The organism is Roseateles aquatilis (assembly GCF_002205645.1).
GTDB classification, from domain to species: Bacteria; Pseudomonadota; Gammaproteobacteria; order Burkholderiales; family Burkholderiaceae_C; genus Roseateles; species Roseateles aquatilis.
This window is the reverse complement of the sequence record NZ_NIOF01000005.1, coordinates 1-227,609: the sequence shown is the minus strand read 5'-3', so window position 1 is coordinate 227,609 and position 227,609 is coordinate 1. Positions and strand designations below refer to the sequence as shown.

The window sequence follows — 227,609 nt, the reverse complement described above, 5'->3', positions numbered from 1 at the left end:
CATGAAGATCCTGCTTGCCGATTCGTCGGACCTGTTTCGGAGGCTGCTCCGGGAGCGCCTTCGCGAGGTGCCCAACGCGACCGTCGTGGGGCAGGCCGCGCATGAGGACCAAGCCGTGCTCGCCGCCGCGCTGTGCGCGCCGGACGTCGTGCTGATCGACATCGAACTCGAGCGGGGCAGCGGCTTCTCCACCGTCGAACGGCTGCGCGAGGCGGGCTTCCGGGGCACCGCCTACGTCGTCACCGCCGCCGACGAAAGCGAGTTCGGCCCGATGTGCGTGGAGGCCGGCATCGACGGCTACTACGACAAGCAACACGACCTCGACCGCCTGGTCCAGGCGCTGAGCGTGCTGGCCCTGGCGCCGGTGACGTTTCCCCGCCAACCGATCAAGGCACAGCAACTCTGACCGGCCGCGCCCGCTTCAGAAATCGATCCGCACCATCGTGTACGGCTGACCGCCGGTCAACTCCTGCGTGGAGTGGAAATGCGTGTCGTGCTTCAGCGCGTCCACCAGCGTGCGGCGCGGCACCTCGGTCCGCTTGTCGACGCTGCCATGCTTGTCGGCCATCGTCGACAGCACCGACGTCATCCGGTCCTTGCGCGCTGCGTTGCCCCGCTTCTTGAAGGCCTTCCACAACGACTTCGGCGTCGCGTTCAGGCTGCCGTGATGGCCGACTTTGTAGAGGTCGACGTCCGCCAGCAAGGCCTGCGCGTCGGGCTGGTCGAGCGCATAGGACCAGTTCTCGATCTGCGCGTCGCCGGGGAAGAGCAACCGCTTGCCGCCGACCTCCATGAGCAGGATCAGGCTGGTGTTGTTCATCACCTTGTCCAGCATCGTGACGATGCCCAGCAGCTGATTGCCCCGTGACGCGGTGATGTGACGGGCCGCCCAGCGCGCATCGCGCGGCAGCTTGCCGCGTTTGGCGTCGACGTAGGACGCGTCGAAGGGGCCGCGCTGGTTGCCGGCGACGAGGTTCGCCGTGCCCGCGCCACGGGCCTGGAAGTGCCAGAACTGGTCGTCGTCGGTGGACCGTTGCTTCTGGACGCCCGGATGCTGCTCCGGCGTGGGCGGGCCCAGCACATGTGTCTTGACGCCCGGTAGCACGGCCTTGAACGGATCGTCGGTGCCGAAGTGCGCGTACACGGCGGTGCCGGCCTTGCCCATGCGCGCGAGGTTCTCGACCGCGGGGAGGTTCTTCGTGTTGTCCCGGCCGAGGAAGTCCAGTCGCTCGGCCAGCCCCAGCGGCAGGCTTTTGCCGCGCTTGGCGGCCAGGGTCGTCACCTGCTCGGCCAGGCCGTGCATCGCGCCGAGCGCGGCCACCGCGCGGACGCTGCCGGCCACGCCGCGCAGCCCCTTGGGAACGGGACCGGTGGCGTGGGTCGCCAAACTCAGGTCTTCCGTCCACGGCTGCAGCACGACCTTCGGCTTGAGCCCGCGGATGACGTCGCCCGAGCCCTTGCCATTGGTCTTGGTCGCGAAGCCGCTGATGTGATCGGCATGCCGGTGCGTGGCGACGACCGCGTCCAGACCGTCGTCGCCGCACTTGTCGCGGATGTCCTCGGCGATCTTCAGCATCAGCGCGTTGGCGTCGCCCTCGGGTGTGCCGGTGGTGCCGAAGTCGACCAGCACGTGACGCCGGGTCTTCTCCTCGGCGTCGTAGCAGAACTGCAGCAGGAAGCAGTCTCCGAAGCCGACCTGGTAGGCGTAGAGGTTCAGGTGGGTCGGTGCCTCGCTGTCGCGCCGAGCGGCGGTGGTGGCCGTGGGGACCCGCTTGGCGGCGGCCCTCGGGGCCTTCGCCGCGGGCCGGGTGGTGGTCGCCTTCGACCCCTTGGCCGCGGCCTTGGCGCCTGGTTTCGTGCTCATGCCTGACCTCCCTTCCTGGCGGCGGCGCGTGTGGTCTTGCCGGCCTTCGCGACGCGCGCAGGCGTGGACTTCACCGCGCCCTTGCGGTCGTCGCAGGCCGCGCAGTACGCGCGCAGCCGGTGCAGGTTGGCGAAGGCGTTGCCGATCTCCGGATCGTCCGGCGTGGTGCCGAACAGGTACTCCAGGCGCTTGCGCTGCCACGGCGCGTCGTCCATGTGGCGCGCGATCTGGTACTTCAACTGTCCGTATTGATCGAAGACCAGCGTCCCGGCGCCGTAGACCGTCAGCGCGGTATTCGCGTCCACGCCGGGCGGACGTGGGTCCACGCCGCAGGCGGCGCCCAGCTCGGCGCCGAAGATGTTGGCGCGGCTGATGTACTCGCAGACGGTCTCACGCAGCAGGAAACCTTCCGGCCCGACGCGCACGCTGGGGCGGACGGAGACGACCTCGGTGTAGGACCGCTCGTCGACGCGCAGCACGCCGCGGTTCTCCCAGATGAAGCGGAAGACCTCCTCCGGATCGCGCAGCATGGATTCGAAGTTGGTACGGCGGTATTGGACGTCCGCCTGTTGCGTGAACCCCGCCCAGCAGCCGCGCGCATCGGTGCGGCCGGGCGGCGGCACGATGCCGAAGGCGGCGAACTGCGCCAGCACCGCGTCCCGGTAGTGGTAGCGCTTGTCGTCGGGCGCGATCTCCGCGTCGGCGGTCAGCAGCGCCGCGAGGTAGTCGCCGAACTCCAGGTCCAGCGGCGGGCAATAGTCCAGCGCGCGGATGGCCATCGTCAGCAGGTGGCCCGCCACCTTCGCCCCCTCGGCGGCGACTTCGACCAGGTTGTAGTACCCGTCGCCGAAGGTGCCCAGTGCCTCGATGCGATCGCGCCAGAGCCGCAGCAGGGTGCGCATCATGGCGGCCACCAGGATCTCGCCGCGCGTGTGGGCCTCGGCGTACTCGGGGTCGCTCAGCAAGTGGGGCGAGGGCTCGATCCGCACCGAGCGCCGCAGCGCGTTCGCACGCATCCCGCCCAGCGCCCGGCCGAACTCCTCCGCCAGACCCAGCAGCGCGCTGTCGGCCAGCGCATCGAGGGTCAGGGCCCGTTCATGGATCAGCGCCTTGCCCTTGCGGCGCACGATCGGCGGCTTCTTGCCGCGATCCTTGAAGCGGCCCAGCGCGTGCTCGACCATCTCGTCGAGCGAGAAGATCGAGAGCAGCGCCACCACGTCCGAGAAGCCCTCGTGAAAGGCCGCCTGGTCGGGGCCGGAGAGCGTCATGAAGCCTTCGCGCAGGCCGTCGAGCACCGCATGGGTGGTCTCGTGCACGACGATGTCGTGCGAGAGGCAGGTGAAGACGAAGCCGCCATCGGCGGGCGCGGCGGGCTCGGTTGGCTGGAAGTAGCCGAACATCAGCGCGCGGTCCTCGCGGGAGTAGAACGCGTTGGCATCGACGAAGGCATGCGGCGCGACGTGAAGCTGATGGCCCTTGAAGCCCCAGTTCATGCGCCGGCCCAGCGCGTGCTCGAAGCGCGCGATCGTCCGCATCACCAGCGCGTAGACGTTCTGTCCATGGAACATCGGATTCGCCAGCAGCCTGTCCTCCGCCTGCCGGCGCGCCTTGTCGCCGGGCGGCGGCAACTGGGCACCGAAGGGGTCGATCACGCGGCCTTCGTCGTCGGCCACATAGCCGTGCGCGCGGTACAGCACGCCGGCATCGGCATCGAAGTCGACGACCTTGACCCGATAGCCGGTGGGGCCAATCGACAGGCGCTCCGCCGGGATCTCGACCGTCGCGAAGATGCGCTCCCCCGACGCGCCGGTCACGCCGGGGTCCTGCGCCAGCACCAGGAAGGATTGGCGGCCCGAGGTGACCGTGCTCATGCCCGGTCCCCGGTGATTCGCGGCGACGGCTCGGGCGGGGCGCGACGAGGCGCGGTGGCCGGAGCTTCGCGACACGGGCGTCGGCCGTCGGGGTTGTCTGTCATGGGTCCTCCCTGCTGCATGCACGCGGTCCTGAGTGGGGACGCGTGCGCGCATTCAAGCAAGGGGACCGGACCTTGGCAAGGGGTTGCGCGTGCAACGGCGGAGGCGTTTCCACAAGCTTGGGGAGGCCGTTGGGTTCGGTCTCCTGGTGGGGGCCGCGCTTGTGTCAGCCCTTGCGCTTTTCCTTGGGCAGCAGCGCGGCCACGAGGCCCAGCAGCGGCAGGTAGGCGATCGTCTTGTAGACGAAGGCGATGCTGGTCCAGTCCGCGAAGAGGCCCAGCACCGCGGCACCCAGGCCGCCCATGCCGAACGCGAAGCCGAAGAACAACCCCGACACCATGCCGACCTTGCCGGGCATGAGCTCCTGCGCGTAGACCAGGATGGCCGAGAACGCGGAGGACAGCACCAGCCCGATCACGATGGTCAGCGTCGTGGTCCAGAAGAGATTGGCATGCGGCAGCAGCAGCGCGAACGGCGCGACGCCGAGGATGGACGCCCAGATCACCGGCTTGCGGCCGATGCGGTCGCCCACGGGACCGCCCAGGACCGTGCCCACGGCCGACGCGAACAGGAAGAAGAACAGGTGCAGTTGCGCGCTCTGCACGGACAGGCCGAAGCGCTCGATCAGGTAGAACGTGTAGAAGCTGCTGAGTCCCGCCACGTAGAAGTACTTGGAGAAGATCAACACCAGCAGCACCGCGATGGCGCCGATGACGACCTTGCGCGGATACGGCGCGATGGCGGCGACCTGCTTGCGGACGCCGGCGGCGACGTGATGCGTGGCGTACCAGCGGCTCACCTGCAGCAGCAGGACGATGCCCAGCAGCGCGGCCAGTCCGAACCAGGCCACGCTCTTCTGGCCGAAGGGCACGATGATCGCGGCGGCCAGCAGCGGCCCGATGGCGGTGCCGGTGTTGCCGCCGACCTGGAACACCGACTGCGCGAAGCCGTGCTGACCGCCCGAGGCCAGCCGCGCGATGCGCGACGACTCGGGATGGAAGATGGACGAGCCGATGCCCACGAAGGCCGCGGCCAGCAGCACGACGCCGAAGCTGGGCGCGAAGGCCAGCAGCATCAGCCCGATCAGCGTGGACGCCATGCCGAAGGGCAGCGAGTAGGGCTGCGGCCGGCGATCGGTGAACAGCCCCACCAGCGGTTGCAGCAGCGAGGCCGTCAACTGATAGGTCAGCGTGATGAGGCCGATCTGGCCGAAGGTCAGCGAGAACTCGCCCTTCAGGATCGGATACATCGCCAGGATCAGCGACTGCATCATGTCGTTGATCATGTGGGCGCTGCTGATGGCGCCGAGGACGCGGAAGGCGGGCTTGGCCTTCTTCGGTGCCGGTGGGGCGGCCGAAGCGGGCGTGTCGCCGGCGTCGAGGGCGGCTGTCGCGGAAGTCGTCATGGGGCTTTCACTCGAGGGAGATGAGGAGCGGGCAGGTCGGAATTATGGAAACCGACGCGACGCCTGTCTCGCGCCATTCGCCCAACAACGCTCGCGAAAAGGGCATGCTGTCGGGCATGACGTCGATCCGCATGCCCCGACCCCTGTCCGAAGCGCTGCGGGAGATCGAGGGCGCGTCCTCGCCCGTCACGGGCCGCGCCACCGACTACCCCGCCGGCTGGTACATCGAGCCGCACGCGCATTCCAAGCATCAGCTGATCTACGCCGTGCGCGGCGTGATGGTGGTGCGGACCGACGCCGGCCGCTGGGTGGTGCCGCCCACGCGCGCCATCTGGGTGGTGGGCGGCATGACGCACGAGATCCGCTGCGTCGGCGAGGTCCACATGCGCAGCCTGCTGGTGGCGCCCGAGGCCGCGCCCCGGTTGCTGGACGAGACGCAGGCGGTGGGTATCTCCCCGCTGCTGCGCGAGCTCATCCGCGCGGCGATGGCGGTGCCGCAACCCTACGTGCCCGGCACGCGCGACGGGCGCGTGATGCGGTTGATCCTGGACGAGTTGCGCGCGTTGCCGGTGCTGCCACTGCATCTGCAGATGCCGACGGACGCGCGGCTCGTGCGCATCTGCGAGGCGCTGCAGCGCCGGCTCGACGACGCCTCCACGATGGCCGACTGGGCCGGGCGGCTCGCGGTGGACGTCAAGACGATCCAGCGGCTGTTCCTGAAGGAGACCGGCATGACCTTCGGGCAGTGGCGGCAGCAGGCGCGCCTGCTGCGCGCGCTGGAGCTGCTGGCCACCGGCGAGAAGGTCATCGACGTGGCCCTCGCGCTGGGCTACGACAGCCCGAGCGCGTTCGCCACCATGTTCCGCCGGCAGTTCGGGCAGACGCCGAGTCAGTTCTTCGCGGAGGGGTGAGGGCGGGGCGGTGCATCAAGAGGCCGTCCCAGGACGTGCCGTCGTTCGCTCGGTTCTGGGGGCATGGCATGTCCTCGCGCAAGCGGCGCACGCGCGGTGATCGCGCGCTCCCGGTTACGCTCCCGCCACGGACACACCATCCCGGCCTTGCCGCTTGACGCGATACAGCGCCTCGTCGGCCAGTTGCAGCAGCGTCGCCTTGGGCTGAGGCTCGCGCGCCTCCACGATGCCGATGCTGAGCGTGATCCGCGGCCCCTGCGGCCAATGCTCGACGCATTGCGGGCCCAAGCGCGCCCGCACCCGCTGGCAGACGCTTTGCGCCGAGCCCGGCGCCCCTTGCACAAGGACGGCGAACTCGTCGCCGCCCAGCCGGGCCACCAGGTCGTGGGCGCGGCCCTCCGACACCATCAGCTTGGCCACGAGCTGCAGGGCTTCGTCGCCCACCGCGTGGCCGTGCGCGTCGTTGACCTGCTTGAAGCAGTCCAGGTCGATCAACGCCAGCCCAATGACCGACGTCGGCGAGGCCCGCGACAGCACGCGATCGAGCATCTCGTCGAACGCGCGCCGATTCGCCAGCCCGGTGAGGGGATCCTGTCTCGATTCACGCTGCGCCCGGTCCAGGCCGAGGACGACCGCCAGCGAGCGGGCCCGTTCCTCCGCCAGCTTCAGCACCTGCGCCTCGCGCCAGCGGAAGAACTGCTGGTGCGCTTCCAGGCTCTTGCGGTAGTCGCCCAGCCGTTCCCATGACTTGGAGGAGACGAGGTACAGCTCGTCGAGGAAGATGGTGGCGCCCGCCGCGGCCGCGGCCTGGATGCCGCGCTCGGCGGCCGCGGCCGCGCGGGCCGGTTCGTCGGCGGCCAGCCAGGCGCGTGCCCGCGTCGCGGCGCAGTAGACCTCGGACAGTCGATTGCCCGACGCGGCGGCGGCGCTGTCGGCCGCGTCGAGCGCCGCATGGGCCTCGTCCAGCCGGTCCAGCACCACGAGCGCGGAGGCCAGGTTCTCCTGGATGTGCGGCTCGTCGGACGGCAGGCATCGCCGGCATTCGTCGAGGCATCGGGAGGCCAGCGCCACCGATGCCAACGCGCGATCCGTCCATGTCTTGCGAGGCGCGCCCTGCGCCTTCTCCTGATAGGCCAGACGGCCCAGGGCCAGCGACAGGTTGCTGGACAGCCGGACCCGCATCGGTCGCGAGACCTGCTCCGCGGGCGCGCGCAACGCGTCTTCCAGCACGGCCGCGGCCTGCTCGTGGTGACCGAGGTCGTTGAGCACGATGCCCATCATGTTGAGCGCGCTCGCGTGCAAGTCCCGCCAGGTGCTGCCGCGACTGAGCGAGTCCGCGCGCCGCAGGTCCTCCAGTGCCACCGCCTGCCGCCCCGAGCACCAGTGCACGAGCGACAGGCAGACCAGCGCCATGGCCTCCCCGTTGACCGAGCCCAACTGCCGGAACTGCGCGAGCGCCTCCTGCGCCACGGTCTCGGCCTCCTCGCTCTGGCCGCTTCTGGCCAGCGCCCGCGCCAGCAGCGCCTTGGCGAACGCCAGCACGATCTCCGAGCCCGAGCCCGAGCCCGAGCCCGAGCCCGTCGCCGCGCGGACTTCCTCGCGCAACAGCGGCGTGGCTTCCGCGGCGGTCATCCACAGCGTCCGGACGAGCTCCGCGTACTTCGGGTGGGTGGCGAACGCTGAATCCGGCATGGTCCGACAGAGATCAGTTGCAACCTGTACAGCGTATAACAATCTCGACGCCGCGCGGATGTCAACGACGGTCCTCGCAGACCTCGTCGATCCCCTCGATCCCGCCCATTCCATCGAGCCGAGCGATCCTGGACCGCGCCCTGCCTCGCCGCGTCGCTGGGGGCGGAGCGAGATCTGGACGGCATCCTCCCGTCCTGCGCTCACGGCGCCTGCGTCGATCCGACCCGGCGCGCTACAGCTCCCGCGTCCACGTCTGCCCCACCAGCTCCTTCCCGAAGCTGGTGTGAGGCTCTTCCGCCACCAGCTTGAAGCCGGTGCGCTCATAGAGCTTGCAGGCGTCGACCAGCACGCTGTTGGTCCACAGCATCATCGACCGATAGCCGGCCTCGCGCGCGAAGCGCATCGTCTCCTCGACCAGCCGTCGGCCCAGTCCCAGGCCGCGCGCGGCCTTGTCGACGTAGAGCATGCGCAGCTTCGCCGTGGTCTCGTCGTGCCTGACGACGAAGACGGAGCCGACGACCTGGCCGTCCTTCTCCGCGATCCAGCAGCGATCGGAGGCCGGATCGAAGTCCTCGACGAACTTCGCCACGATGCCCGCGACGAACGCCTCGAACTCCAGGGTCCAGTCGTACTCCTGGGCGTAGATCACGCCGTGGCGGTGCACCACCCATCCGAGGTCGCCGGGGCGCGGGTCCCGCAGGACAAGCCCGGAGGCATCGGCATCGACAGGGGCTGGGTTCGCGGACATGGCTGGCTCCTCCCGTGGGACTCGGATCGATTCGACTTGAACGTGTGGCTCGACCGCCGCGGACTCAACCGCCTTGCCGACGCTTCTCGCGCAGCATGAAGAGGTAAAGGCCTTCGACCTTCTCCCGCGCCCAGGGCGTCTTGCGCAGGAACTTGAGGCTGGAGCTGACCGACGGGTCGCTTTCGAAGCATCGCACGGGAATCCGCTCAGCGAGCCCGCGCCAGCCATAAGCCGCGACGAGCGCGTTGACGATGTCTTCAAGACGCAACCCGTGCAGCGGATTGCGCGGCTGGCTCTGCGGCTGATCCGGCTGCTGATCGGCTGGTTGATCGCGTGGTCGATGGGGCGGCGAGCCGGCGTTGTCGTTCATGTCTGATTCCTTCATTCCTGTCCGCCAACCGCGAAGTCGGCGATGTCCAGCGACCGCGACGCCGCATCCAATCCCGCCGGATGGCCGCCCAACTGCCGGCTGGCGTCGATGGCGGCGCCCAGCAGCGCCCGGCACGCCGTCATCATCGTCGCCGGCGGCGAGAGCCGGATCCGCGGCCCCGAGATCGCCATCGCGCCTTGCACCTGGCCGTTGACGGTGAAGACCGGCGCGGCGACCGACGCCGTGTCCGGCTCGCGCTCGCCATAGGACACCGCCCAGAGCCGACGGCGGATGTCCGCGTGGTCCGCGCCCTGGTCCTCGGAGAACGCGCACAGCACCTTGCCGGACGCGCCCTGGCGCAGCGTGTATTGCTGGCCCACGGCCACCGCGGCCCGCACCGATCGCGCCGGCTCCGAGCGGAACAGCGCGATGCGCGCGTCGCCATGCCGCACGTAGAACGAGGCCGTCTCGCCGGTGGCCGCGCTCAGTTGCTTGAGCAGCGGCTCGATCACGTGTCCGACGTGGAACGAGCGCTGATAGATCGTCGCCAGCCGCAGCGGCGCCGGGCCCACGCCGTACTGGCCATCCGGCAACTTGCGGACGAAGCCGCCATGCTCCAGCGCGCCCAGCAGGCGCAGCACCGTGCTCTTGTACAGCCCCGTGCGGCGAGACAACTCCGTCAGGGACAGGCTGGCGTCGTCCTCGCCGAAGGCCCCCATCAGCGCGAAGGCGCGGTCCAGCACCGCCACGCCGCTGCTGTCCGCGCCGGTCTCGTCATCGGGGGTCTGTCTGTCGCTCATCGATCACTGTCCTTCCGGCGCGGATTGTCTGCGGTCCCGCCAAGGTCGCCCTGCCGCGGCGCGCGCCCAGGCATCGAGGGTTAACCCTCGATGAGAACCGCTGAAGCAGGACTAAAGTTCTATCAAACAGATCATAGTTCTGTCAGATAGAACGGAAACTTGCTCATGATGTTTGCTCGCCACCTCGTCCTCGGCGCCGCTTGCGGCCTGGTCCTCGCTGCGGGGCAGGGCGCCTTTGCCCAGCCGGCCTATCCGGGCCAGCCGATCCGGATGATGGTGCCGTTCCCGCCCGGCGGCGGCACGGACATCGTGACCCGGCTCATCACCGAGAAGATGCGCGAGGACACGAGCTGGACCTTCGTCGTGGACAACAAGGCCGGCGCCGGCGGCAACATCGGCCTGGACGCGGTCGCCAAGAGCAGCCCCGACGGCTACACCCTGGGCATGGGCCAGACCGCCAACCTGGCGATCAACCCGACGCTGTATCCCAAGATGCCTTACGACGCCGCCAAGGCCTTCACGCCGGTGGCGATGGTCGCGGGCCAGCCCGTCGTGCTGGTGGTGACGCCGGCGTCCACGTTCAAGACCGTCGCCGACCTCGTCGCCGCGGCGAAGGCCCGGCCCGGCATGCTCACGATGGCCTCGGCCGGCAACGGCACCGTCGGCCACCTCACCGGCATGCTGTTCTCCAGGCAGGCCGGCATCCAGGTGACCCACGTGCCCTACAAGGGCGCCGGGCCCGCGGCGACGGATCTGCTCGGCGGTCAGGTCGATTACTACTTCGCCACGCCGCAGGCCGTCATCCCGTTCGTGAAGGCGGGCAAGCTGCGCGCGCTGGCCGTCAGCTCGGCCAGGCGGCTGCCGGTGCTGCCCGACGTGCCCACCGTGGCCGAGAGCGGCTACAAGGGCTTCGACACCAGCGACTGGAAGATGATCGTCGCGCCGGCCGGCACGCCCGCGGCGGTGGTGCAGCGCCTCAATGCGCAGGTCGAGAAGGCGCTCTCCAAGGCCGCCACCATCGGCCAACTGCAGGCCGAGGGCAGCGTGCCCATGCCGATGACGCCGCAGCAGGCCGCGGCCTTCCTGAAGAGCGAGCAGAAGCGCTGGGGCGACCTGGTGCGCGGCGGCAACGTCAGGATCGACTGACCCCGCGGCGGAGCACCCCATGAGCAGCCCCAAGCCGCTTCGCGCCGTCCGCGTGCTGGACCTGACCAACGTGCTGGCGGGTCCGTTCGCGTGTCATCAACTGGCTCACCTGGGCGCCGACGTCATCAAGGTCGAGGCGCGCGACGGCGGCGACCTGGCGCGCCAGCTCGGTGCCGACACCGAGCTCAACCAGGCCGACATGGGCGTCTCCTTCCTGGCCCAGAACCCGGGCAAGCGCTCCATCACCATCGATCTCAAGCGCGCCTCCGGCAAGGAGGTCTTCCGCAAGCTGGTGGCCAGCGCCGACGTCGTGGTCGAGAACTTCCGCCCGGGCGTCATGAAGCGGCTGGGCGTCGGCTTCGAGGACCTGCGCCGGCACAACCCCCGGCTGATCTACTGCGCCATCTCCGGCTTCGGCCAGGACGGCCCGCTGCGCGACCTGCCGGCGTACGACCAGATCATCCAGGGCATGTCCGGGATGATGAGCATCACCGGCGATCCGGCCAACGCGCCGTATCGGGTCGGGTATCCGGTGGCGGACACCATCGGCGGCATCACGGCGGCCTTCGCGATCGCGGCCGCGCTGGCCGACCACCAGCGCACGCAGGCGACCTTCATCGACGTGTCCATGCTGGAGGCCGCGATGGCCACGATGGGCTGGGCCGTGTCCAACCTGCTGGTGGCCGGACGCGAGCCCCGGCCGATGGGCAACGACAACGTCACCGCCAGCCCCTCGGGCACCTTCCGCACCGGCCAGGGCCTGCTCAACATCGCCGCCAACAAGCAGGCGCAGTTCGAGGCCGTCTGCGACGTCGTCGGCCATCCGCAGTGGAAGACCGACGCGCGCTTCGCCGACCGGCATGCGCGGCTCAAGCATCGCGCCGAGCTGAAGCATCTGCTCGAAGAGGCGATGAGCGAGGACGCCGCCACCGCCTGGTGGGAGCGCTTCACCGCGGCGGGCGTGCCGGCCGGCCCGGTGCTCACGGTGAAGGAGGCGCTGGCGCATCCGCAGATCGCCGGGCGCGGGCTGCTGGGCAGCTTCGAGAACGTGCCCGGCGTCGGGCGCGACATCCGCGTCATCCGCACCGGCATCAAGCTCGACGGCCACGCGCCGTCGGTGGACACGCCGCCGCCGACGCTGGGCCAGCACGCCGACGAAATCTTGGAAGAACTCGGCTACGACGCCGAACAGCGCGCGGCGTTGCGCGCGGAGGCAGCGATATGAGCAGCATCGACACGTCCGGCCATGCGTCCGGCCCCGCACCCGACGGATTGCCCGGCCACGAGCCCGAGGACAAGCGCGTCGACACGTCCGGCGACCGGCCCCGCGGCCAGCCCGACGACGTCGGGCAACCGACCCGCGACCCGCGTGTCTCCGACTGGTGGACCACGTCGATCATCGAGATGTCCCCGGGCGTCATCCGCTATCGCGGCCATGCGATCCAGGACCTCATCGGCAACGTGAGCTTCGCGCAGATGATCTGGCTCATGACCCGCGGCGAGTTGCCCGGCGCCGGGCAGGCGCGGCTGCTGGACGCGGCGCTGATGGCCGCCGTCGACCACGGCCCGCAGGCGCCGAGCATCGCCATCGCGCGCATGGCCGCCACCTGCGGCGTAGGCCTGAACAACGCGATGGCCTCGGCGCTCAACGTGCTCGGCGACGTGCATGGCGGGGCCGGGGAACAGGCGGTGGAGATGTTCCGCGCCATCGCCGCGAGGCAGGACGGCGGCCTGTCGCTGGCCGACGCGGTGGCGGCGGGGCTGGACGAGGCCATCGCCGCGCGCGGCAAGTTCGTGTCGGGTTTCGGCCATCGCTTTCACCCGGTCGATCCGCGCGCGCCGCGGCTGCTGGCGCTCGTCGACGAGGCGGCGCGTGAAGGGGGGGTCTCCGGCCGCTTCGCGGCGATCGCGCGCGCGGTGGAGGACGAGCTCGCGACGCGCAAGAGCGGCCGACGCATTCCGATGAACATCGACGGCGCCACCGCCGTCATCTATGCGGAACTCGGCTTCCCGGCGCCGCTGGCGCGGGGGCTGTTCTGCCTGTCGCGCTCGGTGGGCATCCTCGCGCATGCGTGGGAGCAGACGCAGCAGGGCGGTCGCAACAAGGGCCCGATGCCCCGGGACTACCTCTGGACCTACGACGGCCCCGCGCCGATCGCGTGAACGGCGCCGGCGGCGCCAACGAAGCCCGTGATGTCGGCGATGCCGGCGCGGGCACCGTCGCGGCGATGCCGGTCAGCTCGCCCGCCGGCCGTCGGCCAGCGGCAGCATCACCTCCACCAGCAGCCCGCCGCCTTCGGCGTCGCGCATCTCGATGCGGCCGCCGACGTGGTCCAGCACCGCCCTCACGATGGACAGCCCCAGGCCGCTGCCCGGCTCGCGCTGCGCCGGATCGCGGAAGAAGCGGTCGAACACGCGGGTGCGCAGCTCCGGCGGGATGCCCGCGCCCTGATCCGCCACGCTCAGCAGCGCCTCGCCGCCGATGCGCCGCAGCGCCACGCGCACCGTGCCGCCGTTCGGGCCGTACTTGATGGCGTTCTCGACCAGGTTGTCCACCAACGATTCCAGCGAGGTGATCTGCGCCGCGACGCACAGCCCCGGCTCCGCCGCCAGCTCCAGCTCCACCGAGCGCGTCGACGCCAGCGGCGCCAGCACCGCCAACCGGTCCTGCAGCAGGTGGTCCAGCTCGACGCGCTCGATGGGCTCGGCGCCGTGGGCGTCGCTGCGCATCAGCCGCAGTAGCTGGTTGACCATGCGCGTCGCGCGCTGCCCGCTGCTCAGCACACCGGTCATGAGCTGCCGTTCGCGCTCGTCGCGCGCGTCCGCCCGCAGTGCCTCCACATTGACCAGCATCGCCGCCAGCGGCGTGCGCAGCTCGTGGGCGGCGTCGGCGACGAAGCTGCGTTCGCGCTCGCTGCTGTCGGACACGCGGCGCATCCAGCCATTGATGGCGTCGACCATCATCATGAGCTCGCGGTGGCCGTCGTGATACGTGAGCGGGGCCAGATCCTGCGGGCCGCGCGCGGTCATCTCGCGGGCCACGCCGTGCCACGGGCGCATCGCCAGGCGGATCGACAGCCATGCCGGCAGCACCAGGAAGGGCAGGCTGATCAGCAACGGCAGCAGGTAGAAGCTGTTGGAGTAGACGGTGATGAAAACGTTCAGCCCCGCGTTCTTCGCGAACATGGTCGTGCGTGTGCCTGACGGCGCCTGCAGCGTCTTCGCCAGGTAGGCCACGCCGTGGAAGTCGACCGGGTACTGCTCGTTCAGCGGGCCGCTCGCCGCCACGTCCGGCGCATGGGGGCTGCGATACACGGTTTTCCCGCGCTGCTGGACGATGAAGCTGGGCAGCGGGTCGTTGAGCGCGTCGTAGTCCTCGACGATCGCCTCGTAGGCGCGGTCGAGTACGCGCGCGCGCCGGGCCGGGTCGTCGGCCAGCTCGTCGGCGATGGCGTTGATCGTCTCGTAGAGCCGCTGCGTGTCGAGCAGCGGCTTGGCGCCCTGGCCCAGCAGGTAGGCGACGCCGGCGGACCACAGCAGCGTCAGCAGCACCATCTGCGCGATCAGCAGCCGCCGCACCAGGCTGGGCTGAAAGACGTCGCGCATGCCGGCCCGCACACGCCGCAGCCCGCGCGCCAGGCCGCCGCCGGCGGCGGCCGCGGGCGCGTGGCCGGTCGCGCGGTCGATGCCGGGCGCGCTCACGCCGCCCCCTGCTGGTCGATGACGTAGCCCACGCCGCGCACCGTGCGCACGTAGCCGTCGCCGATCTTGCGGCGCAGGTTGGCCATGTGCACGTCCAGCGAGTTGCTGGCGTTGCTCTGTCCGCCGGGCAGCACCTGCTCCTCCAGCGTGCGCCGCGTGACGATCCGGTCGATGCGCATCATCAGCAGCCGCAGCAGGTCGTACTCGCTGGCGGTGAGATCGACCGCGCGGCCCTGCACGCTGACGCGGCGCGTGGGCACGTGCAGTTGCAGGTCGCGCACCGCCAGCGTGTCGCCGTCGAAGCCGTAGCTGCGCCGGGCCAGCGCGCGGATGCGCGAGACCAGCTCCGCCACTTCGAAGGGCTTGACCAGGTAATCGTCCGCGCCGGAGTCCAGCCCCTGCAGCCGGTCCTTCAACGCGTCGCGGGCGCTGAGGATCAGCACCGGCAGGTCGCCCTGCTCGCGGCGCAGACGCGTGAGCAGGTGCAGGCCGTCGCCGTCCGGCAGCCCCAGGTCCAGCAGGACCAGGTCGCAGGGCTGCTCGTCCAGCTGCCGGACCGCGCCTTCCACGTTGCGGGCCCAGACGATGTCCATGCCGTGATCGGTCAGGGCGATGCGCACGCCGTTGCCCAGGTCCAGGTCGTCTTCGATGAGCAGGATCTTCATGCCGCCATTGGACCAGCCCGGCCGGCCGAAAGGCATGGGTGCCGGCCCGGCTTCATCCATTCTTCATGTGCGGCTCAGGTCGACTTCATGGGTCACTTTGACACTGCGGCAGCGGCTCGGCCCACGCCGGGCGCTGTTCAGGGAGCAACGAAGTGAATGCTGTATCCAACCCCCGACCGCCCGGACGCGGGCTCGCACCGGATCCCCGGCGCGGCATGCGGGCGCCGCCGGTCTACGCGATCGTCTGCGCGCTCAGCGCCTGCGCCGCCACCGTCGAGCCGCTGATCGTGCCGCAGGGGCGGGACGGCTTCGTCGTCACCTGCGACGGCCCCGACGGCTGGGACGCCTGCCGGCGCACGGCGACCGAATGGTGCGGGGGCAACTACCGCGTCGTCGACCGCCAGGAGCAGGGCAAGCGGCTGACCGCCGAATGCCGGAAGTACGAGCGCTACGAGTGATCGTCCGTCGCCGCCCCCCGGTCTCGCCGAGCCCGGTTTCTTTCATCCGATTGATTGACATGACCACATCCATGAAGCTTTCCCCGGCCGTTTGCGCCCTCCTGCTGCTGTCGCTCGGCCATGCCGCGCAGGCGCAATCCAGCGCCGCGAAGTCGGCCGCCGCCTCCACCGCCCCGGCCACGCCGCAACCGACCTCGATGGTCGTGGTGCAGGCCGGCGTCGGCGTCACGACGCGCTACGCCGGCTCCGACGAGCGCCTCGTCTCGCCGATGCTGGGCGTGGAGTACGCGCATGCCAGCGGCTTCTTCGCGGGCACCATGCGCGGCATCGGCTACGCCGGCGCGGCCGGCGGCCTGAACTACAGCGCGGCCATCGGATATCGCGGCGAGCGCAAGGAGAAGTCCACCAGCGGCTTCGGCATCAACAGCGGCAGCAAGTACCTGCGCGGCATGGGCGACGTGAAGGGCAGCGGCACGCTGAACCTGTCGCTGGGCTACTCGGTGACGGACTGGCTGGACGTGCAGGTGGCGACCGAGCAGCCGTTCACGACGCGCGCCAACGGCGCCCTCTACAGCTTCGGCGTCGCCGCCAAGGTGATGGACGTGGGCAAGGACACGGTGGTGCTGTCGGTGTCGGCCAACGCGGGCGACAAGAAGTACATGCAGACCTACCACGGCGTGACCGCGGCCCAGTCGGCGAAATCCGGCTACGCGGTGTTCACGCCCAAGTCCGGCATGCATCAGGTCGAGGCCGGCCTGAGCTGGCAGCACAAGCTCTCCGACAGCTGGAGCGTCACCGGCATGGTCGGTGCGCAGCGCCTGCTCGGCGACGCGGCGAAGAGTCCGCTGACCCGCCGCGTCACCTCGCCGGTGGGCGCGGTGTTCGTGAGCTACTCGTACTGACGAGGCGAGGACGACGCGGCCTCGGTCGCGTCGTCACCGGCCCCGGGCGCCGGCCCTGAGCGCCGGTTATGGATCCATCACTTCCCCTCTGACAGTTGTCCGATCTCCCCCACAGCCGGGGGGATGCCCGGTCAACCTTCCGGCGCGCCGAACGATATAAGGGAAGTACCGGCGCCGCGGAGGCGTTCGGTGTAGTTGGATCCTTGCCCGATGAGACGATGCTTTCCCTCGTTCGGGCGCCGGGGCACGTGGTGGCTGGTCAGCCCCCTCCTGGCGCTGACGAACGCCGTGAGCGCCGCAGGCACCTCGCCCGCGCCCGCCACGAGGACAGCTGCGTCAGCGGCTGCCCGCGACACGAGTCGCGAAACCCGGACCGCCGTGGCGGCCCCGGTGTTGGTGTTGCGCACGGCCGCGGGCCGAAGTTGGCGCTTCACGCTGGCCGACCTGCGCGAGCTTCCCGCCCAGCACCTGCGCACGACGCTGCCGGCCGCCCTGGGCCTGGCCGGCGCGAGCGACTGGGAAGGCGTGCCGCTGAGCCGCCTGGTGGCGCTGACCGGCGCCACGCCCACCACGCTGACCCTGACGGCGCTCAACGGCTACTCGGTGGCCGTGCCGGCGCAAGACCTGGCACGTTTCGACCCCGTCCTGGCCTATCGACGCGACGGCCACGAGATCACCGTGCGCGACAAGGGGCCGCTCATCCTGATCTACCCGTTCGACCGCCATCCGGAGCTCAACCGGCAGGTCTACATCAACCGCACCATCTGGCAGGTCCATGAGATCGTTCTGGAGTAGACGCGGCGCGCCGCACAGCCCGTGGCTGCGGCCGATGCTGGGCACGGTGCTGCTGCTGGCCGTCGCGGCGGCCTGCGCGTTGTGGTGGACGCTGCATCAGGTGCGCGCGCTCGCGCAGCCGGACCAGGACCACGACATCTGGCACATGGTGAATCTGCAGCGCGAGCTGCAGAAGCTGCGACAGACCGTCGCCGCGCCCCTGGCCATGACGGTCGGCGTCGCCGACGCGAGCCCGACGCCAACGCCAACGCCAACGCTGACTCCGAGCACGAGCACGAGCACGAGCACGAGCACGAGCACGAGCACGAGCACGAGCACGAGCACGAGCACGAGCGCCTCCGGGACGGATCCCGCCGATCTGGCGTTGCGGCTGGAGGTGCTGGTGAGCCTGCTCAAGCCGAGCGCGGGCACGCCGCGCAACGATCTCTCGCCGCTGGTGATGCTGCCGGGCACGCATGAACGGCTGAGCCGGCTGGGAGACCTCGTGCTGCAGTGGGCCGATCGTCTGCGGGCGGGATCCGCCGCCGCGCCGATGGTGGCGGCCGAGGTCCGCGCCCAGATCGACCAGATGCAGCTGAGCGCCGATCAGGCACTGCTGGAGCTGCACCTGGCGGGCACCGAATACGCGGACGCGCATCGCATCGAGCTGCGGCACCGCTTCGCGCTGCTGAGCTGGCTGCTGGGCGGACTGGTGCTGGTGATGGTGGCGATGATCGTGCGCCTGTATGCCGAGGCGCGCCATTCGCAGCGGTTGGCGCAGCACCTGGGCCTGCTGAACCGCCGCCTGGAGTCGCGCGTGCAGCGCCGCACCCGGCAACTGGCGGAAGGCAAGGCGCTGCTGGGGTTCATCCTCGACGCCAGCCCCAGCGAGGTCGCGCTGCTGGGCGCGCAGGACGGCCGCATCCACTTCATCAACCAACGCTTCCAGGACCGCATCGGCACCGGGCCGGAGGCAGTGCGGCAGCTGGCGCTGCGCGAGCTCTTCCAGGCACCGCCGCAGGGGGAGCATTTCGCGCGGGAGCTCGAGCAGTTCGGGCGAGTCGACGCCGCCGAGGCGCGCTTCAGCGGACGCTCGCAGGACTGGGTCTCGGTGTCGGCCCAGTTGATCGAGCTGGAAGGCGAGCTGGCCCATCTGGTCTGGTGCTACGACATCACCACCCACAAGCAACTGGAGGCGCGCCTGCGCGCGCTGGCCGCGACCGACGCGCTGAGCGGGCTGGACAACCGCCGCGCCTTCTTCGACAAGGGCGCGCGCATGGTGGAGCAGGCGCGTCGCTATCGCCACCCGATGTCGCTGCTGATGCTGGACATCGATCACTTCAAGCGCATCAACGACCGGCACGGCCATGCCTGCGGCGACGAGGTCATCCGGCGCATCGCGCAGCTGCTGCGCACGGTGCTGCGCGACGCCGACCTGATTGCGCGCGTCGGCGGCGAGGAGTTCTGCGCGCTGCTGCCCGAGACCGGGCTGGAGCCGGCGCGCGAGGCCGCGCAGCGCCTGGTCGAGCAGATCCGCCAGGCCGAGCTCTGCGCCACGCCGCAGGGGCCGCTCAACGGTACGATTTCAGTCGGCGTGGCCCAGCTGTCGGACGAGGGCCAGACGCTCGACCAATTGATGCAGCAAGCCGACGAGGCGCTCTACCAGGCCAAGTCCGAGGGCCGCGACCGCGTCGTCGTGTCGCCGCCGTCGCCCGCGCCGCCGATTTCCCCACCCCCGGTCCCACAACATGTCTAAAACCGTGCTCATCGTCGACGACAGCCGCATGTCCCGAATGATCCTGCAGAGCTTCCTCAGCCAACTGATCCCCGACCTGCAGCTCCATCAGGCCGGCAACGGCGACGAGGCCGTGGCGCTGGCGGCGCTGCATCGTTTCGATGTCGTCTCGATGGACCTGAACATGCCGGGCCGCGACGGCATCGAGACGGCGCTGGCGATCCGCGCGGTGCAGCCGGACGTGCCGATCGCGCTGCTCACCGCCAACGTGCAGGCGGCGGTGCAGGAGCGCGCGGCGGCCAGCGGCCTGCACTTCCTGCCCAAACCCATCGGCGCCGAGACGGCGCAGCAGCTCCTACAACTTGCCGGAGGACCTCATGCTTGACCTGGACCCACTGCAGCGCGACGCGCTGTCGGAGATCCTCAACATCGGCGTGGGCAAGTCGGCCCAGGCGATGAGCCAGCTGGTGGGCGAGGAGGTGCTGCTGTCGGTGCCCGAGATCAGCTTCATGACGGTGGGCCAGGCCGGCGCCAAGCTCTCGCGCGACGACAAGCGGCTCTACAGCGTGCGCCAGTCCTTCCGCGGCGTCTTCGGCGGCGACGCGCTGCTGGTCTTCCCCGAGGACGGCAGCCGCGCGCTGGTGCGCAGCATGGCTGGCGACGCGGTGCCCGAGGACCAGCTCGACGGCGTGATGGGCGACGCGATGACGGAGGTCGGCAACATCATCCTCAACGCCTGCATGGCGGCGCTGGCGGAGCTGTTCGCGCAGCCCTTCGAGACGCAGTCGCCGCTGCTGCACGTGGGCACGGCGCGCGCCATCATCGGCGCGCGGGCGCAGAACCACGCGGTGATGTTCATCCATATCCGCTTCGTCCTGCACGAGAGCAACACCGAGGGCTTCGTCATCTTCATCATGAACACCACCTCGCTGGAGGACTTCAAGGCGGCGATCCGGCGCTTCGTCGGCGATGCGTTGCCCCCGGCGGCGATGCATTGAGGGAAATACCTGCAAGCGTAGGCATTTTTGCGATAAAGGTTGTTCGAGAATGAAAATGCCTGTGATCGCAGGTATTTTCAAAAAAACGGATGCGGGAGACGAATAATGTCCACGAGCGCGGACATTTCATTGCCTTCTAGCCGCCTTGGCCTCAAAATGTCTGCGAACGTAGGCATTCAATGAAGCGACCCATCCAAACCCCCGAGGATCTCGGCATGGTGATCCGTGCCGTGCGCAAGAGCGCCAATGTGCGCCAGGACGACCTGGCCGGCATTGCGAAAGTCAGCCGGCAGTTCGCTATCGACGCGGAGCGCGGCAAGCCCACGATGCAGTTGGGCAAGGTGTTGCAACTCCTGGAGGAACTCGGCATCGCGCTGAGCGTGGATGTCCCGGACGACGTGGCGCCGATGCTGGAGCAGGTCAAGGAGAAACGGGCGACCTCCGCATGGATCAAGTACGCCGAAGCGCAGGCTGGTCAGGCGAAATCGCCAGGCGCGAAGCGTTCGGCAACGGATGGCAAAGCAGAGGCCGACGAGGACGGTGACGACCGATGAGAAGCCTGCGCGTCTACATGGATCGTCGACCGCTCGGGGAACTCTTCGAAGGCGACGATCTCTGGCAACTGCAGTACGACCCTGACTGGGTCTCCGCGGCGGATGGTTTTGCCTTGGCGCCGGGCCTGCCGCTTCGGTTGGAGCGGCACGTCGACGGGGGCACGCAACGTCCGGTGCAGTGGTACTTCGACAACCTGCTGCCGGAGGAACTGCTCCGCCAGGCCATCGAGAAGGAGGCGGGCATCAAGGGCGACGACGCCTTCGCGCTGCTGCAATACCTGGGGGCGGAGTCCGCGGGCTCGCTGACACTGCTGCCCCCCGACGTGCCGCTGCCCGCGACGACGGGGCTTCGCGTGCTCTCCGACGCGGAACTCACCCATCGGATCGCGGGGATTCCCAAGCAGACCCTGACCGCACAAGCGCCGAAGCGCATGTCGTTGGCCGGTGCGCAGCACAAGATGCTGGTGAGCCTCGTCGGTGGGAAGCTCTATGAGCCCGAAGGTGCCACGGCCTCCACGCATATCCTCAAGCCCAGCCATCCCGATGCATCGACCTACCCGGCGTCGGTGATGAACGAGTACTTGACCATGTGCATGGCCAGGGCCATGGATCTGCCGGTCCCTGCAGCGCATCTGCGCCACGTGCCGGAGCCGGTCTATGTTGTCGATCGATTCGACCGGCTGGTGAGGGAAGTCGGTACGCGCGATCAAGGCGTGCCGAGCCTGGAAGTGCAACGGTTGCACATCATCGATGCCTGCCAGTTGCTGAGCCGGTCCCGTGCGTTCAAGCACAGCGGTGCGACGCTCGATTCGTTGAAGGACATCATTCGAGCCACGTCCAACCGGGCTCGCACGACGCTGCAACTCTTCCGCTGGCTCATCTTCAACCTGCTCATCGCCAACGACGACTGCCACCTGAAGAACCTCTCGTTCTTCGTCTCGTCGCATGGCATCCAGCTCGCGCCGCACTACGACCTGCTTGCGACCGGTGCGTATCACACCCGGGCATTCGCCGATGAACACGCGATCTGGCCCGACGTGCCGATGGCGATTCCACTGCCTGGCGCGCGGACCTTCGGACAGGTGACCGAGGACAGCGTGCTGCTGGCGGGCGAGGCGCTGGGCCTGTCCGCCCCGACCGCCCGCCGCGTCCTCGGCGAGATGGTCGCGCTGGCCGATGCCGCGCTGGCGACCGCGCAGGCCGCGCTGGATCAGGCCCATGCCGGCCCGGCCGATGTCACCGGGCTCAGTACGGCGAGCGAGGTCCGCTTCATGCGCGCGCTGACGCACATCGTCGTCAAGGACATGAAGGATCGGCTGACGCGCCGGCGGGCGACCTGACTGGCGCAGGCGGCGCTCAGACGTACTGCGCCGCTGCGTGCCCCGAGGCCCAGGCCCACTGGAAGTTGAAGCCCCCGAGGTGCCCGCTGACGTCGAGCACCTCGCCGACGAAGTACAGCCCCGGCGACTTCAGCGATTCCATCGTCTTGGACGACACCTCCCTGGTGTCGACGCCGCCCAGCGTCACCTCGGCCGTGCGGTAGCCCTCGGTGCCCGCCGGCACGACCTGCCAGGCCGACAGGCGCGTGGCGATCTGGTCGAGCTCCGCGTGCGTGTACTGCTTGATCGGCTTGGAGACGAACCATTGCTCGGCGATCAGCGTGGCCATCTTCTTCGTGAAGACCTCGCCCAGCAGCGTCTTGAGCTCGGCGTTGGGCCGGTCGTCGCGTTGCCGCGCGAGCCAGTCCGCGGCGTCGCGGTCGGGCATCAGGTTGATCTCCACGGCCTGGCCGGGCAGCCAGTACGACGAGATCTGCAGGATCGCCGGGCCGCTCAGGCCGCGGTGCGTGAAGAGGATGTTCTCGCGGAAGCTCTTGCCGTTGCAGCTCACCAGGCAGTCGACCGAGGTGCCGGTCAACTCCGTGCACAGGTCCTTGAGCTGGTCCGTGATCGTGAAGGGCACCAGGCCGGCGCGCGTCGGCAGCACGTTGTGGCCGAATTGCCGGGCCACCTGATAGCCGAAGCCGGTCGCGCCCATCGTCGGGATCGACAGCCCGCCCGTGGCCACCACCAGCGACGCGCAGCGCATCGGCCCCGCGGTGGTCTGCAGGCGATAGCCGCCTGCCGACCCGTCGCCCTCGATGTCCTTGGCGCGCTCGATGACATCGGCGCCCTCGGCCCCGTGCGCCGATGTCTCCTCCCGCTCGATCTGCTCGATGGACGTGTTGAGCAGCAGCTGAACGCCGGCGGCCTCGCATTCGTCGAGCAGCAGGCGCAGGATGTCGATGGACTTGTTGTCGCAGAAGAGCTGGCCCAGCTTCTTCTCGTGGTACGGCACGGCGTGTTTGTTGACCAGCGCGATGAAGTCCCACTGCGTGTAGCGGGCCAGCGCCGACTTGCAGAAGTGGGGGTTCTGCGAGAGGAAATTGGCCGGCTCGGTGTACAGATTGGTGAAGTTGCAGTTGCCGCCGCCGGACATCAGGATCTTCTTGCCGGCCTTGTTGGCATGGTCCAGCAGCACCACGCGCCGGCCCCGCCCCGCCGCGGTCAACGCGCACATCAGGCCCGCCGCGCCCGCACCCATCACCACCACATCCGTGTCTTGCACAGCCGCATCCTCAGCAAAGAAACTCGAACCCGCACAGCGGGCCGGCAGCTTAACGCATGAGGTGTGGCGGGGGCCGGGGGGCGTCAGTCCGCCAGGAAATCGAAGTCCGCGAACTCCGCGTGGCTCCACTTGATCAGCACCTTGAACGTCGTGCGGCCGGCCATCGCCGCGCCGCCGAAGTCGCAGAACACGTGGACGTCGCCGTCCTCGCCGAACAGGCTCAGCTTGCTGCCCTCGGCGCAGGCCAGCGGCGCTTCGCCCAGGGTCGGCGCGATGCTGGCGGAGGTGTCGTCATGGCCGCCGGTGAACATCGCCTTGAACTGGAAGCGGCGCGCCGTCGCGGCGGCCGGGACGGTGCAGGTGATCTCGCGCCAGTCGTACATCCGGTCCGTCTCCTGGCAGGCCGTTGCCTTGACGGAGGCAAGCGGGCGAGCCGGCGCGGGCGATGCCGCTTGCAGCAGCGGTGCGGTCAGGACGAGCGGCAGCAGGGCGAGGAGGCGCATGGCGAAGACGGGGCGTGGGACAGGGAATGCCGATGTTGCTGGGGCTTTGTGACAGATCGACGGCGCCGCCGCACGGGCTCGCCATCCGTCGCCGGACGAGCTTGCCATCCGCTGCCACACGACCTGCGAGGGCGCTCGGGCGATCTTCACCGGCGTCGGAGGCGCCGTTCAGGGCGTCGCGCCGCTCGCGGCCAGCGCCGCCTGCATGCGATCGCGCATCTGCGCGATGCGGCGCCGTTTTTCCTCGCCCTTGGCGAGCTGCTCCGGCGAGAGACCCATCGCGCGGCCGCGCTCGATCTGCGCGTCCAGCATCGGCAACTCCTGATCGGCCGCGGCGACGAAGGCGCGTTGCACGTCCTGGTGGCGCTGTCGCTCGCGACGCGCGTAACTCGCGTGGTCGTCCAGTTGCCAGGTCGGCGTGGGCGGCTCGGCCGTCGATCGTTGCATCGGCGGCGACCGGTCGTCGCCGGCCACCCGCGCGTCGGCGAGGCTCCAATGCGCGGGGGGCGACTCGGCGACCGTCGGGGTCGACGGCGCGATGCCGCCAGGCGATGAGGCCGCCGAGGCGCTCGTCCCGCCGCCTGCCACCAAGGGGCCGGGCCTCGGCGACGACGCCGGGCGCGCGGGCGGCGCGGCAGCGGTCGAGTCGCCCGCGTCGACGGTCCCGTCGCCGAACGTCAGCCAGGCCGCCGTGGCACCCGCGATCCCCACGACGATCGCGAGCGCGCCCGCCAAGCGGGGGCCCCGGCGCTCGGGCCGGGGCTCAATGGGCATGGCCGGGGGCTCCCGTCAACGTGAGACGTTCCGGCACGAAGGGATCGGCCGGCGGCACGATGCCCGGCGCCCAGCGCAGCGGCGCGGCGGCGATCAACGCCTGCTGACGCTGCTGCCATCGCGTCTCCAGCCGCTCCATCGCGAGCGCCTGGCGTGCCTCGTGACGCACCGTCTCGCTGTCGGCCGGATGGTGGCCGCGACGCACGGCCAGCACCTGCACGCGTTCCCAGCCGCCGCCGTCGGGATGACGGATCGCGGGCGATACCTGCCCCACCGGCCAGGCCTGCATCAGGTCGAGCGCCCAGGCATCCAGCTCGCTGGCCGGCCGGGGATCGCCGAGCTGCCAGACGAGGCGCGTTGCGCCGGGCTGCTGGCGCAGGTCCCGTCCGTCGCCGCAGGCTGGATCGGCGCAGCGCAGGCGCAGGCCCTCGACCGACTCCAGGCGCTGAAAGCGATCGCGATGCGCGGCGTAGAACGCGGCGATCTCCTCGGTCGTCACGGCGGCGGCCAGCGCATCGCGCGCGGGCGCGTCGCCGTGCGGGTCGGCGCTCAGCCCTTGCCAGCGCTGCCAGGCGATGCGCCGCAGGCGCGCCTGCACGACGCGATGGACGAACGCGAGTTCCTGCTCGCTCCAGCCGCTGTCCTGCCGCAGCCATTGCGCGACGAAGCGCTCGTTCAGCCATTGGCGCGCCTGCGCGCGGGCATAGGCCAGGTCCCCGGCGCGCAGCATCCGTCGCCCCTGCACGTTCTGCAGCGGCCAGACATCGGCCAACGTGACGGCTCCCGCGCGTTCGTCCCCGAAGGCGCGATACCGCAGCAACACATAGCGCGCGGCGGCGACGCGTTCGGTGTCGTCGAGCTGTTCATCCATTCGAAGTCCGCCGCCCGCGGACCCCGACCACAACGCGGCCCAGGCGCGCGGGTCGGGCGCTTGCGGCAGCTCCAGCCTGGCCTTCCGCCAGGCGCGGTCGATCCGCTCCGGCCAGAGCTCGCGCAGCGTCGCGAGCCATTGGCGACGCGTCTCGACCTCGGGCGGGAAGCCCACCCGCATGCTCGCGAACAGCGTCGCGTCGCCGACCTCGCGGGCCGCAGCATCGCCCAGCAGCAGGTCCAGCGCGACGTGCCGCGTGAGTTCGGGCAAGGTCAGCGCCGGCCGCTCGCGCCGCGCCAGCGTCAGCAGGGCCTCGGTGGGACGGCGCGGGAGGGTCTCGTCGCCGAGTCGCGCGATCCAGGCGTCACCTCGCGCGCCCGCATCGGCATGGCCGCCCACACGCGTGGCGGCGGCCTCGACGGCCACCGGCGCCACGGGGGCGACACCGGTGCCGGCCAGGCTCGCCGCGCCGATCGACAGCAGGCCGCTCGTGACGACGATCGCAGCGGTGCGGCCGGGGCGCCTCACAGGCGTTCGGCCGCGCGATTCAACAGATGCACCATCATCGCGATCGCGTGCGGGACCACGACGCGACCCACGTTGCGACGCTCCGCGTGGTCGGTCGTGGACAGCACCTGGCCGCCGCGGCTGTAGGAGATCTGGCCGCCCTGGCGCAGCAGCGGGCGGATGTCGGTGGCGGTGGGCGCCAGCGGCGTGAAGCTCGCGAGCGCCGCGCCGACGAGCGCGTCGTCGCCGAGCGCCTCGCTGTCGTAGTAGTCCTTGACCCAGCTCTCCCAGCCGGAGTGGTTCAGCGCCGACGTCGTCCAGGTGTGATGCGGCTGCAGCAGGTCCGTCGTGTGCATGACGAAGCCCAGGCTCTGCACCGTCGGACGCGCCAGGAACTGCGACCACCAGTACTGGCCGAGGTTGTCCACGGGCTGGAACGGGGCCTTCTCGAAGTCGGCGTACATCGACGGCGACGAGACGCCGCCCTGACGGTAGTTGGCCTCGGTGATGCCGTAGCTGTTGTACCTGGAGCCGTCGCTGAACCAGCCCTTCATGCCGCCCTTGCCGTCGTCGAGGTGATCGCCGACCAGCCAGGCCGCGGCCAGGTCGTCGATGTCGCCCTTGACCGTCAGCTTCGCGTAGTTGTAGCCGCCGAACGGATTGCCGTGCACATCGGGGCCCTGCGTGCGGTTCTGGAAATGCCAGTAGGAGGTGTAGTTGACGATGCCGGAGCCCAGGCCCCAGACCGGCGCCAACTGGCAGTCGCCGGTGACCGCGCCGCAGATGTAGGTATCGGCGAAGTCGTCGACGTCGAACGCGCCCTGGCCGAGCTGCGCGGCGAACTGGTCCATCGTGTAGCCGGCGCGCGAGACGCCGGCCAGCAGCTTGGCGTAGTTGGTCGTGTCCGGATGCCGCTGCATGTAGCGCACCGCGTCGATGGCGATGCGCCGGTGCGTTTCCTGGGCGAAGGCATCGGCCCGCGGCGCATGGGCGAGCGCCGCGGCGGCGGCGGTCAGAAGCAGGATCGATCGCATCGGAGGCTCCCTGTTGTGGCGCTGTGCGCACGAGTTGGTGGACGCGATGATCCGAGCGCTCCGTGACGATCCGGTTAAGGATCGGCGAATCGGAACGGGCCCGGCAGCGCTACCTGCAACAGGAGACGATGCCTGGTGACAACCTGTTCCGTCGCGCCGATGCGCGCGCCCGCGCCCGTCCCGGACGGTGCGCGAAGGGCGCGGGCAGTACGAGGGAACGGCCGTCGGCCGCGGTCTCAGCGCATCGCCACCGGCGTCCAGAAGATGTAGTCGGCCTGATAGTCCACGACCACCTTCTGGCCCGTGCGGGCCATGTCGCAAGGGGCCTGCGGCGCGACACCGCCGCGGGTCGCCACGCGCTGGATGTGGCTCACGCCCTGCATCGCGCCCATGCCCATGGCCGGGTTTGCCTTCACCAGCTGCATCGGGATGCTGCCCGCCGCGGCCGGCGCTACCGCGACCTGCGTGCCGGTGACCTTGGAGCCGTCGCGCGATTCCCAGGTGGCGGGCGGACCGTAGTACTTGCCCACCGCCTGCTGGCGACGGTCCATCAACGTGGCGTCGGGGCCGACGAAGACCCACTCGAACTGGTCCGCCATGTCCTTCCTGGCGCGGCATTCGTAGGTGATCTTGCCGACGCCGACGGTCTCCATCACGACCTTGTGGCCGTCCGGAACCTGCACGGCGGCGGGCAGGTCGGCCTGGGAGAAGGCCGGCGCCGCCGGGCCTCCGGGCATTGCGCAGGCCGCCAGCAACGCCGCCGGCAAGGCCGCGGCGAGAAGGGTCTTCGAGATCGTGGGCATCGGGTTCATCGCAGCTCCTCGACGGCCGGCCGGAGCCAGCCCCATCGGCAGCTCCTGAAGTACGACCGCAGTCGACCTTTACGCAGTCTTCACGCGTTTGGATGCGTCGGGATCGGCGTTTTTTTCGAGCCGACGGCCTTCAGACGCCGCCGGCCGACACGATCGGTCCGGTCGGCGCGCCGCTGGGCGAGCCGCCTGCCGGCTCCAGGCTGACCGCGAAGGCGTTCGTGTCCTGCAGCAGCCCGGCGCGGATCACGGTGGTGGACGCCGCGCCCGTGGCGATCAGGCCCAGCGAGCGAGGCGATCCCTGCTTGGGCACCGCCCAGAGCTCCAGCGCGTGCCGCGCGTCCAGCGACAGCGGTCCCAACGGACGCAGCACCAAGGCCCGACCGTCCGCCGAGACGCTGGCGACGAAGCCGGTCTTGACCACTTGCAGGCCTTCGGCGGTGCTTTCCAGAACGATCACCACCGGGGGCGTGACCGGTTCCGGACGAATCACCATGACGGCCAGCGCCACGGCCGCGGCCGTGGTCGCCGCGCTGATGCCGCGCCACAGGCCGAGCCGATGCCACCATCCGCCGGCAGGGGCGCCGCTCGCGCGAGGGACATCGCCGGCGGGGGCCGACGCGCCGAACAGGCGCTGCTGCACCGCCCGCCATACATGCACCGGGGGCTCGACGGGCTGCACCTGCCCGGCCAGCAGCTGCAGCCGGGTCTGCCACGCCGCGACCGCCGAGCGCAGCGCGGGATGGGCCGGCAACAAGCGCTCGAAGCGCCGTCGTGCGCCGCCGCGCAAGGTGCCCAGCGCGTACTCGGCGGCCAGGAGGTCGGCGCGTTCCGGATGTCCGTAGTCCATCAGGCGGCCTTTTCCATCGAGGCGATCAGCCCCGCGGCCCGGTCCAGGCAGGAACGCAGGCTCTGCAGCCCGCGCCGCACCCAGCTCTTCACCGTGCCCAGCGGCTGGCTCATGTGGTCCGCCACCTCCGCGTGCGAGAGGCCCTGGTAGTACGTCAGCGCCAGGCTGCTGCGCTGCTCGCCGCTCAGCGAGGCCATGCAGAGCTGCAGCGAGTGGGCGCGGCTGGCGTCGTCCAGCAGGTCCAGCGGCCCCGGTGTCAGGCTGGGCATGTGCACCAGCAAGTCGTCCTCGCCGTCGGCATTCGGGCCGCCGTCCTCGTCCAGATGGCCGAAGCTGCTGATGGTGGAGGGCTGCGTCGCCAGGCGACGCAGGCTGTCGATGGCGCGGTGGCGTGCCAGGCTGGTGAGCCAGGTCAGCGGCTGGCCCTGGTGTGCGTCGAAGGACGCGGCCTGACGCCAGACGGCGATGAACACTTCCTGCAGCACTTCTTCCGCCTGACTGCGGTCGCGGTTGATGCGCAGCACCACGCCGAAGAGCGTGGCGCTGGTGGCGCGATAGAGCTGGTCGAAGGCCTCGCGGTCCGCGAGCGCCACGCGCCCCATCAGCGCGACCAGCCTCGCCGCGCGATCCGAGGACGCGTCCTGTCCCATCGACATCTTCTCCATCGCAGCTCCCAACGTTCAGGGCCAGGGCCGGCCTCGACCCCGTCAGGCAAGGCCTGCTCCCGGTCGTGCCCGGTGTCCCCGGAGCACGTCTCACGCGCCTCGGCGACGCATCGTCGAGGCGCTGCTTTCTATACGCGGCGCGCGGGGTTTTGGATTCGTCGGGACGCATCGACGCGTCGAGGCGTCGATGCCATCGAGGCGCCGCGGCCGTGCTGCCCCGCGAGACCCAGCGGCGTTCCCGCCGCCGCGGCCCGCATGACCCTTCCGGCGACGCGGGTGCATCCGGGCGCGGATCGGCGGCGTAGTGCTGCTCAGGTCGTGAATGACGTCGCCTTCGGGCGAGCTTCCCACCTGGACGGGTCAGGTCTCGCAACAAGGCCGCCCGAATTCTTCCTTGTCGAAGGAGCCACCATGTTCAATTCCTCTCCCATCATCGATCTGCTGGAGCGTCGCGCCGTCAAGCGCGAAGAGCGCCGCCACTTCTTCCGAAAGACGGGCGGCGTCGCCGCCGGCCTGGCGGTCGGCACGCTGCTGGGTGCCTGCGGCGGATCGGGCGACGATGCCGTCGCGCAGTCCGCGCCCACGGATGCAGAGATCCTCAACTTCGCGCTGAACCTGGAGTACCTCGAGGCGCAGTTCTATCAATACGCCGTCTTCGGCATGGGCCTGCCCGCCAGCATGATGACGGGCGTCGGCACGCAGGGCGCGATCACCGGCGGCGCGAAGGTGCCATTCGCCGATCCGCTCGTGGCCGCGTACGCGAAGGAGATCGCCAAGGACGAGCTCGACCACGTGCGCTTCCTGCGCGCCGCGCTGGGTGCATCGGCCGTCGCGCATCCCGCCATCAACATCAGCGGCACCGATCCCAACGGTCCGTTCTCGGTCGCGGCGCGCGCCGCCGGACTCATCACCGCGGGGCAGGTGTTCAATCCCTTCGCCGACGACAACAGCTTCCTGCTCGGCGCCTATATCTTCGAGGACGTCGGCGTGACCGCCTACAAGGGCGCGTCCCCGCTGATCTCCAGCAAGACCTTTCTGGAGGCCGCCGCCGGCATCCTCGCGGCGGAGGCGTACCACGCGGGACTGGTCCGCACGGTCATGTACGCGAAGGGCCTTGCGAGCGCGAGCGTGGCGATCTCCAACGCGCGGGACAGCCTGGACGGCTCGACCGACGTGGACCAGGGCATCGCCGGCGCGACCCCCGACATCGCCAACATCGTGCCGCTCGACGACAACGGCATCGCCTTCAGCCGTTCCCCGGGCGACGTGCTGAACATCGTCTACCTCAACAAGGACGCGGTGACGCAGGGCGGCTTCTTCCCGGCGGGCGTGAACGGCTCGCTGGCCATGAGCAGCGCGTATGTCTGATGCGACCGCCATGAAGACATCCCCGGGGCAAATCCCTTCGCGCCCGGAGGTCCGCCGGGCCGCCCGATTGCTGGCAGGCTGGAGCGTCGTCATCATGGGAGCGGCCGTGCTGCTGCATCGCACGCTGACGCCTCTGGTCTGACCCCGCCACCCGACGCCTGCCTCTGACTCCACCGTCCGACCCCACCGCCCAAGGGACACCGATGACGCCTCCTCCCGCGATCGCGATCGAGCCGGACATCGGCCTGCCCGTCAACGGCCCGTCCCTGGGCGCCGCGCACCGCAGCGTGCCGGTGGCCCAGGGCGGCGCCTTCCTGCGCCGGCTGCGAGGATTCCTGGGCCCGGGGTACCTCGTGGCGGTCGGGTACATGGACCCCGGCAACTGGGCCACCGACATCGCGGGCGGCTCGCGCTACGGCTACGCGCTGCTGTGGGTGGTGGCGATGTCCAGCCTGATGGCGATGATCCTGCAGGTGATGGCGGCGCGGCTGGGCATCGCCTCGGGCCTGGACCTGGCGCAGGCCTGTCGCGCGCACTCGCCGCGTCGGACCGTGGTCTGGCAGTGGCTGTTGTGCGAGATCGCGATCTGCGCCTGCGACCTGGCCGAGGTGATCGGCACGGCCATCGCGCTGAAGCTGCTGTTCGACCTGCCGCTGGCCTGGGGCGTGAGCCTGACGGTACTGGACGCGGTGCTGATCCTGTGGCTGCAGCAGCGCGGTTTCCGCCAGCTGGAGGCGGTCATCCTGGCGCTGCTGACGGTGGTCTTCGTGTGCTTCGGCATCAACCTGGCGCTGGCCGATCCGCAGTGGGGCGCGGTGATGCGCGGCTTCATGCCGGTGCGGGAGACGATCACCGATCCCGGCATGCTTTACATCGCCATCGGCATCGTGGGCGCGACGGTGATGCCGCACAACCTCTACCTGCATTCGTCGGTGGTGCAGACGCGGCGATTCGAGACTTCCACCGAAGGCAAGCGCGACGCGCTGCGCTTCGCGCGCATCGACATCGTGATGGCGCTGTCGGTGGCCTTCCTGATCAACGCAGCGATCCTGATCACGGCCGGCGCGGTCTTCCACGCCAACGGCCATCGCGGCGTGGAGGACCTGCAGGACGCCTACCGGCTGCTGGACCCGCTGACCGGCGCGGGCATCGCCAGCGTGGTGTTCGGCGTGGCGCTGCTGGCGTCGGGGCTCAGCTCGACGGTGACGGCGACGCTGGCGGGCCAGATCGTCATGGAAGGCTTCGTGAACCTGCGCATGCCCGCCTGGGCGCGACGCCTGACGACGCGCGCCGTGGCGGTCGTGCCCGCGCTGGTCGTGTGCCTCGTCTACGGCGACGAGGGCATCGGCCGGTTGCTGCTCTTCAGCCAGGTGGTGCTGAGCCTGCAACTGCCGTTCGCGATCGTGCCGCTGATCCGCTTCACCGCGAGCCGCCGGGTGATGGGCGAGCTGGCGAGCAGCCGCTGGACCACCGCCGTGGCCAGCGTGATCGTGGCGGTGATCATGGCGCTGAACGCGGTGCTGGTGGTGGGCGTGATCGTCGGATGAGCCGCGCGCCGTTGGCCGCCTTCGGTGGCCCCCGGCGCAGGCTGATCGGCTGCGGCCGGCTTCGGCGGGTTCAGCCGCGCAGGGCCGCCTCCGCGATGCGCGCGGCGCGCGCCCGCGGCCATGGCAACTGCGCCGGCGCCTTGACGAAGTCCCGCAGGCGATGCGCCGTCGTGGACAGCGCCCCTGCGGTCGACAGGTTGCGATGCGCCGATTGTTCCGCCTCGTTGGTCGCGCTCGTCACGCCGGCCAATGCGACCTCCAGCTGCTGCACGGCGCTGGACTGCTGCTGCGTGGCCAGCCGGATCTCCTGGCTCGCGGACTCCGAGGTCGAGACGCGTTTCACGATCAGGCGCAGCGCCTCGTCGACTTCCGCGAAGAGGTCGGAGCTCGCGTCGACCGCCTTGGAGCCGGCCTCCGTGGCCATCACCGTCGCGTTGGAGGCGTTGCGGATCTCGTCGAGCTGGTAGCGGATCTCCAGCGCGTCGCCGCGCACGCGCTCGGCGAGGCGGCGGATCTCGTCGGCCACGACCTGGAAGCGCTCGCCGGCCTCGCCGGCGGACGCGGCCTCGATCGTGGCGTTGATGGCCAGGATGTTGGTGCGCTCGGCAAATTCCTCGACCGCGCTGAGCACCGTCGTCGCGCCTTGCACCTTCTTGCCGAGCGCCAGCATCTGCGTGACGACCCGATCGATCTGCTGGCGCATCAGGCCGACCGTCTCGCGCGCCCGCACCATCGCGCTGCCGCCGGCCTGCGCGGCCAGCGTGCTGGCCACGGCGATGGCCTCGACCTCGGCCGAGCGCTCGGCGATCTGATGGGCGGCGGCCTGCACCTCGTGCATGGTCGCGGTGACCTGCACGGTGGCGGTGGCCGTCTCCTTGGTGGCGGAAGCCTGTTGCTGGGAGGAGGCCTCCAGCTCGCGCGACTGCCGCAACATGTCCTCCGCGGCGCCGCCGACGGAGCGGGTCAACTGCCGCTGCAGCACGGCCCAGACGACGACGATCAACACCAGCCCGAGCAGCGCGCCGCCGACGGCGAACGCCTTGACCTCGCGGGTGGCCTCGGCCATCTCGGCGCTGCGCGCGTCGAGCTGCGTGGTGGCCTCGTCCTCGACGTCCTTCAGCGCGGCGCGCAACTGCGCCATCTGGCGCCGCGCGGTCTCGACCTGCGGCGCGCGCATCACCTCTTCCAGCGTCGTGGCCTCGCGCTGCGCGATCCGTTGCCGGAAGGTCCCGAAGAGGGACGAGATCATGCGCTCGACGTCGTCGAGCTGCAGCGCGCGGTCGTGCAGGGTGGGGCTGTCGCGCAATTCGCTCAGCCGCCGCGCGGTGTCCTTCACGCCCGCCTCGAAGCTCGGCAGGTAGCCGCGATCGCCGGAGAGCAGGAAGCCGCGCTGGCCGGTCTCCGTGGCGGTGATCGCGCCGTGCAGCGCGGACAGGTCGCGCAGGGCGCGATGGCCCTCGGCCAGTCGCGTCGAGGCCTGGTCCATCAGGAAGGCGCCCCGCACCGCGACGGCGCCGATGCCGGCGAGGATCGCGAAGACCAACGCGAATCCCAGGCCCATGCTGCGTCCGTAAGTCTTCATGCGTTCCTCCCGACGGCACGGGCGAGGCGGCACCCGGATGAAGGCCTCGCGGCGGCGTGTTCGCCGCCGCGCGTCGCGTCGATCAGCGCGGCTGCTTCACGATCCGCAGGTAGGGCTTGGGGGCGGCCCAGCCTTCGGGGTACAGCTTCTTCGCGTCCTCGTCGGACACGGAGCCCGCGATGATCACGTCGTCGCCATGCTTCCAGTTCACCGGCGTGGCGACCTTGTGCCTGGCGGTCAGCTGCATGGAGTCGAGCACGCGCAGGATCTCGTCGAAGTTGCGGCCCGTCGTCATCGGGTAGGTCAGCATCAGCTTGATCTTCTTGTCCGGGCCGATGATGAAGACCGAGCGCACCGTCGCGTTGGTCGCCGCGGTGCGGCCGTCGGAGCTGCCCGGCTCCTCGGCCGGCAGCATGTTGTAGAGCTTGGCCACCGCCAGGTCGGTGTCGCCGATCATCGGGTACGTCACGGTCGCGCCCTGCGTTTCCTCGATGTCGGCCACCCACTTGCCGTGGCTCTCGACCGGGTCGATCGACAGGCCGATCAACTTGGCGCCGCGGCGGGTGAACTCCGGCTCGATCTTGGCCATGTAGCCCAGCTCGGTCGTGCACACCGGGGTGAAGTCCTTCGGATGCGAGAACAGGATCGCCCAGCTGTCGCCGATCCAGGAGTGGAAGTCGATCTCGCCATGCGTGGTCTTGGCGGTGAAGTTCGGGGCGGTGTCGTTGATGCGCAGGGACATGGTGAGCTCCATTGAATGGGATGCGGAACGGATGCGGATCGAGTGCGAAAGAATCGATTCTCGTCGTCCCCGTCGGGGACTGCCGGCGCCGGAGCGCCATTGTTGTCCTCGATGTTGACGACGCGGCCAGTCTGCCGAAAGGCCTTATTTGGTCAGCGACTTTGAAAACGCGCAAATCGCAGGAGTCGCGCGAGGCGCGGCGGCGACTTCGCCGGGGGCCAGACGCGGTCGTCGTCGCAGCGCGCGGTCAGCCGCGCTTGCGCGCGCAGAAGGCGAAGGTCAGGTAGGGCACGGCGACGTGGGGTGGGTCCTTGAGGTCGGGCGTCTCGTCGATCAGCCGCCGGAGTTGCGCCTCGACCGTCGCGCGCTGGTCGTCGGGCAGCGCGCTGATGAAGCTGGTCGACAGCACGCGCTTGACGATGACATCCTCGGCCGGGCCGGTGTGCGCGTTGGTGAACTGCGACTCGCTCGGCGCCTCGAAGGCCGGATGCGGGAAGACCCCGCGCCATGTGCCCTTGTAGAAGCGCGGCACGTCGCCTTCGTGGCGGTCGGTGATCTCGTTCATCCGGGCGACCCAGGGCACATGCGCATCGCGCAGGTTCCAGATCAACGCCAGGCGGCCACCGGGCTTGAGCACGCGGGCCATCTCGTCGAGCGCGGCCGTCGTCGCGAACCAGTGGAAGGCCTGCGCGCAGACGACGACGTCGGCCGAGGCATCCGGCAACGGGATGGCCGTCGCGGTGCCCTGCACGCCGGTCACGCCGGGCAGGTCGACGCGCAGGCGGGCGAGCATCTCCGCCACCGGCTCGACGGCGATGACGTCGGCGCCGGTCTTCGCCAGCAGCTGGGTGAACTTGCCGGTCCCCGCGCCCAGGTCGACGACCGCCGCGCCGGGCACGATGCCGACGCTGTCGCGCAACCAGGCGTGCAACTCGGGTGGATAGTCCGGACGGCCCTTCACGTAGGTATCGGCGCCGGCCGAGTAGCCCGCCGCGGCCGCGGCGTGGATGGATGGCGTCGAGGCGGGACCAGGTGTCGCTGGCTCGGTCGGTGCGCTCGGCGACAGGTCGGCCGGGGAGGGCGGTGCGGTGCTGGACGACATGGGCGAGGACGCTCCGTTGACGTTGAGGCTCGCCGACTTTACCCCCCGCCGCGTCGCGGCGGGGGCGGGCCCGATCAGCGCTCGAAGGCCCAGCTCAGTCCCAGCGTCCACCAGTCCTCTTTGGCCGTCTCCGCAGTCGAGCCTGTCCGTGCGTAGCTCAGATCCAGCGTGACGTTCGGACCGAAGAAGCGCCGCAGGCCGAGGCGCCGCAACGGCCGTTGGCCGTCGTGGAAGTACTCGGCCAGGCCTTGCCACGCCGCAGTGGGCTGCCACTCGACGGCGATGCCCCGCGGCGTGTGGTGCGGCCCGCTGCCGTGGACATCGCGCCCGACATTGAGGTGCACGGCCAGGTCCTCGCGCGGTGTCCAGGTCAGCGGCACCAGGACGATCCGTTGCATGCGCGGGGCGTGGTCGTGCCGGTTGACCGCCACCACCGCGCCGAGGGCCAGCGTGGGCTGGAGTTCCGTGGCCCACTTGAGTTGCACGCCGAGGAGGCGGGCCGTCGGATCCACGGCGGTCGTGGCGCGGTCGACGTTGAGCCCGAGCTCGACATCGAGGACGCGGCAGGCGGAGCCGACGTGCTGAAGCCGGCGGCGATCGACGTTCGAGCGTGCCGCCCAGGCCTCGACATTGCATTGGCCGGGTTCGAGGAGCGCGGCGTCGTCGACCGCGTGATGACCGCCCGCCGCCAGACAGCAGGACGAGAGTGACAAGCCGGCCGCGAGGGCCACCAGGACAGGGCGTATGGGGAATCTCCAGGGCGCGCAGTGTCGCGGAGCTCGATGACGCCGGTAATGACACATGTTGAGGAAAAGCGCGCTATCGGGCTCATAGCCAGGCTCTCTTGCCCGTGCCTCCTTCCCGGTCCTAGACTCGCTTCGCGTTCCAACCCAGCGGACAGTCTCAGGTCATCCAAGGAGGCAAATATGTCAGGCGAAGCAAAGTGCCCATTCACGGGCGTGTCACGCAAGCACACCAGCGCGGGGGCCAAGGGCAATCGGGACTGGTGGCCCGATCAGCTCAACCTCGCGATCCTCCATCTGCATTCGGCGCGAGCGAATCCGATGGGCGAGCAGTTCAAATATGCCGAGGCGTTCAAGACCCTCGACCTGCATGCCGTCGTCGCCGACCTGCATGCGCTGATGACCGACTCGCAGGACTGGTGGCCGGCCGATTACGGCCACTACGGCCCGTTCTTCATCCGCATGGCGTGGCACTCCGCGGGCACCTACCGCGTGCAGGACGGCCGCGGTGGCGCCGGCACCGGCGCGCAGCGTTTCGCGCCGCTCAACAGTTGGCCGGACAACGGCAACCTCGACAAGGCCCGGCGTCTGCTCTGGCCGATCAAGCAGAAGTACGGCCATCAACTGTCGTGGGCCGATCTGATGATCCTGGCCGGCAACGTGGCGCTGGAGTCGATGGGCTTCAAGACCTTCGGCTTCGCCGGCGGTCGCGCCGACGTGTGGGAGCCCGAGACCGACATCTACTGGGGCCCCGAAACCACCTGGCTCGGCGATGAGCGTTATGCGGGCGATCGCGACCTGGCCAATCCGCTCGCGGCGGTGCAGATGGGTTTGATCTACGTGAACCCGGAAGGCCCGAACGGCAATCCCGATCCGGCCGCGTCCGGGCGCGACATCCGCGAGACCTTCCGCCGCATGGCGATGAACGACGAGGAGACCGTGGCGCTGGTCGCCGGCGGTCACACCTTCGGCAAGTGCCACGGCGCCGGGGAGGTTCACCACGTCGGCGAGATGCCGGAGGGCGCGGCCGTCGAGGAGCAGGGCCTGGGCTGGAAAAACGCCTTCGGCGAGGGCATGGGCGTCTACACGATCACCAGCGGTATCGAGGGCGCGTGGACGCCGACGCCGACGAAGTGGGACATGAGCTACTTCGAGACGCTGTTCGGCTTCGAGTGGGAGCTGACGAAGAGCCCCGCCGGCGCGCATCAATGGACGCCCAAGGGCGGTGCCGGCGCGGGCACCGTGCCCGACGCGCACGATCCGGCCAGGCGCCACGCGCCGATGATGACGACGGCCGACCTGGCGCTGCGCGTCGACCCGGCGTACGAGAAGATCTCGCGCCACTACATGAAGCACCCGCAGGCGTTCGCCGACGCGTTCGCGCGCGCCTGGTACAAGCTGACGCACCGCGACATGGGGCCGGTGTCGCGCTACCTCGGACCGCTGGTGCCCAAGGAAGAGCTCATCTGGCAAGACCCGGTGCCCGCGGTCGACCATCCGCTGGTCGACGACCGGGACGTGGCGGACCTGAAGGCCAAGGTGCTCGCGACCGGCCTGACGGTGTCGCAGCTGGTGACCACGGCCTGGGCGTCGGCCTCGACCTTCCGCGGCGGGGACAAGCGCGGCGGCGCCAACGGCGCGCGCATCCGCCTCGCGCCGCAAAAGGAGTGGGCCGTCAACCAGCCACGCGATCTCGAGCAGGTGCTGAGCCGCCTGGAGACGGTGCGCAAGGACTTCGACGCGGCGCAGTCCGGTGGCAAGAAGATCTCGCTGGCCGACTTGATCGTGCTGGCCGGCTCGGCCGGCATCGAGGCGGCGGCGAAGCGGGCGGGCCATGACATCACCGTGCCGTTCTCGCCCGGGCGCACCGACGCGTCGCAGGACCAGACGGACGTCGAATCCTTCGCCGTGCTGGAGCCGGCGGCCGACGGCTTCCGCAATTACATCCGTCGCGACCTCGTCGCCGAGGCCGCCGAGGCGCTCGTCGACAAGGCCCAACTGCTGACGTTGAGCGCGCCCGAGCTGACGGTCCTGGTCGGTGGCCTGCGGGTGCTGGGCACCAACGTCGGCCACACGAAACACGGCGTCTTCACGACCCGGCCGGAGACGCTGACCAACGACTTCTTCGTCAACCTCCTGGACATGCGGACGAGGTGGCAGCGCTCGGCGGCCGAGGAGGGCGTGCTGGAGGGCCGCGACCGGACCAGCGGCGCGATCCGATGGACCGCCACGGCGGTCGATCTCGTGTTCGGCTCCAACGCGCAGTTGCGGGCATTGGCCGAGGTCTATGCCTCGAAGGACGGGCAGCAGGTCTTCCTGCGGGACTTCGTCAAGGCGTGGACCAAGGTGATGAACCTGGATCGGTACGACCTGCTGTGAGGCGAGCCGGGTCGCCGCTCGGGAGGAGCGGGCGGCCCGGCGGCGACGCAAGAGCGGCTGTAGGCAATCTGGCTACGGTGTAGGCAATTTGGCTACGTCGTAGGCGATTTGCCTACAATGTCGGCATCTTGCTAGGGTGATCGCCATGAACGAAGCGCAATTGACAGAGGTCTTCGGCAGCGCCGGACGCTTTCGTGTGCTGCGGGCGCTGTTCGCCGAGCCGGGTCGCGGTTTCGGTCAACGTGAGTTGGCGACGGAGGCCGGCACCGATGCCGGCAGCGTCGCTCGTTGGCTGAGGCGCTGGGCCAGCGCCGGGCTCGTCACACGACGGGAGCAGGACGGGTTGCCGCGTTATCAGGCCACCATGGATCCATCGCTCGCGCCACTGGTTGCCTTGATGCAGCAGGACAGCGTCCTGGTGCGAACGTTGCGCGAGAGCCTGCGATCTGTGAAGGGAGTTCAGGTTGCCTTCGTTTTCGGCTCGGTGGCACGGGGTCAGGCAGGTGTCGGCAGCGATGTCGACGTGATGGTTTTCGGGTCGATGTCAGAACTCAAGACCAATGTGGCTTTAAAGCCCGCTGGTCGGGTATTGGGTCGTGAGATCCATGCCACGGCCACTACGATCTCAGCCTTTCTGGACCAACTTCGCAGCGGGGAGAGCTTCGCGCAGGACATCGTGCGAGGGCCGCGAATACCCTTGATCGGGGATTTCGATGCTGAAGTCATTTCGGGAGCTGGCCGCTCAGCCTGATGCACCGCTCAAGCCCTTGGCGGTGAACGCGCGTGACGTCGTGCAATGGCTGAGCCAGTCTCAGGCCAAGTTGCAGGATGCCGGCCAGACGACGATCTCCAATGGCACGCGAATGGATGCGACTTGGGATGCCGTGCTGCTCGCCTGCATGGCGGTCGCATGCGCCCAGGGGTGGCGCATGACGAGCGACCGCGGTCATCACGTGGTGGTGCTGGAGGGCGCCTGCCATGCACTCGGCTTGAGCGAACTCCGCTTCGACGAGTTGGACATCCTCCGAGACTGGCGCAACCGCAAGTACCGGGCCGGCTACAGCGTTGACACCGACGAACTGGCCGAGGCGCTCGAATGGGTCGCGCCGTTTCTTCGTGACGTGGCGACCTGGTTCGACGAGAACCATCGAGCCATGATCAAGCGCGGTGTGGCCCCTTGATCCGACGGTCCTGGGCCTGAACGACACACACACCGTACGTTTCGTTCCAGACTTTTCCCGTCCCGTTTCCTAAGATTCCAGGATGAACGATCTTTCGAACCTGGCGGGTCACGGGCACTGGACCTTTCATCTCTCGGCGCTGATGCTCGGGCTGAGCCTCGCGGCCTGCGGCGGTGGAGGCGGCGACACCGCGTCGAGCGGCACGCCCACCAACCCGGCAGCGCCGGTCAATCCGGCCAATCCGACCGACGTCGGCGGCACTTGCGACCTGCCCAACTTCCAGCAGAGCCTGCTGGACCGCATCAACGCGCTGCGCGCCGCTGGCGCCGATTGCGGCACGGCCGGCGTGTTCCCCGCCGCGCGGCCGCTGGCCTGGAACGCGAGCCTGGCGCTGGCGGCCGACGGCCATGCGCAGGACATGGCGGCGAAGAACTACTTCAGCCACGACAGCCTGGACGGTCGTACCTTCACCGACCGCATCAATGCCACCAACTACCAGTGGAGCGCGATCGGCGAGAACATCGCCGCCGGGCAGACGTCCGTCGAGGCCGTCGTGACGTCCTGGCGCAACAGCCCGGGGCATTGCGCCAACCTGATGTCGGCCGGCTTCGCCGACATCGGCGTGGCCTGCCGGCCGGCCGCGTCCTCCGCCAACACGTATCGCACCTACTGGGTGATGGACATCGGCAGGCCACGCTGAGCGACACCACGGGGCCCCGCTCGGGACCTCGGCATCAGTCCCGCGCGTATCGCGCCGCCGGCGTGTTGGTCGACAGGCCGCCGAACATCGCCTGCCGCGCACCCTCGAAGGCCAGCCACTTCTCCTCGTCGTGCAGCGAGGGGATGGTGATCAGCTCGCCGCGGTCGAAACCGACCAGCGCGGCATCGACCAGATCCTCGGCGCGCATGACGATCTCCTGCGGCAGGTGCTCGACCGGCCGTCCCCCGATGGCCCAGAAGTCGGTGGCCGTGGCGCCGGGCAACACGGCTTGCACGCGCACGCCCTTGTCGTGCAGCTCGTGGTGCAGCGACTGGCTGAATGCGTTGACGAAGGCCTTGCTGGCGCCGTAGACGCCGTTGAGCAGCTCCGGCGCGATGCCGACGACGCTGGCGATGTTGATCACCGCGCCCTTGCCGCGCGCCACGAAACCAGGGACCGCGACGTAGGTGAGCCGCGTCAGCGCGGTGACGTTCACGTCGATCAGGCGGTTCATCTGCTCCACGTCGCTCTCCAGCAGCGGCGTGTGCGTGCCGATGCCGGCGTTGTTGACCAGCAGCGTGATGCTGGCGTCCTGCCGCAGCTTGTCCTCGACCCGGCGGCGCTGGACGGGATCGCCAAGGTCGGCATCGAGCACCTCGATCGCGCGGCCGGTCTCCGTGGCGAGGCGGTCCGCCATCGCGGTCAGACGGTCGCGTTGGCGGGCGACCAGGATCAGGTCGTGCCCACGCCGCGCCAGGCGGTCTGCGTACAGCGCGCCGATGCCTGTCGATGCGCCGGTGACGAGGGCGGTGCCGAGACGGGCCTGGCCGACGGCGGAGGAAGAAGAAGGGATCGAAGTGATCGTGCTCATGGCGGTTTCCTTGCTCCGTGGGGAGCGATGGCTGAATGTGTGGTCATGGTAGGAATTCGGTCATGTGGCGTAAATGACGTTTATGGTTATGATTCATGCCATGACGAACTTCGGCCCGCGTCCCGCGGGGCGTTCCCATGCACCGCATCGGCTATGTGCTCAGCGACGGCTTCCAGCTGCTGGCGATCGCCACGCAGGCGGTCTTCGAGTACGCCAACATCGTTGCCGGCACGCCGTTCTACGAGGTGGCCTGCTACGCGCCGGGCGGCGGCGAGGTGCGCGCGTCGACGGGCGTGGCCGTGGTGGCGCGGCCGCTGACGTCGGTGACGCAGGCGGACACCTGGATCGTGTCGGGCGTCGGTGATCCGCTCACGGAGCCCTCGCCCGTCGAGGCCGTGAAGTTCCTGCGGCGCGCTGGCCGCCACGCGCGGCGCATCGCGTCGATATGCACCGGCAGCTTCGTGCTGGCGGAGGCGGGCTTGCTCGACGGGCGCCGCGCCACGACCCACTGGGCCTATGCCCGTGCGATGCAGGAGGGTCATCCCGGCATCCATGTCGAGAGCGACCGCATCTTCATCGTCGACGGACCGATCTGGACCTCGGCCGGCATGACGGCCGGCCTGGACCTGGCGCTGGCGATGGTGGAGAAAGACTTGGGCGACGAGGTCGCGCGATCGGTCGCGCACAAGCTGGTGATGCAGCAACGGCGCAGCGGCGGGCAGTCGCAGCATTCGGAGATGCTGGACCTGGCGCCGAAATCCGATCGTATCCAACAGGCCCTGGCCTACGCCCGCGCGAACCTGATGCGACCGCTGTCGGTCGAGGAGCTGGCGGAGGTGGCGAGCCTGAGCCCGCGGCAGTTCAGCCGTGTCTTCACGGCGGAAACGGGCCTGCCGCCGGCCAAGGCCGTCGAGGGCCTGCGGCTGGAGGCGGCGCGGCTGATGATCGAGCAGAGCCGGCATTCGCTGGACGTGGTGGCGCGCGAGTCCGGCTTTCGTGACCGCCGCCATCTGCGCGAGGTCTTCGTGCGCCACTTCGGCGTTCCGCCACAGGCGACACGGCGCGGCGCGCGATCGTCGGATTGAGCGCGGATCCGCGGTCCGCGCGGCCGGCGTGGCCGATGGGGATCAGCGTCGCCGCGCGCCCAGCCAGCGTCGCGCCTGACCCGCGCCGCGCGCGGCGGCAAGCCCCATCGCGCCGCCCACCGCCAGCATCGACACCGCATGCACGGCCACCACCGCGAACGCGAGCGGGAGCGATCCCGTCGCGGTGATCTCGCGTCCCGCCGCGTCTCCGAGGCACAGCGGCGCCAGTGCCGGCAGCAGCATCAGACCCGCGCCGTGGGCCGTCGAGACGATGAAGGACCAGAGGCCGAGCCCGAGATGGGTCGTCGACGTCCACACCGAAGCCGAAGCCGAAGCCGAAGCCGACGCCGACGCCGACGCCGACGCCGATGTCGGTCCCAACGCGGATTGGCAGCCTGATGGCGACGGCGATGTCGAAGCCTGCGCCGGACGAAGGCGTGATGCCGATGACGGTACCGATGACCTCGCTCCGGCCTGCGGCGAGGACGGCAACGATACCGTCCGCCTGCGCGCGTGGCGCGCGTGGCGCGCGAGGAGCGCGAGCAACGCGCCGCCCGCCAGCGCCAGCAGCCAGCCCCGCCCGGCGCCGACGCCGACGCCGAGCGCCAGCGCCACGGCCAGAAGCGCGACCGACAGCAGATGACCCGCCGCGATCGACCCCAGCGCTCGCCAGAACCGTCGCGCATCGCGATGCCGCGACGCGATCGCGGCCGCCGGCGCCCAGCCCGCCACGGGATTCAGGCCGTGCAGCGCGCCGGCGCCCGCCACCGCGAGCCAGGGCCAGAGGCTGTCCATGGTGCTCGCTCCGTCGCCGCGTCAACCGCGAGCGCAGCAGTCGCCCGTCGGCGCGGCCGGGCTGACGGCCGCCGCCGTCGTCGCTGTCCCGCCGTCGACTCGGCCCGGCCGCTTCGGGTAGCGGTCATGGTGCATCACCCAGGACATCGAGTGTTCGAGCCCTTCCTCATCGCGCCCCTTCGGCAGGAGGTCGAGGAAACGGTAGGTGTGCATCATCACCTCGACGCCGCGACCGTAGGTCGAGTATGTGAGGTAGATCGTCCCGTCTTCATCCTTGAGGAAGACACTGACGCCGGGCATCTCCTCGGCGCCGAAGGACACGATGCCGAAGTTGTAGTAGGTCTCGCCGCGCGCCCGCTCCTCCGGCGTGAACGACACGTTGAAGTCGAAGTTGAAGTCGCTGCGCTGCGAGGACACCCAGTCGAAGCCCCAGCCCATGCGGGCCTTGAAGCGTTCGATGTCCGCGACCGGCGCGCGCGAGACGGCGATGAAGCTCACGTCGCGCTGCGCCAGATGCGGCAACGTCGGATCCGTGTGATCGGCCATGAACGAGCAGCTCTTGCAGGCGTTCTCCCAGCCCGGCGCGAACATCAGGTGCTGCACGATCAACTGGCTTCGGCCGTCGAAGCAGTCGGCCAGGCTGCGCGGGCCCTGGGGCGTGTCGAAGACATAGTCCTTGTCGATGCGGACCCACGGCAGCGCGCGGCGCTCGCGGGCGACCTCGTCGCCGAGAGAGGTCAGCGCCTTCTCGCGCGCCAGCAACTGCTTGCGCGCGGCGATCCAGCGGTCATGGGTGACGACGGCATGCGACTCGGTGGTCGACGTGGCGGTCGATGCGTTGGGGAATGTGGTGGTCGACATGTGGTTGGAGGTCTTGGCGGATGAAGTGGCCGATCCATCGCCCGATGGGGCGGGAGACCGGGTCGGGGAACAGGTGGCAGCGCGGTCGGCCGGGGCCGCGGGCCATGCGGCGGCCGGCCCCGCCGCCGCAGCGCGGGTGTCCGTGGTCATGTGGAGCTCCCGGTGGTTGGGCGCGCGCGCGGGCGGGCCGGCGGCTCAGGTCCGCGTCGGACGGCGGACCGCGCGGACCTTGCCGCTGCCGGCGCCGCCGCAATAGAACAGGTCGGCGCCGTCGGATTCCAGGCCGCTGACGCCGACATTGGCGGGCATGCTGAGCCGCTCGATCACCGCGCCGTCGTTGGGATCGACGCGCCGCAGCTCGCTCTCGTCACCTTCCCAGGTGCCGTGCCACAACTCCCCGTCGACCCATGTCACCCCGGTGACGAAGCGGTTGGACTCGATGGTGCGGCGGACCTCGCCGGTGTCCGGATCGATCTGCAGGATCTTGCGGTCGCGGTACTGGCCGACCCACAGGCTGCCCTCGGCCCATGTGAGGCCCGAGTCGCTGCCCTGGCCCGGCGCGGGGATGGAGGAGACGACCCGGCCGCTGGCGGGATCGATCTTGTCGATGCGCGCCTCGGCGATCTGGTACAGGTGGTGGCCGTCGAAGGCGGTGCCCGCGTCGGCGGCGCACGGGATCGTGCGGACGAGCTCGCCGCTGGGCGGGTCGATGGACAGCAGGCCCAGCGCGCTCGCGGCCCACACGGTCCTGCCGTCGTGGCTGACGCCGTGGATCTGCGGGGCGCCGGGATAGGGGCCGTACTCGCGGACGATCTCGGCCGGGCGCGCCGCGGGCATCGACGCGGGCTGCGGCGTCAGCAAGGCGTCGACATGAGGGTCACAGGCGGTGGCGGTGGTGATGCAGGCACACATCGATGGCTCCTGGCGGCGGTGGGTGGAGGGAAGGGACGTTCAGGATGGAACGGTCGCCGCATGGATCGCAATCTACCCACCGGGCAGCGCGGCGGGGAGTAACAAGATCGTCGCGATTCCCGTCATCGGCGGCGCCAGCCATCGTTTGGCGCGGGCCTGGCCGAGCGCGCGGACGCGGCCCTCGGCTTCGAGCTCCGCCAGCGCGCGCTGCACCGTGCGCTGGCTCGCGCCCAGCGCCAGCGCCAGCGCGGAGGTGGACCACGGCGCGCCGTCGGTCAGCAGCGCCAGCAGCGCGGCCTGGTCGCCGTCGATCGGCGGGACCAGCACGGTGACGGATCGATCGTCGTCCAGGCGCAGCGCGAAGCCGCGCGACGTGGCGTCGATGCGGACGACGGGCTCGATCAGGGTGCGCAGGCGCCCGAGCTCCACCCGCAAGCGCGCGCGATGGGTCTCGTCGGGATGGCGGGCGCGGAAGGCGCGCAGGATCAGGGCGTTGCGGTCGACGTCGCCGGGCCAGGCTTCCGCCAGCGCACGGGCAAGGGCGAACAGCACCGGCCGACGCGCCAGGTCGACGTCCAGCCCATCGCCCCGGACCGCGCGCCGGCACGCGTCGATGACCAGCGTGGACGAGGCGAGCAGGTCCTCCACCTCCTGCAGCCGCAGCGATTGCTCGTGCCCGGCATCGATGCGGCGCGCGGCCGGCCGATCCAGCGTGGCGCGCATCTCGGCGGCCTCGGCGATCAGCGCCGGCACGCCGGCCCGCCGCGCGGCGGCGATGGCGCGGTCCATGCAGACCTGTCCCTCGGCGGTGCGCAGCGAGCGCAGCGCCAGTTCCGCCGCCGCCAGGTTGGACAGCGCCACCAGCAGCGGAGGATAGCCCTGCAGATCGTGAACCGGCAATGCGACCTCCGCGTCGTCGAGGCGGCCGAGCAGCAGCAGGCGTCGCACGGCGATCAGCCGGGCCTGCAGCGCGTTGACGCGATCGTCGTGCGCGTCCAGCACCGCGGCCGCCTGCACCAGCGCACGCGGCGGATCGCCGAAGTCGCGCATCGCCAGCGCCACCTCGGCCTCCGCCACGACGCAGCGCGCGCGGGCGACCGCCTCCTTCGGGCCGAAGGCCTTGGCGGCGCGCCGCAGCAACTCACGGGCGCGCGGATGCTCGCCCAACTGCGCCATCGCGATGCCCCGCAGCGCCAGCGCGGGTGGGTCGTCGCGCAGGGCGATGCGCTGCAGCGCGCCGAGCGCGTCACCCGCGGCGAGGTGGCGCGCGGCGGCGGTGATGAGCGAGTCCATGAGGCCGAAGCTTAAAGGCGCATGACGAATACACTCCCTCCCCATGCAACTCAAGATCGTCGTCTACTCCAAGTCCGCCTGCCCGCAATGCGACACGGCGAAGATGCTGCTCAAGACGCGCGGCATGGAATTTCAGGAGATCCTGATCGACGACGAGGCCGAGCGCCTGGCCTTCTACGAGAAGTGCGGCCCGGCCGTGCGGCAGATGCCGCAGGTCTTCATCAACGACCAGCGCGTCGGCGGCGTCACCGGTCTGCAGGCCGCGCTGAAGCAGCTGGGCCGCTGAGCGGTCCCGGCGCGCGCGACGGCGCCGTCAGCGCTCGTAGAGCTCCAGCGGCAGTCCGTCCGGGTCGGCGAAGAACACGAAGCGCCTGCCGGTGAATTCGTCCACGCGCACCGGCTCGACCGCGACGCCCCGGGCCTCCAGATCCGCCTTGCAGTGCGCCACGTCGTCGACCTCGAAGGCGAGGTGCCGCAGCCCGCGCGCTTCCGGGTACGACGGCCGCGGCGGCGGGTCCGGAAAGCTGAACAGCTCGATCTGCGCGCCGTCCGGCAGCGCCAGGTCCAGCTTGTGGGAATCGCGCGCCTGGCGGTAGTGCTCGGCGATCACGCGCAGGCCCAGCACCTCGGTGTAGAAGCGCCGCGAGCGCTCGTAGTCCGAGCAGATGATCGCGGCGTGATGAATGCGCAGCAGCATCGTCATGGCGAAGGGATGGACACAAAGGCGCCCGCGGGTCCAGGGATCGGAAGTATCCGTCGAGCCGATCGTCGCGTCGTCCCGGGGGACCGTGACGCGCGGGTGATTTCGGCGGTGATCTCAACGGGCCCTTCGCTGCTTTGCGTCGACTTTGACAAGACGATTTACCGCTCGGTAAGGAGCGTCGCCCGCATCTGATGCATGATGCGTCGGCTTTCAGAAATGGAGGGCGGGACGCTGGCGTCCGGCCTTCAGCGCGGCATGGGCCGCGTCCCCATTCGCTTCGCTCCGACTCGATCCTCGATCCGCTTGCCGATGATCCTTTCCCCGCCCACGGGGCCGCGAGCCGCGCGCCCGACCTTCACGCCGAGGTCCCTCCTTCCCCGATCCCGCGCGGCCTGGCGCTGGTCCGCGCTGATGGCGAGCCTGGCGCTGGCCGGCTGCGTGAACCTGGCGCCGGACCACGTCCGGCCCGAGCCCGCCGTCCCGCGCGCGGGCACCGAGGCTGCCGTCGACGCGGCATCGCTGGACTGGCATGCCGTCTTCCTGGACGACCGCCTGCGCGGTACCGTCGACCTGGCGCTGCGCCAGAACCGCGATCTGCGCGTGGCGGTGCTGCAGATCGAGCAGTCGCGTGCCGCGTTCCGACAGACCGACGCACAACGCTTGCCCACGCTGAACGCGTCGGGCGGCGCGACCCGCAGCGGTGCCGCCGGCCAGGTGGCGCAGCAGGTGTCGCTGCAACTGGCGCTGTCCAGCTACGAGCTCGACTTCTTCGGCCGCGTGCGCAACCTGAGCGCCTCCGCCGAGCAGTCCCTGTTCGCGACGATCGAGTCGCGTCGCAGCGTGCAGATCAGCCTGGTGGCCGAGACCGCGAGCGCCTGGCTGACCTGGGCCGCGGACCTGGAGCGCCAGCGGCTCGCGCTGCAGACGCTGGAGAGCCGCGAGCGGACGCTCGCGTTGACGCGGCGTCGGCATGAGCTGGGCGCCGTGTCCGGCCTGGTCCTGGCGCAGGCGCAGACCTCGCTGGAGAGCGCGCGGGCCGATGTCGCCGCCTATCCGGCGACGATCGCGCAGGACCGGCATGCGCTGGAGCTGCTGATCGGCATGGCCCTGCCGGCGGCCCTGGAGCCGAACGCGAGCGATGCGCTGGCGACGGTCAGCCGGCTCGTGGACCTGCCGGCCGGCGTGCCCTCGTCGGTGCTGCAGCGGCGGCCCGACGTGCTGTCGGCGGAGCACGCGCTGATCGCGTCGCAGGCCGACATCGGCGCGGCGCGCGCGGCGACGTTTCCGTCGATCAGCCTGACGGCCAGCGCGGGTACTGGCAGCACGGCGCTGTCGGGCCTGTTCAAGTCGGGCAGCGGCACGTGGAGCTTCGGTCCCTCGGTGTCGCTGCCGATCTTCGACGGTGGCGCGCGGCGTGCCGCGGTGGCGCAGTCCGAGGCCGGGCGCGACATCGCGCTGGCGCGCTACGACAAGGCGGTGCAGACGGCGTTCCGCGAAGTCGCCGATGCGCTGGCGGTGCGCGCCACGCTGGCGGACCGGCTCGCGGCGCAGCAGGCGCTGCTGGCCTCGACCGAACGCCAGTTGCGGCTCGCCGAGACGCAGTACCGCGTCGGCAGCACGACGCAGCTGGACCTGCTGGACGCGCAGCGCTCGCTGGTCGACGCGCAGCAGTCGTTGATCGCGCTGCGGTTGGCGGAGCAACTCAACCGCATCGCGCTCTACAAGGTGCTCGGCGGCGGCTGGCAAGCCGGCGACGAGCGCAGTTGACGGACTGAGCAGACGAATGACCGATCACCCGATCCGCGACCGCAGGACCGTCCGGTCATTCGGCCCCGCGGTCGTTCGATCACCTGAATGTCCGAAGGCCTGAGATCTGGAGAGGGATCTGGAATGAAGCAATGGTTGAGGCCCGGGCGGCTGGTGCTGCTGGTCGTGGCGCTGCTGATCGTCGGATGGATCGTCAAGCGGGTCTGGTTCACGCCGCCCCCGCCGCCGCAGGTCACGACCGCGCTCGTCGAGCGCGGCGACCTGGAGGACACCGTGCTGGCCACGGGCACCATCAACGCCTACAAGCTGGTGAGCGTCGGCGCCCGCGCGACCGGTGAGGTCAAGCGGCTGGCGGTGGCGCTGGGCGAGAAGGTCAAGGAAGGACAACTGATCGCCGAGATCGACGCGCTGACGCAGCAGAACGCGCTGCGCGACGCGCAGGCGCAGTTGCGCAGCGCCGAGGCGCTGCTCGCTTCCCGCAAGGCCACGCTGATCCAGGCCGAGTTGAGCGCGAGGCGGCAGCGCGAGCTGAACGCCGCCGATGCCGGCGCCCGCGCCGAGCTCGAATCGGCCGAGGCCGCGCTGAACACGGCACGCGCCGACGTCGAGTCGCAACAGGCGATGGTGGCGCAGTCGCGCATCAACGTCGACAACGCGCAGGTGAACCTGGGCTACGCCCGCGTGGTCGCGCCGATGGACGGCACCGTCGTGGCGATCGTCACCGAGCAGGGCCAGACGGTGAACGCGGCGCAATCGGCGCCGACGATCATCAAGCTGGCGCGCCTGGACACGATGACGATCAAGGCCAAGATCTCCGAGGCCGACGTGCCGCGCGTGAAGCCCGGCATGCCGGTCTACTTCGCGCTGCTGGGCGCGCCCGACCGGCGCATCGAGGCGACGCTGCGCGCCGTCGATCCCGGCGACACCACGCTGGCCGACGCCAGCGCCACCGGCACGACGACCAGCTCCTCGAGCAGCGCGACCAGCGCGATCTACTACAACGGCATCTTCGACGTGCCCAACACCGACGGCACGCTGCGCATCAACATGACCGCGCAGACGACGATCGTGCTGGCGCGCGTCAAGGGCGCGCTGACCGTGCCGTCGACGGCGCTGGGCAAGCACGATCCGAAGGGGCTCTACACCGTGCGCGTGCAGGGCGCCGAGGGCCGCATCGAGGACCGCCAGGTGCGCATCGGCATGAACAACCGCGTGCGCGCCGAGGTGCTGGACGGCCTGCGCGAGGGCGAGCGGGTCGTCACCAGCGAAGCGCTGCCCGGCGACGCGGCCTCGTCCAACGGTCCGCGTCGCGGTCCGCCGCCCGCCTGACCATGGCCGCGTTGCTCGAACTGCGCGGCCTGGTCCGCGAATTCCCCGCCGGCGAAGGCGTGGTCGCGGTGCTGCGCGACGTCGACCTGACGATCGAAGCCGGCGAGATGGTCGCCATCATCGGCCCGTCGGGCTCCGGCAAGTCGACGCTGATGAACATCCTGGGCTGCCTGGACCGGCCCACGCGTGGCAGCTACCGCGTGGCCGGACAGGAGACCGGCGCGATGGCGCCGGACGAGCTCGCCCGGCTGCGGCGCGAGCACTTCGGTTTCATCTTCCAGCGCTACCAACTGCTCGGCGACCTGAACGCGCTGGGCAACGTCGAGATCCCCGCCATCTATGCCGGCGTGCAGGCCGAGCATCGCCACGCCCGCGCCCGCGCGCTGCTGGAGCGGCTGGGACTGGCGGAGCGGCTGCATCACCGGCCCGGGCAACTGTCCGGCGGCCAGCAGCAGCGCGTGTCGATCGCCCGCGCGCTGATGAACGGCGGCGACGTGATCCTGGCCGACGAGCCCACCGGCGCGCTCGACCAGGCCAGCGGTCGCGAGGTGATGAAGATCCTGGAGGAGCTGCACGCCGACGGCCACACCATCATCCTGGTGACACACGACGCGCAGGTCGCCGCGCACGCGCAGCGCGTGATCGAGATCAGCGACGGGATCATCGTCGCGGACCGTCGACGGCCCGACGCCGCGCCGCCCGCCGTGCTGGCCCGGCCCGACGCGGGGCCGACGGGCGCGTCGTGGGCGGCGGTGCTGGGGCGCGTCGCCGAGGCCACGCGCATGGCGCTGCGCGCGATGGCGGCGCACCGGCTGCGCACGCTGCTGACGATGCTGGGCATCATCATCGGCATCGCGTCGGTGGTGTCGGTGGTGGGGCTGGGCGAGGGCACGCGGCAGAAGGTGCTGGCGGACATCAGCTCGATGGGCACCAACACCATCGACATCATGCCGGGCGAGGGGTTCGGCGACCGCCGCGCCGCCACGGTGAGGACGCTGCGCGCGGCCGACGCGACGGCGCTGTCGCAGCTGGAGTACGTGGACAGCGTGACGCCGTCGGTGTCGGTCAACGCAGGGCTGCGCTATCGCAACGTCGACGTCAGCGCGTCCATCACCGGTGTCGGCGAGCAGTTCTTCCGCGTGCGCGGCTATACCTTCGCGCAGGGGCAGGCCTTCGACGCGGAGTCGGTGCGGCTGCAGGAGCAGGTGGCGGTGATCGACGACAACGCGCGCAAGACGCTGTTCCCGGACGGCGGCTCGCCGCTGGGCCAGGTGATCCTGCTCGGCGCGGTGCCGGCGCGCATCGTGGGCGTGACGGCGAAGAAGGAAAGCGCCTTTGGCAACGACGAGTCCAACAACATCTGGCTGCCCTACACAACGGCGATGGGCCGTCTCACCGGCCAGGACTACCTGGCCCGGGTGACGGTGCGCGTCAGCGACGCGGTGCCGAACGCCGCGGCGGAGCAGGGCATCAAGACGCTGCTGGCGCAGCGCCACGGCAAGACCGACTTCTTCATGATGAACACCGACAGCATCCGCAAGACGGTGGAGCAGACGACGGCGACGATCACCGCGCTGATCTCGTCGATCGCGCTGATCTCGCTGGTGGTGGGCGGCATCGGGGTGATGAACATCATGCTGGTGTCGGTGACGGAGCGCACCGGCGAGATCGGCGTGCGCATGGCGGTGGGCGCGCGCCAGAGCGACATCCTGCGGCAGTTCCTGATCGAGGCCGTGCTGGTCTGCCTGATCGGCGGCGCGCTGGGCGTGGGGCTGGCGGTGGGCGCGAGCCTGCTGTTCGATCACCTCGCGGGCGGCGGCTTCCGGATGCTGATCTCGACGACGGCGATCGCCGGGGCCTTCGCGGTGTCGACGCTGATCGGCGTCGTCTTCGGTTACCTGCCGGCCCGCAACGCGGCGCGGCTGGATCCGGTGGAGGCGCTGGCGCGGCCTTGAGTCGCGGTGCCGCGGGCTGTGGGCTGTGGGCTGTGGGCCGCGTGTCGCGTGTCGCGTGTTGCGTGTTGCGTGTTGCGGGTTGCGGCGGCCGGGCCGTCACGACCTGACCCTCGTCGGCGTGGCGCTGGGATGGGGTCATGCCCCCGATGGGCGGCGCGTCGCCGCTGTCCACCGCCGGGTGCCGGTTCCCCCGATCGTCGGACGGCGCTGCAGTTCGTCGCGGCGGGACGCCGGTTCATCGGAGGCGGTCGTCGGCCCGTGGGGGCTCGCCTAGACTGCGCTCCGTGCCGCGGCACTGAATCGCCGGACCGCGCGCCGATCAGAAATCACCGAGGGAATCCCCATCATGACCATCCGCCCCATCGCCCTGTTGCTCGCCACCGCCGTTGCCGCCCTGTCGACCGGCTGCGTGATCGCTCCCAACTCCGCCGAGACCAATGCCAACCGCATGGCCGAAGTGCAGAAGATGAGCGAGCAGGCCGTCACGACCTGCGGCGCGGGCAACGTGAAGGAAGTGAACGCCAAGAGCTTCACCTGCAAGTGACGCGTCGCAGGCCGCCCGGCGGGCGGGCCTGACGCTGGAAGGGGCATCCTCGCTTGGGCGAAGATGCCCCTTCGTCGTTCAGCCGCTCCAGGACTTGCCGCCATGCCCGCATCGACCGCTGCCTCCGCCCCGTTCTCCCCCTTCTTCCTCGGCACCCGTCTGCCGCTGATCCAGGCGCCGATGGCCGGCGTGCAGGACGCGCGGCTGGCCGTCGCGGTGAGCGAGGCCGGCGGGCTGGGCTCGCTGCCCGCCGCCATGCTGACGCCCGACGCGCTGCGCCGCGAATTGCAGGCGCTGCGCGAAGGCACGACGAAGCCGTTCAACGTCAACTTCTTCGCCCACACGCCCCCCACCCCGGACGACATGCGCGAAGCCCGCTGGCGGGAGCGGCTGTCGCCGTATTACGCCGAGTTCGGCATCGACCCCACGCAGATCCCCGCCGGTCCCGGCCGGCAGCCGTTCTCGGTCGAGATCGCCGATCTGGTCGAGCCGTTCCGGCCACCGGTCGTGAGCTTCCATTTCGGGCTGCCGTCGCCGGAGCTGATCGCGCGGGTGAAGGGCTGGGGCAGCCTGATCCTGGGCAACGCGACGACGGTCGACGAGGCGATCTGGCTGGACGCGCAAGGCGTCGACGGGATCATCGCGCAGGGCTGGGAGGCGGGCGGTCATCGCGGCCATTTCCTCAGCGACGACCTGACGCGACAGACCGGCACGATGGCGCTGCTGCCGCAGGTCGTGCGGGCGGTGCGGGTGCCGGTGATCGCCGCCGGCGGCATCGCGGACGTGCGAGGCATCCGCGCGGCGCTGGCGCTGGGCGCGTCGGCGGCGCAGCTCGGCACCGCCTTCCTCCTGTGCGACGAGGCGACGACCAGCGCGCCTCACCGCGCCGCGTTGCGCGATCCCGCGGGCCGTCACACGGCGGTGACGAATCTCTTCACCGGCCGTCCGGCGCGGGGCATCGTCAACCGGCTGATGCGGGAGGTCGGACCGCTGAGCGAGTCGGCGCCGCAATTCCCGTTGGCCACCTCCGGCATCGCGCCGCTGCGCGCGAAGGCGGAGGCGCAGGGCAGCGGGGAGTTCTCACCACTGTGGTCGGGTCAGAACTTCTCCGCGGTCCGCGAGATCGGCGCGGCCGCGCTGGTGACGGAGCTCAGCGCGGCGTTCTGACCGTCCTTACCCAACGCGGGACGGCCGGCGTGCCGCATGGCGCGTTTGCGGGTTCGCCGAATCGCGTGCTGCTCAGGGCAGCGGCACGCCGCGCGCGGTCTCGTACAACGAGTACCACTCGCCGCGGTTGAGCGTCACGCGCATCGCGTCGCCGCAAGCGCGGATGCGATCCGGGTTGCTGGTGCCGATGACCGGCTGGATGCGCGCCGGATGCTTCATCAGCCAGGCCAGCACGATGCCCTCGGCGCTGACGCCGTGATGCCGCGCGAGCTGATGTACGAGCGCACGCGCCGGCTCGTCGGCCGAGGTCTGCGCGGTGTCTCCGCTGAAGCGGCCGCGCGCCAGCGAGCTCCATGCCTGGATCTGGATGCCGTGCTGCTGGCAATGCTCCATCGTGCCGGCCCAGGCCAGCGCGCCCGGACGGGTGGCCGCCTGCGGGTCGTTGAAGCAGGTGCCCGCGTCGATCGGCTCCAGGTGGCCGAGGCCCAGCTCCAGCTGATTGGCCACCAGCGGCTGGTCCAGCGCGCGACCCAGCCAGGCCATCTGCCCCGCGTTCATGTTGGACACGCCCAGGTGACCAACCTTGCCCTGCGTGCGCAGGCGCTGGAAGGCCTCGGCGATCTCGTCGGGCGCCATCAGCGGATCGGGGCGATGCAGCAGCAGGATGTCCAGCCGCTCGGTCCCCAGCCGCCGCAGGCTGGCCTCCACCGCCTCGACGATGTAGCCGCCGGACAGGTCGTAGCACTTCGGGTGACTGTCGGTGGCGAAGCGGATGCCGCACTTGCTCTGCAGCACGATGCGCTCGCGCAGCGACGGCTGGCGGCGGAAGAGCGCGCCGAAGACCGACTCCGCCTTGCCGAAGGTGTAGATGTCGGCGTGGTCGAAGAGCGTGATGCCGATGTCCAGCGCGGCCTCGACGGCGGCCTGCGCATGGTCGACGTCCGAGTCGGTCCACGGGGCGTGGTCCCAGCGGCCGCCCAGGCCCATGCAGCCATAGGCAAGCGGGCTGGCGGTGGGGACATGCTGCTGGAGGGGGAGGGCGGCGAGGCTCATGGGCAGGGGCATCCGGGTCGATGTCGGAACGTAGGGGCGCGGCGACGGAAAGGAAAAATGCGCCCGTGTGGGCGCGAGATGCGGCATTGTGGCGCCGCGGGCGGCGCGTCGCGTTTCAGCGGGGTTACGGGCCGTGGCGCGTGGCGGCGGCCTCGGCGTGCTCGACCAGGGACCGGATGGCGGTCAGGTCCGCCACCGCGAATCCGTAGGTGAAGCTGGACTCCACCTCGTTCTTTTTCTTCCGGCTCAGGTCGCGGTGCACATGGTCCGGGCCGTAGTCGACCGCGTGATGATCCGCGGAGTCGATGCGGGACAGCGGCTTCCCGTCCCGGTCCTGGATGTTGTAGGCGTAGTGCATCGGGCTGTCCTGCCGCAGGATCAGCCGGAAGCCCGACGGCCGCACCGCGGTGATCGTCGTGCCGTCGACCTTTTCGATCGCGCAGTCCAGCTGATCGCGGATGGCGACGCAGGACAGGGCCACGATCTCTTGCGCCGTCAGCTCCTCGACGTTCTCCGCGAATGCCGGTGGCGGCACCTTCGCGGATTGCGCCACGTAGTGCATCAGGCTGGGACTCGCCTTTGCCTCCGCCTCGTGGTCAGCGCACAGCTGCAGCCCCAGCATCACACCGTTCCCGCCGATGAAGCTGGACGTGGCCATCCGGTCCGTGGGCTGGCCGCAGACCAGGCAGCCGCCGTTGGAGGACAGCCAGATTCCTTGGTCCACCACGGTGTTCTTCGTCCGGCCGTCCAGCAGCCCCTTGAACGGCCGCTGGTTGGAGGTCCAGCGGTCCAGCCACCGGCGATGGCGCTCGGGGTACTGCGCCTGCTGGATGAGGGCCGCGAAGTCCTCGCCCCGCACGGGTTTCAGGTCCACGCCGTGGTCCTTCATGAACACGCCCAGGCGGGCCACCGCCATGAGATCGGGCGTCCGCATGTAATAGACGCGCGCGGCGGGGCAGGTCGCGACGTCGGTGAACAGCGCGTTGAAATGAAAGATCCCGCCGTCGATCAGGATGTGGGCCGCGTCCGCGGTCTTCATCATGTGCAGGAGTTCCTCGCGTGTCTGCATCGGGATGGGGATGACGGGCCGCTCCGGGTCGAGCAGGTTCGGCGCGATGCTCTTGACGCAGCGGTCGGTGTCGCGGCCGTCCAGCCGGTGCTCGAAGCACAGCGTCATCAGTTCACGAACGCTCAAGTGGGGTCTCCGTGGGATGCGGCGTCGAGGGGGCCCATGGGGCCCGGGGACCGAGGGTGAGGGCGCGCGCTCATGCCGGGGCCACCGTGACGCGCCACGCGTTGCCGCCGCGGGACAGCTCCAGCTGGGACTCGAAGCGCACGTCCAGGAAGCGCTCGATCACCGTGAAGTTGGTGCGGGCGTGCTCGGTCACGTCGGTGCAGGTGTACTGCGCGGCGCGGCCGCTGGCGGCCACCGCCAACGCGAGCGGCAACGCCAGCTGATCCGCCAGGTGCGGTCCGACCGCGCCGGTCGAGGCCTGATAGGCACGCACCTCGGCCGCCAGCGCTCGCGCCACCTCCTCGGCGGACAGTCCACGCTCGCCGAAGGCGATGAAGACGTCGGTCAGATGCTCGTGGGCAAGCGTCGCCATCAGCGCGTTGCCGGGGCCTTCGTTCTGACGGGCGTGGATCACACGCAACTGGGACTCGTCCCAGCCGAGTGTCTGCCCGATGGCGTCGAGCTCTCGGCTGGCGACGTTACGCGGCAACGCGGGCGCGACGACCTCGGCGTAGGACTCCAGCAAGGCGCCGCGATCGAGCAGGTCGAAGGGCCGCGGGCCGTCGGCGGCGGGGGTGATGACGGCTTCGATCTCGCCGCCGCCGGCGGGGAAGAAGCCGTGACGACGCAGCGTCAGATCCAGCCCCGCACCGGCCTTGCGCACCAGCGGTGCGAAGGCGCGCTGCAGGAAGTGGAAGGGCGGCGCCATCGGGTTGTGCGTCCCGCCGGACAGATGGATGCGGCTGGTCGCATCGGCCAGCATCAGGGGCGGCAGCACCGTCTGCAGCACCAGCGTGCAGCTGCCGGCGGTGCCGACGGCGAAGCGGTAGTCGCCGGCATGCACACGACCGGGGCGGAACTCCAGCGCCTCGGAGCCGAGCTCCGCGCCGATCACCGTCGCGCCGCAGACCTCCTGCGCCGTGAGGACGCAGGTCAGGTGCTGCCGCATCAGGCCGGGCTTGGCCCGCTTCGCGCGGATGCGGTCGATGCGCAGCGGCACGCCGGTGCACATGGCCAGCGCCAGCGCCGTCCGCAGGATCTGCCCGCCGCCTTCGCCGTGCGAGCCGTCCAGTTCGATCATGGACTCCCTCGTGTTCATGGTTTTCTCTTCTTGTCGTTCATCGGCCCGATGTCAGGCCGTGTTGCTTGTTTTCTTCGTTGGCGCCACCGTCGTCGCCGCTTCCAGCGTCAGCAGGCCGATGGACGCGAGTGAGTATTCGATCCGGTCCCGCAGCCGTGGCGGAAGCGCCGATGCCCGCTGATGCCACAACGCGCGGAGCTCGTCGGCGACCGGGGCCGCGGGCGGCGAGACGCCGATGCGCGTGCTCGCGTCCCATTGGACGAACGCGCGCGTGACGGCCTCCGCGCCGCCCTCGGGCAACGCGGCGATGCTCAGGTCCAGCAAGGCCCGAAACTGGCGCCACAGGCTCCGGTACCGCAGGATGCCGAGACCGCGGCACAACGCGCCGAGATCGCCATGGGCGAGGACGATCGGTAGCAACACCTCCGGCGACGGCGGGATGGCGCCGCGTGCGATCGCCACCGACGCCACGCGCTGGACCTTGGCATGGTCGTCGGCCAGCGCCGAGGTCATCCAGTGCATCTGGGCGTCGCCATCCGTCGCCGCGATCAGATGCTGAAGGGCCAGCACGCGAAGCGCCGTGCGCGTACGGTCCGCGCCCGTCATGCCGACCAACCGTTCACACCGCGCCGTCGCGCCCTTCGGATCCACGACAGCGAGGAACAGAAGCGCTGGCGCGGCACCGCGCGGCGTCAGCGCCGGGGCGCTCAACTGCTCTTCCGCGCGCGCGACGACCGTGCCCAAGTCGCCGTTCTTGCGCAGTTGCGCCAGCGCGACCGCGCGGACCAGGGCGTGGCGGTCCAGCGCCAGACGCGATGCCATCGTGTCGCCCATCGACGGGACCTCGTCGCGAAGACGACGCAGCGCATGCGCCCGAACCAGGCCATGGGCGTTGGCGCAGCCGATCAGCCAGAGCGGCGGTCGGGAGGCGGCTTCGCACAGCTCTTCCACGCGGTCGAGCGCCCAGCGCGCCGCCGCGACATCCGAGTCCCGCAGTCGCTCCGCGAGCATCGCGAGGCGCCGCGGCTCCGGGGCGGCCTGCCATTCGGCCGCGGTGAGCCAGCGTCGCAGGAGCGGCGACGAGCCGCGCAGCAAGCCGGCGCGATCGGGCGTGCGGAGGAACTCGGCGACGACCTTCAGCAGGGGGCCGTGATCGGCCCGCCGGCCGCGCAGGATTTCCGCCAATGCGGGCATCGCGCCGCGCCATGCGGGCAGGCAGTCGTCCTGCAGGTACGGCAGGACAGCGAGCCGCGCGGCGGCGCGGACCTCGGGCACCCAGTCGTTCACGCGCCTGAGCAGCAGCGGCAGGGCCTCGTGCGAGCGCATCGAGGCCAGGGCCTGGATGGCCTCCTGCCGCTGATAGCCGCTGCGCGATTCCAGCAGCGGCAGCCATTCCTGGGTCGCCGGTGCCACGGGTGCGGGCCGCGACAACGGGGCCCACCGCGCTGGTGTTTCCGGTGGCACGGCTTGTGCGGACCAGGCGGCTTGCGTTGTGCGTGCTGGTCGCGTTGAAGGCGTCGTCCACGGCCGAAGGCCGGCGAGCGAATCTTTCCATGTCATCTTTTTCTCCCTGCGGCGTCCACGCGCCGCGCACCTCGCCACCCGCCACCCGTCTGAGCGAGGGGCCGCGTGGTGGCTATCCCTTCACGCACACCACCTGCTTCAGCGTGTGCACGACCTCCACCAGGTCCTTCTGCGCCTCCATCACCGCGTCGATGTCCTTGTAGGCCATCGGGATCTCGTCGATGACGTTGGCGTCCTTGCGGCACTCGACCCCTTCGGTCGCGGCATGCTGGTCGGCGACGGTGAAGCGGCGCTTGGCCTCCGTGCGGCTCATCGTGCGGCCGGCGCCGTGCGAGCAACTGTCGAAGCTCTCGGGGTTGCCCTTGCCGCGGACGATGTAGCTGCGCGCGCCCATGCTGCCGGGGATGATCCCCATCTGGCCGCGCCTGGCGTTCACCGCGCCCTTGCGGGTCACGAAGACATCGGTGCCGAAGTGCGTTTCCTTCTGCACGTAGTTGTGGTGGCAGTTCACCGCCTCGATGTGACTCTCGAAGGGCTTGGCGATCACGGCCTTGGTCGCGGCGATCACCCTGCGCATCATCAGCTCGCGGTTTTGCGCCGCGAATTTCTGCGCCCAGCCGACCGCGCGCACGTAGTCGCCGAAGTACCGCGCGCCTTCCTCGAAGTACGCCAGGTTCACGTCCGGCAGATTCGCCTGATGGCGCATCGCGTCCTGCTTCGCCAGATCGATGAACATCGATCCGATCGCGTTGCCGACGCCGCGCGAGCCCGAATGCAGCATGAACCACACGAAGCCCGCCTCGTCGAGGCAGACCTCGATGAAGTGGTTGCCCGTGCCCAGCGTGCCCAGATGCTGGCGGTTGTTGGTGTTCTTCAGCTTGGGATAGTCGCGGCAGAGCTCGTCGAACTCGGGCGCCAGCGCCGACCAAGCCTGATCGGCGTCCTCGGGCACGTGCTTCCAGGCGCCGACATCGCGGCCCCGCGGCGTGCGGCCGTGAGGCACCGCGCGCTCGATCGCCGAGCGCAACGGGCTCAGGTTGTCGGGCAGGTCTTCGGCCGTCAAGGTCGTCTTGCAAGCCATCATCCCGCAGCCGATGTCGACGCCGACCGCGGCCGGGATGATCGCCTTCAGCGTCGGGATCACCGATCCGATCGTCGCGCCGATGCCCAGGTGCACGTCGGGCATCGCCGCGATGTGCTTGAAGATCACCGGCAGCCTGGCCGCGTTGGACAGCTGCTGGCGCGCCTCGTCCTCGACCGGGACGCCGCGCGTCCACATCTTCACCGGCACGCCGCCGGGCACGTCCATCTGGTTGTAGTTGTTCATGGCATTCGTCGCTTGTTGCTGCTGGTCCATCTCGACCTCCTCATTCGCATTCTGTTGGCATCCCTTGCGCTGGTCCGCCACCACTCCCCGGGGGCGACGCACATGCGCCGCCCCTGCTTCATTGCAACGCCCGTGCCAGGTCGGCGCAGAGGGCGTCGAGGTCATCGCAAGTCATTGATTTCAAACGAGTATGTTGTCGGTTGTCGCGGCGGTCGCGATCTCCGGTCATCCGAAGATGAGGTCGTGAATGGATGTATGGATAAGAAACTAGCCAAAAAGCTAGTGATGAGCCGCGTCGACGCTAGACTTCGCCCATGTCCAAGAAGCATGTCGTCATCGGATTCATCGGCTCCCAGCTGGACGGCGGGCACGGCGCCGGGCGCTGGGAGAAGTGGCGGCCGACGATCTCGCTGGTGTCGCAGCCGGACGCGGTCGTGCATCGGCTGGAGCTGTTCCATTCCCCGCAACACCTGGCTCTGGCGGAACTGCTGAAGCGCGACATCGCCAACGTCTCTCCGGAGACCGAGGTGAACCTCGTCGAGATGGCGGTCGCGGACCCGTGGGACTTCGGGGAGGTCTACGCGGCACTCTACGACTGGGCCCGCGCCTACCGCTTCGACACGACGCGCGAGCAGTACCGGGCACACATCACCACCGGCACCCACGTCGCGCAGATCTGCATGTTCCTGATGGTGGAGGCGCGCTTCATCCCCGGCGTGCTGCTGCAGACCTCGCCGCCGCGCAAGTGGAAGGAGGGCGAGCCGGGCGCGGTGGCGTTGATCGATCTGGACCTGTCCCGCTACGACGGCATCGCGCAGCGCTTCCGCGCCGAGCGGCACGACGCCGTGGCTTTCCTCAAGAGCGGCATCGCGACGCGCAACGCGCGCTTCAACGCGTTGATCGAGGAAGTGGAGCGCGTGGCGGTGCGGTCGCGGGCGCCGATGCTGCTCACCGGGCCGACCGGCGCCGGCAAGTCCTTCCTCGCGCGGCGGATGTACGCGCTGAAGCAGTCCCGTCACCAGCTGGACGGCGATTTCGTCGAGGTGAATTGCGCCACGCTGCGTGGGGACGGCGCGGCGTCAACGCTGTTCGGGCACAAGAAGGGATCCTTCACCGGCGCGATGGCCGATCGGCCCGGCCTGCTGCGCACCGCGGACAAGGGGCTGCTGTTTCTGGACGAAATCGGCGAGCTCGGCCTCGACGAGCAGGCCATGCTGCTGAAGGCGATCGAGGAGAAACGCTTCCTGCCCGTCGGCGCCGACCGCGAGGTGGAGAGCGACTTCCAACTGATCGTCGGCACCAATCGCGATCTGCGCGCCGAGGTGGCGGCCGGCCGATTCCGCGACGACCTGTTCGCGCGGATCAATCTCTGGACCTACAGCCTGCCCGGCCTGCGCGAGCGGCCCGAGGACATCGAGCCCAACGTCGATCACCTGTTGCAGCTCGGCGCGCGCGAGGCCGGCCGCGCGGTGCGCTTCAACGCGGAGGCGAAGGCGCGTTACCTGAGCTTCGCCCAGTCGTCGCGGGCGTTGTGGAGCGGCAACTTCCGCGACCTGTCGGCCTCGGTGACGCGGCTGGCGACGCTGGCCGAGGGCGGGCGCATCGGGCTGCCGCTGGTGGAGGCCGAGATCGCGCGGCTCGAATGGCTCTGGGAGCGCGGCGACGAGGTGCATGCCGGCGACGGACGCGACGAGGCGGACGACGCCTTGCTCGACGAGGTGCTGGACCGCGCGGCGCTGGAGGCGATGGACCGGTTCGACCGTCTGCAACTGGCGGCGGTGCTGCGCGTGTGCCGCGCGTCGGGGTCGCTCTCCGAGGCCGGCCGGCGGCTGTTCCAGGCCAGCCGCCAGGCGCGCAGCGTCGTCAACGACGCCGACCGCCTGCGCAAGTACCTGTTGAAGTTCGGCCTGTCCTGGGACCACGTCGCGCCGGCGGCGCGCGGATGACCGCCGGGCCATGGCCGCGCCGACTCCTGGGCAAGGCTTCACGCGGACCGCACGCGTGCCCTGTACGACGGATGCGGGCGGCGCCCGGGCCGAGTCACAATCCGGCGCGACCCGCCCACCTATGACTTCCGCTCGGACCCTGCCGCTCTTCCTCGCCGACCTGGCGCGCGCCGTCGCCCTCGGCGTGGCGCTGGCGTGCGTCGTCGCGCCGATGGCGAGGCCGGCGCTGGCCGTGCCGAGCCCGCTGACCTCGGCGCCGCTGCCGGCCTCCGGGGCGTCCGCGGCGACCTCCGCCTCACCGGGCGCTTCGGCGTCGGCCCTCGACCCGGTGCCGGCCGGCGACCTGCGCGACCCGGTCCGCGCCGTCAGCCAGTACAAGATCGACCTCTGGCAGACCGAGCAGGGCCTGCCGCTCAACACCGTGCAGGCGCTGCTGCAATCCCGCGACGGCGGCCTGTGGATCGGCACCGCGGGCGGGCTGGCGCGTTTCGACGGCAAGCGCTTCACGACCTTCGAGAACGCGCATGCGCCGGAGATCGCCTCGCAGCCGGTCTTCGGCCTGCTGGAGGATGCGCAGGGCCGGCTCTGGATCGGCCATCCCAACGGCGCGGTGATCTACCAGCACGGCCGCTTCTCCACCGCCATTACCAAGGCGCAGGCGGGCAAGCGCCGCGTCTGGTCCTTCGCGCAGGACAAGTCCGGCACCGTCTGGGCGGCGGGCGACGGCGGCCTGATGCGCTGGCGCGACGGCGAGGTCAAGACCTTCGGCGAGGCGGACGGCCTGCCCACCGCGCGGCTGCGGACCGTGGTCTTCGACACCGCCGGCACGCTCTGGATCGCCACCACCGGCGGCGGCCTCGTCGCCATGCCGCCCGGCGGCGGTTTCAAGGTCTTCAATCCGTCCAACGGCTTCCCGCATCTGCTGGTGCGGCAACTGCTCGCCGATCCGTCCGGGGGCGTGTGGGCCGCGACCGCGGGCGGCGGCCTGGTCCGCATGCATGGCATCGACAAGCCGGACATGCGCATTTACACGACCGCCGACGGCCTGCCCAGCGACCACCTTACCGCGCTGGCCCGCGACGCGCGCGGCGACCTGTGGGTGGGCAGCTGGGGCGCCGGCGTGAGCCGCTTTCGGGACGGGCGCTTCAGCACCGTGTCCACGGCCAACGGACTGGCCGGCAGCCAGATCTGGTCGATGCTGGCGGACCGTGAGGGCAGCCTCTGGGTCGGCACCTGGGTCGACGGCCTGAACCGGCTGCGCAACCGCAGCTTCACCATCCTGGGCACGCCCGAGGGCCTGAGCCACGACAACGTGCGCTCGGTGCTGGCCAGCCGCGACGGCACGATCTGGGCCGCGACCTCCGGTGGCGGCCTCAACCGATTGAAGGACGGCCGCATCACCGTGATCGGCAAGGCCGACGGGCTGCCGACCGACGAGATCTCCACGCTGCACGAGACCCGTGACGGCGCGCTCTGGATCGGCACCTACACCGCCGGCGTGGCGCGCATGATCGGCGGCCGCATCGAGGTCTTCGGTGCCGACAGCGGCCTGCCCGGCGTCGAGGTGCGCTCCATCCAGGAGGACCGCGCGGGCACCTTGTGGGTCGGCACGCGCGCCGGGCTGGCGCGCTTCAACGGCCATGGCTTCGACATCGTGAAGGCGCCCGGCCTGCCCGCCGAAGGCGTGGCCGCGATCCTGCAGGACCGCGCGGGCACGCTCTGGTTCGGCACCACCGGGCAGGGCCTGGTACGTTGGCGCGACGGCGTCGCCAAGACCTTCACCACCGCCGACGGGCTGCTGTCCGACTGGATCGTGGCGCTGAAGGAAGACAACCGCGGCGAGATCTGGATCGGCACCAACGGCGAAGGCATCAATCGCATCAAGGACGGCAGCATCGGCGCGATCCGTCCCGCCGACGGCCTGTGGGACGGCCTGTCGCAGGTCTTCCTCGAAGACCACGCGGGCCAGTTCTGGATCACCTGCAACCGCGGCTTCTACCGCGTCGCGCGCGCCGATCTGGATGCATTCCTGGACGGGCGGCTCAAGCAGGTCCGCACGGTCGGTTTCGGCCCCGGCGACACGCTGCGGGCGACGAGCTTCGCCGGCAGCCTGCAGGCCGCCGGTGCCGTCGATGCGCAGGGCCGTGTCTGGCTGCCGTCGTCGGGCGGGCTGGTCATCGTCGATCCGGCCCGGCTGCCGGGCGGCGGCGAGCCGCCCGCCGTCCGCATCGAGCAATTGACCGTCGACGGCGAGCCGTGGCCGCTCGACGGCCGGGCGCTGGACCTGCCGCCGGGGCCGGTGGCGCTGTCCGTCGGCATCGCCGCGTCAACGCTGCGCGAAGCCGATCGCGTCCGCTTCCGCTTCCTGATGGAAGGGCTGTCGCGCGGCTGGACCGATGTCGCCGGCGACCGCGAACTGACCTTCCCCGCGCTGGAGCATGGTCGCTACCGGTTGCGGCTGGCGGTGTCCGGCGACGGCCTGCGCTGGCGCGAGTCGGAGACGCCGCTCGAAATCATCGTGCGTCCGCGCTTCTACGAGACGGGCTGGTTCCGGGCCCTGCTCGTGGTGCTGGCGATCGGCGTCGTCGCCGGCCTCGTCCGTCTGCGCACGCGCCGGCTGCGGCTGCGGCAGGCCGAGATGGAACGGCTCGTGGCCCAGCGCACCGAGGAACTGCGCATGGCCAACGAGCATCTGCAGCGGCTGTCCTTCCTCGACGTCGTCACCGGGCTGGCCAACCGCCGCCGCTTCAACGAGGCCGCCGTCGAGGAGTGGCGCCGGGCGCGTCGCGCCAGCGCCTCGCTGGGGCTGGTGCTGGCCGACGTCGACGCGTTCAAGCGCTACAACGACCAGATGGGCCATCTGAAGGGCGACGAATGCCTGGCCGCCATCGGCGCCGTGCTGAGCCAGGCCGTGGGCCGCGCCGGCGACCTGGCGGCGCGATATGGCGGCGAGGAGTTCGTCGTGCTGCTGCCCGGCGCCGACCACGCCGCCGCGGCGAAGGTCGCCGAGCAGATCCGCGCCGGCATCGAGGCGCTCGCGCTGCCGCATCCGGCCTCGCCGGCCGGCCCGGTGGTGACCGTCAGCCTGGGCGTGGCCGCCTGCGTGCCCGACGGGGATCGGACGCTGGAAAGCCTGATCGCCGAGGCCGACGACGCGTTGTATGCCGCCAAACGCGACGGACGGAACCGGGTCTGCTGAAGGCCGGCACGCGCGGCGACTCGCCGTGACTCGCCGGACCGTGTCGCCCAGCCGCCCCGATCGTCACGGGGATTTCATTCCAGTAAAGCGGCGGGCGGTGTAAAACCACGGGCACCGTGTTCGACGCGCCAATGCGCGCGATGCCACCATGCAGACCGTCCGCCACCACAAGGGCCGCACCTATGTGCTGGATGCGTTCGGCCAGGTCTCCGGACCCTGGCGCGGACGCTTCGTGGTCAAGGGCGAGGAGGACGCGCACCGCGGCCCCACCGCCTGGCACGAGCTCGAGGATGAATTCCCTTCCGTCGACGAGGCCGTCACCCATGCCGACGCGGTGGCGCGCCAGTACATCGCGACCTTCGCGGAACAAGCGTAAGTCAAAGGGGCCGGCCGGCGACCGTCGACCCCGGTCCGCGCCTTGCCCGAGATCCCTGACCCGTGGCACGGTGCGGGGACGACACGGAACGGCCCCCGGCGGCCCAGGGAACGCAATCGCATGAACGATCGGATCCATCCCGGCGGATCGGCGCCGTCCACCCGGTGGCGGCCCGAGGTGCTCGCCTTCATCGACGCGCACCGGCGCGACGGGCACCGCAGCGCGCGGCTCGATCCGCTGGGCCTCGCCCGACCGGCGGACGCGGCGATGCTCGATCCGCGGCGTTTCGGCCTGCAGCCGGGCGAATGGCTGTCGCCGGCCGGCACGCCGCTCTGGAGCGCGCGTACCGTGGCCGACCTGGACCGGGCGCTGAAGGCGATCTACTGCGGCGGCCTGGCGCTGGATGCCAGCGCGGTGCGCGACGAGGCCCGGCGCGACTGGCTCCATCACGAGATGGAGGCCGCGCCGCCCGCCCCCGGCGGCGCGGCCCAGCGGCTGGCGTTGCTCGACCGGCTGGTGCGCGCCCAAGCCTGGGAGGCGCACGTCGCGCAGCAGTTCCCGCATGCGAAGCGGTTCTCGATCGAGGGCCACGAAACGCTGATCCCGCTGCTGCACGCCCTCTGCGACGAGGCGGCCGGCCAGGGCGCGCGGCGCATCTTCCTCGGCATGCCCCATCGCGGACGCGTCAACGTGCTGATCAACCTGATGGGCATGCCGCCGGCCAGGATCCTCGATTACTTCGACCCGAAGTCGCCCCGTCCCGAAGCGCATACCGACCTGGTCTATCACCTCGGCGCCGAGCACGAGCTGGCGACGCCGCGGGGGATCGTCGCGCTGACGCTGGCCCACAACCCGTCCCACCTGCAGAGCGTGCATCCGGTGCTGACGGGCATGGTGCGCGCGGTCCAGGACGCGACCGATGAGGGGACGCGGGATGGCAGGGACGGCCGCCTCCGCGTCCTGCCGTTGATGCTGCATGGCGACGCGGCCTTCGCGGGGCAGGGCGTGGTGATGGAGACCTTGATGCTCGGCGGCAAGCCGGGCTACGACGTCGGCGGCACGGTGCACGTGATCATCAACAACCAGGTCGGCTTCACCGAGCCGAACCCGATGAGCGTCTGTCCGGCGCGTTACTGCACCGACGTCACCCGCATGGTCGACGCGCCGGTGCTGCGCGTGAATGCCGACGAGCCGGAGCAGGCGTTGCGTGCCGCCGCCCTCGCGATGGCCTGGCGCGCGCGCTTCGGCACCGACGTGGTCATCGATCTGATCGGCTATCGCCGCCTCGGCCATTCGGAGAACGACGTGCCCGCGCTGACGCGTCCCCGCGTCCATGCGGTCACCGGGGCGCATCCCACCGTCGTCGAGCGATATGCCGCGGCGCTGCGCGCCGAGGGCGTCGCGGCGCCGGAGGACATGGACACGCACCTGGCCCACAGCCGCGTGCGCGCGCATCAGGCCTTCTCCGTTCCGACGATGCCCGGGACGGACGATGTGCCGCGGCCGTTGCGGCGGCCCGTGGGGGCGCCGGCGATCGACACGGCGACGCTGCGCGACCTCGTCCGCGCGATGACGCGGCTGCCGGACGGCTTCGTCCCGCACGCGATGGTGCGCACGCTCATCGATCACTGGCGACGCATGGCGGGGCTGGCGCCGGCCGAGACAGCGGAGGACCTGCCGGACAGCACGCCCGGCGATGTACCGCGGACCCTCGCGGCGGCGCCGCCGTCGCTGCGCGTCGACTGGTGCCTGGCGGAGAACCTCGCCTACGCGACCGTGCTGCGCGAGGGCGTGAACGTGCGGATCTCCGGCATGGACGTGCGGCGGGGGACCTTCCTGCATCGACAGGCGGCGTGGACCTCGCAGGCCGCTGGCGAAGATGCCGCCGAGGAGGTCGTGCCCTTGCGCCAAGCCGCCCGGGAAGCCTTGGACGGCCGGCGCGCCGGGCGCTTCAAGATCTTCAACTCGCCGCTGTCCGAGGAGGCGGTGGTGGGCTTCGAGTACGGCTACAGCGTCGCGGCCGCGCGGACGCTGACGGTGTGGGAGGCGCAGTTCGGTGACTTCGTGAACAACGCACAGGTCTACATCGATCAGTACATCAGCTCCGGCGAGGAGAAGTGGGGCGACGTGTCCGCCCTCGCGATCCTGCTGCCGCACGGCAACGAAGGCATCGGGCCCGATCATTCGAGCGGCTACCTGAGCCGCTTCCTGCAGCTGTGCGGCGGGGACAACCTGCGCGTGATCTGCCCGTCGACGGCCGCGCAGTGGTTCCATGCGCTGCGGCGGCAGGCCTTCTGCACGCTGCGCAAGCCGCTGGTGGCGATGACGCCCAAGGGCACGCTGTACTCGGAGAAAGCCTCGCACGCGACGCTGGAGGACCTGGCGGACGGCGAGTTCCAGCTCGTCATCGACGATGCGCGGGTCGAGCGGCCCGGCCAGGTGGAGCGCCTGGTGCTGTGCGCCGGCAAGGTCTATCACGACCTGGACCGCGGCCGGCGCGCGGTGGCGCGGGCGGATCTGGCGGTGGTCCGCCTGGAGCAGCTGTATCCGTTCCCCGGCGAGGCGCTGACGGCGCTGTTCGGTCGATACCCCGCGCTGGTCGAGATCACCTGGGTCCAGGAAGAGCACCGCCAGCAAGGCGCCTGGAGCTACGTGCGCGAGCAGATGGACGACGTCTTGCCGGCCCACGCGCGGCTGCGCTGCGTGGCGCGGCCGCCGAACGCATCGGGGGCGACCTCGTCCCAGGTGCTGCACCACCTGGAGCAGGCCGAGCTGGTGGCCCGGGCGCTGGGGGAGGCCTGAGCACCGGTGCCATCGCCAGGCCGCCGCGGCATGCAGAGAGGCCGTGGTGGGGTCGGGACAGGCGCGGCGGGCCGGTCGCCGTGGCGTATCGGCGCGACGCTGGCCGCGAGCGCCGGCGGCAATATTGCGCATCGCGCGGCCGTCCGGCGGGCGGCGCGGCGTCCGCGACGGACGGTGTCCGATAGCGGCCCGGAGTTGTGCCAACATCCGGCCCGTTCAGACCTGACCCCGACCTCGATCTTGGATGCCTTGCTCACCCAGCTGTCCGTCACCGTCCCGGCGGCGCAGACCCTCGACGCCCTCACCCGTCCGCTGCTGGACATGCTGGGCACCGTCACCGGCCTGGAGTCGACCTACCTGACGGCGGTGGACCTGCGCGCGGGCGAGCAGCAGGTGCTGCTGGCACGCAACGTCGGCGCGATGGTGATCCCGGAGGGGCTGTCCGTGCCCTGGCACGACACGCTCTGCAAGCGCGCGCTGGACGCCGGCCGCATGGCCACCAGCGACGTGGCCGAATGCTGGGGCGATTCCGACGCGGCGCGCCAGCTCGGCATCCAAACCTATGTCAGCGCGCCGGTGTGCACCGCCGGCGGCGAGCTGCTGGGCACGCTCTGCGCCGCCAGCGCGCGGCGCCATCCGGTGGGACCGGAGGCGGAGGCGATGTTGCGGTTGTTCTCCTCGCTCGTCGGCCAGTTCATCCAACGCGAGCGCCTGGTCGCCGACCTGCGCGCCGCCAACGAGCAGCTCGCGACCTTCGCGCTGACCGATGCCCTGACGGGCCTGCCGAATCGCCGCGCGCTCTTCGACGAACTGCATCGCCAGCTGCAACGCGCGGTGCGCGACGGTAGCTGCGTGCTGATCGGCTGCATCGACCTGGACGGCTTCAAGGCGATCAACGATCAGCTCGGGCATCAATGCGGCGATCGGTTCCTGCAGGCCATCGCGCAGCGGCTGTCGCTGGAACTGCGCGGGTCGGACATGCTGGCGCGCATGGGTGGCGACGAGTTCGTCGTCGTCGGTCCCGGCGCGGGCCTGGGCGGCCTGCCGCCGTCCAGCGGCGCATGGGTCGATCACGCCGAGGCGCTGCAGGCGGCGCGCACGCTGGAACAGCGCGCGTCGCTGGCGACGGTCGGGCATTTCGAGCTGGATGGCAACGCGCTGCAGTACGCCGGCGCCAGCGTGGGCGTGGTCGCGGTCAATCCCGTGGGCCTGACCGCCGAGGAGGCGCTACGCCTGGCCGACGAGCGCATGTACGAGATCAAGCGCGCCCGCCGCCGCAGCGCCGCCGCCCCGGCGATCGCGGGGCAGATGGCGCACTGAGCGTCGCCCTCGCCCTCGCCCTCGCCGCGAGCGGTGGGGTCAGCGTGGGCGCGCGACCAGCAGCTTTTCGATGAGCCGGTCCGTGTCGACCGGCTTGGCGACGTGGTCGTCGAAGCCGGCGGCGATCGCCGCGTCGCGATCTTCCAGCGTCGCCAGGCCGGTCAGCGCGATCGCGAACACCGACACGGGGGCGCTGACGCCCCCACCCGTCGAGCCCGCGCCGCCGCTGCCGTCCCCGTCGTTCCCGTCGTTCCCGGCGTTGCCGCCGTTCTTGCCGGAGGCTCCGTCGTCGCCGTCGGTCCGGTGGGTCGCGGCGTCGTTGGAGGCCGCGCGTTCCCGTTCCCGCAGGCGGCGGATCAGCGAATAGCCGTCCGCGCCCGGCATCGCCACATCGCTGACCAGCGCGTGGAACGGCGGCGAGCCGGTCGGCGCGAGGGCCTCGACGAGCTGCAGCGCATCGTCGACCGACGCGGCCGCGCGCACGTCGGCGCCGGCGATCTGCAGCACCTGCTCCAGCGCTTCGAGCGCATGCGGGTCGTCGTCCACCAGCAGCACGCGCAGACCGCCCAGGTCGGGCGCGCGCGTGGCCGGCGACGGCGTCTCGGGGATGCCGGAGACGAGCTCCACCGCCGGGAAGCGGATCGTCAGCCGCGTGCCGCGGCCCTCGCCGTCGCTGTGGGCGACGACCGTGCCGCCGTGGGCCAGCACCAGGTGTCGCACGATGGACAGGCCCAGGCCCAGGCCGCCGTACTCACGGGTGCGGCTGATGTCGGCCTGCGTGAAGCGGTCGAACAGCCGCGGCAGCAGATCGGGCGCGACGCCGATGCCGGTGTCCACGACGGACAGCTCGATCATCGGCCCGATGCGGTCCAGCGATACGGCGACGCGCCCGCCGGCGGGTGTGAACTTGATCGAGTTGCCGACCAGGTTGGCGATGATCTGCTGCACGCGGCGCGCGTCGCCCTGGATGCGGTGCGTCTGCTGCAGGCCCGTGGTGCGCAGCGCCAGGCCTTTGGCCTCGGCGGCCGGCTGCAGGCCTTCGGTGACGGTGCGCACGCAGCCGGCCAGGTCCAGCGGCCGCATCTCCAGCGCCAGGTGGCCGGAGGCGATGCGGGACACGTCCAGCAGGTCGTCGATCAGCTGCGCCTGCGTCTGGCAGTGGCGCAGGATGGTGGCGATCGCGCGCGCGGCGGTGGCGTCGGCCAGCGTGCCGCGTTCCTGCGCCTGCTTGAGCACGGAGGCCCAGCCGGCGATCACGTTCAACGGCGCGCGCAGCTCGTGCGAGACCATGCCGAGGAAGTCGTCCTTGGCGGTGTTGGCGCGCTCGGCGTCGCCGCGCGCGTGCTGCGCCTGGCCGAGCGCGCACTTGAGTTCGTGGATGTCCTGGAAGGCGATCACCGCGCCGTCGATGCGATCGTCCGCGGTGCGGTAGGCCCGCACGTTGATGATCCACCAGCGCTGCTCGGTGTCCTGCACCTCGTGCTCGACCGCGACGAGGCCCTGCACGGCGGCCTGCACCATGTGCTCCAGATGGCCGACGGAGAAACGGCCGCTGACCTGCCCGAGCGGCTCGCCGATCGCCTCGGGCCCGAGGCCGAACAGCTGCGCCGCCTGCGGCGACGCGTGGCGCAGCCGGAGCTGCCGGTCCAGCAGCACCACCGGCAGCGGGATGCCCTCGACGAGGTTGCTGAGGTCGTCGTTGACGCGGTCCAGCTCGTCGTTGCGCGACTTGAGCTCGTCGTTCAGCGAGAGCAGCTCCTGGTTGGCGGATTCCAGCTCCTGCTTGGCGCTCTGCAGTTCCTCGTTGGCGCTCTGCAGCTCCTCGTTGGTGCTGAGCATTTCCTCGTTGGCGGTGCGCAGCTCCTCGTTGGCCGACTCGAACTCGCTCACCACCGTGCGCAGTTGCGCCTGCGTGGCTTCGAGCTCGTCGGACAGCGTGGTGACGGTGCGCTCCAGCTCGTCGACGCGCGCGCGCGGCGCGCCGGCAGTCGCGAAGGCGTGCTCGGCGGCGGTGTCCTCGGGCTGGGCCGCCAGGGTGACGAGGAAGTGCAGCAGCGCGTCGCCCGCCTCCAGCGGCAGCACTTCGAGCGCGTAGCGGCGGTCGTTGAAGGCGACGCGCTCGCGGCGCACCGGCGCCGCGGTGCGCTTGGCCTCGATCAGGGCGGTGCGCACCGGCACGTTGAGCTCGGCATGCAGCAGGCGCGGCAGCGCCAGCGTCGCCTCGCCGCTGGCCGGCGCGATGAAGGCGGCCACGTCGCCACGGAACTGCACCACGTCGCCGTTCTCATTGACGACGAATCCGGACGGCACGTAGCGCTGCAGCGCCACCCGGTTGGCGGCGTCGTTGACGAGGTCCGGCGGCGGGGCCTGGACCGCGCGCGGCGTGTCGCCCTCGCTGGCCCAGGGGCGCAGCGCGTCGATCGGGAACAGCGGGCGCTGGCGGCGCGCGGCCGGCAGCTTGCGGTAGAGGTGGGGCGCGCCGGCGTGCTCGAAGCCGTCGGCGGAGGAGGCCGCCTCGGCGCGGCCCAGCAGCATGAATCCGTCGGCGCGGCAGGCGTAGTGCAGCACCTCGAAGACATGCTGCTGCGCCTCCTTGCGCAGGTAGATCAGCATGTTGCGGCAACTGATCAGGCCCATGCCGGAGAAGGGCGCGTGGGTCAGCAGGTTGTGGCGCGCGAAGACGCACATCTCGCGCAGGTCCTTGGCCACGAGGTAGGCGCCGGAGCTGGGCATGAAGGCGGTGTCGCGGAACGGCTCCGGTACGTTCTCCAGCGCGGCGGCGCTGTAGCGGCCGGCGCGGGCGGTCTCGATCGAGGCCTCGTTGATGTCGGTGCCGAAGATCTGCACGCGGCGGTGGAGGCCCTCGGCGTTCATCGCCTCCTTGAGCAGCATGGCGATCGTGTAGACCTCCTCGCCGGTAGAGCAGGCCGGGACCCAGATGCGGATCGGGTCGTGGTTCAGCGCCAGCAGCCGCGGCAGGACGGTCTGGCGCAACACGTTGACGAACTCCGCGTCGCGGAAGAAGGCGGTCACGCCGATGAGGACGTCGTCGCGCAGCGCCGCGGCCTCATGGGCGTCGCCGCGCAGGAACTGCAGGTAGGCGCCGACGTCGCGGTCCTTCTGCAGCAGCACGCGACGCAGGAAACGGCGGCGCAGGTTGACGTCCTTGACGTAGCCGAGGTTGACGCCGGCCTTCTGCTGGACGATGGCCAGGGCCGTCTCCAGCGCGTCGGTGTTGGGATCGACCCCGGGCGCGAGGCCGTCGACGGACCCGGGCCGGCCGAAGCGCTGCAGCAACGCCGGCGCGATCGCTCCGGGCGCCAGCACCTCGTCGACCAGGCCGGTGTTGATCGCGGCGGTGGGCATGCCGTCGTGGGCGGCGGTCTGCGGCGCCTGCGCCAGCACCAGCCCGCCGGCGGCCTTCAGGTCGACGATGCCCGCCGCGCCGTCCTGCCCCGATCCGGACAGGATGACGACGGCCCCGTCGACATCGGGGTCCTGCGCCATCGAGGCCAGGTAGCCGTCGATCGGCAGGTGCAGGCCGGGCTGGCGGCGGGTCAGGCGGAAATGGCCGTCCAGCGCCATGACGCCGGCGTTCTCCGGCATCACGTAGACGCGGCCGTGCTCGATCTTGCGCAGGTGTTCCAGGCGCTCGACGGCCATCTCGGTACGGCCCTGCAGCAGCTCGGGCAGGCGCGTTTCCTCGGTGGGATCGAGGTGGGTGATGACCAGCACCGCGAAGCCGGGATCGCGGGGCAGGGCGCCCAGGACGGTCCCCAGGACGTCGATGCTGCCGGCCGAGCCGCCCAGCACCACGACGCGCAACGGTTCCCGCTCAGTTGTATCCACCGTTCGTGTCCTGCTGTGTTGGCTGTGCGGCGCAGTCTACCGTTTGGACAAGACCGGCCCCGCGGCATGTCCACGCCCGCGGATGTGGCTCGCGCCGTCAGCGCAGATAGGACTTGAGCAGGGCGGCGACGGCGTCGCTCTCGGCCGCGCGCTGTTCGGGCGACAGGTCGGGCGCGGCGACGTGCTCGCGCAGATGCCCTTCCAGCACCTCGGCCATCAGCCCGTTGACCGCGCCGCGGATGGCGGCGATCTGCTGCAGCACGGCCATGCAGTCGGCCTCCTGATCGACCGCGCGCTCCAGCGCGGCCGTCTGGCCCTGGATGCGGCGGATGCGGGTGAGCAGCTTCTTCCTGCCCGTGAGGGTGTGTGCCATGGGACGGCATTCTAGCCATCCGTCCAGGTCTGCTCATATACTGGGGGGGAGTATCAACCAACCGGCCGCCGCGCCCCGTCCGCCATGTCCACCACGCTCTCGCCCAACGCCTGGCAACACACCCATGTCTTCGACGAGGGCAACCCGCTGGCGGCGCGCAACACGCGCTGGGCGGTGTTGCTGACGGTGGTGATGATGGTCGCGGAGATCGCCGGCGGTTACATCTACAACTCGATGGCGCTGCTGGCGGACGGTTGGCACATGAGCTCGCACGCGGTGGCGCTGGGGGTGTCGGTGCTGGCCTACGGCGCCGCGCGGCGCTGGGCGAAGGACGGGCGCTTCGCCTTCGGGACCTGGAAGATCGAGATCCTGGGCGGCTACAGCAGCGCGTTGCTGCTGGTGGGCGTGGCGGGGTTGATGCTGTGGCAATCGGTCGAGCGCCTGATCACGCCGACGCCCATCCACTACGAGCAGGCCATCGTCATCGGGCTGGTGGGGTTGGCGGTCAACCTGATCTGCGCGTGGCTGCTGCGGGGCGGGCATCACGGCCACGGCCACGGCCACGGCCACGGCCATGGTCATGGTCATGGTCATGGCGAGGGCCACGGGGGCGCGCACGGACATGCGCATGAGGCCGTGGCCGGGGAGGGCGTCGGTCACGCGCATGGGCATGGGGCGACATCGGCAGCGGGCCACGCCGGCACGCATGATCACAAGGACCTGAACCTCCATTCGGCCTACATGCATGTCCTGGCGGACGCCGCCACGTCCGTGCTGGCGATCCTGGCGCTGCTGGGCGGGCGGCTGTGGGGCGCCGACTGGCTGGACCCGGTGATGGGCATCGCCGGCGCGGTGCTGGTGGCGGCGTGGGCGCGCAGTCTGCTGCGTGACACGGGCCGGGTGCTGCTGGACGCGGAGATGGATGCGCCCGTCGTCGCGGAGATCCGCGAGGTGATCGCCGCCGCGCCGTGGCCGGCCGCGATCGCCGACCTGCATGTGTGGCGTGTCGGCCGGGCGCAGTACGCCTGCATCGTGTCGTTGGTGTCGGACAGTGCCGACGCGCGTCCGGACGAGGTGCGTCGCCTGCTCGCCGTCCACGAGGAACTTGTTCACGTGACCGTGGAGATCAACCGCCCCCCCGCCCGGACTGTCTGATCGGCGCCGCGGAAACGGCCGGACGCGCCCCATGGCGCGGCCACAATGCCGCCCCATGAAAACCAACTATCTCCTCGCCGCCATCCTGGTCTGCAGTGCCGTGGGCGCGTTCGTCAGCGACCGTTCGCTGAAGACCGTCCTGGCCGTGGGGTCTGGCGGCATCGCGCTGTATGCCCTGCTGCGCCAGGTGATCTGACGCGACCGGGGCGGGTGGCGCCGTTCGCCCGCCCGTCGACGCCTTTCGTCCTGCCCCCTCCTGCCCGTGCGTGGCACCACCCTATGGTGGGATGGCACTCGCACAGGCCACCGCCGATAGTGGCGGCTTCGTCAGGAGAGGACCCCATGCGACATCGCATCGCACCGTCGGCCGCGAAGAGCGGCCGTCACGCCGCCCCGCGCGGATCGCATCAATTCAGCCTGGTCATGCAGCGCATCCTGCGGCAGACCGAGGTGCTGCTGCAGCGGCGCGTGCCGTTCAGCCCGTCGGGTTGGCCGCTGGACCTGGAGCCGCCCGCGCTGGACGGCCTGGAGGTCACGGAGTCGACCTGGGACGAGTGGTCCGAGGCGATGGCGCTGCAGATGCAGCGCGCCGGGCGCTGACCGCCCGATGCGTGGCGGGTTTCGCGCGGACTTGAGCCGGCTGAGCGGCACGAAACCCTGTCGATTCCCACCCTCGGTGATCTAGTTCACCCAGCCGGCGACGATCCGCCGGAACCCGCGCCTCATCGCGGGTTGCCCACTGCTCCTCGCGGCGAAGAATCCGTTCACCCCAATGAACGAGAGCGCTTCGCCATGCACGTCAAGTCCTCCGCTTCCCCCGCACCCGCCGCGCATGCCGCCGGTGCCTCGTCCGCCGGCGCATCCAAGGGCGCCAAGCCCGGCGCGTCCGACGACTTTTCCAAGATGCTGAAGGGCGCGCAAGGCGCCACGCCGTCGGCGGCGCCCGCGGCCAACGCGTCGACCAGCGCGATCAATGCCGCGCCCACCGCGTCACCGGCCACGCTGGCGCTGGACACGGCCTCGCTGGCGACCCGCGCCTGATCGCCGACGGGAGCCCGCAGTGACCTTCCTGTCCGGAATCTCCAACCTGACCGCGTCCGCCGACGGCGCGCACGACGGCGGCCGTGCCACCGCGTCCGCCTCGGTGTCGCCGTCCGCGTCGGGCAATTCGCCCGACTTCGGCCTGACGATCGGCCTGCCGGTGCTCGGTGTCACGGCGACCTTCAGCGCGGAGAGCCTGCAGGCGCTGGCCGGCGCTGCCGCGGATGCGGTGACCGGCGCGGCGGACGACCTGGCCGGTGCGGGCGCCGATGTCGTCAAGGGCGCGACGCGCGCGGCCACCCGGGTCATGAACGCGGTCGGCGATGGTGCCGGGGCGGTGCTCGACGCCGCGGGTGAAGCGGGCTCGCAGGTCGCGAGCGCGGCGGGCAATGTCATCGGCTATGGCGTGATGGCGGCGCTGGCCGGCGGCGCCGTGCTCGACGAGCTGGTCTGAGGAGATGGCGATGCGCGCCCTCCCGCGACCGATGCGTGCCGCGCTGTTGGCGACGACGGCCGCGATGGCCTTGAGCGGCTGCGGCGTGCTGAGCCCGCTCCCCGCCTGGGAACTGGTGAAGGCGACCGGCACGGCGACGTCCACCGCGCTCGCGACGGCGGCGCCGGCCAAGGCCAGCAACACCGTCCACCACGGCGACGCGCCGGTGAAGACGCTGTGCATCGAATACAACCGCAACGCCCCGCTGGAGGATCTGGTCCCGGCGATGCAGGCGGAGTTGCGCGGGCAGGGCGTGGAGAGCCGCGTCTTCGAGCCGGGCACGGGCCTGCAGCAATGCGGCGTGTGGTTGCGCTACGTGGCCACCATCGAATGGGGCGTGCCGCCGATGGCCAGCGGTTATCGCGCCAACCTCAGCGCGGCGTCGCTGAGCCTGCACCGGTCCGACGGCACGCTCCTGGCGAGCAGCAGCTATCAGGCCGAGGAGAACTTCGGACTGGCCCGCTGGGCCGGGACCCGCAACAAGATCGCGCCGGTCGTGAAGGCGCTGATCACCGGATTCGAAAGCTGAGGGAGAGGAACCCATGTCGATCCACCCGATCCACCCGAGCGATCCTCGCCATCCGCCGATCCGTCGACGACGGTCGACGCGCGGCGATGCCCGCGGCGCGTCGAGCACCGGCGCGGCGCTGCTGCTGACGGCGCTGCTGGGCGCGTGCTCCAGCACGCCGCCGACGGTGCCCGGCCCGATGCTGGTCACGCCGCCGCAGGCGCCGATGTACATCGAGCGGCCCAACAACGGCGCGATCTATCAGCCGGGCATGTCGCCGATGTCGCTGTTCTCCGGCGAGAAGCGGCCCAGCGCCATCGGCGACACGCTGAAGGTCGACATCCAGGAGACCCTGAAGGCCAGCCAGAAGCAGACCACCGACACCAGCCGGGACAACAAGCTCGCGGTGCATGGTCCCGGCGGCAAGAGCAACATCGGCGCGGTCGAGCGTTTGATGAACATCGACGCGACCGCGGCGGGCAGCGATTCGTTCAAGGGCGCGGGCACGACCGAGACGGACAACAGCTTCGTCACGCAGGTGGCGGTCAGCGTTATCAACGTGCTGCCCAACGGCAACCTGCTGGTGGCGGGGGAACGCAACGTGGGCCTGAACAAGGGCGTGAACACGCTGCGCTTCTCCGGCATCGTGAACCCGCGCGACATTCGCCCGGGCAACGTGGTGGCGTCGCGGGACGTGGTGAACGCGAGCCTGGAGAGCGTCGCGCAGGGCGACGTGTCGGAGGCGTCGTCGCGCAGTTGGCTGCAGCGCGTGCTCGCGCGCAGCCTCTCGATCTGGTGACCGTGGCGGCGGTCGGCGCGGCGAGGGGATCGCCGCGCCGGGACCGTCGCAAAGACCGATAGGGACCCACCCCACGGCGCTTATCCACCGATCGGCGCGAGCGGTCCGCTTCTATAACCAACGATTCGCCGACGAGGCATCCGCGCTGGACGTGGAGGGCGGAGCCTTGCCTGGCGGACCTGATCGCAGAACAAGCATGAGCACGAGAGAGGCAAAAGCGCCCCGCGGCAGCGGCGCGCCGGTGACGAGTGACGACGACTGGCTGGCCGACGGCCAGGTCCGGACGTATCGCCGTGGCCAGAAGATCATCGAGGCCGGCAAGCCGCTGGGCGAGTGGATCGCCATCAGCGGCGGGGCGGCCTTCCTGGCGGCGCGCGCCGCGGCGGACACGCGGGTCGCGGTGGCCGCGCTCTGGCTGGGCGACGTCATCGGCGCCGAATCGCCGCTGGGCAAGCTGGCCGCGCGATACGACGTGACGGCGCTGGTCGACGTCACGACCATCCACATCCCGCTGACCCGCGTCAACGAGCGCCACGCGCCGCGACGCGACGCGGCCACGGGCGAGCTCTATGCCGCGACCGCGACGCGCCTGCAGGATCAGATCACGATGCGCCTGGCGGGCAACGGCCTGCAGCGGCTGGTGAGCGTGCTGGCGACGCTGGCGACGGCGCTGAACAGCACGCCGCGCGTCGGCGCGGCGGGCAACAGCCTGTCGTTGCCGGTGTCGCAGGCCTGCATCGGGCAGTTGTCGGGACTGTCGCGACGACAGACCTGGATCTACCTGGGCCAGCTTGCCGAGCGCGGCTGGAACCGCACCTCGCGGACCAAGGTCACGCTGGAAGGGCTCAACGCCTGGTTGAGCCTGATGCGCGAGGTGGAGGAGCGAGGCCTGGACTGCATCGCGAGCGTGGAGCAGTGCGATCAGACGCTGTCGGCGCTCGCGGCGGGCAAGGGGTTGCGGAGGTGAGTTTCCGCGGCGCGGTCAGCGGCTCGACTCGCCGCCCTCCGGCAACGCCGGCGTGATGCCGTAAAGCGCCAGCATTCCGAACACGTGGCCGATGGCCACACCGGGCTCGCCGGATTCGATGCGGGCGACGGTCTGGACATGCACGCCCAGCCGCGCCGCCGCCGCGCCCTGGCTTTCACCGCTGGCGGTGCGTGCCGCGCGGGCCGCGGCGCCCATGTCCTTGATCGCTTGCAGCGCGTCGCCGCCGATCTCGACCGAGATGCGTTTACCTTGTGCCATGGGCGGCATTCTCGCCGCCCATTCGGCACAGGCGCATCAGGCGTTGCGCTTGGCGCGGCGGGTCACGCCGGCGGCGGCCAGGGCAGCCAGGGCCAGCAGCATCAGCGAGTCGGGTTCCGGCACCGAGTTGCCGCCGTCGAACACGGCGCGGAACACCAGGTCTTCGTTCACGCTCGCACGCGAGCTCCATTGACCGGCCGTGCCCGCGAGGTCGGCGTTGGTGTTGGCGAAGATGAATTCGCCGCTGGTGTACTTGTCGGTGCCGTTGTACTGGGTCGCCAGGACCGAGGCGCCCGACAGCGTGCCGCCCACGCCTTGCAGCACCAGGAAGTAGGTGGCGCCCGACACGACGCCGGTGTTCAGCGCCAGGTCGAAGACCTGATCGCCCTGACCGCCATGCGTCAGCTGGGTGGAGAACAGGACGTGGGCCGCGTCAGGACGCAGGCCGGTGCCGGGCAGGCCGGCATCCGCCACGGCCTGGGTGATCAGCACATTGAACGTGCCGCCCGCGCCCAGCTTGGACAGGGAGAAGCTCAGGTCGGCCCAATTCACGTCGTCGGCCTTGATTGACTGCGCGTAGTACTGCGAGCCCGACGCGCCGAAGGACGACTGGTTGAAGTTGCCGGGCAGCCCGAACAGGTCGACCACGCCCGCTTGGGCGGCGAAAGAAGAGCCGACGAGCAGCGCGGACAGGGCGAGGGAGCGGAGGCGGTTCATGGTGGACCTTTGAATGAAGAGGAGGCGACTGAACCTCCAAAAGCAAACACCGGGCCACCTTGCGCAAGGCGTTGATTTGTATTGAATTATTCGAATGAAGTGCCTGAATTTCAGGGCGATGCGTAAAGGGGGGCGACACCCGCGACCAAGGGGGGGCGGGTCTTGCCCTCGTCCTCGCCCGAGTGGCCGTCGGCGGCCGCGTCTCGTTGCCCGGCTAGGCAATCCGACCGCGCAATCTCAGAATTTCTCACCTGCTCGATCCGCGACGTTTCGGTTCTGATGACTCGACCGGCCATGGGGAGTCAGCGATGCGATCGACGGCACCGCGTTTGGAGCAGCATTCGCCTTCGGCGCAGCAGGGTGGAACGAGCGCCTGTTCGGCCGGCCCCTACACCGACAGCCCGTACATCGCCGATCAACGTGAGCGGATCGGGCATTTGCTGCGCGGTTGCCGAGCCGATGGGCCGGTGGCGCAACGGGCTTCGTTGACGAGCAGTTCGAATGCCAAGAGTTATCAGCCGCGGAGGATGAGCATCAAGCCCGCGGCTCGCAAGGCGGCGACGGATACCTTGTCGATCAAGAAGATCGTCAAGGGCGCGGACGACACGGCGGTGGACGCCGAGATGGCGGAAATAGCGGGGCTTGTCGATCAGCGGCTGAAGAAGGTGCCCACCTTGAGCGGTGTCGCCGCTCCCGTGCAGACATCCGGGAACTGGACGGACTTCACCGCGGAGCTTCAGCACTATGTGAGTCAACTGGAGGCGGCCACGCAGGGCGTCCCCGCCCTTCAGCAGGTGGAGCGCGACATTGCCCACCTCAGGCTCTTGAGCAACATGATGGCGGATCTCTCCTATGGCTACCGCAGCGTCCGCCAGCGCGGTTATCGCATCGGGACGGAGGCGACGTCCATCGCCAAACTGCGTGACCAGAATGGCGATCTGTTGGCGATCTCGACCTATCTGGCGGATGAGCTCGATGAGAACTCCCTTCAGCGAGATACGTCCAAGTCCTACCTGTCCAACATCGCTTCATTCTCGAAAGGCGCGGGAGCCACCCTGGCGGGCGAGATCATGGAAAGCGAAAAGAGAACCGAACTGTTCCTGCACCCGTTGAGCGAGGAGGTTCAGAAGGTCTACGAGGGGTCGGCGTATGGCGGGCACGTCCTTTGAAGGCGACTCCGGACAGCCGCCTTTCATTCGCTTCGCTGTTCCGGGACGGCGCATTGACGCCCCATCGACATCAGCGCCTCAGCGCACAGCCCTCAAGACTCAGTGTCCGTCGACCTTGAACTCGTCGCGACTCCGGCCTTGCGCCTCGTAGTCGGCGAGCCACCGTGCGGTGCGGCCTCGGCCGCTCCAGGTGTTCTCGGCATTGGCGGGATCGCGGTAGAGCACCGCGGCGGTGGACGCGGGCTTGGTCTTGGTGAATCCGCGCGCGCCGATGTAGGGCTGCAGCGCTTCGACCGCCTCGACCACCGAGAACCCTGCTGCTTCGATCTTCTTGATGTAGCCGTCGGCCAGCACCTTCAGCTCTTCCGTGCGCTTGCCCTGGATTTGCTCTTCCAGCTTCTTGCTCAGCTCCACGAGCTCCACGTAGCTCAGCTTGGACACATCAACGTTCGTCATTAGGTTCTCGGTAACTGCGCCACGCGCGACGGTCGCCATCGTAGTTCAGCGATGGGTCGTTTTGGGATCTGACCGTCGTTGTCAGGTTGTCAGTCCTGGCGGGGGACGAGGTTCGTGCGCTTGCGGTTGCCCACGCGACGTGGGTGGCCAAAAGCAAACGCCCGGCCTGAGCCGGGCGTTTTGCTTGGGAGCGAACCGAGGGTCGTCAGTACGCGGATCGCTTCGTCGATACAGCGCAACCGTGGGGGCTCACTGGATCGAGGCGACTTGGCTGCCGTCGACGGAGGCGTCGCGACGACCCGTGATGTAGACGGTGGGCAGTTGCTCGCGCTTGACGGAGATGACCACCGGGTCCAGCGTGACGATCGAGGCGCGCAGCTCGCGCTGGCCTTGAGCGTGGGCGATGCCGATCACCAGGGCCATCGAGGCCAGCACGCCGAAGACGACAGCCTTGGCGGTGGTGTGGGTGGCGGAAGCGAGGGCAAGGCGGCTGGTGGTGTTCATGTCGATCTCCTGAAGGGGTTGGCTGTGTCGATGGATGGAGTGTCGTCATCGACCCGGGGCCTCTCCAGCGCCGGGCGACAAAGCAGCGCCGCGACGGTGTGAATTGCAGCGGTGGCGGACAAGCCGTCGAGGTCCCGTCGAGGTGGCGGCCGAGGGGCGGTGGCCGCGGACCGGCCGGCGTCGGCAGGGTTAGCCGGGTGGTGGCGGACCGGCTGGGCGGGCATCATGCCGCCCTGCGCCGGCGACTCAACAGGTCCAGATTCGAGGCCGGGTTGCCAGAAGCGCCATCCGTTCCAGGGAGGAAACCTCATGTCCCAGCACGCCCCGTTGAACCCGACCGCGCCGGTCGATGCCGCGTCCGACATCACCACACGCTTCGCGCCGCCGCAGGCCCATGTGGCGCCCGTCGCACTGGATCAGGCGCAGGCCCGGCCGATGTGGTTCTCGGTCTCGCCGGTCAAGCTGCTGGTGATGTGCACCGTCACGCTGCAGTTCTATACCGTCTACTGGTTCTACAAGCAGTGGAACCTGGTGCGGCTCCGCGAGCGCTCTTCCATCATCCCGGTGGCGCGCGCGGTGTTCTCGTTCTTCTTCGTCTGGGGACTGTTCAAGCGCGTGCGCGATTCGGAGGGCGCCGCCGGTGCGAGTCTCAATGCCGGCGGTCTGGCGATCGGTTGGATCGTTGCCTCGCTGATGTGGAAGGCGCCCACGCCGGGGTGGTGGCTCGCCATGATCGCGCCGCTGTTCCTGCTGCCGGCGCAGATCGCGATGAACGCGGTCAATGCCACCGTCTCTCCGGGCAACGCCCGCAACGACCGCTTCAGCGTGCTGAACTGGATCGCCATCGTGGTGGGGAGCCTGTTCATCCTCATGGCGCTGATCGGCACCTTCCTGCCGCACCGGCCCTGAGCGGAAACCGGCCACCCGAGGGGCGAAGTCGAGGGCCGAGCGCCGCTCGCCTCGCCGACTCGGGCGGTCAAGCCATGGCGCCGAGCGGCGGCCGATGGCTTTGCAAGCGGCACGTCAGGCCGGCTTGTTCTTCAGCTTGCCCTTGGGCATCACGGCCGTCGTCGGAGCGACAGGCCGGGTGGAGACGGAAGAAGATTCCTTCGGGGTGCTGCTGTCCTTCTTCGGTTTCTTGTTCGCCTTGTCGTTGCGCTGTTCGCCTTTTGGCATGTTGAGAGTTCCTTGTTAAACGTTCGATGTCATTCGGCCATCGCCGCGGCTCGAGCAGGCGCGACCAGGATCCGGACGATCTGATCGCGCCTGTCTTGTCGATGGCCCGTCGGCCCGCGGCGATCGACGGCACTCTACTACCGGTTTGAGGGAAGAGGCAGCCGTCGCTTGTCCGGGACCGCAGGTCCGGCGATGCGGCAAATGCGACAGGCGCGGCGCTTCAACCCGCGTGGTCGAGGGCGAAGTCCAGCGCCGCGCGGACCGCCTTCACTTGAGCGTCCACGCATTCCGTCGGATTGGTGCGGGGGCTGTCGGGATACACCTCGGTCGTCGTCGAGAACTTCGCGCCGGTGACGCCCGCGCACAGCCCCGCCTCCCGAACCGGAAACTCGATCACGCCGGGCGCGATCACCGGGAAGCCGATGATCCTTCCGTTGGCGTCGCCGGGGGCGATGTGGGTCACCTGCGCGACGGCCTTCACCACGGCCTCCTGGAAGTCGAGCCTCGAGGTCTCGCTGTTGCCGACCAGGTAGAACCCGTCGGGAATCACCTCGGGCTGGTGCGGCTTGCCGTCCCGGGAGGACCGGGCGGGGCCGAACTCGCTGGCGTCGGTGTCCGTCGTTTCGTGAAGGTCGATGTGCAGCAGGAACTGGCCGGAGAAGGGCGCCAGCAGCTCGATCAGCGCCACCGATTCCTTGGCCTCGCGATGCGCGCCGAAGTTCCGGTTGGGGTCGATCGCGTGGTAATTCCAGCGGCACGCCCGTTCATACGCCCACGGGCTGACGCAGGGCACCACCATCACGTTCACGCGGCCCGCGTACGCCGCGGCGTGGGCCTCGGCGAAGCGCAGGGCGCCCAGGACCCCACTGGTCTCGTAGCCGTGCACGCCGCCCGTGACCAGCGCCACCGGTAGCGCCGGGTTCCACGACGGACTCTTCAGCGCCAGCAAGGGATAGGTGTCGTCGCCGTCGCTCAGTTGTCCGTACCGGACGATCTCGAGGCGATCCGACAGGGCCTCGACCACTTCGACGACGTCGCTCAGGTAGCTCCTGGAACGCACCTGCCTGTCGCGCCAGGCTGTCCGTTCCGTCGTTCCCCACGGCACGCCAGGGGTGCCGATCGGATAGAAATGCGCTGTGCTCATGCTTGCTCCGGATGTGATGTGGCTGCCGCGCGCAGCTTGTCCTTCTTGCTGGGCCTTCTGCCCTTGATCCCGCCCGTGGCCGCCTCGGGCGGCGCCGTCTCGGTCGGCTCGTAGCCCGCGATGCGTTCGCGCGGCACGCGACGGCCCTGGCGCTTTTCGATCAGGCGGAAATGAGCCTCCGCGGCGGCGCCGATGAAGCTCACCGCCAGGCCCGTCGCGCCGGCCCGCGCCGTGCGTCCGATGCGGTGCACGTAGTCCACGGCCGAGCGCGGCAAGTCGTAGTTCACGACCACCGGCAGGTGCGCGATGTCGATGCCACGCGCGCCCAGGTCGGTGGCGACCAGCACTTGCAGCCTGCCCGCCTTGAAGTCCGCCAGCATGCGGGTGCGCGCGCCCTGGCTCGCGTCGCCATGGAAGGCCGCGGCCGCCAGGCCGCCCTTGCGCAGCTTGTCGGCGACGTGGTCGCAGGCATATCGCGTCGCGACGAAAACCAGGACGCGCGTCCAGTCGCCCTGCTCGATCATGTGGCGCAGCAGCGGTGTCCGCCGCGCGGGGTCGACCTCGACCGCGTGCTCTTCGATCTGTCCTTCGCCGACGGGTTCCTGCGCGATCTCGACGCGCACCGGGTCGCGCAGCAGTCGATCCGTCAGGGCCTGCACGGTGTCCGGGAAGGTCGCCGAGAACAGGAGGTTCTGCCGGCGCGCGGGCAGCAACGCCAGCACGCGCGACAGCTCGTCGGCGAAGCCGCCGTCCAGCAGGCGGTCGGCCTCGTCCAGCACCAGGCAACCGACGTCGGACAGCTTCAGCGCGTTTTGGGCGACCACGTCCAGCAGGCGGCCCGGCGTTGCGATGACGACTTCGGCTCCGCCGCGCAAGGCCATCATCTGCGGATTGATCGACACGCCGCCGTAGAGGACCGACAGCTTCACCGGCTCGGCGAAGAACTGGCCGAGCTGGCGCATCGTCTCGCCGACCTGCATCGCGAGCTCGCGCGTGGGCACCAGGATGAGCGCCTGGGTCCGTCGCAACGCGGGGCGGGGGCGGGATTCGATCCGCTGCAGCACGGGGATGACGAACGCCGCCGTCTTGCCGGAGCCGGTCGCTGCGGAACCCAGCAGGTCTCGACCCGCCAGGGCGGCCGGGATGGCGGCGGCCTGGATGGGCGTGGGTAGGTCGTAGCCCAGTTCTTCGACGGCGCGCGAGAGGCTGGGCGACAGTCCGAGGGAAACGAACGCATTCACAGCAGGCGCACCTTCACCGACTTGCCCTTCACCTTGCCCGCGTTCAAGCCGCGCAGCGCCTGGTCGGCGATGCCGCGCTCGACGGCGACGTAGGTCGAGAACTCATTGACGTTGATCTTGCCGATCTGGGCGCCGTCGAAGCCGAGGTCCTTGGTCAAGGCCCCCAGCACGTCGCCCGGGCGGATCTTTTCCTTGCGACCGCCGAGGATCTGCAGCGTCGCCATCGGCGGATGTAGCGGCTCAGCGCCGGCGGTGGCGGTGAGCTCGGCGAGCGGATGCCAGACGCTGGTGCTGCCCTGCATCACGTCGATGCGGCCCACGCGGCCCATTTCGTCCATGCTGGCGAGGCTGAAGGCCCAGCCGTCGCCGTCGGCGCGGCCGGTGCGGCCGACGCGATGGGTGTGGACTTCGGCATCGGGCGTGATGTCGACGTTGATCACGGCCTCCAGTTGCGCGATGTCCAGCCCGCGCGCGGCCACGTCGGTCGCCACCAGCACACTGCAGCTGCGGTTGGCGAATTGCACCAGCACCTGGTCCCGATCGCGTTGATCGAGGTCGCCATGCAGCTCCAGCGCGACGATGCCCTGCGCCTGCAGCACGGCTACGAGGTCGCGGCATTGCTGCTTGGTATTGCAGAACGCCAGCGTGCTGGCGGGGCGGAAGTGATTCAGCAGCAGGCCGACGGCATGCAGCCGCTCGCTCTCGGTCACTTCGTAGAAGCGCTGGCGGATCTTGCTGGCGGCATGACGCTCGGTGAGCGTGACCTCCTTCGGATCGCGCATGAAGCGCCCGGCCAGTGCCGCCACGCCTTCAGGATACGTGGCCGAGAACAGCAGCGTCTGACGTGTCTTCGGGCAGGCCTTGATCACCTGCGCGATGTCTTCGGCGAAACCCATGTCGAGCATGCGATCGGCCTCATCGAGCACCAGGGTGTTCAGCGCCTCCAGCGACAGCGTCTCGCGCTGCAGGTGGTCCAGGATGCGGCCGGGCGTGCCGACGACGATGTGCGCGCCGTGGGCCAGGCTCGCCAGCTGCGTGCGGATCGGGACGCCGCCGCACAGCGTCAGCGTCTTGATGTTGTCCTCGGCGCGGGCCAGCCGACGGATCTCCTGCGTCACCTGATCGGCGAGCTCGCGCGTCGGACACAGCACCAGCGCCTGCACCGCGAAGCGGCGCGGATTCAGGTTGGCCAGCAACGGCAGCGTGAACGCTGCGGTCTTGCCGCTGCCGGTCTTGGCCTGCGCGATCAGGTCCCGGCCGGCCAGCGCCAGCGGCAGGCTGGCGGCCTGGATGGGGGTCATCGACACATAGCCGAGCTGGGCCAGATTGGCCAGCATCGGGGGCGGCAGCGGCAGGCTGTCGAAGGAAGAAGAAGGGCTCGCCGGCGACGACGGCGATGACGCCTGGGCGGCGGAGGGATCGGTGCGGGTCATGCGCGATTGTCCGCTGCAATTGGGCAGGCGGTGAAATGCGCGCTGGCTCGCTGCTCAACCCCCCAATCGGATCTCCGACGCCTTCTTCGCCGCCATCGCCGGCCCGAAGCCGCTGAGGTTACGCAGGATCAGCGTGTGGTGGTCGATGATCTGCCGCGCGGTGAGGTCGCCGCTGGCGAGCGTCGAATGCGCGTCCTCGACCAGCGTCACCGCGTAGCCGGCGCTGAGCGCGCGGCGCGTGGTCGTGTCGACGCAGAAGTCGCTCTGCAGGCCGCAGATCACCAGGTGGTCGGCGCCGACGGACTTCAACGCCGCGTCCAGATCGGTCCGGTGGAACGAGTCGGGCGAAGCCTTGAACACGCGGCGGTCGTCAGGTCGCGCGTGGAGGCGGTCGTCGAGCTGCCAGGCTTCGCCGCCGCGGCGCATCGGCTCCCAGTGCTCTTCCTCGTGCTGGACGAAGACGATCGGCGCGCCGGTCTCGCGCGCCTGCGTGATCAGGCCGTTGATCTGGCCGATCACGGCGTCGATGTCGTGGCAGGCGTACTCGCCAACGCAGAGCGCGCGCTGGACGTCGATGATGAGCAGGGCAGTCGTCATGGCGGAACGGCTTCGCGGAAGTGGGAAGCGGCCAGCATAGCCGCCGCCTCCCGCGGGGAGCCACTCGTCACAGGACCCGGGCGATCAAGTCGTCGGACCGGCCTTGGCGTGTTTCATCTGCTCACCGAAAACCTGCTCCATGGACTTCTTCTCCGGCAGCACGTAGACGATGCCGCCGCGCTGGCCGAAGTTGGGCCACAGCGTGTTCTCGAAGAACTTCACCGGCATGTTGATGCAGCCGAAACTGATCCGGTTGTCCTTGGGCGTCGGCGAGGCGAGGCGTTCCAGCCGGCGCTCGGCCGGGTTGGTGACGCGCACGCGATGCATGGAAACGGCGGCGTCGTAGTCGACCCACAGCACGTCCTCATGCAACGCGTTCTTGCCGGGTTGAGCCACGAAGCGGCCGGCGGGCGTGGTGCGCTCGGACGGGCGGACCTCGGCGATCGGACGCAGGCCGATGCCCGCGACGCTGTCGTCGCCGGCCGCGTAGCCGAGCAGCACCGGCGTCGACGCGATCAGCTTGCCGTCGGGCCGGAACACCAGCACCTGGGCCAGGCGCTTGTCGAGGATCGCGAACGGTCGCCCGCCGTGATCCCAGCCCGCCATCACCCACTGGGCGAGTTGGCGGGCCTGCTTGGAAGCCTTGGTCTTGCCGAAGTCGGCCGTCCCGGTCCGCGGCACTGGCGCGGGGGCTTGGGCGACCGGCTTGACCGGTTGGAAGGAGTGATGGGCCATGACCGGCGCTGGCGCCGGCCGCAACTGCTTCATCAGGAAGGTCGCCGCCGGCCAGGCCAGCAGCGCGCCGGCCAGGCCCAGCGCCAGCCCTTGGGCGGCCCATCCGGCGCGCTCCCGGAGGTGCTCGGGCATCCAGTGCAGCGCCGGTTTCGGCGGCGGTGGATCGCCGAGGTGATACCCCGAGGAGGCGCGCAACATGATGGACTTTCAGGCGATGGCGGGGCTTGGCGGCTGACGCTCACCGCTTAGTTGCGGTCGGCGCGCGGGGCCGGGGTGCCGGCGCTGGTCGGCTCGGTCGGCAGCGGGTCTTGCTGCGCGGCCGGCTGCTGCGTCTGCCACTGGTCACTGGACTGCGGCTGAACTTGCTGCGACTGTGCTTCGGACTGGGTCTGCGACTGGGCGGCGCTCGATGCCTGATCGGCCGGGGTCATGGTCGGGTCGGCGGGCTGCTGCATCGGATCCGTCTGCGTGGACGGGTATTGCTGCTGGGCCGATTGCGTCTGCGTTGCATCGGGCGTGTTCTCGACTTGCGCGTAGGCCAGGCCCAGCACGCTGGCGAAGGCGGTCAGGGCAACGGCACCGGTGATGAGGGATTTGGTCGGGTTCATCTGTCTCTCCTTAGGGCTTGAAGGGCCGATCGGTGGAGATCGGTTAGGAGCAACTTTGGACGCTCGGACGGCCGATGTGCGTGAGCAGATGTCGCAAGGTCGTGTAGGACAAGCGGTAGGTTTCAGGCTGATACAAACGACTCGCGTCGATGGGCAAAGGGCGCGCCCGTCGCCCGTCGCGCGACATCCGGGCTCCGATCCTCATGGCCTCCGGCGCCCGCGAATGCCGATGAACACGGCCAAGGCATCGATCACGCGATACGACGGCGGGCAAGAAAAAGCCGGACGACCCCGAAGGGCGGTCCGGCGAAGAGGGCGCTGATGGACGCCCTCGGAGATGCGGTCGATCGGTCGCGCCAAGTTGGCGGTCGCCGAACAATAGGCATTCACCCGAGGCGCATAAACATCGGCTGCTGGAATGCATCGTTGTGTGCGTCGCAACAATCCGCGGCGCTTCGCCCAAGAGCGAGCGACCAGGCGCCGCCATCCCCGCTGCTCCCTCTGAAGAACCGAGCTCACGCCATCAAGACAGCGATGCGGCGAGGGCGTCCGTCGCCCGAATGCCGCCCGATGGTGCGTGAACCGCCCGCACCGCCGCATGACGCCGGCTGTCGGATCCGTGCGATAGATGTCCGCCCGCGACGCAGGGTTGTCAGTGAATGTCAATGACTTGCGTCAACATCGCGCCCGCTGCGAGCAGCCGTCACTAAGCATTTCCAGCCGTAACCGGTGAGCAAGTCCTCACGGTCGGCTGGACGGTGCCCGGACCGGGCGGGGTTGCACCCCTATCGGCCGGCGTGACGAGCCGCAAAGATCGCAGCCGACCGGAAGGCGGAAGGAGGGTTCCGACCCCGGTCGATGCATAAGAGTGCCGCGTGCGGCCCATCCATCTTTTCAGGAGAACCCATGTCTACTGTGCTGACCGATTCGACCGCCGTCTCCGGCGGGTCGAGCTGGCTGGACAAGGAGCGCACGATCGCGGCGCCCGGTTTCAACCGCTGGCTGGTGCCGCCGAGCGCGCTGGCCATTCACTTGTGCATCGGGATGGCCTACGGCTTCTCGGTGTTCTGGCTGCCGCTGTCCAAGATGCTGCAGACCGCCGGCACCGGCGCCGCGTGCGGCAAGGACGTGGGCTTCTTCGCCCAGCTGTTCACCACGGAATGCGATTGGAGCGTCGCGACGCTCGGCTGGATGTACACGCTGTTCTTCGTGTTCCTGGGCTGCTCCGCCGCGATCTGGGGCGGTTGGCTCGAACGCGCCGGCCCCCGCAAGGCCGGCCTGGTGTCGGCCGTGTGCTGGTGCGGCGGCATGCTGCTGTCGGCCGTGGGCATCCACACCCACCAGTTCTGGCTGATGATCCTGGGCTCCGGCGTGATCGGCGGCATCGGCCTGGGCCTGGGCTACATCTCGCCCGTGTCGACGCTGATCAAGTGGTTCCCGGACCGCCGCGGCATGGCCACCGGCATGGCCATCATGGGCTTCGGCGGCGGCGCGATGATCGGCTCCCCGCTGGCGGTCGAGCTGATGAAGCGCTTCGGCACGCCGACCGACGCGGGCGTGATGCACACCTTCGTCGCGATGGCGCTGGTGTACTTCGTGTTCATGGTCGCCGGCGCGCTGGGCTACCGCGTGCCGCCCACCGGCTGGAAGCCCGAGGGCTGGACGCCGCCCGCGGCGCAGGTCAAGAACACCATGATCACGCAGCGCCATGTGCACGTGAAGAAGGTCTGGGGCATCCCGCAGTTCTGGCTGGTGTGGATCGTGTTGTGCATGAACGTGTCCGCCGGCATCGGCGTGATCGGCATGGCCAGCCCGATGCTGCAGGAGATCTTCGGCGGCTCGCTGATCGGCGTGGAAGCCAGGTTCGCCGACCTGGACAAGACCCAGCTGGCCGCGATCGCCGCGATCGCGGGCGGCTTCACCGCGTTGCTGAGCCTGTTCAACATCGGTGGCCGCTTCGTCTGGGCCTCGCTGTCCGACAAACTGGGCCGCAAGGCGACGTACACGGTGTTCTTCGTGCTGGGCGGCCTGCTGTACGCCAGCCTGCCCAGCAGCGCCGCCGCGGGCCACAAGCTGGCCTTCGTGGGCGCGGTCTGCATCATCCTGTCGATGTACGGCGGCGGCTTCGCCACCGTGCCCGCCTACCTGGGCGACCTCTTCGGCACGCAGATGGTGGGCGCGATCCACGGCCGCCTGCTGACCGCGTGGGCCACCGCCGGCATCCTGGGCCCCATCGTCGTGAACTACATGCGCGACTACCAGCTCGGCCTGGGCATCCCGCGCGAGCAGGTCTACAACCAGACGATGTACATCCTGGTGGGCATGCTGGTCATCGGCCTGATCGCCAACCTGGCCATCCGCCCGATCGCCGCGAAGCACTTCATGAGCGACGCCGAACTGGCCGCCGAGAAGAAGCTGGCCCACGAGCGCGCCGCCGCGGCCGAGGTCGGCAGCGGCCCCGGCGCCGGCAAGGCGACGCCCGTCGCGCTGGTGTTCCTGGCCTGGCTGGCCGTCGGCATCCCGCTGGCCTGGGGCATCTATCGCACGCTGGTGAGCGCGGCGAAGTTCTTCTCTTGACCCTGGCCGTGCGGCGCCGCACGGCAGCGCCGATACTGTGAAACGCGATGGCAGGCTGCGGTCTGCCATTGCTCCTTGACGAGCGGCGGACGGTGTCCGACGCTGCGTCCGGGCGAGAGACCGGCCTCGGCCCGTCTCTCCTTCTTTCTGACGAGCGGCAGGCCGCGGCCTGCCGCTCCTTCCCAGCGAGGGGCGGACCGCGTGACGGACCGTCTCGAGCCGGCCCGCCATTCCCGAGGAGGGGGGTGGATGGGCTGGTGGCCCGTTCATACCGGGGGTACAGATGAGCGAACAGAAGATCCATTTCTACAAGGGCCCGGCCGGCGGCTGGGGCGCGCTGAAGAGCGTCGCCAAGCACCTGCAGCAGCAGGGCGTCGCCATGAAGGGCGCCCGGACGCTGCTGTCGGCCAACCAGCCCGACGGCTTCGATTGCCCCGGCTGCGCCTGGCCGGACCGGGATCACCGCTCCACCTTCGAGTTCTGCGAGAACGGCGCCAAGGCCATCGCCGCCGAGGCCACCTCGCATCGCGCCACCGCGCAGGTGCTGGGCGGACACACCGTCAGCGAGCTGGCGGAGTGGTCCGACTTCGACCTCGAGAACCTGGGCCGCATCACCGAGCCGCTGGTCTACGACCGCGCCACCGACCGCTACACCCCGATCGCCTGGGACGACGCCTTCGAGCTGATCGCCGCGCGGCTGAACGCGCTGAAGGACCCCAACGAGGCGATGTTCTATACCTCGGGACGCGCCAGCAACGAGGCCGCGTTCCTTTACCAGCTGTTCGTGCGGGAGTTCGGCACCAACAACTTCCCCGACTGCTCCAACATGTGCCACGAGCCCAGCGGCCAGGGCCTGAAACCGACCATCGGCATCGGCAAGGGCACGGTGACGCTGCACGACTTCGAGCAGGCGGACGCGATCTTCATCTTCGGCCAGAACCCGGGCACGAATCACCCGCGCATGCTGGGCGAGTTGCGCGAGGCGTCCAAGCGCGGCTGCAAGATCGTCAGCTTCAACCCGCTGCGCGAGCGCGGCCTGGAGCGCTTTGCCGATCCGCAGGACAAGATGGAGATGGCGACGCTGGGCAGCACGCCCATCTCGACCAACTACTTCCAGCTGCGCATCGGCGGCGACATGGCCGTCATGAAGGCCTTGTGCAAGCGCGTCTTCGAGCTCGACGACGCGGCCGTCGCCGCGGGCGGCGAGCGGGTGCTCGATCTGGCCTTCATCGCCGAGCACACGCATGGGATCGATGAATTCGAGGCCAGCATCCGCGCCGAATCCTGGGAGGCGCTGGAGGCCGAGTCCGGCCTGTCGCAGGAGCAGCTGTGCGCCGCCGGCGACCTCTACGCCCAGGCCGGGCGCGTGATCATCTGCTGGGGCATGGGCATCACCCAGCACCAGCATTCGGTGGCGACCATCCAGCACATCGCCGCGCTGCTGATGCTGCGCGGCAACCTGGGCCGCGAAGGAGCGGGCGCCTGCCCGGTGCGCGGCCATTCCAACGTGCAGGGCGACCGCACGATGGGCATCTACGAGAAGCCGCCCAAGACGCTGCTGGATCGCCTGGGCCAGGTCTTCGGCTTCGAGCCGCCGCGCGAGAACGGCTACGGCACGGTCGAGTCCATCCAGGCGATGCTGGACGGCAAGGGCAAGATCTTCTTCGCGTTGGGGGGCAACTTCGCCTCGGCGACGCCGGACACCGTGGCGACCTGGAAGGCGCTGCGCTCCACCGACCTGACGGTGCACGTCACCACCAAGTTCAACCGCAGCCACACCATCCACGGCAAGGAAGCGCTGGTGCTGCCCTGCCTGGGGCGCACCGAGATCGACATGCAGGCCACCGGCCCGCAGGGCGTGACGGTGGAAGACTCGATGAGCATGGTCCACCTCTCCAGCGGCATGAACGCGCCGGCCTCGGAGCACCTGCTGTCGGAGCCCGCCATCGTCGCCCGCCTGGCCGCCGCCACGCTCAAGGGCCGCAGCAAGACGCCCTGGTTGTGGCTGGTGGAGGACTACGCGCGCATCCGCGACAAGATCGAAGAGGTCTTCGACGACTTCAAGGGCTTCAACGAGAAGATCAAGACGCCCGGTGGCTTTCGCCTGCGCAACACCGCGTCGGAGCGGGTCTGGAACACGCCCACCGGCAAGGCCAACTTCATCGCCCATGCGCTGCCGACGGACACGCCGTTCCACCTGGCGCAGGCGCGTGCCCGCGAGCACAAGACCGTCGTCTTCAACCTGGCGACGGTGCGCTCGCACGACCAGTACAACACGACGATCTACGGCATGGACGACCGCTACCGCGGCGTCTGGGGCCATCGCCGCGTGGTGTTCATCCACCGCGAGGACCTGAAGGCCATCGGCATGAAGGCCGGCCAGTGGGTCGACATCACCAGCGTCTACAGCGACGGCGACACGCGCCGCGCCGAGAAGTTCGTGCTGATCGAGTACGACATCCCGCGCGGCTGCCTGGCCAGCTACTTCCCGGAGACGAACGCGCTGGTGCCGCTGAGCAGCGTGTCCATCGGCGCCGGTACGCCGACGTCCAAGTCCATCCCGGTGGTGCTGACGCTGCGTCCGCAGGACGAGGCGCTGCCGCAGGAGCAGACGCGGTCGATCGCAGGCGCGGACGCCTGATCGGACCCGACACGAGCTCGCGGTCAGGAGCCCCCATGGACAGCGCCCGCGACCCCGTCGCCGCCCATCCGGGCGAGGCTCCGTCGGACGAGATGCGTCCGGACGCCGCGGGGCCGCGCCGCGTGGCGCCTGACGAGGCGGCGCGGGGTGACGGGGGGCATGGCGAAGCGGTCCACGACGGCACGGCCCAGGACGACGCGCCACTGGACGATCAGGCGGCGGCGCAGGCACGGCTGGCCCTGGAAACGCTCGCGGAGCTGGACGCCGGCAACGGCGTCTCGCTGCCGCGGCTGGCCAAGCGCACGGGGTTGCGCGTCAGCGTGCTGTTGAGGCTCTACACGCTGATGAGCGATGCGCGCGTTGGCGCGGAAGCCGGACCCGGCTGGGCGCGGCTGCATGTCGACGAGGACGGTCGCTGGATCGCCCACATCACGCCGGCCGGTCGCGGCGATCCGGAGGATTCCGAATGACGGCGTGTGAATTGCCGCGCTCCGGCGCCCAGGGCGTCCACGATGCCGACGCCGAGGCCGATGGACCGCTGCCCGCCGCGCTCGTCGCGGTGCGGCCCCAGCGGCTCGGCGCCGCGCGCGCGGCCGAGGAGGAATGGGTTGCCGAGGAAGTGCCGATCGCCCTCGAGTACAACGGCCTGTCGCACGCGGTGATGCTGGCGACGCCGCTGGACCTGGAGGACTTCGCGCTGGGCTTTTCGTTGACCGAGGGCCTGCTGGCTTCGGCGGAGGATCTGCTGGACGTCGAGGTGAGGGCGCGGCCCAACGGCGTCGCGCTGCAGCTGCGCGTCACCGCGCGCTGCGAGGCGCTGCTGAAGGAGCGTCGCCGCAGCATGGCCGGACGCACGGGCTGCGGCTTGTGCGGCACGGACAATCTGGATCAGGTTTTCCGCCCGCCGTCGAGGCCGGTGCCGCCGCTGCCGGCGGCGCTCTCCGCGCCGCAGGCGCTGGTGCCGGCGCTGTCCCGCGCGATGCGCGAGCTGGCCGCCGCGCAGCCCTTGCAGCAACGCACCGGCGGCATTCATGCCGCGGCCTGGTGCCGGCCCGACGGCGAGGTGATCATGGTCCGGGAGGACGTCGGCCGGCACAACGCGCTGGACAAGCTGATCGGCGCGCTGGCCAAGGCCGGCATCGACACGTCGCAGGGTTTCGCGGCGGTGACCAGCCGGGCGAGCTTCGAGATGGTCCAGAAGGCGGCGCTCGCCGGCATGCCCTTGCTGGCGGCCGTGTCGGCGCCGACGCATCTGGCCATCCGCACGGCGACCGCGTGCGGGCTGGCGCTCGCGGGCTTCGTCCGCGAGGGGCGGGCGACGCGTTACGCGTGAGGCGCGAGCGCCGACGCGGCGCTCGCCACGATCGGCATGACGACGGCAACGGCGGAGGCCAGGGGTGTTGCCGGTGCCGTCGCCGTCCTCGAACTCAGAACTTGCACGCCATGCCCAACTGGGCGCTGATGTCGATCGACGTCGAGCCGTCGCTCTTGCGATTGAGCTTCGACGGCATGCGGAAGCGCGCCGCGCAGTCGGTGGCGTCCAGACCCAGGCCGCGCAGCATCTGCTTGGGCCCGTCCATGCCGACGCTGACTGCATGATGCGCGCGGCGTGGCGGGCCGATGGGCGCGCCCTCGCGCGGCAACTCGATCACCTGGATGTTGGGGCCGGTGCGCAGCGCGGTACCCTCCGACGCACCGGTCGAGCCGCTCGCGCGCCAGGGCTGGAGCCGGGCCCGCAACGCGGCGACGGAGGCCTTCAAGGCCAGCGGTGAGCGTGTCGACGCGGGCTCGTTCGCGCCCAGGCCGGCGATCGTGCCGATGCCGGCGCTCCCGGCGGCATCGAGCGGCGCGGCGGGCGCGGCCGCCGCAGGAGCGACGCTGGCCGGCATCGCGCCTGGCGCCTGCGAGCCGAGTGCCGCGACCGCCACGTCGCGCACCGGCGCGTCGCTGCCGGGCAAGGACGACTGCGCCGTGGCGCAGGACAGGCTCAGGCTCATCAGCAGTGCCGCGCCGCCGTGGGGCCACCGAGGATCCGCGCGGCGACGAGGCCGCGCGGGCCGGTCCTGGCGATGATGTTCCATGCGGTCCTCCCACTCCTGCGCACTGCGAATCAAGATGCGCGCGGGTACTGAAGGACCGCTGAAGCGGCGCTGAAGGTCGGCTGAAGATCGGGTCCGGACTTTCCCGCGCCCCCGGCCGGGCGCGCCTCAGTCCAGCGTCTGCCGATACCGCATCAGCGCGATGGTTCCGGCGATCAGCAGGAACAGCAGCATCGGCCACAGCTCCGGCACCAGTTGCTGGAGGCCGTTGCCCTTGAGCATGATGCCCCGCACGATGCGCAGGAAATGCGTCAGCGGCAACGCCTCGCCGATCATCTGCGCCCAGCGCGGCATGCCGCGGAACGGGAACATGAAACCGGACAGCAGCATCGACGGCAGGAAGAAGAAGAACGTCGCCTGCAGCGCCTGCAACTGGTTCTTCGCCAGCGTGGAGAAGGTGAAGCCGACGGCCAGGTTGGCCAGCATGAACACGCCGATCATCGCCAGCAGCAGCGTGAAGCTGCCCGCCATCGGGATCTGGAACAGCAGCGCGGCGGCCAGCAGGATCACGCCCAGCTGCACGTAACCGAGCACGATGTAAGGCAGGATCTTGCCCACCATCACCTCCAGCGGCCGCACCGGCGTGGCCAGCAGGTTCTCCATCGTGCCGCGCTCGCGCTCGCGCGTCATCGCCAGGCCGGTGAGCATCACCATCGTCATCGTCAGGATGGTGCCGATCAGGCCCGGCACGATGTTGTAGCGGGACAGGCCCTCGGGGTTGTAGCGACGATGGATGCGCCATTCGAAGGGCATGCCCGCGCTCGCGCCCGATGCCGCGGAGGCATTCGACGGCGAAAGCGCGCCGCCCGCGCCCGCCGGCATCAGCGGGCCGACCAGGTCGCGCCGCAGCGCCTGCGCGCCCAGCTGCGCCAGCGCCGCCAGCGCGTTGCTCGATGCCGAGGGATCGGTCGCGTCGACGCTCACCAGCACCGGGGGCTGTTCGCCGCGCACGACGCGGCGACTGAAGTCCGGCGGGATCACGATCAGGAACTGCACCTCGCCGTCCTCGACCAGCGCGTCGCCTTCGCGCTCCGACGCCGGCCGGGCCTGGATCCGGAAGTAACCGCTCTGCTCCAGCGCGGCGACCAGGCTGCGCGCCATCGGCCCGCCGTCCTGCGTCACGACGGCGGTGGGCAGGCCCTTCGGGTCGGTGTTGATGGCGTAGCCGAAGAGCAGCAACTGCAGGATGGGCACGCCCACCGCCATCGCGAAGGTCGGCCGGTCGCGCAGCATCTGCTGCACCTCCTTGATGAAGATCGCCAGCACACGAGCCAGGCTGAAGCGGCGACCGGTCATGGCGGAGGCCCCGAGGAGGAGGACCTGGCGGACGAGGCGGGGGCCGACGGCGCCGATGACCTGCCTGGCGCGGCGCCGGGACCTGAGCCCGAGCCGGAGCCTGAGCCTGAGCCGGAGCCGGAGCCGGAGCCGGAGCCGGAGCCGGAGGTGCCGGTCGAGCCCGTCGCGGGCGGCCGCTTCGGTGCGTCGTCGAAGTTGTCCGGGCTCTGGCTGATCAGGCTGATGAAGACGTCTTCCAGGTTGGCCTCGGCGCGTTCCCAGCGCAGGCCGGGCGCGGACTTCCATCGCGCGATCGCCTGATCGAGCGCGGCCTCGTCCTGCCCCGCCACGTGCAGGCTGTTGCCGAAGGCCGCGACGCTGAGCACGCCGGGTGCGCCGTTCAGCGCGATGGACAGCTCGGTCAGGCGTTGCGGATCGTCGGCGTGCAGCGCCCAGACGGTCAGGGCCGCCTGGTCGATGATCTCCCGCTGCGTGCCGCGCGCCAGGAGCTTGCCGTAGGCGATGTAGGCGAGCTCGTGGCAGCGCTCGGCCTCGTCCATGTAATGGGTCGACACCAGCACCGTGATGCCGTCCGCGGCCAGGCGGTGGATCTCGTCCCAGAAGTCGCGCCGCGCCTTCGGATCGACGCCGGCCGTCGGCTCGTCGAGCAGCAGCAGCCGGGGGGCGTGCAGCAGGCAGGCGGCCAGGGCCAGGCGTTGCTTCCAGCCGCCCGACAGCGCGCCGGCCAACTGGTCCTGGCGGGACTTCAGGCCCAGCCGCTCCAGCGCCTCGTCGACGCGCCGCGGCCGGTCGTCCAGCTCGAACAGCCGCGCGATGAAGTCCAGGTTCTGCCGGATCGACAGGTCCTCGTAGAGCCCGAAGCGCTGCGTCATGTAGCCGACCTGGCGCTTGATCTCGGCGGCCTGCCGGCGCATGTCCAGACCCAGGCAGGTGCCTTCGCCCTCGTCCGGCGTCAGCAGGCCGCAGAGCATGCGGATCGTCGTCGTCTTGCCGCTGCCGTTGGGGCCCAGGAAGCCGCAGATGCGGCCACGGCCGATGCGCAGGTCGACGTGGTCGACGACGGTCCGCTGCCCGTAGCGCTTGGTCAGGCCGCGGACGTCGACGGCGAGGTCATCGGCGCTCATGAGCGCGACGCGGCGGAGGCCGATGCCGGCGCGGCACCATCGGGCCGCACCTCCAGCGGTTGCCCGGGATGGAGCCGCAACGCATCGGCCGCGTCGGGCCTCGCCTCCACCAGAAACACCAGCCGGCTGCGCTGGCTGTTGGAGTAGATGACCGGCGGCGTGTACTCGGGCTGCGGCGAGATATAGGAGATGCGCGCCGCGATCGGCGCGCCGCAGCCGTCGCAGCTCAGCCGCACGGCCTGACCCTGGCGCAGCGATCCGAGCGCCGGCTCCGGGACGTAGAAGCGCGCCTTGCGCTGCGACGGCGGCAGCAGCGACACGACCGGCTGGCCAGCGTTGACGTACTCGCCGACGCGATAGAACGTGTCGTTGACCAGGCCCGCGGCGGGCGCCGTCTGGCGCGTCTGCGATTCCAGCCAGCGCTGCTGGTCGAGCGCCGCGGAGGCCGCCTCGGCGTTCGCGCGCGCGGCCGCTTGCGCGTCGACGCGCGACGGCAGCGCCGACACGCGCAGCGACGCTTCGAGTTCGTGGACCCGCTGCCGCGCCGCCGCGGCGGCGGTGCGGGCATCGTCGAGCTGCGACGCGGAGATGAACCCCTGTCCGATCAACTGCTGCTGCCGCGCCAGCTCGGTGTCCGCCAGCGCCGACTGGGAGCGCGCCTGCGCCAGCTGGGCGCGAGCCACGGCGATCTCGTCGGGGCGGTGGCCCTTGGTGCTGTCGGCGGCTTCGGCCCGCGCGGCGGCCAGGCGCGCATCGGCCTCGGCCCGGGCGGCGCGGGTCAGCTCGACATCGATGCTGAACAGCGGCGCCCCCGCCACGATCGTGTCCCCGCGCTGCACGCGCAGTTCCATCAACCGGCCGGCGACCGGCGCCGCCACGTAGACGGGATCGCCTTCCGCGTAGCCGGACCAGGCGTCCGGCGGGTCGTCGCCGCAGGCGCTCAGCAGCAACGGGGCGACCAGCAGGGCCAGCAGGGACGACGGCGCGATCCTCGGCATCGGATGGGTCTCCGTGGAAGGGGTCCGGTGATTATTGCCCCGCGGTCGCAAGTCGGCCCACATGGCAAAAAGCCCCGGCGCTCGCGCGCTCGGGGCTTTCGTCGTCAGCGCGGGCGCGGCGTCAGACCACCAGTCCCAGCGCCCGGGGCAAGGCCAGCGACAGGCCCGGCCAGTAGGTCACCACCAACAGGAAGCCGAGCATCGTCAACAGCCACGGCCAGACGGCCACGGTCAGCTCGGTGATCCCCATCTTCGTGATCCCCGAGGCGACGTACAGGTTCAGCCCCACCGGCGGATGGCACAGGCCCACCTCCATGTTCACGGCCATCAGGATGCCCAGGTGCACCGGGTCCACGCCCAGCTTGGCGGCGACCGGGTACAGGATGGGCGCCATGATCAGCACGATCGCGGACGGGTCCATGAAGTTGCCCGCGCCCAGCAGGATCAGGTTGACCAGCAGCAGGAAGACCACCACGCCGAAGCCCTGCGACGTCATCCACGCGGCCATCGTCTGCGGGATCTGCTCGGACGCCATCAGGAAGCTGAACAGCACCGCGTTGGTGATGATGTACAGCAGCATCGAGCTCATCGCCGCCGCCTTCAGCAGCACCTTGGGCACGTCGCGCAGCCGCATGTCCTTGTAGACGAAGACGGCGATCACGAAGGCGTACACGGCGGCCACCGCGGCGGCCTCGGTCGGCGTGAACTTGCCGCTGTAGATGCCGCCGATCACGACGACGATCAGCATCAGGCCCCAGAAGCTTTCGCGGAAGGCCTTGAAGCGCTCGCCCCAGGTGGCGCGTTCCATGCGCGGGTAGTTGCGCTTCTTGGCGCGATGCCAGGTCGTCAGGCCCAGCAACACCGACAGGCACACGCCCGGCACCACGCCGGCCATGAACAGCTGGCCGACGGAGGCGGTGCCCACCACCTCGCCGTGCGGCCCGGTGGCCGACATGCCGGCCGTCGCGATCGAGAACATCACCAGGTTGATCGACGGCGGGAACAGGATGCCCAGCGCCCCCGACGTCGTGATCACCCCGGCGCCGAATTCCTTCGGGTAGCCCTGCTTGGTCATCGCAGGCAGGATGATCGAGCCGACCGCGACCACCGTCGCCACCGACGAGCCCGAGATCGCCGCGAACATCGCGCAGGCCAGCACGCCCGCCAGGCCCAGGCCGCCGTACCAATGGCCGATCATGGTCGTGGCGAAGTGGATGATCCGTCTGGCCACCCCCCCGTGCGTGAGGAAGTTGCCGGCCAGGATGAAGAACGGCACGGCCATGATCTCGAACTTCTCGATGCCGGTGAACAGCTTGAGCGCGACCGATTCGATCGGCACGTTCGTCATCGTGAAGAGGTAGGTCAGGACCGTCAGGCCCAGCGAGATCGAGATCGGCATGCCGGTGAGCATCAGCACCACCAGCAGCGAGAAGATGATCAGCGTGTTCATGCGCGGCCTCCGTTGGACGGGTCACGGGCGGTCTTGGCGGCTTCCTCGGCGGTCTTGGCCGAGGCCACGGCGGCGACGTCGTCCTCGATGCCCTCGACATGGCCGTGGTCCGCGTGCGGCGCCTCGCCGGTGCGGATGAAGTGCCAGCACACCTGCAGGAAACGGAAGCACATCAGGTACGAGCCCAGCGGCACGCAGGAGTAGGCGATCCAGGTCGGGATCTCCAGGTCCGGCGAGGTGGGACCCTCGTAGAGATCGGGGTTGTCGATGCCCAGCGCGTGGGTGAAGGCGTAGTGCGCGCCGTTCTCCCAGACGAAGGTGGCGCCCAGTGTGCCGACGGTGGCGGTGAACAGCGCGCCCGCGAGCAGGCTGAAGATCACCAGGTACTTCGCCTTCTCGGGCGGCAGCTTGCGCACCAGCACGTCCACGCCCACGTGGGTGCCGGCGCGCACGCCGTAGGCCGCGCCGAACTTGGCCATCCACACGAACATGTAGATGCACAGCTCCTGCGCCCAACTGACGTCGATGCGGATGACGTAGTCCTGCAGCCCCGGCACGCCGGCCAGGAAGCGGTGCAGCACCGCCAGCGCGATCACCAGCGTGGCGGTGCCCATGAGGAAGCCGATCAGGCCTTCCTCCAATCGATCCAGCCATCTCAGCGACATGGCGGTCTCCTTCGGACAAAGAAAATGCCGCACCGCCGGAAGACGGCGCGGCATGGAATCGCCACCGGGCGGGCCGGCGGCGGATCAGGACTCGGGGGAGGGGCGCGCGGGGCGCTTACTTGGTCGGCGGGACGAAGCCGGCGGCCTTGTAGGCGGCCTCGACCGTCGCCTTGCCGACGCGGCTTTCCATCTCCTTGTGGACCGGCATCAGGGCCAGCTTCCACTCGTTCACCTCGGCCGGGGTCAGCGTGTAGACGGTGGTCTTGCCGCTGGCCTTGATCTTCTCCATGGCCTGCGTGTTCTCGGTCGCGGCGATGGCGTTGGCGTAGACGGTGGCGTCCTTGACGCTGCTGTCCACCACGGCCTTGAGGTCGGCCGGCAGACCGTCGTAGAACTTCTTGTTGATGATCAGCGCGTAGGCCAGGTGGCCGTGGTTGCTGACCGTCGTGTGCTTCTGCACCTCGTAGGTCTTCTGGGTGTAGAAGTTGGACGGCACGCCCTCGGTGCCGTCGACGACGCCCGACTGCAGCGCCTGGTACAGCTCGGAGAACGCCATCACCTGCGGGATCGCGCCCAGCGCGCGCATCTGCGCGTCCAGCACCTTGGAGCTCTGGATGCGCATCTTCAGGCCCTTGAAGTCCGCCACGTGGTGCAGCGGCTTGTTGGCGCTCATGATGTGGAAGCCGTTGTCCCAGAAGGCCAGGCCCTTGATGCCCTTGGGCTCCAGCTTCTTGAACAGCTCCAGCCCCAGCGTGCCGGTGGTGTTGCGGAAGGCGGCGTCGTCCTTGAACAGGAAGGGCAGGTCGAAGACCTCGAACTCCTTCACGCCCAGCGGGCCGAACTTGGCCAGCGACGGAGCCAGCATCTGGACCGAGCCCAGCTGCAGCGCCTCCAGCTCCTCCTTGTCCTTGTAGAGCTGGCTGTTGGGGTAGACCTCGACCTTCAGGCGGCCCTTGCTGCGCTCCTCGGCCAGCTCCTTGAAGCGCTGCGCGCCCTTGCCCTTGGGGGTGTCGGGGGCGACGACGTGGCTGAGCTTGATGACGATCGGCGCCTGCGCGAAGGCGGCGCCGGTCAGGCCCAGTCCGGCCACGGCGAGCGCGGCGGAAAGAAGCAGGCGGCGGGGGACAAGGCCGGAGGGGCGGACGGACATGACGGTCTCCTGATGTGTTCTTGACGGTCCCGGGACGGGTGGGAAGGTCTGGGCGCGATTGTGGAAACGCGGCCTGCCGGCAACCAGTTGTGGATTGCCACATTGGGGAAAAACGAAATGCCGGCGCCTGGCCGCGTGCTCGGCCCAGCGCCTAGACTGCCGGCATGGCCGTGCCTCGCCGTCTCCTTCAATCCTTGCGCCGCGCCAGCTGGTCGCTGCCGCTGCTGCTGGCGCTGGCCTTCGCCGCGTCGGTCGGCGGCTGGCTGCGCTACAGCGATCTGCAGGACCTGGAGGAGGAGCGGCTGACGCTGATCGCCGACTCGCTGACGCTGGAAGCGCGCATCTCCGATTGGCTCAACGCCGAGCATGCCGCGGTCGATCGGCTGGCCCGGCAACTGCCGGGGCAGGTCGACGACAACGCGCTGCTGCGCCAGGTCGCCGTGACCGAGGGGCTGCGCCGCCTGTGGGTCAGCGTGACCGTGCTGGACGACAACAACCGCGTGCTGGCGCATGTGCCGCAGCAGACGCCGCAGGCGATGGCGCCGCCCAAGGAGCGCACCGGCGTGAGCCTGGACGAGGGCGGCGTGACCGCGCACTGGAGCTCCGCGCGGCCGCAGGGCGGCCGGCTGGTGGTGCGCTTCGCGCCGAGCGCCTTGCTGCGGCAGACGCTGCCGTGGTGGCTGGCGCAGAAGTACGACGTGCGCCTGGTCGACGCGCTCGGCCAGCGCCTGGCGCAGACCGGCGACGCGTTGGCGTTGCCCGGCACGCAGAGCTATCGCGTCAGCGTCGATCCAGCGATGCGCGAGACCTGGCTGGAGCTCAACACCCGGAATCGCCACCGGCCCTGGTGGCACACGCTGGCGGCGGCGCTGATGGGCGTGTTCATCCTGCTGTCGGCGCTGGCCAGCGGCATGCTGCGGCGGCAGATGCGCGAGGTGCGGCGCGCCGAAGGCGAGGCGCGCACCGAGGCGGCCTGGCGCCGCGCGGTCGAGGATTCGTTGACCGTGGGTCTGCGCGGGCGCGACCTGGACGGGCGCCTGACGCATGTGAACCGGGCCTTCTGCGACCTCGTCGGCTACGGCGCGGAGGAGCTGCTGGGCCAGTTGCCGCCGATGCCCTACTGGCTGCCCGACGAGATGGAAGACAGCCTGCGCCGCCACCGCCGCAACATGGCCGGGGGCGCGCCGCGCGAAGGCTACGAGGCGCGCTGGATGCATCGCGACGGGCACGTGCTGGACGTCATGATCTTCGAGGCGCCGCTGGTCGACTCGCAGGGGCAGCAGATCGGCTGGATGGGCTCGATCGTCGACATCAGCGCGCGCAAGCTGGACGAGGAGCGCGAACGCCGCCGCACCGAGGCGCTCGCGCACCAGGCCCGGCTGAGCACGCTGGGCGAGGTGGCGTCGGCGCTGGCGCATCAGCTGAACCAGCCGCTGGCGGCGATCGCCGGCTACAACGCGGGGGCGATCCGCTCGCTGGAGCGCGCCGGGCAGGCCGACGAGATCGTGATGGAAGCGCTGCGCCGCCTCGGCGAGCAGGCGATGGAGGCGGGCCGCATCGTGCAGCGCATCCGCGCCTTCCTGACGCGCCGCGCGCCGCAGCCCGAGCGATGCGCGGTGCCGGACCTGGTGGCGCGGGTGCTGGCGCTGCTCAAGCGCGACCTGCGCGGCGTGCGGGTCGAGGTGACGATGCCGCCGGACCTGCCCGAGGTGCAGGCCGACGCGGTGCTGATCGAGCAGGTGCTGATCAACCTGATCCGCAACGCGCTCGACGAGCTGCAGCATCGGCCCGATTCGCAGCTGCGCATCGCGGCGCTGCGCGTGGGCGAGCGCTTCGTGCGGGTCGATGTGGACGACAACGGGCCGGGGCTGCAGGGGCGTGGCATCGATCAGCTGACGACCGCGTTCTATTCGACCAAGTCCGACGGCATGGGCATGGGGCTGGCGATCTGCCGGTCGGTGATCGAGGCACACCATGGCGGCATGGAGGCCGGGGTGGGCGCGCTCGGCGGCGCGCGGATGAGCTTCACGCTGCCGCTGTGCGCGGCGGGTCAGCGGAACTGCGAAAGCGACGTCCCCGGCGACGGCCTTCGCCTCACGGAAAACAAGGAGCGTGCGCGATGAGCGACCCACAAGCGACGGTCCACCTGGTGGACGACGAGGCGGCGGTGCGGGACGCGCTGGCCTTCCTGATGCGCTCGCACGGGCTGCGCGTGGAGGCGCACGCCAGCGGGCCCGAGCTCTTCGACGCGCTGGACGCGACGATTGAGCCGCACGGCTGCATCGTGCTGGACGTGCGCATGGAGCCGCTGTCCGGGCTGCAGGTACACGACGAACTGATCGCCCGCGGCGTGCCGATGCCGGTGATCTTCCTGAGCGGCCACGGGGACATCCCGATGGCCGTCGACGCGATGCAGAAGGGCGCGGTGGACTTCGTCGAGAAGCCGTTCAACGATCAGGCGCTGGTGAACAAGGTGCAGCGCGCGCTGGCGATGGACGTGCACCGCCAGCGCGAGGCCCGTGCCCACGCCGACGCGGCGGGCCGCGTGGCGAGCCTCACCGACCGCGAGCGCGAGGTCGCGTTGCTGGTGGCGGCCGGCAAGCTGAACAAGCAAGTCGCCGATGAACTGGGCATCGCGATCCGCACGGTGGAAGTCCATCGCGCGCGCGCGTTCACCAAGCTCGGCCTGCGCTCGGCGGCGGAACTGGCGACGCTGCTGGAGCGGTTCGAGTTGAAGGGGGAGAAGGAGGATCAGTGAGCCGTTACCGGCCGTGTTGTCAGTTCGATACCGACGGCATTCAGAACCGCGAGAAGCGTCTTCAGCGTCGGGTTCCCGCTTGCACTGCAGGACCTATAGAGATGTTCTCGTGAAAGCCCGGTCTGCTCAGCCACCACCTTCATGCCTTTGGCGCGAGCGACAACGCCCAGCGCATGAGCAACATAGGCGGCATCGTTGGTCTTGAGGGCTTCGTCCAGGTAGATCGCGATCTCTTCTTCTGACGAGAGCATCTCGGCAGGATCGAAGGTAGAGAACTTGTCAGCCATCTTGAGAGCTCCACTGTTGTGCCAGTCGCGCTGCGTTCCTGATGTCCGCAGATTGCGTGCCTTTGTCGCCTGCACAGAGCAGGACGACGAGCGAGTCGCCGCGCCGTTGGAAGTAGACGCGGTAACCCGGCCCGTAGTGGATCCGCAGCTCGCTGATACCCTCGCCGACGGCCTTCATGTCGCCGAAATGACCGAAGGCCATGCGATCAATTCGTGAGGTGATCAGCGCGCGTGCTCGTTGATCGCGTAGACGCGACCACCATTGCATGAACGAGGATGAGCGGATGATGCGGAGCACCACATGACTGTAGTTTATACGCTACCAGTCAGTGATGGCACAAGAGTGCTCCGCCTCCTTGAATCCCGACTCTAGGAAGTCAATACGGTGACTTGATGACGAGGGATACGTTGCTCCCACCGAACGCGAACGAGTTGCTGACGATCGCCTTCGATGTGTCGAAGGCGCGTGGCTCGCGGATCACGTCGGCGATGTCCTCCAGCACGCTGCCGCGCACGTTGGCGCTGGGCGGCAACTGACCGCGGCGCAGGGCCTGGACGCAGGCGACCAGCTCCAGCGCGCCACCGGCGCCGATCAGGTGGCCGTGCAGTGCCTTGGTCGCGCTGACCGGCACGCCTCGGCGACCGAAGACGCGCGCCAGCGATTCGGCCTCGACCGTGTCGCCGACATCCGTGGCCGTGCCGTGCGCGTTCACGTAGCCGACCTGCGACGGTTCGATGTCGGCGTCGGCCAGCGCGGCGCGCAGGGCGCGCTCCTGGCCGTCCGCGTCGGGGCGCGACAGGTGCACCGCGTCGACGCTATGTCCGTAGCCGGCCAGCACGGCAAGCGCCGAGGCGCCGCGTGCGCGGGCGTGGGACGCCGTCTCCAGCACCAGCGCCGCCGCGCCCTCGCCCAGCACCAGGCCCTTGCGCGCGTCGTCGAAGGGCCGGCAACTGCGCGACGGGTCGTCCGCGTCCGGCGGGGCCATCACGCCCATCGCCTGCCACGCGGCCACCGAGCCCGGATTCAGCATCGCCTCCGAGCCGCCCACCAGCGCCACGTCCGCGCGGCCCTGGCGCAGCAGCATCAGCGCCTCGCCGATCGCCTGCGCCGAGGAGGCGCACGCGTTCGAGATCGTCAGCATCGCGGCCTTCAAGCCGTACTTCATCGCCAGGTGAGACGCGGCCGAGTTGCTCATCACCCGCACCACCGTGTACGGATGGATCCGGGGCGACTCCTTCGTCAGGTGTTCCGCGTACGACTGCTGCAGCGAGTTCGATCCCCCCAGCCCCGTGCCCCAGGCGACGGCCGAGCGCTCCGGCGCCGCGGTCTTCTCCGGCAGGCCGGCCTGCGTCCACGCCTCGCGGGCGGCGTGCAGGGCCATCAGGCTGTGACGGTCGTGCAGGTTGCGCTGCGCCGGCGGCATGTCCTGCCCCAAGGGCTCCGACACGACCGCCGCCGCGAACGGCGCCAGCCCCCGGGACGGATCGCCCGGCTGCAACGTGATCCCCGAGCGCCCCTGCGCCAGCGCGTCCGCGAGTGACTCCGCGTCCGGGCCGAGCGCGCTGCAGGCGCCGATGCCGGTGATCCATATGGCGTCCGATCCCGCTGACGATCTGGCTTCCGCGCTCATCGGGCGTCGTTCCTTCAGGCGGCGACCGCCGCGGTGTCCGCCGTGCCGGCGGCTTCGGCCTTGGCGGCGAGCTGCGCGTCCACGATCGCGGCCAGGCCGGCGATCGTCGGGTGCTTCATCGCGGTGTCGTGATCGATCTCGATGTGGAAGCGGTCCTCGACGGCGAACATGAAGTCCACCAGCATCAGCGAATCCAGTCCCAGTTCGGCGAAGGCGACGTCGTTCTGCAGTTCATCGTCGGTCATGCCCAGCTCGTGGCAGGCAAGACCGCGCAGTTGTTCAAGCGTGTTGCTCATGGCGAAGATCCTCGGTCGCGGTCAGGAAGGGAGAAGATTCGGCCAAGTCCGCGACGGGTACTTGGCGAAGCAGGAATTGGCGAGCGGCCTGGGTGACCGCGCCACGTTCGTTGTCCAGCGTCAGCATGTGATAGCTGTGGTGGAACCAGTGCACCTCGGGTGTCGTGGCCAGGCGGCGTTGCAGCTCCAGCACCGAGCGCGGGCCGCTGACGTCGTCCTCGCTGGCGTGCAGCACGACGGCGGGCGCGTCCACTTCATGCAGGCGGGACCGCACGTGGCGGATCAGGCGCGAGGCCTGGTGCAGCGAGGCCGCCGGCAGCCGGTCGGCGCCGGCGGCGGAGACGTGGCTGGAGTTCATCGCCTGCGCGACCCACTCGCGCAGCCGTTCGTTCTTGATGCCGTAGGGCGGGGTCTCGCGGAAGCTCAGCCACTGGCGCAGCGGCGGCACAAAGGCCAGCGGCAGCATGCGGCGCCACGGCGACACGTTCCAGCCGTCGAAGTGCAGGCTGGTGGACAGCAGCATCAGCGCGGCGGCCGGGCGCTCCAGCGCCAGGGCCAGCGTCAGCACCGCGCCCATCGACAGGCCGCCGATGGCCACGCACCGGTGACGGGCGGCCAGCGCGTCGAAATGCGCGGCGGCCATCTCGACCCATTCCTCGAATCGCGGCACCGGGACGCGGCGCACGCCGTCGGCCGCGGCCACGCCGTAGCCGTCCAGCGCGGGCGCCTCCACCACATAGCCGGCGCCGCGCAGCGAGCGCGCCAGCGGCATCATCTCCAGCGGGTTGGCGCACAGACCGTGCAGCAGCAGCACCGCGGGACGGGGGTCGAGCGCCGCCTCGGAGGCGGACTCTAGGGTTGACCCGAGGGTGGGCAGCGAAATGGGCGTTGAATTCGGCATGTCCGGCAGTCTGTCCAAGGTCGCTGTTGCGGACTTGACGCGAAGCTGTCGGAAACCTGTCGGCGCCGTTGCGCTCAGGTTTCTGAAAGGACGCCGATTGGCCGCCGAAAGGCTCAAGGCTTATGCTCCGATCCCATGCGAATCCTGTTGGTCGAAGACGATGAATTCCTGGCGGAATCCACCGCCCGGGCGCTGCGGTCGCAGTCCTGGGTCGTGGACGTCAGCGCCCGTGGCGAGCCGGTGCCGCTGTCGCTGCGCGAGGATCGATACGACTTGCTGATCCTGGATATCGGCCTGGCCGGCATCGACGGTTTCGAGACCCTGCGCCGCGTCCGCGCGCAGGGCAGCCAGGTGCCGGTGCTGCTGCTGACGGCTCGTGACGCCGTCGAGGATCGCGTCCGCGGCCTGGAAGGCGGCGCCGACGACTACCTGGTCAAGCCCTTCGCGCTGAGCGAGCTGATCGCCCGGGCCCGGGCGCTGGTGCGTCGCAGCCAGGCGCGCACGGGCAACGACCTGCAGCTGGCCGCGTTGCGCATGGACCTGGAGGCGCGCCGCGCCTACGTGGGCGAGGAGCCGCTGGCCCTGTCCGCCCGCGAGTGGGACGTGCTGGGTTTCCTGCTGGCGCGCGCCGGCAAGGTCGTCGCCAAGGAGCAGATCGCCTCGGCCAGCAACGGCTGGGAGCAGGGTGTCAGCGACAACGCCATCGAGGTCTGCGTCTCGCGCCTGCGCGCCAAGATCGAGCCGGCGGGCCTGCAACTGCGCACGGTGCGCGGGCTGGGCTACCTGCTCGAAGAGGTCCCGCCATCCAAGGGCTGAGCTGGGCGCGTTACGCTGCGCGCATGACGTCAGCCATTCCCCGCACCACTTTCAGTCTCAAGCAGCGCCTGCTGATCTGGCTGATGCTGCCGGTACTGATCGCGGTGCCGGTGGCCGGCTTCGGCCTCTACCGCGTGATGCACGACACCGCCATCTCCTGGCTGGACCAGGCGCTGGGCGACACCGCGCTGGCGGTTTCCGGCCTGCTGCGCGAGCGCGACGGGCAGGTCTATGTCGAAGTCTCCGGCCCCACCGACCGCGCCTTGCGCTTCGACCGCACCGACCGTGTCTATTACCTGGTGCTCGACCCGCACGGCGAGGTCCTGCTCGGCGACGCGCAGCTCGCGCGCATCAAGCTGCCGATGCGCCGCCCCAATGAATGGTTCTTCACCATCGCCACGCTGGATGGCGAGGCGCTGCGCACGGCCGCGCTCGGCGCGACCTGCGGCAACGGCCAGGTCTGCCAGATCCTGGTGGCGGAAACGCTCAACAAGCGCGACGCGCTGCAGCGCCAGCTGCTGCTGGTCGTGGGGTTGCTGATCGGCGGCATGGCGGTGCTGCTGGCGCTGGCCGGCTGGTGGGCGACCTACCGTGGCCTGCGCCCCCTGGCCCAGTTGAGCGCCGAGCTCGAGCAGCGCGACCTGACCCGCCTGGAGCCGTTGCTGCCCGACGTGCCGGCCGAGCTCAGCCCCCTGATCGCCGCCTTCAACCGCTTGTTCGAGCGCCTGCGCCGCGCGTCCTCGGCGCAGCAGGACTTCCTGGCCAACGCGGCGCATCAGCTGCGCACGCCGCTGACGTCGCTGCGCACCGAGATCGACCTGGCGCTGCTGGAGCCGCACGACCCGCAAGTCGAGCCGCTGCTCAAGCGGCTGCAGCGCTCGGTGGACCGCAGCGCGCGGCTGGCGACGCAGATGCTCTCCATCGCCCGCGCGGAGGCGGAGCCCTCCGGTGCCGAGCAGCCGCTGGACCTGCGCGACATCGCGGCGCAGGTCGCCGAGGACTGGGTGCCGCGGGCGCTGGAGTCCGGCGTCGACCTGGGCTTCGAGCTGGAAGGCGCGTCGGTGTCGGGACAGGGCTTCCTGCTGCGCGAGCTGCTCGAGAACCTGCTGCACAACAGCCTGAACTACGCCGGCGCCGGTGCCCGCATCACGGTGCGTACCGGCTGTGACGGCGATTGGGCGCTGATGGAAGTCGAGGACAACGGTCCCGGCATCCCGCCCGAGGAACGCGAGCGCGCCTTGCGCCGCTTCGAGCGCGGCAGCGAATCCAAGGGTTCCGGCAGCGGATTGGGCCTGGCCATCGCGCTGGACATCGCGCGCCGACATCGCGGCCGGCTGGAACTGCTGGACGCGTCGGCCGGGCAGGGGTTGCGGGTGAGGCTCAGCGTGCCGAGGCGGTGAAACCAAGGGCGGGTCTGGGTGTCACGCAGGATCCGTCAAGAACAAGATCTGATCGCGCAGGCAACGGCCGGAGCGGTGAACTCGTGGGCCGAGAATTTCGCGCTCCGCCTTTCGGTCTTGCCTCCCGATGGAAGCCGCTGCCTCCGTGTCCGACGCTTCGCCTGTTCTCGTGATCGTCGACACCAATTGCTATGTCCGCCTCTATTACTCGGAGGCCCGACCACTCCTCGGAACGGTTGTCGCCGGTCACCGGCTGGTCACGTTGGCTGAATTGGCCGGCGAGGCCGCGCGTGGCACGCCGCTCGTCGATAACAACGGATGGCTGCTTCAGGACGACATTCAACGCGACCTCCGAGAAGGCATCCTGGCTCTGACTGCGAGCGAGGCGAACGCGTACTGGGAACTGGCCGACCAGTACCGGCAAATGGGCGATGCCGTGTTGTTCGAGCATTGCCAGTCGCGTGGCATTCTCGTGCGGTCCTTGTCGCGACTGGATGCGCTGGCGCTGGCCGTCGCGACGGACCGGACCGCGGTGCTGGCGACGGACGAGTGGCCGCTGCGTCTGGTCGCGGGGCAATGCGAGCTGGATGACGGCAGCAGGGCTCGGCTGTTCAGCTCACTCGACTTGCTTCGCTTGCTCGAAATCGCGGGCGCCATCACGCCTGTTCAGCGGCGAGACATCGTGCGACGCTGGATTCGCGAAGGCGAGCACCTGATGCGCGATTGGGCGCAAAGTTATCGGGCGCTTTTCAACGAGTCGCCGCCCACGGTTCAGTGATCGGTCTCGGCGCTGGGAGGCCGGGTCCAGAGCGTGTGCGACAACTCGTTCGCGGCCTGCACCGAGATGTTCAGCGTCGACGCGATGAACGACGGCGCGCGTCCGCCCTCAGCGCGCTGGAACGCCGCCAAGGCCTTGAAGATCGGCGTTCCGAAGACGCTCTCCGCCTTGGTGATGTCGGCCAATGACGACAGACCCGCTGGTCCTGCGTGGCCAAGGCAGGCCTCGGCCAAGGTGCGAGAGCTTGTGGCCGATGGGCCGAGGAGCAACTGGTGCGCGAAGCGCTCGGCGAACGCTTCGGCGGCTTCGCCTTGCAAGGCGTGCAGGGTCAGGCAGTGCGCGAGTTCATGCGCGAGCCAATACCTCGCGTCGTCTTCCCCGCAAGCGAGATTGATCACGACCCAGTACGTCCGGGAATCGGGCAGATAGATGCTCAACGCATGCTCGTGGCCCTCCCGGTCCCCATTCCAGAAGACGGGCACCAGCAGGGCGCCAAATTCATGCAGCAGTCGCAGCAATTGCTGGATGCTCGGCACTTCTTCGGATGCCAGATCCAGTTCGCGGCGCTTCCATGCGGCGACCTCCTGGATGCCAGCTGCATCGAGCTCGCAGTGCTTGAGCGTCGGTGGGTGAAACAGCTGGCGAGCGCCCGTGAAGGGCATCAACTGCCGAAGGTGGCGCCCCATGTCCTCGGCTGCGTGCCGGGCTCTCGTGGACATCGGCGTCTGTGTCCGCGTCCGGTACGCCACGATCGGATCCTCCACGCGAGGGCGAGGCATCAGCGCGCCGAGTTCCAGGCCCAGCGCTTGCGCCAGCAGCTTCAGCTTCGCCGGCCGGGGAATCGATTCACCGGACAGCCAGTTGGAGACCGCTTCACGCGTCACGCCGCAGCGCTCGGCGACGGCGGCCTGTGACAGGCTTCGCTCCGCGAGCGCGATCTTGATGGCGGAAAGATTCAGCATGACCCGATGATTCTCCGGGTGAGCCCTTCAGTCGTCAAGTTTTGTCAAGTTGAGGGGCCGTCGACAGAGAGGCGTGGCGGGCGCGAGGTGTGCGACCTCACGCCGCGCTCAACACCGCCTGCTTCGCCGCGTTCGCCACCAGCGGCGCGGTCTGCGCCGTGGTGCCGGACTTCGCGTCGCAGCTGGCGATCAGCTGCTTCTGCCATTGCGTGTGCCGGTCAAAGAGCTCCGCGATCCAGTCGACGAAGACCCGCAGCTTGGTGCTCAGGTGTCGGTTCGGCGGGTACACGACGTACAGCGGCAGCGGGTCGGACTCCCAGTCGCAGAGGAAGGGCACCAGCTCGCCCGCGTCGATGTGCGGCTTGATCATGAAGTAGGGCGCCTGGATCACGCCCAGCCCCGTCAGGCCCGCCGTCATGTAGGCGTTGCCGTCGTTCACCGACACCTGGTAATGGCCGTAGATCTCGTAGCGCTGGCCGTTCTTGCTGTAGTCGAACGGGAAACGCTTGCCGGTGCGGGTGGAGAAATAGCTGACGACGTGATGCTGGTCGGACTCCAGGTCCAGCGGATGCTGCGGCGTGCCATGGCGGCGGATGTAGTCCGGCGACGCGCAGCAGCCGTAACCCCAGTCGCCGATGCGGCGCGCGACCAGCGATTGATCGGTGATCTCGCCGCCGCGCACGACGCAGTCGACGTTGTCGCCGATCAGGTCGACCGGGCGATCCGACACGCCCAGGTCGATCTGAATGTCCGGATGTCTTGCATAAAACTCCGGAAGCGCGGGAATCAGCAGCAGCCGCGCCACCGACGAGGCCACGTCCACGCGGATGCGTCCCTTGGGCGTGGCGCGGGCGTGCGACACGGAGCCCTCCAGCTCCTCGATGTCCGACAGCAGCCGCGTGACCCGTTCGTAATAGGCGGCGCCGTCCGGCGTCACGCTGACGCGCCGCGTCGTGCGGTTCAGCAGCTTCACCTTGAGGTGATCCTCCAGCGACTGGATCAGCCTCGTGACCGCCGTCTTGGGCAGGTCCAGCGACTCCGCCGCCCTGGTGAAAGTGCCGGCCTCCACGACGCGCGCGAAGGCTTGCATGGCATTGAGCTTGTCCATCCCGACCCCTGACTGCAGCTCCCGCGCTGCGACTGCTTGCTGACCGGCGCGGCACGTCCGTGCTCGCGCGAGGTCGCCATCCTGCCCGATTGATTGTTTCGCCGGCGAAACGCTGATTCGCGTCGCGGCCTGTTTATCGGAAGGCGTCCGATCCCTAAATTTCGCTGCATTGCAACATGAACGCCTGCCCCTTCGCCGAGCAGGCCTTTGGTGCCGCCATGGACGCCCTGCCGCTGACCTCCTGCCACGACGACCTCCTGCCCGCCGGCGACGGCGTGCTGCCGGTGCGCGTCTACAAGGGAGCCGCGCGGCGCAAGGACGCGCCGGTCGTCATGCACCTGCACGGCGGCGCGTTCACCGGCGGCGACCTGGACAGCGGCGAGCTGGTCTCGCGGCTGCTGGCCGACGCGGGCGCGGTGGTGGTCGACGTGGACTACCCGACCGGCCACGACAAGGTCTTCCCGACCGCGCTGAAGGCGCTCGACGCGCTGCTGGCCGGCTTGCACAAGGCCCGCGCCCGGTTGTCCGGCAAGGGCGCGCCGGTGCTGGTCGCGGGCGAGGAAGCCGGCGGCAACCTGGCCGCGGCGCTGGCCTTGATGGCGCGCGACCAGGGGCACCGCAAGCTGGCCGGACAGATCCTGATCGGTCCGATGCTCAACCCCTGCCTGGCCACCGCGTCGCTGCGCCAGGCCGAGGCCGGCGACGGCCAGTGCCGCTGGACCCACGGCTGGCGCGCCTACCTCGGCGAGTGTGAGGAGGGCGACCACCCCTACGCCGCGCCGGCCTGCACGAACCGCCTGGCCGGGCTGGTGCCGGCGCTGGTCGTCAGCACCGAGGACGACCCGATGCGCGACGAGGCGATCGCCTATGCCCGCGCGATGAAACGCGCCGGCGTCGACGTCCAGCAGGCGCTGATCCCCGGCCCCAGCGGTTGGCCGCAAAGCCTCATGAAGCTGCCGGCGCTGGCGTCCCTGCAACTGCCCTGGGCCGGTGCGCTGCGCCAGCGCCTGGCCGATTTCCTGTCCCTGATCCCGCCTGCCGGCGCAAGCCGGGCCCCCGGCCTGAAACCGGCGGTTTGAGAACCGCGGCCCCAAGACCGCCTCCACCACTCCCAACGTTTATCCCCGTCCACGGAGCACCACCATGAACAAGAAGATCTTTGCCACCTCGCTCACCGCCATCGCCGCGGTCGTCGGGGCCGTCGTCGTCGGCCTGCACAGCCAGCAGGCCGTCGCCAACCAGCCGGCGGCCGCCCCGCAGGCCATCCCCGTGTCGGTCGCCACTGTCGCCAGCCAGGACGTGGCCGCGTGGGAGGAGTTCTCGGGCCGGCTGGAGGCCGTCGAGCGTGTCGACGTGCGCTCGCGTGTCGCCGGTGCCGTGCAGGCGGCGCATTTCCGCGAGGGCGCGCTGGTCAAGGCCGGCGATCTGCTGATCACGATCGATCCGGCGCCGTTCCAGGCCGAGGTCGACCGCGCCGACGCGCAGGTGCTGGCCGCGCAGGCCCGCGTCAGCTACACGAAGAGCGAGCTGGAGCGCTCCACCCGCCTGTGGGGCGAGCGTGCCATCGCGCAGCGTGAACTCGACGAGCGCAGCAACGCCGCCAGCGAGGCCGTCGCCAACCTGCGCGCCGCGCAGGCCGCCTTGCAGTCGGCCCGACTGAACCTGGGCTACACGCAGGTCCGCGCGCCGGTCGCCGGCCGTGTCGGCAAGCTGGAAGTCACGCAGGGCAACCTGGTGGCCGCCGGCCCCGGCGCGCCGGTACTGACGACGCTGGTCTCGGTCAGCCCGATCTACGCCAGCTTCGACGCCGATGAGCGCACTGTCGCCCGCGCGCTGGCCGAGGTGCCGGGCGGCGGCGCGCGCACGCAGCTCGATCGCATCCCCGTGCAGATCGGTACCGCCGCGACCGCCGACACGCCGTTCAACGGCCGCCTGCAACTGGTGGACAACCAGGTCGACGCGAAGAGCGGCACCGTGCGCGTGCGCGCGGTGTTGGAGAACAAGGACGGCGCGTTGATGCCGGGCCAGTTCGCCCGCATCCGCCTGGGCCAGTCCAAGAGCCGCCCGGCGCTGCTGGTCAACGAGCGAGCCGTCGGCACCGACCAGAGCAAGCGTTTCGTGATGGTCGTCGGCGCCGACAACACGCTGAGCTACCGCGAGGTCCAGCTCGGCGCCAACGTCGACGGCCTGCGTGTCGTCACCGCCGGCCTGAAGGCCAACGAGCGCGTCGTCGTCAACGGCCTGCAGCGCGTGCGTCCCGGCGCGCTGGTGCAGCCGACCGTGGTGCCCATGAATGCCAAGGCCGAGATCCAGGCCAAGGAAGGATCGCCGAAGGCCGACAAGTCCTGACCCCCGGCGGCGGCCGGCGCGGCCCCCGGTCCTGCTCCCGCGAGGGGGTGGGGCCGCCGGGGTGCCCCGGTGTCGCCGCCGCCACATGGACCGTCTCCCGCCTGATGCGCTCCTTCCCCGTCGGCCTCGCGGCCGACCAGAAAGACTGACATGAATCTCTCCAAATTCTTCATCGACCGCCCGATCTTCGCGGGCGTCCTGTCGGTGCTGATCTTCGTCTCGGGGCTGCTCGCCCTGCGCGTGCTGCCGATCTCGGAATACCCCGAGGTCGTGCCGCCGCAGGTCGTCGTCCGCGCGCAGTATCCCGGCGCGAACCCGAAGGTCATCGCCGAAGCTGTCGCCACGCCGCTCGAGGAATCGATCAACGGCGTCGAAGGCATGCTCTACATGGGCAGCCAGGCCACCACCGATGGCGTCATGACGCTGACGGTCACCTTCAAGCTGGGCACCGACCCGGACAAGGCCCAGCAGCTGGTGCAGAACCGCGTCTCGCAGGCCGAGCCGCGCCTGCCCGAGGAGGTCCGCCGCCTGGGCCTGACCACGGTCAAGAGCAGCCCCGACCTGACCATGGTCGTGCACTTGCTGTCGCCCAACGACCGCTACGACATGACCTACCTGCGCAACTACGCGGTGCTGAACGTCAAGGACCGGCTGGCGCGCATCCAGGGCGTGGGCCAGGTGCAGCTGTTCGGCTCGGGCGACTACTCGATGCGCGTCTGGCTGGACCCGCAGAAGGTCGCCGAGCACGGCCTGTCGGCCAGCGACGTCGTCCAGGCGATCCGTGAGCAGAACGTGCAGGCCGCCGCCGGCGTGGTCGGCGCGTCGCCCGGCCTGCAGGGCATCGACGTGCAGTTGCAGATCAACGCGCAAGGCCGCCTCAAGAACGAGGAAGAGTTCGGCGACATCATCGTCAAGACCGGCACGACCGGCCAGGTGACGCGCCTGCGCGACCTGGGCCGCATCGAGCTGGGCGCGTCGGAATACGCGCTGCGCTCGCTGCTGGACAACAAGTCCGCCGTCGCGATCCCCATCTTCCAGGCGCCGGGCTCCAACGCGATCCAGATCTCGGACAACGTGCGCGCCACGATGGCCGAGCTCAAGAAGGCGATGCCCGAGGGGGTCGACTACTCGATCGTCTACGACCCGACGCAGTTCGTGCGCGCCTCCATCGAATCGGTGGTGCATACGCTGCTGGAGGCCGTGGCGCTGGTCGTGCTGGTCGTGATCCTGTTCCTGCAGACCTGGCGCGCGTCCATCATTCCGCTGCTGGCCGTGCCGGTGTCCATCATCGGCACCTTCGCGGTGATGCACGGCTTCGGCTTCTCGATCAACGCGCTGTCGCTGTTCGGCCTCGTGCTGGCGATCGGCATCGTGGTGGACGACGCGATCGTGGTCGTCGAGAACGTGGAGCGCAACATCGAGGCCGGCCTGACCCCGCGCGAGGCGACCTACCGCGCGATGCGCGAAGTGTCCGGCCCGATCATCGCGATCGCGCTGGTGCTGGTGGCCGTGTTCGTGCCGCTGGCCTTCATCACCGGCCTGACGGGCCAGTTCTACAAGCAGTTCGCGCTGACGATCGCGATGTCGACGGTGATCTCGGCGATCAACTCGCTGACGCTGTCGCCCGCGCTGGCGGCGATGCTGCTCAAGGGCCACGACGAGCCCAAGGACTGGCTGACCCGCGCGATGGACCGCCTGCTGGGCCGCTTCTTCCGCGGCTTCAACCGGCTGTTCAACCGCGGCGCCAAGGCCTACAGCGGCGGCGTGACCCAGGCGATCTCGCGCAAGGCGATCATGCTGGTGGTCTACGCGGCGCTGGTCGCGGCGACGGTGGGCCTGTTCAAGGCCGTGCCCAGCGGCTTCGTGCCCGGGCAGGACAAGCAGTACCTGATCGGCTTCGCGCAACTGCCCGACGGCGCCACGCTGGACCGCACCGAGGACGTGATCCGCCGCATGAGCGAGATCGCGATGAAGACCCCCGGCGTCGAGCACGCGATCGCGTTCCCGGGCCTGTCGATCAACGGGTTCACGAACAGCTCCAACTCGGGCATCGTGTTCACGTCGCTGAAGTCCTTCGACGAGCGCGCCGGCAAGGGCCTGTCCGCCGGGGAGATCGCGGGCAACCTGAACGCCCAGTTCGGCCAGATCCAGGATGCGTTCGTCGTGATGTTCCCGCCCCCGCCGGTGAACGGCCTGGGCACGACCGGCGGCTTCAAGTTCCAGCTGGAGGATCGCGGCGGGCTGGGTTACGAGGCGCTGGACCAGGCCGTCAAGGCCTTCATGGCCAAGGCCTCGCAGGCGCCGGAGCTGGCGGGGCTGTTCACCAGCTACCAGGTCAACGTGCCGCAGCTCTACGCCGACCTGGACCGCACCAAGGCGCGCCAGCTGGGCGTGGCGGTGACGGACGTCTTCGACACGATGCAGATCTACCTGGGCTCGCTCTACGTCAACGACTTCAACAAGTTCGGCCGGACCTACACGGTCCGCGTGCAGGCGGACGCCGCCTACCGCGCCCGCGCCGAGGACGTGGGCCTGCTGAAGGTGCGCTCGGCCTCGGGCGAGATGGTGCCGCTGTCGGCGCTGATGAAGGTCGAGCCCAGCTTCGGTCCGGAACGCGCGATGCGCTACAACGGCTTCCTGTCCGCCGACATCAACGGCGGCGCGGCGCCCGGCTACTCGACCGGCCAGGCGCAGGACGCGGTGGCGCGCATCGCCGCCGAGACGCTGCCCCCGGGCATCAGCTATGAATGGACCGAGCTGACCTACCAGGAGATCCTGGCCGGCAACTCCGGCGTGTGGGTGTTCCCGCTCGCCATCCTGCTGGTGTTCCTGGTGCTGGCCGCGCAGTACGAAAGCCTGGCGCTGCCGATCTCCATCATCCTGATCGTGCCGATGGGTCTGCTGGCCGCGATGACCGGCGTGTGGCTCAGCCACGGGGACAACAACGTCTTCACGCAGATCGGGTTGATCGTGCTGGTGGGCTTGTCGGCGAAGAACGCGATCCTGATCGTGGAATTCGCCCGCGAGCTGGAATTCGCCGGCAGAAGCCCGCTGCAGGCGGCGATCGAGGCGAGCCGGCTGCGTCTGCGCCCCATCCTCATGACGTCGATGGCGTTCGTGATGGGCGTGCTGCCGCTGGTACTGGCGAGCGGCGCCGGCGCCGAGATGCGCAACGCGATGGGCGTGGCGGTGTTCGCCGGGATGATCGGCGTGACGGCCTTCGGCCTGTTCCTGACGCCGGTGTTCTACGTGGTGGTGCGCAAGCTCTCCGGCAACAAGCCGCTGAAGCAGCACGGCGAGGTGCCGCACGACGTGCAGGCCTTCGTGCAGCCCGAGCAGGGCGCCGGCCACGACTTCGGAAACAACGCAGGTGCCGGCGGCAATGCCCGTCCGCATCCGGCCGCGCCGCGCCATGACTTCGAGTGAGCTTGCGTGAGCACGAGCGATCGCGTTGCTGCGCGATCGCGACGCCCCCTGAATCCGACCGGGGCCTCCGGGCTCCAAGGACTGATGCCATGAAACTGATGATGACAACGCTGCTGGCCGCGCTGGTCCTGGCCGGCTGCGCGACGCCGCCGCCGATCGACGAATCGCGGCTTCCCGCCACGCCGGCGGCCTACAAGTCGCAGCCGGGCGCCACCGCCGCCGTGGGCGAGGCGCGCTGGGCGGTGGTGCCGCCCGCCGACGCCGAGCCGCGCGGCGACTGGTGGCTCGCCTTCGGCGACGCGACGCTGAACGACCTGATCCGGCGCTCGCTGATCGGCAACACCGACCTGCAGGGCGCCGCGGCGCGGCTGGCGCAGGCCCGCGCGCTGCTGCGCAGCGCCGACGCCGACCGCATGCCGCAGGTCGGCATCAACGCCGGTGCGTCGCGCGGCACGGTCGCGGGCCAGGGGCCGGCCGCCACGACGCTCTACAACGCCGGCGCCGCCGCGAGCTGGGAGGTGGACATTTCCGGCCGCCTGTCGCAGGCCAGCCGCGCCGCGGCGCTCGATGCGCAGTCGCGCGAAGCGCTGCTGCAGAGTGCGCGCCTGATGGTGCAGGCCGACGTCGCGCAGACCTACCTGGCGCTGCGCTTCACCGACCAGGAGCGCCGCCTCGTCCGCGACACCGTGGCCGCCTATCGCGAGACGCTGGCCCTGACGCAGCGCCGCTACCAGGCCGGCGACGTGGCCGAGCTGGACCTGGCGCGCGTGCAGACGGAAGTCGCGTCGACGGAGGCCGAGGCGATCAGCCTGGACCGCCGCCGCGCGGAACTGGAGAACGCGCTGGCGGTGCTGCTGGGCGAGCCGGCCTCGGGCTTCTCGCTGCCGGACGACACCTCGCTGGCGGCCTTGCCCGCGATTCCCTCGGGGCTGCCGAGCGCGATGCTGGCGCGTCGTCCGGACATCGCCGCGGCGCAGCGCAGCCTGCTGGCCGCGCAGGCGCGGGTGGGCGTGGCACAGGCCGCGTGGTTCCCCAGCCTGTCGCTGACGGCGGGCGGCGGCTATGCGTCGCCGGAGCTGAGCGACGTCTTCAAGTGGTCGGCGCGGGCGTGGTCGGTCGATGCGCTGCTGTCGCTGCCGATCTTCGACGGTGGCCGCCGCAAGGCCGGCGTCGAATCGGCGACGGCGGGCCTGGACCTGGCGATGTCCGGCTACCGGCAGCAGTTGCTGCAGGCGCTGCGCGAGGTCGAGGACTCGCTGAGCGGGCTGCAGCTGCTGTCGCAGCAGGCGCAGGTGCAGGCGCAGGCGGTGCGGTCGTCCTCGCGGGCGACGGCGCTGTCGGACTCGCGTTACCGCAACGGGCTGGTGAGCCAGCTCGATCTGCTCGACGCGCGCCGCAGCGAGCTGCGCAACCGCCGCGCCGCGTTGCAGGTGCAGGCCGCGCAATACCAGGCCACCGTCGGCCTTGTGCGCGCGCTGGGCGGTGGCTGGCAGAACACGCCGGCCTGAATGCCGGCCGGCCCCTCGGCCGGCCACCACCTCATGTTCGACCGGACCTTTACCGGTGCCCCTTTGGGCGTGCAGCGATGCACGCCTTTTTTTCTTGTCGCATTCGAAGGGGCTGATGTCGCCTTCTCCGTAGAGCCAGCTTCCTTCTCATTGAAAAGGGGGGCGCATGATTCGAAAGGGAGTGCGACCGATCCATCCCGGAGCAGTCCTCCTCGAGGACTACATCAAGCCCATGGGCATTACCGTCCATGCCTTGTCGAAAGCGCTGCACGTGCCGTACTCGCGGCTGCGCGAGCTCGTCGATGGGCCGCGCGGCGTGTCGCCCGATACCGTGCGCTGCGTCTGGAGCGCTACTTCGGCGGCGAGGCGCAAGGGTGGCTCAACCCGCGGTCGGCCTACGACCTGAAACTCGCGCAGAAGTCCGCGGGTCGTGTCATCGGGCGCGAGATCCAGCCACTGGCATTCGCCGTCTGAGACCGCGGGCGGACCTCAGCAGTGCCCACCCGCCCGCGCCCTCAACCGCCGCCACCCCGACCGCATCAGCCACGTCCCCACGCCGGCGAGCAGCAGCACGATCACGAGCGCGCCGCCGGCACCCGCTGGCGCACCGGTGCCGTCCTCCGCGCCGATGAGCGGCTTCAGCGCCGAGTACCCGGCCACCACCGCCGCGATCCACAGACACGCTCCGCCCAGAAACTGCCCGAGGGCGACCAGCTTGTTCATCCCTTCACTCCGCCAACAACAAAACGCCCAGCCTAACGGCCCCGGCGCTCAAGGCGCTCAAAGCCCCTCGCTCAAAAACGGCATCGCTGCCGTGAGCAACGCATCCGGAGCCTCCTCCGGGATGTAGTGGCCGCAAGGCAAGGCGCCGCCGTCCACGTCGGCCGCGACCCGGCGCCACTCCCGCAGCGGATCGAAGCAACGCGCCACCACGCCCTGCGCGCCCCAGAACACGCGCAGCGGCATCGGCAGGCGCAGGCCGCGGTCGCGGTCCGCCCGGTCGTGGTCCAGGTCGATGCCGGCGGCGGCGCGGTAGTCCTCGCACATGCCGTGCGCGGCGCCGGGCAGGGTGAGTGCCCGCTGGTACTCGGCGAACGCGCGGGGATCGAAGGCCGCGAGCCCCGCATGCCGCCGCCCCATGACGTCCAGCGCGTAGGCGGCCGGATCGGCCTCGATCAGGCGCTCGGGCATCGGCGCGGGCTGGATCAGGAAGAACCAGTGCCAGTAGGCGCGGGCGAAGGCTTCGGTGGTCTGCTCGTACATCGCCAGCGTCGGCGCGATGTCCAGCAGCGCCAGCCGTTCGACCGCAAGCGGGTGATCCGCGGCCATGCGGTGGGCCACCCGCGCGCCGCGGTCGTGGGCCAGCACGCGAAAACGCGCGTGCCCCAGCGCCGTCATCACGGCGACCAGGTCCAGCGCCATCCGGCGCTTGCTGTAGTTGCCGTGGTCGGCGTCGCCGACGGGCTTGGACGAGTCGCCGTAGCCGCGCAGATCCGGCATCACCACGGTGAAGCGCGCGGCCAGCGCGGGCAGCACGCGGTGCCAGATGGCCAGCGTCTGCGGGTGGCCGTGGATCAGCAACAGCGGCGGACCGTCGCCGCACACGCGCGCATGGATGCGCACGCCCGGTTCGACGTCGATGAACAGCCGCCGCGACGCCGCCGGGAACAGCGGGTCGGCCGGATGGGGATCGGTGGTGAAGGTCGGAGCGCTCATGGGCCGATGCTAGGTTCGTCCGCCATGCCGGCACTGTCCGGCGGGAGACAGGCCGCGCGCGAATGCCGCTCCCAGGCCGCCAGCGCGACCAGCACCGCGCAGACGAAGGCGCTCGTCGCCACCGGCGGCCAGGACGGCACGACCAGGCCGGCCAGCGCCAGCCCCGCCACCGCGACGCCGTGTGACCACGGCCAGCGCCCCATCACCGCGCGCTTGAACAACCCCACGCCGGTCACGTACAGGCCGACGCCGCCCAGCAGGCAGACCGCGGTCTTGAGGTCGGTGTGGCCGCCGGGATGCGCGAGCACGAACTCGTCCGCCGCCGCGTTGACGATGATGCCGGCCACGATCGGCAGATGCATGTAGGTGTAGGCCAGCCGCGCCAATCGGCCCGGGTCGTGGCTGTGGGCGATGCGGCCCGAGGCGAACTCGTTGGTCGTGTCGAAGTACAGCCACCACATCGCCAGGCTGCCCGCGAACGACACCAGGAAGGCGGCCACGCCGAGGGGCGTCAGCGGTTCGGCCGCGAAGGTCGCGCCGGTGACCAGCAGCGACTCGCCCAGCGCGATGATCACGAACAGCGCGCAGCGCTCCGCCAGGTGCCCGCCGGAGACGCTCCAGTCGCTGGTGGTCGAGCGTCCCAGGCCCGGCACGAAGAAGCCCATCGACGGGCCCAGGTACTCGATCGCCAGCGCGGTGATCCACAGCGGCACGCGCCATGTCTCGTCGATCGCGCCGACGATCCACAGCACCGCGGTGAAGCCCAGCCAGACCCCGATGCGATGGAAGTTGCGCGCCAGCGTCGGATCGCCGCCCCGCACCGCCCAGAGGAAGAACAGCGTCCGCCCCAGCTGGATCGCCGCGTAGGAGCCCGCGAACATCAGCGCGCGGTCCTCGAAGGCCTGCGGCAATGCCGCCGACATCAGCAGGCCCAGCAGCATGATCGTGAACAGGCCCACCCGCACCGGGATCCGCTCCGGATCGAGCCAGTTGGTGACCCAGGACGTGAAGACCCAGACCCACCAGACCGCCAGCATCAGGAAGGCGGTCTGCAGCACGCCGTGCAGCGAGAAATGCCCGATCAGCGTGTGCGACAGCTGGGTGACGGCGAAGACGAACACCAGGTCGAAGAACAGCTCCACGAAGCTGACCTTCGCATGCCCGTGCGGATCGGGGCGGCGCAGCAGCGGGGCGGGGCCGCGCGTCGCGGCGGCGTGGCGGGGGGAGGGCGGCGCGGTCATCCCCTGACTGTCGCATGCCGGAAGGGCCCGTCGCCCCCATGCCCCGGGGACGCGCGGCGGCTTGACGACGCCGCGCGGACGGCGCTGATAATCGTCCGCATCCGGCCCTCGCCGCCCACCGAGACCGATCCGCCAGAGACGACGCATGCGTCCGACCGCAGAGCCGTTCCATCGCACCAGCCTCGGTCGCGGCGTGGGTCTGCTGCTGGTCGCGCTGCTGGCGATGGCGGTGATCGTCGCGGTGCTCGCGTCGCGTGCCCGCGCCACGCTCGACGACCTGCGGCGCGCCGACCACCTCAACACGGTGCTGCCGGAAATGACCGTGCTGATGGAGGACCTGCTGAACGCCGAGACCGGCCAGCGCGGCTACCTCCTGACCCAGCGGCAAAGCTACCTGCAGCCCTATCGCGACGCGATGCGGGACATCGAACACCGCCTCGACCAACTGGCGGAGCGCGACCCGGATCCCGCGCATGCCGCCAAGCTGGCCCGCGTGCGCGAGCTGGTCCGGCTCAAGACCACCGAGCTGGCCCAGACCGTGCGCCTGCACGATGCCGGCCGTCAGGACGAGGCGCTGGAGCTGGTGCTCAGCGACCAGGGCCAGCATCACATGGATGAGTTGCGTGACGTGATGGGCGAGCTGTCCGCGTCGATCCGTGCCGAGCGCGCCGCCATCACCGAGCGGCTGGGCCGGGAAGCCAGCCACTCGGAGCTGCTGATGCTCGCCGCGCTGGCGATGCTGGCGCTGTTCACGGTGCTGGCGACGACGCAGGTGGTGACGCGCACCCGCGCGCTGGCGCGGGCGCAGAAACGGCTGCGCGGCATCGCGGACAACGTCCCGGTGCTGATCACGCATCACGACCGGGACGGCGCGCTGCGCTTCGCCAACGCCGAGGTCGGCCGCGTCTTCCGGACGACGACGGCGTCGCTGGTCGGCAAACGCATCGAGGAAGTCAGCGGCGAGCGCAACGCGGCCCAGGTGCGTCCCTACGTGGACCGCGTCCTGCGCGGCGAGGCGGTCGAGTTCGATGCCCAGCAGGTCGTGGACGGCGAGACGCTGCACTTCCATCAACGCTTCGTGCCGGACATGGCGGGCGGTCGGGTCGACGGCTTCTACGCGGTCTCGATGGACATCACCGAGCGCAAGCGCATCGAGGCGCTGATCGCCGCGAGCGAGCGCCGCATGAAGGCCGTCACCGACAACCTGCCGGTCTTCATCACCTACATCGACGCGGGCCAGCGCCTGCGCTACGCCAACGAGACGCTGCGCGCCTGGTTCGGGCTGGATCCGCAGGCGGTGATGGGCTTGCCGCTGCAGGACGTCTTCGGGCAGAAGATCTTCGATCAGCGCCGCGAGCAACTGGCGCTGGCGCTGAGCGGCGAGCGGGTGGAGTTCGAGATCAGCTCCGTGCTGCTGGGCAAGCTGCGGCATCTGCAGACCATCTACGTGCCGGACATCGCGGCCGACGGCGTGGTGCTGGGGGTCTATACGCTCGCGATCGACATCACCGCGATGAAGCAGGCCGAGGCGCAACTGGCGCGGCTGGCGAGCTCGGACGCGTTGACGGGGCTGCCCAACCGACGCGAGTTCGACCAGGCGCTGGGGCGGGCGCTGGCGCGGCAACGGCGGCATGCGCGCGAGGGAGGGGCGATGGGGCTGCTCTTCCTCGACGTGGACCATTTCAAGGGCATCAACGACACGCACGGCCACGGCGTCGGCGATACGGTGCTGCGCGAGATCGCCACCTGCCTGCGCCGCTCGGTGCGCGGCAGCGACCTCGTGGCGCGCATCGCGGGCGACGAGTTCGTCGCGGTGCTGGAGGGCCTGCGGCGGCCCGAGGAAGCTTCGCAGGTGGCGGCCAAGATCGTCGAGGCGGTGCGCGCGTCCAGGCCTGGCGGCATCGACGTCACGACCAGCATCGGCATCGCCACGATGATCGATGGCGACGTGCCCGCGCTGGAACTGATCGCGCTGGCCGATCGCGCGCTGTACCAGGCCAAGCGCCAGGGGCGCGACGGCTTCGCGGCGCTGCAGTGGCCGGGGCTCGACCAGCGGCGGTGAGCGCGGGCGTGGCCGATGGCCCGCGAGCGAGCGCGGATCGCACGGGCGAGCGCTGGCCCCCGGGTGTGCCCCACGGTCCGCCGCTGATCGATCGGCGATGATGGCCGGATGATGATCCCGCGCTTCTCTCCGGGCATCCTCATCGCCGCAGTACTGGGCCTGGGGCTGTCCGCCGCCGTTGTCGGCGCCATGCCGGAGGCCGTCGCGCAGACCGCGACCCCGCCCGCCGCGACGACCGCATCCATCACCCCGTCCACGATCGCACCCGCGACCGCGTCGACCGCCACGCAGCGACCGCTGCGCGCGCTGAGCAACGACATCGGCGAGCGCATCCAGGCCTGCACCTTGTGCCACGGACCGCAGGGCCGCGCGACGCCGCAGGGTTACTTTCCGCGGCTGGCGGGCAAGCCGGCGGGCTACCTCTACAACCAGCTGCAGAGCTTTCGCGACGGGCGCCGCCACCATGCGTTGATGGCGGGCCTGCTGCACAACATGACCGACGACTACCTGCGCGAGATCGCCGGCTACTTCGCCACGCTGGACGTTCCCTACCCGGCGCCGGTCCGGCCGGACGCCGATGCGCGGCAGCTCGCGCGCGCCGAGCGCCTGGTCGCGCAGGGCGATCCCTCGCGCGGCGTGCCGGCCTGCACGGCCTGCCACGGGGCGTCGATGGCGGGCCGCCAGCCGGCGATTCCCGGGCTGCTGGGCCTGCCGCGCGATTACCTGGTCGGGCAGCTCGGTGCGTGGCGCAGCGGCCAACGTCGCGCGCACGCGCCGGACTGCATGGCCGACGTGGCGAAGGCGCTGTCGCCCGACGACATCTCGGCGGTGGCGTCCTGGCTCGTCACGCGTCCCGCGGGCGCGCACCCGGAGCCGCCCTCGTCGGCGCCGTTGCCGGTGGCCTGCGGAGGGCTCGGGCCATGACGAGCATGCAACGGAACACCGCGCCCGCGCCGGGGGGCACCGGAAAGGGCGTGCCCTCGCCGCTGCGCCGCTTGCGGCGCCTCGTCATTGCCGTGCTCGTGGCCGTGCCGCTGATGGCGGCGCTGGTCGTCGCCGGGGCCTGGGCGCGGGAAGCGTGGCTGGTTTCGCGGCCGGCCGTCCAGGGCGCGCAGGAAACCAGTCCCGAGCTGATCGCGCGGGGTGCCTACCTGGCCCGCGTCGGCAACTGCGCCGGCTGCCACAGCCCGCGCGGCGGCGCGCCGATGGCGGGGGGCATGCCGCTGGGCACGCCGTTCGGCACGCTCTTCAGCAGCAACCTCACGCCCGACGCCGAGACGGGACTGGGCCGCTGGACCGCCGACGACTTCTGGACCGCGATGCATCACGGCCGCAGCCGCGACGGCCGGTTGCTCTATCCTGCCTTCCCGTACACCAGCTACACCGGCATGACGCGCGAGGACACGGATGCCGTCTTCGCCTGGCTGCGCCAGTTGCCGCCGGTCCGGCAGACGACGCCGGCGCACCAGCTCGGCTGGCCCTACCGCTGGCAGACGGCGCTGGCCGTGTGGCGCCTGATGTATTTCACGCCGGGCGACGCCGTGGCGCGTGGCGGCGAGCCGCAGCCCGGTGGTGGCGACGCGGCGGGTGTTGGAGACGAAGGCGCGCGGGCGCTGCTGCTGCGCGGTCGCTACCTTGTCCAGTCGGTGGGGCACTGCGCCGAATGTCATGCGCCGCGCAACCGCCTTGGCGCGCTGGAGAACGCGGCCGGGCTGCGCGGCGGCTGGGTGGGGGTGCAGGGCTGGATCGCGCCCTCGCTGGCCGATCCGCATGCGGCGGGCGTGCAGGACTGGTCCGAGACGGAGGTACGGCAATGGCTGCGGGCGGGCTGGTCGCCGCGCGGCGCGGCCTTGGGGCCGATGGCCGACGTCGTCGCGGAAAGCCTGCAGTACCTCGCCGACGACGACACGCGGGCGATGGCGGTCTACCTGCGCAGCCTGCCGCGCGAGGGCTCCGCGAAGGAGGACTTCCAACCCGCGCCGCCCGCGCAACTGGACGTCGGCCGGCAGGTCTACGCGCGCTACTGCGCCGATTGCCACGGTGATCAGGGGCAGGGACGGCGCATCGACGGCCAGCCGGCCTATCCGCCGCTGGCCGGCAACCGGGGCGTCACGCTGGACGCGCCGCAAAACCTGCTGCAGATGCTGGCCGATGGCGGCTATGCGGCGACCACGAAGGACCACCCGCGGCCCTACGGCATGCCGCCGCTGCGGCAGGTCCTGACGCCCGCGGAGATGGCGGCGGTGGCCACGGTGATCCGGCAGAGCTGGGGCAACCGGGCGTCGGCGGTGACGGAGCAGGAAGTACTGCGGTTGAAGTGACCGGCGCCGCCGCGCGTCGATCGCGATGCCCACGCCCATGACGGAGGCGGAGGCGGAAATGGTGGCGCGAGGGTCAGGTGCCGACGACGTGTCGATGACGCGTTGGCGCGCGCGGCCTGTGAAGCAATGCGCGGACGAGCTTGATTGAGGCGGTGGGCTCGCGCGGCGGGCGCGCCATATGGGGATTCGGGGCCCTTGATTTCAAGATCTTGAAGACCTGCGTCGCGGCCAAAGCTTGGGTGTCATGGCGGGATTGCCCCGCTGCAACACAGGAAGCCCAGGAGGCCCCGCATGTATCAACGTCTGTTTGCCCGTGAGCTGTTCAACGATCTCGACCGCCTGCAGCGCGAGATGAGCGGCCTCTTCGACCTCGACGCCGGCCGCGGTGCCGCGCGGGGTGCATATCCCTCGCTCAACGTCGGCCTGTCGCCGGAGGCCGTGGAGGTCTACGCCTTTGCGCCGGGCCTGGATCCGGCGACGGTCGGTGTCGACCTGGATCGTGGCGTGCTCAGCCTGTCCGGCGAGCGTCTCTCCCCGCTGGCCGCCAAGGCCGAGGCTGCCGTGGAAGCCACGCCTGGCGAAGCCGCGGCCCAGCCCGCGGGGAAGGCCCTGGTCCACCAGCGCGAGCGCTTCAGCGGCAAGTTCCGGCGCGTCGTCAGCCTGCCGGACGACATCGACCCGGAGCGGGTCACGGCCTCCTACCGTGACGGCGTGCTGCGCGTCAGCGTTGCGCGCCGGGTTGCGCCGCAACCGCGCCGCATCGACGTCCATTGATCGACCGGCCGCATCGAGCGCGACTTCCCGTCACACCGAACATCGAGAACCCCCCATCATGACCACTGCTGTTCATACCCCTGCTGCCGAGACCACTGCCACGTCGGGTCCGGCCCGATCCACTGCGCAGGCCACGCGCCGTCGCGACGACTTCGCGATCCAGCCGTTGGTTGACGTGATCGAGGATGCCCAGGGCCTCACCTTGTATGCCGATTTGCCGGGCGTGCCGCGCGAGCGACTGCAAGTGCGCGTCGACGGTGATCAATTGATCATCGAAGGCGACATGCAACTGGACCTGCCCGAGGGCTTGCGTGCTGGGCATGTCGAGGTCTCGCGCCAGCACTACCGCCGGGCATTCAAGCTGAGCAAGGAGTTGGACGCCGAGGGCATCAGCGCCGAGCTGACGCAAGGCGTGCTGCGCGTGCGCGTGCCCAAGGCCGCGCATGCCCAACCGCGCAAGATCGACGTCAAGCTCAGCTGACCCGAAAGAGCGCGCCGAGCTCGCGCGTTCATCAAAGAACGACAAGGCCAGGAGTACTCCTGGCCTTTGCCTATAACTTGTCCGCCGCGCGGGCCTGGCCCAGGATCTCGACAAGCGGTTTCGCGCATCCCCATGACGCATCCCCCTGTGCTGGCCACCTCGGTCGGCGCGTCCCGCGAACGCGGGCAAGCCTTCGCAGCGAGGCGTGTGAGGGGCAGCGAGCGGTGGTGGTTCCAGTAGCGATGCTGGACGAGTCTCGGAGCGCAGTGACGAGCGACGGACCGCGTGTCAGCGAGCAAGCTCGCCGGGAGTCAGCGCTTCTTTTGCTTCCTTTTCTGGGCGCGACCAGAAAAGGGAGTCGCCCGCCGGGGCGAAATCCCGGCGGGCTGCAACGAAGGCGAAAGAGGGGGGAAAATCAGGAGAGCCGAGACGGTGCCGGCTCCACCTCCACCGCTGGTGCCGACATGGCAACGAGTGCCGCTTCCGCCGCCTGCCCGGCACGTGCTGCGTCATCGAGGCTGACCTGCATGCGTCGCCGCATCCATGGCCGGAGGTCTTCGAGCGGCCCGACATCGGGCAGCAGACTCCAATCCTGGAGTGCCTGAACGGCATGCGGCACGGCCTCTTTCCCTGCGAGTGCACGTTGAAGGCGCTTGGCGGCTTCGGGCATTTCATCGAGGGTATCGCCCGCGAGGTCTTGGGCGCGTCGCAGGAGGCTTTGGCGCATCATCGAGAGATGGGCCATGAGCCGATAGCCGTGGTCGAGGACGGTATTGAGTTCCTGCAGGGGTGGCCGCACCCGCCGCGGTTCTGCGGCGCTGCGCTGGAGGGCGGCCGAGAGTGCAGCCAGCGCGTCGTAGGCTTGTCGCCGAGCCATGCGCTGCGCCAGCGCTCCTGCGGGGGTCATTGCCGCGGTCATGGCCTGCATCGCGTACTGCTGCAATGCCCCGCGGGCCCGTTTCAGCGCCCGAGGCAGATTCCGTCGTTCCCATGCGGGGAGCACGTAGCTGAACGCCCAGGCGAGTGCTGCGCCGAGGACGGTATCGGCGAGCCGTTCCGAGATGGCGAGGCCGTGGGACGGATCGGCCAGGTGGGATTGGAGGAGGGCCATGACGGTGGCCGCGATCGCCGTGATCAGGTATCGACGGGTGACGAAGGCGTGGGCGATGCCCACTGCGATCTGCAGCACGATGATCCAGAGCGGCAGGCTTGGCACCAGTGACAGGGCGAGCATCACGCCACAGCCGATGACGGTCCCGAGCACGCGCAGGTTGCGTCGTTCGAGCGTCTGATCGAGGCTGCCGCGAAGCACGACCGCGACGGACAGCACCAGCCAGTGGGGGTGGGAAGCCCACGGCAACCCGAGCGCGATGTAGTACGCCGCCGACAACGCCAGCGCGCTGCGCAGCGCGTGCCGCAGCACGGGCGAGTCCAGGTGCAGCTGAGCCTTGAGCAGCCCCATCGGCCAGCCTTCCGGCGTGACGAAGTGCTTGAGCTGCGCGGCGTCGAGGGCCAGCGGCGGGAGTGGCTGAGCGGGGTCCAGCGCGCGGCCGATGGCCAGCACCTCGCTGTCGAGATGGGAGAGGCGGTCCTGGAGCACGAGCTGGAGCCGCCCGCGGGGGTCTTGGGAGGGCAATGCCTGCCACTCGGTGGCGGGGACGGCGGACATGGTCGGCGCGCGCTCGTCGAGCAGTGCCTCGCGGAAGTCCCCGAGCATGACGGCCAGTGCCTTGAGGCGTCCGACGAGCGCGCCTCGCATGCGCTGCCCGATGGGGTCCTCGCCGAGCAGTTCCAGGTCCAGCCGACTGGCGAGCATCAGATCGCGCAGCTCGACCACGTGCAGCAACACGGCGGCACTGCGCGGATCGCTGTCGGCGGTGGGAAAGAGTTGATCGCGGGCCGTCTGCAGCAGATCGGCGAGCTGGGCCTCGTTGCCCAGCCAGTCCCGCATCGCATGCGCGGCGCCGCCGGTCCCCAGCAACTCGGCCCGGGCGCTGAGCAACTGCGCCAGACCGCGCAGCGCCTCCGCCAGCGCCAGGCGCCGGAAGCGCTGCTGCAGCACGGCGCTGGTCAGCAGACTCCAGAGCAGGTAGAGCACGATCCCCGACAAGCCGCTGGCCATCACCACCAGCAGCGGTTGCGGCGGCCAAGCCAGCGCGAACACCATCGCCAGGATGGGCGCGAACGACACCGGCCCCGCGCGCAGCCCCCAACTGAGCAGCATCGCCCCGCCGAAGGCGAGCGACGCCACCAGCAGCCCCATCACCGGCTTGTAGGGATGGAGCACCGCCACCAGCATCACCGCCAACAGCGCCATGGCCCCGCCGGTGGCGACGCGGTTGCGGTTGCGGCGGATGCCGCCGGGCAGGTCGGCCAGGCTGGCGCAGATGGCGCAGGCCATCGCCAGTTGGGAGGCGATGTGCGAGTACGCCGCCGGCGCCGCATGCGACACGATCACCTGGACCAGCATCACGCCGATGGCGACGCTCAGGCCGTTCCACCAGTGGGCGGGCCAATGGCGCCAGCGGCCCAGGAAGGCGGGCAGGGCCAGCGCGCCGCGCTGGCCTTGACGGGAAGAAGGGGGCGCGGGCCGCGTCGCCCCGGCCGCTCGGCCGGCGGGCGGCGGCGGCCAGCCGGTCGGGCCGCGCCGCATCAGGCTTGCTGGATGCGTTGGTTCAGATGGGCCAGCGCTTCCTCGACCTGGTCGACCAGTACCAGGCAGAGGTCGCCGGGCTGCAGGCGCTCCAGCGCGCGGTCGATCGCGACGAACTCGCCGCGGATCTCCTCGATGTGCTTGGTGCGCGTCGCGCCGCGCAGGCCTTCCTGCAGCAGCGCCAGGACTTCGCCGTCCTCGCGGCCGCGCTGGCAGGCGTCCTGGAAGAGGATGGCCTCGTCGAAGGCCTCGCCCAGGATCTGCGTCTGGACACGGATGTCCTCGTCGCGGCGATCGCCGGCGCCGGAGATCACCACCGAACGCTTGTTGGCCGGGAGCGCCTGCACGGCCGTCACCAGCGCCCGCATCGCGTCGCCGTTGTGGCCGTAGTCGGCGATGACGGTCGCGCCGCGATAGTCCATCACGTTGAAGCGGCCGGGCACGCTGTCGGCGTCGCTCATGAAGCTGGCCAGGCCGCGGCGGATGGTGTCCCAGTCCAGGCCCACGCCCCAGGCCGCGGCGACGGCGGCCATCGCGTTCTCGTTCTGGAACGGGATCGCGCCGCCGCGGGTGAACGGGATGTCGCGCAGCGGGATCGACTCGCGCCACGCGCCTTGCGCGGCGACCAGCGCGTCCCCGTCGATGTGGACGCAGCGCTTGCCCTGCGCGCGGTGCGTCGCCATCAGCGGGTGATGACGGTCGCTGGCGAAGAAGATCACCTGGCCGGGACAGACCTCGGCCATCTTGGCCACCACCGGATCGGCGGCGTTCAGCACCGCGTAGCCGCCCGCGGCCACGTTCTGCACGATCACGCGCTTGACCAGCGCCAGCTCCTCGACGGTGTCCAGGAAGTTCATGCCCAGGTGATCCCCCTCGCCGAGGTTGGTCACCACCGCCACCTGGCAGCGGTCGAAGCCCAGGCCCTCGCGCAGCACGCCGCCGCGCGCGGTCTCGAACACGGCCGCTTCCACGTCCGGATGCATCAGCACGTTGCGGGCGCTCTTGGGGCCGGAGCAGTCGCCGCTGTCGGTCTGGCGACCGTCGACGTAGACGCCGTCGGTGTTGGTCATGCCCACGCGCAGGCCCTGCGTCGCGAACATGTGCGCGACCAGCCGCGAGGTCGTCGTCTTGCCGTTGGTGCCGGTGACCGCCACGATGGGGATGCGGCCGTCCTCGCCGCGGTCGCCGCGGCTGTTGTGGCCACCATGGCCGTAGAGGCTGGCGATGATCGCCTCGCCCACGTCGCGGCCCTTGCCGTAGGACGGGCTCAGGTGCATGCGCAGGCCGGGCGCGGCGTTGACCTCGACGATGCCGCCGTTCTGCTCCTCGAGCGGCTTGAGCACGCTCTCGGCCACCACGTCGACGCCGCAGACATGCAGGCCGACCACCGTCGCCGCGGCGATCGCGCGGGCGGCGACCTCCGGATGCACGTCGTCGGTCACGTCGGTGGCGGTGCCGCCGGTGGACAGGTTGGCGTTGTTGCGCAGGATCACGCGGCGGCCCTTGTCGGGCACCGACTCGGGCGTCAGGCCCTGCAGGTCCAGGCGCGCGATGGCGATGTCGTCCAGGCGGATCTTGGTCAGCGAGGTCGCGTGGCCGTCGCCGCGGCGCGGATCTTCGTTGACCTTGTCGACCAACTGGCGCACCGTGTGCAGGCCGTCGCCGATGACGTTGGGCGGATCGCGGCGGGCGGCGGCGACCAGCTTGTCCCCGACCACCAGCAGCCGGTAGTCGCTGCCGGGCAGGAACTTCTCGACCATCACCTGGCCGATCTCGTCGGCCGCCTTGTAGGCGATCTCCAGGTGCTCGCGGCTGGCGACGTTGACCGTCACGCCCTTGCCCTGGTTGCCGTCCACCGGCTTGACCACCACCGGCAGGCCGATGTCCTGGGCCACGATCCAGGCTTCCTCGATCGAGTCCACCGGCGCGCCGATGGGCACCGGCACGCCGGCCGACTGCAGCAGGCGCTTGGACAGGTCCTTGTCCTGGGCGATGGATTCGGAGACGGCGCTGGTGGCGTCGACCTCGGCGGCCCAGATGCGGCGCTGCTTCACGCCCCACCCCAGCTGCACCAGCGAGCCCTGCGTCAGGCGCCGGAACGGGATGCCGCGCTTGCAGGCGGCGTCGACGATCGAGCCGGTCGAGGGGCCCAGGCGGATGTCCTCGTCCGTCTCGCGCAGCTGCTTGACGGCGGCGTCGGCGTCGAAGGACGCGCCGGACTGCGCGGCGGCGATCAGCTCGACGGCCTTGTCGAAGGCGGCGCGGCCGACGTCCTCCTCGCTGTACTCGACGACCACCTGGAAGGTGCCCGCCTCGGACGTCGTGTGCGTGTGGCTGAAGGTCACCGGGCAGCCGGCCTGCGCCTGCAGCGCCAGCGCGGCCTGCTCCAGCACGTGGGCCAGCGAGATCGGCGTTTTCTTGCTGCTGGCCGGCCGCAGCGGGCCGATGCCGGGGAAGCGTTCGCGCAGCAGGGCTTCGAAGCCGTCCATGTCGGCGATCGCGCGCTCGGCGTCGCTGCAATGAATGACCGCTTCGATGGCGGTGTGGCGGCTCCACATGTTGGGGCCGCGGAGAGCGCGGATGCGAGAGACTTCCATCTGTCGTCTTTCGGTTCGTCTGTTCTTGTCGATTGCGACCTGTCTTGCGACGTGTCGTCGGAGAGGAGCGGCCCGCTTACTGCGGCAGCTCCGGCACGAAGGTGTCCAGGCCCGCGGAGATCAGCTCCGGCGAGATGCCCATCGCCCAGGCGGTGGCCACGGCCGCCAGCACCGACTCGGCGGCGATCTCCAGGCCGGCGGCCTGGAAGCGGCCGCGCAGCGCGTCCACGTTGGCGCCCGGCGTCTCGGCGCTGCCCTGGGCCAGCACCGCGGCGCCGCCCTGCAGGAAGACGCAGCGGCCGTCGCGGGCGCGGTGCTCGGCCAGCGCGGCGTTGCCGCCGTCGGCCGCGCCGTCCAGCGCGTACAGGATCACCTCGCCGTCGGACAGCGGCGCCATCTCGGCCACCTTGGGCTCGTCGGCGTTCAGCACCGCGACGCCGTCGGACAGCACCACGTCGACCTGCGTGCGCAGGACCTTGAAGAGCTGGTCCTCGGTCTGGACGTCGTGGCTGTCGAGCTCCGGCACGCGGCCCATGTCGGTGACGACGCCGACCTGGCAGCGGTCATAGGCCAGCCCGTCGCCCAGGATGGTGCCGGCGCCGTTCTCGACCACGACCGCGTCGACGGCGCGGTTCATCAGCAGCCGGTGGCTGGCGGCCCAGGTCGCGCTGGGCTTGCGCTCGACGCGGCGGGTGCCCAGGAACAGGCCGTCGCCGCAGGCCAGGCCGACATGGCGGCCGTTCAGGTGCAGCAACCAGGCCACCAGGCGCGCGATCTGCGCGGTGCCGCGCGAGCCGGCCACGCCGACGATGGGGATGCGGCCGCTCTCGTCCTCGGCGAACAGGTGGTCGATGATCGCCTGGCCCACCGGCTGGGGCATGCCCTCGGCCGGCTTCAGGTGCATCAGCAGGCCGGGGCCGGCGTTGACCTCGACGATGGCGCCGCCGGTCTCGGACAGCGGCCGGGCGATGTCGCTGGTCACCAGATCGACGCCCGCGATGTCCAGGCCGACGGTGCGCACCGCCAGGGACACGGCGTGCGCCACTTCCGGATGGATCTGCGCGGTGCAGTCGATCGCGACGTTGCCGTTGCGCTGGATCAGCACGCGGCGGCCGGCCTCGGGGACCGCGTCGCCGGCCAGGCCCTGGCGCTGCAGGTCCAGCAGCACGACCGCGTCGCCGACGATGTCGATGCGGTTGAGCGGGAAGTCCTCGGTCGTGCCGCGGCGCGGATCGGTGTTGATCTGCAGGTCGATCAGCTGGATGACGGTGTGCGTGCCGTCGCCCACGATCCAGGCTTCCTCGCCGCGCGCGGCGGCGACGACCTGACCGCCGACCACCAGCAGGCGGTGCTCCATGCCGGGGATGTAGCTCTCGACCAGGACCTCGGAGCCTTCCTTGTCGGCCAGGTGGAAGGCCGCCTCGACGTCCGCCTGCTGGCGCAGGTCCAGCGTGACGCCGCGGCCGTGGTTGCCGTCGGACGGCTTGACGACGACCGGCAGGCCCAGGTCCTGCGCGACGTCCCAGGCCTGGGCCGCGGTCTCCACCGCCTGGCCGGCCGGCACCGGCACGCCGACCGCCTTCAGCAGGTCCTTGGTCAGGTCCTTGTCCCGCGCGATGCCTTCGGCGATGGCGCTGGTCATGTCGGTCTCGGCCGTCCAGATGCGGCGCTGGCGGCCGCCGTAGCCGAGCTGCACCAGGTTGCCGTCGTTCAGGCGGATGTGGGGGATGCGGCGATCGGTGGCGGCGGCCACGATGGCGGCGGTCGACGGGCCGAGGTAGCAGTCGTCGAGCTTGCCGCGGATGGTCTCGACCGCCACGGCGACGTCGAAGTCCTCGCCGTTGATCGTCGCCATCAGCAGCGCGTGGCCCTGCGCGAGCGCGCTGCGGGCGACCTGCTCGTCGCGGGCGCGGAACACCATGCGGTACACACCGTGCCGCGAGGTCGAGCGCGTCTGACCGAAGCCCGTCGGCATGCCCGCCAGGTTGAGCAGCTCGATGACGACGTGCTCCAGCACGTGGCCCATCCAGGTGCCCTCGGTCAGGCGCTGCAGGAAGCCGCCGCGCTCGCCGACGCCGCAGTGGTGCTCTTCCAGCGCCGGCAGGCGCTTGCACAGGCGTTCGGTGAAACCAGGGATCAGGTGCGAAGGATGTTCCTCCAGACCGCCCAGGTCCAGCCAGGTTTCCAGCACCGGGCGGTAGGTCCACATGTTGGGACCCCGCAGGTAGTTGATGCGCAGGAGCTTGATGTCGTCGTGTCGGCTCATGGGGGGAGAGAACGTGGAGGAGGACCGGCCACCGGGCTACCGGAAATTGAAGCGAAGCACAATTGTGCGCTTAAGCGAAAATCCCGCGAAACATCTCGGTGGCGCGTTACCGTCATCGCCTCGTCGCGTGGGACCGGGTCTTGCCCGGGCGCGGTGCGCGGCCGGGCGGTTTGGCCGAGTGTTGGCCGAGGCGTCGGCCGAAGAACCGGCCGAAGAACCGGCCGCAGAATTCGGCCCGAAGAATTTCGTCAGAAGAATCAAAAATGCAGCATCAACATCCTGTCGCGTCGGCCAGTGCCGCCGGATCGTCCCGATCGAACGGATCGGGCGGGGCGGTCGCGCAGAACCCGGAATCGGGTCTGCGACCTGGCGAGAACGTGCGGGCCTCGCTGGAGGTTGACCTCGACGCCGGCTTGCGCTTCTCGACGGGCGTTCTGCGGCTCACCGACCAGCGCCTGCTGGCGGCGGAGCCCGGTGCCGCCCCGCGGGAATGGCCGTTGACCGCGGACCTGCGGCTGGTGCTGTCGGACCACGGCGGCCTGGGCTTGCTGGAGCTGGTGAACGCCCATGGCCGGCTGGCCCTGTGGCGCTTCACGATGAAGGCCAACCTGCAGGCGCAGCGCTTCCAGGACGCCTTCAACCGCCGTGACGAGGCCGCCCCGGCCCAGGCCGCGGAGCCCGAGCTCTGCCCCAGTTGCCAGGCCGTGCTGCCCGAGGACAGCGAGGAATGCCCCTCCTGCGCCCGCGAGCTCCACACGCCGCCGTCCACCTGGGTGCTGCTGCGCCTGTGGCGCTTCGCGCGGCCCTACCAGGGCCAGCTGCTGCTGGGCTTCCTGCTGATGCTGGGCGCGACCGGCGCGACGCTGGTGGCGCCCTACCTGACCATGCCGCTGATGGACGACGTGCTGATCCCCTTCCAGCAAGGCCAGCAGATCGACACCGGCCTGGTGGCGATGTACCTGGGCGGGCTGTTCGGCGCGGCGATCGTGTCCTGGATCCTGGGTTGGGCGAAGACCTATGTCCTGGCGCTGGTATCGGAACGTATCGCCGCGGATCTGCGGACAACGACCTTCGATCACCTGCTGGGCCTGTCGCTGGAGTACTTCGGCTCCAAGCGCACCGGCGACCTGATGAGCCGGATCGGCTCGGAGACCGACCGCATCAGCGTCTTCCTGTCGCTGCACGCGCTGGACTTCATCACCGATTGCCTGATGCTGATCATGATCACGGGCATCCTGTTCCACACGAATCCGTGGCTGGCGCTGGCCACGCTGGTGCCGCTGCCCTTCATCGCCTGGATGATCCATCTGGTGCGGGACCGGCTGCGCACCGGCTTCGAGAAGATCGACCGCGTCTGGGGCGAGGTGACCTCGGTGCTGGCGGACACCATCCCCGGCATCCGCGTAGTGAAGGCCTTCGCCCAGGAGCGCCGCGAGGCGGAGCGCTTCCGCTCGGCCAACAAGCACAACCTGGTCGTCAACGACCGGCTGAACAAGACCTGGAGCCTGTTCACCCCCAGCGTGTCGCTGCTGACCGAGTTCGGCCTGCTGGTCGTCTGGGCCTTCGGCATCTACCTGATCGCGCATTCGCAGATCACGGTGGGTACGCTGACGGCCTTCCTGGCCTACATCGGGCGCTTCTACGGGCGGCTCGATTCGATGAGCCGGATCGTGTCGGTGACGCAGAAGGCGGCGTCCGGCGCGAAGCGGATCTTCGACATCCTGGACCACCAGTCCAACGTGCCCGAGCCCACGCAGCCGGCGACGCTGGACAAGGTCCGCGGCGGCATCACGCTGCAGGACATCGGCTTCCGCTACGGCAACCGGACGGTGATCCGCGACCTGAACCTCGAGATCCAGCCCGGCGAGATGATCGGCCTGGTCGGCCACAGCGGCTCGGGCAAGAGCACGATGGTCAACCTGATCTGCCGCTTCTACGACGTGACCGAGGGCGCCATCAAGCTCGACGGCGTGGACCTGCGCCGCTTCAAGCTGACCGACTACCGGCGCCACATCGGGCTGGTGCTGCAGGAGCCCTTCCTGTTCTTCGGCACGATCGCGGAGAACATCGCCTACGGCAAGCCGGAGGCGACGCGCGACGAGATCGTGGCCGCGGCCCGCGCCGCGCACGCGCACGAATTCATCCTGAGGCTGCCGCAGGGCTACGACTCGCTGGTCGGCGAGCGCGGCCAGGGCCTGTCCGGCGGCGAGCGCCAGCGGATCTCCATCGCCCGCGCGCTGCTGATCGACCCGCGCATCCTGATCATGGACGAGGCCACCTCGGCGGTGGACACCGAGACCGAGAAGGAGATTCAGAAGGCGCTGGACAACCTGGTGCGGGGCCGCACGACGATCGCGATCGCGCACCGCCTGTCGACGCTGCGCAAGGCCGACCGGCTGGTGGTGATGGACCGCGGCGAGATCGTCGAGGTCGGGCCGCACGACGAGCTGATCGCCAAGCAGGGCGCCTACTGGCGCTTGTGGGAGGCACAGGCCCGCCGTGTCGACGCTGAGGAGCAGGACGCCGTCGTCGTCGTGGCGCCCAACGTCAACGCCCACACCGCCGCGCAGGCCTGATCGCGCAGACTCCGCAGGATCCTCCCCATGAGCAACATCCAATCCCTCGCGCGCAACGCCTTCGGCCGGCTGATGCTGATCGACGCGCTCGGCCAGACGCACGAGAACGTCACCCCGGTCCGCGCCCACCCGCTGTCGGCGCCGGACGAGGGCGTCTCGCTGGTCGGCACCGACGGTCACGAGATCGCCTGGATCGACCACGTCGACCAGTTGCCGCACGCGCAGCGCGCGCTGCTGCTCGAAGAGTTCGCCGGCCGCGAGCTGATGCCGACGGTGCAGCGGCTGCTGTCGGTGTCGACCTTTTCGACGCCCACGCAATGGACCGTCGAGACCGACCGCGGCGAGACCACCTTCATCCTCAAGAGCGAGGAAGACATTCGGCGCATCGGCGAAGGGCGGCTGCTGATCGCATCGTCGCACGGGCTGCACTTCCTGGTGCCAGACCGGTTCGCGCTGGATCGGCATTCGAGGAAGCTGCTGGAGCGGTTCCTCTGACCGCTGGCGACCAGCGGCCAGCGGCCAGCGGCTAGCGGCTAGCGCTGATTGGCCGACGGCTTCGCGCGGGACGCGCCGGCGCGGTAACCGCTGTCCTTGGGATGGACGACCACGAACGACGCGACCGGCGCCTTGCCCGGTCCCGCGAAGAAGGGCCCTCTGGTGCCGACTTGATAGGACTGGGGCAGGCTGTACATCGCGCCGGCCATGGGCCCGTTGTTCAGCACCATGGCGTTCTCGCAGCCCAGGCCCTGAGGCTTGGGCGCGGCAAGCCACTCGGCGAGTGCGTCGAGCTGCATCGGCTTGTTGGTGACCGCCACGGCCATGCGATCGGCCCCCTGCGCGCAGAGCACGCTGAAGTGCGACCACTCCTCGCGCGGCTCGCGCTCGCAGACCGCGGGCCGGCCCTGCTCGACCACCATGGGGCCGGCCTGCAAGGCGTGCGAGCACATCTCGATGCCGGCGAGCGCGGATTTGTCGTTGATCTTCCTGAGCGACGCGTTGCCGGCTTCGTCCACGCACAGCAGGCCCGACAGCTGCGGTCGAGCGACGCGCCGCAACGCGCAGGCGCTTTGCGGCTCCGCGGGCGTGGTCTGCGTGTTGAGCCATGACGCCAGCCGGCCCTCGGATCGCAGCAATCCGTCCGGCCGATCCGAGCTGCTGCCCGATCGACCGCCGTTGACCAGCAGCATCTCCCGCCGCGCCAACTCCTCGATGCGGGAAAGCGCCCGTGCGTTGCGGACCGAGATGCCTTGATTCGACTCCTGCATTTCCGTCGTCTTGAGCGCGCCGATCGCCAAGACCTCCATCCGCGCCTGGCCGGTGCTGAACTCGTAGAGCTGCACGGGCGGCTCGGTCAGGGGGGTACGTTTGATGATGTCGGCACGAGCGTTCTGGACACCGCCGGTCAGGGCCAGAAGCGGCGCCGCGCAGGCGAGGGCGAACACGTGGCGCGTCATGGGGTCGTTCCCGCCGCGGCGAGCGCCGGCTCGCCGGTGTTCTTGAACACTTCGACGGCGAGCGTCACGTCGATCACGATGCCGGGACACTGGATCAGCTTCTTGTCCTCCGCCGACAGGTTCTTCGCGGGGGCGATGCTGATCATCAGGTCCCCGCCTTTGCCCATCTTCGCGCCGATGAGTTTCCATTGCTCGGCCGTGATCTCGTGGCTGCCTTGCGAGTCGTCGCTGTTCATCAGCGGCAGGACTTCCTCGCCGTTGACGCGCACCGCCAGCAGAGCTTCGGTGTTCATGACGGTCTCGGACGGCAAGGAGCACGCGCTGGTCGAGGTCACTTGCGACTCGATGGGGCGGATGATCACGCTCTGATACGGCAGCGCATGCAGCCGCACGGGCCGGGTGCTGGCGAGCGGCTTGTGGAAATCGATGACCTGGTAATAGTCGAGGCGGCCATTGGACTGCTTGGCCAGGGTGTCGGTCTGGAACGCCTCGCGCACCTGCAACGCGATGCGCGCGCGCATGGGCTGGGGCATGTATTCCCACTGCATCAGCGCCGTCACCGCCAACAGCACGACGAACGGATAGACCAGGACCAGCAGGACGGCCGAGGTGACGACGGGCCAGAACAAGGCGCGCAGCTTCTCGTCCTTGATGGCTTCGGCGAGCTGCTTGCCCGCGAGGGGGACGAAACCCAGCAGGAAGGCCAGCACTCGCCAGGGCAGGGACATCTCCGCGGGTGTCCTGGCGGGGGCGGCGGGGCCGCTGCCTCCCGGCGTGCCGCCGCCCGCGCCGGAGGTCGGGAGCGAGGCAGGGTCTGCTTGGGTGGCCATGCGGTGGGTCCCAGAGGATGGGGTAGGAGCGATGAGCGTAACGAGCGGCGCCGGCCCGGGTCATCCGCAATCGGGTGGATGCGACCGGCCCCGGCGACGCGGGAGTCTGCTTACGCATTTCTGCAATAGCCGAAACTGGATGGACCTGCCCTACAATTGACGTTTACGTAAACGTAAGACGAATCGTCCAGCGCGGGACCACGGATGTACCCGCGCGGAGACGGTCGAGGAGACAACCCATGAACCTGCCCGGCCTGAACTTCCATCTCGGCGAGGACATCGACGCGCTGCGCGACGCGGTGCGTGACTTCGCCCAAGCCGAGATCGCCCCTCGCGCGGCCGAGATCGACCGCAGCGACCAGTTCCCGATGGACCTGTGGCGCAAGATGGGCGACCTCGGCGTGCTCGGCATCACCGTGCCGGAGGAGTACGGCGGCGCCGCGATGGGCTACGTGGCCCACATGGTGGCGATGGAGGAGATCAGCCGCGCCAGCGCCTCGGTGGGCCTGAGCTACGGCGCTCACAGCAACCTGTGCGTCAACCAGATCAAGCGCAACGGCACCGACGCCCAGAAGCGCAAGTACCTGCCCAAGCTGATCAGCGGCGAGCACGTCGGCGCGCTGGCGATGAGCGAGCCCGGCGCCGGCTCCGACGTCGTCTCGATGAAGCTGCGCGCCGAGGACAAGGGCGGCTTCTACGTTCTCAACGGCACCAAGATGTGGATCACCAACGGTCCCGACGCGGACACGCTGGTCGTCTACGCCAAGACGGAACCCGAGCTCGGTGCGCGCGGCATGACCGCCTTCCTGATCGAGAAGGGCATGAAGGGTTTCTCCATCGCGCAGAAGCTGGACAAGCTCGGCATGCGTGGCAGCCACACCGGCGAGCTGGTGTTCCAGAACGTCGAGGTCCCGGCCGAGAACGTCCTGGGCGCCGTCGGCGGCGGCACGAAGGTGCTGATGTCGGGCCTGGACTACGAGCGTGCCGTGCTGGCCGCCGGCCCGATCGGCATCATGCAGTCCGTCATGGACAACGTCGTGCCGTACATCCACGACCGCAAGCAATTCGGCCAGAGCATCGGCGAGTTCCAGCTGATCCAGGGCAAGGTCGCCGACATGTACACCGTGCTGCAGGCCGCCCGCGCCTTCTGCTACACGGTCGGCAAGAACCTCGATTCGCTCGACGGCGCGCATGTGCGCCAGGTGCGCAAGGACTGCGCGTCGGTGATCCTGTGGTGCGCCGAGAAGGCCACCTGGATGGCCGGCGAAGGCATCCAGATCTTCGGCGGCAACGGCTATATCAACGAGTACCCGCTGGGGCGGCTCTGGCGTGACGCGAAGCTGTACGAGATCGGCGCGGGGACGTCGGAGATCCGCCGCATGCTGATCGGGCGGGAGCTGTTCGCCGAGACGATGTGATGCTGGGGGGCCCCGGCTCCCACGTCCCGATACGGACGAAGCCTTCGTGAGCCGTCGAAAGATTCGAGGCCCGTGGAATAGCCCGGCGATGCGCCGGGGGCCTCTGCTGACGCGACAATGCCTCCCATGAGCACGAACGAACTGCAAGACCTGCTGGACAACAACAAGCGCTGGGCCGCGGAGACCGAGGAGCACACCCCCGGTTTCTTCTCCCGCCTGCTGAAGCAGCAGACGCCGCAATACCTGTGGATCGGCTGCGCCGACAGCCGCGTGCCGGCCAATGAGCTGGTCGACCTGCTGCCCGGCGAGCTTTTCGTGCATCGCAACGTGGCCAACGTCGTGGTGCACTCCGACCTGAACTGCCTGTCGGTCATGCAGTTCGCGGTGGACCAGCTGCAGGTGCGCCACGTCATCATCGTCGGCCACAGCAACTGCGGCGGCGTGCGTGCCGCGCTGGAGGACCTGCGCGTCGGGCTGGTCGACAACTGGCTGCGTCACGTGCAGGACGTCCGCAACCACCATCAGGAATGGCTGGACCAGATCGTGCCCGACCAGCGCGTCAACGCGCTGTGCGAGCTCAACGTGCTGGAGCAGGCCCGCAACGCCTGCCAGACCACCGTGGTCCAGGACGCCTGGGCGCGCGGCCAGTCCGTCACCGTGCACGGCTGGGTCTACGGCCTGCACAACGGCCTGCTGAAGGACCTGAGCGTCTCGGCCGCCGGCCCGGACGACGTCGGCCCCGCCTACCGTCGCGCCCTCGAGGCGCTGCACCGCCGCTACGAGGCGGCCATGGGCCGCTGACCGCCATGTTCCCCCACGAGCTCAACGACCCGCGCGCCTTCGAGATCGCGCAGGCGCTGCTGGAGGGGTTCAACAAGCATTACCGGCTGTTCCGCGCCGCGTCGGCCACGGCCAAACAGCGCTTCGAGCAAGCCGACTGGCACGGCCAGCAGCGCGCCCAGCGCGAGCGCATCGAGTTCTACGACCTGCGCGTCGACGAGGCCGTCGCGCTGCTGGAAGAACGCTACAAGACCAGCCGCCTGCCGACCGAGGTCTGGCAGCAGGTCAAGCTGCATTACATCGGGCTGCTGACCAACCACCGGCAGCCCGAGCTGGCGGAGACCTTCTTCAACTCGGTCTGCACGCGGCTGCTGCACCACAGCTACTTCCACAACGAATTCATCTTCGTGCGGCCCGCCATCTCGACCGAATACATCGAGAACGACGAGCCCGCCGCGCAGCCGACCTACCGCTGCTACTACCCCTCGCAGGACACGCTGCGCGACACCTTCATGCGCATCGTCTGGAACTTCCAGCTGACGCTGGAGTTCGAGGACCTGGGGCGCGACATCGACTGCGTGCTGCAGGCCATCGGCAGCGAGCTGGGCGCCTTCCGCTGGCGCACCAACTTCCAGGTGCAGGTGCTGTCCTCGCTGTTCTTCCGCAACAAGGGCGCGTACATCGTCGGCAAGATCGTCAACGGCTTCACCGAGACGCCGTTCGCGCTGCCCATCCTGCATCGGGAGCCGACCCCGGCGCCGGGCCGGGTGCCCGCGCCGCAGAAGCAGCCCGGCCTGCTCTACATCGACGCCGCGCTGTTCGGCGAAGACGAGTTGCTGATGCTGTTCAGCTTCGCTCGCGCCTACTTCCTGGTCGACATGGAAGTGCCCAGCGCCTACGTGCAGTTCCTGCGCTCGCTGATGCCGCGCAAGCCGCGCTCGGAGATCTACTCGACGCTGGGCCTGCAGAAGCAGGGCAAGAACCTCTTCTATCGGGACTTCCTCAACCACCTGCGCCACAGCAGCGACAAGTTCCGCATCGCGCCCGGGATCAAGGGCATGGTGATGCTGGTCTTCGACCTGCCGTCGTATCCGTTCGTCTTCAAGGTCATCAAGGACTTCTATCCGCCGCAGAAGGACACCACGCGCGAGCAGATCCAGGCCAAGTACCTGCTGGTGAAGCAGCACGACCGCGTCGGCCGCATGGCCGACACGCTGGAGTACACGCAGGTCGCCTTCCCGCGCCATCGTTTCGAGGAAGAGCTGATCGCCGAGCTGCGCCACTTCTGCCCCTCGCTGCTGGAGGAAAGCGGCGACGACCTGATCATCAAGCACCTGTACATCGAGCGCCGCATGGTGCCGCTCAACATCTACCTGCAGGAGTCGTCGCCGGCGCAGCTGGCGCACGCGGTGGTGGAGTACGGCAACGCGATCAAGGACATGGTCTCGGCCAACATCTTCCCGGGCGACATGCTGTGGAAGAACTTCGGCGTGACCCGCCACGGCAAGGTCGTGTTCTACGACTACGACGAGATCGAGTACCTCACCGACTGCCAGTTCCGCGCCGTGCCCCAGCCGCGCAACGAGGAGGAGGAGATGTCCGGCGAGATCTGGTACCAGGTCAACAAGCACGACGTCTTCCCCGAGACCTTCGGCCCGTTCCTGCTCGGCCATCCGGGCGTGCGCGACGTCTTCATGGCGCATCACGCGGACCTGCTCGACCCCGCCTTCTGGCAGGCCCACAAGGAGCGGATCCTGGCCGGCCATGTGCACGACGTCTTCCCGTACGACCCGCACAAGCGCTTCCACGTGCGGGACCTCGCGCCGGCGCTGAAGGCGCCCGACCCCGAACACCGCGAGCTGCCCATCCAGTAGCCCGCCGCCCCGCGCCCCCTGCTTTCCGATCCAACGACTTCATTGAAGGAGAACCTCATGTCCGACTCCATCGTCATCGTCTCCGCCGCGCGCACGCCGATCGGCGGCCTGCTGGGCGACTTCGCCGGCCTGGCCGCGTGGGAACTGGGCGCCGTCGCGATCAAGGCCGCCGTCGAGCGCGCCGGCATCCCCACCGACGCCATCGACGAGGCCTTCCTCGGCAACTGCCTGATGGCCGGCCAGGGCCAGGCCCCGGCGCGCCAGGCGGTGCTCAAGGCCGGCCTGCCGCAGTCGGTGGGCGCGGTCACGCTGTCCAAGATGTGCGGCGCCGGCATGCGCGCCACGATGTTCGCCCACGACACGCTCAAGGCCGGCAGCGCCGACATCCTGGTGGCGGGCGGCATGGAATCGATGACCAACGCGCCGCACCTGATGTTCGCGCGCAAGGGCGTGAAGTACGGCGTCGCGCAGATGTACGACCACATGGCGCTGGACGGCCTGGAAGACGCCTACGAGCGCGGCAAGGCGATGGGTGTCTTCGCCGAGCAGTGCGTCGACAAGTACGCGTTCACGCGCGAGGCGCAGGACCAGTTCGCCATCGCCTCGACCGAGCGCAGCAAGCGCGCCAACGAGGACGGCAGCTTCGCCTGGGAAATCGCGCCGGTGACGATCGCCGGCAAGGGCGGGGACACGGTGATCGCGCGCGACGAGCAGCCGTTCAAGGCCAAGCTCGACAAGATCCCGACGCTGAAGCCGGCGTTCAAGAAGGACGGCAGCATCACCGCGGCCACCTCCTCGTCGATCAGCGACGGCGCGGCGGCGATGGTGCTGATGCGCGAGTCCACCGCCAGCAAGCTGGGCCTGAAGCCGGTGGCGCGCCTGGTCGGCACCGCGGTGCACGCCAACGCGCCGGAGTGGTTCACCACCGCGCCGGTCGGCGCGATCCAGAAGCTGCTGGCCAAGAACCAGTGGGACGCCAAGAGCGTCGACCTGTGGGAAGTCAACGAGGCCTTCGCCGCGGTGACGATGGCCGCGATGGCCGAGTTCAAGCTGCCGCACGAGATCGTCAACGTCAATGGCGGCGCCGTCGCGCTGGGTCATCCGATCGGCGCGTCCGGCGCCCGCATCATCGTCACGCTGCTGGGCGCGCTCAAGCACCGCGGCCTCAAGCGCGGCGTCGCGGCGCTGTGCATCGGCGGCGGCGAAGCCACCGCCGTCGGCGTGGAACTGATCTGATGGCCCAAGTCCTGATCATCGGTGCCTCGCGCGGCATCGGCCTGGAGCTGGTCAAGCAGCATCGCGACGGCGGCGACACCGTCGTCGCGACCGCGCGCGACGAGGAGAGCCTGACCCGCCTGCGCGCCCTGGGCGCGACGGCGATCAAGCTGGAGGTCGGCGACGTGCAGAGCATCGCCGGCCTGGCCTGGCAACTGGACGGCTTCCACTTCGACCGCGTGATGTACGTGGCCGGTGTCTACGGCCCGCGCACCATCGGTCTGCAGCCGCCCAGCGTCGCCGACTTCGACGCCGTCATGCACACCAACGTGCTGGGTCCGATGCGCGTGCTGCCGCAGATCCTGGACGCGCTGGCGCCGGACGCACGCATCGGCATCGTGTCCTCGCGCATGGGCTCGATCGGCCTGCGCGCCAACTCGGCGGGCTGGGTGTACCGCGCGTCGAAGGCGGCGGTGAACTCGGTGATGAAGGACGTCGCGATGACGCTGGACGGCCGCGCGATCTGCGTCAGCCTGCACCCCGGCTGGGTCAAGACCGACATGGGCGGCCAGGAAGCCGACATCGACGTCGCCACCAGTGCTTCCAGCCTGCGCGCGGTGCTCGACGGCCTGAAGGCCGGCGACAACGGCGCGTTCTTCAACTACGACGGCAGCCCGCTGCCCTGGTGACCCCATGTTGCTCTCCGAAGACCATCGCGCCGTGCAGGACGCCGTCCGCGCCTACGTGCAGGACCGCATCGCCCCCCAGGCGGCCGAGTGGGACAAGTCCCACCACTTCCCCGCCGCGGAGCTGAAGGGCCTGGCCGAGCTGGGCTGCTACGGCGTGGCCGTGCCCACCGAGTACGACGGCGCGGGCCTGGACTACCTGGCGCTGGCGATCATCCTGGAAGAGATCGGCGCCGGCGACGGCGCCACCTCCACCGTGGTCAGCGTCAACAACTGCCCGGTGTGCAGCATCCTGATGGCCTTCGGCAACGAGGATCAGAAGGAGCGCTTCCTCAAGCCGCTGGCGCGCGGCGACATGCTGGGTGCGTTCTGCCTGACCGAGCCGCACGTGGGGTCCGAGGCCGGCGGCCTGAAGACGACCGCGGTGCGCGACGGGGACGACTACGTCCTCAACGGGGTGAAGCAATTCATCACCAGCGGCAAGAACGGCGATGTCGCGATCGTGATGGCGGTGACCGACAAGGCCGCCGGCAAGAAGGGCATCAGCGCCTTCCTGGTGCCGACGTCCGCGCCCGGCTACACGGTCGCGCGCATCGAGGACAAGATGGGCCAGCACGCCAGCGACACCGCGCAGATCCTGTTCGAGAACTGCCGCGTGCCTGTCGCCCATCGCCTCGGCGAGGAAGGGCAGGGGCTCAAGATCGCGCTGTCGGGGCTGGAGGGTGGCCGCATCGGCATCGCGTCGCAGTCGGTGGGCATGGCGCGCGCGGCCTTCGAGGCGGCGTTGCGCTACAGCAAGGATCGCGTCGCCTTCGGCGTGCCGATCTTCGAGCACCAGGCGATGCAGCACAAGCTGGCCGACATGGCGACGCAGATCGAGGCCGCCCGGCAGTTGATCTGGCACGCGGCCAGCCTGAAGGACGCGGGCCTGCCGTGCCTGAAGGAGGCCGCGATGGCCAAGCTCTTCGCCAGCGAGATGGCGGAGAAGGTCTGCTCCGCCGCGATCCAGGTCCATGGCGGCTACGGCTACGTCAGCGACTTCCCGGTCGAGCGCATCTACCGCGACGTCCGCGTGACGCAGATCTACGAGGGCACGTCCGAGGTCCAGAAGATCCTGATCGGCCGCGCGCTGGCCTGAGCAGGTCCGGCCGGGCACGCCCCACCGGGCGCGTCCGGATCGGCGCGCCGGGCCCGGCGGGCCCTGCCCGACACGCCGAACCCGATACATCGGGCCCCGACGCCTCGTGCCCGCCCTGGTCCGTTCGGATCGGGGCTTTCCCTGGGAATCCCCCCTCGGTGGGTGGTCTTGCCCGCGACGCGCTGTTAGCCTGCGCCGCCCGGCGAGAGTCCTTGGATCGTCTTCGCACGGATCCCCCACCGGGCCTCGACAACAGGGAGATCACATGAATGCTTATGCGGGACGGCGCTCGGCCGTCGGAGGAGCCTTGGGCGTGCTGGCGTTGATGCTGGCCGGATGCGGCGGCAGCCCTGTCCCGTCGCGCGACCAGGACATGTACGCGCTGAGCCAGGCCAACGTCGGCTGCACCGCCGATCCCGGCACCGTCTGCGCGGACGTCAAGCTCTACGCCACGCCGATCAATGGCTTCGGCACGGAGTTCCGGCCGGGCTGGACGGAGAACCCGGCCGACGGCAAGACGCGTGTCGTCGACCATCTCTACCGCGACCTGCAGTCCGACGGTCGCTGGCAACTGAGCCTGGGCTTCGTCGGCGGCCTCAAGCCCGGCATCTACAGCGGCACCGTCGATGTCGGCACCGACCTGGTGACGGATGTCCTGGTGCCGATCCCCAAGGGGCATCGACCAGTCGCGCTGAGCTATCGGCTGGAGGTGTCCTCGGACCCGGCGACGCGGCCCGCGCTGCGCGCCGTGGTCGGCGCCGGCGACTGGGCCGGGCCTGGCGGCGTCGCGGCGCGCACCGGGCTGGTGGCGGTGACCGCGGACCCTTCGAAGATCAAGCGGCGCTGGTCCCGTTTCCTACAGGGCCTGCCCACCGACAACGCGGCCTCGCTGTTGAGCTGGGTGCCGTCGCCGTTGCTGAGCAACGGCCAGGTGGTGTTGCCGGGCATGCGGCCAAGTGACAACCAGACGGCCACCGTTACCGCGCTGCAGGAGGACGATGGCGCCGTGGTCTGGAGCGCCGCGCTGCCCGGCCTGCCCGACCGTGCGCTGGCCGTTGGCGACCGGCTCCTGGTGAGCGGCCGGACCGCCGAGACCGTGAACACCACGACGCTGACGTCGGTCGGTCGCCGGGACGGCGCCGCGGCGGGGCAGGTGGTCGTGGACGGCAACCTGCCCAACGACGGCTGGACCGTGGCGGGCGACACCTTGTTCCTGGCCGATGGCGGCCAGACCAAGGTGACGGCGCGCGCGCTGGCGGATCTGTCGACGCTGCGCTGGAGTGCGTCGCTCTACAACCTGCTGCCCGGCTACGGCCCGCTGGCCCAGTGGGGCATGACGGTGTCCAACGGCCAGGTCTACGCCAGCGCGGCGGGCCGGTTGCGCGGATTCAGCGCCGCCGACGGCACGCGCGGGACCGACATCGCGGTGTCCGGCCGGGATCCGCGGCTGCTGCTGGGCGTGGCGCTCAACCAGGCGCCCGTGGTGGCGGACGCGACCACGCTGGTGCTGCTGTCCGAGCGGGAGCAGAAGGCCGGCGTCGAGCGGGACAACCAGCTCAGCGTCGTCGACCTGGCGACGGGCGCGGTGCGCTGGACGGTGTCCGGCAAGTTCATGGACCAGCCGGTGGCGGCCAACGGCGTGGTGTACGTCTCCAACCAGCAATCGCGCGCGGTGGAGGCCCGCAGCCTCATCAACGGCGCCGTGGTGTGGTCCTGGGCCATGGAGACCGGCGATCAGAGCTTCCAGCGGCAGATGGTGCTGACCAACAGCCACCTGTTCGTGTCCACCGATCGGCAGGTGGTGGCGCTGGATCTGGTCAGCCATCAGCCGGTGTGGCGTTATGGCGCCGGCGGTCTGCTGGGCATGACGGCCAACGGCACGCTGACGCTGCTGAACGACCGTGGCGGCTCGCCGCGGCAATTGCTGCTGGTGGCGTTCGACGTGCGCTGAGGCGCCGGGCGGAAAAAAAAAGGGTGGCCCTCCTGGGCCACCCTTTTTTGTTGACGGGGCCGGCGACCGAGGGGGCGCCGACCGAGTCGCTCACTGCACGTCCACCTTGTACTCGCCGGTGTCCGGGTCCTTGCTGACGATCACGTTGAACATCTGGAAGGTCGGCGTGTTGCGCGTCGCGCCGCCCATCACCGCCGAGCGGGTGGCCAGCACGCCGTCCTTGGACGACGCGATCTGCACGGTGGCCGTGCGGCCGTCGGCGGCGTTGTAGTTGGCCAGCTTGACGGCGTAGGTGCCGACCTGCAGCTTGGACGTCTCGCACGAGGCGTAGTAGTGCTCCGGTCCGAAGCCGACCGTGTTGTCGTGGTCCAGGTAACCCGCCTGGCCCGTCAGCTGCTGGTACCAGACGTGCGCGCCACCCGGCTCGTAGACGTGCGTGTCGACGTCGCCGCTGCCGTCCCAGGTGACGGTGGCGGTGAAGAAGCCGCTGGTCGCCTGCGCCGGCGGCGCCTGCACGTCGTTCAGCGCGGCCTGCACCAGCCCGCGCACGGCGGAGGAGACGTTCAGCGCCGGGTTCAAGTAGATCTCCAGCAGGCCGTGGCCCAGCGGATCCTTCTGGCCGTTCAGGCCGGCCGGACGCAGCAGGTAGCCGGGGATCGAATGCGTCACCGGCGGCACCGAGCCGACCGCGCGCAGGCCGTTGATCACCAGGTCCAGGTCGGCCAGCACATGGCCGCCGCGCAGCGTCGGCGAGGCCGGGGCGACGTGCACCACCTTGACCGCCGCCGCGCTGGACTTGCCGCGCGCATAGTCGGCCGCCGGGTTGACGAAGAGGTTGCCCTGCGAGTGCGCCAGGAACACCATCTTCTTGCCTTCGAGCACGTAGTTGTCGATGCGCAGGCGGTGCTCGGCGTAGTTGACGGCGGTCGGCGGATTGCCGAAGAGCGAGGTCAGCCGCTGGATCATGGTCGCGCGCAGCGTGTCCCAGAGGCTGTCCAGCAGCGCCGCGGTGCCGGTCACCGCATTGACGATGCTGTCCCACCACGAGCCCGAGCCGCTCATGACTTCCATGAAGAGCTCGAAGCGCCCTTGCAGGATGCCGTTCTGCTCCTGCAGGCGCTGCTCGAAGGTCTCGACGAAGTCCTCGAAGCCGTTGGTGTAGTTGTAGAACTTCTCGTAGCGGATGCGCTCGTGCGTGGTGGGATGCTCGGTGCCGTACTGCGCGCGCAGCGTCAGCAGCGCGACGGTGGCCTGCGCATCGGTCGTCTGCACCCCGTTGAAGAAGCCGAAGGCGATGCCGCCCGGTGTGCAGGCGTTGGTCTGTTGCTGGGCCAGCGCGGGCAGCGCGCCGGTGAACGTCATCGTCAACGCGACGACGACGGCGACGAATTGGCGAAGGGTCTTATTCACAGGTGTCTCCCTCGGGCAGCGCCGCCGACGTGCCGTCCAGCGCCTTGTTGTAGGCCAGGTAGGCGAGCAGTCGGGGCTTGGTGTTGGTTGTCACGCCTTCCAGCTCCCGCATCACGCGCGAGGGCTCGATCGCGCCGCCCGCGGGGAAGCGGGTGAAGACGCAATTGGCGGCGTAGGTGATGCGGCGGGAGGCTTCCTTGGCGGCGGGCAGGTCCTGCGGATTGACCAGCAGGGAGGCCTGCAGCGCGCGCGCCGCCTGCACGGCGGCGGCGCGCTGGACGCCGGCCGGATAGCGCGAGGCGATCCAGGCGTCGACGTCGTCGCGCACGCCGTTGCCGTCGGCATCGACGCCGCCGATCGTGGGGCCGCGTTCCAGCTTGGGGATCGCGCCGCTGTCCTCCAGCGCCGCGAGCTGATCGGCCGGCGTGTCGGAGGCGGTGCCGCTGACCTGCCAGACCAGCGAGGCGATGTCGAAGCTCTTGGTCCGGTCCTGGCGCAGCGTGATGGTGTCGGCGGGCGTGAGCTCGGCGCTGGCGCCGACATTGCCCACCACCACCGCGCCGTCGCGGATGGTGGCGCCGGCGCCGACGGCGCTCAGGGTCAGGGAGACGTCGCGCCAGGAGTGGCTGCCGGTATTGCGCAGGCGCACCTGGAAGACGACGTCGAACTCGGTGCGCGAGACGCGGGTCTCGGACACCTTGATCAGGTCGACGACCTTGATCTCATCGGCCGCCACGGCGGCCGGCGCCACCGCGGCGGTGGCACGGGCGCGGGCGTCCGAGGATTGCGCCTTGGCGCTGTTGTTGGCGTCGCCGCCGCCGCAAGCCGCCAGCAGCGAGGCCGACAGCACGACGGCCGCCGCCCAGCGCAACCGGCGGGGCTTCTCCGGTGTATCGGAGGTTTTCGGGAAAAGGGGTCCCATCACAGTCCTTTCAGGAACTGAGTTCAGAGCCGGCATCGAGGCCGGATTGACAGATGCGAAGCGCGCGGCCGAGAGGCGCCGCGCGATCAACCGCGCGGAATCAGGCGATCGCGAGCGCCGGGCCCGCGGCGCGCGAGCGCCGGCGAGACAAGGCCAGCACGCCCAGTCCCAGCGCGGCGATTGCCGCGGTGGCCGGTTCCGGCACGGCGCCGACGGCTTGCGTGACGCCGGTCTGCACGACCTCGAACGGCGTCGAGGTGTAGAGCTCGAAGCGTTGCGAGCCCGGTGCGCCGGCGCCCGAGTAGGACACCTCCACCGAGAAGTTCAGCGACGCGAGCGCGCCGGTGAGCAGGCCGCTCAGGTGCAGGAGGTCGAGGAAGCCGTCGCCGGGCAGGCCGGTGTCGGGTTGCACGAGCAGGCCGTCCCAGGCGGCGTTGACGGACAGGTTGGAGAGCTGCGAATACGAGGCGACGTCGAAGTAGATCGTCAGCCCGTCGAAGCCACCGGCGGGCGCGCTGCCGTCCAGCGTGTAGTCGTAGCGCCAGCGGTCGCCGCCGAGCGAGGTTTGCTCGTAGTGCACGGCCGCGGCCTGCGCCAGCGGGGCCGCCAGCGTCAGCAGCGCCGCGGACAGCACGCGCGTCGGCGTGCGTCGCCAGCAGGCGGAGATGGATTGAAACGTAGGCATGAAGCCTCCCCGAAGATCGTTGTGAACGTGGGCGTGGCGCTCGGCATCCGATGCGCGGAGGCAGTGTAGGAAGCGGGGTTCTCCGGCACAGGCCCCCTGAAGGGGGACGCGTGTCCCCGATCCACGTGATGTCCTTGGACACGTGTGACGCCCGGCCCCCCGCAAGCGCGGGGGCAGGACTTGCCTGGTTGTCGCGCTTGTTGGCGACAGGGGGATTGTTGGGATGGAGATGGGTGTGTTGACCGAGTGGATCGCGCGTTGGTCGACTCAACCGCAACTGGGCTAATCCACCTGCACGCGACAATGCCACCGACGATCGATCGTGCCGAAGTGACGGCGGATGGTGGTTTCCACCTGATCGATCAAGGCCTTGTCGCCTTGGCCAGCCAACGATAGGGACGAGGCCTGCGCCAGCGCATCGATGAAGCCCGGAGCAAGGCGATCCAGGTCGCGAGCCAGATACCGGCCCGAGCCGATCCAACCGCCCCGCGCGCGCACCTCCAACAGCATCAATTTGAACGCCAGTCCAAGCGCGATCGCGTGACGCTCGGTGGGCTCCAGGCAATGCCGCAGGTCGGATGACTGACCGAGCAGATGCGATCTGAGCGCATCCAGATCGAATGGCTTGGGGCCTTCTTCAAGGATTGCGCGGCAGAGCGCTTTCAGCGCGAGCGCTTCGTCACAGGGCGGGATCAGGAATACACCCTGTTCCAGTTCATCGGCGAGCGCGCAGATCGACATGGCGTGCTCGCGCGTTAGCACCACACGGATCGATCGGAAGTCGTGCACCGCGAGGTCCACGAGATGACCATCGACCCGTGCCACTTCGCGCAGTACCTCGCTGACCCGGGGCAGGAAAACAAAGACGTCGATGTCGGATTCGCTGGTCGCGCAGCCTTTGATGTGAGAGCCGGAGATCAGAATCTGTCGGGCGTCGGGGAAGCGATCAGCGATCTCTCTGATGACGGAGATGGGGACGCTTTCCGGCACCGGTGATTCGATCAATTGACATCTGGCCGTCGTGGCGGGCGTCATGGACGCTTCTCCTCTTCGGGTTCGACGGGAACTTCAGGAGGGACCGGCAGATTCGATCTGGCGATGCGCAGTTGCTCCAGCGTCACGTCAATGCTGCGGCACTTGCTCGGGAAGTACTCGCAGAGCAGCACGGTCTGCCCCTTGGCTTCACGCAACGAGTGGTCGGTGAAGATGAATAGTCCGGCGCCGACCGGGTAGGGAAACGACATGGCTTCCTCGATGTCGGCCTCCTTGATCGGATGCAGCCTTTCCGCGTAGCGGGACAGGTTGTTGAGCGCGTGCGAGACCCACTCGCCGGACATCGTGAAGCTGCCATGGATCACGAGCGCCGACGGCAGCTTGCCGTGCCACGGAGCCGCGTTCAATGTCCGGCCTGACAAGGCCACGTCCGCGCAGGCTGAAAAGCAACCGCCGGCAATGTAGACGTCCATTTCCTGGGCTCTCCAAGCCAGTCGCGCGCCCGGGATGACATAACCGCCCGCTATGTCGATGAGCCAGAGGCGTTGAATCTCTGGGTGCGTGTCGAGCAGGGCGATCGCCTCATTGACCAACTGCTCAATGAGGATCGTGTCCCTCACGATCAAAGCATCCCCGCTGATATAAACGTGACGCTGCACCGCGGTGGCGTAGTTCGAGTCGGCCAAGGAAGGCTTTCCCCCAAATACAAACAGTACGGAGAAAAGTATCGAACTTATGAGCATCCTCATTTTCATTTCCACAATTGAAATGCCGTCCCCAGACAGGGACGGCATTGGCCTTATCGGCTGTTGAAGGCGTTCCAGAAAACTTGGTTGCAGGCCACCGCCGAGCCAGCGATGCAGCCGATCCAAGATGCCCAACTGCTAGGCGATTCGCTTCCGGTGTAATGGTAGTTGTCGCCCATGTGGGTCGCGCCTACCTCGCCACCTGACACGAGAGCGATTTCTTCGTCGTTAAGTAGTCGCACGGTCATTCCTCAAGAACGAGCCGAAAACGGTCGGCCCAATCCGAATCTCTCAGGCCGTACCGGGGTAAGGTGTCGAGAAATTGGGATCAGTCTAGGAATGAAATGATCAATTGAAACCTGGGATATTTGCTTAGCAAATATCTGTGGTCTTGCTTGCCTGAATTGGTGGAAGGTGTTGGTGATCTATATGTGAATTCGGGTGTTGAATGGAATATTCACTCCCCGTCGATATTCAATCCCGCCCGCCAGATCGGCAAGGCCGCCTCGAACATCGACGGCGCGCTTCCCAGCGCTTTCGGATCCTGGGCCAGCTGGAGCCAGGTCAAGGTGTCGTGGTGACTGCCCGGCAGCAGGTCGCGGCCTCGCTCGGCGACGAGCCAGGCGTGCAGCGCCGCGTATTGCTCCGGGTGGCGCTGCGCGGTCCAGCCCAGCGCCACGAGGTCGCCGTAGCCTTCCTCGCGGCGGGTGGACTTCATCGCGAGGTAGGCGCGTTGCAGGTCGGGGCTGAGGTCCGCCGGCGCGCCGCTCGGCGCGAAGCCGGCGGGCAGGTGGAACCATGCGCCGTCGAGGTAGCGGCGACAGTGGCCCAGCTCATGCGCGGCCATCAGCTCCAGCGCGCTGTCCTCCAGGCCGGCGGGCAGGCGCGCGAGCGTCGCTTCGCCTTCGGCATTGCCGCGCAGGCTGAGCACCAGCTTGCAGCGGCCATCCTTGAATCCCAATGCCAGCGGCGCGGCGTCCGGCGCGTCCTGCGGCTGCACGACGATGTCGACCGGCATGCCGGTGGTCTTCGCGTGCAGCAGCACCGGCGTCATGCCGGCGATCCAGCGTTGCTCCGACGGGGTCAGGGTGGCGGCGTGGGCGTTCAAGCCTGACAGGGCCGGCAGGGCGCACAGCATGGCACGGAGGAGGGCGAGGAGGGGGCGCTTGAACATCGGATGGCCTGTGACTTCCAGGGTGGTTCAGTGCGAGGCGGTCTCGATTGCGGGCCGACTGGCGCGGAGCCAATGGTGAAGGACCGTGCAGCCGGATGCGCACGGCGCCGCCGCAAAAGCCGAGGGGACGCGTGACAGGTTGCGCGGCGAGCGCCGCTGCGTCGGTCCGCCGATCCGGTCTGGATGACTCCGCAGGTTCGCTCACTCATCGGCCTCCTGTCTGCACCCGGGAGTCCCGATGCCCCTCGACAAGCGTCACTTCATGACCCTGTCCGTCTCAGGCCTGAGCCTGGCCGCCTGCGCGCAACTGCCTGAACGCGCGCTGTCCGTCCAGCCGTGGTGGTCGACCACTTGGGCCCCGCTCCAGCCGGGCGACGTGATCGACGTGATCGCGCCCTCCTCGCCACCCGACGATCCGCCCGCCACCATCGCGGCGATCCAGGCGTACTTCGCTCGCACCGATCTGAAGGTCCGGATCCCGAAGGGGCTGATCGCGCCGACGCGGCCGCTGTCCGCGGCCAACACGGCCGAGCGGCGCGTGGCCTTCATCGAGCAGGCGCTGCACTCGGATGCCAAGGCGATCTGGGCCATCCTGGGCGGGGGGTGGGGGTCTGAGCTGATGCCGTTGCTGCGGCGCATGCGCAAACCGGCACGTCCCAAGCCGGTGATTGGATACAGCGATGTGACGGCGCTGCACATTTTCTTCAATCACGTCTGGGGCTGGCCGACGCTGCACGGTATCGAACTGGGGGCCAATGGCGACATCGGCAACGGCTGGAACCGCAATCCCATCGACGAGACGCTGATCGTGCTGCGCGGCAAGACGCCGACGTTGACCTATCCGCTCACGGCGCTGAACGCTGTGGCCACCCAAGCCGAGGTGCGCGACGGGCTGCGGGTCGTGGGGGGCAACAGCCTCCTGCTGTCGGCGATGAAGGGCAGCGTGAATTTCACCAGTGACACCACGCATGCAGTCCTCTTCATCGAGTCGATCGCCAACGGGCCCGGCGAGGTGTCGCGGCTGCTCGATGGGTTTCTGTATTCGCCCCTGGTCCGCCAGGCCAGCGCCGTGATGTTCGGTGATTTCATCCACGTGGGCGGGCGGCCCAATCCGCCGCAGGAGCAGGCGCAGTTCGATTTCATCCAGCGTCGTTTCGCCGCGTTGCTGGAGCCGGGCGGCATGCCGGTGCTGCGAGCGGAGAACCTGTTCGGCCACGGGCCCGTGAATCGGCCGCTGCCGCTGAACACGCCGGCCCGCCTGACGCTGGGTGCCGCGCCCAGTCTGACGGCCCGCTCGGGGAGCGAATGATCATGGTCTTCACCCCCACCCCCACCCCCACCCCCACCCCCACCCCCACCCCCACCCCCACCCCCACTGCTCCCGCCGTCCCTGGCCTCAATGCGTTCGTGGACCTGAGCCATCTTCACACCGACCTGGACTTGCCTGTCGCGCGGGATGCGGGCCTGGTCGGGCTTCTGCACAAGGCGACGCAGGGGGCGACCTTCACCGATCCCGCATGGTCGGATCGGGCGCGCCAGGCGCGCGACCTGGGGTTGCTGCTGGGCGCCTATCACTTCTGCACGAACGAGCCCGTGGAGGCGCAACTCGATCATTTTCTCGGGGTGCTGCGCGTGACTGGGTGCGAGGGCGTGCTGCCCTGTCTCGATTGGGAGCCCAATCCAATCGCGGCTCAGGGCACCATGACGCAGGCGTCGCTGGTGGCGCTGATCGATCGCTTCCATGACAGTACCGGGCTCTACCCGGTGCTGTATGGCGGTTACTGGATGCTCCAGGCGTTGTCGACCCGGCAACCCTTGGGCCACATCGGACAGTGCCCGTTGTGGCAAGGCTTCTACTCGTCGGCCTTCGGTTGGTTGAGCGACATCTGGGAGCGATGGACGTTGCTGCAGTACACGGACGGGCACTTCGGGCCTCGGCCGCGCGACTTCCCGGGCCTGGGCGCCGTGGACCGTGACACCTTCAACGGCACGCTGCCCGAAGCGCAGGCATTCTGGCGCACGCACGCGTTGCGCGGTTGAGGGGACGCGGCGCCCGGCGCCTCAACCCAGCGCCGTGTCCAGCACCATCATCAGCGCGAAGCCCAGCATCAGGCCCTGCGTCGCCCAGCGCTCGTGACCCTTGCGGTGGGACTCGGGAATGATCTCGTGGCTGATGACGAACAGCATCGCGCCGGCCGCGAACCCCAGCCCCCAGGGCAGCAGGGAGGGCCATTCGGAAACGACCCACGCGCCCAGCACCGCGCCGACCGGCTCCACCAGGCCGGAGGCCGCGCCCAGCAGCAGGGCCTTGCGGCGGGAGTAGCCCACGCCCATCAGCGCGACGGCGATCACGAAGCCCTCCGGCAGGTCCTGGATCGCGATGGCCAGGCTGAGGCTGGCGGCGGCCACCGGGTCGTTGGCGGCGAAGGCCACGCCCATCGCCAGGCCCTCGGGAATGTTGTGCAGCGTGACGGCGATCACGAACAGCGTCGTGCGCCGCAGCCGCTTGGCATCGATGCCCTCGCGGCCCTTGATGAAGTGCTCGTGCGGCAGCCAGCGGTCGAGCGCCATCAGCGCCCACGCGCCCGTCAGGACCGCCAGCGCGACCTGCGCCGCGGCGGCGGTGGCCGTCGCATGCTCGCGCGCGGCGGCCAGGCCCGGCACGATCAGGGAGAAGGAGCACGCCGCCAGCATGATGCCGGCGCCGAAACCCATCAGCGCGTCCTGGCCACGCGCCGAGAGGCCGCGCGTGCCCAGCGCCGGCAGCGTGCCGAAGGCCGTCGCCGCGGCGGCCAGCAGGCCGGCCTGCAGCGCCAGGCCGATGACCGAGTGCCCGCCCGCGGCGCCCGTCGGCCGCAGCCAGGTCCAGCCCTGGTGCAGCAGCAGCCCCGCGCCGACCAGCAGGATTCCGAAACCCAGCCACTGCCGCGCGCGGTGGCCGCGCTGGCGCGACACGGGGCGGTGTTCGCGAGCGATGGCGTCAGAGTCCGCCATCGGTGAGCTGGGTCGGATCCAGCATCTGCTGCAACGTGGCGCGGTCGAGGTCCGTCATCTCCTCCGCCACGTCCAGGATCGGACGCTTCTCCGCGTAGGCGCGCTTGGCGATCGCCGCGGCCTTCAGGTAGCCGATCTCGCGGTTCAGCGCGGTGACCAGGATCGGGTTGCGCGCCAGCGCGTGCTGCAGGCCGTCGGTGTTGACCTTGAAGTCCTTGATCGCCTGCTCCGCCAGCGCCTTCGTGCCGGCCGCCAGCAGCGCCAGGCTGTCCAGCAGGTTGGTGGCGATCAGAGGCAGCATCACGTTGAGCTGGAAGTTGCCCGACTGGCCTGCGATCGTGATCGCGGCGTCGTGACCGATGACCTGCGCGCAGACCATGGTGACCGCCTCCGGAATCACCGGGTTGACCTTGCCGGGCATGATGCTGGAGCCCGGTTGCAGCGCGTGCAGCTCGATCTCCGCCAGGCCCGCCAGCGGGCCGGAGTTCATCCACCGCAGGTCGTTCGCGATCTTCATCAGCGCCACCGCCAGGCCCTTCAGCGCGCCCGACAGCGCCACCGCCGTGTCCTGCGCCGACAGCGCGGCGAAGAAGTCCGGCGCGGGGCGGAAGGTCAGGCCGGTGAGGGCGGAGAGCTCCTCGCAGAAGCGCTGCGCGAATTGCGGGTGGGCGTTGATGCCGGTGCCGACCGCGGTGCCGCCTTGCGCAAGCTCGCAGACCGAGGGCAGCAACGCGCGCAGCTGCGCGCGGCGCGCGTCGATCTGCGCGCACCAGCCGCCCAGTTCCTGCCCCAGGCGCAGCGGCATCGCGTCCATCAGGTGCGTGCGGCCGGTCTTCACGTGGTGGCCGTCGCTGGCGATCTTGCCCTGCAAGGTCTGCACCAGCAGGTCCAGCGCCGGCAGCAGCTCGCCCTGCAAGGCCTGCGCGGCGCTGATGTGCAGCACGGTGGGGATGCTGTCGTTGCTACTCTGGCCGGCGTTGACGTGATCGTTGGGGCTCACCGCAGTGGCCGCCGCGCCGCCCGCCAGCAATCGCGTCGCGACGGTGGCCAGCACCTCGTTGGCGTTCATGTTGCTGCTGGTGCCCGAGCCGGTCTGGAAAATCTCCACCGGAAAATGGCTCATCAGGTCCGGCGCCTGCAGCAGCTGCGCGCTGGCACGGTCGATCGCCTGCGCGATGTCGGCCGGCAGTTGCTCCAGCGCCGCGTTCGCGCGCGCCGCCGCCGCTTTCTGCACCAGCAGCGCTCGCACGAAACGCTCTGGCATCGGCTGCCGGCTGATCGCGAAGTTCTCGACCGCGCGCTGCGTCTGAGCACCGTACAACGCGTCCACGGGGACGGCGACGTCCCCCATGCTGTCACGCTCGATGCGGGTGGGTTTGGTCATCGGGAATCCTTCAGTCCAGGAGAGGGCCTCGGCTCAGCCGCCACTGGAATCGCCGCAGCCGAGCGGTCAGGGCGGCATCGCCATGGATCGCCGCCAGACGCTGCAGCTCCGCCAGCGGACGGGTCAGGTGGTCCAGGCAGGCGCGGCGCCAGTGCCAGGGTAGCAGTGTGTTGTGAGCGCTGCCGTAGAGCAGGCGCAAGGCTTGTTCGTGGGCAGGGATGGGGGCCAGAACCCCGGCTTCCACCAATTGCTCCAGCGTCAGTTGGTGGCGCCTGAGCAGCACCGGGTCGTCCGGGGAGAGGCCACACGCGATCTTCAATCCCATCCAGCGCAGGCACTCCACCCCCGGGTGGTCGGCGGCGGCGCATCCGCCCTCGGCGGACATCGGGGCCGCCTGGGAGGCCGCGCCCGGCCGTTCGATGGCGGGCTTGGCCGCTCGCGGCAAATACGGCGGCAGGGACTGCGGCATGGCGACTCCTGGCTGGGGCGGATCGTGACCCGGGGATCGGTGGGCACGGGCTGGCAGGAACGCTTGCTGTGGCTGATGAACTTGACGACCGGCGGACGGCAGCGTCCGGTAGGTCAACGGCAAAGGCAATGCCCGATGAGACCCCGCGGCGCAAAAAGAGAGAGAGACCAGGCCGCCCAACGATGCCGATCTGATGGGGGCTCGGCCTCTCCGCAAGGTGCACTGGTTGCGGGGATCCGCAGGAGTCCTTTTGTCGTTTGAAGAGATATCCTAGATGAGAATTTGTCGCATCTGCAAGGGGAGGGGGATGTGCTTGTGGGGGGTGGGGGCTTTAGCTCCTTCTTCCCCTCCCCAGCTCTCTCTCTGCAGCCCGCCGGGATTTCGCCCCGGCGGGCGACTCCCTTTTCTGGTCGCGCCCAGAAAAGGAAGCAAAAGAAGCGCTGACTCCCGGCGAGCTTGCTCGCTGACACGCGGTCCGTCGCTCGTCACTGCGCTCCGAGACTCGTCCAGCACTGCTACTGGAACCCCCACCGCTCGCTGCCGCTCACCCTCCTCGCTGCGAAGGCTTGCCCGCGTTCGCGGGACGCGCCGACCGAGGCAACCAGCAGGCGCGCGCAGTGGCGGTGATGACTCGGGCGAGTCTGAGAGAGGTCCGGTAGGACCTCGGGCGGGCTCAGATCAGCCGCAGATCCTTGGGCGTCACGCCCGGGAAGACGCGGGACAGCGCCGCGTTGGACAGGCCGAACTGGCGCTGCCACAGGCCGCCAAGGACCGCGCGGTAGTCGTTCAGGACCGGATAGTCACGGTTCTGGAAGAGCGTCGTCGCGGTCAGCGGAATCTGGTCGCCAGCCACGGCACCACCACTGGCAAGACCCCCGCCCAGCAGCCAGTACACGCTGCCGTGTCCATGGTCGGTGCCGCGGTTGCCGTTCTCGCGGAAGGTGCGCCCGAATTCGCTGATCACCATCACCGTCGTCTGGCGCCAGATGTCGGGGCCCAGTTCATCAGCGATGGCGCCAAGGCCCCGGCCGACTTCCTCGAAACGATTGGCCAGTTGGCCCGTCGCGCCGCCCTGGTTGACGTGGGTGTCCCAACCGCCGATGTCGATGAAGCCCAGGCTGAATCGGCCTCGCATCAACGTGGCGATGCGGCGTGCCTCCAGCTCGAAACCCTTGGCGGGAATCGCGTTGCGGCCGGCGGCGTCGGTCATGGCCTTCATCTTGTCCGGAGACAGGTCGCGCGCGAGTTCCTCGCGCAGCGCCAGACCCTCCTCGACGCTCTCTCCCAGCGGCTGGCCCTGGTACATGCCGGCGATCAGCGCGCGGTTCTTGGCATCGACCGCAGGACGCGCGGTCTCGCGCAAGCCGGCGTTGGCGATGCGGACCGGGCCGCGGAACGCGATGGGCAACTGGTCCGTGAAGGACAGCGCCTGCTGCGCGTCCAGCTCCGCCGCCAGGCGATTCAGGAAGCCGGAGTTGTAGTTGCGCGAGCCGCCGACGGGCTGCCCCAGTTCGATGCTGTCCTGCGTCTCGAAGTGGCTGCGGGACAGGTCCTCCGTGCCCGCGAAGGGAATGAATCGCGCCTGGCCGGCCTGCATCAGCGGGTGCACGCTGTTGCGCAGCGCCGGGTGCAAGCCCCAGTCGGCATTGATGGGCAGGGCTGCCGCGGTGTCGAGCGTGCCGCTGGCGGCGGTGACCGGACCCGGCTTGGCGATGGCGATGCGCGGACGTTGCTCGTAATAGAAGCTGCTGCCGACCGGGACCAGCAGGTTGGTCGCGTCGTAGCCGCCGCGCAGGAACACGAGCAGGAAGCGCGGGCGGTCGGCGCCGGCGGCGAACAGGCGTACCCCCGGCAGCGTGAGCGAACCGGCGGCCATGGCCTGCAGTAGATGACGTCGTTGCATGGCGGTCTCCGGTGCCTTCAGCGGTACATGAAATCAGGGCTGGACAGCAGCAGCGTCAGCCACTGCTGCGCATTGCCGGTCTGAGCCAGCGCGGTGCGGGTGGCCGGCGCCAGCGTGGGTTCGAGCCGCGCGCGCAGCGGCTGCAGATCAGGCATGGGAACCGGCGCGTTGGTGCCGTCGGGACGGAACAGCGCGACGGCGCCGCCGCCGATCTGGCGCGCGACCTCGAAGCGCTGCGTCATCTGGCCCGGGCTGTTCCAGGCATCGGCCGTGAGCGGGTAGCCGTCGGGCGTCTGCTTGTCGTAGAGGCCCTGGCCCAACCGGCGCAGCCATTGCTGCAGCGGCTGCGGGTTCTGCACCGCGCGTTGCTCGAAACCCGCCCGCAGGCTGGAGAGCAGGTAGTGCTGCGGGTCCTTGAACTTCGGCGCGCCGTCGGCGGCGAACTGAGGCGAGTAGAGCAACGGCCGCAGCGTCGCGGGAATGTCGCCCTTGCTGCGCAGGAAGGCCGCGGTCATGGCGTCGACGAGGTCCGGCGGCGGCTGGTCGCTGAGGAAATACACCGCCAGCTTGCGGCTGACGAAACGCGCGGTGGCCGGCTGCGCGACGAGCAGGTCCAGCACTTCATCCAGCTCTTCCGCCCCACGGCCCTTGATGGTGCGGCCGAGCAGTTGCTTGTCGCCGAAGTCGTGGCGCGCGGGATGGAACTCGAAGAGGCCGTCGCGGCGGTACATGGACGCGAACTTGGGGGCGACCTTGGCCGGGTCCGGGTCGATGCGCACGCCGAAGCCGGTCAGCACGCGTGCCAGCTCCTGCACGTCGCGCTGCGTGTAGCCGCCGTCGACGCCCATGGTGTGCAGCTCCAGCATCTCCCGCGCGTAGTTCTCGTTGATCGCGCGGACGGCGTTCTGGTCGTTGTCCAGGTAGCGCAGCATCGCCGGATGCCGGGCCACCGCGCCCAGCATCCGCCGGAAGGAGCCCAGCGCTTGCGGGCGCAGCGCGCGGTCCTGGTAGTCGGACAGCATCAGGCGGATGTCGCGCTTGCCCTGGTGCACGTTGAAGTGGTTGAACCAGAACCAGTCGATGTGCTCCAGCAGTTGCTGGTCGGAATAGAGCTCGCGCAGCAACTGCCGTTCGCCGGTCTCGCGCGCGGCCAGGTTCTGCGCGTCCTGGTAGGCCTTGCGGGCCGCGACGCGTTGTTCCTCGGTGCTGGCGGCATCCGTCTTGTCGTTCTTCTCGCCGTTGCGGCGGAAGGACTCGGCGGTCCAGACACGACTGGCCACGTCGCCCTGGCTGATGCCCAGCGCATCGATCTGGGCCTGGACCGGCCCCGGCAGCGGCGCGCGTGGATCGGCCTTCAACTGGCGCTCGACATAGCGGCCCCAACCTTGGCTGGCGATCTCGTCCAGCTGCGTTTGCGTGGCGCCCCAGCCGATGCGGTTGGCGGCGCGCAGCCGCTGCTGCGCGTCCATCGGGACGTTCGGCGCGGTGCCCATGCCGCCGCAGGCGGCGAGGGCCGCGGCCGCTGTGGCGCTGAGCAGCAGCGTGCGGCGGCGCAGCGCCGCAGGGGGGGAGGAAGGCATGGGCGGGGTCCGTGTCGCGGGTGACATGTGACAAGCATGCCGCCCCTCGGTCGCGCCTGTCCAGAGGCCTTTGCGCTACTTCACAGTTGTACCGGGTACGGCAGGCGCGTCGACGACCTCGGTCAGGGGCGCTTGATCTCCCACGGCGCGTCGCGCGGCACCACGCGCAGCGGCGTCGCGCGGGCCATGGCGGCCATCCATCGCCGGGTGCCCATGACGCCCTCCAGCAGACCCGGCAGATACACGTCCGCGTTCAGGCGCGGGAAGTGCAGGCCGTGGCCGGAGGGGGAGATCTCGGCCTCGGAGAGGTCGTCGATCTCGGCGCTGCCCAGGCCCTGCACCAGTCGCGGCGCGAAGGCCAGTTCGACGCCGGTGTCGAGGATCACCGTCACCCGGTCGGTCTCGCCGTCGTAGCGCACCGCGACCGCCGCCGGCAGCAGCGAGCGCTGCAACGCGCCCTGCATGTCGGCGGCCTCGTAGGCCTGCGCGCCGATGGGGTCGGCCGCGGGCCGCGCGTCCGGCGGGGCGTCCAGATCCAGATCCAGGTCCAGGTGCGGGAAGGGGCCGGCGCTGACGTCGACGTCGCGCTCGGGGTCAATGCCGGCCATGAAGCGTCCTCCAGTCCTTGCACAGGCGCTGCACCTGGCCGCCCAGCAGCGCGGCGATGCGGTTCAGCCGGGCATGCGTGAAGAAGTGGTTCTCGCGCAGCTCCAGCGGCCCGTGCGGGCAGCGCAAGTCGAAGCGGGCTTCGCAGCCCTGGCCCATCACGTGGACTTGGCCGGGCCGGTGATCGTTGAGGTAGATCACCGCCCGCAGTCCGTCGAACTTCAGGATCGTCGGCATGGCAGGGGAGCAGCCCGGGTCATCGGACCGCGCTGGGAAAGTCGGACAAGCCCCCAGCTTCCTTGCCTTCGCCGCGCCGCACCTTGACGAATGTCGAATTGCGCGCCGCCTGACGGCCCGCTCCCCCTTCAGAGCGGGGCGCCGAACCGGCAGGCGTCGGCCGACGGGTCAGAGCTCCGCCACGCCCTTCACACGTTCCGGGGCCTTCGTCAGCGGAATGACAGCGACGGGGCTTGCCACCGCGCGACCATGGAAGCGGTCGAGCAAATCCTTCCATTGCGCGCGCACGGTGACGACGTTCGCCAGCTTCACGTGGCCGTAGCCGCGGATGCCCTCGGGCAGACGGGCGAGCTTGACCGCGATGTCGAGCTTCTCCGCGCTCAGATCGCGCAGCAGTTCGTCGACGAGCGCCTCGTAGTCGCGGACCAACTGGCGCTCGATGCGACGCTCTTCGGTCTTGCCGAAGATGTCGAGCGCGCCACCGCGCAAGCCCTTGAGCTTGGTCAGCGTCTTCAGCGCCTTGAAGGTCCAGGAGCCGAGTTCGACCTTCTTCGCGCGGCCGTCCGCGCCCGGCCTGGACAGCAGCGGCGGCGCCATGTGGAAGCTGAGGTGGTCCCAGTCCTCGAACTGCGCCTTCAGCGCGGCCTCGAACTTGCCGTCGGTGTACAGGCGGGCGACCTCGTACTCGTCCTTGATGGCCAGCAGCTTGGCGTAGTAACGCGCCACGGCCTTGGTCAGGCGCAGGCTCTTGCCCGCTTCGCCGAGCGCGGTTTCGGCGGACCGCACGCGCTGCACCAGCGCCTCGTAGCGGCCCGCGTAGGCGGCGTCCTGGTAGTCGGTCAGGAAGGCCTTGCGGCGGGCGATCAGGCCCTCGGGGCCGTCGAGCTGGTCGAAGTTGAGCCACTGCACCTTCGCGGGCTGCTCGCCGGCCAGGCGTTGCAGCGCCTGCGGCGCGGCGATGGCCAGGCGGCCCAGCGCGAAGGCGGTCTTGTTGTTCTCGACCGCGACGCCGTTGAGCTCGATCGCGCGCATCAGCGCTTCGAGGCTCACCGGCACCAGGCCGCGTTGCCAGCAGGCGCCCAGCATGACGATGTTGGACGGCATCGTGTCGCCCATCAGCCGCTGCGCGATGTCCTGCGCGTCGATGACGGCGAGCAGGTCCGCGCCTTCGCCGACCGCGTGCCGCATCTTGGCCATCAGCGAGTCGGCCTGCAGGCTGGCGTCGGGGTTGCGGACGAAGGCGGCCGTCGGCAGCTCATGCGTGTTGGCCAGGATCACGGTGCGGCCGGCCTTGATGGTCGCGAGCGCGTCGGCGCTGGCGCCGACCACCATGTCGCAGGCCAGCAGCACGTCGGCCTGCTGCGTGTCGATGCGGACCTGGTTGAGCAGGTCCTGCGTCGGCGCGACGCGCACGAAGGACAGCACCGCGCCGCCCTTCTGCGCGAAGCCCATGAAGTCCAGCACCGAGCTCTGCTTGCCTTCCAGGTGCGCGGCCATCGTGATCAGCGCGCCCACCGTCACCACGCCGGTGCCGCCGACGCCGGTGACCAGCATGTCGAACGGACCTGTCCACGCCCAGGTCGCGGGCGGCTGGATGGCGGCGATCTCGCGCGCCAGGTCGGCGGGGCCGAAGGCGGCGCCGGCGCGCTTCTTGAGCTTGGCGCCGTGCACCGAGACGAAGCTCGGGCAGAAGCCGTTCACGCAGCTGAAGTCCTTGTTGCAGCTGCTTTGCTCGATCGCGCGCTTGCGGCCCCAGTCGGTCTCCACCGGCACCACGGACAGGCAGTTGCTGGCCTGGCCGCAGTCGCCGCAGCCCTCGCAGACGGACTCGTTGATGAAGATGCGCTTGTCCGGGTCGGGGAACTCGCCCTTCTTGCGGCGGCGGCGCTTCTCGGCGGCGCAGGTCTGGTCGTAGATCAGGACGGTGACGCCCTCGATCTCGCGCAGCTCGCGCTGCACCGCGTCCAGCTCCGCGCGATCGTGGAAGGTGGTGCCAGCAGGGAAGAGGCCGTGATGGCCGTCGTACTTGCCGATCTCGTCGGAGACCACGACCAGGCGCTTCACGCCCTCGGCCTCGACCTGGCGCGCGATCTGCGGCACGCTGGTCTGGCCGTCGACCGGCTGGCCGCCGGTCATCGCGACGGCGTCGTTGTAGAGGATCTTGTAGGTGATGTTGGCCTTGGCCGCGATGGCCTGCCGGATCGCCAGGTAGCCCGAGTGGTAGTAGGTGCCGTCGCCCAGGTTCTGGAAGACATGCTTCTCGGTGGTGAAGCGCGAGTGCGCCGCCCAGTCCACGCCCTCGGCGCCCATCTGGATCAGGCCGGAGGTGCCGCGCTCCATCCAGCTCGCCATGAAGTGGCAGCCGATGCCGGCCAGCGCGCGCGAGCCCTCGGGCAGCTTGGTCGACGTGTTGTGCGGGCAGCCCGAGCAGAAGTAGGGCTGGCGGCGCACCGCGTCGGCGCCGTTGGACAGCAGGCACGGGGTCAGGAAGTCCACCACCAGGTGGCGCCGGTCCAGCGCCGGATTCAGCCGCGCCAGCCAGTCGGCGACGGTCGGCATGATGCGCGACGGCCGCAGCTCGCCGAGCGCGCTCAGCACCGCGGCGCCGTGCTCGTCGGACTTGCCGACGACGCTGGGGCGTTGCGCGTCGGGCAGGTGGTAGAGCAGCTCCTTGATCTGGCGCTCGACGACCGGGGCCTTTTCCTCGATGACCAGCATGTCGGTCAGGCCCTGCGCGAATTCGCGGATGCGCGTCGGCTCCAGCGGATACACCAGGCCGACCTTGTAGACGCGCACGCCGGCGGCGGCCAGCGCGTTGGGGTCGAGGTCCAGGCGGCGCAGCACTTCCATGAAGTCGTAATGCGCCTTGCCGACGGTGACGATGCCAAGCGTCGCGCGCGGGCTGACGACGATGTGCTTGTCGATGGAGTTGACCTTGGCGAAGGCCAGCACCGCGTCGATCTTGTGCGCCAGGCGCGATTCCAGCTCCAGCGACGGCAGGTCGACCGCGCGGATGTGCAGGTCGGTGGGCGGGGTGTGATCGACGGGGAGCTCGAAGTCGAGCGGCACGGCGTCCAGGTCCACCGTCATGCCGGACTCGACCACTTCCGAGATCGCCTTGAAGCCGACCCAGGCGCCGGAGAACCGCGACAGCGCCCAGCCATAGAGGCCGAACTCCAGGTACTCCGCGACGTTGCCCGGATGCACCAGCGGCATCGACCAGGCCTGCAGCGCGAGGTCGCTCTGATGCGGGGTCGAGGACGAGACGCAGCCGTGGTCGTCGCCGCACACGACCAGCACGCCGCCCTGCGTCGCCGTGCCGTAGACGTTGCCGTGCTTGAGCGCGTCGCCCGAGCGGTCCACGCCCGGGCCCTTGCCGTACCACATGGCGAAGACGCCGTCGACGGTGCGCTTGGGGTCCAGCGCGACGCGCTGCACGCCCAGGCAGGCGGTGGCGGCCAGGTCCTCGTTGATGGCGGGCAGGAAGTTGACCTGCGCCTTGTCGAGGAACTTCCTGGCCTTCCACAGCTGCTGGTCGACCATGCCCAGCGGGCTGCCGCGGTAGCCGCTGACGAAGCCGGCGGTCTTCAGGCCGTGGCGTTCGTCTTGCGCCTTCTGCATCAGCAGCAGGCGCACGAGGGCCTGCGTGCCCGTCAGGAAGACGGCCCCCGAGCTGGCGGCCAGGTTGTCCGACAGCTGATACGGGCGCAGCGTGGGAGCGGAAGTGGCTTGGGACATGGCGGGTCTCCGCGGCGGGAAATGCGCGGACCGCATGGGGGCGGGCCGCATCTTGTGTGTGAAGAAGGGATTCTTTACGAGACAATGCGCGGTTGCTTGCTCTGTTCGCTCGACATCAGGGTTGTTTGGAGCAAAACGAACTCAGGAATGCGTTGAATGGAAAATGAACGTTTCGATCGTGCGACGCGGCTGATCCTGGAGGCCTTGCAGGCGGACGCGCGCCAGAGCACGCAGCAATTGGCGGACCGGGTCGGCCTGTCGGCGACACCGGTCTGGCGCCGCATCAAGGAGCTGGAAGAGCGCGGCGTGATCCGCCGGCATGTGGCGCTGGTGGATCGGGAGCAGCTGGGCCTGTCGATCTGCGTGCTGGCCAACGTCAGCCTGGTCCGGCACAACGAGGGCGCGGTGGAGGCCTTCGAGGCGATGGTGGCGTCCAGCCCGGAGATCGTCGAATGCCAGGCGATCACCGGAGAGGCCGACTACGTCATGAAGATCGTCGCGCCCGACATGAAGGCCTACGACCAGTTCCTGCAGGCCAAGATCTTCAAGGTGGCGGGCGTGTCCAGTGTGCGCAGCAACGTCGTGCTGCGCGAGGTGAAGTACGAGACGGCCTTTCCCGTGCCGTGATCGCGGTTGGGCGCGGAGCCGCGACCGCCGAGCCCGATGCCAGGGGCTCGCCGGCCGGCGAGGCCGCCGCGCTCGCGCCGGCCGCGCCGCGGATCGCAGTCGCCGTGCGTGTTCTCCTGGATGCGGGCCGCCGCCGCGCTGTGTCATCCTGACCGGATGTTCTCCGTCTACGGCACCTCCGGAAAGATCTACACCGGCGGCCTCGAGCAGGTCCGCGAGCTTGCGCCGGTGCAGGCCGTCGCGCGCACGCGGGCGGTCGAGCCGGTGGCCCGCCAGGGCGACCTGACGCCGTCGTCGGTGGTGCTGGCCGGGCTCAGCCAGGGGGGCGGAGGCGGTGGCGGCGCCACCGGCCCGTCCGCCTACGTCGCGCAGGAGGCGCTGGCCGCCTATGCCGGCGAGCCCGTGCGGCAGGCGCTGACGCAAGTGCACCAGCTGATGAGCCGCAAGCTGGTGAGCGTGCGCTCCGGCGCGACGCTGCGGCAGGCCTCGCGGACGATGTCGCGGGCCGGCGTGGGGCAGGCGCCGGTGCTGGGCCCGATGGGCGAGGTGCGCGGCCTGATCACGCGCGCCGATCTGATGCGGGGGCTGCCGGACGACCTCGACGAGGCGGCCGAGATGGCCGCCATCGCGCGCCGGCTGGTGTCACCGGTCGATGACGTGATGTGGACGCCGGTGCCGGTCGCGCAGTCGGACACGCCGCTGCGCGAGGCGGCTCAATTGATGCTCGATCTGGGCCTGCCCGGGCTGCCGGTGGCCGATGCGAACGGGCAGTTGCAAGGTTTTCTCTCGCGCAGCGACCTGCTGCGCGGCATGACGCACGAGCCGCCGCTGGACCTCTGGTCCTGAGCCGGACCGCGGCCCCGGCCCGAACGGGCCAGGGAAGGCTAGTACTTGCGCATCCCGCGCTCGGACTCTTCCTGCTGGATCGCCTGCAGCGTGCGCCAGTCGGTGCAGACGAAGACGCCATCCTCGACGATGCGGTCGCGCAGCGAGTCGTCGCCGCGGGAGACACGTCCGTCCTTGCAAACCATCGTGGCGGTCTTGTTCTGGCTCTGCTCGTTGAGCGATTTTCCGATCAGCATGCTGTCTCGCGTGTACAGCGTCAGCAGCAGCAGGGCCGCCAGCACGCCCAGGATCAGCGCCACGCCGACGATGATGTCGCTGACGTCGCGCAATGCCGATGGCGCGGGCGTCGCGGCGGCCATGCGGGGCGCGGCGGCGAAGCTCGCGTCCTGTCTGGCGGATGCGGCGGGGGCGGTGCCGCGCGGTTTGAGATTGGCGCGGCTGACGCCGGAGGAGGAGCGGGTGGTGGCCATGTTCATGAGACTGATCGCGCAACAAAAACGGTCAGCGGACGGACGGGATGAAGACTACAGGCGACCCGGTTTGACGACTGCTTAAATGAAGGAATCTCCCCCAAAAATGCACGGGTGCAGGGGTCCCTTTCCGTTAGTTACACCGGTTGCAGAACTAAGATTTCGGGCCAACAGGAAAGCCCATGTCCGACCTCCAAAACCCCAGCGCGGTGGCCGCGCACGAGGCGCTGCACAAGCTGTCGCGCGAGTTGCCCGACGCGTGCGAGCGTCTGGACTACGTCAAGCGCATGACCGACCAGGCGGCCAGCAAGGTGCTGGGACTGGTGGAGGCCGCGCAGGACGATGCCGAGGCCGTGCGCCGGCAGGGTGCCGAGCTGTCCGAATCGCTGCAGCGGCTCGCCGCCGCGCCGGACCTGAGCGTCGAGCGGGCCCGCGCCATGATGCGGCTGTGCGCGGCCTACGCGGCCGGCGCGTCGGGCTTCGCGGATCGCGTCAAGGGTTTGCAGACCGAGATCATGATGGCGCAGGACTTTCAGGATCTGTCCGGCCAGGTGATCAACAAGGTGCTGGGCATGCTGCGTCCGGCGGAGGCGCCGTTGCAGCAGTTGCTGGCCGATCAGGCGTCGGCGGCCGCACCGGATGCCGCGCCGGAACAGCTGGCCGGCGTGCAGACGCCAGACAAGGCGCTGCAGCAGGACGACGTCGATGCGCTGCTCGCGGAGATGGGCTTCTGAGCCCTTGAACGGTCGGGCTCTGGAACGCGCGATCGACCGATGCCCCGTGCGGGCGGCCGACGGTCCCCGTTCAGGACCAGAGCATCGGATCCACCTCGTAGAACCTGCGCAGCTCGGCGTACAGCGCCGGATGCGCTTGCGCCAGGGCCCAGGGCTGGCCGAAGAAGCGCTCGCTGGCGACCGCGAAGAACTCGGCCGGTTCGGTGGCGGCATAGTCGCCCAGCGGATCGGCCTCCCCGGCCGCGAGCCGCGCGCGCAGCAGGTCGAAGCTCTGCTGCATCACCGCCGCCCAGCGCGCCCGCCGCATGCGGCTGCCCAGCCACGGCGCGCCGTTGGCGACACCTTTCTCCTGATCGAGCTGATGCGCGAACTCGTGCACCGCGACGTTGTGGCCGAGCTCCGGCCGTGACGCGTCGCGCAGCACGTCGTCCCAAGACAGCACGACCTGACCCTCGCCCCACGATTCGCCGCTGAGCACTTGCCGCTGTTGCATCTGCAGCGGCCCCTGGTGGCGGACGCGATCGACGATGAAGGCGCCGGGATAGACCAGCACCGAGCTCAGGTTCGGGTAGTAGCCGCGGGTCCGGCCCAGCAGCGGCAGGCAGGCGAGGGCGGCGATGGTGACGCGGACCTCGTCGGTGATGGCCTGGCCGGCGCAACCGATGAAGGATTTCTCGGCCAGGAAGACCTGCATCTGGCGCTTGAGCCTCAATTGCAGGTCGGCCGGCAGCCGGGCGGCCTGCGGCACGTTGCGACGCAGGATCGCGCGCCAGGCCGCGGGGAAGGCTTTCGCGCGCAGCGCGGCACGGCGCCGGGCCTGTCGCCAGGGTTGGCTCAGCAGCCAGAAGCAGATCAGCGCCGCGATCAGCGCGAGAAGGACGAGGACCATGGCTGCCGTTCTTGCGCCGGAGCGCGTCGGGTCGATCGTTCCCACATGCGAGCATTGAGGCGGCTTTCAAGAGCGGTGCCGTCCAGGGTGTCGAACGCGCTGGGGAGCGCGTGGACTCATCGGCCCTTCTTCAGCTCCGCCGGACGACGCCTCGTGTGCTTCTCACCGCTCTCCGCCGGCTCGATGGCTCCGTTGGAGGCTGACGCCGGCATCGACATTGGCCAGGACGGCGTTTCCACGCGGACCGCCGGCGCTGGCGCCGGGGCCGGGGCCGCGGCCAGCGCAAACGCCGCAGTCGGCGCAAACGGCGCAAACGGCGCAAACGGCGCAAACGGCGCAAACGGCGCCAATGCCGCCGAGGACGAAGCCTTCCGCCCCTGGCGTGCGTGCCTGCGACTCCTTCGCGACCTCGTCGTCGACGATGCCGTCGTGCGCGAGTCGATTCGCCTCGGGGAGGTGGCCTCCGCCCTGGAGGCCGCGTTTCGATCACCCCAGGCGGCCGCGCTGGAGGATCGTCTTCCGGGGCAGCGACAGGCCATGCTGCGCTGGTTGACGCGAGGCGATGCGCTGCCCGACGACGCGGAGCGTTTCCTGGAGGAGTTGCTGACCCTCACCACGGTCCGATGCCGGGACGGCGACGATCGCGTCCGGCCCATGACTGCGTGGGAAGCTCGGGCCGCCAGCGCCCTGATGGAGGATCTGAGGCCGCGTCCTCACCGGACGTCCGCGCCGTTCGCCGGTTTCGCCTGGGGACTGCTCGAACAGCTTCACGACGAGCGGCCGTGTTGCATCGACGTCCCCCTGGATCCGCCCGCGGGAATGACGGCGGAGCAGGCCTCGCGGATGCAGCGCGGCTACCTCCATGAGGCGGAACGGAGCGGGGTGCTGCGCGACCTGACGACGTTCAGGCTGCAGGCCACCGAGCACGTCGCCGTGCAGATGGCGCCGTGGGTCGACCGGGCGTCGCGGGTGCGCAAGCTCGCCGTGCCGACGCCGGCGCGGGCCGCGCAGGCGCCGTTGCCGCTGCGGCCGTGGGTGCGGCGCATCGAGTGCTCGCAAGTGGTCGCGCCCCAGGACGTTCGGGATCTTTGCGCCCTGAAGCGGATGTTTTCGAATCTCGTGAGCGTGGTGGTGCCGGAGGCGGCGCGCGGCGTCATGCCGCGGAGCCTGGAGAAGGCGTTGTGCCTCCCCCGCGGTCGGTGGGAAATCCAGTTGCGAGGACGATCGAACGGACTCCTTCACTTCGATCGGCTCCGTGACGCCTGCCGGCATCCGCTGACGGCGCTGGGTGCGCACGCTCAGGCGTTCGGCCGGGTCGGCCGCGCGGAGCTGCTGGCCTTGGCCGCGAATCACGCGTATGCCGAGATGGAGAAGCACGGGCAGCCGATGTCGTCGATGCAGCGGGGGCGCCTCTCGCAATGGCTGGTCGCCTTGATGGTCGACGACGAACTGGCGTTGCGTAGCCGGTCGATGACGAGCAAACGGAACCAGGGGTGGGCGACGGTGATCCACCTGTTGGCATCGCTGAAGGCGGAACTCGACCGCGAGCCCTTCACGCCCATGCGGTGCGTCACCGCCCGCCTGCTGTCGCACGTGCAGAACAGCAGGCTGTACGCCCATGCCATCGGCGAAGGACTGCGGCTGATCGCGGCACCGGATGGCGGCACCTTGCCCGGCGTCGGCCTGAACGCCGACGAGGCCGATCGGATCGAAGCCGTGCTGCAGCAGTCCCTGATGGAGACGATGACCGCGTCGATGATGGAGCGCGCCTATGCCGCCTTGGAGATCCTCGCGCCGGACATCGACGGGGAGTTCTCGGCTTCGATCTGTGAAGGCGATCGGGGGATCGTCGAGGCGGCGCTGCATCAGGCCCTGCTGACGCACGTGCGATTCCAGGCGCGGCCCGGCATGCCCTACCCGCCGGACGTCTTGATGACCGACATGCCGCCGGACATCGTCGATCGATTGGAGGCCTTGCTCGATTGGACTCGGGAAAAGACAGGCTTGGCGAAGCTGTCGAGGGAGCGCTGGTACGACTGTTTTCTCCGGATGGCGCATCACCAGGGGGTGGACTGGCAGCGGGGGCCCGCCCGACTGCGCGGCGTCTTGACGCGGAACGCCGTGCCGGCCGAGCCGCCGCCGCCCGCGTTGGTGAGGTCGTTCATGCAGGCGCTCGCGGACGACGTGGCGAGGATGGCGCTGGCCGCGGCCGCCGAACCCGAAGCGTGAGCCCAGGGGCGCGCGGCATCGCGGAGGCTGGGCGCAGGCCGCCCTTGTCCGTGGCGCGATGGCCCGCGGCGCTTCGCTCCACCGGGAAAATCCCGCCCTTCGACGACTTGAGCGCCACCGCGCGCCGGTCGCCAGAACAAGACATGCGAACGACGAGGGGGAGCGGCCATTGGCGATGAGCGCCGAGGCCGCGGGGACGTTTTGAAACTGACGGAAGTGTGGGCGACGCCGCTGAGGACGTCGCCGTTCGACGGCGATCCGATGCGCGAGTACCGCGACAGGATCCAGCAGGAGATGCTGCAGGGCCCGGAGCCCTCGGTGCAGTTGCGACTGTCCCCGTTCATCGGGACGGGGTCGCCGCTGGAGGCCGCCCGTGCGCAGGCGCGCGCCGACGTCGTCTATGGGCGCCATCCGCTGGGCCAGGAAGCACCGCCGGTGAGCCGCATCGAGACCCCGCCGTACACCCATGGCACCTTCACCGCGGTGAGTTACCCGGACATGAGCGTGCAGGTGTCGTTGGGGCCCTTGCTCTGGAGCCATGTGGAGCGCGCCGGCGGGACGCCGCGCGTGCTGGACGTCGTCGCTTGAAGCACCTAGCATCCCTCGCAGTGGGCACGGGAGGGAGCAGATGCGCAGAGCAGCGATGGAGAAGGGGCGGCGCGCGATCGCCGCCGCGATCTCGGCGGGGTTGATGGTGACCGGCCTGCCGGCGCGGGCCGACGAACAGACCGTGGAGCTGCGCTCCCGCGGCGGCTACGAAACCTATCGCCTGCCTGACGGCACGACCGAGGTCGACCTGGTCGAGTAGACCTCGGGCGGCTGCCGCTTCGGCAAGACCTGGGGCTACGACCTGTCGGCCCGGTCGTTGTGGGTCGACGGCGGTTGCGGCGGCCGCTTCAAGCTCACGACCGAGGCGGCGGGAAGCCGCGACGGGTCCAGCAATGTCGGCGCGGCGATCGCGGCCGCGGCGGTGATCGCCGGCATCGCGCTGATCGCGAGCAAGGATCGCAAGGACCGCGACAACGATCGGCCCGACGATCCGGATCCCGGCGGCAGTTGGGGCGCGCACGAGATCCGCGGGCAGGGCGGGCTGTGTCTCGACATCGAGGGCAGCGCGCGGCCCGGGCAGGGGCTGATCGTCTTCAATTGCCACAACGGCTCGAATCAGCGTTTCGAGTGGCGCCGCAACGGCGAGCTGCGTGTCGCCGGCCTGTGCCTCGACGTGGCCGATCGCAACGACAACGACGGCGCGCGGGTCATCGCGTTCGACTGCAACGGCCAGAGCAATCAGCGCTGGCGGGCCCGCGACGGCCAGATCCGGAGCGAGTCCACGGGCAAGTGCCTCGACATCGAGAACGCCCGCGCGCGGCCCGGCCAGGCGGTGATCATGTACCGCTGCACCGGCAGCGAGAATCAGCGCTGGTCCTGGTGAACGCGACCCCGGGCGGACCCCAGGGCCGCGCCTGAGGTCAGCGCTCCACCGTTTCCAGCCGCGCCGCCTTCACAGCCTCGCTCAGCACGTCGAGCACGGCCAGCGACGCGTCCCAGTCCAGGCAGGCATCGGTGATGCTCTTGCCGTACTCCAGCTGCGACGGGTCGTCCTTGCCGGGGCTGAACTTCTGCGCGCCGCCCTTCAGGTGGCTCTCGACCATCACGCCGAAGATGCCGGTGCCGCCCGCGCGGATCTGATCGGCGATGTCGCGCGCGACGTCCAGCTGGCGCTCGTGTTTCTTGCTGCTGTTGGCGTGCGAGCAGTCGACCATCAGCCGCGTGTCGAGCTTGGACGCCGCCAGGTCGGCGCAGGCCAGGGCAACGCTCTGGGCGTCGTAGTTCGGCGTCTTGCCGCCGCGCAGGATCACGTGGCAATCCCGGTTGCCCTTGGTCTCGACGATGGCCACCTGGCCGTTCTTGTGGACCGACAGGAAATGGTGCGGGCGTGCCGCCGCCTGGATGGCGTCGGTGGCGATCTTGATGTTGCCGTCGGTGCCGTTCTTGAAGCCGATCGGCGCCGACAGGCCCGAGGCCAGCTCGCGGTGCACCTGGCTCTCCGTCGTGCGCGCGCCGATCGCGCCCCACGAGATCAGGTCGCCGATGTACTGCGGCGAGATCACGTCCAGGAACTCCGATCCCGCCGGCATGCCCAGCCGGTTGATCTCCAGCAGCAGCTGCCGCGCGATGCGCAGGCCCTCGTCGATGCGGTAGCTCTCGTCCAGGTAGGGGTCGTTGATCAGGCCCTTCCAGCCCACCGTCGTGCGCGGCTTCTCGAAGTAGACGCGCATGACGATCTCCAGCGTGCCGGCGTACTTCTCGCGCTGCGCCGTCAGCTGGCGCGCGTACTCGAGGGCCGCGGCCGGGTCATGGATGGAACACGGCCCGATGATCACCAGCAGCCGGTCGTCGCGGCGCTGCATGATGTCGCGGATGCGCTGGCGCGTGCCGACGACAAGCTGCTCCATGGCCGTGCCACGGATCGGGAAGAAGCGGATGAGGTGTTCGGGAGGCGGCAAGGGCGTGATGTCCAGGATGCGTTCGTCGTCGGTCTGGCTGGTCTTGTCCTGCGGCGAATACCAGCGCTCCGCCTGCGGGGAAGCGGGATACGAGCTGGTCGACTTGGCATTCATGGGTGACGCTTTCAGGTTGGGTGTGAGGTGCGGCGCTTCAGGACTCGAGGACCGCCTCCCCACTTGCCGGGGCAGGGGCCCGGGCGAAAAAAAACCGCCGGGCTTGGAGGCCCGGCGGTTTCTTGAGGATTCTTGGCGCGCTGCGTTTGCTTATGCGTTCGCCTCTCCTCCGCCGGGGCGGTGCGAGAACCAAAAGTACGCAAAATAAAACTTGCCGACAGAACGCATAGGGACCAATGGTGCACGCGCTTGCTGCGCCGCGTCAAGCGCGGCGGTGTGACCGCCGCACGACGTTGGGGTCGCGATGCACCGCATGAGGCCGTCGATCCTTCGCGCCGCGCGGGGTCAGGCGGTGCCGCCGACGGTCAGGCCGTCGATGCGCAGCGTCGGCTGGCCGACGCCCACCGGCACGCTCTGGCCCTCCTTGCCGCAGACGCCGACGCCGGTGTCCAGCTGCATGTCGTTGCCGATCATGCTGACGCGGGTCAGCGCGTCCGGGCCGTTGCCGATGATCGTGGCGCCCTTGACCGGGTACTGGATCTTGCCGTTCTCGACCCAGTACGCTTCGCTGGCCGAGAAGACGAACTTGCCGGATGTGATATCCACCTGCCCGCCGCCGAAGTTGGTCGCGTACAGGCCCTTGTCGATGCTGGCGATGATTTCCTTCGGATCCTTGTCGCCGCCCAGCATGTAGGTGTTGGTCATGCGCGGCATCGGGACGTGGGCGTAGCTCTCGCGGCGGCCGTTGCCGGTCGGTGCGACCTTCATGAGCCGCGCGTTCATCGCGTCCTGGATGTAGCCCTTGAGGATGCCGTCCTCGATCAGGACGTTGCGCTGCGAGGCGCAGCCTTCGTCGTCGACGTTCAGCGAGCCGCGGCGATCGGGGATGGTGCCGTCGTCCAGGACCGTCACGCCCTTGGCGGCGACGCGCTCGCCGATGCGGCCGGAGAAGGTGCTGGAGCCCTTGCGGTTGAAGTCGCCTTCCAGGCCGTGGCCGACCGCCTCGTGCAGCAGCACGCCGGGCCAGCCCGGGCCGAGCACGACGGTCATCTCGCCGGCCGGGGCCGGGCGCGATTCCAGGTTGGTCAGCGCGGCGCTGACGGCCTGCTCGACGTAGGACGCGATCATCTCGTCGGTGAAATAGGCCAGGCCGAAGCGGCCGCCGCCGCCGCCGGAGCCGACCTCGCGGCGGCCGTTGCTCTCCGCGATGACGGTCACCGACAAGCGCACCAGCGGACGCACGTCGGCGGCCAGCGTGCCGTCGGCGCGGGCGATCAGCACGACCTCATGCTCGGCGGCCAGGCCGGCCATCACCTGCACGACGCGCGGATCCTTGGCGCGGGCCAGGCGCTCGGTGCGTTCCAGCAGCGCCACCTTCTGCGCGCTGTCCAGGCTGGCGATCGGGTCGGCCTCGCCATACAGCGCGCGGCTGGCCGCGACGACCGGCGCGGACGGCACCTTGACGCGCTTGCTCTGTCCCGCCGTCGCGATCGCGCGCACGGTGCGGGCGGCATCGAGCAGCGCGGCCTCGGAGATGTCGTCGGAGTAGGCGAACGCCGTCTTCTCGCCGGCGACGGCGCGCACGCCCACGCCCTGGTCGATCGAGAAGCTGCCGCTCTTGACGATGCCTTCCTCCAGGCTCCAGCCCTCCGCGCGGGTGGTCTGGAAGTAAAGGTCGGCGTCGTCGACACGGTGCTCGGTGATCAGGCGCAACGCCTGGGCGAGCGAGGCATCGGTCAGGCCGAAGGGTTCGAGCAACTGGGCACGGGCGGTGACCAGACGGGCCAGGGTGGGTTCGCGCGAAATCATGCGGTCGATTGTAGGCAGCGCCTCGCGACCCTGCGCGGGGGATGGTGACCAACGGATGCAATCGCTTCACCGATCTTTACGGGAACCCCGTCCGCGTGTCGGCGACGACGCTCGTTGTCACCCTCAGCGGCGCGATTGCCGCGTCACCCCCCCGAGGAGATCCTGATGAAACGCCTGTCCCTGTCGATCGCCCTGATTTCCAGCCTGATGGCCGCATCCGCCTTCGCCCAGACGGCGGCTCCGACGCCGGCACCGTCCCCGACGGCCACGCCGCGCATCGACCAGCGCGAGGTCAACCAGCAGCACCGCATCGCGGAGGGGGCCGCCTCCGGTCAACTGACCGCCAAGGAAACGCAGCACCTGGAGAAGGAGCAGGCCCGCATCGACAACACCGAAGCGAAGGCCAAGGCCGACGGCAAGGTCACCGCCAAGGAGCGCCGCAAGCTGACCCGCGAGCAGGACGTCGCCAGCCGCGACATCCATCGCGCCAAGCACAACAAGCGCGTCGCGCCGACCGCCGGCTGAGCGGCGCCTCCCGAGACCGAACGCCCTGCGGGGCGTTCGGCGCTTGTGGAGAGGATCAGGGGGCGGCGCCGCCTTGCCCGGCGTCGTTGCCGTCCTCGCCATCCTCGTCGCCGCGCGTCCCGTCGTCGTCGACGGACTGCGCCTGCTTCCATTCCAGCGCCTGCTGGTACAGCAGCTTGCGCGACTCGCCGGTGAGCTCCGCGGCCAGCGCGGCCGCCTGCTTCAGCGGCAGGTCACGCGTCAGCACACGCAGCGTGCGCAGCGCTTCATCCGGCAATCCGGTGTCATCCGACAAGGACTCGGCCGCATGCAACACCAGCACGAACTCGCCGCGTTCCCGTTGCTTGTCCTGGGCCATCCAGGCGGGCAGGCTCGCGCAGGGCGCGGTGTGGATGGTCTCGAACTGCTTGGTCACCTCGCGGCAGACCGTGAGCGTCTGCGTCGGCGCGACGTCCGCCAGCAGCGCGATCAGATCGACGATGCGATGAGGCGCCTCGAACAGCACCTGGCTGTAGGGCGCGCCGGTGAGCGCCTGCAACGCCGCGCGTCGCTCCGCCGCCTTGGTCGGCAGAAAGCCCACGAAGCGGAACCCCAGCGCGCGCGCGTCGCCGGCCACGCTGAGCGCGGCGGCCGCGCTGCTGGCGCCGGGCAGCGGCACGACCCGCACGCCCGCCCTGGCCGCGGCGGCGACCAGCACCGCACCGGGATCGGAGATGGCCGGCGTGCCGGCGTCGCTGACGTAGGCGATCCGTTCGCCCTGGAGCAGTCGCGCGACCAGGGCCTCGGCGGCCTGCTGCTCGTTGTGCTGGTGCAGCGCCACCAACGGCCTGTGCAAACCCAGCCAGCGCAGCAACTGAGCGCTGACGCGGGTGTCCTCGCAGGCCACGGCATCGACGAGGCCCAGCACGTGGATGGCGCGCAGGCTGAGGTCGGCCAGATTGCCGATCGGCGTCGCCACCATGTAGAGCGTGCCGGCCGGATATTGCTGATGGCCGGCGGCGGCGGTGGCGGCCGCGACCATCGATGCGGACGGGGACGTCGAAATGTTCAAGAAGCTCTCCACGGAAACCACGGGCACCACCAAGGCGCGCGGCGACGCGGCCGAGCAGCGCGCGCTCGACTATCTGAAGCGCCAGGGGCTGCGGCTGGTGGCGCGCAATTATCGTGTCGCCCGGGGCCCGCACGCGCGCGGCGGCGAGGTCGACCTGATCATGCGCGACCGCGATCGCGACGGCACCCTGCTGTTCATCGAGGTGCGCGCGCGGGACAGCGACGCGCACGGCGGCGCGGCGGCCAGCGTGACCCTGGCCAAGCGGCGTCGCGTGATCTTCGCGGCGGGTTGTTATGTGCGCACCTTGATGGAGGTGCCGACCTGCCGCTTCGACGTCATCGCCATCGACGGCGATCGGATCGAATGGTTGAAGGGCGCGTTCGACGTGCCGGAGGACGAGGGGCGCTGGGCGTGACGCCACGAGGCGCCGCGCGCCGGCGCATGTCGGCGGCACATGTCCGAGCCCTTATCATCCGCGGTCATGTTGGAACAACGCATACAACAACAATTCTTCGAAAGCGCCGATCTGCTCTATCAGGTCGCCGAGAACCTGTCGCGGCCGCTGGCGGTCGCGGCGCAGATGATGGTGGACGCGCTGACGGCCGGCGGCCGCGTGCTGACGGCCGGACTGGGCATCTCCGCGGCGGACGCGACCTACATGGCCTCGCTGCTGTCGGGTCGCTTCGAGCAGGAACGCCCCGGCCTGGCCGCGATGGCGCTGGACGCGCAGGCGCAGGGTTACGCCGATCCGGCCTCGGCCCTGATGCGCCAGATCCAGACCTTCGGTCATCCCGGCGACCTGCTGCTGCTGTTCGAGGCCCAGGCCAGCGGTGCCGCGGGCGCGCTGCTGCAGGTGGCGCACGGCCAGGAGATGAGCGTGATCGTGCTCAGCGGCGCGCAGGACGACGACTGGCGCGCCACGCTGCTCGACACCGACGTGCAACTGCGCGTGCCGCACAGCCGCTTCGCGCGCGTCGCGGAGGCACACCGTTTGCTCTCGCATTGCCTGAGCGACGCGATCGACGTGCAACTGCTGGGCGCCGCTGAATGATCTTTCCCTGTTCAGCCAAGACGCGTTCGAGCGGCCCGTGCCGCCGAGCGCCGTGCTGACGAGTTCCCCGAGGACGACACGATGATGACCAAGACCCGTTGCCTGATCCTGGCCGCCGCGCTGGGCGCCGGCTTTCTGCAAACCGCCTGCGTGCCATTGATCGTCGGCGGCGCGGCGGTGGGTGGCGCGCTGGTGGCGACCGATCGCCGCACCTCGGGCACGCAGCTGGAGGACCAGGGCATCGAGCTCAAGACGTCCAACCGCATCCGCGAGCAACTGGGCGACCGCGTGCACATCAGCGTCAACAGCTACAACCGCATGGTGCTGCTGACCGGCGAGACCCGCAACGACGAGGACCGCGCCGCGGTCGATCGCATCGCTCAGGGCGTGGACAACGTCTCCAGCGTGCTCAACGAAGTGGGCGTCGGCATGCTGAGCTCGCTGTCCAGCCGCGCCAACGACGTGGCGATCGCCGCGAAGGTCAAGGCCAGCCTGGTCGACGCGAAGGATCTGATCTCCAACGCGTTCTACGTCGTCGTCGAGCGCGGCAACGTCTACATCATGGGCCGGGTCACCGAACGCGAAGCCAACCGCGCCACCGAGATCGCCCGCGGCGTGCGCGGCGTGCAGAAGGTCGTCCGCGCGATGGAGATCATCAGCGAGGCGGAGCTCGCGGCGATGGGGCAGGCGCAGCAGCAGGCGAAGCCCAAGGCCAGCGAGTAACGCCGACCTGCGCCATGAACAGGGGACCGCCGCGGCGGTCCCTTTGTCATTGAGGCTTCAACGCAGCCGCTTGATCAAGCTCGACGTGTCGAACCTGCCGCCGCCCTCGGCCTGCACATCCGCGTAGAACTGGTCGACCAGCGCCGTCACCGGCACGCGCGCGCCGTTGCGGCGGGCTTCGTCCAGCACCAGGCCGAGGTCCTTGCGCATCCAGTCCACCGCGAAGCCGAAGTCGAACTTGTCCTCGACCATGGTTTTGCCGCGGTTGTCCAGCTGCCAGCTCTGCGCCGCGCCCTTGCCGATGACGTCCAGCACCAGCGGCATCGGCAGGCCGCTCTTCTGGCCGAAGGCGATCGCCTCGGACAGGCCCTGCACCAGTCCCGCGATGCAGATCTGGTTGACCATCTTCGCGAGCTGACCGGCGCCGGCCTCGCCGACACGGGTCACCGCCTTGGCGAAGTGCATCGCGATCGGGCGGATGGTGTCGAAGGCGGCCTCGTCGCCGCCGCACATCACCGTCAGCGCCCCGTTGACCGCGCCCGCCTGGCCGCCCGAGACCGGTGCGTCGACGAAGTTCAGGCCCAGCTGTTTCGCCTGCGCGTGCAGCTCGCGCGCGACCTCGGCCGAGGCCGTCGTGTGGTCGACGAAGACCGCGCCCGGCTTCATGCCGGCGAACGCGCCTTGCTCGCCCAGCACCACCGAGCGCAGGTCGGCGTCATTGCCGACGCAGGCGAAGACGATGTCCGCGTCCTTCGCCGCCTCGCGCGGCGTCGTGGCGCCCTGGCCGCCGAACTCGGCCGCCCAGGCCTGCGCCTTGGCGGCGGTCCGGTTGTAGACGGTGACCCGTTGCCCGGCCTTGGCCAGGTGGCCCGCCATCGGGAAGCCCATCACGCCCAGACCCAGGAAGGCGACGCGAAGGGAAGGAGTCGATTCGTAGGAACGCTGGCCGATGCTGCTCATGGAAGGACCTGTCGGGGGTGGATGAAGACCCGGCGATTGTGGCCCGTGCGCGGACTCGCCTGAACGAGCCCCCTGAGCGCGCTCACATGATCGTCAGGTGCTCCGTGCCCGAGGACAGGTCGCCGCTGCGCGCCCGCTCGCTGTTGAGCTTGATCTGCAGCCGCAGGTCGTTGACCGAGTCCGCGTTGCGGAGCGCGTCCTCGTAGGTCACGCGGCCCATCTCGTAGAGGTCGAACAGCGCCTGGTCGAAGGTCTGCATGCCGAGCTCGCGCGAGCGTTTCATGATCTCCTTGATCTCGCCGACCTCGCCCTTGAAGATCAGGTCCGAGACCAGCGGCGTGTTCAGCAGGATCTCCACCGCGGCGACCCGGCCCTTGCCCTCCTGGCGCGGCAGCAGCCGCTGCGACACGATGGACTTCAGGTTCAGCGACAGGTCCATCAGCAGCTGCGCGCGCCGCTCCTCGGGGAAGAAGTTGATGATCCGGTCCAGCGCCTGGTTGGCGCTGTTGGCGTGCAGCGTGGCCATGCACAGGTGGCCGGTCTCGGCGAACGCGACGGCGTGCTCCATCGTCTCGCGATCGCGGATCTCGCCCATCAGGATCACGTCCGGCGCCTGGCGCAGCGTGTTCTTCAGCGCCTGCTCCCAGCCTTCCGTGTCCAGGCCGACCTCGCGCTGGCTGACGATGCAGTTCTTGTGCGGATGGACGAACTCGACCGGGTCCTCGATCGTGATGATGTGACCGTAGGTGGTCTCGTTGCGGTGATCGATCATCGCGGCCAGCGACGTGCTCTTGCCCGAGCCGGTGGCGCCCACCAGGATCACCAGGCCGCGCTTGGTCTGCACCACGTCCTTGAGGATGGGCGGCAGGTCCAGCGATTCGATCGTCGGCAGCGTCGCCGGGATCGTCCGCAGCACCAGCGCCACGTGGCCCTGCTGGATGTAGGCGTTGACGCGGAAGCGGCCGATGCCCTGCGGGGAGATGGCGAAGTTGCACTCCTTCGCGCGCTCGAAGTCGGCCGCCTGCTTGTCGTTCATGATCGCCCGCGCCAACTGCAGCGTGTGCTGCCCGGTCAGCGGCTGCGGCGACACCTTCGTGACCTTGCCGTCGACCTTGATCGCGGGCGGGAACTCCGCCGTCAGGAAGAGGTCGGACCCCTTGCGCGACACCATCAGGCGCAGCAGGTCGTTGATGAACTTGGTGGCCTGGTCGCGTTCCATGAGCGGGGTCCTGTCCTGTCGGGTGCCGGTGCGCCGATGCGGGCCCGGTCTGGTTCTCGTGACTGCCGGCGGGTGGCGGCCGGCCCGCGGGCCGACGTGCCGCTCAGCCGGGGAAGTTCTCGGGGAACTTGGCCTTGGCGCGCGCCTCGGCCGGCGTGATGATGCTGCGGCGGACCAGGTCGGTCAGGTTCTGGTCCAGCGTCTGCATGCCGAGGTTGTTGCCGGTCTGGATCGACGAATACATCTGCGCGACCTTGTTCTCGCGGATCAGGTTGCGGATCGCGGAGGTGCCGAGCATGATCTCGTGCGCCGCCACCCGGCCGGTGCCGTCCTTGGTCTTGCACAGGGTCTGCGAGATCACCGCCTGCAGCGATTCCGACAGCATCGCGCGCACCATGTCCTTCTCCGCCGCAGGGAACACGTCGACGATCCGGTCCACCGTCTTGGCGGCCGAGGAGGTGTGCAGCGTGCCGAAGACCAGGTGGCCCGTCTCCGCCGCGGTCAGCGCCAGGCGGATGGTTTCCAGGTCGCGCATCTCGCCGACCAGGATGCAGTCCGGGTCCTCGCGCAGCGCCGAGCGCAACGCGTTGGCGAAGCTCATCGTCTGCGGGCCGACCTCGCGCTGGTTGACCAGGCACTTCTTGGACTCGTGGACGAACTCGATCGGGTCCTCGACGGTGAGGATGTGGCCGTACTCGTTCTCGTTGAGGTGGTTGACCATCGCGGCCAGCGTCGTGCTCTTGCCCGAGCCCGTGGGGCCCGTCACCAGCACCATGCCGCGTGGCCTCATCGCCAGGTCGGTGAAGATCTTCGGGCAGTTCAACTGCTCCAGCGTCAGGATCTTGCTGGGAATGGTCCGGAACACCGCGCCGGCGCCGCGGTTGTGGTTGAACGCGTTGACGCGGAAGCGCGCCAGGCCCTGGATCTCGAACGAGAAGTCGACCTCCAGGACTTCCTCGTACGACTTGCGCTGCGCGTCGCTCATGATGTCGTAGACCATGTCGTGCACCTGGCGGTGCTCGAGCGGCTCGACGTTGATGCGGCGCACGTCGCCATGGACGCGGATCATGGGCGGCAGCCCGGCGGACAAGTGAAGGTCGGAGGCCTTGTTCTTGACCGAGAATGCCAGCAGTTGAGTGATGTCCATGGGATGAGGAATAGCCTGGGCGATTATGGCGACGATCTCCGAGAACATACAACAGCTGCATGGCCGCATTCAGAGGGCTTGCCTGCAGGCGTCGCGGCCCGTGCACAGCGTCACGCTGCTGGTGGTAACAAAGACTTTCGGCGCGGACGATGTGCGACAAGCCTTCGACGCTGGCGAGCGCCGCTTCGGCGAGAACTACGTGCAGGAGGGCGTCGACAAGATGGCCGCGCTGGCCGACCTGCGCGACCGGACCGAGTGGCACCTGATCGGCCCGCTGCAGAGCAACAAGACCCGCGTCGTGGCCGAGCGTTTCGATTGGGTGCACACCGTCGATCGCCTCAAGATCGCGCAGCGTCTCTCCGATCAGCGCCCCCCGCATCTGCCGCCGCTGCAGGTCTGCCTGCAGGTCAACATCAGCGGCGAGGCGACCAAGAGCGGCCTGGCGCCGGCCGAGGTGGCCGACGTCGCCCGCGCCGTGGCGGCGCTGCCCGGTCTGCGCCTGCGCGGCCTGATGGCCATCCCGGAGCCGGCCGCGACGCTGGACGGGCAGCGCGTCCCGCATCGCGCGCTGGCGACGCTGCTGGCCGCGCTGAATCGCGACGGCCTGGCGCTGGACACGCTCAGCATGGGCATGAGCGCGGACATGGACGCCGCCATCCTGGAAGGCGCCACCCTGGTGCGCGTCGGTTCGGCCATCTTCGGCGCGCGGCCCCGGCCCGTGACTTGAATGAACCCGCTCCAGCGCCCCGGCGACCTGGTGCCCGAGACCCCGGGCAGCCTGTCGGCGCGGGCGCTGTGGCGTGACGGCCTGCCGTCGGAGCGGCGCTGGATCCTGGGCGGTTGGGCGCTGACGCTGGTCGTCTGCGTGTTGCTGGGCCTGGAGGTGGTGCATCGAGGCTGGTCCGGGATCCCGGTGGACCTGGGCGGCGCCGCCGCCTACCTGACCTTCTATCCACCGCTGCCGCTGTGCCTGTGGTGGGCGCTCAGCTTCGGATGGCGCTGGGGGGCGATCCCGGCCTGGCTCGCCACGCTGGCGCTCGCGCTGGACGCCGGCATGTCGCCCGCTTGGGCGGCGGTCTTCGCCTGCGCCAACCCGCTCGGCCTGGGGGTGATGGCGCTGGGATATCGCGCCGTCGGCGCCGCGCGCGGCCTGCGCAGCCTGCGTGCCTGGCTGTTCTTCATTCCGCTGAGCTTCGTCGCCGCCGTGTTCAGCTCGGCCGGCGCGCTGATCTGGACCTTCAGCCGGGACCTGTCCGCCCGGGACCAGTTGCCAATCTGGCAGGGCTGGTGGCTGGGGGCCTTCCTGCAGACCGTGATGGTCGGCGGCCCGCTGATGGCGCTGACGTGGCCGCGGCTGTCACGCTGGATCGCCCGGAGGCCGGCGCTCTTCACGCCGCCGCCCAGCGGGCGCCGCGCCATGGGCCTGGGCCTGCTGCTGGCCATCGTGCTGGCGGTGCAGGGCTTCGGGCTGGTCAGCCTGGGGCTGGGGTCGCAGCGGCTGCGGTCCGCCCTCGGCGGCCACGACTGGGCGGCGCTGGAAGAGGCGTCGCGGGCGATGCTCAGCACCGCGTGGGTGTTCTTCTGGGTCTTCACGTTGATTGTGCTGTTCGTGGCGCAGTTCGGCTACCAGTCGTTGTCGCGCTGGCTGCGCTCGACCGAGGCGCTGGTGGCGCAACTGGCCCGCGTCAACGCGGAGCTGGAGCAGCGCTCGCGCACCGACGGCCTGACCGGCCTGGCCAACCGCATGGCGACGGAGGAGGGCCTGCGCGCCCTGCTGCGCACGGTGCGGCGCTACCGCACGCCGGCGGCGCTGCTGATGCTGGACATCGACCACTTCAAGCAGGTCAACGACCGGCACGGCCATGCCGCCGGCGATGCCGTCATCCGCGCGCTGGCGGGCGTGTTGAAGGCGTCCTCGCGGGACGTGGACCTGCCCGGGCGCTTCGGCGGCGAGGAGTTCGTGATCGGCCTGGCCCACACCGACCTCGCCGGCGCGCGCCGCTTCGCCGAGCGGCTGCGCGCGCGCATCGCCGACGCGCCGGTGGCCGTCGACGGCGGCGCGTCGATCACGTACACGGTCAGCATCGGCGTGACCGACTTGCGCGAGGACGACGCGGGCGTCGAGGACCCCCTGCGCCGGGCCGATGCGGCGATGTACGGCGCCAAGCAGGCCGGACGCAATCGCGTCCAGGTCGACGGCGTCGATCACCGTGGCGGCGGCGACGGGGCCTCAGGCAAGGCCTGACCCTGCGCGGCACCAGGCGCGCCGGGAGTTACGGCGCGGGTACCGCGTCCCCGGCCGCGCGCCGAGGAGAAATGTGCCGTTTTGATGAAACCTCGCCGAGGCGTTCATTAGGGGTTCTACCGAGACGGTTCACGCGCCGTTTTCATTCAGTTGCAAGTGCCGCGTCAGAATTCACGGCCCTCCGGAACCGCCATGGATTACCCGAATCAAGAGCACCGATGATCCGGCCGAAGCCGATGGACGGTCCGCGCCGAGCGCCCGGATACCGCCATTCAACAACTCATTTCGTTGCGAGGGTATCGATGTCGTTTCTGTCCCGCCTGCGTATCGGCCAGCGCCTGACGCTGAGCTACACGCTGCTGATCCTGCTGCTGATCGTGATCGGCGCCTTCGGTGCCCACAACGCCAGCCGACTGTCCCACGACCTGACCCAGACGGCTGATTCCAGCCTGGTCAAGATCGCCCTGGCCAACGCGCTGGACGGCAACGTCAACGTCATCGCCCGTGCCTCGCGCGACCTGCTGCTGCTGGACACGGCCGGCGCGATCAAGCGCCAGAAGGCCGACATCGCCAAGGCGGTGGAGGACGGCCAGACGCAGCTCACCGAGCTGGAAGGCAAGGTCTCCGACGCCAAGGACAAGGAGACCGTCTCGCAGGTCCGCGAGCGCCAGGCCAAGTTCGTCGAGTCCGTCACCAAATTCCTGTCGGTCCAGCAGGACGGCAGCCCGGACGAGGCGCGCGAGCACCTGATCAAGGAAGTCCGCCCGGTGCAGAAGGACTACCAGGACGCGCTGAAGGGCCTGGTCGAGGCGCAGTTCGCCAACGGACGCACGCTGGCCGAAGGCGGCGCCACGCTGGCCAACCAGTCCATCCTCGTGACCGGCGTGCTGGTGCTGATCGCGGTCGTGATCGGCGGCGTCGGCGGCCTGACCATCGGCCGCTCCATCATCGTGCCGGCCCGCAAGGCCAAGGACGCCGCGCAGGCGATCAGCTCCGGCGACCTGTCGCAGCACATCGAGGTCGAAGGCACCGACGAACTGGCGCAGATGCTGCACGCGATGCGCGACATGCAGAACGCGCTGTCCGGCGTCGTCGCCAGCGTCAGCGCGGCGGCCGGCGAGGTGGCCCACAACTCCAACGAGATCGCCGGCAGCAACGTCGATCTGTCGGACCGCACCGCGCGTTCCGCCGAGAGCCTGCAGAACACCGCCGCCTCGGTCGAGCAGATCGCCTCCAACCTGAACGGCGCCAGCGAGCTGACCCGCAAGGCCTCGGGCATCGCCGCCAAGGCGCGCCAGTCGGCATCGGCCGGCGGCAACGTGGTGAGCCAGGTCGTGTCGACGATGGAAGAGATCAGCGCCAGCTCGCGCAAGATCGGCGACATCATCGGCGTCATCGACGGCATCGCCTTCCAGACCAACATCCTGGCGCTGAACGCCGCCGTGGAAGCGGCCCGCGCCGGCGAGCACGGCAAGGGCTTCGCGGTGGTGGCGTCGGAGGTCCGCGCGCTGGCCTCGCGCTCGGCGCAGGCCGCCAAGGAAATCAAGGTGCTGATCCAGGAATCGTCCGTCAAGGTCGAGAACGGCACCGCCCTGGTCAACAACGCCGGCGCGACGATCCGCTCGGTGGTGGACGAAGTCAACAACATGGGCCAGCTGATCGAGGAAATCTCGCACTCGGCCCAGGAGCAGGCGGCCGGCGTGGGCGTGGTGAACAACGCCATGAACGAGCTGGACCGCACCACGCAGCAGAACACCACGCTGGTGGACGACCTGACCCGCTCGACCGATTCGCTGCGCGAGAGTTCCTCGCGCCTGGTGCAGGCGGTGGGCTTCTTCAGCACGGCGCGTTCCGCCACCTGATCCCTTCGCGACCCTTCACACATTCCCGCCCGGAGACCCCGGGCGTCCCGACTCCTCACCCAAAGACGTACGAGGTCCCAAGATGAGCAAGAACCTGACCAAGACTTTCACCCGTGGCCTGCTGGGCCTGGCCGCCGCCCTGGCGCTGAGCGCGGGCGCCCACGCCACCCCCAAGATCGTCAAGAAGGTGCCGCCGGAGTTCCCGGCCGAGGCCGCCCGCCAGTCGATCTCGGCCGGCTCGGTCCGCGCCAAGATGAACATCGATCCGGACGGCAAGGTCTCCAGCGTCGAGATCCTGGAAGCCGAGCCGCGCAAGGTGTTCGACAAGGCCGTCACTCGCGCGCTGATGGACTGGAAGTTCGAACCCAGCAGCGAAAAGCAGACCCACGAAGTCAAGCTGGTGTTCAAGAACGAGGACTGATCGCCCCGGCGATCACCGCCGCGATCCGCGAGGATCGTCTTGCCAGAAGGGCCGCGCGAGCGGCCCTTCGTCTTGAAGGCGGATCGTCCGCGCCAGCGCGACGGATTCGTCCTTGCCGCGTTCCAGCGCGTCGTCCCGCGTGGTCACCAGTCCGAGCGTGTCGTCGATTGAACGGGGTGGCATCAGTCGAGCCGGTCGGTCGGGTCATCCAGCAACCAGGGACATGACATTCCGGTCACCTTGCCCCCTGTTCAGACCTGCCTAAGGCGTTTGCAAGGCGGTCTCCCCTTACACTCCCGCCCCATGTCCCGCCAGAACGCATCCGCCTGGAGCCGGCTCCCCTGGAGCCGCTGGCTGGTGCTCGCGCTGCTGAGCCTGACCCTGCCGCTGCAGGGCGCCCTGGCGGCGACGATGGGCATCGAGATGGCGTTGATGTCGTCCGACACCGGCGCGGCGGTGATGACCACGCCGAGCGATTGCCACGACATGGCCGCCACCGGTGCGCACGCGGGCACGTCGACCCTGACGGTCGCGTCGATGTCCGAGCCGACGGCGGGCATGTCCGGCATGTCCGGCATGCACCACGGCGCCGACGCCCTGGCCGCGATGGATCACGCGGACTCGCACGACGGCTCCGATCATTCGTCCGACCATCACTGCGGCATCTGCCTGCAGTGCTGCATCGGCGCCGCGATGCCGATCGCGCCGCTGACGCTCGCCGCGCAGGACCTGCGCGACGCCGCCCCTGCGCTCGGCGCCCCCGACGCGCCGGAGCAGTCCCCCCAGCCGCTTGAGCGGCCGCCCAAGACCTTCCTCGCCTGAACGTCGGCGCCATCGCGCGCCGCCCGAGCTGCCGCGCGGCCGACCGTGACACGTCATGGCGGCGTGGCACCGCCCCCGTTCATTTCGCGAGGAAGCCATGTCTTCTCCCACCCCTGCCACGTCCGCCGCGGCGTTGACGCTGGCGCTGTGCCTGATCGCGGGCAGCGCTTCGGCGCAGACCGCGCCGTCTTCGTCTTCGTCTTCGTCTTCGCCATCTCCTTCCACCGCCACGCGCCTGGCCGATCCGGCCGATGCACGCCTGGGATCGCGTCCGCCTCCGGCGACGTCGCAGGTTCCCCCGCCCGCGGCGCCATCGAGCGCGGCAGTCGCCGACCCTGGCGTCGGTGACTGGCGCCAGGCCAACCGCCGCGTCCAAGAGGCCGGCGGCTGGCGCGCGCTGCAGCGCGAAAGCCAGGCCGCGAACGCGCCCAAGGCCGTCCCCAAGCCGGCCACGACGCCGGCCGCGCCCGCCCCCGCCGGCTCCGCGCCGAGCGGCGGTCATCACGCTCATTGAGGAACCACGTCATGTCTTCCCAGACGATCTTTCCGGCGACGCGGCCCCCGGCCCCGACGCCGCGCCGACGCGGGCCCGCGCTGGCGGCCCTGGCGATCGCCGCCGTTGTCCTGACCGGGTGCGCGAACCTGTCGCCCGAACACGCCGCCACGCCGGTGCAGCAGAAGAGCCGCGATTGGCTCGGCGCCGATCTGCCGCTGCAGCAGACCGACGCGCAGCGTGCCGCCGCCCGGGAGCGCACCGACGCGCTGCTGGCCCGGCCGCTCGACGCGCAGGCGGCGGTGCAGCTCGCGCTGCTCAACCATCGCGGCCTGCAGGCCAGCCTGCACGGGCTGGGCATGGCCGAAGCAGAGCGCGTGCAGACGCTGCTGTGGCCCAACCCGGTGCTCAACATCGGCCGCTTCGTGCGCGGCGACGAGCGCGAGATCGAGCGCGGTCTCGAGATCAACCTGATCCGCCTGCTCGGACGCGGCGCTCGCCAGGAGGCCGGCGCCCGCGCGCTGGAAAGCGAGCAGGCCCGCGCGGCGCAGCAATTGCTGGATGTCGCCGGCCAGGCGCGCCGCCGCTGGATCGAGGCGGTGGCGTCGCAGGAGCAGCTCGTGCATGCGCGCACGGTGCTCGACTCCGCGTCCGCGGGCGCCGAACTCGCCCTGCGCATGCGGCAGGCCGGCAACGTCAGCGCGCTGCGGCTGGCCCGCGAGCGCGCGATGCTGGGCGAGGCCCAGTTGGCGATGGAGCAGGCCCGGCTGCAGGCCAGCCGCGACCGCGAGGCGTTGATCCGCGCACTGGGCCTGTGGGGCGACGATGTTGCCGCGCTGACGCTGCCCGAGCGGCTGCCCGACGTGCCGGCAGACTTCCGCGCCGCGGGCGATCTGGAGCGGCAGGCGGTCGCGCAGCGGCTCGACATCGTCGCGGCGAAGCGCCAGTCCGAGGCGCTCGCGGCGCGGCTGGGCCTGACGCGCGAGACCGGGCGCATCAACGCGCTCGAACTCGGCATCCAGCGCAACAGCAGCAACGAAGCGCCCACGCAACGCGGCGTCGAGCTCACGCTCGAAGTGCCGCTGTTCGACTGGGGCCAGGCGCGCGTGGCCGGCGCCCGGCAGGCCTACCTGCAGTCGGTGGAGCAGACCGCGCAGGTCGCGATCGAGGCCCGCTCCGAAGTGCGCGTCGCACGCGCGCAGGCCGAGACCGCCTGGCGCATCGCCCGTCGCCATCAGGACGAAATGCTGCCGCTGGCCCGGCAGATCTCCGACGAGACGCTGCTGCGCTACAACGGCATGCTGGTCGGCGTGATGGAGCTGCTGGCCGATGCGCGGGCGCAGGCGCGCGCCGTGTCCGCCGGCCTCGCCGCCCAGCGCGAGTACTGGCTCGCCGAGGCGACCCTGTCGCAGGCCCTGCTCGGTCCGGTGCGCGATGCCGCGGCCGCTTCCTCCTCCTCTCCGTCCGCCGCTTCGAACGAAGCGGCCGGCGGCGCGCATTGAACGCGCGCTCCTCGAAGGAATCCCCATGATCTCCCGACGAAATCTCTTCGCCCAGATGGCGGCCGGTGCCGCGCTCGGCGCGGCCGGCGCGGTCAACGCCAGCGGCGTCTCCCGGGTCGCGCTCGCCGCGCTGCCCGAACCCGCGCAGCGCGACAACGCCGACACCGCGCCGCCGCTGACGCCGCCCAACGGTCGTCCCTACAACCCCGTCGTCACCCTGAACGGCTGGACGCTGCCCTGGCGCATGCGTGACGGCGTCAAGGAGTTCCACCTGGTCGCGGAACCGGTGCTGCGCGAGCTCGCGCCCGGCACCACCGCGCACCTGTGGGGCTACAACGGCCAGTCGCCCGGCCCCACGATCGAGGTCGTGGAGGGCGACCGGGTCCGCGTCTACGTCACCAACCGGCTGCCGGAGCACACCAGCGTGCATTGGCACGGCCAGCGGTTGCCCAACGGCATGGACGGCGTGTCCGGCCTGACGCAGCCGGCGATCAAGCCGGGCGAGACCTTCGTCTACGAGTTCGTCGCGCGCCGGCCGGGTACCTTCATGTACCACCCGCACGCGGACGAGATGACGCAGATGGCGATGGGCATGATGGGCTTCTGGGTCACGCACCCGAAGGCGCGCCACCCCCACATCGCCACGGTGGATCGCGACTTCTGCTTCCTGCTGTCGAGCTACGACATCGATCCCGGCAGCTACACGCCGCGCACGATGACGATGACCGACTTCAACCTGTGGACCTGGAACAGCCGCGTCTTCCCCGGCATCGACACGCTCAACGTGCGCCTGGGCGACCGGGTGAGGATCCGGGTGGGCAACCTGACGATGACCAACCACCCGATCCATCTGCACGGGCACGAGTTCGAGGTCACCGGCACCGACGGCGGCCCGGTGCCCCGGAGCGCGCGCTGGCCGGAGGTGACGACCGACGTGGCGGTCGGCCAGATGCGCCAGGTCGAGTTCCTCGCCGACGAGCCCGGCGACTGGGCGTTCCACTGCCACAAGAGCCACCACACGATGAACGCGATGGGGCACGAGGTCGACACGCTCATCGGTGTCGACCATCGCGGCCTGGCGGCGCGCATCAACAAGGTCATCCCCGACTACATGGCGATGGGCGAACGCGGCATGGCCGACATGGGCGAGATGGCCATGCCCATCCCCGAGAACACCGCGCCGATGATGGCCGGCGAGGGCCAGTACGGGTCGCTGGAGATGGGCGGCATGTTCAGCGTGGTGAAGGTCCGAAAGGACCAGAAGCCCGGCGACTACAGCGATCCGGGCTGGTACGCCGCGCCGGCCGGTACCGTCGCGCGCGCGGTCGCCACGCCGGCCGAGGCGTCACGCGCCCATCCCGCCGCGACCAGTCCGGCGGTCCCCGCGTCCGAGCCGCTGCGCGTGCGCAAGCCCGATGGCCGCGGCCATCCAGGGCATTGAGCCGCGTCATGCGATCGACCCGTTCGGGGGATCACGTCCCGGTTCACGCGCGTCGTCCCCCCCTGTCCCATCACTTGCCTCGTTCCCTCCCTCTTCACCTGCCTCACCTCACCAGGAACCTCCTCACCATGAACCGCAACACCACCTCCGCCCTGTTCTCCCGCTCGCTGCTGTCCGTGGCCTTCGCCGCGGCGTGGCTCGCCGCCGCGCCGGCGCAGGCGCAGGGGCACATGCACCACAACGCCGAGCCCGCCAGCGCGGCCGCGTCCGACGGCGCCGCCCCGTCCTCGCAGGACTGGATCGCCGCCGAGGTGCGCCGCGTCGACGGCGCGCAGGGTCGGCTCACGCTCAAGCACGGCGACATCCGGCACCTCGACATGCCCGGCATGACGATGCCGTTCCGGCTCAAGCCGGGCTTGCTGTCGGCGGAGCAACTGGCGGCGCTGAAGGTCGGCGACAAGGTCGAGGTCCGCGTCGAATCGCAGCAGGGCCGGCCGGTGATCATCGAGCTGCGCCCGATGCCGGCGCGCTGAGCGCGTCGTCCGCCATCCGCCATCCGCCGTCATCGTCGCCGGCGCGGCGCGGCGCGGCGCGGCGCGTGGTGGCGGATAGCGGACAATCGCGCCCCATGGCGATTCAATGGTTTCCCGGGCACATGCACAAGACCCGGGGCGCGATCCGCGAGCGCATGAAAAGCGGGATCGACGTGGTCATCGAGATGCTCGATGCCCGCGTGCCCGCGAGCAGCGCCAACCCGCTGCTCGCGCAACTCACCGAGGGTCGGCCGTCGCTGAAGCTGCTCAACAAGCAGGACATGGCCGATCCGGACCGTACGACGCGCTGGCTGGAGCACTACCGCGCGCGGCCCGACACACGCGCCATCGCGATCCATCAGGGCCAGCCCGGCCTGGCCAGGACGATGGCCGCGGAATGCCGCGCCATCGCGCCGACCCGGGGCGGGCTGGACAAGCCGCTGCGGGTGCTGATCTGCGGCATCCCCAACGTCGGCAAGTCGACGCTGATCAACACGCTGGTGGGCAAGCGCATGGCCGCCACCGGCGACGAGCCCGGCATCACCAAGATCGAGCAGAAGATCCTGCTCGACAAGGGCGTCTATCTGTTCGACACGCCGGGCATGCTGTGGCCCAAGATCCGTGTTCCGCAGGCGGGCATCAACCTCGCGGCCAGCGGCGCGATCGGCCGCAACGCCTTCGAGGAGGAGGTCGTGGCGCTGGACGTGCTGGCTTATCTGCGTCGGCACTATCCGCAGGCGCTGAAGTCCCGCTACCAGCTGGAGCCGGACGCCTCGACGCCGGACGGCGACGTGCTCGCCGCGCTGGGCAAGCGGCGCGGCGCAGTGCTGCCGGGCGGCCGCATCAACCTGCAGAAGGCCGCGGAGATCCTGCTGTACGACCTGCGCCAGGAACAGCTCGGCCGCATCACGCTGGAGACCCCCGAGGAATTCGCCGAATGGACGGCGGCCGCCGAGGCCGCCGAAGCCGCGCGCGAGGCTGAGCGCGAGGCGCAGCGCCTGCTCAAGAAGAAGGGCACGCGCGACGCCCAGGTGATCGTGGACGAGGACGACGAAGAGATCGAAGAAGAAGACGTCGAGAACAACGACGACGCGGACGACGCGACCCGATAGACGTTCCTTTTCCGCCGTACCGAGCTGAGACCCGGTGGCCGAGGGGGCCCCGATTCGGGATGCCCCGCTAGGCGCAAACCGCAGCCATAGCCCAGCTATGGCGAGGATTTGCAACACCGCGGGGCGCCCGAATCGGGGCCCCCTCGGCCACCGGGTCAGTGGAGTTGCAGCATTTGGAGGGCTGGCAACTGCCAGCCGAAATACAGCGCCAGCAGGCGCAACGTGGCGACGCCGACGATGCCGAGCACGAAGGCCCACCGCATCGGCACGCCCGCGGCCTTGAGCAGGAAATACAGCGCGATGCCGCCGATCGCGGCGGTGGCGTAGATGTCCTTGCGCAGCAGCAGCGGCGCCTGGCCGCTGAGCACGTCGCGCAGCACGCCGCCGCCGCAGGCGGTGAGGGTGCCCATCAGCAGCGCGGCCAGCGGGCGCACGCCGTGCTCCTCCGCGATCTCGGTGCCGCACAGCGCGAACAGCGCCAGCCCGAGCGCGTCGGCGATCTTGAGGATGGCGATCGCGTGGCCAGGGAACGGCCCCACCATCAGCGCCGCCAGCGCGCTGCAGATGATCACCAGCAGGTAGGTCGTGTCCTTCATCCAGAACACCGGATGGCGGTTGAGCAGCACGTCGCGCAGCGTGCCGCCGCCCACCGCCGTCATCGCCGCCAGCACCAGCAGGCCGAACAGGTCCAGCCCGCCCTGCATCGCCGCCAGCGCGCCGCTGACCGCGAACACGGCCACGCCCATCAAGTCGAACCAGTAGATCATCCGCATAGGCGCGGGAGTTTATTCGCGGCGACTCTTGAAATCGCCGCCGCGCCTCCCACCTGCGGCCACGGCCGGCACTGAGCGCGCGCTTCGGCGCCGCGATAATCCCGGCCTTCGACCGGCGGCGCCCCGATGCCAGCGCACCCACCGCGCGCGACCGCGTCTCCTTTCGGCACCTTTGCCAGCACATTCAGAACGAGCCATGGACAAGCAAACCCATTCCTTCCAGGCCGAGGTCAAGCAGATCCTGCACCTGGTGACCCACTCGCTGTACTCGAACAAGGAAATCTTCCTGCGCGAGCTCGTCAGCAATGCCTCCGATGCCTGCGACAAGCTGCGCTTCGAGGCGCTGGACCACCCGCAGTACCTTGAGGACCAGCCCCAGCTCGAAGTCCGCGTCTCGTTCGACCCCGAGGCCCGCACCGTCACCATCAGCGACACCGGCATCGGCCTGTCGGCCGAGGAAGCGATCGCCCACCTGGGCACCATCGCCAAGAGCGGCACGCGCGAGTTCATGGCCAAGCTCGAAGGCGACCAGAAGAAGGACGCCAACCTGATCGGCCAGTTCGGCGTCGGCTTCTACTCCGGCTTCATCGTGGCCGACCGCATCACCGTCGAATCGCGCCGTGCCGGTCTGCCGGCCGACCAGGGCGTGCGCTGGAGTTCCGAGGGCACCGGCGACTTCGAGGTCGAGACGATCACCAAGCCCGGCCGCGGCACCGACGTCATCCTGCACCTGCGCGAGGGCGAGGAAGAGTTCCTCAAGACCTGGCGCCTGAAGTCCACGATCTCGAAGTACTCCGACCACATCTCCCTGCCCATCCTGATGCGCAAGGAAGAGTGGGACGCGGAGAAGGCCGAGCAGATCGTCAAGGACGAGTGGGAGCCGGTCAACAAGGCCTCCGCGCTGTGGACCCGCAGCAAGAGCGACATCACGCAGGCCGAGTACGACAGCTTCTACCAGCAGATCAGCTACGACACCGAGGCCCCGCTGGCCTTCACCCACAACCGCGTCGAGGGCCGCAGCGAGTACACCCAGCTGCTCTACATCCCCGCCAAGGCGCCGTTCGACCTGTGGAACCGCGACAAGCGTGGCGGCGTGAAGCTGTACGTCAAGCGCGTGTTCATCATGGACGACGCCGAGGCGCTGATGCCGGTGTACCTGCGCTTCGTCAAGGGCGTGATCGACTCCGCCGACCTGCCGTTGAACGTCAGCCGCGAGCTGCTGCAGGAGAGCCGCGACGTCAAGGCGATCCGCGAGGGCTCGACCAAGCGCGTGCTGTCGATGCTGGAGTCGCTAGCCAACAGCGAGGAGGTGTCGGAGAAGGACAAGTACGCGCGCTTCTGGGCCGACTTCGGCCAGGTGCTCAAGGAAGGCGTGGGCGAGGACCATCAGAACCAGGAGCGCCTGGTCAAGCTGCTGCGTTTCGCGTCCACCCAGGCCGACGAGGGCGTGAGCTTCGCGGACTACGTGTCGCGCATGAAGGACGGCCAGGAGGCGATCTACTACATCACCGCCGACAGCCTGTCCGCCGCGAAGAACAGCCCGCAGCTGGAGATCTTCCGCAAAAAGGGCATCGAGGTGCTGTTGCTGACCGAGCGCGTCGACGAGTGGATGCTGTCCCACCTGTACGAGTTCGAGGGCAAGTCGCTGCAGTCCGTGGCCAAGGGCTCGGTCGATCTGGGCAGCCTGCAGGACGAGGAAGAGAAGAAGAAGGCCGAGGAGGCCGCCGAGCAGTTCAAGCCGATGCTGGAGCGGCTGAAGGCGGCGCTGGAAGGCCGCGCCAAGGACGTGCGCGTGACCACGCGGCTGGTCGATTCGCCCGCCTGCGTGGTGACCGAGGAGGGCGACATCAGCGGCCACCTGGCCCGCATGCTGAAGCAGGCCGGCCAGGCCGCCCCCGAGTCCAAGCCGACGCTGGAGGTCAACCCCGACCACGCGCTGGTGAAGAAGCTCGGCGCGATTGACGCCGACGACACCCGCTTCGGTGATCTGGCGCAGGTGTTGTTCGACCAGGCGCTGCTGGCCGAAGGCGGCGTGCTGGAAGATCCGGCCGCCTATGTGCGGCGCGTCAACGCGCTGCTGCTGGGCTGAGCCCGGGCCGGGGCCCGTCGATGTCGCGCGATGGGTCCCTGGTCCGGCCCGGCGTGGTGCGCCGGGTCTTGCCGGATCACGCCAGGATGGTGCCGGTGTTGATCGCCGCGAGCGGTGGCGCGGGGGAAGGCAAGCGTTGCCACGCGATACCGAGCCCGGCCGTCCCGGAGGGCGGGAACGACGCCATCGCCGCGCTGAACTCGACACTCTTGAGCGCCCAATAGTCCATCTGGGGGGGCGGCGCGGGAAGCGTCTTCCCGCCGCTCGCGCCGGAGTCGACCGCCCCTGCCGGCCCTTGCGTCCGGCGCTCCATCATGGGCGTGCCGTCGGGGCCGTGGCGGTCCCGCGACAGCGCCCAAAGCGCGGAGGAATCGTCCTCCTCTTTCGCCATGAGCGTCACCAGCGACGCCGGCAGCCCCGCCTGGCGCCAATCTCCGTCCTTGTTCTGAAAGCGAAGCAGGGCAACCGTGGACGCGGGCGGCGGGTTTTGCGCATCGACGTCGATCAGGCGCATCGTGTCCCATCCCCCGCCATCGCTGACCAGCAGGTCGGTGTCATCCCGGGAAATATCCAGCGCGGTGTCATGCATGGTCAGCGTCGGCAACCGCAAGCTGCGGGCGCGCAGCGGCCAGACCAGCTCCTGCGTCCCGCTTCCGCCGGTGATCGTGGTCTCGGGATCCGGCATCCATTCGTCGTCGGTGGGGTCCTGGGTCGAGGCGGTGAGCGCCTCGCGGATTCGGATCAGTCGTCCGTCGCCCGGCCGATGGATCAGCAGGTCGCTGCCTTCGTAGAAGATCTCGTCGCGGGTGGCGTCCGTATCGTCGAGGTCGATGTGCCGAGGGGCACCGTCGGTCTCCTCCAGCAGGATGACTTCGTTGGCGCCGAGCAGGTCGACGCCGTCCAGGTCTACCGGGCGTCCGTTGGTCTGAATCACGACGAGCGGCACGAAGTCGCGCCCGGCGAGAAACTGGCGCTTGAGCGTGCTCAGTTCGGCATCGTCGCGCAGTCTAAAAGTCGTGATGTCCGTGTCGTCCAGCCGGATGCCAAGCGAGCCATCCTCGTCGAGCTGAAACTTGGTGCCGCCTTGCGTGCGTGCTTCAAAGGACGTGGCATCGAGGCGGAAACTCGCGTAGCCCTCACCGGTCCACGCGGGGGACAGTTGTCGCAGCCACCACTCGACCAGACCGCGTGAGAATGCCTGAGATTGCAGTGGTGCGCCGCGAGCGGCCAGCGCGCCCAACGCGCCGGGCCCCAGCGAACGGGAGGTTCCGAGATACAGCCACTCCGCGTTGCTTTGGTCGCCCGCGGGGAAGGGCCCGTAGGACTTTCCGCCGACCTGTCTCAAGCGGAAGAGGCGGGATGCGCCGTCGCCGGGGGTGGGGCCGACGTAGACGCCCCCAGCCACCGGCCCTGGATCGCGCGCCGTCCAGGCGTGGTACGCGGACGGATCGAAGGCCGTCAGCCCGGGCATGGGTTCCAGGCGTGGGCGCAACGTCGTGCTCAGTTCGTCAGCGCGGCCCACGTATGCCCAGTACGGGTTGGCGCCCAGCGGCAGGGCGTGGTGTTTCAGATGGAAAAAGCCGGTGTCGGGGCGCAGCATCACCACGTAATGGGTATTGCCGGTGTCGTCGTCCACTTTGAACAGATCACCGGGACGACCTGTGTCGCGGTAAGCGATCTTGAAGCCGGCGGGGTCGGGCACCAGTCGTTGCAGGGCCGCGAACAATAGGCGGTTCAGCAGCATGTCGTCCGCCAGCGGGCTCCGTGTGAGGCCCGTGCGGTTCATGGCGTCGCGCATCCGGACCAGCCGGTCGCACAGTGCCGTGATGGCGGCTTCCCGCAGGCTGATCTCCTCCGGGCTACCGGGCACCGCATGCCGTGCGTACCAGCCGTCGAGCGTCAGGCCCTGCACGGCCGCCTGGGCCTGCCAAAGCCGGAACGTGGCGGCGTCGATCTCTCCGCCATCCGCCTTTTCGACGATCTGGCCGAGCCTGGATGCGGCGGTGCTGGCCGCCGACGTCGGCGATGGGGAGACGCCGACAGACGAGGGGAGCGCGTCCCTGACCGTCAACCCCGCCGCCCGGATCTCGTCCCGCAGCGTGGCAGGCAGTCCGCCAAGGCGTCCATCCTGGCGGAGGGTGCCGGGACGCGTCGCCCAGTTCGCCAGCTCCTGCTGAAGCACGCTGGCGGGCGGACCGGCGAGCGAGGTCGTCATCAGCGTCTGCGCCACGCGTGCATCGATGTCTAGTTGATCGGTGAGGTCCCGCATGAAGGCCTGCAGCCCGGGAACCTGGACATCGTAGAAGTCGTTCGGACCTTCCCGATCGGTGACCCGGATCTCGCGATCTCGCGAGATCGCGTCGATCTGGATATTCACGCCCGCGTCGCGCAGCCTGTGCGCCAGGGCCGAGGACGCGTCGGGCGTCGTCCCCAGCCGGATCCAGTCGGAGCCATGGTCCCCGCCGGCTTGGTGCCGCTCAAGCAGATGCTGAAGCTCGTTGAACAGTCGCATCAGGACATTGCGCTGAGACGGGCTCAATCGTGGCGAGGGCGGCTGCAGGTCGACGGGCGCGCCGCCATCGACGACGTTGGCCTGCGCATGCGCCAGCACCAGCCATTGCAGCGCCAGCTTCACGTTGGCAGGGGACATCTCCAGGACGTCTGCCGGCTGGGTGGCGAAGGGGCTGACGCCCGCGATGGCCAGCGCGTTCGCCAGCCCGGCATCGCTGTCCAGCCGGATCGTGGCCGCGCCCGGCTCCAGCCGTGACAGCCGATCCAGCCGCGCCCACAGCGCCAGGAAGCTGGCGCCCCCGGACGGTCGACGGCTTGTCGCCACGCCGTCGGAGAAGGCGATCGCCGTGATGGGCGTCGCGGCACCGCCGTCGGGACCGGCGAGCTCGACACCCGCAGCCAGCTCCCGGGTCAGGAAGTCGGTCAACTGCTGGGGCGTCCAGACGGCGCGTCGTCGAACCCATCGCAGCACCGCCTCCTCGCCGGCCGCGGTGAGCACCACCGGATCGCGCACGAAGGCCTCGATCTCGTGCCGGAAGGAATAGGAGACGGGCTGCAGGAAGTGGCCCCCGTCGTAACGCACCTGCGGGCGAGCCGCCTCGTCCAGGCTGACCTGACCGTTCCTGAGCGCGTAACGGGTCCAGCCCATGCCGTCGCCCTTGCCCAACGCCAGGTACCGATCGTTGTACAGCACCGACCGGCCGGTCTGCGGATTGAGCAGGCCGGACAGGCTCTCGGCTTCGTCAGACACACTGGACAGCCGCACCCGCGACCGGATGTCGGAGGACTGCGGCGGTTGGAACATGGCCGCCACCTCGTCCGGTGACGAGAGTAGCTGGATCGCCTCTCTCAGCGCGCTCATGGGATTCAGGGTTTCGGTCCATGCCGGCAGCGCCAGCATGAATGCCGCTTCCCGTCTGTCCAGGTCCAGCAGCAGGCGCACGCCAGGCACGGTCGGGTCCGCCAGTTGAATGACGGCGTCGTTGAGCGCCTCGAACTGGATTTCCTGGCCCGCCAGGCGCAAGCCTCTCTGGTCCCCCTCGAGCAAGTCGATGGGTTTTCCACCACGGGCCAGGCTCCCCTGGAGCATCACGGTCCAGACGTCCCGCCTCTGCGTCGATGGCAGGATCCGCACGCGATTGCGGATCGTCCCATCGGGCGGCAGCGCGAGCGTGTAGCGTCCCCCGCCACCGATCAGACGCACGGACACGTTGGATTGATTGAATGGCTGGAGCGAACGCTGCTTCGAGTCATCAAATACAAACCGGTGTGCTTCGGCATCGACGCGGGCCGGCAGCGCCATCACGCGGGTCTGCGCGTCGAGCACGACTTCCAGCAGGGTGGGCTGGGGGTCGTAGCGCCACAGGTCGGCGGACTTGGCCATGCTGGTGGAGGTCACGTAGTCGGCGACGAAACGCGCGTCGCTGCTCACCTGCATCCACTCGATCAGGCCATCGTGCATCAGCGAGAAATCGCCGCCCGCTCGCGACGACGAGTAGGCCTCGTGGTGGATGGCGAACGCGGGCGCCGTCATGAGCGCCAGCACCAGGCCCGGGTCGCGCAGCGCGGGCGGGAGCGGCGCGCGGTATCGCCATCCGTTGGTCGTTGCGCATCAGTGTCCAAAGGTCCAGCTCCAGACCGTGGAGGGAATACTGAGACTGCCGGTCGTTGCCATCGCTGATCCACCAGTCATGTAGCCGACGGCTGCCTGCCTGCCAGTACAACTGGCTCGGGTGCAGGGCGGTGGCGCCGATCGAGGTGTCCGCGAAACTGACCTGGTTGTTGCGGAAATCGATGCGCTTCAAGGGCGCCCACCCGTTGGCGATCAAGACCTCATGCGGGTGGCCCGGGCCGGCCGGCACGCGTCGCAGCGGTTCGCCGTAGCCTTTGTCGATCTCGTGCAGCGGCCGCATGTTGCGGCTGACGCTCGCGGTGGCGCCGCTCACTGCCCGATTGAGTTCGACGATGCCGATCGACAGGCCCGCGAGCGGTACCGCCAAGCCCTCCGCCGCAGCGGCGAGCAGGGTCAGGTTGAGCAGGTCCGCGGCAACGGCGAGGCCCGCCAACGTCATGCCCGCGGCGTCCAGGCCGAACTGGATCGCCGCCGTTGTCGCCTGGCTTCCGGTGCCCTCGCTCAGGGACCAGATCAACTGCTGAAGATCGATCCCGATCGCCGCGACCTGGGCCAGACTGCTCATGGCGGCCAGTGAGCGTGACAGCGCCGCGGTCTGGCGCACGAGATCGGCCAGCTCGTTGCCGGTCGCTTGCCGCATCGCCACGCGCACGGCGACCACCATGTCCGCCACATCGGCGCTGACCTGGAAGCCGCCCTGCGTGATGCCCAGGTACCAGAGCGCCTGCTGATAGCGATCGCCTTCGGTGCTGCCCCGGGCCGCGTCCTGCAGCGTCAGGGCCAGCAGGCCGAGGGTGAGCAGGTCGATGCCGGCGTTGGGCACGGGGGGCAAGGCCACGAGGGCCTGGAGCTCGGCCAGCCCCTGCGCGACCAGAGCTGTCCCGGCCCGCAGCGCCTGGCGATCGGCGGGAGCGCTGATGGATCGCATCGTCGTCTGACCTTTCTCGAGATCGAGGTAGGTCAGCAGAACGACGCCGTTCAAGCCCTCGCGCAGATGCGGAAGCAGGACCCAACCGGCTGGCCGATACCGCGCGATGATTTCGTGGAACCGCGTGTTCAGCTGCAACCGGTCCAGGATGAGCGCGCGCGACAATGCGAGCGATCGTTTGGCCTCGCGACGTTCGTAGGTGGACTCCAGCACGACGCAACAGGCCCGATCCGCCAGAACGCCGTCGCCGCCGTGCGGAAACTTGTCGCGGACCTGGACAGTGCGGGTGTCCGCATCGAACTGGAAAGCCCAGGTCGTGCCGGCCGCTCGTCGCACCGCCGGTGCGCCCGGATAGGGCCGGGTGCTCCGGCGCAGTTGCCTGGCGCCGAAATCGAGCAGCAAGGTGTCGGTGTAGAGCGTGGTTTCCGCACCGGCTCGCACCAGCGAAGCCGTATGCGCGGCTTCCACGAACTCTCGGCCGAAGCTGCGGTCGACGGCCTGCGTCTCCAGGGCGCAACCGAGCAGACTGATGGATTCCACCGCCGGCAGCGGACGCTGCGTCGAGGGGAGTTCGGTCATCAGCGCCTTCAGCTCCCGGGCGAGCTCCGTGGCCGTGCGTCCGCCGAGCAGCCGCTCCTTGGTCGTCCACGAGGTGTGGCCATGCCCGTTGACGATCAATTTGATGCGGCTGCGCGGCGTTGCGTTGCGCAGCAACGATTGGCCACGTACCACGGTAAAGCCCTGGTCAGGATGCAGGCGCAACCACACCAGTTCGTCGGGATGCATGCGACTGAGCGTCGCGCCGACGGAGTTCAAGTCCTTGTCATTCTCCAACTGGACGAACACGCGCAGCAGGGTGCTGCGGGCATCGGCCGCGGTATCGGCCGGCAGGACCGCGGAGTATGTGCCGGTGGTCGCGCTCCACGTCGAGAGGTCGGGTACCCGTGCGCGCGCGAACGACGAGGCGCCGAAGATGTGGCGGACCAGGGCCGTGCCATGCGGGGCGAACCGCCATTGGTCCTCGTCTTGCCTGGCCACGAGGGTGTGGCCGACGCGGAACTCGTCCTCGGTCAGCGTCACCTCGGGCGGAAGGCGCTCATGGTGGAAGGGCAGGGGGTCGCCGAACAGCGCCACGCTGAAGGAGTCGGCTTGCGCAAGCTGCCTGTCCTGGGCATGCACCTCATCGGCCCTGGCGGAAGGTGCGAGCACCGGGAGCCGCACCAGGAAGCTTGGAGCCTGCGGCCCCGCCACGCCGATCAGTGACACCAGCCCGGCGCGCCGGTCCAGCACCTGCTCCAGATCGGGTGCCAGGTCATGGAGCAGTGGCAGGGGTATGCGCTCCGTGGGGGGAAGCAACGAGGTCGGCGCGATGCTGGGGAAGGCGTCCGGCAGGGCGTTGCGCATGAGGGCCTCGTCCCGCGTGACATAGACCGAGGACCGGACGCGCTGCCAAGCCTCGGGATTGTCCGGCGAGCGCGAGAGGAGCATCAGCGGCCCGATCATGTTCAGCCTGGAGAGGGTGCTCAACCGACCCCAGAACCCATTCAGCGCGTGCAGGTGGCTGCGGGCGCCCAGGTCGTCCTGGGTGGACAGTCTGTTTGCCTGATCCAGGTCGACGAGGAAAGGGGCGCCGCTCATGCCTGACTGCATGACGCTGGACGCCAGTTTCGCGATCGCCACGCGACGGGCCAACACCTCGGGCGCGGCGGTGTCGCTGAGCTGGCCCGCCCGCTCGGCGGCGAACGACAGCCCCTCGGCGAGCAGCGCGCTGGCGCGATGCACGGGGATGGTCTGCCGCAGCATCGCGCGCGCGCCTGATCCGAGACGCTTCGTGTCCAGGTCGCCGATGCGCCAGGGTCGCAAGGTGGTCGTGGTCTCCAGCGCCTGGGGGTCGAGGAGGGCCGTGGTGAGCGTGTCGCGGGGGGCCCCGCTGCCGAGCAAGCCCACGTAGTCGCCGTCCAGCACCGCGCCCACCAGCCGTCCCGCCAATCGCTGCAGGAACTGTCGCTCCGAAGGTCCGATCCGTGCGTCGTTCAGGAGGCTCGTCAACTGCGCGGTGACGTCCCGCTCGAGCTGGCGGCGGTGCTCGTCGCCGAGCGGGCTGGGCGCGACGAGATCGCCACGCATGGCCTGCTGCAAGGAGAGCAAGATAACGCGCATCCGCCCCTCTTCGGGATGGACGACCGACATGCCGCCCGAGGGTTTGAGCAGCAGCAGCGGAAGCGAGGCGCGCGCCTCGGAGACGGAGGGAGGCGCGCGGCGCGCGACGGCGATCGTCTTTGCCGTCGACGCGGGTTGGGGCGGTTGGGGAAGCTTGATCCGCAGTCGGGAAGGGAGAGGGGAGGACAAGGGGGCTCGATCCTGGAGAGGGGGCGCCGCCTCAGTCGCGCACGGATCAATCCGGCCAGCCCCCATTCCGGTATGACGCTGTCTCCATCACGTCCAGCTGATCCCGCAGCTTCACGACCTGATCGCTCCAGTAGTTGGACGTGCCGAACCAGGGGAAGGCCATCGGGAAGGCCGGGTCGTCCCAGCGCCGCGCCAGCCAGGCGCTGTGGTGGATCATGCGTTGCGTGCGCAGCGCCTCCACCAGGCGCAACTCGCGCCAGTCGAACTCCCGCACCGATTCATAGCCGTCGAGCAGCGCGTTCAGTTGCAATCGCGCCGCGTCGGGCTCGCCCGACAGCAGCATCCACAGGTCCTGCACCGCCGGCCCCTGGACCGCGTCGTCCAGGTCGACGAAATGCGGCCCGCGATCGGGCGTCCACAGGATGTTGCCGGGATGGCAGTCGCCATGCAGGCGCAGCGCGCGGCGGTCGGGCAGGGTGTCGAAGGCGGCGTCGATCGCGGCGATGCAGCGTTCGGCCGCGTCGTGCCAGTTGGCCGACAGCTCCGGCGGCAGGGTGTCGTGATCGCGCAGCCAGTCGCGCGCCTCGCGGGCGGGGGCGGCGCTGTTCCAGGCCAGGCGATGCCGGAACGGCTCGCGCTGGCCGACCTCGTGCAGCCGCGCGAGGAAGCGGCCGATCCAGCGCAGCACGTCGGGGTCCTCCAGCTCGGGCGCGCGTCCGCCCTGGCGCGGCGTCACCGCGAAGCGCTGGCCGGCGAAGTGGCCGAGCGTGGTCGACACGCCGTCGACCGTCAGCGTCAGCGGCGCGACCACCGGCACTTCGGCCTCGACCAGGGCGGCGGCGAAGGCGTGTTCCTCCAGGATCTGGGCGTCGGTCCAGCGGCCGGGGCGATAGAACTTCGCCACGACCGCCGGGCCTTCCTCCAGGTGGGCGAGCAGCACGCGGTTCTCGTAGGAGTTCAGCTGCAACAGGCGACCGTCGGGTCGCAAGCCGGCGTGCTCGAGCGCATCGAGCATCAGTTCAGGCGTGAGGGGGCCGAAGCCGGCCGGCAAGTCAGTCATCGGATGACGACGGGCATGAAAAACGGCGCTTGCGCGCCGTGGATGCCGTCGGGAGAGCGGAGGCGAAGCGCGTAGCTTAGCGCCGCCCGTAGCGCGGGGAGTCGACGACCACGCCGCCGATGTCGGTCGCGGGGGCTTCCTCCTGATAGGCCGGGAAGTCGCGACCGTACTGGGAGTCGCCGCCCGTCCCCTCGTTCATGCCGACCGGGGCGCCGGCGCGCGGACGGTAGCCGCGTGCGCGCGGCTCCATGCTGGGCGGCGGCGGGGCCGGGATGGCTGGACCCGGATCGCCGCCGAAGGCGTCGAAGCGGCTGTCGGGCGCGAAGAACGAATCGCTGAACACCGGCGAGTCGTTCCACAGCGTGTTGCGCACCGGGGCGGCCGGCGCGCGGCGCGGCGTGGGCGCCGGCGCGGGCTGCGGTGCCAGGCGCGGCGCGCCCGAGCGCGGCATCGCCGCCGGTGTGCTGCGGCTGCCCTGGTTGCTGTAGGGCACCAGCAATTGCAACTCGGAGGCGCTGGGCAGGTTGTCCACGGTCGAGCGCAGATACCGGATGCGGCAGGCCGCCAGCACGGCCTGCTTGATCTGCAGGCTGCGGGCGGAGCCGGGACGGTCGGTCTCCAGGTCGATGGCGGCCAGCACGCGGCCGTTCGGGCTGCAGATCGCGAAGTTCACGCTGATGCCACCCAGCAACTCGTACCAGTAGCGGACTTCCTTGGCCTCGGTCGGCTGGCAGAAGCGCACCATCGGGAGCTTGCACATGACGACGTGATGGGGCAGCGCCTCGCGCAGCAGGCGGAAGACGCGGCGTTCGTCCGCGCTGAAGACCGGCCTCGGGGTCAGCGACCAATCCGACGGCAGCGACTTGCGGTCGCGCTGCGGGCGCCGCAGCAGCAGCGCGGCGAGCAGGCCCAGGACTGCCAACGCCGACAGGCCCGCGATGATCCACGGAAGCGTGTTCTGCATATCCCAACGACCCGGAAAACTTATCGGCGCAAGGGGCGCCGTCCTCAACGATGCGCGCGAATGTAGCCTAAACTCGTTACAAATTGCATCCGGGACTCCCCCTGGAATGGGGTGGGGCGGTTGGAATGCGGCGTGGACCCGGGGGTGTCATTGCTTGGCGGACTTGCCGCGCGCTTTCTTGGTCAGGCGGGATTTCACCTCGGCGACGCCGTCGATGATGTCCCCCACGGTGCGCATGTGGCGCTTGAACTGGAAGTCCCATTCCGCCATGTGGCGTTCCAGTGCTTCGTCCACGTGGGAGGAGACCGAGTCGGGGGGCAGGCGCAGCCAGGCCTCGGACTCGCTGCCGTCGCGCTCCACCTTCGCGCCGGCCTTGCGGGCGATGGACAGCATCGGGGCGTTCTCGCTGAGGGCGTGGATGAAGAGGGTGTCGATGCCGCGGTTGCGGGCGTGCAGCGCGGCGCGCTCGAACAGGCGACCGCCGAAACCGCGCCCGCGGGCGGAGGTGGCGACCGAGACGCCGAACTCCGCCATCGCCGGTCGACCCTTGATCTGTGGCGCCGGCGCGTAGGCCAGGTGCGCCACCGCGATCAGCTGCAGGCGGCGGTTGAAGATGCCCAGGACCTCGTCGCGGACGAAATCCAGCCCGGCGACGTACTTCTCGATCTGCGGATCGTGCGCGGCGTAGCCGAAGCGCAAGTAGCGGTCACGCTCGCCCAGCGCCAGCAGGTGCTGCAGGATGCGCTTGCGGTGGCGCCGCCCGAGCGAGCGGATCGGCACCCAGCTCGTCCAACGGGCGAGCATCGCCGCGGGGCTCCAGCGCGAGCGCGGCGCGTCGTCGCCCGGCGTCGGTCGGGGCTCGGAGGGCTTGCGGGAGTCGGGTGGCGTCGTCATGGTGGCGGATGGGTGGGGTGGATGCTAGCGGCCCGCGGACGCGGCGTCCCGGATTGGCGTGGATTTGGCCTTTCCGGCCTGTTCTGTTAGACTCGTCGGCTTTCCTGTTTCCAAGGCAGCAGGAGAAACGTCTGTGAGAGGTCGCACTACAGAAGCGGCACCGAGCGGGCGGGAGCAGTTGCTCGTATTCAGCCTTTTGAAAGAACCTCATGAAGACCTTCAGCGCCAAGCCGGCCGAAGTGACGCACGAGTGGTTTGTGATTGACGCCACCGACAAGGTGCTCGGACGTGTTGCCAGCGAAGTGGCACTCCGTTTGCGCGGCAAGCACAAGGCCATCTACACGCCTCACGTCGACACCGGTGATTTCATCGTCATCATCAACGCCGAAAAGCTGCGTGTCACCGGCAACAAGGCCACGGACAAGGTGTACTACCGTCACTCGGGTTTCCCGGGCGGCATCTACGCCACCAAGTTCAAGGACATGCAAGCCAAGCATCCGGGCCGTGCCCTGGAAAAGGCCGTCAAGGGCATGCTGCCCAAGGGTCCGCTGGGCTACGCGATGATCAAGAAGCTGAAGGTGTATGCGGGCGACACGCATCCGCACACCGCCCAGCAGCCCAAGGCGCTGGAAATCTAAGGAGCGGAGATGATCGGAAACTGGAACTACGGTACCGGCCGTCGCAAGTCGTCGGTGGCACGTGTCTTCATCAAGAAGGGCACTGGCCAGATCATCGTCAACGGCCGCTCGATCGAGCAGTATTTTGGCCGTCAGACCTCGATCATGATTTCTCGTCAGCCCCTGATGCTGACGAACAATGGCGAGGCCTTCGACATCAAGATCAACGTGCACGGCGGCGGCGAGTCCGGCCAGGCCGGCGCGGTGCGCCTGGGTATCACCCGCGCGCTGATCGACTATGACGCGGCCCTGAAGCCCGAACTGAGCCGCGCCGGCTTCGTCACGCGTGATGCGCGTGAAGTCGAGCGTAAGAAGGTCGGTCTGCACGGCGCCCGTCGCCGGAAGCAGTTCAGCAAGCGCTGATCGACTTCCGATCGCTGGTGGGATCCGCTTCGGTGGATCCACTGGCGACGCAGGACCTACGACAAGGCCGCTGTTTTCAGCGGCCTTGTTTTTTGCGCGATAGCCATGCAAGTGTGGTCGCGAAGCGGCCCGCTCGTCCGAGGGGCCGAAGATTCGCCGCGGCGGTCTCGCGCGCCGTGACTGCATGGTCAATGGGGGTATGTTCAAGCGCGCCGGGCAGTGGTCGGTCTGCTTTGCCATAATCCCCCCATTCCTCCGAAGAAACAGGATTCACAATGAGCGCAGTTCTCGAAACCCAATCCACCGATGTTGGCGACATGCCGGCGCCGCTGGTCTTCACCGACAGCGCGGCCGAAAAGGTGCGCGAGCTGGTGCTGGAGGAAGGCAACCCCGAACTGAAGCTGCGCGTGTTCGTGCAGGGTGGTGGTTGCTCCGGCTTCCAGTACGGCTTCACCTTCGATGAGGCGGTGAACGACGACGACACGCAGATGACGAAGAACGGTGTCACGCTGCTGATCGACGCGATGAGCCTGCAGTACCTGATGGGCGCCGAGATTGACTACAAGGAAGACCTGCAAGGGGCCCAGTTCGTGATCAAGAACCCGAACGCGACGACCACCTGCGGTTGCGGCTCCAGCTTCACGGTGTGAGCGCATGAGGTGATCGGCCTGGCTGGTCCAGGGGCGATGCGCGACGTGCCCAAAGACAAAGACCGCCCTCGGGCGGTCTTGTCGTTTGAGGCATCGAGGTGAGCTCGGGCCGATGCGCGCGAGCGCCGGTCTGCATGTCAGGCAGGCGTGTAGCTGCCCAGTACACGCGGACCCACCGCGCCCGTGGCGGCTGGCAGATTGCCGGGCAGTCCGCGCACATGCCGCATCGCGAGCCACGCGAACGCGGCGCCCTCGACCTGCATCGGCGGCAGCCCCTTGGCGTCGGTGGTGCCGACGGCCACGGACGGCAACAGCGCCTGCAGACGCTTCAGCAACGCATCGTTGAACGCGCCGCCGCCGCAGACCAGCAGCTCTCGCCACGCGCCCGGCGCGAACTCGGCCAGGCTGTCGGCGACGCAACGCGCGCTCAGCTCCAGCAAGGTCGCCTGGACGTCGACGGCCGCGGTGCCTGACGCATGCGCCGCGATCTTCGCGTCCAGCCAGCCCAGGTGGAACAGGTCGCGGCCGGTGCTGCGCGGAGGTGGTTGCCGGAAATAGGGCTCGGCCAGAAGCGCATCCAGCAGTGCGCCATGCACGCGTCCTTGCGTGGCCCACTGGCCGCCGGCGTCGTAGGCCGCTCCCTGGTGGCGATGAATCCAGCCGTCCATCAGGCAGTTGCCCGGGCCGCAATCGAAGCCGCCCGCGCCGCCATCGGCGCGCAGCAGGCTGACGTTGCTGATGCCGCCGATGTTCAGTACGACGACGTCCGCGCCCGCCTGCGCCAGCACGGCACGATGGAAGGCGGGCACGAGCGGCGCGCCTTGGCCGCCTGCGGCGACATCGCGGCTGCGCAGGTCATGCACGACGGCGATGCCGGTCAGTTCGGCCAGCAGCGCCGCATTGAGCAGCTGGATCGTGAAGCCGGCGCCGTCGAATTCACCCGGCCGGTGGCGGACGGTCTGCCCATGAGCCCCGAGCGCCCGGATCTCCGTTGGCGTCAGCCGCTGCGACATCAGCAGCGATCGGCACGCCTGCGCATACGCGCGTGCCACGGCATTGCCTGCCAGCGCCGCTCGCGCCAGCTCGTTGGTGGTGGGGCTGTTGAGCGCCAGCAGCTCCGCGCGCAACTCGGCGGCGAAGGCCTGATAGCCGTGGGCGAGGGCGCGCGGGCGCCCATCGGTTTCGACGCGGAGCAGCACCGCATCCACGCCGTCCAGCGAGGTGCCGGACATCAAGCCGATGTAGAGCTCCGGGCCCGAAGTGGTCATGGCCGGAGGACGGCTCGATCGGTGGTCGGCGTTTATTCGCCGACGACGCCTTCGCTGATCGACGAGGCCGCTTCCAGCTGCACCTTGGCACTGGCGACCTGCGCCTTGAACGCTGCGCGAGCCGCCGCGGGCAGCGTCACCGCCTCGGACGAGCGGGCGATCGCGCGCGGATCCTGCTGCCGGCCGTTGACGCGGAACTCGAAGTGCAGATGCGGGCCGGTGGCCCAGCCGGTGGCGCCGACGGCGCCGATCTTCTGGCCCTGCTCGATCTTCTGGCCCTTCTTCACGTCGATGCGGCTCAGATGGGCGTAAACCGTCATGCGGTTGCCGCTGTGCTTGAGCTGGATCACGTTGCCGAAGCCGTTCTGCCAGCCGGCGAACTCGACGTTGCCGTCGCCGACGCTGCGGACCGCGGTGCCTGTCGGCGCGCCGTAGTCGATGCCCTGATGCTGGCGCCAGGTCTGCAGGATCGGATGGAAGCGCATCGCGAAGCCGGAGGTGACCCGCGAGAACTCCATCGGGCTGGCCAGGAACGAGCGGCGCTTGCTGTCGCCGTCGAAGCCGTAGTAGTTGCCCTTGCCGCTGGCCGCGTCGCGGAACCAGACCGACTGGTAGCTCTTGCCGTTGTTGACGAACTCGGCGGCCAGCAGGCGGCCGGAGCGGTTGCCCCAGCTGATGGGCTCGCCGTCGGCGGTCAGGGTTTCGTAGACCAGCGAGAAGCGGTCGCCCTTTCGCAGTTCGCGGTGGAAGTCGATGTCGCCGGAGAACATGTCCGCCAGTTGCGTCGCGATCGCGTCGGGCACGTTGGCCTCGTCGGTCGCGGCGAACAGGGAGGACTGGATCGTGCCGCTGCCCAGGCGCGTCTGGCTGGCCAGCGGCAGGGTTTCCAGCTTGGAGACGAAGTGGTCGCCCTCGCGCGTGATGGTGAGGCGGCTGAAGTGGGTGTCCTGCTGCTCGGTGGCCTCGGCGGCGTAGCGGGCGACGAGGCTCTGCACCTCGCCGCTGGCGGTCGCGACGACCTGGATGCGCTTGCCGACGCGGCCGCTCAGCACGCGCTTGGCGGTGTCGTCGGAGCGCAGGAAGGCCGCCGCGGCGGGATCGAACGCGCCCATGCGCTTGAGCAGCGAATCGGCGGTGTCGGCGGAGCGGGTCACGTCGCTGCGCGACAGGCCGGGATCGAACGCGGCGAGCTGGGCGAGTTGCTCGTCCAGCGATGGCAGGGTGATGGACTCGTTGACGACGCGCTGGGGCAGGTCTTCCGCGTCGGGCGCCAGCGGCGCGATGCCGAAGGCGGTGACGGCGAAGCAGCTCAGGACACCGACGACGGTGCCGGTCAGGGCGCGCGGGTGCTTGGCCGCGAAGGCTTCAGCGTGAGCGAGCGAGCGCTGCACGCGCTTCCATTCGTCAGTCCAATTCATCACGCGCCAAAAACCTTCCCGTGGATCGTGGAACCGCCGCCCTCGCCACGCCGGGTGGGCGTGGCCTGGACGGCCCGAGCGGCGATTCACCACCCTGTCGAGCGAAGGACGCCGGGTGGCGTCCACTAGAATCGATCGCCTTGCAGCGGCGTGGATCACGCCGGACCGGGAACGCTGATTGCCCTCCTGGCCGCCCTGCAAAACAGCCGGCAGTATACCGGCGCACCCGGGGGGCGAATCCCTAGAAACCCCGGCAAATCAAGACTTTACGTAAGCCCGTGCGGGCTCCGACACGCCATGTCCGAAAACCGAACCCAGCCCCCGGCGCCCCCGGAATTTCCGATCACCGATCGGGTCCAGCACGCGATGGCGCAATCGCTGCGCGGCTGCGAGGAATTGCTCCCCAAGGACGAGTGGCTGAAGAAGCTGGCGCGGTCCGAGGCGACCGGGCAGCCGCTGCGGATCAAGCTGGGCCTGGACCCGACCGCGCCGGACATCCACGTCGGGCACACGGTGGTGCTCAACAAGATGCGCCAGTTGCAGGACCTGGGGCATCAGGTGATCTTCCTGATCGGCGACTTCACCTCGATGATCGGCGACCCGTCCGGCCGCAACGCCACGCGTCCGCCGCTGACGCCGGAGCAGATCAAGCACAACGCCGAGACCTATTACAAGCAGGCCAGCCTGGTGCTGGATCCGTCGCGCACCGAGATCCGCTACAACAGCGAGTGGAGCGACCCGCTGGGCGCGCGCGGCCTGATCCAGCTGGCCGCCAAGTACACGGTGGCCCGCATGATGGAGCGCGACGACTTCACCAAGCGCTATGCCGCCGGCACGCCGATCTCGGTGCACGAATTCCTCTATCCGCTGATGCAGGGTTACGACTCGGTGGCGCTGAAGTCCGACCTGGAACTCGGCGGCACCGACCAGAAATTCAACCTGCTGATGGGCCGCCACCTGCAGGCCGAGTACGGCCAGGAGCCGCAGTGCATCCTGACGATGCCGTTGCTGGAGGGGTTGGACGGCGTCGAGAAGATGTCCAAGTCCAAGAACAACTACGTGGGCATCACCGAGCCGGCCAACGGCATGTTCGCCAAGATCCTGTCGATCAGCGACGTGCAGATGTGGAAGTGGTTCGACCTGCTCAGCTTCAAGTCCATCGACGAGATTGCTGTGCTCAAGCGCGAGGTCGAGGGTGGCCGCAATCCGAAGGAAGTCAAGGTGATGCTCGCCAAGGAGATCACCGCCCGCTTCCACAGCGCGCAGGCGGCGGAGGATGCCGAGGCCGACTTCAACAATCGCGCCAAGGGCGGCATCCCGGACGACATCCCCGAGCTGACGCTGTCCGGCGCCCCGATGGGCATCGCCGCGTTGCTCAAGGCCGCGAACCTGGTGCCGTCCAACGGCGAGGGCAACCGGATGATCGAGCAGGCCGGCGTCAAGATCGACGGCACCACGATCAGCGACAAGGGCCTCAAGGTCGAGGCCGGCACGATGGTCCTGCAGGTCGGCAAGCGCAAGTTCGCGCGCGTCACGCTCACCTGACCCGACCCGACCAACGCGCCGCTTGAATCAGCGCTCAATGCAAAACAGGAGGCCGAGGCCTCCTGTTTTGCTTGATGGATCGAGGTCCACCGTCTTGTTGGTGGTCAGCGGGAGTGACTGGGCTCGGAACAGGGCTTGAGGGTCCTGGAGGGAGCCCTCATGCCCTGTGATGGGCCGCGCCAGGCCTCACGCAGTCGCGAAGCGTCGACCGAGACCGAGGCAACGGCAACAGCCGCAGCCTCGTCCCGCATCACTGCTTGATCGGCCGCAGATAGGGCCCCGGCTTCGGCGTCAGGATCGGCTCCTTCGCGATCGCCTGCTTCAGCCAGGCGACGGCCGCGTCGAGCTGTGCGTCCTTCCCATTGGCCGTCGCCCGCGGCAGGTTGTCGACCTGAATGTCCGGCGTCACGCCCTTGCCCTCGACGATGAAGGTGCCGTCGGCCACGATCTGGCCGTTCTCGGCCGAGCGCATCAGCCCGTTGTCGATCAGGCGATTCTGGTCGGACAGCCACACCCCGGCGCCTGAGGTCGTCACGCCGATCACCGGCCCCAGGCCCAGGCGCTTGAAGCCTTCGGAGAAGGTCTCGCCGTCGGAGTAGGTTTCCTCGTTGGCCAGCACCACCACATGGCCGCGGAACACCTGCTGCATGTTGGGGTAGACCTTGCCGCCGTGCGGCGAGCGCGGCTGCCAGAACGCCCACGCGCGACGCAACAGCGTCTGCAGGATCCAGCTGTCGATGTTGCCGCCGTTGTTGTGGCGGACGTCGATGATCAGTCCGTCACGCTCGCTCTGGGCGTAGAACTCGCGGACGAAGTCGCCGATGTCCTCGCGGCCCATCGCGCGCAGATGCAGATAGCCGATCTTGCCGCCGCCGGCCGCCTCGACCGCTTGCGCGCGGCCGTAGCGCCAGTCGATCACACGCAGCTGGCCTTCACGACGCATGTCCACCGGCGTCACGACGACCGACCGCTCGCGGCCCCCCGGCTCACGCAGCTGCAGCAGCACCTGCTTGCCGGCCTGGCCGCGCACCAGCTCGGTGGGGTCGGGCACCTGCGTCGCATCGCGGCCGTTGATCGCGGTGATCACGGTGCCCACAGCGATGTTCAGACCGGGCGCGGCCAGCGGGCCGGCCTCGGACGGCAGCTCGGGGTCGCCGCTGTAGATGCGGGCCACCTTCCAGCCCTTGGCATCGCGCTCCAGCAACGCGCCCAGGCCGGCGGACGCCGGATCGTCCGGCCCCCTGCGGACCTCGCCCGGCGCGACCTGGCTGTGCAACAGGCTCAGCTCGCCCACCATCTGGGCCATCACCTCGGCCAGCTCGCCGCGTTCGGTCACGCGCTCCACCAGCGGCGCGTACTTGACGCGCATCGCGGCCCAGTCGACGCCGTGCATGTCCTTGTCGTAGAAGAAATCGCGCTGCATGCGCCACGCGTCGTTGAACATCTGCCGCCACTCGGCCTTCGGATCGACCGCGATCTGCCAGTCGCTCCAGCGCACGCGGGACTTGTCCAGCTCGCCGGGCAGCTTGGGGCCGGCGTCGACGATCAGGATCTCCGGCGCGGCGCCGGGCGCCGCGGTGCGGCGGATCATGAGCTTCTTGCCGTCGCCGCTGAGCTCGAAGGCGGCGACCGATTCGGTGACCACCTCGGCCTTCGATTCCTGCGGGCCGATCGGCAGTTGCTTCAGCGCGTTGTCCTCCAGCACGTACAGGCGCTTGGCCTCGACCTCCAGGCGGCGGTAGTTGCCCACCGCCAGCGGCACCTCGTACAGGCGCAGCGCCAGGCCCGGGATCTGGATGGCGGGCTTGCCCTTGCCCGCGGGCGCGGCGTCCTTCGCGTCGGGCTTGGCGGCGTTGCCGCCGGCCTTCGCGGCCTCGACCTTCTGCTTCGATTCCTTGTCGTCGGGCTTGTCCTTCTCCTGCGTGCGGACCTCGGCCTCTTCCTTGGACTTCAGCGATTGCAGCTCGTCCGGTGCGGCGAACGGGAAACGCAGGCCCGGTTGCAGCGCCAGCGCGTAGACCTTCCAGCCCTTGTCGAAGTAGGGGCCCATGTTGCGGTCACCCCAGGGGCCGGGGTTGCCGGTCACGTTGAAGGTGCGGCGCGACAGGAAGTACAGCCATTGGCCATCCGGGCTGAACGCCGGCGACGCGGCCGCGTAGCGGTCGCTGCCCAGGCGGTGGACCTTGCCGTCGGCGACGGTCAGCAGCATCAGCTGCGCACGGTACGAGTTGTCGGTGTTGCGGACGTAGGTCAGGGCCTTGCCGTCCGGCGACCACTTCAGTTGCTGCGCGCCGTCGCCGAGCGTGTCGCGATCGACCTCGCGCGTCGCGGTGGCGCGGTTGGCGGCCTTGAGGTCGGTGAGGTAGAGGACGCCTTCCTTGTCGGTGTGGGCGATCCAGCGGCCGTCCGGCGACGGCAGCAGTTGCTGGCGCATCGCGGTGGCGCCCTCGGTCACCTGCTTGGGCTGACTGGTGCCGTTGGCGGCGAAGCGCCAGATTTCCAGCTCTCCGCTGAAGTCGCAGACCGCGAACACGTCGCGGCTGTCGCTGCTGAACTCCGCCTCGCGGCAGCGGCCGGCGTCGGTCAGGCCGGCGGGGCGGGGCAACTCGGCGCGGCGCAGCGGGCCGACGCCTTGCGTGGCCAGTTGGCCGCGGGCGGTCAGCACCACGCGCTCGCCGTCCGGCGACAGCGAGACGCCGGTCAGGTAGTCCTGCGGCTTGGCGGACCAGCGGCGGCGCTGCTGGTCGAAGTCACCGCCCAGGGCGACGGCGATCTTCTGCTCGGGCGCGGTCGCGTTCAGGTCGACGCGGTACAGGTCCGCGCCCAGGGCGTAGACGGCCTGGCTGTCGCTCAGGCTGGCGTGCCGGATGTCCCAGCCCTTGTGGCGGGTGTGCTGGCGCGGGTCGCTGCCGTCGGCCTTGACCGACCACAGGTTGAAGGTGCCGTCGCGGTCGGACAGGAAGGCCACGCGCGCGTTGCCCGAGGCGTCGGTGTAGGGCATCGGGCGGCGGTCGTTGGCGCCCTCGGCGACCAGCGGCCGGGCCTCGGCGGTGCCGGCCAGGTCCATCACCCACAGCCGCGCGACGGCGCCGCCGCGGTACTGGCGCGCGTTGTCGCCGCGCAGGCCGTTGCGGGTGAAGTAAAGCGTCTTGCCGTCGGCGCTGAGCGCGCCGTCGCTGGCCTGGCCGACCGGCAGCGCGCGGCGCTTGCCGGTGTTCAGGTCGACCAGGTGCAGTTGCGTGCCCGGCTCGCCGCGGTCGGTGGCGCCGGAGTACAGCACCTCGTTCTGCGCCGTGATGCCCCAGACGCGCACGGCGCCGGTGTCCCAGGTCAGGCGGCGCGGCACGCCGCCGCTGGCGGGCATGACGAAGATGTCGCCCGCACTGTCGTACTGGCCGACGAAGGCGATCCAGCGGCCGTCGGGGGAGATCGCGGGCAGCGTCTCGGTGCCCGCGTGCGTCGTCAGGCGCTGCGCGGTGCCGCCGGACAGGCGGGTCTGCCAGAGGTCGCCCTCGGCGACGAAGACCAGTTGGTCGCCGCGCAGCGCGGGCTGGCGGTAGAAGCCGAGTGTCGGGTCGGCGGAGGCGGCGCGGTTGGCCGCGGCCGGGGATTCGGCGGCGATGGCCACCGTGGCCAGGGTGCAGGCCGTGGCGACGGCCAGGCGGCGGAGCGTGATGCGCATCTTGGTGCTTCCTTGTGGGAGTCCGAAGGCGGAAACGGGGTGAAGGGGCCGGCCCGACGGCAGCCGGAAGTCATGCGGCGCGGATTCTGGACCCGCGCGGCGGCTCAGCGGTTCGTCACACCCATGGCGACATGCCCGGACGGCACGTGCGGCACGGCGTTCTGGATGTGGCCCTGCTGATCGTCGAAGAAGAAGTCGGGCTCGAACTCGCGCAGGAACTCGCCCTTGGGCAGGCCGCCGAGGAACATCGCCTCGTCGACCTCCACGTCCCAGTCCATCAGGGTGCGGATGGCGCGTTCGTGCGCGGGCGCGCTGCGGGCGGTCACCAGCGCGGTGCGCAGCGACATCGGCATCTGGCCGTCGCGTTGCCGCTGCTGCAGGCGCTGCAACTCGTGCAGCACCTGCTTGAACGGACCGGCCGGCAGCGGCGTCAGCTTGCGCTCGCGTTCATGGGCCTGGAACGCGTCGAGGCCGTCGCGCTGGTAAATCTGCTCGGCCTCGTCGGAGAACAGCACCGCGTCGCCGTCGAAGGCGATGCGCAGCTCGTCGGGATACGCGGCGGACGCCCGCGCCGACTGCGGGAAGACCCTGGCCGCCGCCACGCCGGCCACGAGCGCCGAGCGCACGTCGTCCTCGTTGGTCGACAGGAACAGCTGCGCCTTCAGCGGCTTCAGGTAGCGCCACGGGCTGTGGCCGCGGGTGAACACACCGCGCTCGATCGACAGCCCGTAATGCTGGGCCGAGCGGAACACCCGCATGCCCGAGATCGGATCGTTGCGCGACAGCACGACGACCTCGACACGCGGCGCCTCGCCCGGCAGGTTGAACGCGAGCAGCTTGCGCGCCAGCGAGAACGCGGTGCCGGGTTTGGCCGGCTCGTCCAGGCGCTGCTGCTGCAGTCGCATGTAGGCGCGGTCGTCGCTGTTCTCGAAGAGCTGGTTCTCCTCCTCGAAATCGAACAGGGCGCGGGAGGAAAGGGCCACCACCAGGCGGCCGTCGAGGGAAGCGGGCATGGGCGGGATGATAGGCGCGGCGGCCGGGTCCACCGGTGCGCGGGGCCGCCTGAGCAGCAGGCGCGCGGGTGGCGGGCAACGCGCGTGAGGCGTTGATCAAGAAGTGGGCGTTTATCGCCCGCCCGGTGGCGGCGGGCGGGAATTCCCGACGACGACGCACTGAAGCGCGCTCCTAGCATCAGCTCGCCAGGTCGACTCGCATCGACGCTGGCGACGACAACAACATTGAGTTCCTGGATAGGGAGGGACTTCCAACTGACCGCGCCGCGCGCCCGACAAGGGCGGCGGCTGGCGCGCGTTCGTGCGGGAAAGGGCCGCCTGACCGGGTGCATCGGGAGCAGGCTGCCTTGAAGAACGACCACCACGGCATGCGCGCCCAGCGCATGACCGGCCACGACCGCATCGCCCCCGGGGCGCTCCCTCGGTTCATCGCCACCGGCCTGCGCTGGACCGCCCGTGCGGGCGTGGCGGCCCTGGCCGCCGGCACGCTGGCCGTCTGGGCTCAGACCGAGGTGGAGATCCAGCCGCCCAACCTGTCGGGTCCCATCGCCGGCAGCCTGAGCGGACAGCCGGGTGTGTCCTCCAGCGGCGCGGCCAGCTACAGCGTGTCGCTCACGCTGCCGCCCGGCACCGCGGGCATGGCGCCGACGCTGTCGCTGGACTATTCCAGCCAGTCGGGCATGTCCTCGCTGGGCATGGGATGGCGGCTGGACGGCCTGTCCCAGATCACGCGCTGCCCCAAGACGATCGTGCAGGACGGCGTGCGCCGCGGCGTCACGCTCACCGCCGAGGACCAGTTCTGCCTGGACGGGCAACGTCTGCTGATGGTGGCGGGCAGCGGCACGCACGGCGCCGCGGCCGAGTACCGCGTGCAGATCGACGGCCAGAGCAAGATCCAGTCCTTCGGCAGCGACACGGCCAAGGGGCCGGACTACTTCGAGGTCCGCGGCAAGAAGGGCCTGATCTTCACCTACGGCAAGACCGTCGACGCGACGATCGAGGCGCAGGGCACCAACCGGCCGGTGCTGACCTGGGCGCTGTCGCGGGTGATGGACCGACGCGGCAACTACTACGACGTCCGCTACGCCAAGTCCAACACCGCGACGCTGGGCGAGGTCTATCCCGATCGCATCCTCTACACCGGCCACCTGGACCAGGGGGGCGGCGGCGGCAACGTGGCGCCGTACAACGCGGTCCGCTTCGCCTACGAGGACCGGCCCGACCTGCAGCTCGGCTTCGTCGCGGGGAGCCGGGTGACGGGCTCCAGGCGGATGACGAAGGTGCAGACCTTCGTCGGCACCGATGCCAACGGCGACGGCGGGTCGCCGGCGCGCGAGTACCGCATCGGCTACGTGACCAACCCGACCAACGGCCGCAGCCTGGTCGACCGCATCACCGATTGCGACGGCTACGGCAACTGCCTGCCGGCGACGACCTTCACCTGGACGGTGCCGGATAGCGCGAACAACACCGGCGCGGCCCCGGGCAGCGGCAACTGGGGCGGACCGCAAGTGGCGATCACGGCGCTGCAGCTGGACGGCGACCGCAGCACGCAGGTGAAGTCGCAGGTCATCATGGGAGACTTCAACGGCGACGGCCGCATCGACCTGATGCGCGGCGACGGGAGCAACTGGCAGGTCTGCCTGTCCACCGGCTCCGGCTTCGATTGCAGCAACTGGATGGCCTCGTCGGTGCTGACGCGCGACGTCGTCTCGGGCGACTTCAACGGCGACGGCAAGACCGACATCGCGGTTTATCCGAAGGTCGACGGCCCCGGCAACTGGACGGTCTGCCTGTCCACGGGCACCGGCTTCAACTGCAGCCTGTGGGCCGGCTACGGCGCCAACAACCTCTACGCCAACGGACAGACCAGCGGCGCGCTGGTGGGCGACTTCAACGGCGACGGCCGCGACGACATCGCGATCGCCGGCCCCAACGGCGACAACGAGCGCATGTGCTGGTCCACCGGCTCGGGCTTCCAGGGCGGCACCTGCCAGACCTACCCGGGCTCGTTCCTGTTCATGTATTACGCCAAGCTGCTGTCGGAGGAAAGCGTCCAGGCCTTCCAGACCGGGCAGATGGCCGTCGATATCGATGGCGACGGCCGGGCCGACATCATCCAGTACGTCGGCAACCGGCGGAACAACCCGACCATCTATCCCAAGGGCGGATGGATGGGCATCCGCGCGACGGACACCGGTTTCGTGGCCTTCTCCGCGTCGTCGACCGGACAGATGCTGCTGGACGGCGTGACGAGTCCCGGCAACTCGCGCACGGCCGACATCACCGGCGACCCCTACGGCGGCCTGAGCGACGTGGTCAACGGCTACATCACCGACAACACCAATCCTGCACGCATGGAGATCTGCCGCAGCAACGGCCTGACGTTGATGAACTGCCAGGCCTTGCCTGGGGCCGGAACTGCGACCGGACCGGTGATGTATGTGCGGGACATCGACGGCGACGGCCGGCCCGACGTCATCGCCGGTGGCCAGGTGTGCCAGCTGAATCTCGTCGCGTATGGCGCGAACAACGCGGACCAGTATTCGCTCAGCTGCGCGCCGCGGGCGGCCGGGACTGGCAATGTCGACACGGGCTCTGCGCTGGTGTCCTATGCCGGCGACTTCAACGGCGACGGACGGGGGGACGGCGCGACGTACATCATGACGTCCAACTCGACGGGCTACTGGTCGGTGCGCTTGTCGGGCCATGTCGGCTTCGCGGACCTGCTCGACACGGTGACCAACGGCGTCGGCCAGCCGACCCGCTTCACCTACAAGCGGCAGAGCGATCCGAGCATCTACACGTCCGGCGCCGCCGTCACGTATCCGAAGCGCAACCTGGTCGGCGGCGGCGGGGCGCTGGTGTCGTCGATGCTGACCGGCAACGGCATGGGCGGCTGGCTGACGACGGACTACCAGTACGAAGCCGCCCGCGCGGATCAGAGCGGCCGAGGATCGCTGGGCTTCGAGAAGCGCCGCGTCATCGACCGGACGAAGAACATCACCGCGCAGACGACGGTGAGCCAGGACTTCCCCACGATCGGCATGCCGCTGGAGACGCGATCGACACAGGCCAACGGCACGGTGCTGAGCCTGTCGACGGTCAGCTATGCGAGCCTGGCCACGACCGCGGGCGCGGTGTGCCCGTACCCGCAGGCGTCGACGCTGCAGACGCGCGACCTCGACGGCACGCTGATCGCGACGACGACGTCCGCGGTCAACAGCGGCGGCATCGACGGCTACTGCAACGTGACCGATGCCAGCGAGACGGTGAGCGGCACGGACGGCACGTCCTTCTCCACGCGCACCGTCACGAGCTACCTCAACAACACCGCCAGCTGGTTGATCGGCCTGCCGACGAGCTCGTCGGTCACCAAGACGGCGGTGCAGCCCTATGCGGACGCCAACTCGCTGGCGCTGACGTCCTGCGCGGCGTCGACGCCGTCGGGCAGCGCGGCCACCTTCAGCTGCACGCTGGCGAATCGCGGCCCGGCCGCGGCCACCTCCATCGCGTATGCCAGCGGCGCGGGCACCACGGTGAGCGGACCGTCGAGCTGCGCGCCGCAGACGACGAATTGCGGCGCGGTGACGGTCACGACGTCGTCGGCCGGCGGCGACTACGTCGGGCAAGTGACGGCGACGCCGTCGACGCTGGGCGCGGCCACGTCCGCCAACTACGCGCTCAAGGTGCTGCAGTTGCCGGCCCTGACCCTGAGCCAGTGCAGCGGCACCGCGCCGGGCACCGGAGCGGGCGTCTTCTCCTGCCGGCTGGGCAACAGCGGCACGGGCGCGGGCACCGGCATCGCCTATCAGGCCGGCAGCGGCGTGACCGTGGCGGGGCCGACCAGCTGCGCCGCCGCCACGGCGGACTGCGGCGGCGTGACGGTCACGACGGCGGCCGGTGCGGGCACCTACGCCGGCACGCTGAGCGCCACCCCGGGCAACGGCGGTAGCGGCGCGTCGACGGGTTACTCGTTGACGGTCAACACGCCGCCCACGCTGGCGCTGACGAACTGCGCCAGCTCCGCGACCTCCACGGCCGCGGGCACGATGAGCTGCACGCTCTCCAACAGCGGCCAGACGGCGGCTGCCGCGGTGACCTACGCCGCAGGGGCGGGCGTCACGGTGGGCGGCCCCGGCAACTGCGCGGCGGGCTCGGGCAACTGCGGCACGGTGACGCTGACGACCTCCGGCAGCCCCGGCGCCTATGCCGGCACGCTGACCGCGACGCCGTCGCCCAGCGGCGGCGCGGCATCGGCCGGCTACTCGCTGACGGTGAACACGCCGACCTCGCTGACGCTGTCCAACTGCAGCAGCTCGGCCGCGTCCACCTCCGGCGCGACGATGACCTGCACGCTGGGCAACGGCGGCCAGACGGCCGCCAGCGGCATCACCTACGGCACCGGGTCCGGCGCGTCCGCGAGCGGGCCCACCACCTGCGCCGCCAACACCGGCAACTGCGGGACGGTCACGGTCACGACCTCGGGCAGCCCGGGCGTCTACAGCGGCACGCTGAGCGTGTCGCCGGCCAGCGGCGGTAGCGGCACGTCGACGACGTATTCGCTGACGGTGAACACCGGGCCGCAACTGGCGCTGGCCAACTGCAGCAGCTCGTCGGCATCGACCTCGGCGGGCACCTTCAGCTGCACGCTGGTCAACAACGGGCAGACGGCGGCGAGCTCGGTCGCCTACGCGGCCGGCGGGGGCGTCTCGATCGCCGGACCGGCCAGTTGCGCGGCCAGTTCGGGCAACTGCGGCACCGTCACGGTGACGACCTCAGGCAGCCCCAGCGTCTACACCGGTACGCTGACGGCCACGCCGACGCCGGGCGGCACGGCGGGCTCCGCGGGCTACTCGCTGACGGTCTACACACCGCCGGCGCTGAGCCTGTCCAGCTGCAGCAGCTCGGTGCCGACCACCGCGGCCGCGACGATGACCTGCACCCTGGGCAATTCGGGCCAGACGGAGGCCAGCGGGATCGGCTACGGCGCGGGCTCGGGCGTGTCCGTCGGGGGACCTTCGAGTTGCGCGGCAGGCGCTGGCAACTGCGGCACGGTCACCGTGACCACCGCGGCCGGCGCCGGTACCTACGGCGGCACGCTCAGCGCATCGCCGGGCAACGGCGGCAGCGGCGCGTCGGTGGGTTACTCGCTGACCGTCAACACGCCGCCGGCCCTGGCGCTGGCCAGCTGCAGCAGCACGGCGCCGTCGGGCTCCGCGGGCAGCATGTCCTGCGCGCTGGCCAACAATGGGCAGACGACGGCCAGCGGCGTCAGCTACGGCGCGGGATCGGGCGTGTCGGTGTCCGGCCCGTCCAACTGCGTGGCCGGCTCCAACTGCGGCACGGTGACCGTCACCTCCAGCGCCAGCCCAGGCACCTATGCCGGCACGCTGAGCGCGTCGCCGACCAATGGTGGCAGCGGCGCGTCGGCGGGTTATTCGCTGACGGTCTACACGCCGCCGTCGCTGCGCTTTGCCGGCTGCTCGTCGACGTCCAACTCCACGGCGGCGGGGACGCTGACCTGCACGCTGGCCAACGACGGGCAGTCGGGCACGTCGCTGGGTTACGCCTCTGGCGCCGGCACGACCGTGAGCGGCCCGGGCTTCTGCGCGGGCAGTTCCGCCAACTGCGGCACGGTCGTGCTGACGACCTCCACGACGCCGGGCGATTACCTCGGCCAACTGGCGGTGAACGCGCTGAGCGGCGGCACGGGCGTGGGGACGGGCTACTCGCTGCGCGTCTATTCCAACGGCACGCAGCTGACGGCCTCGCCGATGACGCTGGACTGGAGCACGGTGACCGGCGGCGGCTCGACCAAGACCATGACCATCCAGAACACCGGCCTGGCGCCGGCGACGCTGAGCTGGACCACGGCTTACACGGCCGGGTCGATCGGCATGGGCGGTTATGCGGTCACGCCGGCGCAGTCGACCTGCACGTCGGGGCAGACGCTGGACATCGGCCAGAGCTGCACGGTGGCGTGGACCTTGACGACGCAATGCTCGGCCAAGGGGCAACGGACCATGCAGATGAAGATCAATGGCGGCACGTCCCAGGTGACGGCGACGCTGACGGCCAACGTGCAGCGCACGACGACCTGCAACTGATCGGCCGGGGAGCACAACAACATGAACAAGGCCAAGAGGGTGATCGGGGCGGTGCGGACGGCGCAGGCGGTGCGGTCGACGCGCGCGCTGCTGTCAGCGCTGGCGCTCGCGGGACTGGGCATCGGCGCGGCGCAGGGGCAGACCACGACGACGGTCACGCGCACGGTGAACTACGAGTACGACGCGTACGGGCAGCTCAAGAAGGAG

198 protein-coding genes and 1 pseudogene are annotated in these 227,609 nt (G+C 69.8%); 100 read left to right on the top strand and 99 right to left on the bottom strand.

The genetic code is table 11. The annotated features are described in order from the left end of the window. Position 1 precedes the first annotated feature (1 nt). The gene (locus CDN99_RS13625; RefSeq protein WP_141100779.1) at positions 2–406 is read left to right on the top strand and encodes a response regulator; all 405 of its coding nucleotides are present in this window, start codon (positions 2–4) and stop codon (positions 404–406) included. Between the two features lie 15 nt (positions 407–421). On the opposite strand, the gene CDN99_RS13620 is transcribed toward CDN99_RS13625, so the two are convergent. The 3 genes from CDN99_RS13620 to CDN99_RS13610 form a co-directional block, all read right to left on the bottom strand. Further along, positions 422–1,864, bottom strand: coding sequence for a ComEC/Rec2 family competence protein (locus CDN99_RS13620; RefSeq protein ID WP_202820269.1), 1,443 nt, complete (start codon positions 1,862–1,864; stop codon positions 422–424). Beyond that, complete coding sequence (locus tag CDN99_RS13615) at positions 1,861–3,735, bottom strand: gluzincin family metallopeptidase (protein ID WP_088385406.1); 1,875 nt, start codon at positions 3,733–3,735, stop codon at positions 1,861–1,863. The genes CDN99_RS13620 and CDN99_RS13615 overlap by 4 nt, the downstream gene beginning before the upstream one ends. Before the next feature lie 268 nt (positions 3,736–4,003). Continuing rightward, positions 4,004–5,242: an MFS transporter gene (locus CDN99_RS13610; RefSeq protein ID WP_088385405.1), complete on the bottom strand. Its 1,239-nt coding sequence runs from the start codon at positions 5,240–5,242 to the stop codon at positions 4,004–4,006. Between the two features lie 131 nt (positions 5,243–5,373). Between CDN99_RS13610 and CDN99_RS13605 the strand changes: the two genes are divergently transcribed. After that, a complete protein-coding gene (locus CDN99_RS13605) occupies positions 5,374–6,153 on the top strand; it encodes an AraC family transcriptional regulator (RefSeq protein ID WP_088385551.1) in 780 nt (259 codons plus the stop codon). Positions 6,154–6,267: 114 nt separating this feature from the next. Here the strand turns inward: CDN99_RS13605 and CDN99_RS13600 are convergent, their stop codons facing one another. The 4 genes from CDN99_RS13600 to CDN99_RS13585 form a co-directional block, all read right to left on the bottom strand. Further along, complete coding sequence (locus CDN99_RS13600; protein WP_088385404.1) at positions 6,268–7,845, bottom strand: GGDEF domain-containing protein; 1,578 nt, start codon at positions 7,843–7,845, stop codon at positions 6,268–6,270. 232 nt (positions 7,846–8,077) lie between these two features. Then, on the bottom strand, positions 8,078–8,593 hold the full coding sequence (locus CDN99_RS13595; RefSeq protein ID WP_088385403.1) for a GNAT family N-acetyltransferase: 516 nt from the start codon (positions 8,591–8,593) through the stop codon (positions 8,078–8,080). A 64-nt stretch (positions 8,594–8,657) separates the two neighbouring features. Then, positions 8,658–8,963 carry a VF530 family protein gene (locus CDN99_RS13590; RefSeq protein WP_088385402.1) on the bottom strand — a complete coding sequence of 102 codons (306 nt, stop codon included), beginning with the start codon at positions 8,961–8,963 and terminating at the stop codon, positions 8,658–8,660. Positions 8,964–8,974: 11 nt separating this feature from the next. Then, positions 8,975–9,763 (bottom strand): IclR family transcriptional regulator, encoded by a 789-nt coding sequence (locus CDN99_RS13585; RefSeq protein WP_088385401.1) that lies wholly within the window; start codon positions 9,761–9,763, stop codon positions 8,975–8,977. A 165-nt stretch (positions 9,764–9,928) separates the two neighbouring features. Here CDN99_RS13585 and CDN99_RS13580 point away from each other — a divergent pair, with 165 nt between their 5' ends. From CDN99_RS13580 to CDN99_RS13570, 3 genes are all read left to right on the top strand, one after another. Then, on the top strand, positions 9,929–10,909 hold the full coding sequence (locus CDN99_RS13580) for a Bug family tripartite tricarboxylate transporter substrate binding protein (RefSeq protein ID WP_193531716.1): 981 nt from the start codon (positions 9,929–9,931) through the stop codon (positions 10,907–10,909). A 19-nt stretch (positions 10,910–10,928) separates the two neighbouring features. Continuing rightward, positions 10,929–12,134, top strand: coding sequence for a CaiB/BaiF CoA transferase family protein (locus tag CDN99_RS13575; protein WP_088385400.1), 1,206 nt, complete (start codon positions 10,929–10,931; stop codon positions 12,132–12,134). 179 nt (positions 12,135–12,313) lie between these two features. Then, on the top strand, positions 12,314–13,072 hold the full coding sequence (locus CDN99_RS13570) for a citryl-CoA lyase (RefSeq protein ID WP_238139525.1): 759 nt from the start codon (positions 12,314–12,316) through the stop codon (positions 13,070–13,072). 72 nt (positions 13,073–13,144) lie between these two features. On the opposite strand, the gene CDN99_RS13565 is transcribed toward CDN99_RS13570, so the two are convergent. Together CDN99_RS13565 and CDN99_RS13560 are read right to left on the bottom strand one after the other, a co-directional pair. Continuing rightward, positions 13,145–14,611, bottom strand: coding sequence for a sensor histidine kinase (locus CDN99_RS13565; protein WP_088385398.1), 1,467 nt, complete (start codon positions 14,609–14,611; stop codon positions 13,145–13,147). Continuing rightward, entirely contained in the window at positions 14,608–15,276 is a 669-nt protein-coding gene (locus CDN99_RS13560; RefSeq protein WP_088385549.1) for a response regulator, read from the bottom strand. Before CDN99_RS13560 ends, CDN99_RS13565 begins: the two co-directional genes overlap by 4 nt. 152 nt (positions 15,277–15,428) lie before the next feature. On the opposite strand from CDN99_RS13560, the gene CDN99_RS13555 reads away from it, so the two are divergent. From CDN99_RS13555 to CDN99_RS13520, 8 genes are all read left to right on the top strand, one after another. Next, on the top strand, positions 15,429–15,734 hold the full coding sequence (locus tag CDN99_RS13555) for a hypothetical protein (RefSeq protein WP_238139513.1): 306 nt from the start codon (positions 15,429–15,431) through the stop codon (positions 15,732–15,734). A gap of 71 nt (positions 15,735–15,805) precedes the next feature. Further along, a complete protein-coding gene (locus CDN99_RS13550) occupies positions 15,806–16,636 on the top strand; it encodes a MipA/OmpV family protein (RefSeq protein ID WP_088385396.1) in 831 nt (276 codons plus the stop codon). A gap of 390 nt (positions 16,637–17,026) precedes the next feature. After that, entirely contained in the window at positions 17,027–17,431 is a 405-nt protein-coding gene (locus CDN99_RS13545; protein WP_202820268.1) for a putative pterin-binding protein, read from the top strand. After that, positions 17,412–19,166 carry a GGDEF domain-containing protein gene (locus tag CDN99_RS13540; RefSeq protein WP_162296488.1) on the top strand — a complete coding sequence of 585 codons (1,755 nt, stop codon included), beginning with the start codon at positions 17,412–17,414 and terminating at the stop codon, positions 19,164–19,166. Before CDN99_RS13545 ends, CDN99_RS13540 begins: the two co-directional genes overlap by 20 nt. Then, positions 19,159–19,530: a response regulator gene (locus CDN99_RS13535; RefSeq protein ID WP_088385393.1), complete on the top strand. Its 372-nt coding sequence runs from the start codon at positions 19,159–19,161 to the stop codon at positions 19,528–19,530. The genes CDN99_RS13540 and CDN99_RS13535 overlap by 8 nt, the downstream gene beginning before the upstream one ends. Continuing rightward, positions 19,523–20,143, top strand: coding sequence for a chemotaxis protein CheC (locus tag CDN99_RS13530; protein ID WP_088385392.1), 621 nt, complete (start codon positions 19,523–19,525; stop codon positions 20,141–20,143). Before CDN99_RS13535 ends, CDN99_RS13530 begins: the two co-directional genes overlap by 8 nt. Before the next feature lie 215 nt (positions 20,144–20,358). Next, positions 20,359–20,697: a helix-turn-helix domain-containing protein gene (locus CDN99_RS29030; protein ID WP_202820266.1), complete on the top strand. Its 339-nt coding sequence runs from the start codon at positions 20,359–20,361 to the stop codon at positions 20,695–20,697. Next, positions 20,694–22,037, top strand: a complete 1,344-nt coding sequence (locus tag CDN99_RS13520; RefSeq protein WP_088385391.1) for a HipA domain-containing protein — start codon at positions 20,694–20,696, stop codon at positions 22,035–22,037. The genes CDN99_RS29030 and CDN99_RS13520 overlap by 4 nt, the downstream gene beginning before the upstream one ends. 16 nt (positions 22,038–22,053) lie before the next feature. Here CDN99_RS13520 and CDN99_RS13515 read toward each other — a convergent pair whose 3' ends face one another. The 8 genes from CDN99_RS13515 to CDN99_RS13480 form a co-directional block, all read right to left on the bottom strand. Next, on the bottom strand, positions 22,054–23,304 hold the full coding sequence (locus CDN99_RS13515) for a BaiN/RdsA family NAD(P)/FAD-dependent oxidoreductase (RefSeq protein WP_088385390.1): 1,251 nt from the start codon (positions 23,302–23,304) through the stop codon (positions 22,054–22,056). Between the two features lie 83 nt (positions 23,305–23,387). After that, entirely contained in the window at positions 23,388–23,807 is a 420-nt protein-coding gene (locus tag CDN99_RS13510) for a hypothetical protein (protein ID WP_088385389.1), read from the bottom strand. Positions 23,808–23,975: 168 nt separating this feature from the next. After that, positions 23,976–24,581, bottom strand: coding sequence for a hypothetical protein (locus CDN99_RS13505; RefSeq protein WP_141100774.1), 606 nt, complete (start codon positions 24,579–24,581; stop codon positions 23,976–23,978). Next, entirely contained in the window at positions 24,571–25,980 is a 1,410-nt protein-coding gene (locus tag CDN99_RS13500) for a hypothetical protein (RefSeq protein WP_088385387.1), read from the bottom strand. Before CDN99_RS13500 ends, CDN99_RS13505 begins: the two co-directional genes overlap by 11 nt. Further along, positions 25,977–26,993, bottom strand: coding sequence for a phospholipase C/P1 nuclease family protein (locus CDN99_RS13495; protein WP_088385386.1), 1,017 nt, complete (start codon positions 26,991–26,993; stop codon positions 25,977–25,979). Before CDN99_RS13495 ends, CDN99_RS13500 begins: the two co-directional genes overlap by 4 nt. A 236-nt stretch (positions 26,994–27,229) precedes the next feature. Beyond that, positions 27,230–27,796: a DUF3455 domain-containing protein gene (locus tag CDN99_RS13490; protein WP_088385548.1), complete on the bottom strand. Its 567-nt coding sequence runs from the start codon at positions 27,794–27,796 to the stop codon at positions 27,230–27,232. Positions 27,797–27,935: 139 nt separating this feature from the next. Next, positions 27,936–28,652: an anti-sigma factor gene (locus tag CDN99_RS13485; protein ID WP_088385385.1), complete on the bottom strand. Its 717-nt coding sequence runs from the start codon at positions 28,650–28,652 to the stop codon at positions 27,936–27,938. Further along, the gene (locus CDN99_RS13480) at positions 28,652–29,317 is read right to left on the bottom strand and encodes a sigma-70 family RNA polymerase sigma factor (protein WP_238139512.1); all 666 of its coding nucleotides are present in this window, start codon (positions 29,315–29,317) and stop codon (positions 28,652–28,654) included. The genes CDN99_RS13485 and CDN99_RS13480 overlap by 1 nt, the downstream gene beginning before the upstream one ends. A gap of 411 nt (positions 29,318–29,728) precedes the next feature. On the opposite strand from CDN99_RS13480, the gene CDN99_RS13475 reads away from it, so the two are divergent. From CDN99_RS13475 to CDN99_RS13470, 3 genes are all read left to right on the top strand, one after another. Next, the gene (locus CDN99_RS13475; RefSeq protein ID WP_088385384.1) at positions 29,729–30,685 is read left to right on the top strand and encodes a ferritin-like domain-containing protein; all 957 of its coding nucleotides are present in this window, start codon (positions 29,729–29,731) and stop codon (positions 30,683–30,685) included. After that, positions 30,678–30,827 carry a hypothetical protein gene (locus CDN99_RS28680; RefSeq protein WP_158218843.1) on the top strand — a complete coding sequence of 50 codons (150 nt, stop codon included), beginning with the start codon at positions 30,678–30,680 and terminating at the stop codon, positions 30,825–30,827. Before CDN99_RS13475 ends, CDN99_RS28680 begins: the two co-directional genes overlap by 8 nt. A 61-nt stretch (positions 30,828–30,888) precedes the next feature. Then, positions 30,889–32,232: an Nramp family divalent metal transporter gene (locus CDN99_RS13470; protein ID WP_088385383.1), complete on the top strand. Its 1,344-nt coding sequence runs from the start codon at positions 30,889–30,891 to the stop codon at positions 32,230–32,232. 70 nt (positions 32,233–32,302) lie between these two features. Here CDN99_RS13470 and CDN99_RS13465 read toward each other — a convergent pair whose 3' ends face one another. The 4 genes from CDN99_RS13465 to CDN99_RS13450 form a co-directional block, all read right to left on the bottom strand. Further along, positions 32,303–33,814 carry a methyl-accepting chemotaxis protein gene (locus CDN99_RS13465; RefSeq protein WP_088385382.1) on the bottom strand — a complete coding sequence of 504 codons (1,512 nt, stop codon included), beginning with the start codon at positions 33,812–33,814 and terminating at the stop codon, positions 32,303–32,305. Positions 33,815–33,896: 82 nt separating this feature from the next. Next, a complete protein-coding gene (locus CDN99_RS13460; protein WP_088385546.1) occupies positions 33,897–34,556 on the bottom strand; it encodes a peroxiredoxin in 660 nt (219 codons plus the stop codon). 247 nt (positions 34,557–34,803) lie between these two features. Further along, entirely contained in the window at positions 34,804–35,658 is an 855-nt protein-coding gene (locus tag CDN99_RS13455) for a class I SAM-dependent methyltransferase (protein ID WP_088385381.1), read from the bottom strand. A gap of 74 nt (positions 35,659–35,732) precedes the next feature. Then, entirely contained in the window at positions 35,733–36,371 is a 639-nt protein-coding gene (locus CDN99_RS13450; RefSeq protein WP_141100773.1) for a PA4824 family protein, read from the bottom strand. 213 nt (positions 36,372–36,584) lie between these two features. On the opposite strand from CDN99_RS13450, the gene katG reads away from it, so the two are divergent. The 4 genes from katG (at position 36,585) to CDN99_RS13430 (ending at position 40,661) form a co-directional block, all read left to right on the top strand. Beyond that, positions 36,585–38,780, top strand: coding sequence for a catalase/peroxidase HPI (gene katG / locus CDN99_RS13445; RefSeq protein ID WP_088385379.1), 2,196 nt, complete (start codon positions 36,585–36,587; stop codon positions 38,778–38,780). A 145-nt stretch (positions 38,781–38,925) separates the two neighbouring features. Beyond that, on the top strand, positions 38,926–39,531 hold the full coding sequence (locus CDN99_RS13440; protein WP_141100772.1) for a nucleotidyltransferase domain-containing protein: 606 nt from the start codon (positions 38,926–38,928) through the stop codon (positions 39,529–39,531). A 22-nt stretch (positions 39,532–39,553) separates the two neighbouring features. After that, positions 39,554–39,961 carry a hypothetical protein gene (locus CDN99_RS13435; RefSeq protein WP_141100771.1) on the top strand — a complete coding sequence of 136 codons (408 nt, stop codon included), beginning with the start codon at positions 39,554–39,556 and terminating at the stop codon, positions 39,959–39,961. Positions 39,962–40,043: 82 nt separating this feature from the next. Continuing rightward, positions 40,044–40,661, top strand: a complete 618-nt coding sequence (locus tag CDN99_RS13430; RefSeq protein WP_238139511.1) for a CAP domain-containing protein — start codon at positions 40,044–40,046, stop codon at positions 40,659–40,661. A 34-nt stretch (positions 40,662–40,695) separates the two neighbouring features. Here CDN99_RS13430 and CDN99_RS13425 read toward each other — a convergent pair whose 3' ends face one another. Continuing rightward, positions 40,696–41,532 carry an SDR family NAD(P)-dependent oxidoreductase gene (locus CDN99_RS13425; RefSeq protein ID WP_088385376.1) on the bottom strand — a complete coding sequence of 279 codons (837 nt, stop codon included), beginning with the start codon at positions 41,530–41,532 and terminating at the stop codon, positions 40,696–40,698. Between the two features lie 137 nt (positions 41,533–41,669). Here CDN99_RS13425 and CDN99_RS13420 point away from each other — a divergent pair, with 137 nt between their 5' ends. Next, the gene (locus CDN99_RS13420) at positions 41,670–42,617 is read left to right on the top strand and encodes a GlxA family transcriptional regulator (RefSeq protein ID WP_088385375.1); all 948 of its coding nucleotides are present in this window, start codon (positions 41,670–41,672) and stop codon (positions 42,615–42,617) included. Positions 42,618–42,659: 42 nt separating this feature from the next. Here the strand turns inward: CDN99_RS13420 and CDN99_RS28995 are convergent, their stop codons facing one another. The 4 genes from CDN99_RS28995 to CDN99_RS13400 all read right to left on the bottom strand — a co-directional run bounded on the left by CDN99_RS28995 (position 42,660) and on the right by CDN99_RS13400 (position 46,478). Further along, positions 42,660–43,412, bottom strand: coding sequence for a hypothetical protein (locus CDN99_RS28995; protein ID WP_193531715.1), 753 nt, complete (start codon positions 43,410–43,412; stop codon positions 42,660–42,662). Positions 43,413–43,433: 21 nt separating this feature from the next. Then, positions 43,434–44,273, bottom strand: coding sequence for a DUF899 domain-containing protein (locus tag CDN99_RS13410; RefSeq protein ID WP_088385374.1), 840 nt, complete (start codon positions 44,271–44,273; stop codon positions 43,434–43,436). Positions 44,274–44,468: 195 nt separating this feature from the next. Then, on the bottom strand, positions 44,469–45,110 hold the full coding sequence (locus CDN99_RS13405) for a Vgb family protein (protein WP_088385544.1): 642 nt from the start codon (positions 45,108–45,110) through the stop codon (positions 44,469–44,471). A gap of 147 nt (positions 45,111–45,257) precedes the next feature. Further along, entirely contained in the window at positions 45,258–46,478 is a 1,221-nt protein-coding gene (locus tag CDN99_RS13400) for an ATP-binding protein (protein ID WP_088385373.1), read from the bottom strand. Positions 46,479–46,521: 43 nt separating this feature from the next. Between CDN99_RS13400 and CDN99_RS13395 the strand changes: the two genes are divergently transcribed. Then, positions 46,522–46,764, top strand: a complete 243-nt coding sequence (locus CDN99_RS13395; protein ID WP_088385372.1) for a glutaredoxin family protein — start codon at positions 46,522–46,524, stop codon at positions 46,762–46,764. A 27-nt stretch (positions 46,765–46,791) separates the two neighbouring features. On the opposite strand, the gene gloA2 is transcribed toward CDN99_RS13395, so the two are convergent. Then, positions 46,792–47,175 carry an SMU1112c/YaeR family gloxylase I-like metalloprotein gene (gene gloA2 / locus CDN99_RS13390; protein ID WP_088385543.1) on the bottom strand — a complete coding sequence of 128 codons (384 nt, stop codon included), beginning with the start codon at positions 47,173–47,175 and terminating at the stop codon, positions 46,792–46,794. 315 nt (positions 47,176–47,490) lie between these two features. Between gloA2 and CDN99_RS13385 the strand changes: the two genes are divergently transcribed. The 5 genes from CDN99_RS13385 (at position 47,491) to CDN99_RS13365 (ending at position 53,943) form a co-directional block, all read left to right on the top strand. Further along, complete coding sequence (locus CDN99_RS13385; protein WP_141100770.1) at positions 47,491–48,948, top strand: efflux transporter outer membrane subunit; 1,458 nt, start codon at positions 47,491–47,493, stop codon at positions 48,946–48,948. A gap of 123 nt (positions 48,949–49,071) precedes the next feature. Next, positions 49,072–50,277, top strand: coding sequence for an efflux RND transporter periplasmic adaptor subunit (locus CDN99_RS13380; protein ID WP_088385370.1), 1,206 nt, complete (start codon positions 49,072–49,074; stop codon positions 50,275–50,277). A 2-nt stretch (positions 50,278–50,279) separates the two neighbouring features. Continuing rightward, positions 50,280–52,232 (top strand): MacB family efflux pump subunit, encoded by a 1,953-nt coding sequence (locus CDN99_RS13375; protein WP_088385369.1) that lies wholly within the window; start codon positions 50,280–50,282, stop codon positions 52,230–52,232. 346 nt (positions 52,233–52,578) lie between these two features. After that, the gene (locus CDN99_RS13370; RefSeq protein WP_088385368.1) at positions 52,579–52,776 is read left to right on the top strand and encodes a hypothetical protein; all 198 of its coding nucleotides are present in this window, start codon (positions 52,579–52,581) and stop codon (positions 52,774–52,776) included. A 102-nt stretch (positions 52,777–52,878) separates the two neighbouring features. After that, positions 52,879–53,943: an NAD(P)H-dependent flavin oxidoreductase gene (locus tag CDN99_RS13365; protein ID WP_088385367.1), complete on the top strand. Its 1,065-nt coding sequence runs from the start codon at positions 52,879–52,881 to the stop codon at positions 53,941–53,943. 72 nt (positions 53,944–54,015) lie between these two features. On the opposite strand, the gene CDN99_RS13360 is transcribed toward CDN99_RS13365, so the two are convergent. The 5 genes from CDN99_RS13360 to CDN99_RS13340 all read right to left on the bottom strand — a co-directional run bounded on the left by CDN99_RS13360 (position 54,016) and on the right by CDN99_RS13340 (position 60,192). Then, a complete protein-coding gene (locus CDN99_RS13360; RefSeq protein WP_088385366.1) occupies positions 54,016–54,996 on the bottom strand; it encodes an aldo/keto reductase in 981 nt (326 codons plus the stop codon). 124 nt (positions 54,997–55,120) lie between these two features. Beyond that, a complete protein-coding gene (locus CDN99_RS13355; RefSeq protein ID WP_141100769.1) occupies positions 55,121–56,191 on the bottom strand; it encodes a toxin-antitoxin system TumE family protein in 1,071 nt (356 codons plus the stop codon). A 70-nt stretch (positions 56,192–56,261) separates the two neighbouring features. After that, positions 56,262–57,311, bottom strand: a complete 1,050-nt coding sequence (rtcA, locus tag CDN99_RS13350) for an RNA 3'-terminal phosphate cyclase (RefSeq protein WP_088385364.1) — start codon at positions 57,309–57,311, stop codon at positions 56,262–56,264. Between the two features lie 51 nt (positions 57,312–57,362). Continuing rightward, positions 57,363–58,724, bottom strand: coding sequence for a hypothetical protein (locus CDN99_RS13345; protein ID WP_088385363.1), 1,362 nt, complete (start codon positions 58,722–58,724; stop codon positions 57,363–57,365). A gap of 223 nt (positions 58,725–58,947) precedes the next feature. Then, positions 58,948–60,192 (bottom strand): RtcB family protein, encoded by a 1,245-nt coding sequence (locus tag CDN99_RS13340; protein WP_375134441.1) that lies wholly within the window; start codon positions 60,190–60,192, stop codon positions 58,948–58,950. 284 nt (positions 60,193–60,476) lie between these two features. Here CDN99_RS13340 and rtcR point away from each other — a divergent pair, with 284 nt between their 5' ends. The 5 genes from rtcR (at position 60,477) to CDN99_RS13315 (ending at position 69,805) form a co-directional block, all read left to right on the top strand. After that, positions 60,477–62,108 (top strand): RNA repair transcriptional activator RtcR, encoded by a 1,632-nt coding sequence (gene rtcR, locus CDN99_RS13335; protein ID WP_088385362.1) that lies wholly within the window; start codon positions 60,477–60,479, stop codon positions 62,106–62,108. Between the two features lie 121 nt (positions 62,109–62,229). Further along, a complete protein-coding gene (locus CDN99_RS13330; RefSeq protein WP_141100768.1) occupies positions 62,230–65,307 on the top strand; it encodes a ligand-binding sensor domain-containing diguanylate cyclase in 3,078 nt (1,025 codons plus the stop codon). Positions 65,308–65,455: 148 nt separating this feature from the next. Next, on the top strand, positions 65,456–65,683 hold the full coding sequence (locus tag CDN99_RS13325; RefSeq protein WP_088385360.1) for a hypothetical protein: 228 nt from the start codon (positions 65,456–65,458) through the stop codon (positions 65,681–65,683). A 120-nt stretch (positions 65,684–65,803) separates the two neighbouring features. Then, positions 65,804–68,485, top strand: coding sequence for a thiamine pyrophosphate-dependent enzyme (locus CDN99_RS13320; RefSeq protein ID WP_088385359.1), 2,682 nt, complete (start codon positions 65,804–65,806; stop codon positions 68,483–68,485). A 240-nt stretch (positions 68,486–68,725) separates the two neighbouring features. Beyond that, on the top strand, positions 68,726–69,805 hold the full coding sequence (locus tag CDN99_RS13315; protein ID WP_088385358.1) for a GGDEF domain-containing protein: 1,080 nt from the start codon (positions 68,726–68,728) through the stop codon (positions 69,803–69,805). Positions 69,806–69,844: 39 nt separating this feature from the next. On the opposite strand, the gene CDN99_RS13310 is transcribed toward CDN99_RS13315, so the two are convergent. Both CDN99_RS13310 and CDN99_RS13305 read right to left on the bottom strand, forming a co-directional pair. Next, on the bottom strand, positions 69,845–73,654 hold the full coding sequence (locus CDN99_RS13310) for a CheR family methyltransferase (protein WP_088385357.1): 3,810 nt from the start codon (positions 73,652–73,654) through the stop codon (positions 69,845–69,847). A gap of 97 nt (positions 73,655–73,751) precedes the next feature. Next, complete coding sequence (locus tag CDN99_RS13305; protein WP_088385356.1) at positions 73,752–74,027, bottom strand: metal/formaldehyde-sensitive transcriptional repressor; 276 nt, start codon at positions 74,025–74,027, stop codon at positions 73,752–73,754. Between the two features lie 84 nt (positions 74,028–74,111). On the opposite strand from CDN99_RS13305, the gene dmeF reads away from it, so the two are divergent. From dmeF to CDN99_RS13270, 8 genes are all read left to right on the top strand, one after another. Further along, positions 74,112–75,182 carry a CDF family Co(II)/Ni(II) efflux transporter DmeF gene (gene dmeF, locus CDN99_RS13300; RefSeq protein ID WP_088385355.1) on the top strand — a complete coding sequence of 357 codons (1,071 nt, stop codon included), beginning with the start codon at positions 74,112–74,114 and terminating at the stop codon, positions 75,180–75,182. 55 nt (positions 75,183–75,237) lie between these two features. Further along, on the top strand, positions 75,238–75,378 hold the full coding sequence (locus CDN99_RS28675) for a hypothetical protein (protein ID WP_158218842.1): 141 nt from the start codon (positions 75,238–75,240) through the stop codon (positions 75,376–75,378). 146 nt (positions 75,379–75,524) lie between these two features. Next, positions 75,525–75,782, top strand: a complete 258-nt coding sequence (locus CDN99_RS13295; RefSeq protein WP_088385354.1) for a hypothetical protein — start codon at positions 75,525–75,527, stop codon at positions 75,780–75,782. A 192-nt stretch (positions 75,783–75,974) separates the two neighbouring features. Continuing rightward, positions 75,975–76,223, top strand: coding sequence for a hypothetical protein (locus CDN99_RS13290; RefSeq protein WP_088385353.1), 249 nt, complete (start codon positions 75,975–75,977; stop codon positions 76,221–76,223). Positions 76,224–76,242: 19 nt separating this feature from the next. Next, positions 76,243–76,677, top strand: coding sequence for a hypothetical protein (locus CDN99_RS13285; protein ID WP_088385352.1), 435 nt, complete (start codon positions 76,243–76,245; stop codon positions 76,675–76,677). Positions 76,678–76,687: 10 nt separating this feature from the next. After that, positions 76,688–77,245 (top strand): cell division protein FtsI, encoded by a 558-nt coding sequence (locus tag CDN99_RS13280; protein WP_141100767.1) that lies wholly within the window; start codon positions 76,688–76,690, stop codon positions 77,243–77,245. Between the two features lie 13 nt (positions 77,246–77,258). Continuing rightward, positions 77,259–78,023 carry a flagellar basal body L-ring protein FlgH gene (locus CDN99_RS13275; protein ID WP_238139510.1) on the top strand — a complete coding sequence of 255 codons (765 nt, stop codon included), beginning with the start codon at positions 77,259–77,261 and terminating at the stop codon, positions 78,021–78,023. Between the two features lie 196 nt (positions 78,024–78,219). Continuing rightward, on the top strand, positions 78,220–78,990 hold the full coding sequence (locus CDN99_RS13270) for a Crp/Fnr family transcriptional regulator (RefSeq protein WP_141100766.1): 771 nt from the start codon (positions 78,220–78,222) through the stop codon (positions 78,988–78,990). 15 nt (positions 78,991–79,005) lie between these two features. On the opposite strand, the gene CDN99_RS13265 is transcribed toward CDN99_RS13270, so the two are convergent. Further along, positions 79,006–79,269 (bottom strand): helix-turn-helix domain-containing protein, encoded by a 264-nt coding sequence (locus tag CDN99_RS13265; protein WP_088385349.1) that lies wholly within the window; start codon positions 79,267–79,269, stop codon positions 79,006–79,008. A 36-nt stretch (positions 79,270–79,305) separates the two neighbouring features. Further along, positions 79,306–79,986, bottom strand: coding sequence for a PEP-CTERM sorting domain-containing protein (locus tag CDN99_RS13260; RefSeq protein ID WP_088385348.1), 681 nt, complete (start codon positions 79,984–79,986; stop codon positions 79,306–79,308). Positions 79,987–80,294: 308 nt separating this feature from the next. On the opposite strand from CDN99_RS13260, the gene CDN99_RS13255 reads away from it, so the two are divergent. Continuing rightward, positions 80,295–81,155 carry a hypothetical protein gene (locus CDN99_RS13255; RefSeq protein WP_141100765.1) on the top strand — a complete coding sequence of 287 codons (861 nt, stop codon included), beginning with the start codon at positions 80,295–80,297 and terminating at the stop codon, positions 81,153–81,155. A gap of 99 nt (positions 81,156–81,254) precedes the next feature. On the opposite strand, the gene CDN99_RS13250 is transcribed toward CDN99_RS13255, so the two are convergent. Together CDN99_RS13250 and CDN99_RS13245 are read right to left on the bottom strand one after the other, a co-directional pair. Continuing rightward, the gene (locus CDN99_RS13250; RefSeq protein ID WP_158218841.1) at positions 81,255–81,611 is read right to left on the bottom strand and encodes an H-NS histone family protein; all 357 of its coding nucleotides are present in this window, start codon (positions 81,609–81,611) and stop codon (positions 81,255–81,257) included. A gap of 249 nt (positions 81,612–81,860) precedes the next feature. Continuing rightward, on the bottom strand, positions 81,861–82,115 hold the full coding sequence (locus CDN99_RS13245; RefSeq protein WP_088385345.1) for a hypothetical protein: 255 nt from the start codon (positions 82,113–82,115) through the stop codon (positions 81,861–81,863). A gap of 309 nt (positions 82,116–82,424) precedes the next feature. Here CDN99_RS13245 and CDN99_RS13240 point away from each other — a divergent pair, with 309 nt between their 5' ends. After that, positions 82,425–83,024, top strand: a complete 600-nt coding sequence (locus CDN99_RS13240) for a hypothetical protein (RefSeq protein ID WP_088385344.1) — start codon at positions 82,425–82,427, stop codon at positions 83,022–83,024. Between the two features lie 114 nt (positions 83,025–83,138). On the opposite strand, the gene CDN99_RS28920 is transcribed toward CDN99_RS13240, so the two are convergent. From CDN99_RS28920 to CDN99_RS13210, 7 genes are all read right to left on the bottom strand, one after another. After that, positions 83,139–83,291, bottom strand: a complete 153-nt coding sequence (locus tag CDN99_RS28920; protein ID WP_169727045.1) for a hypothetical protein — start codon at positions 83,289–83,291, stop codon at positions 83,139–83,141. Between the two features lie 220 nt (positions 83,292–83,511). Then, positions 83,512–84,435 carry a M14 family metallopeptidase gene (locus CDN99_RS13235; RefSeq protein WP_088385343.1) on the bottom strand — a complete coding sequence of 308 codons (924 nt, stop codon included), beginning with the start codon at positions 84,433–84,435 and terminating at the stop codon, positions 83,512–83,514. Next, positions 84,432–85,676, bottom strand: a complete 1,245-nt coding sequence (locus CDN99_RS13230) for a DEAD/DEAH box helicase (protein ID WP_088385342.1) — start codon at positions 85,674–85,676, stop codon at positions 84,432–84,434. The genes CDN99_RS13235 and CDN99_RS13230 overlap by 4 nt, the downstream gene beginning before the upstream one ends. Continuing rightward, positions 85,673–87,013, bottom strand: a complete 1,341-nt coding sequence (gene dbpA, locus CDN99_RS13225; RefSeq protein WP_238139524.1) for an ATP-dependent RNA helicase DbpA — start codon at positions 87,011–87,013, stop codon at positions 85,673–85,675. The genes CDN99_RS13230 and dbpA overlap by 4 nt, the downstream gene beginning before the upstream one ends. A gap of 150 nt (positions 87,014–87,163) precedes the next feature. Next, on the bottom strand, positions 87,164–87,706 hold the full coding sequence (locus CDN99_RS13220) for a cysteine hydrolase family protein (protein ID WP_088385340.1): 543 nt from the start codon (positions 87,704–87,706) through the stop codon (positions 87,164–87,166). Between the two features lie 84 nt (positions 87,707–87,790). Then, entirely contained in the window at positions 87,791–88,639 is an 849-nt protein-coding gene (locus CDN99_RS28990) for a hypothetical protein (protein ID WP_193531713.1), read from the bottom strand. Between the two features lie 47 nt (positions 88,640–88,686). Further along, entirely contained in the window at positions 88,687–89,049 is a 363-nt protein-coding gene (locus tag CDN99_RS13210) for a hypothetical protein (protein ID WP_088385339.1), read from the bottom strand. 906 nt (positions 89,050–89,955) lie between these two features. Between CDN99_RS13210 and CDN99_RS13205 the strand changes: the two genes are divergently transcribed. From CDN99_RS13205 to fdhD, 4 genes are all read left to right on the top strand, one after another. Further along, entirely contained in the window at positions 89,956–91,626 is a 1,671-nt protein-coding gene (locus tag CDN99_RS13205; protein ID WP_088385338.1) for an OFA family MFS transporter, read from the top strand. 283 nt (positions 91,627–91,909) lie between these two features. Beyond that, positions 91,910–94,267, top strand: coding sequence for an FdhF/YdeP family oxidoreductase (locus CDN99_RS13200; protein ID WP_088385337.1), 2,358 nt, complete (start codon positions 91,910–91,912; stop codon positions 94,265–94,267). 35 nt (positions 94,268–94,302) lie between these two features. Continuing rightward, positions 94,303–94,737: a hypothetical protein gene (locus tag CDN99_RS29290; RefSeq protein WP_238139509.1), complete on the top strand. Its 435-nt coding sequence runs from the start codon at positions 94,303–94,305 to the stop codon at positions 94,735–94,737. Next, entirely contained in the window at positions 94,734–95,600 is an 867-nt protein-coding gene (fdhD, locus tag CDN99_RS13190) for a formate dehydrogenase accessory sulfurtransferase FdhD (RefSeq protein WP_088385336.1), read from the top strand. Before CDN99_RS29290 ends, fdhD begins: the two co-directional genes overlap by 4 nt. A 94-nt stretch (positions 95,601–95,694) precedes the next feature. Here fdhD and CDN99_RS13185 read toward each other — a convergent pair whose 3' ends face one another. The 7 genes from CDN99_RS13185 to CDN99_RS13155 form a co-directional block, all read right to left on the bottom strand. Further along, on the bottom strand, positions 95,695–96,348 hold the full coding sequence (locus tag CDN99_RS13185; protein ID WP_088385335.1) for a hypothetical protein: 654 nt from the start codon (positions 96,346–96,348) through the stop codon (positions 95,695–95,697). A gap of 126 nt (positions 96,349–96,474) precedes the next feature. Beyond that, positions 96,475–97,662: an ABC transporter permease gene (locus CDN99_RS13180; RefSeq protein ID WP_088385334.1), complete on the bottom strand. Its 1,188-nt coding sequence runs from the start codon at positions 97,660–97,662 to the stop codon at positions 96,475–96,477. Beyond that, positions 97,659–98,786 (bottom strand): ABC transporter ATP-binding protein, encoded by a 1,128-nt coding sequence (locus tag CDN99_RS13175; protein WP_088385333.1) that lies wholly within the window; start codon positions 98,784–98,786, stop codon positions 97,659–97,661. The genes CDN99_RS13180 and CDN99_RS13175 overlap by 4 nt, the downstream gene beginning before the upstream one ends. Then, positions 98,783–99,784: an HlyD family secretion protein gene (locus CDN99_RS13170; protein ID WP_088385332.1), complete on the bottom strand. Its 1,002-nt coding sequence runs from the start codon at positions 99,782–99,784 to the stop codon at positions 98,783–98,785. The genes CDN99_RS13175 and CDN99_RS13170 overlap by 4 nt, the downstream gene beginning before the upstream one ends. A gap of 121 nt (positions 99,785–99,905) precedes the next feature. After that, positions 99,906–101,234, bottom strand: a complete 1,329-nt coding sequence (locus CDN99_RS13165) for a TRAP transporter large permease (RefSeq protein WP_088385331.1) — start codon at positions 101,232–101,234, stop codon at positions 99,906–99,908. Further along, positions 101,231–101,893, bottom strand: coding sequence for a TRAP transporter small permease (locus CDN99_RS13160; RefSeq protein ID WP_088385539.1), 663 nt, complete (start codon positions 101,891–101,893; stop codon positions 101,231–101,233). The genes CDN99_RS13165 and CDN99_RS13160 overlap by 4 nt, the downstream gene beginning before the upstream one ends. Before the next feature lie 121 nt (positions 101,894–102,014). Then, positions 102,015–103,049: a TRAP transporter substrate-binding protein gene (locus CDN99_RS13155; RefSeq protein WP_088385330.1), complete on the bottom strand. Its 1,035-nt coding sequence runs from the start codon at positions 103,047–103,049 to the stop codon at positions 102,015–102,017. A gap of 164 nt (positions 103,050–103,213) precedes the next feature. Here CDN99_RS13155 and CDN99_RS13150 point away from each other — a divergent pair, with 164 nt between their 5' ends. Both CDN99_RS13150 and CDN99_RS13145 read left to right on the top strand, forming a co-directional pair. Beyond that, on the top strand, positions 103,214–105,172 hold the full coding sequence (locus CDN99_RS13150) for a sensor histidine kinase (RefSeq protein ID WP_088385329.1): 1,959 nt from the start codon (positions 103,214–103,216) through the stop codon (positions 105,170–105,172). Further along, positions 105,169–105,807 (top strand): response regulator transcription factor, encoded by a 639-nt coding sequence (locus CDN99_RS13145; protein WP_088385328.1) that lies wholly within the window; start codon positions 105,169–105,171, stop codon positions 105,805–105,807. The genes CDN99_RS13150 and CDN99_RS13145 overlap by 4 nt, the downstream gene beginning before the upstream one ends. On the opposite strand, the gene CDN99_RS13140 is transcribed toward CDN99_RS13145, so the two are convergent. From CDN99_RS13140 to CDN99_RS13120, 5 genes are all read right to left on the bottom strand, one after another. Then, positions 105,801–106,094 (bottom strand): addiction module antidote protein, encoded by a 294-nt coding sequence (locus CDN99_RS13140; protein WP_088385327.1) that lies wholly within the window; start codon positions 106,092–106,094, stop codon positions 105,801–105,803. The two genes, CDN99_RS13145 and CDN99_RS13140, sit on opposite strands and share 7 nt — an antisense overlap. Next, positions 106,087–106,392 carry a type II toxin-antitoxin system RelE/ParE family toxin gene (locus CDN99_RS13135; protein ID WP_088385538.1) on the bottom strand — a complete coding sequence of 102 codons (306 nt, stop codon included), beginning with the start codon at positions 106,390–106,392 and terminating at the stop codon, positions 106,087–106,089. The genes CDN99_RS13140 and CDN99_RS13135 overlap by 8 nt, the downstream gene beginning before the upstream one ends. Before the next feature lie 79 nt (positions 106,393–106,471). Beyond that, a complete protein-coding gene (locus CDN99_RS13130; protein ID WP_088385326.1) occupies positions 106,472–107,725 on the bottom strand; it encodes a beta-ketoacyl-[acyl-carrier-protein] synthase family protein in 1,254 nt (417 codons plus the stop codon). 14 nt (positions 107,726–107,739) lie between these two features. Beyond that, entirely contained in the window at positions 107,740–108,021 is a 282-nt protein-coding gene (locus CDN99_RS13125) for an acyl carrier protein (protein WP_088385325.1), read from the bottom strand. Then, positions 108,005–108,922 carry an alpha/beta hydrolase gene (locus CDN99_RS13120; protein ID WP_088385324.1) on the bottom strand — a complete coding sequence of 306 codons (918 nt, stop codon included), beginning with the start codon at positions 108,920–108,922 and terminating at the stop codon, positions 108,005–108,007. Before CDN99_RS13120 ends, CDN99_RS13125 begins: the two co-directional genes overlap by 17 nt. A gap of 135 nt (positions 108,923–109,057) precedes the next feature. Between CDN99_RS13120 and CDN99_RS13115 the strand changes: the two genes are divergently transcribed. The 3 genes from CDN99_RS13115 to CDN99_RS13105 all read left to right on the top strand — a co-directional run bounded on the left by CDN99_RS13115 (position 109,058) and on the right by CDN99_RS13105 (position 111,916). After that, positions 109,058–109,738, top strand: a complete 681-nt coding sequence (locus CDN99_RS13115; protein ID WP_088385323.1) for a response regulator — start codon at positions 109,058–109,060, stop codon at positions 109,736–109,738. A 23-nt stretch (positions 109,739–109,761) separates the two neighbouring features. Beyond that, on the top strand, positions 109,762–111,138 hold the full coding sequence (locus CDN99_RS13110; protein WP_088385322.1) for a sensor histidine kinase: 1,377 nt from the start codon (positions 109,762–109,764) through the stop codon (positions 111,136–111,138). A gap of 145 nt (positions 111,139–111,283) precedes the next feature. Beyond that, a complete protein-coding gene (locus CDN99_RS13105; RefSeq protein WP_141100764.1) occupies positions 111,284–111,916 on the top strand; it encodes a hypothetical protein in 633 nt (210 codons plus the stop codon). Here the strand turns inward: CDN99_RS13105 and CDN99_RS13100 are convergent. Together CDN99_RS13100 and CDN99_RS13095 are read right to left on the bottom strand one after the other, a co-directional pair. Next, on the bottom strand, positions 111,910–112,878 hold the full coding sequence (locus tag CDN99_RS13100; RefSeq protein WP_088385320.1) for a helix-turn-helix domain-containing protein: 969 nt from the start codon (positions 112,876–112,878) through the stop codon (positions 111,910–111,912). The two genes, CDN99_RS13105 and CDN99_RS13100, sit on opposite strands and share 7 nt — an antisense overlap. Before the next feature lie 97 nt (positions 112,879–112,975). Then, positions 112,976–113,986 (bottom strand): LysR family transcriptional regulator, encoded by a 1,011-nt coding sequence (locus CDN99_RS13095; RefSeq protein ID WP_088385319.1) that lies wholly within the window; start codon positions 113,984–113,986, stop codon positions 112,976–112,978. Between the two features lie 176 nt (positions 113,987–114,162). Here CDN99_RS13095 and CDN99_RS13090 point away from each other — a divergent pair, with 176 nt between their 5' ends. The 5 genes from CDN99_RS13090 to CDN99_RS13070 all read left to right on the top strand — a co-directional run bounded on the left by CDN99_RS13090 (position 114,163) and on the right by CDN99_RS13070 (position 121,675). Further along, a complete protein-coding gene (locus CDN99_RS13090; RefSeq protein ID WP_088385318.1) occupies positions 114,163–115,065 on the top strand; it encodes an alpha/beta hydrolase fold domain-containing protein in 903 nt (300 codons plus the stop codon). A 64-nt stretch (positions 115,066–115,129) separates the two neighbouring features. Further along, on the top strand, positions 115,130–116,335 hold the full coding sequence (locus tag CDN99_RS13085; protein WP_088385317.1) for an efflux RND transporter periplasmic adaptor subunit: 1,206 nt from the start codon (positions 115,130–115,132) through the stop codon (positions 116,333–116,335). Between the two features lie 150 nt (positions 116,336–116,485). Beyond that, entirely contained in the window at positions 116,486–119,761 is a 3,276-nt protein-coding gene (locus CDN99_RS13080; RefSeq protein ID WP_088385316.1) for an efflux RND transporter permease subunit, read from the top strand. An 89-nt stretch (positions 119,762–119,850) separates the two neighbouring features. Next, entirely contained in the window at positions 119,851–121,269 is a 1,419-nt protein-coding gene (locus CDN99_RS13075; RefSeq protein ID WP_088385315.1) for an efflux transporter outer membrane subunit, read from the top strand. A 166-nt stretch (positions 121,270–121,435) separates the two neighbouring features. After that, positions 121,436–121,675: a HigA family addiction module antitoxin gene (locus CDN99_RS13070; protein WP_310732476.1), complete on the top strand. Its 240-nt coding sequence runs from the start codon at positions 121,436–121,438 to the stop codon at positions 121,673–121,675. An 83-nt stretch (positions 121,676–121,758) separates the two neighbouring features. Here CDN99_RS13070 and CDN99_RS13065 read toward each other — a convergent pair whose 3' ends face one another. Genes CDN99_RS13065 through CDN99_RS13055 form a run of 3 tightly spaced genes read right to left on the bottom strand, consistent with a single transcriptional unit; the run spans position 121,759 to position 124,226 of the window. Next, entirely contained in the window at positions 121,759–121,992 is a 234-nt protein-coding gene (locus CDN99_RS13065; RefSeq protein ID WP_088385314.1) for a hypothetical protein, read from the bottom strand. A 57-nt stretch (positions 121,993–122,049) separates the two neighbouring features. After that, positions 122,050–122,985, bottom strand: a complete 936-nt coding sequence (locus tag CDN99_RS13060) for an alpha/beta fold hydrolase (protein ID WP_088385313.1) — start codon at positions 122,983–122,985, stop codon at positions 122,050–122,052. Further along, positions 122,982–124,226, bottom strand: a complete 1,245-nt coding sequence (locus CDN99_RS13055) for a low temperature requirement protein A (RefSeq protein ID WP_088385312.1) — start codon at positions 124,224–124,226, stop codon at positions 122,982–122,984. The genes CDN99_RS13060 and CDN99_RS13055 overlap by 4 nt, the downstream gene beginning before the upstream one ends. A 145-nt stretch (positions 124,227–124,371) precedes the next feature. On the opposite strand from CDN99_RS13055, the gene CDN99_RS13050 reads away from it, so the two are divergent. The 5 genes from CDN99_RS13050 (at position 124,372) to CDN99_RS13030 (ending at position 129,864) form a co-directional block, all read left to right on the top strand. Next, a complete protein-coding gene (locus CDN99_RS13050) occupies positions 124,372–126,288 on the top strand; it encodes a diguanylate cyclase domain-containing protein (RefSeq protein ID WP_088385311.1) in 1,917 nt (638 codons plus the stop codon). A gap of 111 nt (positions 126,289–126,399) precedes the next feature. After that, on the top strand, positions 126,400–127,212 hold the full coding sequence (locus CDN99_RS13045; RefSeq protein ID WP_375134445.1) for a c-type cytochrome: 813 nt from the start codon (positions 126,400–126,402) through the stop codon (positions 127,210–127,212). Next, positions 127,209–128,609 (top strand): c-type cytochrome, encoded by a 1,401-nt coding sequence (locus tag CDN99_RS13040; RefSeq protein ID WP_238139507.1) that lies wholly within the window; start codon positions 127,209–127,211, stop codon positions 128,607–128,609. The genes CDN99_RS13045 and CDN99_RS13040 overlap by 4 nt, the downstream gene beginning before the upstream one ends. 291 nt (positions 128,610–128,900) lie before the next feature. Beyond that, positions 128,901–129,383 (top strand): Hsp20/alpha crystallin family protein, encoded by a 483-nt coding sequence (locus CDN99_RS13035; protein WP_088385310.1) that lies wholly within the window; start codon positions 128,901–128,903, stop codon positions 129,381–129,383. Positions 129,384–129,441: 58 nt separating this feature from the next. Then, entirely contained in the window at positions 129,442–129,864 is a 423-nt protein-coding gene (locus CDN99_RS13030) for an Hsp20/alpha crystallin family protein (RefSeq protein WP_088385309.1), read from the top strand. A 415-nt stretch (positions 129,865–130,279) separates the two neighbouring features. Here the strand turns inward: CDN99_RS13030 and CDN99_RS13025 are convergent, their stop codons facing one another. The 3 genes from CDN99_RS13025 to CDN99_RS13015 form a co-directional block, all read right to left on the bottom strand. Further along, a complete protein-coding gene (locus CDN99_RS13025) occupies positions 130,280–132,334 on the bottom strand; it encodes an FUSC family protein (protein WP_158218840.1) in 2,055 nt (684 codons plus the stop codon). A gap of 182 nt (positions 132,335–132,516) precedes the next feature. Next, the gene (cphA, locus tag CDN99_RS13020; RefSeq protein WP_088385307.1) at positions 132,517–135,114 is read right to left on the bottom strand and encodes a cyanophycin synthetase; all 2,598 of its coding nucleotides are present in this window, start codon (positions 135,112–135,114) and stop codon (positions 132,517–132,519) included. Between the two features lie 76 nt (positions 135,115–135,190). Continuing rightward, positions 135,191–137,380 (bottom strand): cyanophycin synthetase, encoded by a 2,190-nt coding sequence (locus tag CDN99_RS13015; RefSeq protein WP_088385306.1) that lies wholly within the window; start codon positions 137,378–137,380, stop codon positions 135,191–135,193. Positions 137,381–137,643: 263 nt separating this feature from the next. Between CDN99_RS13015 and CDN99_RS13010 the strand changes: the two genes are divergently transcribed. Then, complete coding sequence (locus tag CDN99_RS13010) at positions 137,644–139,956, top strand: cyanophycin metabolism-associated ABC transporter (RefSeq protein WP_088385305.1); 2,313 nt, start codon at positions 137,644–137,646, stop codon at positions 139,954–139,956. Between the two features lie 27 nt (positions 139,957–139,983). Then, positions 139,984–140,451 (top strand): cyanophycin metabolism-associated DUF1854 family protein, encoded by a 468-nt coding sequence (locus CDN99_RS13005; protein ID WP_088385304.1) that lies wholly within the window; start codon positions 139,984–139,986, stop codon positions 140,449–140,451. Positions 140,452–140,489: 38 nt separating this feature from the next. Here the strand turns inward: CDN99_RS13005 and CDN99_RS13000 are convergent, their stop codons facing one another. Both CDN99_RS13000 and CDN99_RS12995 read right to left on the bottom strand, forming a co-directional pair. Next, on the bottom strand, positions 140,490–141,410 hold the full coding sequence (locus CDN99_RS13000) for a phosphodiester glycosidase family protein (RefSeq protein ID WP_088385303.1): 921 nt from the start codon (positions 141,408–141,410) through the stop codon (positions 140,490–140,492). After that, on the bottom strand, positions 141,407–142,240 hold the full coding sequence (locus tag CDN99_RS12995; RefSeq protein WP_141100763.1) for a hypothetical protein: 834 nt from the start codon (positions 142,238–142,240) through the stop codon (positions 141,407–141,409). The genes CDN99_RS13000 and CDN99_RS12995 overlap by 4 nt, the downstream gene beginning before the upstream one ends. A gap of 239 nt (positions 142,241–142,479) precedes the next feature. Here CDN99_RS12995 and CDN99_RS12990 point away from each other — a divergent pair, with 239 nt between their 5' ends. From CDN99_RS12990 to CDN99_RS12960, 7 genes are all read left to right on the top strand, one after another. After that, positions 142,480–143,658 (top strand): isovaleryl-CoA dehydrogenase, encoded by a 1,179-nt coding sequence (locus CDN99_RS12990; protein ID WP_088385301.1) that lies wholly within the window; start codon positions 142,480–142,482, stop codon positions 143,656–143,658. A gap of 126 nt (positions 143,659–143,784) precedes the next feature. After that, a complete protein-coding gene (gene can / locus CDN99_RS12985; RefSeq protein WP_088385300.1) occupies positions 143,785–144,459 on the top strand; it encodes a carbonate dehydratase in 675 nt (224 codons plus the stop codon). Between the two features lie 5 nt (positions 144,460–144,464). Then, positions 144,465–146,312 carry a bifunctional isocitrate dehydrogenase kinase/phosphatase gene (gene aceK, locus CDN99_RS12980; protein WP_088385299.1) on the top strand — a complete coding sequence of 616 codons (1,848 nt, stop codon included), beginning with the start codon at positions 144,465–144,467 and terminating at the stop codon, positions 146,310–146,312. A gap of 57 nt (positions 146,313–146,369) precedes the next feature. After that, positions 146,370–147,548 (top strand): acetyl-CoA C-acyltransferase, encoded by a 1,179-nt coding sequence (locus CDN99_RS12975; RefSeq protein WP_088385298.1) that lies wholly within the window; start codon positions 146,370–146,372, stop codon positions 147,546–147,548. Then, positions 147,548–148,216: an SDR family oxidoreductase gene (locus tag CDN99_RS12970; protein WP_088385297.1), complete on the top strand. Its 669-nt coding sequence runs from the start codon at positions 147,548–147,550 to the stop codon at positions 148,214–148,216. The genes CDN99_RS12975 and CDN99_RS12970 overlap by 1 nt, the downstream gene beginning before the upstream one ends. Before the next feature lie 4 nt (positions 148,217–148,220). After that, complete coding sequence (locus CDN99_RS12965) at positions 148,221–149,351, top strand: acyl-CoA dehydrogenase family protein (protein WP_088385296.1); 1,131 nt, start codon at positions 148,221–148,223, stop codon at positions 149,349–149,351. A 265-nt stretch (positions 149,352–149,616) separates the two neighbouring features. After that, positions 149,617–151,302, top strand: coding sequence for an outer membrane protein assembly factor BamB family protein (locus tag CDN99_RS12960; protein WP_088385295.1), 1,686 nt, complete (start codon positions 149,617–149,619; stop codon positions 151,300–151,302). A gap of 90 nt (positions 151,303–151,392) precedes the next feature. On the opposite strand, the gene CDN99_RS12955 is transcribed toward CDN99_RS12960, so the two are convergent. The 6 genes from CDN99_RS12955 to CDN99_RS12930 form a co-directional block, all read right to left on the bottom strand. Further along, the gene (locus CDN99_RS12955) at positions 151,393–152,712 is read right to left on the bottom strand and encodes a DUF2135 domain-containing protein (RefSeq protein ID WP_202820265.1); all 1,320 of its coding nucleotides are present in this window, start codon (positions 152,710–152,712) and stop codon (positions 151,393–151,395) included. Beyond that, positions 152,705–153,634 carry a hypothetical protein gene (locus CDN99_RS12950; RefSeq protein WP_141100762.1) on the bottom strand — a complete coding sequence of 310 codons (930 nt, stop codon included), beginning with the start codon at positions 153,632–153,634 and terminating at the stop codon, positions 152,705–152,707. Before CDN99_RS12950 ends, CDN99_RS12955 begins: the two co-directional genes overlap by 8 nt. Before the next feature lie 100 nt (positions 153,635–153,734). Beyond that, entirely contained in the window at positions 153,735–154,319 is a 585-nt protein-coding gene (locus CDN99_RS12945; RefSeq protein WP_088385293.1) for a PEP-CTERM sorting domain-containing protein, read from the bottom strand. 282 nt (positions 154,320–154,601) lie between these two features. Further along, the gene (locus CDN99_RS12940) at positions 154,602–155,354 is read right to left on the bottom strand and encodes a nucleotidyltransferase domain-containing protein (RefSeq protein ID WP_141100761.1); all 753 of its coding nucleotides are present in this window, start codon (positions 155,352–155,354) and stop codon (positions 154,602–154,604) included. Continuing rightward, positions 155,351–156,184 (bottom strand): hypothetical protein, encoded by an 834-nt coding sequence (locus CDN99_RS12935; protein WP_141100760.1) that lies wholly within the window; start codon positions 156,182–156,184, stop codon positions 155,351–155,353. Before CDN99_RS12935 ends, CDN99_RS12940 begins: the two co-directional genes overlap by 4 nt. Positions 156,185–156,515: 331 nt before the next feature. Further along, entirely contained in the window at positions 156,516–157,166 is a 651-nt protein-coding gene (locus CDN99_RS12930; RefSeq protein WP_141100759.1) for a hypothetical protein, read from the bottom strand. Between the two features lie 442 nt (positions 157,167–157,608). Here CDN99_RS12930 and CDN99_RS12925 point away from each other — a divergent pair, with 442 nt between their 5' ends. Beyond that, positions 157,609–158,541 (top strand): LD-carboxypeptidase, encoded by a 933-nt coding sequence (locus tag CDN99_RS12925; protein WP_158218838.1) that lies wholly within the window; start codon positions 157,609–157,611, stop codon positions 158,539–158,541. Positions 158,542–158,639: 98 nt separating this feature from the next. Then, on the top strand, positions 158,640–159,272 hold the full coding sequence (locus CDN99_RS12920) for a glycoside hydrolase family 25 protein (RefSeq protein ID WP_158218837.1): 633 nt from the start codon (positions 158,640–158,642) through the stop codon (positions 159,270–159,272). A gap of 21 nt (positions 159,273–159,293) precedes the next feature. Here the strand turns inward: CDN99_RS12920 and CDN99_RS12915 are convergent, their stop codons facing one another. From CDN99_RS12915 to CDN99_RS12880, 8 genes are all read right to left on the bottom strand, one after another. Beyond that, positions 159,294–160,226 (bottom strand): ZIP family metal transporter, encoded by a 933-nt coding sequence (locus CDN99_RS12915; protein ID WP_088385287.1) that lies wholly within the window; start codon positions 160,224–160,226, stop codon positions 159,294–159,296. Then, positions 160,213–161,610 carry a class II fumarate hydratase gene (locus CDN99_RS12910; RefSeq protein ID WP_088385286.1) on the bottom strand — a complete coding sequence of 466 codons (1,398 nt, stop codon included), beginning with the start codon at positions 161,608–161,610 and terminating at the stop codon, positions 160,213–160,215. Before CDN99_RS12910 ends, CDN99_RS12915 begins: the two co-directional genes overlap by 14 nt. A 10-nt stretch (positions 161,611–161,620) precedes the next feature. Beyond that, positions 161,621–162,079 carry a hypothetical protein gene (locus CDN99_RS12905; protein ID WP_088385285.1) on the bottom strand — a complete coding sequence of 153 codons (459 nt, stop codon included), beginning with the start codon at positions 162,077–162,079 and terminating at the stop codon, positions 161,621–161,623. A 673-nt stretch (positions 162,080–162,752) separates the two neighbouring features. Further along, a complete protein-coding gene (locus CDN99_RS12900; RefSeq protein WP_088385284.1) occupies positions 162,753–163,982 on the bottom strand; it encodes a DUF1501 domain-containing protein in 1,230 nt (409 codons plus the stop codon). A gap of 17 nt (positions 163,983–163,999) precedes the next feature. After that, positions 164,000–165,562: a DUF1800 domain-containing protein gene (locus CDN99_RS12895; protein ID WP_088385283.1), complete on the bottom strand. Its 1,563-nt coding sequence runs from the start codon at positions 165,560–165,562 to the stop codon at positions 164,000–164,002. 122 nt (positions 165,563–165,684) lie between these two features. Next, the gene (locus tag CDN99_RS12890; protein WP_088385282.1) at positions 165,685–166,170 is read right to left on the bottom strand and encodes a DUF2442 domain-containing protein; all 486 of its coding nucleotides are present in this window, start codon (positions 166,168–166,170) and stop codon (positions 165,685–165,687) included. Then, positions 166,157–166,405, bottom strand: coding sequence for a DUF4160 domain-containing protein (locus tag CDN99_RS12885; RefSeq protein ID WP_088385281.1), 249 nt, complete (start codon positions 166,403–166,405; stop codon positions 166,157–166,159). The genes CDN99_RS12890 and CDN99_RS12885 overlap by 14 nt, the downstream gene beginning before the upstream one ends. A gap of 168 nt (positions 166,406–166,573) precedes the next feature. After that, on the bottom strand, positions 166,574–170,143 hold the full coding sequence (locus CDN99_RS12880; RefSeq protein WP_088385280.1) for an indolepyruvate ferredoxin oxidoreductase family protein: 3,570 nt from the start codon (positions 170,141–170,143) through the stop codon (positions 166,574–166,576). Positions 170,144–170,299: 156 nt separating this feature from the next. On the opposite strand from CDN99_RS12880, the gene CDN99_RS12875 reads away from it, so the two are divergent. Together CDN99_RS12875 and CDN99_RS12870 are read left to right on the top strand one after the other, a co-directional pair. After that, entirely contained in the window at positions 170,300–170,770 is a 471-nt protein-coding gene (locus CDN99_RS12875; RefSeq protein ID WP_088385279.1) for an Lrp/AsnC family transcriptional regulator, read from the top strand. 108 nt (positions 170,771–170,878) lie between these two features. Continuing rightward, entirely contained in the window at positions 170,879–171,616 is a 738-nt protein-coding gene (locus CDN99_RS12870) for a CBS domain-containing protein (RefSeq protein WP_158218836.1), read from the top strand. 38 nt (positions 171,617–171,654) lie between these two features. Here the strand turns inward: CDN99_RS12870 and CDN99_RS12865 are convergent, their stop codons facing one another. Then, positions 171,655–172,092 (bottom strand): hypothetical protein, encoded by a 438-nt coding sequence (locus tag CDN99_RS12865; RefSeq protein ID WP_088385277.1) that lies wholly within the window; start codon positions 172,090–172,092, stop codon positions 171,655–171,657. A 176-nt stretch (positions 172,093–172,268) separates the two neighbouring features. On the opposite strand from CDN99_RS12865, the gene CDN99_RS12860 reads away from it, so the two are divergent. Then, positions 172,269–172,820 carry a protein phosphatase CheZ gene (locus CDN99_RS12860; protein WP_088385276.1) on the top strand — a complete coding sequence of 184 codons (552 nt, stop codon included), beginning with the start codon at positions 172,269–172,271 and terminating at the stop codon, positions 172,818–172,820. Between the two features lie 70 nt (positions 172,821–172,890). Here the strand turns inward: CDN99_RS12860 and CDN99_RS12855 are convergent, their stop codons facing one another. Beyond that, positions 172,891–173,709 (bottom strand): M90 family metallopeptidase, encoded by an 819-nt coding sequence (locus CDN99_RS12855; protein ID WP_088385275.1) that lies wholly within the window; start codon positions 173,707–173,709, stop codon positions 172,891–172,893. 192 nt (positions 173,710–173,901) lie between these two features. On the opposite strand from CDN99_RS12855, the gene CDN99_RS12850 reads away from it, so the two are divergent. The 4 genes and pseudogenes from CDN99_RS12850 to CDN99_RS12840 form a co-directional block, all read left to right on the top strand. Further along, positions 173,902–175,938 (top strand): hypothetical protein, encoded by a 2,037-nt coding sequence (locus tag CDN99_RS12850; protein WP_088385274.1) that lies wholly within the window; start codon positions 173,902–173,904, stop codon positions 175,936–175,938. A gap of 201 nt (positions 175,939–176,139) precedes the next feature. After that, complete coding sequence (locus tag CDN99_RS12845) at positions 176,140–176,526, top strand: hypothetical protein (RefSeq protein ID WP_141100758.1); 387 nt, start codon at positions 176,140–176,142, stop codon at positions 176,524–176,526. Positions 176,527–176,566: 40 nt separating this feature from the next. Then, on the top strand, positions 176,567–176,746 hold the full coding sequence (locus tag CDN99_RS29285) for a hypothetical protein (RefSeq protein WP_238139506.1): 180 nt from the start codon (positions 176,567–176,569) through the stop codon (positions 176,744–176,746). A gap of 12 nt (positions 176,747–176,758) precedes the next feature. Beyond that, positions 176,759–177,370 (top strand): annotated as a pseudogene (locus CDN99_RS12840) (lectin); the annotation flags it as partial. Positions 177,371–177,407: 37 nt separating this feature from the next. Here CDN99_RS12840 and CDN99_RS12835 read toward each other — a convergent pair. Beyond that, a complete protein-coding gene (locus CDN99_RS12835) occupies positions 177,408–178,559 on the bottom strand; it encodes a 3-deoxy-7-phosphoheptulonate synthase (RefSeq protein ID WP_088385272.1) in 1,152 nt (383 codons plus the stop codon). Between the two features lie 345 nt (positions 178,560–178,904). Next, entirely contained in the window at positions 178,905–180,368 is a 1,464-nt protein-coding gene (gene tldD / locus CDN99_RS12830) for a metalloprotease TldD (protein WP_088385271.1), read from the bottom strand. Between the two features lie 165 nt (positions 180,369–180,533). Between tldD and CDN99_RS12825 the strand changes: the two genes are divergently transcribed. Beyond that, on the top strand, positions 180,534–180,893 hold the full coding sequence (locus CDN99_RS12825) for a hypothetical protein (protein WP_202820264.1): 360 nt from the start codon (positions 180,534–180,536) through the stop codon (positions 180,891–180,893). A 55-nt stretch (positions 180,894–180,948) separates the two neighbouring features. Here the strand turns inward: CDN99_RS12825 and rsmI are convergent, their stop codons facing one another. After that, positions 180,949–181,938 carry a 16S rRNA (cytidine(1402)-2'-O)-methyltransferase gene (rsmI, locus tag CDN99_RS12820; protein ID WP_375134444.1) on the bottom strand — a complete coding sequence of 330 codons (990 nt, stop codon included), beginning with the start codon at positions 181,936–181,938 and terminating at the stop codon, positions 180,949–180,951. Between rsmI and CDN99_RS12815 the strand changes: the two genes are divergently transcribed. The 3 genes from CDN99_RS12815 (at position 181,937) to CDN99_RS12805 (ending at position 183,718) form a co-directional block, all read left to right on the top strand. After that, on the top strand, positions 181,937–182,359 hold the full coding sequence (locus CDN99_RS12815; RefSeq protein WP_088385269.1) for a YraN family protein: 423 nt from the start codon (positions 181,937–181,939) through the stop codon (positions 182,357–182,359). The two genes, rsmI and CDN99_RS12815, sit on opposite strands and share 2 nt — an antisense overlap. Positions 182,360–182,425: 66 nt before the next feature. Beyond that, a complete protein-coding gene (locus CDN99_RS12810; RefSeq protein ID WP_088385268.1) occupies positions 182,426–182,995 on the top strand; it encodes an SIS domain-containing protein in 570 nt (189 codons plus the stop codon). Between the two features lie 81 nt (positions 182,996–183,076). Then, positions 183,077–183,718, top strand: a complete 642-nt coding sequence (locus CDN99_RS12805) for a BON domain-containing protein (RefSeq protein ID WP_375134440.1) — start codon at positions 183,077–183,079, stop codon at positions 183,716–183,718. 57 nt (positions 183,719–183,775) lie between these two features. Here CDN99_RS12805 and CDN99_RS12800 read toward each other — a convergent pair whose 3' ends face one another. From CDN99_RS12800 to CDN99_RS12790, 3 genes are all read right to left on the bottom strand, one after another. After that, complete coding sequence (locus CDN99_RS12800) at positions 183,776–184,678, bottom strand: NAD(P)-dependent oxidoreductase (protein WP_088385267.1); 903 nt, start codon at positions 184,676–184,678, stop codon at positions 183,776–183,778. 82 nt (positions 184,679–184,760) lie between these two features. Then, positions 184,761–185,897, bottom strand: a complete 1,137-nt coding sequence (locus CDN99_RS12795) for a PilT/PilU family type 4a pilus ATPase (protein ID WP_088385266.1) — start codon at positions 185,895–185,897, stop codon at positions 184,761–184,763. Positions 185,898–186,000: 103 nt separating this feature from the next. Further along, positions 186,001–187,044 (bottom strand): type IV pilus twitching motility protein PilT, encoded by a 1,044-nt coding sequence (locus tag CDN99_RS12790; protein ID WP_088385265.1) that lies wholly within the window; start codon positions 187,042–187,044, stop codon positions 186,001–186,003. A 25-nt stretch (positions 187,045–187,069) separates the two neighbouring features. On the opposite strand from CDN99_RS12790, the gene CDN99_RS12785 reads away from it, so the two are divergent. The 4 genes from CDN99_RS12785 to CDN99_RS12770 all read left to right on the top strand — a co-directional run bounded on the left by CDN99_RS12785 (position 187,070) and on the right by CDN99_RS12770 (position 191,572). Then, complete coding sequence (locus CDN99_RS12785) at positions 187,070–187,771, top strand: YggS family pyridoxal phosphate-dependent enzyme (RefSeq protein ID WP_088385264.1); 702 nt, start codon at positions 187,070–187,072, stop codon at positions 187,769–187,771. Beyond that, on the top strand, positions 187,772–189,289 hold the full coding sequence (locus CDN99_RS12780; protein WP_088385263.1) for a GGDEF domain-containing protein: 1,518 nt from the start codon (positions 187,772–187,774) through the stop codon (positions 189,287–189,289). 302 nt (positions 189,290–189,591) lie between these two features. Beyond that, positions 189,592–191,151 (top strand): methyl-accepting chemotaxis protein, encoded by a 1,560-nt coding sequence (locus tag CDN99_RS12775; RefSeq protein WP_158218835.1) that lies wholly within the window; start codon positions 189,592–189,594, stop codon positions 191,149–191,151. A gap of 82 nt (positions 191,152–191,233) precedes the next feature. Continuing rightward, on the top strand, positions 191,234–191,572 hold the full coding sequence (locus CDN99_RS12770; RefSeq protein ID WP_088385261.1) for an energy transducer TonB: 339 nt from the start codon (positions 191,234–191,236) through the stop codon (positions 191,570–191,572). A gap of 12 nt (positions 191,573–191,584) precedes the next feature. Here CDN99_RS12770 and CDN99_RS28670 read toward each other — a convergent pair whose 3' ends face one another. After that, complete coding sequence (locus tag CDN99_RS28670) at positions 191,585–191,755, bottom strand: hypothetical protein (protein ID WP_158218834.1); 171 nt, start codon at positions 191,753–191,755, stop codon at positions 191,585–191,587. Between the two features lie 120 nt (positions 191,756–191,875). On the opposite strand from CDN99_RS28670, the gene CDN99_RS12765 reads away from it, so the two are divergent. The 6 genes from CDN99_RS12765 (at position 191,876) to ylqF (ending at position 197,475) form a co-directional block, all read left to right on the top strand. Then, positions 191,876–192,394 carry a hypothetical protein gene (locus CDN99_RS12765; RefSeq protein ID WP_088385260.1) on the top strand — a complete coding sequence of 173 codons (519 nt, stop codon included), beginning with the start codon at positions 191,876–191,878 and terminating at the stop codon, positions 192,392–192,394. Between the two features lie 97 nt (positions 192,395–192,491). Continuing rightward, positions 192,492–192,908 carry a hypothetical protein gene (locus CDN99_RS12760; RefSeq protein WP_141100757.1) on the top strand — a complete coding sequence of 139 codons (417 nt, stop codon included), beginning with the start codon at positions 192,492–192,494 and terminating at the stop codon, positions 192,906–192,908. A gap of 11 nt (positions 192,909–192,919) precedes the next feature. Further along, the gene (locus CDN99_RS12755; protein WP_202820263.1) at positions 192,920–194,389 is read left to right on the top strand and encodes a TolC family protein; all 1,470 of its coding nucleotides are present in this window, start codon (positions 192,920–192,922) and stop codon (positions 194,387–194,389) included. Positions 194,390–194,414: 25 nt separating this feature from the next. Then, positions 194,415–195,830, top strand: coding sequence for a multicopper oxidase family protein (locus CDN99_RS12750; RefSeq protein ID WP_088385258.1), 1,416 nt, complete (start codon positions 194,415–194,417; stop codon positions 195,828–195,830). 128 nt (positions 195,831–195,958) lie between these two features. Further along, positions 195,959–196,363: a copper-binding protein gene (locus CDN99_RS12745; RefSeq protein ID WP_158218833.1), complete on the top strand. Its 405-nt coding sequence runs from the start codon at positions 195,959–195,961 to the stop codon at positions 196,361–196,363. Positions 196,364–196,458: 95 nt separating this feature from the next. Further along, a complete protein-coding gene (gene ylqF / locus CDN99_RS12740; protein WP_088385256.1) occupies positions 196,459–197,475 on the top strand; it encodes a ribosome biogenesis GTPase YlqF in 1,017 nt (338 codons plus the stop codon). Between the two features lie 155 nt (positions 197,476–197,630). Here the strand turns inward: ylqF and CDN99_RS12735 are convergent, their stop codons facing one another. Continuing rightward, the gene (locus tag CDN99_RS12735) at positions 197,631–198,248 is read right to left on the bottom strand and encodes a trimeric intracellular cation channel family protein (protein ID WP_238139504.1); all 618 of its coding nucleotides are present in this window, start codon (positions 198,246–198,248) and stop codon (positions 197,631–197,633) included. A gap of 196 nt (positions 198,249–198,444) precedes the next feature. On the opposite strand from CDN99_RS12735, the gene htpG reads away from it, so the two are divergent. Further along, positions 198,445–200,337 (top strand): molecular chaperone HtpG, encoded by a 1,893-nt coding sequence (htpG, locus tag CDN99_RS12730; protein ID WP_088385255.1) that lies wholly within the window; start codon positions 198,445–198,447, stop codon positions 200,335–200,337. Positions 200,338–204,101: 3,764 nt separating this feature from the next. Here htpG and CDN99_RS12725 read toward each other — a convergent pair. From CDN99_RS12725 to CDN99_RS12710, 4 genes are all read right to left on the bottom strand, one after another. Next, positions 204,102–207,758, bottom strand: coding sequence for a C80 family cysteine peptidase (locus tag CDN99_RS12725; protein ID WP_141100756.1), 3,657 nt, complete (start codon positions 207,756–207,758; stop codon positions 204,102–204,104). Between the two features lie 46 nt (positions 207,759–207,804). Continuing rightward, positions 207,805–208,818, bottom strand: coding sequence for a serine/threonine protein kinase (locus CDN99_RS12720; protein WP_088385253.1), 1,014 nt, complete (start codon positions 208,816–208,818; stop codon positions 207,805–207,807). A 76-nt stretch (positions 208,819–208,894) separates the two neighbouring features. Next, positions 208,895–209,782 carry a DUF2726 domain-containing protein gene (locus CDN99_RS12715; protein WP_088385252.1) on the bottom strand — a complete coding sequence of 296 codons (888 nt, stop codon included), beginning with the start codon at positions 209,780–209,782 and terminating at the stop codon, positions 208,895–208,897. 147 nt (positions 209,783–209,929) lie between these two features. Further along, positions 209,930–210,676: a GNAT family N-acetyltransferase gene (locus CDN99_RS12710; RefSeq protein ID WP_193531711.1), complete on the bottom strand. Its 747-nt coding sequence runs from the start codon at positions 210,674–210,676 to the stop codon at positions 209,930–209,932. Positions 210,677–210,885: 209 nt separating this feature from the next. On the opposite strand from CDN99_RS12710, the gene rplM reads away from it, so the two are divergent. The 3 genes from rplM (at position 210,886) to erpA (ending at position 212,366) form a co-directional block, all read left to right on the top strand. Continuing rightward, a complete protein-coding gene (rplM, locus tag CDN99_RS12705; protein WP_067065533.1) occupies positions 210,886–211,314 on the top strand; it encodes a 50S ribosomal protein L13 in 429 nt (142 codons plus the stop codon). 9 nt (positions 211,315–211,323) lie between these two features. Continuing rightward, the gene (gene rpsI, locus CDN99_RS12700; RefSeq protein WP_088385250.1) at positions 211,324–211,716 is read left to right on the top strand and encodes a 30S ribosomal protein S9; all 393 of its coding nucleotides are present in this window, start codon (positions 211,324–211,326) and stop codon (positions 211,714–211,716) included. Between the two features lie 275 nt (positions 211,717–211,991). Further along, a complete protein-coding gene (erpA, locus tag CDN99_RS12695) occupies positions 211,992–212,366 on the top strand; it encodes an iron-sulfur cluster insertion protein ErpA (protein ID WP_088385249.1) in 375 nt (124 codons plus the stop codon). Between the two features lie 137 nt (positions 212,367–212,503). On the opposite strand, the gene CDN99_RS12690 is transcribed toward erpA, so the two are convergent. Together CDN99_RS12690 and CDN99_RS12685 are read right to left on the bottom strand one after the other, a co-directional pair. Further along, positions 212,504–213,634: an anhydro-N-acetylmuramic acid kinase gene (locus tag CDN99_RS12690; protein WP_088385248.1), complete on the bottom strand. Its 1,131-nt coding sequence runs from the start codon at positions 213,632–213,634 to the stop codon at positions 212,504–212,506. 32 nt (positions 213,635–213,666) lie between these two features. Next, positions 213,667–215,052, bottom strand: coding sequence for a M23 family metallopeptidase (locus CDN99_RS12685; RefSeq protein WP_088385247.1), 1,386 nt, complete (start codon positions 215,050–215,052; stop codon positions 213,667–213,669). Between the two features lie 366 nt (positions 215,053–215,418). Here CDN99_RS12685 and tyrS point away from each other — a divergent pair, with 366 nt between their 5' ends. Then, positions 215,419–216,597, top strand: coding sequence for a tyrosine--tRNA ligase (tyrS, locus tag CDN99_RS12680; RefSeq protein ID WP_375134443.1), 1,179 nt, complete (start codon positions 215,419–215,421; stop codon positions 216,595–216,597). Between the two features lie 250 nt (positions 216,598–216,847). Here tyrS and CDN99_RS12675 read toward each other — a convergent pair whose 3' ends face one another. Then, complete coding sequence (locus CDN99_RS12675) at positions 216,848–220,279, bottom strand: S41 family peptidase (protein ID WP_088385245.1); 3,432 nt, start codon at positions 220,277–220,279, stop codon at positions 216,848–216,850. Between the two features lie 104 nt (positions 220,280–220,383). After that, the gene (locus CDN99_RS12670) at positions 220,384–221,292 is read right to left on the bottom strand and encodes a 5'-nucleotidase (RefSeq protein ID WP_088385244.1); all 909 of its coding nucleotides are present in this window, start codon (positions 221,290–221,292) and stop codon (positions 220,384–220,386) included. Between the two features lie 347 nt (positions 221,293–221,639). Here CDN99_RS12670 and CDN99_RS12665 point away from each other — a divergent pair, with 347 nt between their 5' ends. Then, positions 221,640–227,402 carry a SpvB/TcaC N-terminal domain-containing protein gene (locus CDN99_RS12665; RefSeq protein ID WP_141100755.1) on the top strand — a complete coding sequence of 1,921 codons (5,763 nt, stop codon included), beginning with the start codon at positions 221,640–221,642 and terminating at the stop codon, positions 227,400–227,402. A gap of 21 nt (positions 227,403–227,423) precedes the next feature. Further along, positions 227,424–227,609: hypothetical protein (locus tag CDN99_RS12660; protein ID WP_141100754.1), on the top strand; the 186-nt coding region annotated here is incomplete at its 3' end.

Excerpts from the sequence above, each read along its gene's own strand:
- CDN99_RS13625 (WP_141100779.1), top strand. The coding sequence starts at position 2 with ATGAAGATCCTGCTTGCCGATTCGTCGGACCTGTTTCGGAGGCTGCTC.
- CDN99_RS13620 (WP_202820269.1), bottom strand. The coding sequence starts at position 1,864 with ATGAGCACGAAACCAGGCGCCAAGGCCGCGGCCAAGGGGTCGAAGGCG.
- CDN99_RS13615 (WP_088385406.1), bottom strand. The coding sequence starts at position 3,735 with ATGAGCACGGTCACCTCGGGCCGCCAATCCTTCCTGGTGCTGGCGCAG.
- CDN99_RS13610 (WP_088385405.1), bottom strand. The coding sequence starts at position 5,242 with ATGACGACTTCCGCGACAGCCGCCCTCGACGCCGGCGACACGCCCGCT.
- CDN99_RS13605 (WP_088385551.1), top strand. The coding sequence starts at position 5,374 with ATGCCCCGACCCCTGTCCGAAGCGCTGCGGGAGATCGAGGGCGCGTCC.
- CDN99_RS13600 (WP_088385404.1), bottom strand. The coding sequence starts at position 7,845 with ATGCCGGATTCAGCGTTCGCCACCCACCCGAAGTACGCGGAGCTCGTC.
- CDN99_RS13595 (WP_088385403.1), bottom strand. The coding sequence starts at position 8,593 with ATGTCCGCGAACCCAGCCCCTGTCGATGCCGATGCCTCCGGGCTTGTC.
- CDN99_RS13590 (WP_088385402.1), bottom strand. The coding sequence starts at position 8,963 with ATGAACGACAACGCCGGCTCGCCGCCCCATCGACCACGCGATCAACCA.
- CDN99_RS13585 (WP_088385401.1), bottom strand. The coding sequence starts at position 9,763 with ATGAGCGACAGACAGACCCCCGATGACGAGACCGGCGCGGACAGCAGC.
- CDN99_RS13580 (WP_193531716.1), top strand. The coding sequence starts at position 9,929 with ATGATGTTTGCTCGCCACCTCGTCCTCGGCGCCGCTTGCGGCCTGGTC.
- CDN99_RS13575 (WP_088385400.1), top strand. The coding sequence starts at position 10,929 with ATGAGCAGCCCCAAGCCGCTTCGCGCCGTCCGCGTGCTGGACCTGACC.
- CDN99_RS13570 (WP_238139525.1), top strand. The coding sequence starts at position 12,314 with ATGTCCCCGGGCGTCATCCGCTATCGCGGCCATGCGATCCAGGACCTC.
- CDN99_RS13560 (WP_088385549.1), bottom strand. The coding sequence starts at position 15,276 with ATGAAGATCCTGCTCATCGAAGACGACCTGGACCTGGGCAACGGCGTG.
- CDN99_RS13550 (WP_088385396.1), top strand. The coding sequence starts at position 15,806 with ATGAAGCTTTCCCCGGCCGTTTGCGCCCTCCTGCTGCTGTCGCTCGGC.
- CDN99_RS13540 (WP_162296488.1), top strand. The coding sequence starts at position 17,412 with ATGAGATCGTTCTGGAGTAGACGCGGCGCGCCGCACAGCCCGTGGCTG.
- CDN99_RS13535 (WP_088385393.1), top strand. The coding sequence starts at position 19,159 with ATGTCTAAAACCGTGCTCATCGTCGACGACAGCCGCATGTCCCGAATG.
- CDN99_RS13530 (WP_088385392.1), top strand. The coding sequence starts at position 19,523 with ATGCTTGACCTGGACCCACTGCAGCGCGACGCGCTGTCGGAGATCCTC.
- CDN99_RS29030 (WP_202820266.1), top strand. The coding sequence starts at position 20,359 with ATGGTGATCCGTGCCGTGCGCAAGAGCGCCAATGTGCGCCAGGACGAC.
- CDN99_RS13520 (WP_088385391.1), top strand. The coding sequence starts at position 20,694 with ATGAGAAGCCTGCGCGTCTACATGGATCGTCGACCGCTCGGGGAACTC.
- CDN99_RS13510 (WP_088385389.1), bottom strand. The coding sequence starts at position 23,807 with ATGCGCCTCCTCGCCCTGCTGCCGCTCGTCCTGACCGCACCGCTGCTG.
- CDN99_RS13505 (WP_141100774.1), bottom strand. The coding sequence starts at position 24,581 with ATGCCCATTGAGCCCCGGCCCGAGCGCCGGGGCCCCCGCTTGGCGGGC.
- CDN99_RS13495 (WP_088385386.1), bottom strand. The coding sequence starts at position 26,993 with ATGCGATCGATCCTGCTTCTGACCGCCGCCGCCGCGGCGCTCGCCCAT.
- CDN99_RS13490 (WP_088385548.1), bottom strand. The coding sequence starts at position 27,796 with ATGCCCACGATCTCGAAGACCCTTCTCGCCGCGGCCTTGCCGGCGGCG.
- CDN99_RS13485 (WP_088385385.1), bottom strand. The coding sequence starts at position 28,652 with ATGGACTACGGACATCCGGAACGCGCCGACCTCCTGGCCGCCGAGTAC.
- CDN99_RS13480 (WP_238139512.1), bottom strand. The coding sequence starts at position 29,317 with ATGGAGAAGATGTCGATGGGACAGGACGCGTCCTCGGATCGCGCGGCG.
- CDN99_RS13475 (WP_088385384.1), top strand. The coding sequence starts at position 29,729 with ATGTTCAATTCCTCTCCCATCATCGATCTGCTGGAGCGTCGCGCCGTC.
- CDN99_RS28680 (WP_158218843.1), top strand. The coding sequence starts at position 30,678 with ATGTCTGATGCGACCGCCATGAAGACATCCCCGGGGCAAATCCCTTCG.
- CDN99_RS13470 (WP_088385383.1), top strand. The coding sequence starts at position 30,889 with ATGACGCCTCCTCCCGCGATCGCGATCGAGCCGGACATCGGCCTGCCC.
- CDN99_RS13465 (WP_088385382.1), bottom strand. The coding sequence starts at position 33,814 with ATGAAGACTTACGGACGCAGCATGGGCCTGGGATTCGCGTTGGTCTTC.
- CDN99_RS13460 (WP_088385546.1), bottom strand. The coding sequence starts at position 34,556 with ATGTCCCTGCGCATCAACGACACCGCCCCGAACTTCACCGCCAAGACC.
- CDN99_RS13455 (WP_088385381.1), bottom strand. The coding sequence starts at position 35,658 with ATGTCGTCCAGCACCGCACCGCCCTCCCCGGCCGACCTGTCGCCGAGC.
- katG (WP_088385379.1), top strand. The coding sequence starts at position 36,585 with ATGTCAGGCGAAGCAAAGTGCCCATTCACGGGCGTGTCACGCAAGCAC.
- CDN99_RS13440 (WP_141100772.1), top strand. The coding sequence starts at position 38,926 with ATGAACGAAGCGCAATTGACAGAGGTCTTCGGCAGCGCCGGACGCTTT.
- CDN99_RS13430 (WP_238139511.1), top strand. The coding sequence starts at position 40,044 with ATGAACGATCTTTCGAACCTGGCGGGTCACGGGCACTGGACCTTTCAT.
- CDN99_RS13425 (WP_088385376.1), bottom strand. The coding sequence starts at position 41,532 with ATGAGCACGATCACTTCGATCCCTTCTTCTTCCTCCGCCGTCGGCCAG.
- CDN99_RS13420 (WP_088385375.1), top strand. The coding sequence starts at position 41,670 with ATGCACCGCATCGGCTATGTGCTCAGCGACGGCTTCCAGCTGCTGGCG.
- CDN99_RS28995 (WP_193531715.1), bottom strand. The coding sequence starts at position 43,412 with ATGGACAGCCTCTGGCCCTGGCTCGCGGTGGCGGGCGCCGGCGCGCTG.
- CDN99_RS13410 (WP_088385374.1), bottom strand. The coding sequence starts at position 44,273 with ATGTCGACCACCACATTCCCCAACGCATCGACCGCCACGTCGACCACC.
- CDN99_RS13405 (WP_088385544.1), bottom strand. The coding sequence starts at position 45,110 with ATGCCCGCGGCGCGCCCGGCCGAGATCGTCCGCGAGTACGGCCCCTAT.
- CDN99_RS13400 (WP_088385373.1), bottom strand. The coding sequence starts at position 46,478 with ATGGACTCGCTCATCACCGCCGCCGCGCGCCACCTCGCCGCGGGTGAC.
- CDN99_RS13395 (WP_088385372.1), top strand. The coding sequence starts at position 46,522 with ATGCAACTCAAGATCGTCGTCTACTCCAAGTCCGCCTGCCCGCAATGC.
- gloA2 (WP_088385543.1), bottom strand. The coding sequence starts at position 47,175 with ATGCTGCTGCGCATTCATCACGCCGCGATCATCTGCTCGGACTACGAG.
- CDN99_RS13385 (WP_141100770.1), top strand. The coding sequence starts at position 47,491 with ATGATCCTTTCCCCGCCCACGGGGCCGCGAGCCGCGCGCCCGACCTTC.
- CDN99_RS13380 (WP_088385370.1), top strand. The coding sequence starts at position 49,072 with ATGAAGCAATGGTTGAGGCCCGGGCGGCTGGTGCTGCTGGTCGTGGCG.
- CDN99_RS13375 (WP_088385369.1), top strand. The coding sequence starts at position 50,280 with ATGGCCGCGTTGCTCGAACTGCGCGGCCTGGTCCGCGAATTCCCCGCC.
- CDN99_RS13370 (WP_088385368.1), top strand. The coding sequence starts at position 52,579 with ATGACCATCCGCCCCATCGCCCTGTTGCTCGCCACCGCCGTTGCCGCC.
- CDN99_RS13365 (WP_088385367.1), top strand. The coding sequence starts at position 52,879 with ATGCCCGCATCGACCGCTGCCTCCGCCCCGTTCTCCCCCTTCTTCCTC.
- CDN99_RS13360 (WP_088385366.1), bottom strand. The coding sequence starts at position 54,996 with ATGAGCCTCGCCGCCCTCCCCCTCCAGCAGCATGTCCCCACCGCCAGC.
- rtcA (WP_088385364.1), bottom strand. The coding sequence starts at position 57,311 with ATGATCGAACTGGACGGCTCGCACGGCGAAGGCGGCGGGCAGATCCTG.
- CDN99_RS13340 (WP_375134441.1), bottom strand. The coding sequence starts at position 60,192 with ATGGACCAGCAGCAACAAGCGACGAATGCCATGAACAACTACAACCAG.
- rtcR (WP_088385362.1), top strand. The coding sequence starts at position 60,477 with ATGTCCAAGAAGCATGTCGTCATCGGATTCATCGGCTCCCAGCTGGAC.
- CDN99_RS13330 (WP_141100768.1), top strand. The coding sequence starts at position 62,230 with ATGACTTCCGCTCGGACCCTGCCGCTCTTCCTCGCCGACCTGGCGCGC.
- CDN99_RS13325 (WP_088385360.1), top strand. The coding sequence starts at position 65,456 with ATGCAGACCGTCCGCCACCACAAGGGCCGCACCTATGTGCTGGATGCG.
- CDN99_RS13320 (WP_088385359.1), top strand. The coding sequence starts at position 65,804 with ATGAACGATCGGATCCATCCCGGCGGATCGGCGCCGTCCACCCGGTGG.
- CDN99_RS13305 (WP_088385356.1), bottom strand. The coding sequence starts at position 74,027 with ATGGCACACACCCTCACGGGCAGGAAGAAGCTGCTCACCCGCATCCGC.
- dmeF (WP_088385355.1), top strand. The coding sequence starts at position 74,112 with ATGTCCACCACGCTCTCGCCCAACGCCTGGCAACACACCCATGTCTTC.
- CDN99_RS28675 (WP_158218842.1), top strand. The coding sequence starts at position 75,238 with ATGAAAACCAACTATCTCCTCGCCGCCATCCTGGTCTGCAGTGCCGTG.
- CDN99_RS13295 (WP_088385354.1), top strand. The coding sequence starts at position 75,525 with ATGCGACATCGCATCGCACCGTCGGCCGCGAAGAGCGGCCGTCACGCC.
- CDN99_RS13290 (WP_088385353.1), top strand. The coding sequence starts at position 75,975 with ATGCACGTCAAGTCCTCCGCTTCCCCCGCACCCGCCGCGCATGCCGCC.
- CDN99_RS13280 (WP_141100767.1), top strand. The coding sequence starts at position 76,688 with ATGCGCGCCCTCCCGCGACCGATGCGTGCCGCGCTGTTGGCGACGACG.
- CDN99_RS13275 (WP_238139510.1), top strand. The coding sequence starts at position 77,259 with ATGTCGATCCACCCGATCCACCCGAGCGATCCTCGCCATCCGCCGATC.
- CDN99_RS13270 (WP_141100766.1), top strand. The coding sequence starts at position 78,220 with ATGAGCACGAGAGAGGCAAAAGCGCCCCGCGGCAGCGGCGCGCCGGTG.
- CDN99_RS13265 (WP_088385349.1), bottom strand. The coding sequence starts at position 79,269 with ATGGCACAAGGTAAACGCATCTCGGTCGAGATCGGCGGCGACGCGCTG.
- CDN99_RS13260 (WP_088385348.1), bottom strand. The coding sequence starts at position 79,986 with ATGAACCGCCTCCGCTCCCTCGCCCTGTCCGCGCTGCTCGTCGGCTCT.
- CDN99_RS13255 (WP_141100765.1), top strand. The coding sequence starts at position 80,295 with ATGCGATCGACGGCACCGCGTTTGGAGCAGCATTCGCCTTCGGCGCAG.
- CDN99_RS13250 (WP_158218841.1), bottom strand. The coding sequence starts at position 81,611 with ATGACGAACGTTGATGTGTCCAAGCTGAGCTACGTGGAGCTCGTGGAG.
- CDN99_RS13245 (WP_088385345.1), bottom strand. The coding sequence starts at position 82,115 with ATGAACACCACCAGCCGCCTTGCCCTCGCTTCCGCCACCCACACCACC.
- CDN99_RS13240 (WP_088385344.1), top strand. The coding sequence starts at position 82,425 with ATGTCCCAGCACGCCCCGTTGAACCCGACCGCGCCGGTCGATGCCGCG.
- CDN99_RS28920 (WP_169727045.1), bottom strand. The coding sequence starts at position 83,291 with ATGCCAAAAGGCGAACAGCGCAACGACAAGGCGAACAAGAAACCGAAG.
- CDN99_RS13235 (WP_088385343.1), bottom strand. The coding sequence starts at position 84,435 with ATGAGCACAGCGCATTTCTATCCGATCGGCACCCCTGGCGTGCCGTGG.
- dbpA (WP_238139524.1), bottom strand. The coding sequence starts at position 87,013 with ATGCTGGCCAATCTGGCCCAGCTCGGCTATGTGTCGATGACCCCCATC.
- CDN99_RS13220 (WP_088385340.1), bottom strand. The coding sequence starts at position 87,706 with ATGACGACTGCCCTGCTCATCATCGACGTCCAGCGCGCGCTCTGCGTT.
- CDN99_RS28990 (WP_193531713.1), bottom strand. The coding sequence starts at position 88,639 with ATGTTGCGCGCCTCCTCGGGGTATCACCTCGGCGATCCACCGCCGCCG.
- CDN99_RS13210 (WP_088385339.1), bottom strand. The coding sequence starts at position 89,049 with ATGAACCCGACCAAATCCCTCATCACCGGTGCCGTTGCCCTGACCGCC.
- CDN99_RS13205 (WP_088385338.1), top strand. The coding sequence starts at position 89,956 with ATGTCTACTGTGCTGACCGATTCGACCGCCGTCTCCGGCGGGTCGAGC.
- CDN99_RS13200 (WP_088385337.1), top strand. The coding sequence starts at position 91,910 with ATGAGCGAACAGAAGATCCATTTCTACAAGGGCCCGGCCGGCGGCTGG.
- CDN99_RS29290 (WP_238139509.1), top strand. The coding sequence starts at position 94,303 with ATGGACAGCGCCCGCGACCCCGTCGCCGCCCATCCGGGCGAGGCTCCG.
- fdhD (WP_088385336.1), top strand. The coding sequence starts at position 94,734 with ATGACGGCGTGTGAATTGCCGCGCTCCGGCGCCCAGGGCGTCCACGAT.
- CDN99_RS13185 (WP_088385335.1), bottom strand. The coding sequence starts at position 96,348 with ATGGAACATCATCGCCAGGACCGGCCCGCGCGGCCTCGTCGCCGCGCG.
- CDN99_RS13180 (WP_088385334.1), bottom strand. The coding sequence starts at position 97,662 with ATGACCGGTCGCCGCTTCAGCCTGGCTCGTGTGCTGGCGATCTTCATC.
- CDN99_RS13175 (WP_088385333.1), bottom strand. The coding sequence starts at position 98,786 with ATGAGCGCCGATGACCTCGCCGTCGACGTCCGCGGCCTGACCAAGCGC.
- CDN99_RS13170 (WP_088385332.1), bottom strand. The coding sequence starts at position 99,784 with ATGCCGAGGATCGCGCCGTCGTCCCTGCTGGCCCTGCTGGTCGCCCCG.
- CDN99_RS13165 (WP_088385331.1), bottom strand. The coding sequence starts at position 101,234 with ATGAACACGCTGATCATCTTCTCGCTGCTGGTGGTGCTGATGCTCACC.
- CDN99_RS13155 (WP_088385330.1), bottom strand. The coding sequence starts at position 103,049 with ATGTCCGTCCGCCCCTCCGGCCTTGTCCCCCGCCGCCTGCTTCTTTCC.
- CDN99_RS13150 (WP_088385329.1), top strand. The coding sequence starts at position 103,214 with ATGGCCGTGCCTCGCCGTCTCCTTCAATCCTTGCGCCGCGCCAGCTGG.
- CDN99_RS13145 (WP_088385328.1), top strand. The coding sequence starts at position 105,169 with ATGAGCGACCCACAAGCGACGGTCCACCTGGTGGACGACGAGGCGGCG.
- CDN99_RS13140 (WP_088385327.1), bottom strand. The coding sequence starts at position 106,094 with ATGGCTGACAAGTTCTCTACCTTCGATCCTGCCGAGATGCTCTCGTCA.
- CDN99_RS13130 (WP_088385326.1), bottom strand. The coding sequence starts at position 107,725 with ATGAGCGCGGAAGCCAGATCGTCAGCGGGATCGGACGCCATATGGATC.
- CDN99_RS13125 (WP_088385325.1), bottom strand. The coding sequence starts at position 108,021 with ATGAGCAACACGCTTGAACAACTGCGCGGTCTTGCCTGCCACGAGCTG.
- CDN99_RS13120 (WP_088385324.1), bottom strand. The coding sequence starts at position 108,922 with ATGCCGAATTCAACGCCCATTTCGCTGCCCACCCTCGGGTCAACCCTA.
- CDN99_RS13115 (WP_088385323.1), top strand. The coding sequence starts at position 109,058 with ATGCGAATCCTGTTGGTCGAAGACGATGAATTCCTGGCGGAATCCACC.
- CDN99_RS13110 (WP_088385322.1), top strand. The coding sequence starts at position 109,762 with ATGACGTCAGCCATTCCCCGCACCACTTTCAGTCTCAAGCAGCGCCTG.
- CDN99_RS13100 (WP_088385320.1), bottom strand. The coding sequence starts at position 112,878 with ATGCTGAATCTTTCCGCCATCAAGATCGCGCTCGCGGAGCGAAGCCTG.
- CDN99_RS13095 (WP_088385319.1), bottom strand. The coding sequence starts at position 113,986 with ATGGACAAGCTCAATGCCATGCAAGCCTTCGCGCGCGTCGTGGAGGCC.
- CDN99_RS13090 (WP_088385318.1), top strand. The coding sequence starts at position 114,163 with ATGAACGCCTGCCCCTTCGCCGAGCAGGCCTTTGGTGCCGCCATGGAC.
- CDN99_RS13085 (WP_088385317.1), top strand. The coding sequence starts at position 115,130 with ATGAACAAGAAGATCTTTGCCACCTCGCTCACCGCCATCGCCGCGGTC.
- CDN99_RS13080 (WP_088385316.1), top strand. The coding sequence starts at position 116,486 with ATGAATCTCTCCAAATTCTTCATCGACCGCCCGATCTTCGCGGGCGTC.
- CDN99_RS13075 (WP_088385315.1), top strand. The coding sequence starts at position 119,851 with ATGAAACTGATGATGACAACGCTGCTGGCCGCGCTGGTCCTGGCCGGC.
- CDN99_RS13070 (WP_310732476.1), top strand. The coding sequence starts at position 121,436 with ATGATTCGAAAGGGAGTGCGACCGATCCATCCCGGAGCAGTCCTCCTC.
- CDN99_RS13065 (WP_088385314.1), bottom strand. The coding sequence starts at position 121,992 with ATGAACAAGCTGGTCGCCCTCGGGCAGTTTCTGGGCGGAGCGTGTCTG.
- CDN99_RS13060 (WP_088385313.1), bottom strand. The coding sequence starts at position 122,985 with ATGAGCGCTCCGACCTTCACCACCGATCCCCATCCGGCCGACCCGCTG.
- CDN99_RS13055 (WP_088385312.1), bottom strand. The coding sequence starts at position 124,226 with ATGACCGCGCCGCCCTCCCCCCGCCACGCCGCCGCGACGCGCGGCCCC.
- CDN99_RS13050 (WP_088385311.1), top strand. The coding sequence starts at position 124,372 with ATGCGTCCGACCGCAGAGCCGTTCCATCGCACCAGCCTCGGTCGCGGC.
- CDN99_RS13045 (WP_375134445.1), top strand. The coding sequence starts at position 126,400 with ATGATCCCGCGCTTCTCTCCGGGCATCCTCATCGCCGCAGTACTGGGC.
- CDN99_RS13040 (WP_238139507.1), top strand. The coding sequence starts at position 127,209 with ATGACGAGCATGCAACGGAACACCGCGCCCGCGCCGGGGGGCACCGGA.
- CDN99_RS13035 (WP_088385310.1), top strand. The coding sequence starts at position 128,901 with ATGTATCAACGTCTGTTTGCCCGTGAGCTGTTCAACGATCTCGACCGC.
- CDN99_RS13030 (WP_088385309.1), top strand. The coding sequence starts at position 129,442 with ATGACCACTGCTGTTCATACCCCTGCTGCCGAGACCACTGCCACGTCG.
- CDN99_RS13025 (WP_158218840.1), bottom strand. The coding sequence starts at position 132,334 with ATGCTGGTCCAGGTGATCGTGTCGCATGCGGCGCCGGCGGCGTACTCG.
- cphA (WP_088385307.1), bottom strand. The coding sequence starts at position 135,114 with ATGGAAGTCTCTCGCATCCGCGCTCTCCGCGGCCCCAACATGTGGAGC.
- CDN99_RS13015 (WP_088385306.1), bottom strand. The coding sequence starts at position 137,380 with ATGAGCCGACACGACGACATCAAGCTCCTGCGCATCAACTACCTGCGG.
- CDN99_RS13010 (WP_088385305.1), top strand. The coding sequence starts at position 137,644 with ATGCAGCATCAACATCCTGTCGCGTCGGCCAGTGCCGCCGGATCGTCC.
- CDN99_RS13005 (WP_088385304.1), top strand. The coding sequence starts at position 139,984 with ATGAGCAACATCCAATCCCTCGCGCGCAACGCCTTCGGCCGGCTGATG.
- CDN99_RS13000 (WP_088385303.1), bottom strand. The coding sequence starts at position 141,410 with ATGACGCGCCACGTGTTCGCCCTCGCCTGCGCGGCGCCGCTTCTGGCC.
- CDN99_RS12995 (WP_141100763.1), bottom strand. The coding sequence starts at position 142,240 with ATGGCCACCCAAGCAGACCCTGCCTCGCTCCCGACCTCCGGCGCGGGC.
- CDN99_RS12990 (WP_088385301.1), top strand. The coding sequence starts at position 142,480 with ATGAACCTGCCCGGCCTGAACTTCCATCTCGGCGAGGACATCGACGCG.
- can (WP_088385300.1), top strand. The coding sequence starts at position 143,785 with ATGAGCACGAACGAACTGCAAGACCTGCTGGACAACAACAAGCGCTGG.
- aceK (WP_088385299.1), top strand. The coding sequence starts at position 144,465 with ATGTTCCCCCACGAGCTCAACGACCCGCGCGCCTTCGAGATCGCGCAG.
- CDN99_RS12975 (WP_088385298.1), top strand. The coding sequence starts at position 146,370 with ATGTCCGACTCCATCGTCATCGTCTCCGCCGCGCGCACGCCGATCGGC.
- CDN99_RS12970 (WP_088385297.1), top strand. The coding sequence starts at position 147,548 with ATGGCCCAAGTCCTGATCATCGGTGCCTCGCGCGGCATCGGCCTGGAG.
- CDN99_RS12965 (WP_088385296.1), top strand. The coding sequence starts at position 148,221 with ATGTTGCTCTCCGAAGACCATCGCGCCGTGCAGGACGCCGTCCGCGCC.
- CDN99_RS12960 (WP_088385295.1), top strand. The coding sequence starts at position 149,617 with ATGAATGCTTATGCGGGACGGCGCTCGGCCGTCGGAGGAGCCTTGGGC.
- CDN99_RS12950 (WP_141100762.1), bottom strand. The coding sequence starts at position 153,634 with ATGGGACCCCTTTTCCCGAAAACCTCCGATACACCGGAGAAGCCCCGC.
- CDN99_RS12945 (WP_088385293.1), bottom strand. The coding sequence starts at position 154,319 with ATGCCTACGTTTCAATCCATCTCCGCCTGCTGGCGACGCACGCCGACG.
- CDN99_RS12940 (WP_141100761.1), bottom strand. The coding sequence starts at position 155,354 with ATGACGCCCGCCACGACGGCCAGATGTCAATTGATCGAATCACCGGTG.
- CDN99_RS12915 (WP_088385287.1), bottom strand. The coding sequence starts at position 160,226 with ATGGCGGACTCTGACGCCATCGCTCGCGAACACCGCCCCGTGTCGCGC.
- CDN99_RS12910 (WP_088385286.1), bottom strand. The coding sequence starts at position 161,610 with ATGACCAAACCCACCCGCATCGAGCGTGACAGCATGGGGGACGTCGCC.
- CDN99_RS12905 (WP_088385285.1), bottom strand. The coding sequence starts at position 162,079 with ATGCCGCAGTCCCTGCCGCCGTATTTGCCGCGAGCGGCCAAGCCCGCC.
- CDN99_RS12900 (WP_088385284.1), bottom strand. The coding sequence starts at position 163,982 with ATGCAACGACGTCATCTACTGCAGGCCATGGCCGCCGGTTCGCTCACG.
- CDN99_RS12895 (WP_088385283.1), bottom strand. The coding sequence starts at position 165,562 with ATGCCTTCCTCCCCCCCTGCGGCGCTGCGCCGCCGCACGCTGCTGCTC.
- CDN99_RS12890 (WP_088385282.1), bottom strand. The coding sequence starts at position 166,170 with ATGGCCGGCATTGACCCCGAGCGCGACGTCGACGTCAGCGCCGGCCCC.
- CDN99_RS12885 (WP_088385281.1), bottom strand. The coding sequence starts at position 166,405 with ATGCCGACGATCCTGAAGTTCGACGGACTGCGGGCGGTGATCTACCTC.
- CDN99_RS12880 (WP_088385280.1), bottom strand. The coding sequence starts at position 170,143 with ATGTCCCAAGCCACTTCCGCTCCCACGCTGCGCCCGTATCAGCTGTCG.
- CDN99_RS12875 (WP_088385279.1), top strand. The coding sequence starts at position 170,300 with ATGGAAAATGAACGTTTCGATCGTGCGACGCGGCTGATCCTGGAGGCC.
- CDN99_RS12865 (WP_088385277.1), bottom strand. The coding sequence starts at position 172,092 with ATGAACATGGCCACCACCCGCTCCTCCTCCGGCGTCAGCCGCGCCAAT.
- CDN99_RS12860 (WP_088385276.1), top strand. The coding sequence starts at position 172,269 with ATGTCCGACCTCCAAAACCCCAGCGCGGTGGCCGCGCACGAGGCGCTG.
- CDN99_RS12855 (WP_088385275.1), bottom strand. The coding sequence starts at position 173,709 with ATGGTCCTCGTCCTTCTCGCGCTGATCGCGGCGCTGATCTGCTTCTGG.
- CDN99_RS29285 (WP_238139506.1), top strand. The coding sequence starts at position 176,567 with ATGCGCAGAGCAGCGATGGAGAAGGGGCGGCGCGCGATCGCCGCCGCG.
- CDN99_RS12835 (WP_088385272.1), bottom strand. The coding sequence starts at position 178,559 with ATGAATGCCAAGTCGACCAGCTCGTATCCCGCTTCCCCGCAGGCGGAG.
- tldD (WP_088385271.1), bottom strand. The coding sequence starts at position 180,368 with ATGATTTCGCGCGAACCCACCCTGGCCCGTCTGGTCACCGCCCGTGCC.
- CDN99_RS12825 (WP_202820264.1), top strand. The coding sequence starts at position 180,534 with ATGAAACGCCTGTCCCTGTCGATCGCCCTGATTTCCAGCCTGATGGCC.
- CDN99_RS12815 (WP_088385269.1), top strand. The coding sequence starts at position 181,937 with ATGTTCAAGAAGCTCTCCACGGAAACCACGGGCACCACCAAGGCGCGC.
- CDN99_RS12810 (WP_088385268.1), top strand. The coding sequence starts at position 182,426 with ATGTTGGAACAACGCATACAACAACAATTCTTCGAAAGCGCCGATCTG.
- CDN99_RS12805 (WP_375134440.1), top strand. The coding sequence starts at position 183,077 with ATGATGACCAAGACCCGTTGCCTGATCCTGGCCGCCGCGCTGGGCGCC.
- CDN99_RS12800 (WP_088385267.1), bottom strand. The coding sequence starts at position 184,678 with ATGAGCAGCATCGGCCAGCGTTCCTACGAATCGACTCCTTCCCTTCGC.
- CDN99_RS12795 (WP_088385266.1), bottom strand. The coding sequence starts at position 185,897 with ATGGAACGCGACCAGGCCACCAAGTTCATCAACGACCTGCTGCGCCTG.
- CDN99_RS12790 (WP_088385265.1), bottom strand. The coding sequence starts at position 187,044 with ATGGACATCACTCAACTGCTGGCATTCTCGGTCAAGAACAAGGCCTCC.
- CDN99_RS12785 (WP_088385264.1), top strand. The coding sequence starts at position 187,070 with ATGGCGACGATCTCCGAGAACATACAACAGCTGCATGGCCGCATTCAG.
- CDN99_RS12780 (WP_088385263.1), top strand. The coding sequence starts at position 187,772 with ATGAACCCGCTCCAGCGCCCCGGCGACCTGGTGCCCGAGACCCCGGGC.
- CDN99_RS12775 (WP_158218835.1), top strand. The coding sequence starts at position 189,592 with ATGTCGTTTCTGTCCCGCCTGCGTATCGGCCAGCGCCTGACGCTGAGC.
- CDN99_RS12770 (WP_088385261.1), top strand. The coding sequence starts at position 191,234 with ATGAGCAAGAACCTGACCAAGACTTTCACCCGTGGCCTGCTGGGCCTG.
- CDN99_RS28670 (WP_158218834.1), bottom strand. The coding sequence starts at position 191,755 with ATGCCACCCCGTTCAATCGACGACACGCTCGGACTGGTGACCACGCGG.
- CDN99_RS12765 (WP_088385260.1), top strand. The coding sequence starts at position 191,876 with ATGTCCCGCCAGAACGCATCCGCCTGGAGCCGGCTCCCCTGGAGCCGC.
- CDN99_RS12760 (WP_141100757.1), top strand. The coding sequence starts at position 192,492 with ATGTCTTCTCCCACCCCTGCCACGTCCGCCGCGGCGTTGACGCTGGCG.
- CDN99_RS12755 (WP_202820263.1), top strand. The coding sequence starts at position 192,920 with ATGTCTTCCCAGACGATCTTTCCGGCGACGCGGCCCCCGGCCCCGACG.
- CDN99_RS12750 (WP_088385258.1), top strand. The coding sequence starts at position 194,415 with ATGATCTCCCGACGAAATCTCTTCGCCCAGATGGCGGCCGGTGCCGCG.
- CDN99_RS12745 (WP_158218833.1), top strand. The coding sequence starts at position 195,959 with ATGAACCGCAACACCACCTCCGCCCTGTTCTCCCGCTCGCTGCTGTCC.
- ylqF (WP_088385256.1), top strand. The coding sequence starts at position 196,459 with ATGGCGATTCAATGGTTTCCCGGGCACATGCACAAGACCCGGGGCGCG.
- CDN99_RS12735 (WP_238139504.1), bottom strand. The coding sequence starts at position 198,248 with ATGCGGATGATCTACTGGTTCGACTTGATGGGCGTGGCCGTGTTCGCG.
- htpG (WP_088385255.1), top strand. The coding sequence starts at position 198,445 with ATGGACAAGCAAACCCATTCCTTCCAGGCCGAGGTCAAGCAGATCCTG.
- CDN99_RS12720 (WP_088385253.1), bottom strand. The coding sequence starts at position 208,818 with ATGACTGACTTGCCGGCCGGCTTCGGCCCCCTCACGCCTGAACTGATG.
- CDN99_RS12715 (WP_088385252.1), bottom strand. The coding sequence starts at position 209,782 with ATGCAGAACACGCTTCCGTGGATCATCGCGGGCCTGTCGGCGTTGGCA.
- CDN99_RS12710 (WP_193531711.1), bottom strand. The coding sequence starts at position 210,676 with ATGACGACGCCACCCGACTCCCGCAAGCCCTCCGAGCCCCGACCGACG.
- rplM (WP_067065533.1), top strand. The coding sequence starts at position 210,886 with ATGAAGACCTTCAGCGCCAAGCCGGCCGAAGTGACGCACGAGTGGTTT.
- rpsI (WP_088385250.1), top strand. The coding sequence starts at position 211,324 with ATGATCGGAAACTGGAACTACGGTACCGGCCGTCGCAAGTCGTCGGTG.
- erpA (WP_088385249.1), top strand. The coding sequence starts at position 211,992 with ATGAGCGCAGTTCTCGAAACCCAATCCACCGATGTTGGCGACATGCCG.
- CDN99_RS12690 (WP_088385248.1), bottom strand. The coding sequence starts at position 213,634 with ATGACCACTTCGGGCCCGGAGCTCTACATCGGCTTGATGTCCGGCACC.
- CDN99_RS12685 (WP_088385247.1), bottom strand. The coding sequence starts at position 215,052 with ATGAATTGGACTGACGAATGGAAGCGCGTGCAGCGCTCGCTCGCTCAC.
- tyrS (WP_375134443.1), top strand. The coding sequence starts at position 215,419 with ATGGCGCAATCGCTGCGCGGCTGCGAGGAATTGCTCCCCAAGGACGAG.
- CDN99_RS12675 (WP_088385245.1), bottom strand. The coding sequence starts at position 220,279 with ATGCGCATCACGCTCCGCCGCCTGGCCGTCGCCACGGCCTGCACCCTG.
- CDN99_RS12670 (WP_088385244.1), bottom strand. The coding sequence starts at position 221,292 with ATGCCCGCTTCCCTCGACGGCCGCCTGGTGGTGGCCCTTTCCTCCCGC.